The 182,993-nt window shown below is 68.7% G+C and carries 206 protein-coding genes, 2 tRNA genes and 4 pseudogenes (1 of these 212 only partly in view); 63 read left to right on the plus strand and 149 right to left on the minus strand.

Annotated elements, in window-relative coordinates; genetic code table 11:
* Nucleotides 1-671: the 3' portion of a serine hydrolase domain-containing protein gene (locus ACZ4EG_RS30895; protein WP_467793071.1), read on the plus strand. Its footprint begins 502 nt before the window's first position; the window shows 671 of its 1,173 coding nt (coding positions 503-1,173); the start codon falls outside the window, past its left edge; it ends in the stop codon at nucleotides 669-671.
* Here ACZ4EG_RS30895 and ACZ4EG_RS30900 read toward each other — a convergent pair.
* The 6 genes and pseudogenes from ACZ4EG_RS30900 to ACZ4EG_RS30925 all read right to left on the minus strand — a co-directional run bounded on the left by ACZ4EG_RS30900 (nucleotide 661) and on the right by ACZ4EG_RS30925 (nucleotide 7,139).
* Nucleotides 661-936 (minus strand): DUF1876 domain-containing protein, encoded by a 276-nt coding sequence (locus ACZ4EG_RS30900; RefSeq protein WP_390709864.1) that lies wholly within the window; start codon nucleotides 934-936, stop codon nucleotides 661-663. The two genes, ACZ4EG_RS30895 and ACZ4EG_RS30900, sit on opposite strands and share 11 nt — an antisense overlap.
* 120 nt (nucleotides 937-1,056) lie before the next feature.
* Nucleotides 1,057-1,947: an NAD(P)-dependent oxidoreductase gene (locus tag ACZ4EG_RS30905; protein ID WP_467792880.1), complete on the minus strand. Its 891-nt coding sequence runs from the start codon at nucleotides 1,945-1,947 to the stop codon at nucleotides 1,057-1,059.
* A gap of 143 nt (nucleotides 1,948-2,090) precedes the next feature.
* A pseudogene (locus tag ACZ4EG_RS30910) lies at nucleotides 2,091-3,020 on the minus strand (IS5 family transposase); the annotation flags it as partial.
* 563 nt (nucleotides 3,021-3,583) lie between these two features.
* Nucleotides 3,584-4,780: an LCP family protein gene (locus ACZ4EG_RS30915; RefSeq protein ID WP_467792881.1), complete on the minus strand. Its 1,197-nt coding sequence runs from the start codon at nucleotides 4,778-4,780 to the stop codon at nucleotides 3,584-3,586.
* Nucleotides 4,781-4,797: 17 nt separating this feature from the next.
* Nucleotides 4,798-6,897, minus strand: a complete 2,100-nt coding sequence (locus ACZ4EG_RS30920) for a bifunctional polysaccharide deacetylase/glycosyltransferase family 2 protein (RefSeq protein WP_467792882.1) — start codon at nucleotides 6,895-6,897, stop codon at nucleotides 4,798-4,800.
* Nucleotides 6,894-7,139, minus strand: a complete 246-nt coding sequence (locus ACZ4EG_RS30925; protein WP_467792883.1) for a hypothetical protein — start codon at nucleotides 7,137-7,139, stop codon at nucleotides 6,894-6,896. Before ACZ4EG_RS30925 ends, ACZ4EG_RS30920 begins: the two co-directional genes overlap by 4 nt.
* Nucleotides 7,140-7,400: 261 nt before the next feature.
* On the opposite strand from ACZ4EG_RS30925, the gene ACZ4EG_RS30930 reads away from it, so the two are divergent.
* The 4 genes from ACZ4EG_RS30930 to ACZ4EG_RS30945 all read left to right on the plus strand — a co-directional run bounded on the left by ACZ4EG_RS30930 (nucleotide 7,401) and on the right by ACZ4EG_RS30945 (nucleotide 12,796).
* On the plus strand, nucleotides 7,401-8,732 hold the full coding sequence (locus ACZ4EG_RS30930) for a ferredoxin reductase family protein (RefSeq protein ID WP_467793072.1): 1,332 nt from the start codon (nucleotides 7,401-7,403) through the stop codon (nucleotides 8,730-8,732).
* A 44-nt stretch (nucleotides 8,733-8,776) separates the two neighbouring features.
* Complete coding sequence (locus ACZ4EG_RS30935; protein WP_467792884.1) at nucleotides 8,777-9,379, plus strand: FMN-binding protein; 603 nt, start codon at nucleotides 8,777-8,779, stop codon at nucleotides 9,377-9,379.
* A 489-nt stretch (nucleotides 9,380-9,868) separates the two neighbouring features.
* Nucleotides 9,869-11,527: a PP2C family protein-serine/threonine phosphatase gene (locus tag ACZ4EG_RS30940; protein ID WP_467792885.1), complete on the plus strand. Its 1,659-nt coding sequence runs from the start codon at nucleotides 9,869-9,871 to the stop codon at nucleotides 11,525-11,527.
* Nucleotides 11,528-11,800: 273 nt separating this feature from the next.
* Complete coding sequence (locus ACZ4EG_RS30945) at nucleotides 11,801-12,796, plus strand: terpene synthase family protein (protein ID WP_467792886.1); 996 nt, start codon at nucleotides 11,801-11,803, stop codon at nucleotides 12,794-12,796.
* 366 nt (nucleotides 12,797-13,162) lie between these two features.
* Here ACZ4EG_RS30945 and ACZ4EG_RS30950 read toward each other — a convergent pair whose 3' ends face one another.
* From ACZ4EG_RS30950 to ACZ4EG_RS30965, 4 genes are all read right to left on the minus strand, one after another.
* Entirely contained in the window at nucleotides 13,163-13,906 is a 744-nt protein-coding gene (locus tag ACZ4EG_RS30950; RefSeq protein WP_467792887.1) for an EamA family transporter, read from the minus strand.
* Nucleotides 13,903-14,463, minus strand: coding sequence for a YbaK/EbsC family protein (locus tag ACZ4EG_RS30955; RefSeq protein ID WP_467792888.1), 561 nt, complete (start codon nucleotides 14,461-14,463; stop codon nucleotides 13,903-13,905). Before ACZ4EG_RS30955 ends, ACZ4EG_RS30950 begins: the two co-directional genes overlap by 4 nt.
* A 164-nt stretch (nucleotides 14,464-14,627) precedes the next feature.
* Complete coding sequence (locus ACZ4EG_RS30960) at nucleotides 14,628-16,856, minus strand: MMPL family transporter (protein ID WP_467792889.1); 2,229 nt, start codon at nucleotides 16,854-16,856, stop codon at nucleotides 14,628-14,630.
* A gap of 120 nt (nucleotides 16,857-16,976) precedes the next feature.
* Nucleotides 16,977-17,579, minus strand: a complete 603-nt coding sequence (locus ACZ4EG_RS30965; protein ID WP_390709860.1) for a TetR/AcrR family transcriptional regulator — start codon at nucleotides 17,577-17,579, stop codon at nucleotides 16,977-16,979.
* Between the two features lie 166 nt (nucleotides 17,580-17,745).
* Between ACZ4EG_RS30965 and ACZ4EG_RS30970 the strand changes: the two genes are divergently transcribed.
* Nucleotides 17,746-21,018 (plus strand): S41 family peptidase, encoded by a 3,273-nt coding sequence (locus tag ACZ4EG_RS30970; RefSeq protein ID WP_467792890.1) that lies wholly within the window; start codon nucleotides 17,746-17,748, stop codon nucleotides 21,016-21,018.
* Nucleotides 21,019-21,087: 69 nt separating this feature from the next.
* On the opposite strand, the gene ACZ4EG_RS30975 is transcribed toward ACZ4EG_RS30970, so the two are convergent.
* The 4 genes from ACZ4EG_RS30975 to ACZ4EG_RS30990 all read right to left on the minus strand — a co-directional run bounded on the left by ACZ4EG_RS30975 (nucleotide 21,088) and on the right by ACZ4EG_RS30990 (nucleotide 24,781).
* Nucleotides 21,088-21,330: a hypothetical protein gene (locus ACZ4EG_RS30975; protein ID WP_453555239.1), complete on the minus strand. Its 243-nt coding sequence runs from the start codon at nucleotides 21,328-21,330 to the stop codon at nucleotides 21,088-21,090.
* A gap of 135 nt (nucleotides 21,331-21,465) precedes the next feature.
* A complete protein-coding gene (locus ACZ4EG_RS30980) occupies nucleotides 21,466-22,350 on the minus strand; it encodes an SDR family oxidoreductase (protein ID WP_467792891.1) in 885 nt (294 codons plus the stop codon).
* Entirely contained in the window at nucleotides 22,347-23,264 is a 918-nt protein-coding gene (locus ACZ4EG_RS30985) for an alpha/beta fold hydrolase (protein ID WP_467792892.1), read from the minus strand. Before ACZ4EG_RS30985 ends, ACZ4EG_RS30980 begins: the two co-directional genes overlap by 4 nt.
* Nucleotides 23,261-24,781: a flavin-containing monooxygenase gene (locus ACZ4EG_RS30990; protein ID WP_467792893.1), complete on the minus strand. Its 1,521-nt coding sequence runs from the start codon at nucleotides 24,779-24,781 to the stop codon at nucleotides 23,261-23,263. The genes ACZ4EG_RS30985 and ACZ4EG_RS30990 overlap by 4 nt, the downstream gene beginning before the upstream one ends.
* 185 nt (nucleotides 24,782-24,966) lie before the next feature.
* Here ACZ4EG_RS30990 and ACZ4EG_RS30995 point away from each other — a divergent pair, with 185 nt between their 5' ends.
* Nucleotides 24,967-25,587, plus strand: a complete 621-nt coding sequence (locus ACZ4EG_RS30995) for a MerR family transcriptional regulator (RefSeq protein WP_453555363.1) — start codon at nucleotides 24,967-24,969, stop codon at nucleotides 25,585-25,587.
* Nucleotides 25,588-25,600: 13 nt separating this feature from the next.
* Here ACZ4EG_RS30995 and ACZ4EG_RS31000 read toward each other — a convergent pair whose 3' ends face one another.
* Nucleotides 25,601-26,404, minus strand: coding sequence for an exodeoxyribonuclease III (locus ACZ4EG_RS31000; protein ID WP_467792894.1), 804 nt, complete (start codon nucleotides 26,402-26,404; stop codon nucleotides 25,601-25,603).
* Nucleotides 26,405-26,482: 78 nt separating this feature from the next.
* Between ACZ4EG_RS31000 and ACZ4EG_RS31005 the strand changes: the two genes are divergently transcribed.
* A complete protein-coding gene (locus ACZ4EG_RS31005; RefSeq protein WP_363302186.1) occupies nucleotides 26,483-26,959 on the plus strand; it encodes a GNAT family N-acetyltransferase in 477 nt (158 codons plus the stop codon).
* 49 nt (nucleotides 26,960-27,008) lie between these two features.
* Here ACZ4EG_RS31005 and ACZ4EG_RS31010 read toward each other — a convergent pair.
* From ACZ4EG_RS31010 to galU, 7 genes are all read right to left on the minus strand, one after another.
* Nucleotides 27,009-27,082 (minus strand) — tRNA-Ala (locus ACZ4EG_RS31010).
* A 91-nt stretch (nucleotides 27,083-27,173) separates the two neighbouring features.
* Nucleotides 27,174-28,442: a divisome protein SepX/GlpR gene (sepX, locus tag ACZ4EG_RS31015; protein WP_467792895.1), complete on the minus strand. Its 1,269-nt coding sequence runs from the start codon at nucleotides 28,440-28,442 to the stop codon at nucleotides 27,174-27,176.
* 185 nt (nucleotides 28,443-28,627) lie between these two features.
* Nucleotides 28,628-29,278 carry a GNAT family N-acetyltransferase gene (locus ACZ4EG_RS31020; RefSeq protein WP_453555253.1) on the minus strand — a complete coding sequence of 217 codons (651 nt, stop codon included), beginning with the start codon at nucleotides 29,276-29,278 and terminating at the stop codon, nucleotides 28,628-28,630.
* Between the two features lie 20 nt (nucleotides 29,279-29,298).
* Complete coding sequence (locus ACZ4EG_RS31025) at nucleotides 29,299-29,799, minus strand: MogA/MoaB family molybdenum cofactor biosynthesis protein (RefSeq protein WP_467792896.1); 501 nt, start codon at nucleotides 29,797-29,799, stop codon at nucleotides 29,299-29,301.
* The gene (gene moaC / locus ACZ4EG_RS31030) at nucleotides 29,796-30,308 is read right to left on the minus strand and encodes a cyclic pyranopterin monophosphate synthase MoaC (protein ID WP_390709851.1); all 513 of its coding nucleotides are present in this window, start codon (nucleotides 30,306-30,308) and stop codon (nucleotides 29,796-29,798) included. The genes ACZ4EG_RS31025 and moaC overlap by 4 nt, the downstream gene beginning before the upstream one ends.
* A 112-nt stretch (nucleotides 30,309-30,420) precedes the next feature.
* Nucleotides 30,421-31,743, minus strand: a complete 1,323-nt coding sequence (glp, locus tag ACZ4EG_RS31035) for a molybdotransferase-like divisome protein Glp (protein ID WP_467792897.1) — start codon at nucleotides 31,741-31,743, stop codon at nucleotides 30,421-30,423.
* A complete protein-coding gene (gene galU, locus ACZ4EG_RS31040) occupies nucleotides 31,740-32,651 on the minus strand; it encodes a UTP--glucose-1-phosphate uridylyltransferase GalU (protein ID WP_467792898.1) in 912 nt (303 codons plus the stop codon). Before galU ends, glp begins: the two co-directional genes overlap by 4 nt.
* A 133-nt stretch (nucleotides 32,652-32,784) precedes the next feature.
* Here galU and ACZ4EG_RS31045 point away from each other — a divergent pair, with 133 nt between their 5' ends.
* Complete coding sequence (locus ACZ4EG_RS31045; protein ID WP_453555261.1) at nucleotides 32,785-33,366, plus strand: 5-formyltetrahydrofolate cyclo-ligase; 582 nt, start codon at nucleotides 32,785-32,787, stop codon at nucleotides 33,364-33,366.
* 90 nt (nucleotides 33,367-33,456) lie between these two features.
* On the opposite strand, the gene ACZ4EG_RS31050 is transcribed toward ACZ4EG_RS31045, so the two are convergent.
* Entirely contained in the window at nucleotides 33,457-36,204 is a 2,748-nt protein-coding gene (locus ACZ4EG_RS31050) for a penicillin acylase family protein (protein ID WP_467792899.1), read from the minus strand.
* A gap of 215 nt (nucleotides 36,205-36,419) precedes the next feature.
* Between ACZ4EG_RS31050 and ACZ4EG_RS31055 the strand changes: the two genes are divergently transcribed.
* From ACZ4EG_RS31055 to mscL, 6 genes are all read left to right on the plus strand, one after another.
* On the plus strand, nucleotides 36,420-37,973 hold the full coding sequence (locus tag ACZ4EG_RS31055) for a potassium/proton antiporter (RefSeq protein ID WP_467792900.1): 1,554 nt from the start codon (nucleotides 36,420-36,422) through the stop codon (nucleotides 37,971-37,973).
* Between the two features lie 292 nt (nucleotides 37,974-38,265).
* Nucleotides 38,266-39,558, plus strand: coding sequence for an MFS transporter (locus ACZ4EG_RS31060; RefSeq protein WP_467792901.1), 1,293 nt, complete (start codon nucleotides 38,266-38,268; stop codon nucleotides 39,556-39,558).
* Nucleotides 39,559-39,625: 67 nt separating this feature from the next.
* The gene (locus ACZ4EG_RS31065) at nucleotides 39,626-39,943 is read left to right on the plus strand and encodes an FmdB family zinc ribbon protein (protein WP_467792902.1); all 318 of its coding nucleotides are present in this window, start codon (nucleotides 39,626-39,628) and stop codon (nucleotides 39,941-39,943) included.
* Nucleotides 39,944-40,042: 99 nt separating this feature from the next.
* Entirely contained in the window at nucleotides 40,043-40,876 is an 834-nt protein-coding gene (locus ACZ4EG_RS31070) for an S-methyl-5'-thioadenosine phosphorylase (RefSeq protein ID WP_467792903.1), read from the plus strand.
* A 177-nt stretch (nucleotides 40,877-41,053) separates the two neighbouring features.
* Nucleotides 41,054-41,626, plus strand: coding sequence for a hypothetical protein (locus tag ACZ4EG_RS31075; protein ID WP_467792904.1), 573 nt, complete (start codon nucleotides 41,054-41,056; stop codon nucleotides 41,624-41,626).
* Between the two features lie 162 nt (nucleotides 41,627-41,788).
* Nucleotides 41,789-42,250 carry a large conductance mechanosensitive channel protein MscL gene (gene mscL, locus ACZ4EG_RS31080; RefSeq protein ID WP_467792905.1) on the plus strand — a complete coding sequence of 154 codons (462 nt, stop codon included), beginning with the start codon at nucleotides 41,789-41,791 and terminating at the stop codon, nucleotides 42,248-42,250.
* Nucleotides 42,251-42,275: 25 nt separating this feature from the next.
* Here the strand turns inward: mscL and ACZ4EG_RS31085 are convergent, their stop codons facing one another.
* Complete coding sequence (locus ACZ4EG_RS31085; protein WP_467792906.1) at nucleotides 42,276-42,452, minus strand: hypothetical protein; 177 nt, start codon at nucleotides 42,450-42,452, stop codon at nucleotides 42,276-42,278.
* A gap of 106 nt (nucleotides 42,453-42,558) precedes the next feature.
* Here ACZ4EG_RS31085 and ACZ4EG_RS31090 point away from each other — a divergent pair, with 106 nt between their 5' ends.
* The 4 genes from ACZ4EG_RS31090 to ACZ4EG_RS31105 all read left to right on the plus strand — a co-directional run bounded on the left by ACZ4EG_RS31090 (nucleotide 42,559) and on the right by ACZ4EG_RS31105 (nucleotide 47,155).
* Nucleotides 42,559-43,800, plus strand: coding sequence for a low temperature requirement protein A (locus ACZ4EG_RS31090; protein ID WP_467792907.1), 1,242 nt, complete (start codon nucleotides 42,559-42,561; stop codon nucleotides 43,798-43,800).
* A 39-nt stretch (nucleotides 43,801-43,839) separates the two neighbouring features.
* Nucleotides 43,840-44,868 carry a P1 family peptidase gene (locus ACZ4EG_RS31095; RefSeq protein WP_453555278.1) on the plus strand — a complete coding sequence of 343 codons (1,029 nt, stop codon included), beginning with the start codon at nucleotides 43,840-43,842 and terminating at the stop codon, nucleotides 44,866-44,868.
* A gap of 144 nt (nucleotides 44,869-45,012) precedes the next feature.
* Nucleotides 45,013-46,233 carry a L,D-transpeptidase gene (locus tag ACZ4EG_RS31100; RefSeq protein WP_467792908.1) on the plus strand — a complete coding sequence of 407 codons (1,221 nt, stop codon included), beginning with the start codon at nucleotides 45,013-45,015 and terminating at the stop codon, nucleotides 46,231-46,233.
* 175 nt (nucleotides 46,234-46,408) lie between these two features.
* Nucleotides 46,409-47,155, plus strand: coding sequence for a DUF6227 family protein (locus tag ACZ4EG_RS31105; RefSeq protein WP_453555282.1), 747 nt, complete (start codon nucleotides 46,409-46,411; stop codon nucleotides 47,153-47,155).
* A gap of 58 nt (nucleotides 47,156-47,213) precedes the next feature.
* Here the strand turns inward: ACZ4EG_RS31105 and ACZ4EG_RS31110 are convergent, their stop codons facing one another.
* From ACZ4EG_RS31110 to ACZ4EG_RS31130, 5 genes are all read right to left on the minus strand, one after another.
* Nucleotides 47,214-47,462, minus strand: a complete 249-nt coding sequence (locus ACZ4EG_RS31110; protein WP_390709835.1) for a hypothetical protein — start codon at nucleotides 47,460-47,462, stop codon at nucleotides 47,214-47,216.
* A gap of 147 nt (nucleotides 47,463-47,609) precedes the next feature.
* Nucleotides 47,610-49,700, minus strand: coding sequence for a PTS fructose transporter subunit IIABC (locus ACZ4EG_RS31115; RefSeq protein ID WP_467792909.1), 2,091 nt, complete (start codon nucleotides 49,698-49,700; stop codon nucleotides 47,610-47,612).
* Nucleotides 49,701-49,914: 214 nt separating this feature from the next.
* Nucleotides 49,915-50,862 (minus strand): 1-phosphofructokinase, encoded by a 948-nt coding sequence (gene pfkB / locus ACZ4EG_RS31120; RefSeq protein ID WP_467792910.1) that lies wholly within the window; start codon nucleotides 50,860-50,862, stop codon nucleotides 49,915-49,917.
* Nucleotides 50,859-51,620 (minus strand): DeoR/GlpR family DNA-binding transcription regulator, encoded by a 762-nt coding sequence (locus ACZ4EG_RS31125; protein WP_363302278.1) that lies wholly within the window; start codon nucleotides 51,618-51,620, stop codon nucleotides 50,859-50,861. Before ACZ4EG_RS31125 ends, pfkB begins: the two co-directional genes overlap by 4 nt.
* A 173-nt stretch (nucleotides 51,621-51,793) precedes the next feature.
* Nucleotides 51,794-53,317, minus strand: a complete 1,524-nt coding sequence (locus ACZ4EG_RS31130; RefSeq protein ID WP_467792911.1) for an MFS transporter — start codon at nucleotides 53,315-53,317, stop codon at nucleotides 51,794-51,796.
* Between the two features lie 62 nt (nucleotides 53,318-53,379).
* Between ACZ4EG_RS31130 and ACZ4EG_RS31135 the strand changes: the two genes are divergently transcribed.
* Nucleotides 53,380-54,345 carry a helix-turn-helix transcriptional regulator gene (locus ACZ4EG_RS31135; RefSeq protein ID WP_467792912.1) on the plus strand — a complete coding sequence of 322 codons (966 nt, stop codon included), beginning with the start codon at nucleotides 53,380-53,382 and terminating at the stop codon, nucleotides 54,343-54,345.
* A gap of 37 nt (nucleotides 54,346-54,382) precedes the next feature.
* Here the strand turns inward: ACZ4EG_RS31135 and ACZ4EG_RS31140 are convergent, their stop codons facing one another.
* Entirely contained in the window at nucleotides 54,383-55,045 is a 663-nt protein-coding gene (locus tag ACZ4EG_RS31140; protein WP_467793073.1) for a TetR/AcrR family transcriptional regulator, read from the minus strand.
* Nucleotides 55,046-55,679: 634 nt separating this feature from the next.
* Complete coding sequence (locus tag ACZ4EG_RS31145; RefSeq protein ID WP_390709829.1) at nucleotides 55,680-56,678, minus strand: sigma-70 family RNA polymerase sigma factor; 999 nt, start codon at nucleotides 56,676-56,678, stop codon at nucleotides 55,680-55,682.
* A gap of 187 nt (nucleotides 56,679-56,865) precedes the next feature.
* Here ACZ4EG_RS31145 and ACZ4EG_RS31150 point away from each other — a divergent pair, with 187 nt between their 5' ends.
* Nucleotides 56,866-57,384, plus strand: coding sequence for a GNAT family N-acetyltransferase (locus ACZ4EG_RS31150; protein WP_453555292.1), 519 nt, complete (start codon nucleotides 56,866-56,868; stop codon nucleotides 57,382-57,384).
* A gap of 36 nt (nucleotides 57,385-57,420) precedes the next feature.
* Here the strand turns inward: ACZ4EG_RS31150 and ACZ4EG_RS31155 are convergent, their stop codons facing one another.
* A complete protein-coding gene (locus ACZ4EG_RS31155; RefSeq protein ID WP_467792913.1) occupies nucleotides 57,421-58,212 on the minus strand; it encodes a dioxygenase family protein in 792 nt (263 codons plus the stop codon).
* Between the two features lie 117 nt (nucleotides 58,213-58,329).
* Here ACZ4EG_RS31155 and ACZ4EG_RS31160 point away from each other — a divergent pair, with 117 nt between their 5' ends.
* A complete protein-coding gene (locus ACZ4EG_RS31160; RefSeq protein ID WP_467792914.1) occupies nucleotides 58,330-58,839 on the plus strand; it encodes a MarR family winged helix-turn-helix transcriptional regulator in 510 nt (169 codons plus the stop codon).
* Nucleotides 58,840-58,956: 117 nt separating this feature from the next.
* On the opposite strand, the gene ACZ4EG_RS31165 is transcribed toward ACZ4EG_RS31160, so the two are convergent.
* Both ACZ4EG_RS31165 and ACZ4EG_RS31170 read right to left on the minus strand, forming a co-directional pair.
* Nucleotides 58,957-60,489 carry an MFS transporter gene (locus ACZ4EG_RS31165; RefSeq protein WP_467792915.1) on the minus strand — a complete coding sequence of 511 codons (1,533 nt, stop codon included), beginning with the start codon at nucleotides 60,487-60,489 and terminating at the stop codon, nucleotides 58,957-58,959.
* A 332-nt stretch (nucleotides 60,490-60,821) separates the two neighbouring features.
* Nucleotides 60,822-61,475 carry a TetR/AcrR family transcriptional regulator gene (locus ACZ4EG_RS31170; RefSeq protein ID WP_467792916.1) on the minus strand — a complete coding sequence of 218 codons (654 nt, stop codon included), beginning with the start codon at nucleotides 61,473-61,475 and terminating at the stop codon, nucleotides 60,822-60,824.
* 329 nt (nucleotides 61,476-61,804) lie between these two features.
* Between ACZ4EG_RS31170 and ACZ4EG_RS31175 the strand changes: the two genes are divergently transcribed.
* A complete protein-coding gene (locus tag ACZ4EG_RS31175) occupies nucleotides 61,805-63,091 on the plus strand; it encodes a M6 family metalloprotease domain-containing protein (RefSeq protein ID WP_467792917.1) in 1,287 nt (428 codons plus the stop codon).
* A gap of 1,037 nt (nucleotides 63,092-64,128) precedes the next feature.
* On the opposite strand, the pseudogene ACZ4EG_RS31180 reads toward ACZ4EG_RS31175, so the two are convergent.
* The 13 genes and pseudogenes from ACZ4EG_RS31180 to ACZ4EG_RS31240 all read right to left on the minus strand — a co-directional run.
* Nucleotides 64,129-64,299 (minus strand): annotated as a pseudogene (locus tag ACZ4EG_RS31180) (IS5/IS1182 family transposase); the annotation flags it as partial.
* A 19-nt stretch (nucleotides 64,300-64,318) separates the two neighbouring features.
* A complete protein-coding gene (dpdD, locus tag ACZ4EG_RS31185) occupies nucleotides 64,319-66,538 on the minus strand; it encodes a protein DpdD (RefSeq protein WP_467792918.1) in 2,220 nt (739 codons plus the stop codon).
* On the minus strand, nucleotides 66,535-67,047 hold the full coding sequence (dpdK, locus tag ACZ4EG_RS31190; RefSeq protein ID WP_467792919.1) for a phospholipase D-like domain-containing protein DpdK: 513 nt from the start codon (nucleotides 67,045-67,047) through the stop codon (nucleotides 66,535-66,537). The genes dpdD and dpdK overlap by 4 nt, the downstream gene beginning before the upstream one ends.
* Nucleotides 67,044-71,528, minus strand: coding sequence for a protein DpdJ (gene dpdJ, locus ACZ4EG_RS31195; RefSeq protein ID WP_467792920.1), 4,485 nt, complete (start codon nucleotides 71,526-71,528; stop codon nucleotides 67,044-67,046). The genes dpdK and dpdJ overlap by 4 nt, the downstream gene beginning before the upstream one ends.
* Entirely contained in the window at nucleotides 71,525-72,235 is a 711-nt protein-coding gene (locus ACZ4EG_RS31200; RefSeq protein ID WP_467792921.1) for a hypothetical protein, read from the minus strand. The genes dpdJ and ACZ4EG_RS31200 overlap by 4 nt, the downstream gene beginning before the upstream one ends.
* Nucleotides 72,232-75,273 (minus strand): protein DpdH, encoded by a 3,042-nt coding sequence (gene dpdH, locus ACZ4EG_RS31205; RefSeq protein ID WP_467792922.1) that lies wholly within the window; start codon nucleotides 75,271-75,273, stop codon nucleotides 72,232-72,234. Before dpdH ends, ACZ4EG_RS31200 begins: the two co-directional genes overlap by 4 nt.
* Nucleotides 75,270-76,205, minus strand: coding sequence for a protein DpdG (gene dpdG, locus ACZ4EG_RS31210; protein WP_467792923.1), 936 nt, complete (start codon nucleotides 76,203-76,205; stop codon nucleotides 75,270-75,272). Before dpdG ends, dpdH begins: the two co-directional genes overlap by 4 nt.
* Nucleotides 76,205-78,811 (minus strand): protein DpdF, encoded by a 2,607-nt coding sequence (gene dpdF, locus ACZ4EG_RS31215; RefSeq protein WP_467792924.1) that lies wholly within the window; start codon nucleotides 78,809-78,811, stop codon nucleotides 76,205-76,207. Before dpdF ends, dpdG begins: the two co-directional genes overlap by 1 nt.
* Nucleotides 78,808-82,215, minus strand: coding sequence for a protein DpdE (gene dpdE, locus ACZ4EG_RS31220; RefSeq protein WP_467792925.1), 3,408 nt, complete (start codon nucleotides 82,213-82,215; stop codon nucleotides 78,808-78,810). Before dpdE ends, dpdF begins: the two co-directional genes overlap by 4 nt.
* Nucleotides 82,216-83,846: 1,631 nt before the next feature.
* Nucleotides 83,847-84,950, minus strand: coding sequence for a DGQHR domain-containing protein DpdB (gene dbpB, locus ACZ4EG_RS31225; protein WP_467792926.1), 1,104 nt, complete (start codon nucleotides 84,948-84,950; stop codon nucleotides 83,847-83,849).
* A gap of 46 nt (nucleotides 84,951-84,996) precedes the next feature.
* Nucleotides 84,997-86,217, minus strand: a complete 1,221-nt coding sequence (gene dpdA / locus ACZ4EG_RS31230) for a tRNA-guanine transglycosylase DpdA (protein ID WP_467792927.1) — start codon at nucleotides 86,215-86,217, stop codon at nucleotides 84,997-84,999.
* Nucleotides 86,214-87,347, minus strand: coding sequence for a DGQHR domain-containing protein DpdB (dbpB, locus tag ACZ4EG_RS31235; protein WP_467792928.1), 1,134 nt, complete (start codon nucleotides 87,345-87,347; stop codon nucleotides 86,214-86,216). Before dbpB (ACZ4EG_RS31235) ends, dpdA begins: the two co-directional genes overlap by 4 nt.
* Complete coding sequence (locus ACZ4EG_RS31240) at nucleotides 87,344-88,171, minus strand: hypothetical protein (RefSeq protein WP_467792929.1); 828 nt, start codon at nucleotides 88,169-88,171, stop codon at nucleotides 87,344-87,346. The genes dbpB (ACZ4EG_RS31235) and ACZ4EG_RS31240 overlap by 4 nt, the downstream gene beginning before the upstream one ends.
* A gap of 192 nt (nucleotides 88,172-88,363) precedes the next feature.
* Here ACZ4EG_RS31240 and queC point away from each other — a divergent pair, with 192 nt between their 5' ends.
* Genes queC through ACZ4EG_RS31260 form a run of 4 tightly spaced genes read left to right on the plus strand, consistent with a single transcriptional unit; the run spans nucleotide 88,364 to nucleotide 90,834 of the window.
* Entirely contained in the window at nucleotides 88,364-89,059 is a 696-nt protein-coding gene (gene queC, locus ACZ4EG_RS31245; protein WP_352118977.1) for a 7-cyano-7-deazaguanine synthase QueC, read from the plus strand.
* Nucleotides 89,060-89,061: 2 nt separating this feature from the next.
* Nucleotides 89,062-89,697 (plus strand): 7-carboxy-7-deazaguanine synthase, encoded by a 636-nt coding sequence (queE, locus tag ACZ4EG_RS31250; protein WP_467792930.1) that lies wholly within the window; start codon nucleotides 89,062-89,064, stop codon nucleotides 89,695-89,697.
* Nucleotides 89,697-90,053 carry a 6-carboxytetrahydropterin synthase QueD gene (gene queD, locus ACZ4EG_RS31255; RefSeq protein WP_467792931.1) on the plus strand — a complete coding sequence of 119 codons (357 nt, stop codon included), beginning with the start codon at nucleotides 89,697-89,699 and terminating at the stop codon, nucleotides 90,051-90,053. The genes queE and queD overlap by 1 nt, the downstream gene beginning before the upstream one ends.
* Before the next feature lie 4 nt (nucleotides 90,054-90,057).
* On the plus strand, nucleotides 90,058-90,834 hold the full coding sequence (locus ACZ4EG_RS31260) for a GTP cyclohydrolase, FolE2/MptA family (protein ID WP_467792932.1): 777 nt from the start codon (nucleotides 90,058-90,060) through the stop codon (nucleotides 90,832-90,834).
* Between the two features lie 665 nt (nucleotides 90,835-91,499).
* On the opposite strand, the gene ACZ4EG_RS31265 is transcribed toward ACZ4EG_RS31260, so the two are convergent.
* Nucleotides 91,500-91,871, minus strand: a complete 372-nt coding sequence (locus ACZ4EG_RS31265) for a helix-turn-helix domain-containing protein (protein WP_467792933.1) — start codon at nucleotides 91,869-91,871, stop codon at nucleotides 91,500-91,502.
* A 441-nt stretch (nucleotides 91,872-92,312) separates the two neighbouring features.
* Between ACZ4EG_RS31265 and ACZ4EG_RS31270 the strand changes: the two genes are divergently transcribed.
* The 5 genes from ACZ4EG_RS31270 (at nucleotide 92,313) to ACZ4EG_RS31290 (ending at nucleotide 97,100) form a co-directional block, all read left to right on the plus strand.
* Nucleotides 92,313-93,380 carry a hypothetical protein gene (locus ACZ4EG_RS31270; protein ID WP_467792934.1) on the plus strand — a complete coding sequence of 356 codons (1,068 nt, stop codon included), beginning with the start codon at nucleotides 92,313-92,315 and terminating at the stop codon, nucleotides 93,378-93,380.
* Between the two features lie 242 nt (nucleotides 93,381-93,622).
* Nucleotides 93,623-94,546, plus strand: a complete 924-nt coding sequence (locus tag ACZ4EG_RS31275; RefSeq protein ID WP_467792935.1) for a hypothetical protein — start codon at nucleotides 93,623-93,625, stop codon at nucleotides 94,544-94,546.
* 140 nt (nucleotides 94,547-94,686) lie between these two features.
* Nucleotides 94,687-96,042, plus strand: a complete 1,356-nt coding sequence (locus tag ACZ4EG_RS31280) for a hypothetical protein (RefSeq protein WP_467792936.1) — start codon at nucleotides 94,687-94,689, stop codon at nucleotides 96,040-96,042.
* Nucleotides 96,043-96,273: 231 nt separating this feature from the next.
* A tRNA-Arg gene (locus tag ACZ4EG_RS31285) sits at nucleotides 96,274-96,346 on the plus strand.
* A 535-nt stretch (nucleotides 96,347-96,881) separates the two neighbouring features.
* Nucleotides 96,882-97,100 (plus strand): helix-turn-helix transcriptional regulator, encoded by a 219-nt coding sequence (locus ACZ4EG_RS31290; RefSeq protein ID WP_467792937.1) that lies wholly within the window; start codon nucleotides 96,882-96,884, stop codon nucleotides 97,098-97,100.
* A gap of 119 nt (nucleotides 97,101-97,219) precedes the next feature.
* On the opposite strand, the gene ACZ4EG_RS31295 is transcribed toward ACZ4EG_RS31290, so the two are convergent.
* From ACZ4EG_RS31295 to ACZ4EG_RS31310, 4 genes are all read right to left on the minus strand, one after another.
* Complete coding sequence (locus ACZ4EG_RS31295) at nucleotides 97,220-97,588, minus strand: Rossmann-fold NAD(P)-binding domain-containing protein (RefSeq protein WP_467792938.1); 369 nt, start codon at nucleotides 97,586-97,588, stop codon at nucleotides 97,220-97,222.
* Between the two features lie 61 nt (nucleotides 97,589-97,649).
* Nucleotides 97,650-97,904: a DUF397 domain-containing protein gene (locus tag ACZ4EG_RS31300; RefSeq protein ID WP_467792939.1), complete on the minus strand. Its 255-nt coding sequence runs from the start codon at nucleotides 97,902-97,904 to the stop codon at nucleotides 97,650-97,652.
* A gap of 193 nt (nucleotides 97,905-98,097) precedes the next feature.
* Entirely contained in the window at nucleotides 98,098-98,310 is a 213-nt protein-coding gene (locus ACZ4EG_RS31305; protein ID WP_467792940.1) for a hypothetical protein, read from the minus strand.
* Nucleotides 98,307-98,651 (minus strand): hypothetical protein, encoded by a 345-nt coding sequence (locus tag ACZ4EG_RS31310; protein WP_467792941.1) that lies wholly within the window; start codon nucleotides 98,649-98,651, stop codon nucleotides 98,307-98,309. The genes ACZ4EG_RS31305 and ACZ4EG_RS31310 overlap by 4 nt, the downstream gene beginning before the upstream one ends.
* Nucleotides 98,652-98,795: 144 nt before the next feature.
* Here ACZ4EG_RS31310 and ACZ4EG_RS31315 point away from each other — a divergent pair, with 144 nt between their 5' ends.
* On the plus strand, nucleotides 98,796-99,554 hold the full coding sequence (locus ACZ4EG_RS31315) for a GntR family transcriptional regulator (RefSeq protein WP_467792942.1): 759 nt from the start codon (nucleotides 98,796-98,798) through the stop codon (nucleotides 99,552-99,554).
* Nucleotides 99,555-99,573: 19 nt separating this feature from the next.
* Nucleotides 99,574-99,756, plus strand: a complete 183-nt coding sequence (locus tag ACZ4EG_RS31320) for a hypothetical protein (protein WP_467792943.1) — start codon at nucleotides 99,574-99,576, stop codon at nucleotides 99,754-99,756.
* A 179-nt stretch (nucleotides 99,757-99,935) separates the two neighbouring features.
* Here ACZ4EG_RS31320 and ACZ4EG_RS31325 read toward each other — a convergent pair whose 3' ends face one another.
* From ACZ4EG_RS31325 to ACZ4EG_RS31355, 7 genes are read right to left on the minus strand one after another with little or no spacing between them, the layout of a single operon-like run.
* Nucleotides 99,936-100,118 (minus strand): hypothetical protein, encoded by a 183-nt coding sequence (locus ACZ4EG_RS31325; RefSeq protein WP_467792944.1) that lies wholly within the window; start codon nucleotides 100,116-100,118, stop codon nucleotides 99,936-99,938.
* A gap of 9 nt (nucleotides 100,119-100,127) precedes the next feature.
* On the minus strand, nucleotides 100,128-102,839 hold the full coding sequence (locus ACZ4EG_RS31330) for a hypothetical protein (RefSeq protein WP_467792945.1): 2,712 nt from the start codon (nucleotides 102,837-102,839) through the stop codon (nucleotides 100,128-100,130).
* Between the two features lie 27 nt (nucleotides 102,840-102,866).
* Nucleotides 102,867-103,529 carry a collagen-like domain-containing protein gene (locus tag ACZ4EG_RS31335; RefSeq protein WP_467792946.1) on the minus strand — a complete coding sequence of 221 codons (663 nt, stop codon included), beginning with the start codon at nucleotides 103,527-103,529 and terminating at the stop codon, nucleotides 102,867-102,869.
* Nucleotides 103,526-103,798: a hypothetical protein gene (locus tag ACZ4EG_RS31340; RefSeq protein ID WP_467792947.1), complete on the minus strand. Its 273-nt coding sequence runs from the start codon at nucleotides 103,796-103,798 to the stop codon at nucleotides 103,526-103,528. The genes ACZ4EG_RS31335 and ACZ4EG_RS31340 overlap by 4 nt, the downstream gene beginning before the upstream one ends.
* A 10-nt stretch (nucleotides 103,799-103,808) precedes the next feature.
* The gene (locus ACZ4EG_RS31345; protein WP_467792948.1) at nucleotides 103,809-104,117 is read right to left on the minus strand and encodes a hypothetical protein; all 309 of its coding nucleotides are present in this window, start codon (nucleotides 104,115-104,117) and stop codon (nucleotides 103,809-103,811) included.
* A gap of 19 nt (nucleotides 104,118-104,136) precedes the next feature.
* Nucleotides 104,137-105,012, minus strand: coding sequence for an endolysin (locus tag ACZ4EG_RS31350; protein ID WP_467792949.1), 876 nt, complete (start codon nucleotides 105,010-105,012; stop codon nucleotides 104,137-104,139).
* 2 nt (nucleotides 105,013-105,014) lie between these two features.
* Nucleotides 105,015-105,827, minus strand: coding sequence for a C1 family peptidase (locus tag ACZ4EG_RS31355; protein ID WP_467792950.1), 813 nt, complete (start codon nucleotides 105,825-105,827; stop codon nucleotides 105,015-105,017).
* A 188-nt stretch (nucleotides 105,828-106,015) separates the two neighbouring features.
* Here ACZ4EG_RS31355 and ACZ4EG_RS31360 point away from each other — a divergent pair, with 188 nt between their 5' ends.
* The 11 genes from ACZ4EG_RS31360 to ACZ4EG_RS31410 all read left to right on the plus strand — a co-directional run bounded on the left by ACZ4EG_RS31360 (nucleotide 106,016) and on the right by ACZ4EG_RS31410 (nucleotide 111,853).
* Nucleotides 106,016-106,213: a hypothetical protein gene (locus ACZ4EG_RS31360; protein WP_467792951.1), complete on the plus strand. Its 198-nt coding sequence runs from the start codon at nucleotides 106,016-106,018 to the stop codon at nucleotides 106,211-106,213.
* 100 nt (nucleotides 106,214-106,313) lie between these two features.
* A complete protein-coding gene (locus tag ACZ4EG_RS31365) occupies nucleotides 106,314-106,463 on the plus strand; it encodes a hypothetical protein (RefSeq protein WP_467792952.1) in 150 nt (49 codons plus the stop codon).
* Complete coding sequence (locus ACZ4EG_RS31370; RefSeq protein ID WP_467792953.1) at nucleotides 106,460-107,416, plus strand: NAD-dependent epimerase/dehydratase family protein; 957 nt, start codon at nucleotides 106,460-106,462, stop codon at nucleotides 107,414-107,416. Before ACZ4EG_RS31365 ends, ACZ4EG_RS31370 begins: the two co-directional genes overlap by 4 nt.
* 17 nt (nucleotides 107,417-107,433) lie before the next feature.
* A complete protein-coding gene (locus tag ACZ4EG_RS31375) occupies nucleotides 107,434-107,754 on the plus strand; it encodes a hypothetical protein (protein ID WP_467792954.1) in 321 nt (106 codons plus the stop codon).
* On the plus strand, nucleotides 107,754-108,623 hold the full coding sequence (locus tag ACZ4EG_RS31380; RefSeq protein ID WP_467792955.1) for a hypothetical protein: 870 nt from the start codon (nucleotides 107,754-107,756) through the stop codon (nucleotides 108,621-108,623). The genes ACZ4EG_RS31375 and ACZ4EG_RS31380 overlap by 1 nt, the downstream gene beginning before the upstream one ends.
* Nucleotides 108,624-108,651: 28 nt before the next feature.
* Entirely contained in the window at nucleotides 108,652-109,635 is a 984-nt protein-coding gene (locus ACZ4EG_RS31385; RefSeq protein WP_467792956.1) for a glycosyltransferase family 4 protein, read from the plus strand.
* On the plus strand, nucleotides 109,632-109,844 hold the full coding sequence (locus ACZ4EG_RS31390) for a hypothetical protein (RefSeq protein WP_467792957.1): 213 nt from the start codon (nucleotides 109,632-109,634) through the stop codon (nucleotides 109,842-109,844). The genes ACZ4EG_RS31385 and ACZ4EG_RS31390 overlap by 4 nt, the downstream gene beginning before the upstream one ends.
* A complete protein-coding gene (locus ACZ4EG_RS31395) occupies nucleotides 109,841-110,032 on the plus strand; it encodes a hypothetical protein (RefSeq protein ID WP_467792958.1) in 192 nt (63 codons plus the stop codon). Before ACZ4EG_RS31390 ends, ACZ4EG_RS31395 begins: the two co-directional genes overlap by 4 nt.
* Entirely contained in the window at nucleotides 110,029-110,742 is a 714-nt protein-coding gene (locus ACZ4EG_RS31400; protein WP_467792959.1) for a glycosyltransferase family 2 protein, read from the plus strand. The genes ACZ4EG_RS31395 and ACZ4EG_RS31400 overlap by 4 nt, the downstream gene beginning before the upstream one ends.
* Nucleotides 110,739-111,602, plus strand: coding sequence for a hypothetical protein (locus ACZ4EG_RS31405; RefSeq protein WP_467792960.1), 864 nt, complete (start codon nucleotides 110,739-110,741; stop codon nucleotides 111,600-111,602). Before ACZ4EG_RS31400 ends, ACZ4EG_RS31405 begins: the two co-directional genes overlap by 4 nt.
* A complete protein-coding gene (locus ACZ4EG_RS31410) occupies nucleotides 111,602-111,853 on the plus strand; it encodes a hypothetical protein (RefSeq protein ID WP_467792961.1) in 252 nt (83 codons plus the stop codon). Before ACZ4EG_RS31405 ends, ACZ4EG_RS31410 begins: the two co-directional genes overlap by 1 nt.
* Before the next feature lie 22 nt (nucleotides 111,854-111,875).
* Here the strand turns inward: ACZ4EG_RS31410 and ACZ4EG_RS31415 are convergent, their stop codons facing one another.
* The 20 genes from ACZ4EG_RS31415 to ACZ4EG_RS31510 all read right to left on the minus strand — a co-directional run bounded on the left by ACZ4EG_RS31415 (nucleotide 111,876) and on the right by ACZ4EG_RS31510 (nucleotide 132,714).
* Nucleotides 111,876-112,871, minus strand: a complete 996-nt coding sequence (locus ACZ4EG_RS31415) for a hypothetical protein (RefSeq protein WP_467792962.1) — start codon at nucleotides 112,869-112,871, stop codon at nucleotides 111,876-111,878.
* Complete coding sequence (locus ACZ4EG_RS31420) at nucleotides 112,864-113,409, minus strand: hypothetical protein (RefSeq protein ID WP_467792963.1); 546 nt, start codon at nucleotides 113,407-113,409, stop codon at nucleotides 112,864-112,866. Before ACZ4EG_RS31420 ends, ACZ4EG_RS31415 begins: the two co-directional genes overlap by 8 nt.
* The gene (locus tag ACZ4EG_RS31425; RefSeq protein WP_467792964.1) at nucleotides 113,402-116,326 is read right to left on the minus strand and encodes a phage tail protein; all 2,925 of its coding nucleotides are present in this window, start codon (nucleotides 116,324-116,326) and stop codon (nucleotides 113,402-113,404) included. The genes ACZ4EG_RS31420 and ACZ4EG_RS31425 overlap by 8 nt, the downstream gene beginning before the upstream one ends.
* 6 nt (nucleotides 116,327-116,332) lie before the next feature.
* Complete coding sequence (locus ACZ4EG_RS31430) at nucleotides 116,333-117,550, minus strand: hypothetical protein (RefSeq protein ID WP_467792965.1); 1,218 nt, start codon at nucleotides 117,548-117,550, stop codon at nucleotides 116,333-116,335.
* Nucleotides 117,550-122,130 (minus strand): hypothetical protein, encoded by a 4,581-nt coding sequence (locus tag ACZ4EG_RS31435; protein ID WP_467792966.1) that lies wholly within the window; start codon nucleotides 122,128-122,130, stop codon nucleotides 117,550-117,552. The genes ACZ4EG_RS31430 and ACZ4EG_RS31435 overlap by 1 nt, the downstream gene beginning before the upstream one ends.
* 423 nt (nucleotides 122,131-122,553) lie before the next feature.
* On the minus strand, nucleotides 122,554-122,955 hold the full coding sequence (locus ACZ4EG_RS31440) for a hypothetical protein (protein WP_467792967.1): 402 nt from the start codon (nucleotides 122,953-122,955) through the stop codon (nucleotides 122,554-122,556).
* Nucleotides 122,956-123,023: 68 nt separating this feature from the next.
* The gene (locus tag ACZ4EG_RS31445) at nucleotides 123,024-123,584 is read right to left on the minus strand and encodes a hypothetical protein (protein ID WP_467792968.1); all 561 of its coding nucleotides are present in this window, start codon (nucleotides 123,582-123,584) and stop codon (nucleotides 123,024-123,026) included.
* A 3-nt stretch (nucleotides 123,585-123,587) separates the two neighbouring features.
* Entirely contained in the window at nucleotides 123,588-123,776 is a 189-nt protein-coding gene (locus ACZ4EG_RS31450) for a hypothetical protein (RefSeq protein ID WP_467792969.1), read from the minus strand.
* Nucleotides 123,776-124,003: a hypothetical protein gene (locus tag ACZ4EG_RS31455; protein ID WP_467792970.1), complete on the minus strand. Its 228-nt coding sequence runs from the start codon at nucleotides 124,001-124,003 to the stop codon at nucleotides 123,776-123,778. The genes ACZ4EG_RS31450 and ACZ4EG_RS31455 overlap by 1 nt, the downstream gene beginning before the upstream one ends.
* The gene (locus ACZ4EG_RS31460) at nucleotides 124,000-124,449 is read right to left on the minus strand and encodes a hypothetical protein (RefSeq protein ID WP_467792971.1); all 450 of its coding nucleotides are present in this window, start codon (nucleotides 124,447-124,449) and stop codon (nucleotides 124,000-124,002) included. Before ACZ4EG_RS31460 ends, ACZ4EG_RS31455 begins: the two co-directional genes overlap by 4 nt.
* Nucleotides 124,446-124,817: a hypothetical protein gene (locus tag ACZ4EG_RS31465; protein ID WP_467792972.1), complete on the minus strand. Its 372-nt coding sequence runs from the start codon at nucleotides 124,815-124,817 to the stop codon at nucleotides 124,446-124,448. Before ACZ4EG_RS31465 ends, ACZ4EG_RS31460 begins: the two co-directional genes overlap by 4 nt.
* Before the next feature lie 73 nt (nucleotides 124,818-124,890).
* A complete protein-coding gene (locus ACZ4EG_RS31470; RefSeq protein WP_467792973.1) occupies nucleotides 124,891-125,223 on the minus strand; it encodes a hypothetical protein in 333 nt (110 codons plus the stop codon).
* Nucleotides 125,223-125,669: a hypothetical protein gene (locus ACZ4EG_RS31475; protein ID WP_467792974.1), complete on the minus strand. Its 447-nt coding sequence runs from the start codon at nucleotides 125,667-125,669 to the stop codon at nucleotides 125,223-125,225. The genes ACZ4EG_RS31470 and ACZ4EG_RS31475 overlap by 1 nt, the downstream gene beginning before the upstream one ends.
* A gap of 2 nt (nucleotides 125,670-125,671) precedes the next feature.
* The gene (locus ACZ4EG_RS31480) at nucleotides 125,672-126,055 is read right to left on the minus strand and encodes a hypothetical protein (RefSeq protein WP_467792975.1); all 384 of its coding nucleotides are present in this window, start codon (nucleotides 126,053-126,055) and stop codon (nucleotides 125,672-125,674) included.
* A 65-nt stretch (nucleotides 126,056-126,120) separates the two neighbouring features.
* Nucleotides 126,121-127,020 carry a phage major capsid protein gene (locus ACZ4EG_RS31485; RefSeq protein ID WP_467792976.1) on the minus strand — a complete coding sequence of 300 codons (900 nt, stop codon included), beginning with the start codon at nucleotides 127,018-127,020 and terminating at the stop codon, nucleotides 126,121-126,123.
* Between the two features lie 152 nt (nucleotides 127,021-127,172).
* Nucleotides 127,173-127,892 carry a phage scaffolding protein gene (locus tag ACZ4EG_RS31490; protein ID WP_467792977.1) on the minus strand — a complete coding sequence of 240 codons (720 nt, stop codon included), beginning with the start codon at nucleotides 127,890-127,892 and terminating at the stop codon, nucleotides 127,173-127,175.
* Between the two features lie 53 nt (nucleotides 127,893-127,945).
* Nucleotides 127,946-128,959: a hypothetical protein gene (locus ACZ4EG_RS31495; protein ID WP_467792978.1), complete on the minus strand. Its 1,014-nt coding sequence runs from the start codon at nucleotides 128,957-128,959 to the stop codon at nucleotides 127,946-127,948.
* Entirely contained in the window at nucleotides 128,959-130,485 is a 1,527-nt protein-coding gene (locus ACZ4EG_RS31500) for a phage portal protein (RefSeq protein ID WP_467792979.1), read from the minus strand. The genes ACZ4EG_RS31495 and ACZ4EG_RS31500 overlap by 1 nt, the downstream gene beginning before the upstream one ends.
* Before the next feature lie 96 nt (nucleotides 130,486-130,581).
* The gene (locus ACZ4EG_RS31505; RefSeq protein WP_467792980.1) at nucleotides 130,582-131,967 is read right to left on the minus strand and encodes a hypothetical protein; all 1,386 of its coding nucleotides are present in this window, start codon (nucleotides 131,965-131,967) and stop codon (nucleotides 130,582-130,584) included.
* A 180-nt stretch (nucleotides 131,968-132,147) separates the two neighbouring features.
* Complete coding sequence (locus ACZ4EG_RS31510; RefSeq protein ID WP_467792981.1) at nucleotides 132,148-132,714, minus strand: hypothetical protein; 567 nt, start codon at nucleotides 132,712-132,714, stop codon at nucleotides 132,148-132,150.
* A 95-nt stretch (nucleotides 132,715-132,809) separates the two neighbouring features.
* Here ACZ4EG_RS31510 and ACZ4EG_RS31515 point away from each other — a divergent pair, with 95 nt between their 5' ends.
* Together ACZ4EG_RS31515 and ACZ4EG_RS31520 are read left to right on the plus strand one after the other, a co-directional pair.
* Complete coding sequence (locus ACZ4EG_RS31515) at nucleotides 132,810-133,013, plus strand: hypothetical protein (RefSeq protein WP_467792982.1); 204 nt, start codon at nucleotides 132,810-132,812, stop codon at nucleotides 133,011-133,013.
* Between the two features lie 59 nt (nucleotides 133,014-133,072).
* Complete coding sequence (locus ACZ4EG_RS31520) at nucleotides 133,073-133,216, plus strand: DUF7218 family protein (protein WP_467793074.1); 144 nt, start codon at nucleotides 133,073-133,075, stop codon at nucleotides 133,214-133,216.
* A gap of 57 nt (nucleotides 133,217-133,273) precedes the next feature.
* Here ACZ4EG_RS31520 and ACZ4EG_RS31525 read toward each other — a convergent pair whose 3' ends face one another.
* From ACZ4EG_RS31525 to ACZ4EG_RS31550, 6 genes are all read right to left on the minus strand, one after another.
* Complete coding sequence (locus ACZ4EG_RS31525) at nucleotides 133,274-133,891, minus strand: PASTA domain-containing protein (protein ID WP_467792983.1); 618 nt, start codon at nucleotides 133,889-133,891, stop codon at nucleotides 133,274-133,276.
* Nucleotides 133,892-134,057: 166 nt separating this feature from the next.
* Nucleotides 134,058-134,357: a hypothetical protein gene (locus ACZ4EG_RS31530; protein WP_467792984.1), complete on the minus strand. Its 300-nt coding sequence runs from the start codon at nucleotides 134,355-134,357 to the stop codon at nucleotides 134,058-134,060.
* Between the two features lie 57 nt (nucleotides 134,358-134,414).
* Nucleotides 134,415-134,711 (minus strand): hypothetical protein, encoded by a 297-nt coding sequence (locus ACZ4EG_RS31535; RefSeq protein WP_467792985.1) that lies wholly within the window; start codon nucleotides 134,709-134,711, stop codon nucleotides 134,415-134,417.
* Between the two features lie 9 nt (nucleotides 134,712-134,720).
* Entirely contained in the window at nucleotides 134,721-134,885 is a 165-nt protein-coding gene (locus ACZ4EG_RS31540) for a hypothetical protein (RefSeq protein ID WP_467792986.1), read from the minus strand.
* 16 nt (nucleotides 134,886-134,901) lie between these two features.
* Nucleotides 134,902-135,246 (minus strand): ParB/Srx family N-terminal domain-containing protein, encoded by a 345-nt coding sequence (locus ACZ4EG_RS31545; RefSeq protein ID WP_467792987.1) that lies wholly within the window; start codon nucleotides 135,244-135,246, stop codon nucleotides 134,902-134,904.
* A gap of 18 nt (nucleotides 135,247-135,264) precedes the next feature.
* Complete coding sequence (locus tag ACZ4EG_RS31550; RefSeq protein ID WP_467792988.1) at nucleotides 135,265-135,651, minus strand: WYL domain-containing protein; 387 nt, start codon at nucleotides 135,649-135,651, stop codon at nucleotides 135,265-135,267.
* A 130-nt stretch (nucleotides 135,652-135,781) separates the two neighbouring features.
* Between ACZ4EG_RS31550 and ACZ4EG_RS31555 the strand changes: the two genes are divergently transcribed.
* Genes ACZ4EG_RS31555 through ACZ4EG_RS31575 form a run of 5 tightly spaced genes read left to right on the plus strand, consistent with a single transcriptional unit; the run spans nucleotide 135,782 to nucleotide 137,067 of the window.
* The gene (locus ACZ4EG_RS31555) at nucleotides 135,782-136,135 is read left to right on the plus strand and encodes a hypothetical protein (protein ID WP_467792989.1); all 354 of its coding nucleotides are present in this window, start codon (nucleotides 135,782-135,784) and stop codon (nucleotides 136,133-136,135) included.
* Complete coding sequence (locus tag ACZ4EG_RS31560) at nucleotides 136,132-136,479, plus strand: hypothetical protein (protein ID WP_467792990.1); 348 nt, start codon at nucleotides 136,132-136,134, stop codon at nucleotides 136,477-136,479. Before ACZ4EG_RS31555 ends, ACZ4EG_RS31560 begins: the two co-directional genes overlap by 4 nt.
* Nucleotides 136,476-136,730, plus strand: a complete 255-nt coding sequence (locus ACZ4EG_RS31565; RefSeq protein WP_467792991.1) for a hypothetical protein — start codon at nucleotides 136,476-136,478, stop codon at nucleotides 136,728-136,730. The genes ACZ4EG_RS31560 and ACZ4EG_RS31565 overlap by 4 nt, the downstream gene beginning before the upstream one ends.
* The gene (locus tag ACZ4EG_RS31570) at nucleotides 136,727-136,897 is read left to right on the plus strand and encodes a hypothetical protein (RefSeq protein ID WP_467792992.1); all 171 of its coding nucleotides are present in this window, start codon (nucleotides 136,727-136,729) and stop codon (nucleotides 136,895-136,897) included. The genes ACZ4EG_RS31565 and ACZ4EG_RS31570 overlap by 4 nt, the downstream gene beginning before the upstream one ends.
* Nucleotides 136,894-137,067, plus strand: a complete 174-nt coding sequence (locus ACZ4EG_RS31575) for a hypothetical protein (protein WP_467792993.1) — start codon at nucleotides 136,894-136,896, stop codon at nucleotides 137,065-137,067. Before ACZ4EG_RS31570 ends, ACZ4EG_RS31575 begins: the two co-directional genes overlap by 4 nt.
* A 237-nt stretch (nucleotides 137,068-137,304) precedes the next feature.
* Here ACZ4EG_RS31575 and ACZ4EG_RS31580 read toward each other — a convergent pair whose 3' ends face one another.
* The 9 genes from ACZ4EG_RS31580 to ACZ4EG_RS31620 all read right to left on the minus strand — a co-directional run bounded on the left by ACZ4EG_RS31580 (nucleotide 137,305) and on the right by ACZ4EG_RS31620 (nucleotide 143,071).
* Nucleotides 137,305-137,757 carry a hypothetical protein gene (locus ACZ4EG_RS31580; protein ID WP_467792994.1) on the minus strand — a complete coding sequence of 151 codons (453 nt, stop codon included), beginning with the start codon at nucleotides 137,755-137,757 and terminating at the stop codon, nucleotides 137,305-137,307.
* A 16-nt stretch (nucleotides 137,758-137,773) separates the two neighbouring features.
* The gene (locus ACZ4EG_RS31585; protein WP_467792995.1) at nucleotides 137,774-138,364 is read right to left on the minus strand and encodes a restriction endonuclease; all 591 of its coding nucleotides are present in this window, start codon (nucleotides 138,362-138,364) and stop codon (nucleotides 137,774-137,776) included.
* A 9-nt stretch (nucleotides 138,365-138,373) separates the two neighbouring features.
* Nucleotides 138,374-138,568: a hypothetical protein gene (locus ACZ4EG_RS31590; RefSeq protein WP_467792996.1), complete on the minus strand. Its 195-nt coding sequence runs from the start codon at nucleotides 138,566-138,568 to the stop codon at nucleotides 138,374-138,376.
* A 10-nt stretch (nucleotides 138,569-138,578) separates the two neighbouring features.
* Nucleotides 138,579-138,782: a hypothetical protein gene (locus ACZ4EG_RS31595; protein WP_467792997.1), complete on the minus strand. Its 204-nt coding sequence runs from the start codon at nucleotides 138,780-138,782 to the stop codon at nucleotides 138,579-138,581.
* Nucleotides 138,783-139,009: 227 nt separating this feature from the next.
* Entirely contained in the window at nucleotides 139,010-141,031 is a 2,022-nt protein-coding gene (locus ACZ4EG_RS31600) for a hypothetical protein (protein WP_467792998.1), read from the minus strand.
* Nucleotides 141,032-141,037: 6 nt separating this feature from the next.
* Nucleotides 141,038-141,625, minus strand: coding sequence for a plasmid transfer protein TraA (traA, locus tag ACZ4EG_RS31605; RefSeq protein WP_467792999.1), 588 nt, complete (start codon nucleotides 141,623-141,625; stop codon nucleotides 141,038-141,040).
* Between the two features lie 44 nt (nucleotides 141,626-141,669).
* Complete coding sequence (locus tag ACZ4EG_RS31610) at nucleotides 141,670-142,563, minus strand: hypothetical protein (RefSeq protein WP_467793000.1); 894 nt, start codon at nucleotides 142,561-142,563, stop codon at nucleotides 141,670-141,672.
* 134 nt (nucleotides 142,564-142,697) lie between these two features.
* Nucleotides 142,698-142,904 carry a hypothetical protein gene (locus ACZ4EG_RS31615; protein ID WP_467793001.1) on the minus strand — a complete coding sequence of 69 codons (207 nt, stop codon included), beginning with the start codon at nucleotides 142,902-142,904 and terminating at the stop codon, nucleotides 142,698-142,700.
* Nucleotides 142,901-143,071, minus strand: coding sequence for a hypothetical protein (locus tag ACZ4EG_RS31620; protein ID WP_467793002.1), 171 nt, complete (start codon nucleotides 143,069-143,071; stop codon nucleotides 142,901-142,903). The genes ACZ4EG_RS31615 and ACZ4EG_RS31620 overlap by 4 nt, the downstream gene beginning before the upstream one ends.
* A 189-nt stretch (nucleotides 143,072-143,260) precedes the next feature.
* Here ACZ4EG_RS31620 and ACZ4EG_RS31625 point away from each other — a divergent pair, with 189 nt between their 5' ends.
* Together ACZ4EG_RS31625 and ACZ4EG_RS31630 are read left to right on the plus strand one after the other, a co-directional pair.
* Nucleotides 143,261-143,527, plus strand: a complete 267-nt coding sequence (locus ACZ4EG_RS31625; protein WP_467793003.1) for a sigma factor-like helix-turn-helix DNA-binding protein — start codon at nucleotides 143,261-143,263, stop codon at nucleotides 143,525-143,527.
* A gap of 71 nt (nucleotides 143,528-143,598) precedes the next feature.
* Nucleotides 143,599-144,063, plus strand: a complete 465-nt coding sequence (locus ACZ4EG_RS31630) for a GIY-YIG nuclease family protein (protein WP_467793004.1) — start codon at nucleotides 143,599-143,601, stop codon at nucleotides 144,061-144,063.
* Nucleotides 144,064-144,309: 246 nt separating this feature from the next.
* Here the strand turns inward: ACZ4EG_RS31630 and ACZ4EG_RS31635 are convergent, their stop codons facing one another.
* The 18 genes from ACZ4EG_RS31635 to ACZ4EG_RS31720 form a co-directional block, all read right to left on the minus strand.
* Nucleotides 144,310-144,927, minus strand: a complete 618-nt coding sequence (locus ACZ4EG_RS31635; protein WP_467793005.1) for a hypothetical protein — start codon at nucleotides 144,925-144,927, stop codon at nucleotides 144,310-144,312.
* Nucleotides 144,924-145,184: a helix-turn-helix domain-containing protein gene (locus ACZ4EG_RS31640; RefSeq protein WP_467793006.1), complete on the minus strand. Its 261-nt coding sequence runs from the start codon at nucleotides 145,182-145,184 to the stop codon at nucleotides 144,924-144,926. Before ACZ4EG_RS31640 ends, ACZ4EG_RS31635 begins: the two co-directional genes overlap by 4 nt.
* Nucleotides 145,181-145,363: a hypothetical protein gene (locus ACZ4EG_RS31645; RefSeq protein ID WP_467793007.1), complete on the minus strand. Its 183-nt coding sequence runs from the start codon at nucleotides 145,361-145,363 to the stop codon at nucleotides 145,181-145,183. Before ACZ4EG_RS31645 ends, ACZ4EG_RS31640 begins: the two co-directional genes overlap by 4 nt.
* Nucleotides 145,364-145,526: 163 nt before the next feature.
* Nucleotides 145,527-145,709, minus strand: a complete 183-nt coding sequence (locus tag ACZ4EG_RS31650; RefSeq protein ID WP_467793008.1) for a hypothetical protein — start codon at nucleotides 145,707-145,709, stop codon at nucleotides 145,527-145,529.
* A 55-nt stretch (nucleotides 145,710-145,764) separates the two neighbouring features.
* Complete coding sequence (locus ACZ4EG_RS31655; RefSeq protein ID WP_467793009.1) at nucleotides 145,765-146,163, minus strand: hypothetical protein; 399 nt, start codon at nucleotides 146,161-146,163, stop codon at nucleotides 145,765-145,767.
* A gap of 216 nt (nucleotides 146,164-146,379) precedes the next feature.
* Nucleotides 146,380-146,631 carry a hypothetical protein gene (locus tag ACZ4EG_RS31660; RefSeq protein ID WP_467793010.1) on the minus strand — a complete coding sequence of 84 codons (252 nt, stop codon included), beginning with the start codon at nucleotides 146,629-146,631 and terminating at the stop codon, nucleotides 146,380-146,382.
* Entirely contained in the window at nucleotides 146,624-147,541 is a 918-nt protein-coding gene (locus ACZ4EG_RS31665) for a hypothetical protein (protein ID WP_467793011.1), read from the minus strand. Before ACZ4EG_RS31665 ends, ACZ4EG_RS31660 begins: the two co-directional genes overlap by 8 nt.
* A gap of 2 nt (nucleotides 147,542-147,543) precedes the next feature.
* Nucleotides 147,544-147,717 carry a hypothetical protein gene (locus ACZ4EG_RS31670; RefSeq protein ID WP_467793012.1) on the minus strand — a complete coding sequence of 58 codons (174 nt, stop codon included), beginning with the start codon at nucleotides 147,715-147,717 and terminating at the stop codon, nucleotides 147,544-147,546.
* Between the two features lie 32 nt (nucleotides 147,718-147,749).
* Nucleotides 147,750-148,289: a DUF6197 family protein gene (locus ACZ4EG_RS31675; protein ID WP_467793013.1), complete on the minus strand. Its 540-nt coding sequence runs from the start codon at nucleotides 148,287-148,289 to the stop codon at nucleotides 147,750-147,752.
* Nucleotides 148,290-148,371: 82 nt separating this feature from the next.
* On the minus strand, nucleotides 148,372-148,647 hold the full coding sequence (locus ACZ4EG_RS31680) for a hypothetical protein (RefSeq protein ID WP_467793014.1): 276 nt from the start codon (nucleotides 148,645-148,647) through the stop codon (nucleotides 148,372-148,374).
* Between the two features lies 1 nt (nucleotide 148,648).
* Nucleotides 148,649-148,837, minus strand: coding sequence for a hypothetical protein (locus ACZ4EG_RS31685; RefSeq protein ID WP_467793015.1), 189 nt, complete (start codon nucleotides 148,835-148,837; stop codon nucleotides 148,649-148,651).
* A 32-nt stretch (nucleotides 148,838-148,869) separates the two neighbouring features.
* Complete coding sequence (locus ACZ4EG_RS31690; protein WP_467793016.1) at nucleotides 148,870-149,367, minus strand: hypothetical protein; 498 nt, start codon at nucleotides 149,365-149,367, stop codon at nucleotides 148,870-148,872.
* A gap of 23 nt (nucleotides 149,368-149,390) precedes the next feature.
* Nucleotides 149,391-149,597, minus strand: coding sequence for a hypothetical protein (locus tag ACZ4EG_RS31695; RefSeq protein WP_467793017.1), 207 nt, complete (start codon nucleotides 149,595-149,597; stop codon nucleotides 149,391-149,393).
* Nucleotides 149,594-150,031 carry a hypothetical protein gene (locus ACZ4EG_RS31700; RefSeq protein ID WP_467793018.1) on the minus strand — a complete coding sequence of 146 codons (438 nt, stop codon included), beginning with the start codon at nucleotides 150,029-150,031 and terminating at the stop codon, nucleotides 149,594-149,596. The genes ACZ4EG_RS31695 and ACZ4EG_RS31700 overlap by 4 nt, the downstream gene beginning before the upstream one ends.
* Before the next feature lie 71 nt (nucleotides 150,032-150,102).
* The gene (locus ACZ4EG_RS31705; protein ID WP_467793019.1) at nucleotides 150,103-150,405 is read right to left on the minus strand and encodes a helix-turn-helix domain-containing protein; all 303 of its coding nucleotides are present in this window, start codon (nucleotides 150,403-150,405) and stop codon (nucleotides 150,103-150,105) included.
* Nucleotides 150,402-150,986 (minus strand): hypothetical protein, encoded by a 585-nt coding sequence (locus ACZ4EG_RS31710; protein WP_467793020.1) that lies wholly within the window; start codon nucleotides 150,984-150,986, stop codon nucleotides 150,402-150,404. Before ACZ4EG_RS31710 ends, ACZ4EG_RS31705 begins: the two co-directional genes overlap by 4 nt.
* Nucleotides 150,986-151,624: a zinc finger domain-containing protein gene (locus tag ACZ4EG_RS31715; RefSeq protein ID WP_467793021.1), complete on the minus strand. Its 639-nt coding sequence runs from the start codon at nucleotides 151,622-151,624 to the stop codon at nucleotides 150,986-150,988. Before ACZ4EG_RS31715 ends, ACZ4EG_RS31710 begins: the two co-directional genes overlap by 1 nt.
* Nucleotides 151,621-152,526 (minus strand): hypothetical protein, encoded by a 906-nt coding sequence (locus ACZ4EG_RS31720; RefSeq protein WP_467793022.1) that lies wholly within the window; start codon nucleotides 152,524-152,526, stop codon nucleotides 151,621-151,623. Before ACZ4EG_RS31720 ends, ACZ4EG_RS31715 begins: the two co-directional genes overlap by 4 nt.
* A 176-nt stretch (nucleotides 152,527-152,702) precedes the next feature.
* Here ACZ4EG_RS31720 and ACZ4EG_RS31725 point away from each other — a divergent pair, with 176 nt between their 5' ends.
* On the plus strand, nucleotides 152,703-152,885 hold the full coding sequence (locus ACZ4EG_RS31725; protein ID WP_467793023.1) for a hypothetical protein: 183 nt from the start codon (nucleotides 152,703-152,705) through the stop codon (nucleotides 152,883-152,885).
* Between the two features lie 2 nt (nucleotides 152,886-152,887).
* On the opposite strand, the gene ACZ4EG_RS31730 is transcribed toward ACZ4EG_RS31725, so the two are convergent.
* The 21 genes from ACZ4EG_RS31730 to ACZ4EG_RS31830 form a co-directional block, all read right to left on the minus strand.
* On the minus strand, nucleotides 152,888-154,129 hold the full coding sequence (locus tag ACZ4EG_RS31730) for a hypothetical protein (protein WP_467793024.1): 1,242 nt from the start codon (nucleotides 154,127-154,129) through the stop codon (nucleotides 152,888-152,890).
* Nucleotides 154,130-154,187: 58 nt separating this feature from the next.
* Entirely contained in the window at nucleotides 154,188-154,520 is a 333-nt protein-coding gene (locus tag ACZ4EG_RS31735) for a hypothetical protein (protein ID WP_467793025.1), read from the minus strand.
* A gap of 113 nt (nucleotides 154,521-154,633) precedes the next feature.
* Nucleotides 154,634-154,945 carry a hypothetical protein gene (locus ACZ4EG_RS31740; protein WP_467793026.1) on the minus strand — a complete coding sequence of 104 codons (312 nt, stop codon included), beginning with the start codon at nucleotides 154,943-154,945 and terminating at the stop codon, nucleotides 154,634-154,636.
* A gap of 428 nt (nucleotides 154,946-155,373) precedes the next feature.
* Nucleotides 155,374-155,691, minus strand: a complete 318-nt coding sequence (locus ACZ4EG_RS31745; RefSeq protein WP_467793027.1) for a WhiB family transcriptional regulator — start codon at nucleotides 155,689-155,691, stop codon at nucleotides 155,374-155,376.
* Entirely contained in the window at nucleotides 155,688-156,362 is a 675-nt protein-coding gene (locus ACZ4EG_RS31750; RefSeq protein WP_467793028.1) for an SAM-dependent methyltransferase, read from the minus strand. The genes ACZ4EG_RS31745 and ACZ4EG_RS31750 overlap by 4 nt, the downstream gene beginning before the upstream one ends.
* On the minus strand, nucleotides 156,359-156,862 hold the full coding sequence (locus ACZ4EG_RS31755) for a RusA family crossover junction endodeoxyribonuclease (RefSeq protein WP_467793029.1): 504 nt from the start codon (nucleotides 156,860-156,862) through the stop codon (nucleotides 156,359-156,361). Before ACZ4EG_RS31755 ends, ACZ4EG_RS31750 begins: the two co-directional genes overlap by 4 nt.
* Nucleotides 156,859-157,050: a hypothetical protein gene (locus tag ACZ4EG_RS31760; protein WP_467793030.1), complete on the minus strand. Its 192-nt coding sequence runs from the start codon at nucleotides 157,048-157,050 to the stop codon at nucleotides 156,859-156,861. The genes ACZ4EG_RS31755 and ACZ4EG_RS31760 overlap by 4 nt, the downstream gene beginning before the upstream one ends.
* Nucleotides 157,047-157,340, minus strand: a complete 294-nt coding sequence (locus ACZ4EG_RS31765; protein WP_467793031.1) for a hypothetical protein — start codon at nucleotides 157,338-157,340, stop codon at nucleotides 157,047-157,049. Before ACZ4EG_RS31765 ends, ACZ4EG_RS31760 begins: the two co-directional genes overlap by 4 nt.
* On the minus strand, nucleotides 157,340-157,630 hold the full coding sequence (locus tag ACZ4EG_RS31770) for a hypothetical protein (protein ID WP_467793032.1): 291 nt from the start codon (nucleotides 157,628-157,630) through the stop codon (nucleotides 157,340-157,342). The genes ACZ4EG_RS31765 and ACZ4EG_RS31770 overlap by 1 nt, the downstream gene beginning before the upstream one ends.
* On the minus strand, nucleotides 157,627-157,923 hold the full coding sequence (locus tag ACZ4EG_RS31775) for a hypothetical protein (RefSeq protein ID WP_467793033.1): 297 nt from the start codon (nucleotides 157,921-157,923) through the stop codon (nucleotides 157,627-157,629). The genes ACZ4EG_RS31770 and ACZ4EG_RS31775 overlap by 4 nt, the downstream gene beginning before the upstream one ends.
* Nucleotides 157,920-158,672 (minus strand): exonuclease domain-containing protein, encoded by a 753-nt coding sequence (locus tag ACZ4EG_RS31780; RefSeq protein ID WP_467793034.1) that lies wholly within the window; start codon nucleotides 158,670-158,672, stop codon nucleotides 157,920-157,922. The genes ACZ4EG_RS31775 and ACZ4EG_RS31780 overlap by 4 nt, the downstream gene beginning before the upstream one ends.
* Nucleotides 158,669-159,205: a hypothetical protein gene (locus tag ACZ4EG_RS31785; RefSeq protein WP_467793035.1), complete on the minus strand. Its 537-nt coding sequence runs from the start codon at nucleotides 159,203-159,205 to the stop codon at nucleotides 158,669-158,671. The genes ACZ4EG_RS31780 and ACZ4EG_RS31785 overlap by 4 nt, the downstream gene beginning before the upstream one ends.
* A gap of 63 nt (nucleotides 159,206-159,268) precedes the next feature.
* A complete protein-coding gene (locus ACZ4EG_RS31790) occupies nucleotides 159,269-160,087 on the minus strand; it encodes a Rad52/Rad22 family DNA repair protein (protein WP_467793036.1) in 819 nt (272 codons plus the stop codon).
* Entirely contained in the window at nucleotides 160,087-160,266 is a 180-nt protein-coding gene (locus ACZ4EG_RS31795; protein WP_467793037.1) for a hypothetical protein, read from the minus strand. Before ACZ4EG_RS31795 ends, ACZ4EG_RS31790 begins: the two co-directional genes overlap by 1 nt.
* A complete protein-coding gene (locus ACZ4EG_RS31800; RefSeq protein ID WP_467793038.1) occupies nucleotides 160,263-160,733 on the minus strand; it encodes a hypothetical protein in 471 nt (156 codons plus the stop codon). The genes ACZ4EG_RS31795 and ACZ4EG_RS31800 overlap by 4 nt, the downstream gene beginning before the upstream one ends.
* Nucleotides 160,734-160,890: 157 nt before the next feature.
* Nucleotides 160,891-161,259 (minus strand): hypothetical protein, encoded by a 369-nt coding sequence (locus tag ACZ4EG_RS31805; RefSeq protein ID WP_467793039.1) that lies wholly within the window; start codon nucleotides 161,257-161,259, stop codon nucleotides 160,891-160,893.
* Nucleotides 161,256-161,480, minus strand: a complete 225-nt coding sequence (locus ACZ4EG_RS31810; RefSeq protein WP_467793040.1) for a hypothetical protein — start codon at nucleotides 161,478-161,480, stop codon at nucleotides 161,256-161,258. Before ACZ4EG_RS31810 ends, ACZ4EG_RS31805 begins: the two co-directional genes overlap by 4 nt.
* Nucleotides 161,474-162,253 (minus strand): hypothetical protein, encoded by a 780-nt coding sequence (locus tag ACZ4EG_RS31815; protein WP_467793041.1) that lies wholly within the window; start codon nucleotides 162,251-162,253, stop codon nucleotides 161,474-161,476. The genes ACZ4EG_RS31810 and ACZ4EG_RS31815 overlap by 7 nt, the downstream gene beginning before the upstream one ends.
* Entirely contained in the window at nucleotides 162,250-162,612 is a 363-nt protein-coding gene (locus tag ACZ4EG_RS31820) for a hypothetical protein (RefSeq protein WP_467793042.1), read from the minus strand. Before ACZ4EG_RS31820 ends, ACZ4EG_RS31815 begins: the two co-directional genes overlap by 4 nt.
* A gap of 140 nt (nucleotides 162,613-162,752) precedes the next feature.
* On the minus strand, nucleotides 162,753-162,989 hold the full coding sequence (locus ACZ4EG_RS31825; protein ID WP_467793043.1) for a hypothetical protein: 237 nt from the start codon (nucleotides 162,987-162,989) through the stop codon (nucleotides 162,753-162,755).
* A complete protein-coding gene (locus ACZ4EG_RS31830; RefSeq protein ID WP_467793044.1) occupies nucleotides 162,967-163,275 on the minus strand; it encodes an XRE family transcriptional regulator in 309 nt (102 codons plus the stop codon). Before ACZ4EG_RS31830 ends, ACZ4EG_RS31825 begins: the two co-directional genes overlap by 23 nt.
* Nucleotides 163,276-163,544: 269 nt before the next feature.
* Here ACZ4EG_RS31830 and ACZ4EG_RS31835 point away from each other — a divergent pair, with 269 nt between their 5' ends.
* The 3 genes from ACZ4EG_RS31835 to ACZ4EG_RS31845 all read left to right on the plus strand — a co-directional run bounded on the left by ACZ4EG_RS31835 (nucleotide 163,545) and on the right by ACZ4EG_RS31845 (nucleotide 165,631).
* Nucleotides 163,545-163,919: a helix-turn-helix domain-containing protein gene (locus ACZ4EG_RS31835; protein WP_467793045.1), complete on the plus strand. Its 375-nt coding sequence runs from the start codon at nucleotides 163,545-163,547 to the stop codon at nucleotides 163,917-163,919.
* A gap of 184 nt (nucleotides 163,920-164,103) precedes the next feature.
* Nucleotides 164,104-164,358 carry a hypothetical protein gene (locus ACZ4EG_RS31840; protein WP_467793046.1) on the plus strand — a complete coding sequence of 85 codons (255 nt, stop codon included), beginning with the start codon at nucleotides 164,104-164,106 and terminating at the stop codon, nucleotides 164,356-164,358.
* The gene (locus ACZ4EG_RS31845) at nucleotides 164,348-165,631 is read left to right on the plus strand and encodes a tyrosine-type recombinase/integrase (RefSeq protein ID WP_467793047.1); all 1,284 of its coding nucleotides are present in this window, start codon (nucleotides 164,348-164,350) and stop codon (nucleotides 165,629-165,631) included. Before ACZ4EG_RS31840 ends, ACZ4EG_RS31845 begins: the two co-directional genes overlap by 11 nt.
* Before the next feature lie 280 nt (nucleotides 165,632-165,911).
* On the opposite strand, the gene ACZ4EG_RS31850 is transcribed toward ACZ4EG_RS31845, so the two are convergent.
* The 11 genes from ACZ4EG_RS31850 to ACZ4EG_RS31900 form a co-directional block, all read right to left on the minus strand.
* Nucleotides 165,912-167,036: a tyrosine-type recombinase/integrase gene (locus tag ACZ4EG_RS31850; protein WP_467793048.1), complete on the minus strand. Its 1,125-nt coding sequence runs from the start codon at nucleotides 167,034-167,036 to the stop codon at nucleotides 165,912-165,914.
* Nucleotides 167,036-167,248, minus strand: a complete 213-nt coding sequence (locus tag ACZ4EG_RS31855) for an excisionase family DNA-binding protein (RefSeq protein ID WP_467793049.1) — start codon at nucleotides 167,246-167,248, stop codon at nucleotides 167,036-167,038. Before ACZ4EG_RS31855 ends, ACZ4EG_RS31850 begins: the two co-directional genes overlap by 1 nt.
* The gene (gene repSA / locus ACZ4EG_RS31860; protein WP_467793050.1) at nucleotides 167,248-168,648 is read right to left on the minus strand and encodes a replication initiator protein RepSA; all 1,401 of its coding nucleotides are present in this window, start codon (nucleotides 168,646-168,648) and stop codon (nucleotides 167,248-167,250) included. The genes ACZ4EG_RS31855 and repSA overlap by 1 nt, the downstream gene beginning before the upstream one ends.
* Complete coding sequence (locus ACZ4EG_RS31865) at nucleotides 168,645-168,815, minus strand: hypothetical protein (protein ID WP_467793051.1); 171 nt, start codon at nucleotides 168,813-168,815, stop codon at nucleotides 168,645-168,647. The genes repSA and ACZ4EG_RS31865 overlap by 4 nt, the downstream gene beginning before the upstream one ends.
* 5 nt (nucleotides 168,816-168,820) lie before the next feature.
* Nucleotides 168,821-169,003 carry a hypothetical protein gene (locus ACZ4EG_RS31870; protein WP_467793052.1) on the minus strand — a complete coding sequence of 61 codons (183 nt, stop codon included), beginning with the start codon at nucleotides 169,001-169,003 and terminating at the stop codon, nucleotides 168,821-168,823.
* Nucleotides 169,004-169,332: 329 nt separating this feature from the next.
* Nucleotides 169,333-169,644: a SpdD protein gene (locus ACZ4EG_RS31875; RefSeq protein ID WP_467793053.1), complete on the minus strand. Its 312-nt coding sequence runs from the start codon at nucleotides 169,642-169,644 to the stop codon at nucleotides 169,333-169,335.
* Nucleotides 169,645-169,664: 20 nt separating this feature from the next.
* Nucleotides 169,665-169,850 (minus strand): mobile element transfer protein, encoded by a 186-nt coding sequence (locus tag ACZ4EG_RS31880; RefSeq protein WP_467793054.1) that lies wholly within the window; start codon nucleotides 169,848-169,850, stop codon nucleotides 169,665-169,667.
* Between the two features lie 20 nt (nucleotides 169,851-169,870).
* Nucleotides 169,871-170,503 (minus strand): DUF2637 domain-containing protein, encoded by a 633-nt coding sequence (locus ACZ4EG_RS31885; protein ID WP_467793055.1) that lies wholly within the window; start codon nucleotides 170,501-170,503, stop codon nucleotides 169,871-169,873.
* A gap of 264 nt (nucleotides 170,504-170,767) precedes the next feature.
* The gene (locus ACZ4EG_RS31890; protein ID WP_467793056.1) at nucleotides 170,768-170,971 is read right to left on the minus strand and encodes a hypothetical protein; all 204 of its coding nucleotides are present in this window, start codon (nucleotides 170,969-170,971) and stop codon (nucleotides 170,768-170,770) included.
* A 79-nt stretch (nucleotides 170,972-171,050) separates the two neighbouring features.
* Nucleotides 171,051-172,388, minus strand: coding sequence for an FtsK/SpoIIIE domain-containing protein (locus tag ACZ4EG_RS31895; RefSeq protein ID WP_467793057.1), 1,338 nt, complete (start codon nucleotides 172,386-172,388; stop codon nucleotides 171,051-171,053).
* Nucleotide 172,389: 1 nt separating this feature from the next.
* Nucleotides 172,390-172,719 (minus strand): SCO3933 family regulatory protein, encoded by a 330-nt coding sequence (locus tag ACZ4EG_RS31900; protein WP_467793058.1) that lies wholly within the window; start codon nucleotides 172,717-172,719, stop codon nucleotides 172,390-172,392.
* Between the two features lie 162 nt (nucleotides 172,720-172,881).
* Here ACZ4EG_RS31900 and ACZ4EG_RS31905 point away from each other — a divergent pair, with 162 nt between their 5' ends.
* The 3 genes and pseudogenes from ACZ4EG_RS31905 (at nucleotide 172,882) to ACZ4EG_RS31915 (ending at nucleotide 174,775) form a co-directional block, all read left to right on the plus strand.
* The gene (locus ACZ4EG_RS31905) at nucleotides 172,882-173,670 is read left to right on the plus strand and encodes a GntR family transcriptional regulator (protein ID WP_467793059.1); all 789 of its coding nucleotides are present in this window, start codon (nucleotides 172,882-172,884) and stop codon (nucleotides 173,668-173,670) included.
* Nucleotides 173,671-173,672: 2 nt separating this feature from the next.
* Complete coding sequence (locus tag ACZ4EG_RS31910) at nucleotides 173,673-174,338, plus strand: YdcF family protein (protein WP_467793060.1); 666 nt, start codon at nucleotides 173,673-173,675, stop codon at nucleotides 174,336-174,338.
* 10 nt (nucleotides 174,339-174,348) lie between these two features.
* Nucleotides 174,349-174,775, plus strand: a pseudogene (locus ACZ4EG_RS31915) (NUDIX hydrolase).
* A gap of 910 nt (nucleotides 174,776-175,685) precedes the next feature.
* Here ACZ4EG_RS31915 and ACZ4EG_RS31920 read toward each other — a convergent pair.
* A complete protein-coding gene (locus ACZ4EG_RS31920) occupies nucleotides 175,686-176,186 on the minus strand; it encodes a YfbM family protein (protein ID WP_467793061.1) in 501 nt (166 codons plus the stop codon).
* Nucleotides 176,187-177,400: 1,214 nt separating this feature from the next.
* Between ACZ4EG_RS31920 and ACZ4EG_RS31925 the strand changes: the two genes are divergently transcribed.
* Nucleotides 177,401-177,730, plus strand: coding sequence for a hypothetical protein (locus ACZ4EG_RS31925; RefSeq protein WP_467793062.1), 330 nt, complete (start codon nucleotides 177,401-177,403; stop codon nucleotides 177,728-177,730).
* A 336-nt stretch (nucleotides 177,731-178,066) separates the two neighbouring features.
* Here the strand turns inward: ACZ4EG_RS31925 and ACZ4EG_RS31930 are convergent, their stop codons facing one another.
* Together ACZ4EG_RS31930 and ACZ4EG_RS31935 are read right to left on the minus strand one after the other, a co-directional pair.
* Entirely contained in the window at nucleotides 178,067-178,396 is a 330-nt protein-coding gene (locus ACZ4EG_RS31930; protein WP_467793063.1) for a hypothetical protein, read from the minus strand.
* 1,003 nt (nucleotides 178,397-179,399) lie between these two features.
* Nucleotides 179,400-179,678 carry a hypothetical protein gene (locus tag ACZ4EG_RS31935; RefSeq protein ID WP_467793064.1) on the minus strand — a complete coding sequence of 93 codons (279 nt, stop codon included), beginning with the start codon at nucleotides 179,676-179,678 and terminating at the stop codon, nucleotides 179,400-179,402.
* A 187-nt stretch (nucleotides 179,679-179,865) separates the two neighbouring features.
* On the opposite strand from ACZ4EG_RS31935, the gene ACZ4EG_RS31940 reads away from it, so the two are divergent.
* Nucleotides 179,866-180,015: a hypothetical protein gene (locus tag ACZ4EG_RS31940; protein WP_467793065.1), complete on the plus strand. Its 150-nt coding sequence runs from the start codon at nucleotides 179,866-179,868 to the stop codon at nucleotides 180,013-180,015.
* 238 nt (nucleotides 180,016-180,253) lie between these two features.
* On the opposite strand, the gene ACZ4EG_RS31945 is transcribed toward ACZ4EG_RS31940, so the two are convergent.
* Together ACZ4EG_RS31945 and ACZ4EG_RS31950 are read right to left on the minus strand one after the other, a co-directional pair.
* A complete protein-coding gene (locus tag ACZ4EG_RS31945) occupies nucleotides 180,254-180,742 on the minus strand; it encodes a hypothetical protein (RefSeq protein ID WP_467793066.1) in 489 nt (162 codons plus the stop codon).
* Nucleotides 180,743-181,496: 754 nt separating this feature from the next.
* A pseudogene (locus ACZ4EG_RS31950) lies at nucleotides 181,497-182,894 on the minus strand (TerD family protein); the annotation flags it as partial.
* Nucleotides 182,895-182,993 lie beyond the last annotated feature (99 nt).

The raw sequence follows: 182,993 nt of genomic DNA on the forward strand, positions 1-182,993 counted from the left end.
TGGTGCGGCGCGTCACCGGCCGCCCGGTCGGCGAGTTCATCGCGACCGAGATCGCCGGGCCGGCCGGCGCCGACCTCTGGCTCGGCCTGCCGGAGTCCGAGGCCGCCCGCGTGGGCCGGGTCGGCCCCGTCGAGGCCGCCGAGGCGGGCGGCGCGCTGAGGACCCGTCCGAAGCGGTCCGTCTCCGAGGCCTACGCCGACCCGGAGTCCCTGACCCGCCGTGCCTTCGCCGCGATCACCCCGCTCCCCGACGAGAACGCGCCCGCCTACCACGCGGCCGCCCTCCCCGCCTCCAACGGCATCGCCACCGCCGACGGTCTGGCCCGCTTCTACGCCTCCCTGATCGGGGAGGTGGACGGCGGCACACGGCTGTTCCACCCCGGGACGGTCAAGTCGGCCCGGGGCGAGCAGTCGGCCGGGCCGGACCGCGTGCTCGTGGTCGGCACCCGGTTCGGCCTCGGCTACATGCTGCACGGCAGCGCGTCGCCGCTGCTGTCCGCCGGCTCCTTCGGCCACCCGGGCCGCGGTGGTGCCCTCGCCTTCGCCGATCCCGAGTCGGGCATCGCCTTCGGCTATGTCACCAACGGCTTCCGCAAGAGCGTGACGGCGGACCCGCGGGCGCAGGCGCTGGTGCGGGCGGTGCGGACGGCCCTGGAGCGCGTCACACGTTGATCGGGTGCGAGGTCCGCCCGGACGCCGAGTCGATCTCTCCGTGTGCCTTGGTCAGCAGCTGCATCGCCAGTTCGTTGAGCGCCCGCGCGCCGGCTATCTCCTCGCCGACGCGTGGCTGATTGGCGTCGGTGTGGTGCCTGCTGGCACTCCCGTGCGCCCGTACCTCACTGCCGTCGGGCAGACGCACCAGCGCGGCCGCCCGCGTGTGCAGATCGTCCTCCTTGAACTCCAGCTCGACGTGCCATCCCACAGCGGTGTGCATCATGAGGACCACCTCCGGAATCACTGCTTCCAGGGTGCTCCTCGACGCCCCCGGCGTCACGTCGGCCCGGAAAACTGGCTTTCCGTCAGGAAACGGGCGTCTGGGACGGGCTTCCGCTTCCGCTCAGGAAGCCGGCTTCCCGTCGAAGCTGGCGAAGTACGCGGCGGCCATGTCCTCGTCGGCATGGCCCTGGGCGGCGGCGCGCGCGAAGCGCTCCGCGACGGCCTCGGCCACGTCGAGACGGACGCCGTTGTCGGCACCGGCCCGGACGATCAGCCGTGCGTCCTTCTCGGCCGTGGCCACCGCGAACTGGGCCGGGGAGAGCCGCTCGCCCAGCACCATGGCCGCCTTGGCCCGCAGGTACCCCATGTCGAGCGGCCCGCCCTCGATGAGGTCGAAGAAGGCCTGCGGGTCGACGCCGAGCGCCTGGGACAGGGCGAGGACCTCGCCGGTCGCCGCGGTGGCCGCGAGGACCCAGCTGTTGGCGACCAGCTTGAGCCGGGTGGCGCTGCCCGCCGCCCCGTCGTCGCCGGTCCACACCGTACGGGCGCCGACCGCGTCGAACACGGGCGTGACGACCGCCCGGCCCTCCTCGGGACCGGCGGCCAGGACGGTCAGCTGTCCGGCCTCCGCGGGCTGGCGGGTGCCGAGGACCGGGGCGTCGTAGAACACGAGGCCGTGGTCGCGGGCAAAGCCGGCCAGGCCGGCGACCGAGTCGAGGCCGGCGGTGGTCGACTGCGCCCAGACCGCGCCGGGGCGCAGTGCGGGAGCCGCCTCCCGCATGACCTCCAGGACGGTGTGGCCGTCGTACAGCATGGTCAGGACGGCATCGGCGCCCTGGACGGCCTCGGCGGGGGTGTCGGTGACGTGGGCGCGGTCGGCGGCCAGCGGCTCGGCCTTGGCGCGGGTGCGGTTCCAGACGCGGACGGTGTGCCCGGCCTTCGCGAGGTTGCGGGCCATCGCGGCCCCCATGATCCCGGTGCCCAGGACGCTCACGGTGAGCTTGTCTGTCATGACGTCAACTTCCTGATCCGTGCGGTGAGTACGGGCCTTGAGCATGGTCGCTCAGGCGCGGTCTCCATGGTCGTCCAGACGCGAGCGTTCCCCGCGGCGACGCGGACGGGTCCGCCGGCGGGGTCCACTCCCCCGCGCCGCTGGCCGGCGTGCAGCATCAGCCCGATCCCGACCACCAGCAGCCCGGCGGCGGCGATCCGGGGTGCCCCGAAGCGCTCCTTGGAGAACAGTGCCCCGATCGCCGCTCCGACGATGATCGATGTCATACCCGGCCCATACGGTATTTGGCATGAGCCAATCGAAGTTAGAGGCTGTCTCACGTGGTGAGTCTGGTCAGCTTTTTGTAGCAGGTCAGGGCGGCTGCGGCCGAACAGCCAGGCGATGGACCTCTCGATCTTCCAGCGGTGCCGTCCGAGCCGTTCGGAGGACTCGATACCGGGACGGGCGATCCTGCCGACGATGCCGCGTTTCCGCAGCCAGAGGAGGCTGTCTCCGGAGTGGTACGCCTTGTCGGCGCGGAGCTTGCCGGGATGCCGTCGGCGCGGTCCGCGCCGGGACCGCACGGCCGGTATCCCCTTCACGAGGGGCTTGAGGGCCAGGCTGTCGTGGGTGTTCGCCCCGGACGCCCCTACCACCAGGGGGATGCCCTGAGCCTCGGACAACACGTGCAGCTTGCTGCCCGCCTTGCCGCGGTCGACCGGGGTCGGCCCGGTCAGCGACCCCCCCCCTTTCGCCCGCACCGACGCGGCATCGATGATTACCGACGTCCAGTCGAGCTCGCCGCGTGCAGCGAGCTCGTCCAGGACCGCCCGGTGCAGCCGACGCCACAGGCCCGCCTTCGTCCAGGCGGCGAACCGGCGGTGCGCGGTGGCCGGCGAGACCCCGAACGTCGGCGGCAGATGCCGCCACGCACACCCGCTGGTCAGCACATACACCACGGCGGTGAACACTGCCCGTTCGTCCAACGGTGCGGTACCACCGCCCTGGCGGCGTGGCGTGAAAGACGGCAGCAACGGCGCGACCGGATCCCATAACCCGTCAGGAAAAAGCCGCTGCGACAGATCAGCACCCACAAGGAGCAATGATGCCGCAGCTCAGACGTACACCACGTGAGACAGCCTCTTAAGGGCACGCTATGGGCACGCCCTCGGCTCGGAGGCGTGGGAGAGTTCCGCTCCGTGGTCGATGCCGCCCAACTCATCGAAGCCCGGCAGCAGCCGGAAGGCGCGCCCTTTGCAGAAGCGCACCGAGGAGGGCTCAGCGGCGATCGAACGGCTGGGGCGGAGGCGGAGTCAGGAGAGGTTCCCCGCAGGCCTTCCTGCTCCTGGCGGCGGACCGACCCGTCCTCGCCGAGCAGTCCACGGCCCTGAGCGGACAGGCGCCCCATCGCACCACCCTCACCTGGGACTACGACGGCTCGGCGCCCGTTGCCGGACCGAGCGGCTCACCGACGCGGCCACGCGGGACGGCATCGATGCCCTGGCCTCCGTGTTCCGCCCCTCGTCGTGGAGGACGAAGCAGAGGTGCGGGGTGCCGCCAGGGTGATCCAGTTCCTGCGCGTCTCGGCGACACCCGGCCCGGCGGGAAGCGGATCCGGAAGGTGTCGGCGAAGCCCAGCAGATGCGCGGCGCGGGGCTCATCCGTCGGCCGGTTGGTTCTTCTCCTCGATGGTCACCGGCCGGTCGTTCCTCAGCTCGGTGAACAACTCCTTCGCTTTCGCCGCGTCCCACTTCACGACGCTGCCCTTCGACGTGCTGATTCGCAGGTCGGCCACGGGGACGTTGAGCTGCCTGCCGCCTCCGGACGAGACGCTCCTCATCGCCTCGAACAGCGAGGCAAGGGTGCGCAGTTGCATGTCCTTGTCCACCACCAGGGTGTTCAGCGCCGCGCCCAGCAGGGGATAGGCCCGGAACGGATTGAGCGCGGTGCCCGGTGTGGCCGCCTTGTGGGCGAGCGCGGCGAGGAACTTCTGCTGATTTCTGCTACGCCCCAGGTCGCCCTGGGCCTCCTGATGCCGCTGGCGGACGAACGCGAGTGCCTGGGCGCCGTCCAGGGTGTGGCAGCCCTTCGTCAGGTCGAGCCCCGACTTCTCGTCCTTGATGCTCCGGTCCACGCACATGTCCACGCCGCCGACGGCGTTCACGACACCGACGAAGCCGCCGAAGCCGATCTCCGCGTAGTGGTCGATACGGACGCCCGTGTTGAGCTCGATGGTCCGCACGAGCAGCCGCGCGCCGCCCAGGGAGTAGGCCGCGTTCAGCTTACTCTTCGCCGGGCGGTGCCGCTTTCCGGTGTCGGGGTCGAGGTACGACGGGAGGGTCACCCACGAGTCGCGCGGCAGGCTCACCAACGTGGTGCCGTGGGTACCGGTGTGCAGGAGCATCATCGAGTCGGTACGGCCGCCGCCACCACCGCCGGCGTGCAGATCCTTCCTGGCCTGCTCGGACAGGCCGTCACGGCTGTCGGAGCCCACGATGAGGTACGTGGTGCCCTTCCCCTGCGGCGGACGGTCCCCGACCTCGCCGAGGTCGACCGCCCGGTCGAGCTCGAAGTCGGCCCAGGCGTACGTGCCGCCGCCGGCCAGGAGCAGCGCGCAGAGCAGCAGCGCCAGCAGGCGCGCGATACGGCGGCGCCGGCTGGGGCGCACCCGGGGGGCGCGCGTGCTGCGAGTGTGACCACCGCCGGTCCGCCCCTTGGACGGGGGCCAGGCGGTTTCCTCGTACGGGCTCGGGACGTGTTTCTCGTACGGCCGTGTCTCCTCCGTCTGTGCGACGACGTGCCCCGTGATCACTCGGGGTGCCGGTGTCTCCCCGTTCCTGTTCCAGTCGCTCATGGATTTCACCCCCCTGATCACCTCGATGACAACTCCCGTGCGGCGATCGGCTGTCTCAGCTGCTCCGTGGCGGCGGTACCCGCGCGCTGCATGCGGTGCCACTTCAGCCGGGTACCGCGGAGCAGGGCGAACACGGACTGGATGACGACCAGATACATCAGCTGCCGGTAGACGAAGAGCTGGAACGGCATCGACCACAGGGCCCGCAGCTTCTCCCCGTCGAGTCTCAACGCGTAACCGGCGCAGAGCAGTTGGACGGTGAGGAAGCCGAGCCATATGCCCAGCGACTGCATGGGATCGCTGAAGAACGCCCCGTACAGCGCGAACAGGTCGACGACCGGGGCGATCAGCGGCAGGCACACCTGAAAGATGGTCAGGTATGTCAGTCCGCGACGCGCGAAGCGTCCGGCGGTGCCCACTTCGAGGACGGCTCCGCGGTGCTTCCACATCGCCTGGAGGGTGCCGTAGCACCAGCGGTAGCGCTGCCGCCACAACTGCCGCAGTGAAGTGGGCACTTCGGTCCAGGCGACGGCCGACTCCTCGTAGACCACCCGCCAGCCGGCCCGCCACAGCGCCATCGTGAGGTCGGTGTCTTCGGCGAGGGTGTCCTCGCTGACCCCGCCGACGCCCATCAGCGCGTCCCGGCGGAAGGCACCGATGGCTCCCGGAACCGTCGGCATGCACTCCAGCACCTCGAACATCCGCCGGTCGAGATTGAAGCCGAAGACGTACTCCAGGTGCTGCCATCTGCCCAGCAGTCCGTGCCGGTTGCCCACCTTGGTGTTGCCGCTGACCGCGCCGACGGCCGGGTGTGCGAGGGGCTGGATGAGCCGGTACAGCGCGTCGGGCTCGAAGACGGTGTCGGCGTCGACCATCACGACGATGTCGCACGAGGCGTGCGCCAGACCGGTGTTGAGCGCGGCGGCCTTGCCCGAGTTGGGCTGCCGGATCACCCGCACCCGGGGGTCGTTGATCCAGGTCGCGAGGTCCGCGGTCCGGTCGGTCGAGCCGTCGTCGATGACGATGACCTCAAGGTGCGGGTGCGTGGACGCGAGCAGCGAGTGGACGGTGGACTCGATGCCCGCCTCTTCGTTGTACGCCGGGACCAGCACCGTCACGGGTGCATCGACCTCCCGCAGCCAGGGCGCGCCGGGGCGGAAGCGGGTCAGGCGGCGGACATGGGCTCGGGCGAAGATGATCAGCATAAGAAGGCGCAGTACGCCTAGGACGCCCAGCGCGAGCAGCACCCAGGTCATGGCGTTCGTGAACGCGTGACCGGCGGTCGTGGCCCAGATCAACGCCTTGCCCTCCCACCGTTCGGCGGTGGAGACCCGGGTGTCGGCCGAGGGCATGCCGAGCGCGTCCGTGACGGTGGTGAACCGCTTGACGTGCCGGTTGCCGAGCAGGTCCTTCGTTTCCTGGTACGCCAGGTCCGTCTGGCTGAACTGGCGGACCATGCCGTACGCCGGATCGCGGTCGGGACGGTTGGCAGCGACCAGCACGTAGCCGTCCGCGGCGGCGCTCCGGGCCGCCGTCCACTCGGCGCCGCACAACGTGTCCACCTGGGTGGTCAGCGGCATCCGCAGGAGGCTGGTGCGGATGCCCGCCGAACCGGCGAGGGTCTTCTGGGTGAGCGTCAGCTCCATCGCGGCGCGCACGCGCGACGAAGAACCGAGGTCTGCCCCTGTGTACGTGTTCGAGCCGACCTCGTGGCCCTCGTCGAGGATCCGCCGCACCAGCTCCGGATGGCGGGCCGCCCGCGCACCGAACAGGAAGAAGGTCGCGTGCGCATGATGCTTGCGCAGCAGATCGAGGATGCGCGGGGTCCACACGGGGTCGGGGCCGCCGTCGAAGGTGAGCGCGACGGTACGGGCGGGCATGGCCGAGGACTCGACGTCGTCCCCGCTGATACGGCGCAGGACCGGCCCATTCCCGTCCACGGCCTTGGGTACGGGCCTGGTACAGGGGATCCGCGACTTGGCGGCGTCGACCTCATGAATGGTCCAGCCCTCGAAGAGAAGGGCGGCGAGGACGACGGGCAGGGTCAGGGCCAGCAGCCGCCAGTGACCGCGGGGCTCGCGGGAACGGGCGTGCCGGCGTCGTGCCGAGCGACTCACGCAGCCATCCCCGGGGTGACGTTAATCACAGAACAGTCGGGGCCTGTTCGGCCGGTGCCGGTGACGGAAGTGGCCGCTTCGAGCCCGACCGCCGGAGTGCGCCAGCCGCGCGTGGATCCGGCGGTGCGGGGGGCGAAGCCGACCGCGCGCCACGCGGTCCTCCCGCGCTGGTCGAAGGCGTCGACGCCCGCCGAACGGCGAAGCGTTTTATGCTGGTTTATCTTCCTGCCGAGCTCTTGCATGGGCGGCGAGTCTAGCCACAGTCGTACCGCGGGTGTGTCCGAAACAGCCCAGGCCACCACCGTGCCACGGGGGTGTGACGCCAAGCCCCGTCGGTGCGCTGGACTAGGTGGCTGAGGGGAAGTGCGTCCGCCTGTTCCTCCCGCCCAACCGATGGTTTTCAGCCATCCGTCCGCTGTACGGTGCCCCGGGAGCGAAGGCCAGCAAAGGGAAGTCCAGCCTTGACGACCATCCAGCACAGCCGGGCGGGAAGACGGCAGGCCATGCGTCGGATCCGGCCCCGGCGGTCCCCCGCGGCACCCCTGCTGGCGCTCTCCTGGGCGGGAGCAGCCGCCGTGCTGTGGCTGTGGTGGCACAACACCCCGGCCGTCGCCGCGACCACCGCCGACCGGCTGGTGAACGCGGGCCGGATCACCGGACTGCTCGCCGGCTATGCGATCGCCCTGGTGATCGCCCAGATGGCGCGTGTCCCGGCCCTGGAACGCCGGGTCGGGTCGGACCGCGTGGTGCGCTGGCACGCGAGAAGCGGCCGCTACGCCCTGACCCTGACCCTCGCCCACATCGTGCTGATCCTGTACGGATACGCGCTGCAGGCGGGCACCGGCATAGTGGCGCAGATGGTCTCCCTCATCACCGACTACCCGCACATGATCGAGGCGACCGTCGGCACGCTCATGCTCCTCCTCGTCGGCTTCGTGTCCGCCGGTGCCGTACGGCGCCGTATGCGCTATGAGCTCTGGTACTACCTGCACCTGCTCACCTACGCCGCCGTCTATCTCGCCTTCTGGCACCAACTCGCCACGGGCGACGAGTTCGTCGGCGACCCCACCGCCCGTACCGCCTGGTACGCCCTGTACATCACCGTCGGCGCCCTGCTCCTCTGGTATCGCGTACTCACCCCGGTGCGGCTCAACCTCCGGCACCGCATGCGGGTCGAGTCGGTCGTGCAGGAGGCTCCGGGCGTGGTCTCCGTGCTGATCCGGGGCCGGCGGCTGCACCGGGTGGGCGCCGAGGCGGGGCAGTTCTTCCGCTGGCGGTTCCTCACCAGGGGGCTGCGGTGGAGCGCCAACCCGTACTCGCTCTCGGCCCCGCCCCGCCCGGACCTGCTGCGGATCACCGTCAAGGCCGTCGGCGGGCACAGCGCGGCGCTCGCCAGGCTGCGGCCGGGCACGCACGTGTGGGCGGAAGGCCCGTACGGGGCGATGACCGCGGCCCGCCGCAGCCGCGGCAAGGTACTCCTGCTCGCGGGCGGCGCCGGCATCACACCCCTGCGGGCCCTGTTCGAGACGCTGCCCGGCGCACCCGGCGACCTGACGCTCCTCTACAGGGCCCGCACGGCCGAGGAACTGGCGTTGCGGGACGAACTGGAGGAGATCGCGGACGAACGCGGGGCCCAGCTGCTGTACGCGGTCAACAGCCCGGACGGGCGACGACCCGCGATCACCGCGAAGATGCTGCGCAGGATCCTGCCGGACATCGCCCGTCACGACGTGTACCTGTGCGGTCCTCCGGGACTGGCCGAGGAGTCCTACGCCGCACTCCGCGAGGCAGGGGTGCCGCACCGCCGCATCCACCACGAGTCCTTCGAGTTCTGAGGCGGAGCGGTGACATTCCATACCCCTGACGCGCTGGGACTCTCATGAGGAAGAGGCATCCGTTCCGTCACGCGCTGCTGGCCACCGTCGGCACCGTCTCCGGCATTGTGCTGCTGCTCGCGCTCAAGCCGACCACTGACCCCTCGCTGGCACAGGCCGAGCCCGCGACGACGTCGAACGCCGCCGTGTCCCCGTCCCCGTCGGTGTCCTCGCACTCCGTGTCCGCGTCACCGTCGCCGTCGAATGCCCCGAAGAAGAAGCACACCACGTCCTCTTCCCCCTCCGCGAGCACGTCGCACGCGGCATCGGCCGCCCCCACGAGAACCAGCAGCGCCCCCTCCGCCCCGAAGACCACCTCGGCCGCCCCCACCACTCGTACCGTCACCGGCGCCACGGCCCAGACGAAGTACGGCCCGGTCCAGGTGCGGATCACCCTCACCGGCAGCAAGATCACCGGGGCGAACGCCGTCCAGTCTCCCGACGAGACGGCGCGCAGCAAGGACATCAACTCCACGGCCGTCCCCAAGCTCAATCAGGAGACGCTGCAGGCGCAGAGCGCGGACATCGACACGGTGTCCGGCGCCACGTACACCAGCGCGGGCTACAAGCAGTCCCTGCAGAGTGCCCTGGACCGGGCCGGCGGGTGAGCCGGGCAGCGCACTCAGCGGAGTGGCCGCCGCGACGGCCCCGAGCCAGGCCGTCGGTGCGCTCGGCCTGGACAAGACCACCGCTCATGGCACCCGGGAACGGCGCGCCGACAGCCCACCGGTGCCGCGCGTTCAGCGACCGGCATGGTCCGGGCGGAGGAACGTCTTCGCATGCCCGGCCGACGCGGTCTGCCGGGTGGGTGTCTAGCGCAAGATCCGGAAAGTCACTACCATGCGCACGATCCGGCCACAGTCGGATCGGTCAGGCGATCTTCCCTGGAAGAGCGGGAGCACACTCCGCTGCGAGAGCCCCGTTCGTCTCTAGGAAGGAATGGTGTCGCAGTCCCGTAGGCTCTCCAGTCGCCCCCACTGGCTGGTTTCCATCGGTCACCCACTACAGTGCGTGGCCCATCCGGTTGAGCGCCGTTGATCCCTCGGGGGAAGTAGTTCACGCCACGGCAGGGAGACCTAGTGAAAGACGTCGGGCCGGTGAGTACTGCCGTAGGGGAGGATGAGTCCAATCCCGGCGCCTTCCAGGCCAGCGCGAGCATCGTGCAGGCGGGCTTCTTCTGCTGGGAGATCGCCACGGGCGAGGTGAGCTGCGATCCACTCACCCTCGCGCTGCACGGCATGCCCGAGAACGGCCCGTCGGACATCTCGAGCTTCCTGGCCGCAGTACACGAGTCCGATCTGGCCGATGTACGCGATGCCTTGGGCCTGATAGCGGAATCCTGCGGCAACTACCAGATCGAGTACCGGGTCACTTCCGACGACGACCAGCACCGGTCCCTGGAAGCCCGGGGCCGTGTCCTGCCCGGCGCCGACGGGCTGCCGGCCCGCATGGTCGGAGTGGTCATGGACACCACGGCCGTCCATGAACGCCACGAGGCGGAGAAGCGGCGGTTGTACGAGCGCGCCACCCGTGACCGCTGGATGCGGGAGCTGACTGCGGCTCTGGCCGCCGCGGTGACGGTCAAGGACATCATGGCCGCCGCACAGGCAGGACTGCGTACCTTCGGAGCGGACGCCCTGGCGGTGATCGCCCCGGAGGGAAACCGGTTGACCGTCGTCGCCTCGTGCGCCGACGACGAGCAGGGCGGGGACTCCCTGCGAGTCCTCGACGCTACAGCCCGCACACTCGTGGAGGAGTCGCTCGACCGTAGGGCGCCCGTTCTCATCGGCTCCGCGGACGCGCTGATCAACGGTTATCCGCACCTGGCACCGCTCGCGCAGTCGGCCCCACAGGCGTGGGCGGTACTGCCGCTCACGGACTCGCGCGGCCGTGTCAGTTCCGGCCTTGTCGGTTTCCCCGAGCCGCAAGAATTTCTGCCCGAGGAACGGGCCCTCCTGGTCGCCGCCATGGGACTGCTCGCCCAGTCACTGGAGCGAGCCGGCATGTACGAGTCGGAACACGCACTCGCCACCGAGCTCCAGCGCGGCATGCTGCCGCGCGGGCCGCTCACGGTGCCGGGTGTGACCATCGCCGCCCGCTACCAAGCCGCCACCTCCGGCATGTGGATCGGTGGCGACTGGTACGACGCCATCAGCCTGCCCGACGGCGGCGTGGCTCTGGTCATAGGAGATGTGCAGGGGCACAGCGTTCACGCCGCGTCTCTCATGGGGCGACTGCGTACCGCCGTACACGCCTACGCGAACGAAGGACACACGCCTGCGGCCGTCCTGGAACGCACCAACCGCCTGCTGGCCGAACTGAACACCGACCCGGACAGGGCCCTGTTCGCCACATGCTGCTACATCGCACTCAACCCGTCCGACGGAACGCTCCGAGTGTGCCGGGCGGGCCATCCGGCCCCAGCGCTGATCACGCCCCGCAAGCCGCCGCGCCTCCTGGAGGTCCCAGGCGGTCTCCCTCTGGGGATCGACCGGGACCAGCGCTACCCGACCACCCGCCTGCGTATCGCTCCCGGTAGCGTGCTCGCGCTGACCACCGACGGCCTGCTCGAGGCCGTGAACAAGGACATCGACCAGGGCATCGAGAGGTTTCTCCGCGGTCTGCGAGGGGCTCCCACGGCGGACCTGGAGACCGTTGTCGACGACCTCCTTGCCGGTACGCAGAAGGCTCACGGCTTGGGCGACGACGTCGCTCTGCTCCTGGCTCGTCTGAACAGGCCCGGCCGCCGCAGCTGACTCGGTCCTGACCCAGCCTGTTCTCAACAGGCTTGGATCGCCGGGTACTTGTATTGGCGGCCAACCGAATTTGCCCGGTCTATGGTGCTTCCCTGCGCAGGGCAATGAGGGCCAAAGAAACGAGACCTTGGTCGAACGCCATCGACAGGCAGGGTAATTTACGTCGGTGGCTGGGACTGCCTGGTCATGCTCCGTGCGGGCTTTGGCATGCCGCATCGGCAATATCGCTGGATGTCGCGAATGACAGAGGATTACCGAGAAGCGAGCTGACGTATGGACAATTTCCGGATTCCGGACCTCTACATACCCGTACCGGCAGCGCTCAATCCGGAACTCCAGAAGGCTGCTGCGGCGGCTGAGGCGTGGCTGGACGAGTTCGGCCTGGTGCCCACCGAGGAGGCGCGTCGGCATGTACAGCGCACTCGTGTGGACCGACTCACCGCGTGGCTGTGCCCGAACGCTTCACAGGAGGCACTGACGCTGATCACCCAGTGGAACGCGTGGCTCTTCCAGTTGGACGACCAGTTCGACGACGACCCGGTGCGCGGTTACCGGCCCGAGCGGTGGCGGGAGGCGTTCGGGCCGTTGTTCGCCGTATTCGATGGAAATGTTACGGCTGGGCGGCTGGCGCGTTCCTTGGCGGATCTGTGGCGCCGTACGACGGATGTCCGTTCTTCCGTATGGCAGCGCCGATTTATCCCACACCTGTTGTGGTATTTCGACAGCTACCGGGCCGATATGATCCATAGGGAGCAAGGGCGTGTACCCGGCCTGCAGCAATACCTCGCGCACCGCCGCGCCTCGTTCGCATTCGACGCCGTCCTCGACCTGATGGAAATCGGCACCGGTGTGGACCTGCCCGACCAACTACATGCCAACCCGGCCTTCGCCGACATGCGAGAGGCAGTGATCTATGCGAATGCTTGCATCAACGATCTCTACTCGCTGCCCAAAGAGCTCGCCCATGACTATGCGTTCAACGCCGTCACGGTGATCTGCCATCATCACCGGTGCAGCCTCCAGGAAGCGGCGGAGCGAGTGGCCATGATGCAGGCCGGATACGTCCAGCGCATCCTTGATCTCGAACAGGTCCTGCCCGGGCGGCTGACACGTTCCGGCCTCGCCGACGACGTCGTCGACGAGGCGCTGCGCTGTGTCAGGGACTTCAACGCGCTCACCGCTGGGAACGTCGCTTGGTCGAAGGAGACCGGTCGCTATGCGGAGATAGAGACCAAACCGACCTATCTGGCGGACTTGTTCATTCCGTAGGACCCTTGGCCATCGCCCAAGTGCGCCGCATCCCACGCGGCCGTGGCCCACGGATCGACTCCACGGCCGGTTCGGCGAGACTCTCCGGGGTTGCAGGTGGTGTCATTGCATCTCTGATGGGGCGCCAGCTCGCCTTCCGAGATGCGGGGGACCCCGGCCGGGCCATCCCTCAGTACGAACAAACCCTCACCAGTTGCGTGCGCCTACTCGGCGAAGACCACCCCGCGACTCGTGCCGTCAGCGCCAACCTCGATACCCAAATCCGCCCGCCAGTCGCGCGATCAGCCAGCGCATGCCCACGGGCAACCAGCCCGATGCGCCGAAAGCGATCTCATCAGCTCCTCGAACAGCCGCGTTATTGCCGCATCAGCAAGAGTTGACTGACGACTCCCGCAGGGCCGCGATCGGCGCCAGTTCGGCTCGGGTCTGCGCCCACAGCACCAGCCCGTACGCGGAGACGGAGAGAAACGCGCCGAACAGCCCGAGGGCGGCGAACGGACGCAGCAGGGCGACCGTCTCCCCGCGCCGGCGCCGGACGGCGTACGCCGGGATCACCACGCCCTGGACCGCCATCAGCCAGGCGGTGTACCCGACCGGGGACCCCGAGGCGCGCACGCCGAGCCCGTCGACGACGGTGTACGAGGCGATGGACAGCCCCGTCGCGAGGGCCGCCCCGATCGCGGCCCAGTTCGGCCGACGCCCGCGCAGCCCCCACAGGGCGACACCGGTGAGTCCGGCGCAGGACAGGGCGACACCGGTGGCGGCCCAGCGGTCGGGCACCTCGTGGGCGAAGACGGCCGCGAAGACGGTGACGACCAGCGGGGCGGTGCCGCGCGCGATGGGGTAGGCCTGCCCGAAGTCGCCGAGCCGGAAGGACGCCATCAGCAGGACGACGTACACCAGGTGGATGGCCGCGGAGCAGAACAGGTACGGCCATGCCGCGGCCGCGGGGAACGCCGTGAACGGCGCCAGGGCCAGTCCGATGAGGACACCGCCGGCCAGAATCAGGGTGAAGCCGACGAGCTTGTCGGTGATCCGGTGGGCGATCGCGTTCCAGCTGGCGTGCGTGACCGCGGCGAGCAGCACGGCCGCGGTGACCAGCGGTGTCACGAGGTGCGCTCGCGCACGTCCACCAGGGTGCCGCCCGCGTGGGCGATCAGCGTCTTCGGCTCCATGGGGAAGACCGCGTGCGGGGTCCCGGCGGCGGCCCACACGAGGTCGTGTTCCAGCAGCGACCGGTCGGCGAGCACCCGGGTGCGGGTCCGGTGCCCGAAGGGCGGCACACCCCCGATCGCGTACCCGGTCGTCTCCCGTACGACATCGGCCTTGGCCCGGGTGACGGCCTCGGCCTCCAGTTCCTCCCGCACCCGCTCCACGTCCACCCGGGACGCCCCGTCCATGAGGACGAGGACCGGCACCCCTCCCCCAAGCTCTCGGCTTCGCTCGAGCAGGGGGGACCCCCATGCCGCGAAGATCAGCGACTTGCAGATCTGGCTCAGCTCGCAGCCGATGGCCGCGGCGGCCTCGGCGGCGGTGCGGGTCGCGTCCGGGAAGCGTCTGATCCGGGAATGGAGTTCCCCGAGGCCCAGTTCCTCCAGGGCCGCGGCGAAGCGGGGGTGGGCTCCGGAGCCCTCGGCGTCGGCGTCAGTGGCGGCTGTCGTCGTCATGCGGGCACGCTAGCGGTACGTGTACGGGGCAGGCGACCTGGTTTCCTCGCATGAGCGACCGGGTTCCCCGCGTGAACGACCGGGTTTCCCGCATGAAGAGGCCGGCGAGAGCGCCCCGTCCCCACGGATCCCTCGCCGGCCGGTCCTTCAGTGGAAGCGGCGCGTCAGGCGTGCACCAGCTCCCGGTCCGCGTCCCCGTCCCGGGGGCGGTCGCCGTCGTGGGCGCGCAGGCCCTCGCCCTCGACGTCCACGTTGGGCAGGGCGCGGTCCAGCCACTTCGGCAGCCACCAGGCCTTCTTGCCGAGCAGCGCGAGCACCGCCGGGACGATCGCCATCCGGACGATGAAGGCGTCGAAGAACACCGCGATCGCCAGGCCGAAGCCGATCATCTTGATCATCGACTCGCTGGAGCCGATGAAGCCGGAGAAGACGGCGATCATGATCACCGCGGCGGCGGTCACCACGCGGGCGCCGTGCCTGAAGCCGGTCACCACGGCCTGGCTCGGCTTCTCCCCGTGGACGTACGCCTCCCGCATCCGGGTCACGAGGAACACCTCGTAGTCCATGGCGAGGCCGAAGACCACGCCGACCATGAAGATCGGCATCATCGACATGATCGGTCCGGTCTGCTCGACGCCCATCAGGCCGGACAGCCAGCCCCACTGGAAGACCGCGACGACGGCGCCGAGGGCCGCCAGCACGCTCAGCAGGAAGCCGAGGGCCGCCTTCAGGGGGACCAGGATCGAGCGGAAGACGAGGATCAGGAGGAGGAAGGCCAGGCCGACGACCAGGGCCAGATACGGGACCAGCGCGTCGTTCAGCTTCTGCGACGTGTCGATGTTCATCGCCGTCGAGCCGGTGACCAGGACCTGCGCGTCCGTGTCCGCCTTGATCTCCGTGCCCTTGTCACGGATCGCGTGCACCAGTTCCTCGGTGGTCGTCGAGGACGGCTTGGAGTTGGGGATCACGGTGATCGTCGCGGTGTCGCCGGCCTTGTTGGGCACGGCCGGGGTCACCGTCACGACGTCCTTGAGGCCCTTGATCTCCTTGCCGACCTCCTTGAAGGCGGCCTTGGGGTGGTCGCTGTCCTTGGCGTCGACCACCAGCATCAGGGGGCCGTTGAAGCCGGGGCCGAAGCCCTCGGAGAGCAGGTCGTAGGCGCGGCGCTGCGTCGTCGAGGTCGGCTGGGAGCCGTCGTCGGGCAGGCCCAGTTCCAGGGAGGCGGCGGGGACGGCCGCGGCACCGAGGCCGACGACGCCCAGCAGGAGGACGGCGACCGGGCGGCGTACGACGAAGCTCGCCCAGCGCGTGCCCATGTTCGGCCGGCCGGCCTTGTGGGGGTGCTTGGGCCCCCGCCCGCCGCCGAGCAGCTTGCTCTTCTCGCCCGCCGGGCGCACCTTGCGCCCCGCGTAGCCGAGCAGTGCCGGGATCAGGGTGAGCGCGATCAGGACCGCGATGGCGACCGTGCCCGCGGCGGCGACGCCCATCTTGGTCAGCATCGGGATGTTGACCACGGACAGGCCGACCAGGGCGATCACCACGGTCAGACCGGCGAAGACCACCGCGGAGCCCGCGGTGCCGGCGGCCCGCCCGGCGGCTTCCTCGCGCTCGCGGCCCTCGGCCAGTTCGGCGCGGTAGCGGGAGACGATGAACAGCGCGTAGTCGATGCCGACGGCGAGGCCGATCATCGAGGCCAGGGTGGACGTGGTGGAGCCGAGGTCCAGCGCGTTGGCGAGCGCGGCGATGGTGGAGACGCCGATCCCGACGCCGATCAGGGCGGTGACGAGCGGCAGTCCGGCCGCGAGCAGCGAGCCGAAGGTGATGACGAGGACGACCGCGGCGATCGCGATGCCGATGACCTCGGTGGCGCCCGTCTCGGGAGTCGTGTTGAGGGCGTCACCGCCGACCTCGACGGTCAGCCCGGCGTCCCGCGCGTCCTGCGCGGCCTCCTTGAGTGCCTCGCGCGTGGAGTCCTTGAGCTCCATGCCGGAGACCTTGTACTTGACCGACGCGTAGGCGACCGTGCCGTTCTTGCTGACGGCCCTGGCCTGGTACGGGTCGGCGACGGAGGCGACCTCGGAGCCGTCCTTCAGCTCCGCGACCGTCTTCTTCACGATCTTCTTGTTGGCGGCGGCGGTCATCTTCTCGCCGCTCGGCGCCTTGAAGACGACGCGCGCGGTGGCGCCGTCGGCGCTCATCCCGGGGAAGCGCTGTTCCAGCAGGTCGAAAGCCTTCTGGGCCTCGGTGCCGGGCACGGAGAAGGAGGTGTTGCCGGCCGCGGGGGCACTCGCTGCCCCGACGCCCGCCAGCGTCAGCAGCGCCACCCATATGAGGGCGACGAAGTGCCGTCGCCTGAAGGCGAGTCGGCCCAGTTTGTAGAGGAACGTGGCCACGAGGTCGTACTCCCGGTCAGTCGTGGGGTGTTCAGGGCAGGGGTGACCAACCCCGTGGGTGGCAGGGGTGATCGGCCCGACGACGTGAGCGGTGACGTCAGGTGGGGCTGAGGGGACTTGTCAGTCGGTGGGAACGCCGAGGGCGGGGAGGACCACGGCGTCGATGTACGAGAGGAGGAACGACTGCGTCGGCGGCTGCTCGTCGATCATCGCGCGGGCGGCGAACCCGCCGATCATCATGTGCATCACGAACCCGATCGCCGGGTTGTCCGCACGGACCTCTCCCCGGTCGACCGCCCGCTGGATCACGCGACGGAACTCCGCCATCTCCGGCTCGATGAGGTGCTCCCGGAACGCCTGCAGGAGGTCCGGGTTGCCGTGCACCGCCATGGCCAGACCCCGCATCAGCGCGGAGCTCTGCTCCATCTCGCAGTCGTCCGAACGCAGCGTGAGGGCGTGCAGATCGCCCTGGAGCGACCCGGTGTCGACCTCGTCGGCCGAGCCGCCCGGCTTGCTGTGCCGCACGGCCTTCGCCACCAGCTCGGCCTTGCCGCCCCACTGGCGGTAGAGCGTCGCCTTGCTGGACCGGGTGCGGGCGGCCACGGCGTCCATGGTGAGGGCGTCGTAGCCGACTTCGCGGAGCAGGTCGAGCACGGCCTCGTACAACTCGGCCTCACGCTCGGGGGTGATACGACTGCGGCGCGCCGTGGCGACCTCGGTCATCGTTCCCACCTTCCCACTCCGAACGACACGGTTTCGTACGTGACGAATGTAGCGCACCCTCCATGCGAAACGAAACCGTTTCGTACGTGTCCTCGGTCACGCCCTGGTCGAACGCCCGGAATTTTCACAAGTTGCTCCGCTCCATCCCCCGGAAAAGCATGGGGAGGTGAGCTATCTGCGCCTGCCGCACCTCAGCGGCGAACTGCTGTGCTTCGTGGCCGAGGACGACCTCTGGCTGGCCCCCCTCGGCTCCCCGGGCCGCGCCTGGCGGCTCACGGTGGACCGCACCAAGACCGGCCACCCCCGCTTCTCGCCCGACGGGCGGACGATCGCGTACACGAGCTGGCGCAGCCTGGTGCCCGAGATCCACGTGATCGGCGTGGAGGGCGGGCCGGGCCGGCAGCTGACGTACTGGGGAAGCGCGGACACCCGGGTGTGCGGCTGGACGCCTGCCGAGAACGGCGGGCCGGAGATCCTCGCCGTCGCCTCCCACAGCCAGCCCTTCTCGTACTTCACCTGGGCCTACAAGGTCTCCACCGACGGCGATCCCGGCCGCAAGCTCCCCTGGGGCCCGGTCGCCGACATCCAGGTCGCCGACCTCGACGAGGGGCACCGGACCCTGCTCCTGACCGGCACCCCACCGCATGAACCGGCCGCCTGGAAGCGGTACCGGGGCGGCGCCATGGGCCGGCTGTGGCTGCACGGGCAGCGGCTGCTCGCCGGCATCGGCGGCCATCTGGACTGCCCCATGTTCGTCGGCGGCCGGATCGCCTTCCTCTCCGACCACGAGGGCATCGGCAACCTCTACTCCTGCGCCTACGACGGCTCCGACCTGCGCCGCCACACCGACCACGACGCCTTCTACGCCCGGCACGCCGCCAGCGACGGCACGCGGGTGGTGTACCAGTGCGCGGGCGACCTGTGGCTGGTGGACGACCTGTCGGCGGACTCGGTGCCGCACCGGCTCGATGTGCGCCTGTCCGGAGCGCGCGCGGGACGCCGCAGGTACCAGGTGCCGGCCGCTCGGCACGTGGACGGCATCTCGGTCGACGAGACCGGCCGGGCCAGCGCCGTCGTGGTCCGCGGCAGCCTGTACTGGCTCACCCACCGCGACGGCCCCGCGCGCACCATCTCGGACACGCCGGGCGTACGGGTCCGGCTCCCGGTGATGCTGGGCTCGACCGGGCAGATCGCCTACGTCACGGACGCCGCGGGCGAGGACGCGATCGAGATCTCCCAGCTGCCCCGCGCCAGCGGCGACCGCGCGCCGCGCCGACTGGCCTCCGGCGAGCTGGGCAGGGTCCTGGAACTGGCCTCGGACCCGCTGGGCGAACGCCTCGCCGTCGCCGCCCACGACGGACGGCTGCTGCTGATCGACACGGGCGAGGACACGGACGGCGAGGTGACCGAGCTGATCCGGTCCATCAACGGCCCGGTCCGGGACCTGGCCTTCTCGCCGGACGGCTCCTGGCTGACCTGGTCGCATCCGGGGATCGGCCGCTCGCTCCGGCAGATCAAGATGGCCCGGATCTCCGGCCCCGGGCAGGCGGACCAACCGGTCGTCGACGTGACCAACGGCCGCTTCGAGGACGAGAACCCCGTCTTCACCCGGGACGGCCGCTATCTGGCGTTCCTGTCCTGGCGCGGCTTCGACCCGGTGTACGACGTCCACACCGGCGATCTGTCCTTCCCGCTCGGCTGCCGCCCGTACCTGGTCCCGCTGTCCTCGGCCACCCCCTCCCCCTTCGCCCTGAACCCCGAGGGCCGGCCCGCCGCCGGGGGCCTGGACCCCGTGGAGGACGAGGAGACCGGCGAGGGCGGCGCGGTGACCGTGGAGGTCGAGGGGCTGGAGAACAGGGTCACCCCGTTCCCGGTCTCCGCCTCCAAGTACTCCGGGCTGCTGCCGGTCTCCGGCGGCGGCCTGGTCTGGCTGCGCTGGCCGATCTCGGGCGCGCTCGGCGAGACGTTCGCGAACCCCAACGACCCCAGTGAGCGGCCCACGCTGGAGTACTTCAACCTCACCAAGGCGAAGAAGTCCCAACTCGTCGACCACCTCGACTGGTTCTCGGTGAGCGGCGACGGCACCCGGCTGGTGCTCATGGACGAAGGCGACCTGCGGGCCGTCCCGGCGACCGAGCCCGGCGACGGCGACACCACGACCTGGATCGACCTGCGCCGCATCCTGCACGAGGTCGACCCGCCCGCCGAGTGGCGCCAGGCCTACGCGGAGGCCGGCCGGCTCATCCGGGACTACTTCTGGGAGCCGCACATGTGCGGCATCGACTGGGACGCGGTCCTCGACCAGTACCGGCCGCTGGTCGAACGGGTCGCCTCCCCCGACGAGTTCGCCGATCTGCTGCGCGAGGTACTGGGCGAGCTGGGCACCTCCCACGCCTATGTCACCCCCGCCCGCCGCAACGAGGGACCGGCGCACTACCAGCGCTTCCAGGGCCTGCTGGGCGCCAACCTGGTGTGCCGGGACGGCCGTTGGACGGTCAAGCGGATCCTGCCCGGCGACTCCTCCGACTCCAAGGCCCGCTCCCCGCTGGCCGGCACGGGCATCCGCGAGGGCGCCGTGCTCACCCACGTGGACGGCCGGCCGGTGGACCCGGTGACGGGTCCCTATCCGCTGCTGGCGGGTTCGGGCGGTACGACGGTGGAGCTGACCTTCGCCCCGGCCGAGGGCGAGACGGGCCCGCCGCGGCGGGTCGCCGTCGTGCCCCTGATCGACGAGCGGCCGCTGCGCTACCAGGACTGGGTGGCCAAACGCCGCGAGGTCACCCGGGAGTTGAGCGGAGGCAGGTGCGGCTATCTGCACATCCCCGACCTGGGCGGCTCGGGCTGGGCCCAGTTCAACCGTGATCTGCGCATGGAGGTCTCCCGGCCCGTGCTGATCGTGGACGTGCGCGGCAACGCGGGCGGGCACATCAGCGAGCTTGTCGTCGAGAAGCTCACCCGGACCATCCTCGGCTGGGACCTGACCCGCAACGCCCAGCCCGTGTCGTACGCCTCGAACGCGCCCCGCGGCCCCATCGTCGCCCTCGCCGACGAGGCGACCTCCTCCGACGGCGACATGATCACGGCGGCCTTCAAACTGCTCAAGCTCGGGCCGGTGGTGGGCCAGCGCACCTGGGGCGGGGTGGTCGGCATGACCGGGCGGCACCGGCTGGGCGACGGCACGGTGATCACGGTGCCGATGAACGCGGCCTGGTTCGACGCCTACGGCTGGTCCGTGGAGAACCACGGCGTCGCCCCCGACCTGGACATCCTGCGCACGCCGCTGGACTGGGCGGAGGGCCGCCATGTCGAGATGGACGACGCGGTGCAGCTCGCCCTGGACCTGCTGACCACCCACCCGGCGGCGGCCCCGCCCGACTACAGCGACGTACCGGACCGCTCGCGGCCGAAGCTGCCGCCACGGACACCGCCGCGGACATGAGAAGGACACCGCCACGGACATGAGAAGGGGTGCCCCGCGCGGGGCACCCCTTCCACCGGACCTGCGACGTCAGGCGTCGTAGTCCATGTCCATGCGGTCACGCATGTCGTGCTCGGACTCGTCGGTGTCCCGCACGTTCTGGCGACCACGCTCGGCCTGCTGCGGGCCGCGCTGCGGCTGCTGCTGACCGCGCTGCGGCTGCTGCTGGCCACGCTGCGGCTGCTGCTGGCCACGCTGGGGCTGCTGCTGGCCGCGCTGGGCGCCCTTCTGCTTGCCCTGGGACTTGTCCTGGAACTGGTCCTTCATACCCATGTGGGTTCACTCCCGTGGAGGGTGAGGGGTTTGGGCCCTTTGGTTGGGCCCCGACCAGATTCACACGGGTGGACACACTGCGCATGTCGATCAGTCACGGTGCGTAGCGGCCGACTTGGCCGGGCGCGGGCGCGCTCATTCGTGCCGGGCGGACCGCTCGCGCTCGTCGGCCTCCCCGCCCGCACCTACCAGCCCCGTCCGCATCCCCTGGAGCCGGGGCGCGAAGCGGCGCATCTCGCGCTGTCCCACCGTCCCGATGAGCGCCGGCAGATAGCCGCGCACGCCCTGCATCCCGCGCAGCCACCACTGCCCGTACACATGGGCGGAGCGCCGCTCGATGCCGGCGACGATCCGGTCCACCGCGGGGCCCAGCGGGTACGTCTTGTTGGACGGCCACGGCAGCCGCTGCCGCAACTCCCGCATGACGTCGTCCTGGTCGGCACCGCGCACCATGTCCGTGTCGGTCCACGACAGATACGCGACACCGACCTTCACGCCCTGGTGGCCGACCTCGGCGCGCAGACAGTGCGCGTACGCCTCCACGCCGGACTTGGACGCGCAGTACGCCGTCATCATCGGCGCCGGGGTGATCGCGGCGAGCGAGGCGATCTGCAGCAGATAGCCGCGGCTCTCAGTAAGCACCGGCAAGAAGGCGCGGCCCGTCACCGCCGAGCCGATCAGATTCACCTCGATCACCCGCCGCCAGGCCTCGGGATCGGAGTCCGTGAACGGCCCGCCGCTCGCGACCCCGGCGTTGGCGATCACGATGTCGACCTTGCCGAAGCGCTCCTTGACCTCCCGGGCCACCCGCGCCATCGCCTCGTGGTCGGTGACGTCGGCGTACCAGTGGTCGCTGTCGCTGTGCAGCCTGCCGGACACCTCCTTGAGCGCGTCCGCCTCCAGCCCGACCAGCGCCACCTTGGCACCGCGCGCCGAGAGCTTGCGCGCGAGCAGCTCGCCGACGCCGCGCGCGGCTCCGGTGACGACCGCGACCTGGCCCTCCAGGCTCACCCTGCTCATGCGCCCTCCTTGACGTGTACGTACGTGGTGACGAGTTCCCGGATCTTCCCGGTGACCAGCTCGGGCGCCTCCACCGGGGTCATGTGGCCGAGCCCGGGCAGCTCGGTGAGGCCGACACAGTCCGGCAGCTCGGCGGCCAGGAAACGGGCGTGCGCCGGCGGGGTGAGCCGGTCCTCGGTGCCGGCGACCACCGCCGTGGGGACCCGCAACTCCCGTACGCCGTGGTCGAGGTCGAGCCGCTCCAGCACCTGCGACCAGGCGTGGCGCACCGCGCGCGGGCAGGCGTGCACGATGTGTGCGCACGCCTCCACCATGTGCGGGGCGGAACCGGCGCCCATCGTGGCGTACTTGAGGATCCGCTTCGCGAGCGGAGTGACCGGACCGAGCGGGGCGCGCGAACCCAGGATGTGCGCCGTGAGCCAAGTGCGTGTGCGCCCGGCGCGCAGCGGTACGACGCGTGCCTGCGCGACCAGTTTCGAACTGCCCGTGCTGCACAGCAGTACGGCGGCCGCGTGCTCCTGGAAGCGGGGGCGCGCGGACGCGGCCATCACCGTCATCCCGCCCATGGAGTGGCCGGCGATCACGGCCCGCTCCCCGGGCGCGAGCGTCTGCGCGAGCACCGCCTCCAGGTCGTCCGCCAGCGCGTCGGTCGTGCAGGCGGGGCTCGCGGGGCTGCGCCCGTGTCCCCGCTGGTCGTACGCGATGACCCGGTGGTCCGCGGCCAGGTCCCGGATCTGCGCCGCCCAGAAGGCGGTCGAGCAGGTCCAGCCGTGGGCGAGGACGACGGGCGGCGCGCCCTCGGGCCCGTGCACCTCGACGTGCAGACGGGCGCCGTCGGCGGAGACCACCGTGAGTTCGCGCGCGGGGGCGGGCGGGGCGTAGGGGCCGGTGGCCACATGTGTGAGTCGGCTCATGAGGCCACCTCCGCCTGCGTCACGTCCTGCGTCGCAGCCGTGCGCCCCGGCACCCGCAGCAGCTCGTACTCCGCCAGGTCCACCCGACGGGTCGCCTTGCGGAACTCCGTCGTCGTACCGGGCCAGATGGTGGTGTTGCGACCGCTCGCGTCCAGGTACCAGCTGGTGCAGCCACCGGTGTTCCAGACCGTGCGCTTCATGCGCTCCTGCACCATGCGGTTCCAGGCCTCCACGGCGCCGGGGCGGGCGTCGAGGGCGGCGCGGCCGCCGAGGACGTCGAGCTGCCGTACGTAGTCGGCCATGTAGTTCAGCTGGGACTCGATCATCAGGATCATGGAGGAGTTCCCGAGCCCGGTGTTGGGCCCGATGACCGTCATCCAGTTGGGGAAACCGGCCGCGGACGCCCCGCGCAGGGCCTGCATCCCGTTCTTCCAGCTCTCGGCGAGGGTCCTGCCCTCCGCCCCGACGACCCGCTCGGCGATCGGCATGTCGGTGACGTGGAAGCCCGTACCGAAGACGATCGCGTCGACCTCGGCCGCACTGCCGTCGGCGGCGACCACGGTCGACCCGCGGATCTCGCTCAGCCCACTGGCGACGACGTCCACATTGGGCTTCACCAGCGTCGGGTAGTACGTGCTGGACAGCAGGATCCGCTTGCAGCCGATGCGGTAGTCCGGGGTGAGCTTGGCGCGCAGGGCCGGGTCCTTGATGGCGCGGGCGATGTTGCGCCGTGCCAACTGCTCGACGAAGCCCAGCTCGTCGGGGTGCTTGGTGAAGGCCTGGACCTGCAACTCCCGGATGCCCCACAGCAGTCCGCGGCGCAGCTGCGTGGTGAAGGGCAGGGCGCGGTGGAGCCGGCGCTCGGCGCCGCTGATGGCGCGGTCCATGCGGGGCATGACCCAGGGCGGGGTGCGCTGGAAGAGGGTGAGCTTGGCGACCCGCGGCTGGATGGCCGGCACGATCTGGATGGCGGACGCCCCCGTGCCGACCATCGCGACCCGCTTGCCGCTCAGGTCGTAGTCGTGGTCCCAGCGGGCCGAGTGGAAGACCTTGCCCGGGAAGGACTCCAGGCCCGGGATGTCCGGGATCTTCGGGTCGGACAGCGGCCCGGTGGCGGAGACGACGATGTCGGCGCTCAGCGAGCCGTTCGTGGTCTCGATGTCCCAGCGCAGCTGTTCCGGGTCCCAGGTCATCAGCTTCACCTCGGCGCCGAAGCGGAGGTGCGGCCTGAGACCGAGGACGTCGGTGACATGCTCCAGGTAGGCGCGGATGTGCTCCTGGCCGGAGAAGGTGCGCGGCCAGTCGGGGTTGGGCGCGAAGGAGAAGGAGTACAGGTGGGACGGTACGTCGCAGGCGCACCCGGGGTAGCTGTTGTCCCGCCAGGTGCCGCCGACGCTGTCCGCCCGCTCAAGGACCACGAAGTCGGTGATCCCCTCGCGGCGCAGCCGTACGGCCGCACCCAGCCCGCCGAAGCCGGACCCGATCACCGCCACCCGTACATGCTCGTGTTCGGCCATCCCGAAGCCTCCAGGCATCGCATCGGACTCGTTGAACCATGCCAGTGAACACTGGCGCAATGGGAGGGTAGAGCAGCTCCGTACCGAGCGGTAGGGGTCGGGGGAAGGAAGTTACCCGCGGTACAACATAGGCTGCACGCGTGGCTGAAGACGGAGGACGACCCGGCGAGCAGCGCGAGTACCGCATGGAGGAGCTGGCACAGCTGGCCGGCATCACCGTGCGCACCCTGCGCTTCTACCGCGAGCGCAAGCTGATCCCGCCGCCCCGCCGCGAGGGCCGTATCGCCTGGTACGACGACCACCACCTGGCCCGCCTGCGCACGATCTCGGCCCTGCTGGAACGCGGCCACACCCTGAACGGCATCGCGGAGCTCGCCGAGGCCTTCGACCACGGCCGGGACGTCGCCGACCTGCTCGGCGTCGGCGCCCCCACCGAGGAGGAGCCGGTCCGGCTGACCCCCGAGGAACTCGCCGACCACTTCGCGGGCGAGGTCACCCGCGAGAACCTCGCCGCGGCCATGGACCTCGGCTACCTCGGCACCGACGGCGACGAGATCGTCCACATCAGCCGCCGCCTGCTGGACGTGTCCGCGGCCCTGGTCCGCGAGGGCATCCCGCTCGCCGAGGTCCTGACGGCGGCCAAGCGCGTACGCGAACACGCGGACGCCCTGGCCGAACTCTTCACCGAGGTCATCCTCCGCCACGGCCCCGAGGAGGACCTGGAACGCCTGCGCCCCCTGGCCCGCAGCGTGGTGGAGGCGGAACTGTCCCTGGCACTGGACCGGCGACTGCGGAAGCGGGACTGAGCGCGAGAGGCGCTCAGCGGTCGTACACGACGGTCACCGGCGCATGGTCGGACCACCGTTCGGCGTGCGTGGCCGCCCGCTCGACGAAGCCCTTGACGGCCTTGGCCGCGAGCCCGGGCGTCGAGACGTGGTAGTCGATCCGCCAACCCGAATCGTTGTCGAAGGCCCGCCCCCGGTACGACCACCATGTGTACGGCCCCTCGGCGTCCGGGTGCAGGGTGCGCACCACGTCCGTGTAGCCGCCGTCGGCCGGGTCGAGGACTCTGCCGAGCCACTCCCGCTCCTGAGGCAGGAAGCCCGAGTTCTTGGTGTTGGCGCGCCAGTTCTTGAGGTCGGCGTTGTGGTGGGCGATGTTCCAGTCGCCGCAGACCAGTACCTCGCGGCCGTCGGCGGCGGCGCGCTCGCGCAGCCCCTTCAGGTGGGCGAGGAACTCGTCCATGAAGCGGACCTTCTCGTCCTGCCGCTCGGTGCCGACCTCCCCGGAGGGGAGGTAGAGGGAGGCGACGGTGACGCCGGGCAGGTCGGCCTCGACATAGCGGCCGCTGCCGTCGAACTCGGCCGATCCGAAGCCCACCTGGATGCGGTCGGGTTCGCGCCGTGTGTAGAGGGAGACGCCCGCGCGGCCCTTGGCGGCGGCCGGGGCGTGTACGACGTGCCAGCCGTCGGGCAGGCGCACGCCCTCGGGCAGCTGCTGCGGCTCCGCGCGCACCTCCTGGAGGCAGAGCACATCCGCGGAGGTCTCCGCGAGCCATTCCACGAAGCCCTTCTTCGCGGCGGCCCGCAACCCGTTCACATTCACCGAGGTCACAGTCAGCACCCGGGCACGATACCGGCACACTGGACGAGGTCCGGTATTCCACCGGGTCTCCCTCTGCATGATTGTACGATTCCCGGCATGAATATACGTCCCGTCCCCTTCGACCACCCCGACGCCGTCAAGCTCAACGACGAGGTCCAGGCCGAGTACCACGTGCGCTACGGCGACGGCGGTGACGCCACCACCCTGGACGCGTCGGACTTCGAGCCGCCCAGCGGCGTCTACCTGATCGCGTACGACGAGGGCGGCCGCCCCGTGGCCACCGGCGGCTGGCGCAGCCAGGACGAGAACGGCGAGGGCCACGAGGACGGCGACGCCGAACTCAAGCGCATGTACGTGGTCGAGGAGATGCGCGGGCGCGGCCTGGCCCGCCGCATGCTGGCCGCCCTGGAGGAGGACGCCCGCGCGGCCGGCCGCGCCCGGATGGTCCTGGAGACGGGCACCAAGCAGCCGGAGGCCATCGCCCTCTACATCTCCAGCGGTTATGAGCCCTGCACCAAGTTCGGCTACTACCGCCACTACGAGTCGAGCCGCTGCTACGCGAAGCCGCTGTGAACACGATGAAGCCCCGGTCGGCTTTCGCCGATCGGGGCTTCATGCTGCGTGGACCTGAGGGGATTTGAACCCCTGGCCCCCTCGATGCGAACGAGGTGCGCTACCGGACTGCGCCACAGGCCCTTGCAACGAATGAAACTTTAGCACCCCGATCGGGGTGCTTGGAAATCCGTTCCCTGACTGGTCAGGGCGGGCTCCCACGGGGTGACGGGCATCACTCGTTGGCCGCGCGCGGGCGGTCGCCGTCCTCGTACTGGTCGAAGAGCGGCGTGCGGCCGCGTTCGCGCGCGCGGCGGGCGGAGGCGGCACGGCGCCGTGCGTCACCGCGCTCGTCCGCGGCCGGCTTGTCCTCGGCCACGGGCTCGGGTTCCGGCGTCGTGGCGTCCGGCTTCACCTCCTGCTCCGGCGCGACGGAGCTGGACCGCGCCGAACTCCACGCGTCGGGCGCCTCCAGGTCCACGTCGGACGTGGCCCGCGGCGCGACCGGCGCGGTCACATACGTCGGCAGCGGCACCGGAACCGGGTCCCAGCTGTCGCCGTGCCCGGGCCGGCGCTGGCGCTCACGCTGCTGGTCGACCCACTCCGCGTGGTCGGTCTGCTCCACGAGGGCGCGACGGTCGGCGGCGAGGGCGGACATGCCGGTGTCGGTCTCGGTCGCTGGTCCCTCGTCCGGTTCGTCGGCGGACGCGCCCGCGTCCAGGGGCGCGCGCCGCCGCGGCTGGCGTGCGCGCTCCCGCAGCCGCGCGGCCGCGGCCTCGGCCTGGCGCCGGTCCATCTGGTAGGCGAAGCGGCGGCGTTCCTGGCTGCGCAGATACGCGATGTACGAGCTGAGCAGTATGGCGGGCACGGCGGGCGCCCACAGGAACGCGAGCCCGCCGACGGCCGCGACGATGGCGCCGAGCGTGAAGGCGAGGAAGAGCATCACCGTGGTGCGCCGGCGACGCGCAAGTGCCTTCGAGCGCTGGGCGCGTGCCGCGGCCGCCTGGGCCGAGGGCGAACGCCGCGCGACGGGCACCCGCTTCTGCGCGGAAGGGGACTTCGGCGCGGACGCGGAAGGAGAAGGTGACTTGGGCGCCGACTTGGGCGCGGATCCCTGCTGACGCGCGGGCGCGGAGCCGGACTTCGGGACCGGCCCGGTCGCTTGGCCGCGCGCCGCTTCCGGGCGCTCCGATGTCTCCGGCCCGACGTCCGCCCGTACCTGACGGCGGGTCGGGCGCATGGCAAAGGCCCGGACGTCCACCGAGTCGGTGACGGCGTCCGGGTCGCCGGCGCTGGGCTCCCCCTCCTGGGCGGAGCGCGCCCGCAGGTCCTTGGCGTACCGGCGCTCCATCCCCGCCCGTCCGGACAGCAGCCGGATGGCGGTGCTGAAGCGTTCCGTCGGACGGGCCTCGTTCAGCTCGTCCTGCCTACGGAGCCACATCGGCACCAAGTAGGCGGCCCAGGCCCCGACAATGACTGCGTAGATGAGGCCGCTGCTGCTCACGTCTCACACGGTAGAGGGGTTTGCGTGAGGCCATCTGCCAATTGGGCCGGTGTGTCGCACGATCTGGCTGATATTTCGAACTTTTTTTGTGACCGATGCGATCAGTAGGCCGTCGGAGCCGCGAATTCAATACTCCGAGACGGTCATCGACCGATCAATTTCGAACAAATATTCAATTTCCCGGGCTATGCGGGATTGCCAGGGGTGTTCTGCGGATTCCGCGTCGCACTCCCACTGTTCGACCTGCCCTGAGAGCGTGCCCGCTGCCAGCGGCTCAGCAACCCTTCGGGCACCTCTTCCGCGGTGAGCGCGAAGACGAGGTGGTCGCGCCAGGCTCCGTCGATGTGGAGATAACGCGGGCGCAGGCCCTCCTCGCGGAATCCGAGTTTCTCCACGACCCGGCGGCTCGGGCGGTTCTCGGGGCGAATGCAGACCTCGATGCGGTGCAGACCAACGGCGCGGAAACAGTGGTCCACCACGAGCGCCACGGCCGTCGGCATCACCCCGCGGCCGGCCACCGCCTCGTCGACCCAGTAGCCGACGTGCCCCGAGCACATCGAGCCCCAGGTGATCCCGGCGACCGTCAACTGTCCGACCAGCCGCCCCTGGTATTCGATGACGAACGGCAGCATCCGGCCCGAGTTCGCCTCGGAGCGCAGATGCCGGACCATCTGCCGGTAGGTCGGCCGGTGCGCTATCGGCCCGCTGGGCGTGGGCGGCGGAATGGTCGCCTCCCAGGGGCGCAGCCAGTCCCGGTTACGCCGGTTCACCTCGCGCCAGGCCCGCTGGTCGCGCAGCTTTATCGGCCGGAGGACGATGTCGCCGTCCGCCAGCACGACGGGCCAGGATGGGCTGTTCAGCTCGCACCCCCATGTCCGGGTCTGGGGTGGTCGCCGCCGCGGATCTGGTCCACGGCGTGGACCAGCAGGGGCTCCAGGACGGCGAGGCCGTCCTTCACCCCGCCGGTGGAGCCCGGCAGATTGACGATCAGCGTCCGCCCCGCCACTCCGGCCAGGCCCCGGGACAGGGCCGCGGTCGGCACCTTCCGCATTCCGAACGCCCGGACGGCCTCCGCGATGCCCGGCACCTCGTAGTCGATCACCCTGCGCGTCGCCTCGGGCGTGCGGTCGGTCGGCGAGACGCCGGTGCCGCCGGTGGTGACGATGGCGTCGTACTCCGCCTCGACACCGGCGCGCAGGGCCGCCTCCACGGGGTCGCCGTCGGGGACGACCCGCGGACCGTCCACGGCGAAGCCGAAGCCGGCGAGGCCCTCGGCGATCAGCGGACCGCCCCGGTCCTCGTAGACCCCGACGGCAGCCCTGTTGGAGGCGGTGACCACAAGGGCCCGGTATGTCATGCCCGGCTCCAATCGCCCGACTTGCCGCCCGTCTTCTCCTCCACCCGTACGTCCGTGATGACCGCTCCCTTGTCTACGGCCTTGACCATGTCGATCACGGTGAGCGCGGCGACCGACACCGCGGTGAGGGCCTCCATCTCGACACCCGTGCGGTCCGTGGTCTTCACGGTGGCCCGGATCTCGACGGCGTCGTCCGCGACCGACAGCTCCAGTTTCACACCGGAGACCGACAACGGGTGGCACAGGGGGATCAGGTCCGGGGTGCGCTTGGCGCCCATGATCCCGGCGATGCGCGCGGTGGCGAGCGCGTCTCCCTTGGGAACCCCTTCGCCGCGCAGCAGCTCGACCACGCGGGGCGAGACGAGGACACGGCCGCTGGCACGGGCGGTGCGCGCGGTCACGTCCTTCCCGGACACGTCGACCATGCGGGCCGCGCCCGCCTCGTCGATGTGCGTGAGTCGGTCCTGCACAGGGGGTCCGGGGGTCTCCCCCCGGGAAGGCACAGTCATGGTGTGGCGCTCCTGGTCCGGGCCCGTCGCGGTGCGGCGCACGGGCCTGCTGTGCGCGACACGCTACCGCCAAGTCGGCGTGCGCACCGGTGCGGGACCCCCGGGGCCGGGCTCAGCCCAGCAGGACGACCTCGACCTCCGTGCCGGGTTCGACGGATTCGACGTCCTCGGGTACGACGATCAGCGCGTCGGCGTGGGCCAGGGCCGCGACCAGATGGGATCCGGCACCGCCCACGGGCGTGACCTCGCCCTCGGTGTGCGTCGCCCGCACGAACTGCCTGCGCCCCTTCGGCGAGCTGAGCGCCTGGTCCGCCTTCAGGTTCGCCCGGGTCGTCGGGCGATGGAGGTCCTCAAGGCCCATCAGGGTACGGATGGCGGGGCGGACGAACAGCTCGAAGGAGACGTACGACGACACGGGGTTGCCCGGCAGCGCGAGCAGGGGGGTGTGGTCGGGGCCGATGGAGCCGAAGCCCTGGGGCTTGCCCGGCTGCATGGCGAGCTTGCGGAACTCGACGCCGCCGCCCGCCTCGTCCTCGTCGCCGACGTGCGACAGCGCCTCCTTGACCACGTCGTACGCCCCGACGCTCACCCCGCCGGTGGTGACCAGCAGGTCGGCTCGGATGAGCTGGTCCTCGATGGTGGACCGCAGCGTCTCGGCGTCGTCGACGACGGCGCCCACCCGGTAGGCGATCGCACCCGCGTCCCGGGCGGCGGCGGTCAGGGCGAAGCTGTTGGAGTCGTAGATCTGGCCGCTGCCCAGTTCCTCGCCGGGCTGGACCAGCTCGCTGCCGGTGGACACCACGACCACGCGCGGCCGCGGGCGCACGCGCACCGTGCCGCGCCCGATCGCGGCGAGCAGCGCGATCTGCGGCGGGCCGAGGACCGTGCCGGCCTCCAGGGCGCGGTCGCCGGCCCTCACGTCGCTGCCCACCGCGCGCACATGCGCGCGTGCCTCGGCCGGCCGGTACACGTTCACATGCCCGGTGGCGCCCTCGGGCGCCAGGCTGCGGGCGGGCATCCCGCTCACGGGCCCCTCGCCGAGGCCTCCGTCGGTCCACTCCACGGGGACGACGGCCTCCGCGCCGGGCGGCAGCGGTGCGCCGGTCATGATGCGGGCCGCCTGGCCCGGGCCGACCCGGGCCAGATGGGCGGCGCCCGCCGCGACGTCCCCGACGACCTCCAGGACGGCGGGGAACTCCTCGCTCGCGCCCGCGATGTCCGCGACGCGCACCGCGTACCCGTCCATGGAGCTGTTGTCGAACGGTGGCAGCGAGACCGGCACCGTGACGTCGTCGACCAGGATGCAGCCCTGGGCGTCGAGCAGTTGCAGCTCGATGGGGTCGAGGGGGCGGACGGTGGCGAGGATGTCCTCCAGGTGCTCGTCCACCGACCACAGGTGGTCCTGGCCGGCGGGGCGGGTCGCGGCGCTGCTCAACGTTGCTGCATCTCCTCGGCTACGTAACTGCGAAGCCAGGTCCGGAAGTCCGGGCCCAGGTCTTCACGTTCGCATGCGAGTCTGACAATGGCACGCAGATAGTCGCCACGGTCGCCGGTGTCATAGCGGCGGCCCTTGAAGACGACGCCGTGCACCGGGCCGCCGACCTTCTCGTCCTGCGCGAGCTGCTGGAGGGCGTCGGTGAGCTGGATCTCACCGCCGCGCCCGGGCTCGGTCTGACGCAGTATCTCGAAGACGTGCGGGTCGAGGACGTAGCGGCCGATGACGGCGTAGTTCGACGGGGCGTCCGCCGGGTCCGGCTTCTCGACCAGGCCCGTCACCTTGACCACATCGCCGTCGGTGGTGCTCTCCACGGCCGCGCAGCCGTAGAGGTGGATCTGCTCGGGCGCGACCTCCATGAGCGCGATGACGCTGCCGCCGTGCTGCTCCTGGACCTCGATCATGCGCTGGAGCAGGGGGTCGCGCGGGTCGATCAGGTCGTCGCCGAGCAGGACGGCGAAGGGCTCGTGCCCGACGTGCGGGGCGGCGCACAGGACGGCGTGACCAAGACCCCTCGGGTCGCCCTGGCGCACATAGTGCATGGTGGCGAGGTCGCTGGACTCCTGGACCTTGGCGAGCCGCTCGGCGTCGCCCTTCTTCTGCAGGGCCGACTCGAGCTCGTAGTTGCGGTCGAAGTGGTCCTCGAGGGGGCGCTTGTTGCGTCCGGTGATCATGAGCACGTCGTCGAGCCCCGCCGACACGGCCTCCTCGACCACGTACTGGATCGCGGGCTTGTCCACGACCGGCAGCATCTCCTTGGGAGTGGCTTTGGTGGCCGGCAGGAACCGGGTACCGAGGCCTGCTGCGGGAATGACAGCCTTGCTGATCCTGGGGTGCGACTGAGTCATGACCGCAACCTTATCCGGTGGCTTTGCGGGGAATCCGCGGGTCCGGTTAATTAGCTCTCATATGAGCACATTAGGAAGGGTGCAAGAGCGACCAGTGGAACACGTCGGACGTGCGGTGGATCCTGACAAGCGAATGTTGCGGCGAGAGTTCCTCGCGGTGAGGAACAGGTTGACGGCGGATGTCGTCAGGGATGCGGGCACGGCGCTGGCCGAGCGCGCGCTGGAGCTGCCCGAGCTGAGGCGTGCGCGCACGGTGGCGGCGTACGTCTCCGTGGAGAGCGAACCCGGCACGCTCGCGCTGCTGGACGCCCTGCACGCTCGCGGCGTGCGCGTGCTCCTGCCGGCGCTGCTGCCGGACAACGACCTGGACTGGGGCGCGTACACCGGGGAGGGCTCCCTCGCACGCGTCCAACACGGCGGAAAGATGGCGCTCTTCGAGCCCGCCGGCGAACGCCTGGGCCCGGACGCCGTGACGTCCGCCGACGTCGTCCTGCTGCCCGGGCTCGCGGTGGACGCGCGCGGGATGCGCCTGGGACGCGGCGGGGGGTCGTACGACCGCGTACTGGCCCGGCTGGAGCGGGCGGACGCGCACCCCGCGCTCGTGGTGCTCCTGTACGACTCGGAGGTCGTCGAGCGCGTCCCCGAGGAGGCGCACGACCGGCCGGTGGACGCGGTGGTGACCCCGTCGGGCCTGCGCCGCTTCAAGGCCGCCTGACCTCTCGCCCCTCCCCGGGTGGTCCCCCGATGCGAAGTGGCCCTCCACGCGCGCGTGGAGGGCCACTTCGGGGGACGTGCGGTCAGCGGCTCACGGCTTGAGGACGAGCGTGTCGCTCGTGCTGCCGTCGACCGCCTTCGCCGAGAACGACCACGGCAGCAGCTCGCCCTTGGCCCACTTGCCGGTCTGGTCGGTGTAGTGGGCGCTGTAGGCGTGCCCGGAGGCCCCGGTCAGATTGATCCACTTGGACTTGTCGAGATCGGCGAGGTTGACCACCATCCGCATCGACGGCACCCACACGACGCCGTAGCCGCCGGCCGCGTTCCAGCCGGACGCGTTGACCGTCGCCTCGCCGCCGCTGAGCCTCCAGGGGCCGCGGTTGAGGACGTACTGCAGGACGCCCGGGCCCTCGGTGCCCAGGGTCTGGTTCTTCAGGAACAGGCGGTGCAGCCGGCCCCAGCTCCAGGTGTCGATGTCCTTGCCGAGCTTGGCGGTCAGCTCCCAGCGGGCGTCGATCAGGGCGCGCTTGAACAGCTCGTCGCGGTTGTCGGCCTTGGGGCGGTCGCCCACTCCGGCCGGCGCCTTCCACCAGTCGCTGTCCGGCTTGTCCATGAGCTTGCGGACCACCTCGAACCAGCGGTCGCCGCCATCCGGCTGCGCCTGGTCGGCGTCGCGCTCGCCGCACTCGCGCACCTTGGCGTCGTCGTCCACCGGGCCGGTGTTGTCGATCTTGTCCACCCACAGGCACTGGCCCTTGACCCGCAGCTCCTTGGGCATCTTGTTGCCGAAGGCGAGCTTGAGGATGTTGCGCCAGACGGCGTTGAAGTAGGCGGCCGCCGCGGAGTCGGCGTCCTGGGTGTAGTCCCAGCCCTCCAGCAGCTTCTGAGCGTCGCGCACGTCCTTGTCGCCGAGGTTGATCTTCAGCAGCTTGGGCACGAGCAGCTTGGCGATCTCGCTGCTGTTGTCCAGCTGCATCTGGCGCATGTCGTCGGTCGAGATCTTGCCGTCGCCCTTGATCTTCGACTCGATCAGATCGGTTATCCGCTGGCTGCGGGCGCCGTAGCCCCAGTCCGTGGTGAGCGTGTAGGGGTACTTGTCCTTGTCGACGACGGCCTGGTTGGCGGTGACGATGTAGCCACGCGAGGGGTTGTACTCGTAGGGCAGCTCGTCCTGCTTGATGTAGCCGGTCCAGCGGTACTTGGAGTCCCAGCCCGGGGCCGGGATCGAGCCGTCGTCGCCCTGCGCGCGCGTGGGGATCTTTCCGGGCAGGGTGTAGCCGATGTTGTCCTTGTCGGCGTAGATCAGGTTCTGCGAGGGCACGTCGAACAGCGCGGCCGCGGCGCGGAAGTCGTTCCAGTCTCCCGCCCGGTCCATGGCGAAGACGGCGTCCATGGTGGTGCCCGGCTGCAGGGCCGTCCACTTCAGGGCGATGCCGTAGCCGTCGCCGCGGTCGGGTGCGGCGGTGTCGACGGTGGCCCTCCTGCCGACCTTGACGAGCTCGTCGTCGCGGTCGGACAGCAGCGGCATCCCGTCCGCGGTAAGGCGGACGACGATCTTCTTGGACTCGCCCCCGGCGACCTTGATCGTCTCCTCGCGGGAGGTGAAGGGCTTGACCTTGCCGTCGTAGAGGTAGCCGTCGCCGCTGAGCTTCTCCAGGTAGAGGTCGGTGACGTCGACCTCGGAGTTGGTCATGCCCCACGCGATGTCCGCGTTGTGGCCGATTATGACGCCCGGCATGCCGGCGAAGGTGTAGCCGGTGACGTCGTACTGGCACTTGGCGGAGACCGTGCGGCAGTGCAGGCCCATCTGGTACCAGACGGACGGCAGCGAGGGCGACAGGTGCGGGTCGTTGGCGAGCAGCGGATGCCCGGTGATGGTGTGGTTCCCGGCGACGACCCAGGAGTTGGAGCCGATGCCCTGGCCGTTCACGCCGACGGCCGCGGGGACGTTGTCCAGGACCTTGTAGAGGCCCGCCAGCTGGCTCGTGAGGGCCGAACCCGCGGTCGACGAGTGCGAGGTGCCGGTGGTGCCCGTCGTGCCCTGTGTGCCGCCCTGCCCGAACGTCTTGGTGACCGCGTCGTACTGGCCGGTCCGGACGATCGTCTTGTGGCGGCTGTACGGGTACTCGGGGTACAGGTCGGCGATCTGCTGGGGGCCGAGACGGCTGGTCATCAGGGCGCGGTCGATCTCGTCCTTCATGTTGCCGCGCAGGTCCCAGGCCATCGCCTTCAGCCAGGAGACCGAGTCGACCGGGGTCCACTGCTCGGGCTTGTAGTCGTTGGTGAACCCGAGGGCGGCGTACTCCAGGGAGAGGTCCTTGCCGTCCTTGCCCTCCAGATACGCGTTGACGCCCTTGGCGTACGCCTGGAGGTACTTCTTCGTGGCGGCCGACAGCTTGGAGTCGTACTCCTGCTTGGCGATCTTGTCCCAGCCCAGGGTGCGCAGGAACTCGTCGTTCCCGACCTGGCTCTTGCCGAACATCTCCGACAGGCGCCCGGAGGTCATGTGGCGGCGCACGTCCATCTCGTAGAACCGGTCCTGCGCCTGGACGTAGCCCTGCGCCATGAACAGGTCCTCGTCGGACGAGGCGTAGATCTGCGGGATGCCGTAGCCGTCCCGCTTCACGTCGACGGGGCCCGAGAGGCCCTGGAGTGTGATCGAACCCGTGGTCTGCGGGAAGGAGGCGCGGACCGTGCTGATGGACCAGTACGCCCCGTAGGTGACGCCTCCGATGATGGCCAGCACCAGCACGAGCACGATGAGTCGGGCTTTGCGCCCCTTCTTCCTGCCGGACTTGCCGGGCTTGTCACCCGTTGAGGCGGTGGTGTTGGGGGGCATCGCTGTCCTTGCTGTCCTAACGCGAGCGGCAGGCGGTCCTGGAGTGCTGGAGCAACCATAGGCGCAGGGCCCCGTGCCACTTGACGCGGAGTCGGTGAACCAGCGCGCACGGACGTTCGATCTTGCCTCGTGGAGTGTCAAGAAAACGTCAAGAGTTAGGTAAGGTAACAAAGTACTTGGGTGCGGAGTGCCGCAGCCTCGGGTCTTGTGTACGTGTGCCCGCGTGTCCCCCGCGCGCGGGGCAGCGAAGGGAACCGCCGCTGACTGTCCACCACCTCAACCAGCTCCTGCTCGTCTGCTCCCTCGTCCTGCTCGTCGCGGTCGCGGCGGTTCGGATCTCCTCGCGCAGCGGGCTCCCCAGCCTGCTCGTCTACCTGGGCATCGGCGTCCTCATGGGCCAGGACGGCATCGGGAACGTCCAGTTCAGCAACGCCGAACTGACCCAGCTCATCGGGTACGCGGCCCTGGTCGTGATCCTGGCCGAGGGTGGTCTCACCACGAAGTGGAAGGAGATCGAACCGGCCCTGCCGGCCGCCTCCACGCTGGCGCTGGTCGGGGTCGCGATCAGTGTCGGGGTCACGGCGGCGGGCGCGCACTACCTGATCGGGCTGGGGTGGCGGCAGGCGCTCATCATCGGCGCGGTGGTGTCCTCGACGGACGCGGCGGCGGTCTTCTCCGTGCTGCGCAGAATTCCCCTGCCCGCGCGCGTGACGGGCACCCTGGAGGCGGAGTCCGGGTTCAACGACGCCCCCGTGGTCATCCTGGTCGTGGCCTTCTCCCAGACCGGCCCGGTCCAGCACTGGTACGTGCTGCTGGGCGAGATAGCGCTGGAGCTGGGCATCGGCATGACCATCGGGCTCGCCGTGGGCTGGCTCGGCTCCTGGGGCCTGCGGCACGTGGCGCTGCCCGCCTCCGGCCTCTACCCGATCGCCGTCATGGCGATCGCGGTCACGGCGTACGCGGGCGGTGCGCTCGCGCACGGCAGCGGCTTCATCGCGGTCTATCTCGCCTCGATGGTGCTCGGCAACGCCAAGCTGCCGCACTGGCCCGCCACCCGCGGCTTCGCCGAGGGACTCGGCTGGATCGCCCAGATCGGCATGTTCGTCCTGCTCGGCCTGCTGGTCACCCCGCACGAACTGGGCGACGACATCTGGCCCGCCCTCGTCATCGGCCTCGTGCTGACCATGGTGGCGCGCCCGCTGAGCGTGGTGCTGAGCCTGGTGCCGTTCCGGGTGCCGTGGCAGGAGCAGACCCTGATGTCGTGGGCCGGCCTGCGCGGCGCCGTGCCCATCATCCTGGCGACCATCCCCATGGTGAACGGCGTCGACGCCAGCCACCGCATCTTTAACATCGTCTTCGTACTGGTCGTCGTCTACACCCTCGTCCAGGGGCCCACGCTGCCCTGGCTGGCGGGCAAGCTGCGCCTCGGCGACAGCCCGGAGGCCGCCGACCTGGGCATCGAGTCGGCGCCCCTGGAGCGGCTGCGCGGGCATCTGCTCTCCGTCGCGATCCCCGAGGGCTCGCGGATGAACGGCGTCGAGGTCAACGAGCTGCGGCTGCCCGCCGGGGCGGCCGTCACCCTCGTCGTCCGCGAGGGAGAGTCGTTCGTACCCCTGCCGACGACGGTGCTGCGGCACGGGGACGAACTGCTCGTGGTCGCCACGGACCCCGTCCGGGACGCCGCGGAGCGCCGGCTGCGCGCGGTCGCCCAGGGCGGCAAGCTGGCCGGATGGCTCGGCCTGGGCCGGAACGGCGCCGGCTCCCGTTAAGGGCGTGTTTCGTACGGTTCACACCACTGCCAATCCCAGGTGAACACACCCGATGGTGCTCATTTTCATAGGTGTACGGCGAGTTGCCCCCTGTACGATGAAGGCACCCTGATCGAACCAACTCTGCCTGACGCAGAGCTGGCGCGACCGTATGGCGGCCGGACCGCTCTCCTCTGCACGTGGGCGCCGGTATCTACCGCAGTTCCGCGCAAGAGGACAGCTCTCGGCGCACCCCGCACGGCGACCAGCCGGACAAGGGGCCGCGCTACCAGGCGGCAGAAAGGCACGGGCCGTGGCATCCACGGTCACCACCGAGCCGTCGAAGAACTCGGCTGCACCGTCCCGCCCGGGATACGGACAGCTGCTGCGCACCCGCGGCGCCTGGACGTTCCTGCTCCCCGGCTTCGCGGCACGCCAGCCGTTCGCGATGCTCACCCTCTCCATCGTGCTGCTGGTGCAGCACACCACCGGGTCCTACGGCGCCGCGGGCGCAGCCGCGGCCGCCACCGGTGTCTCCATGGCACTGTTCGCGCCCTACAGCGGCCGTCTCGCCGACCGCCACGGCCAGCGCGCCGTGCTGCTCCCCGGCATCCTCGTGCACACCCTGTCCGCCCTGACCCTGACGGCGCTCGCCCTGGCCCACGCACCCCTGTGGGCGCTGTTCGTCGCGGCCGTGCCCACCGGCGCCTCGGTGCCACAGATCGGCCCCATGGTGCGCGCCCGCTGGGGCGTGAAGCTCCAGGACTCGCCCCTGATGGCCACCGCGGCCGCCTTCGAGTCCGTCACGGACGAGCTGACCTTCGTCGTCGGCCCGCTGCTGGCGACCGCGCTGTGCACCGCCGTGGACCCGGCCGCCGGCCTGATCACGGAGGCCGCATTGACCCTGTTCGGCGGCCTGCTGTTCGCCGCGCGGAAGAGCACCCAGCCGCCGGTGACCGACGCCGGGCACGCGCGCGTGAAGCACGCCTCCGCGCTCCGCGTCCCCGGGGTGCGGGTGCTGGTGGTGACCTTCCTGGGCATCGGGTCGGTCTTCGGCGGCATGCAGGTCGGCCTCGCCGCGTTCACCGAGTCGATCGGCGAGCCCGGCCTGAACGGCGTCCTGTACGGCACCTTCGCGGCGGGCAACATGCTCTCCGGGATCGCCTGCGGCGCGATCGCCTGGAAGGTCGCCCCGCAGCGGCGCCTCGTCCTCGGCTACACGGCCCTCGCGCTGACCGCCTCCGCCCTGTGGACCGCCCACTCGGCGCTCGTCCTGGCGGGCCTCGGCCTCCTCGTCGGCATGTGCATCGCCCCCGCCTTGATCACCGGCTACACCCTGGTCGAGGGCCTGGTCCCGGCCGGTGCCCGCACCGAGGCCTTCACCTGGCTGACCGGCGCGGTCGCCCTGGGCCAGGCGGCCGCGGTCACCGTGGCCGGGCAGCTGGAGGACCGCCTCTGGGACGGTGCCGGATTCCTGGTTCCGATGGCCGGTACCGTGCTCGCCCTGGCGACCCTGGTGGCGCTGCGCTCGCTGCTGGCCGCCCGGCCGCGGACCCGCACCGTCGCACGTGGCGTCGGTCACCGCGTGCCGGTGACGGTGGACTGATCCCCGGGAATACGTCACTATGGACCGTCGTTAGCACTCATCGAGTAAGAGTGCCAGGAGGAAGACAGTGCCGACGTACCAGTACCAGTGCACCGAGTGCGGCGAGGGCCTCGAGGCGGTGCAGAAGTTCACCGACGACGCCCTGACCGAGTGCCCCAACTGCGGTGGCCGCCTCAAGAAGGTGTTCTCCGCGGTCGGCATCGTCTTCAAGGGCTCCGGCTTCTACCGCAACGACAGCCGTGGCTCCTCGTCGAGCAGCAGCCCGGCGTCGAAGTCCTCGTCGAGCTCCTCCTCGTCGGCCTCGACGAGTTCGACGAGCTCGTCGAACTCCTCGGCGTCCGACTCGAAGCCGTCGTCGAGCTCCACCAGCAGCTCCGCCGCCTGAGACTCCTCCCCGCAGACCCTGCCGTCGCCCGACGGCAGGGTTTCGGTGTTCCCCGGGACCGGCTCCCCCGCGTTTGCGCAGCCAGCTAATGTGCTCGTCATGGCGAACGCAGAGATCGGTGTGATCGGCGGATCGGGGTTCTACTCGTTCCTCGACGACGTGACCGAGGTCCAGGTGGACACCCCCTACGGTGCACCCAGCGACTCCCTCTTCCTCGGCGAGATCGCCGGCCGACGGGTCGTCTTTCTGCCCCGGCACGGACGCGGACACCATCTGCCGCCGCATCGCATCAACTACCGCGCCAACCTCTGGGCCCTGCGCTCCCTGGGCGTCCGCCAGGTCGTCGGGCCCTGCGCGGTCGGCGGTCTGCGCCCCGAGTACGGGCCCGGCACGCTGCTCGTGCCGGACCAGCTGGTGGACCGCACGAAGTCCCGGGTGGGCACGTACTTCGACGGGCTGCCGCTGGCCGACGGCACCGTGCCGAACGTGGTGCACGTGTCCCTGGCCGACCCCTACTGCCCCACCGGGCGGGCCGCCGCACTGAAGGCCGCCCGTGGCCGGGACTGGGAGCCCGTGGACGGCGGCACGCTGGTCGTGGTCGAGGGGCCGCGCTTCTCCACCCGCGCCGAATCGCTCTGGCACCAGGCGCAGGGCTGGTCCGTGGTGGGCATGACCGGCCACCCGGAGGCGGCGCTCGCCCGTGAACTGGAGCTCTGCTACACGTCCTTGACGCTCGTCACCGACCTCGACGCGGGCGCGGAGACCGGCGAGGGAGTCTCGCACGAGGAGGTCCTGCGGGTGTTCGCGGCCAACGTGGACCGGATGCGGGGCGTCCTGTTCGACGCGGTGGCGGCACTGCCGGACAACGCCGCGCGGGACTGCCTGTGCGCGAACGCGCTCGGCGGGATGAATCCGGGATTCGAGCTGCCGTGACCACGGGGTCCGAGCCGGCGCGACCACGGGATCCGAGCTGCTGTGACCACGGTCTGACCACGGTCGGGTGAGCGAGTTGTCCACAACCCGCCAGTAGCCCACCGGCTCCGGCGAGCTTCGGCGCGAGGCCTCATCGTGGTTTCGCAAGCCGATTCCTCGTCGCAGGTGGTGGTTCCCGTGCCCGTCGCTCCCTCCCCGTCCTTCCCCTCGCCCTCTCCCCTTCCCTCCCCGCGCCCGCTGGGCACCGACGCTCCCGCCACGTGCGAGGTCCCGCACTTCGCGCCGGTGCGGGTGCGCGGCGGGCGGTATCGGCTGCAACGGCTCGTGCGGCATCGCCGGCGGGCCGTGGCGGCCGGGCTCGCCGTCACCGCGGCAGCGCTCGTGGCCGCCGGACCGCGCGCCGCGACGGATCGGGACCAGGGCGAGCGGGCACGCGGGCATCCGGTGGCGGAGCCCGCACGACGTCACCGTGCGGTGGAGGTGGTCACCGCGGCCGTACGGATCGCGGATGCCGCCACCGTCCGGCTGCTGCGGCCCGGCGACCGGGTCGACGTGATCGCCGCCGAGGATCCGGCCGCGGGCGGGGATGCCCGGGTGATCGCGCGCGGTGCGCGGGTGACAAGGCTCCCGGAGCCCCTGGACGGCGCCGCGGAGAGCGGGGCGCTGGTCGTGCTCTCGGTGCCGCGTTCGACCGCGGCGCGTCTCGTCGGCGCGAGCGCGACCGCCCGGCTGGCGGTGACGCTGTGCTGAGCACCCGCCACCGTCCGCCCGGCGACATCCCTTTTCGCCATCGGACCGAGCCATGGAACCGGACAGGAGGCGAGCCGAGGAACTGGACAGGATGGCGGCATCGTGCCGTAGGTTGCGGAGCGTTTCGTTCCACACCCTGTGCGCGCGAGGAGAGTCTCCGAGGTGAGCAAGAGGAAGGAACCGAGCATATGGGAGGGCTTCAAGGCCTTCCTGATGCGCGGCAACGTCGTCGATCTGGCGGTCGCGGTGGTCATCGGCGCGGCCTTCACGAACATCGTGAACTCGCTGGTGAAGGGCATAATCAACCCGCTGGTCGGCACGATCGGCACACAGAACCTCGACAACTACCGCTCGTGCCTGAGCTCGTCGTGCCAAGGCACCCACGGCATCCAGTTGCTGTGGGGCTCCGTCCTCGGTGCCACGCTCAGCTTTGTGATCACCGCGACGGTGGTCTACTTCCTGATGGTGCTGCCGATGGCGAAGTACCTGGCCCGGGTGGAGGCCCGCCGCAAGGCCCGGGAGGGCACGCAGGAGGTCATCGAGGTGACGGAGCTGGAGGTGCTCCAGCAGATCCGCGACGAGCTGATCGCACAGCGCGGCGCCTCGGGCCGCGGCGAACGGTAGCGGCGCAGTTCTCGCCAGGGCGGGCTCAGAGGTGGTGGGGCGGCTTCTCGTCGAGGAACCGCTTCAGGTCGGCGGCGCTGTCGCCGTCCCCGCGCTCGCCCCAGCCGCGGTCCGTGTCGTCCGAGGACTGCTGGTTCAGCGGGTCGTCGAAGACCAGCGCGGACCTCGGGTCACGCGGCTCGGGGGCGGGGTCGCTGCTCATGCCTCAAGGGTACGGGCCCGCGTCCCTCCCCCCGCCTTTCGTCCCCCGGTCCGCTTGTGAATCCATGCACAAGATGTCGGTGAATTTTCATGCTGTGCTGGGAGGCATGATGTCGAGTTCCGCTTCGGCGCCCGCCTCCTCCCCGGGCGGGCAGCAGCCCCTTGGACCCCTGCGCCGGCTCACCGCACGCGGGCGCGACGAGGCACACCGTGTCGCCTCGCCGCTCGAACTCTTCTTCGACCTGTGCTTCGTCGTGGCCATCGCGCAGGCCGGCGTCCAGCTCGTGCACTCAGTGGCCGGGGGTCACGCGGGTCACGGCATCCTGAACTACGCGTTCGTGTTCTTCGCCATCTGGTGGGCCTGGATGAACTTCACCTGGTTCGCCTCGGCGTACGACAACGACGACGTGCTGTACCGGGCCGTCACGCTGGTCCAGATCGCCGGCGTCCTCGTCCTGGCCGCCGGCGTCTCCCGGGCGTTCCAGGACCACAACTACCTGGTGGTGTTCCTCGGCTACGTCATCATGCGGCTGGCGATGGCCACGCAGTGGCTCAGAGCCGCGAGATCGGCCCGTGGCGCGGAGAGAGCCATGGCCCTGCGGTACGCCGGTGGGGTCCTGGCGTGCCAGGTGGGCTGGGTCGGCCTGGTGCTCCTGCCGGAACCCGCGCGCCCCTGGCTGTTCCTGGTCATGGCGATCGCGGAGTTGTGCGTGCCGGTGTACGCGGAGAGGGCCTGCGCCACGTCCTGGCATCCGCACCACATCGCCGAACGGTACGGGCTGTTCACGATCATCGTGCTCGGCGAGACGATCGCCGCGGCCACGGTCGCCGTGAAGTCGGCCGTGGACGAGCACGACGCGCTGGGCGAGCTGCTGCCGATCGCGGCGGGCGGTCTGCTGATCGTCTTCTCCGCGTGGTGGATCTATTTCGCGGTGCCGATCCACGGGCATCTGCGCTCCAACAAGCAGTCGTTCCTGTGGGGCTACGGCCACTACCTGATCTTCTCCTCGGCCGCCGCAATCGGCGCCGGTCTGGAGGTGGCGGTCGAGCAGGCGGTCGGCAAGGCGCACATCTCCGTCCTGTCCGCCTCGGCGGCCGTCACCCTGCCGACGGCGCTGTATCTGCTCACCGTCTGGGCGTTGCACTCGCGCCACTTCAAGATCGGCACAGCCCAGCAGCTGGTGCTGCCGGTCACGGCGCTGCTGGTGATCTGCTGCACCTTCCTGGGCGACTGGGCGGTGCTCGCGGCGGGCCTGGTGTCGGCGCTGGCCGTGGTGACGGGGGTGATCCTGACGGCGCGGACGGGCGCCCGCGAGGGCGGCGCGAAGGCGACCGCGACCGCCGCGTGAGCCCTCCTGCGCGGCCCGGGCCGGTACAGACTGGCTGCCATGACAGTTGACGCATTGACGGACGTGGCCGGACTGCGGGTGGGGCACGCGACACGCAGCGGCGACGGCTGGCTCACGGGCACCACGGTGATCCTCGCTCCCGAGGGCGGCGCCGTCGCCGCCGTGGACGTGCGCGGCGGTGGCCCTGGCACCAAGGAGACCGACGCCCTCGACCCGCGCAACGTGGTACAGAAGGTCGAGGCGGTCGTGCTGACCGGCGGCAGCGCGTACGGGCTCGACGCGGCGTCCGGGGTGATGGCCTGGCTGGAGGAACAGGGGCGCGGAGTCCCGGTCGGGCCCGACCCGGCGCATGTTGTCCCGGTGGTGCCCGCCGCCTGCCTCTTCGACCTCGGCCGGGGCGGGAACTTCCGGGCCAGGCCGGACGCGTCGACGGGCCGGGCAGCGGTCGAGGCGGCCGCGGCGAGCGCACCGGGCGCGCCGGTGCCGCAGGGGTGTGTGGGGGCCGGTACGGGCGCAGCGGTGAAGTGGCTGAAGGGCGGGGTCGGCACCGCGAGCACCGTCCTGGACTCGGGGATCACGGTGGCCGCGCTGGTGGTCGCCAACGCCGTGGGATCGGTGCTGGATCCGGAAACGGGGGTGTTGTACGGGGAGTTGTTCCAGGGGCGGGTGGAGTATCCGGAGGCGCGGGTGCACGAGGCCGCACGCCGGCGCCTTGCCGAGGCCGCCGCGAAGAACACCCCTCCGGTGCTGAACACCACGCTCGCCGTGGTCGCCACCGACGCGGAACTCTCCAAGGCGCAGGCGCAGAAGGTGGCCGGCACCGCGCACGACGGCATCGCGCGCGCCGTGCGCCCGGTGCATCTGCTGAACGACGGCGACACCGTGTTCGCGCTGGCCACGGGAGCGCGCCCGCTCGACGCCGAGCGCCCGCTCGCGCTCAACGACATCCTCGCGGCCGGCGCGGACCTCGTGACGCGCGCGATCGTCCGCGCCGTACGCGCCGCCGAGTCGGTGGACGGGCCGGGCGGAACGTGGCCGTCGTACGGGGAGTTGTACGGCTCCCGGTAACGAGCCGCTGCCGTCCGCGGATTGTCCCGGTTCTGTCACGTGGTGGTGTTCAGGGGGGTTGGAGGGAACCCGCGCGGGCTGCGGTTCCCTCTTTCTCCACGCACTGGAGCGGATCACCCACATCACACGAAACTGGAGCAGCCCGTGACAACGCCGGACATTGCAGCGCGGCGCGCACTGGGGGCCTGTGCCGCCCTGATGGTCGGCGCCCTCACCCTCACCGCCTGCGGCGGCAATGCCAACGCCAACAGCGACGACTCCAAGGGCGGCAAGGACTCGGCCAAGACGTCCTCGGCGCAGATAGCCATCTCGGCCAAGGACGGCTCGACCAGCGCGTCCATCAACGCCACCGGCGTGAAGGTCAGCGGCGGCAAGCTGACCGAGGTGAAGATGACCGTGGCAGGGTCGGGGCAGGCCGTGCCGGGCACGATCTCGGCCGACGGCGCCACCTGGAAGCCGAAGGAGCAGTTGGAGCGCGGGACCAAGTACCAGATCTCGGCGACCGCGAAGGACACCAACGGGCATACGTCCGCGGCCAATTCCATCTTCACCACGGTGACGACGGCGAACAGCTTCATCGGCACGTACACGCCGGACAACGGCACGACGGTCGGTGTCGGGATGCCGGTGTCGTTCAACTTCGACAAGGCCATCACCGACAAGAAGGCCGTGCAGTCGCACATCACGGTGACCTCCAGCAGTGGCCAGCAGGTGGTCGGCCACTGGTTCGGGGCGCAGCGGATCGACTTCCGGCCCCAGGAGTACTGGAAGGCCGGTTCCAAGGTCACGATGAAGATCGACCTGGACGGGGTCCAGGGCGCGAACGGCGTCTACGGCGTGCAGAAGAAGAAGGTGACCTTCACCGTCGGGCGCTCGCAGGTCTCCACGGTCGACGTCAACACGCAGACGATGACGGTGGTGCGGGACGGCAGGACGGTCAGGTCGGTCCCGATCTCGTCGGGCAGCCCGGAGCACACCACGTACAACGGGCAGATGGTGATCTCCGAGAAGTTCGTGCAGACGCGCATGAACGGATCGACGGTGGGCTACGGCGGCGAGTACGACATCTCGGACGTGCCGCACGCGATGCGCCTGACGACGTCCGGCACGTTCGTCCACGGCAACTACTGGTACAACCAGGGCAACCCGCCCTTCGGCCGCCAGGGCACCAGCCACGGCTGCGTAGGACTCCAGGACGTGCGGGGCGCGCAGGGGAGCACGACCGCCAAGTGGTTCTACGACAACTCGCTCATCGGGGACGTCGTGATCGTGAAGAACTCCCCCGACAAGACGGTGTCCCCGGACAACGGGCTCAACGGCTGGAACATGTCGTGGAGCGAGTGGCAGGCGGGCAGCGCCGCCTGATCGGGAAGTGCCCTCTGACTGGCTTGTTCTGACGGGTTGTCGGGCCGTGCGGGAACCATCCGCGCGGCCCGCGCGTTTTCCCGACGTACGTTTTCTCGGTTCCCGGACATGATGTCCGACCGAGGGGCTACGGTATGCACCCACAAGGTGACATGCAGCAACGCCGGGAGCAACCTTGAGCGTTCCGTACGAGACGACAGCGTACGAACCAGCCGAGTCGCCCGAGTCTCCGGAGGAGCACCTCGCGCGACTCCTCCGTCGCGCCCTGAACTCCTTCGAGCTGCCCGACGAGGCCATACGACAGCTCGACTGCGCCCTGGCGCACGACAGTTCGCTGCACTCCGCGCACCACAGCTCGGGGCTGCACCGCGAGACGTACCGGCACACCTGGCTGCTCTCCGACGGCTCGGCCATCACCCTCTGGGAGCTCGTCCACAACACCGCACCCGGCAGCGAGCCCCAGCACGAGGTGTATGTGGACGAGGAGGAGCTGCGCGCCGCGACCGCCCGGCTGCGGCTGCCGCCGGACGCGCCGGACTTCGAACTGCCGGTGCTGACACAGCTGTCGCCGATTCTCGAGCCACGACACGTGTATGTTCCGGACGACTCGGCGGACCACGCGCGCCGGCTTCTGCGCCGCGCGGAGAACCCGGACCGGCCGGGCACGGAGATGGCCGCGCTGCTGACGACGGCGTTCGCGCACCAGATCACCCAGGCCTTCGGCCGCCCGGGGCGGGCCGGCCGGGTGGGGCTGTGCTTCTCGCTCTACGAGCACGCTTTCCTGCTGCGCGACGGCGAGGAACTCTCCCTCTGGGAGGTCGAGCACACGGCGACGCCCGACGGACGGCACATGTGCGAGGTGTACATGTCGGAGGACGCAGCCCGCGACGCCATGGAGCGCCGGGCGGCACGGCAGGCCTGAGGCATTTCCCCCGAGACCCTTCCCCCGAGGCGCTCCTCCGAGGCGCTTCTCTTGAGGCCTAGCGCTCGTCGAGCCGTCGCATCAGGCCCGCGAACGCGTCCTTCTCCGCCGGGGTCAGTTCGACGGACTCCCTGTGGGGCGGGGCCTGGCGCTGATGCGGGAGGGCCTGGAGCACGGGACCCGAGCGCCGTACGACGGCCACGGCGCGGGCGCGACGCCGGGTGCGCAGGAGGATGACCCAGGTGGCGGTCACCAGGGCCAGGCCGACCACGCCGGTCAGCTGGAGAATCGAGACGTGCTCAGGCATGCGCCCAGTACACACCACGGCCCGGGACTTTGGTCCCGGACCGTGACGTATCTCGCAGGTGCCGTGAACGACTCACAGCGCCCGAAAGGGACAGGGGGCGAAGAGTAAAAGGGGTCAAGGGGTCAAGGGGGCGAGGGCGGCGGGCCGTTACGCCGCCACCGGCTGCTGCGCCTCCGACTTCGCCGTAGTCGCGTTCGCCGTCGGCCCGGTGCTGACGGACTGCTTGCGCATGCCCTTCAGGATGACCACCAGCGCCGTCGTGACGCACACACCGGTCGCGATGGCGACCAGGTAGAGGAACGGGTTGCCGATCAGCGGGACCACGAAGATGCCGCCGTGCGGGGCGCGCAGGGTGGCGCCGAAGGCCATCGACAGGGCGCCGGTGACCGCACCGCCGACCATCGCCGACGGGATGACGCGCAGCGGGTCGGCCGCGGCGAACGGGATGGCGCCCTCCGAGATGAAGGAGGCGCCCAGGACCCAGGCGGCCTTGCCGTTCTCGCGCTCGGTCTGGGTGAAGAGCCTGCCGCGCACGGTGGTGGCCAGGGCCATCGCCAGCGGCGGGACCATACCGGCCGCCATGACCGCGGCCATGATCTTCATCGCGGAGTCGCTGGGGCTCGCGACCGCGATGCCGGCCGTGGCGAAGGTGTACGCGACCTTGTTGACCGGGCCGCCGAGGTCGAAGCACATCATCAGGCCGAGCAGGGCGCCGAGCAGGATGGCGTTGGTGCCGGTGAGGCCGTTCAGCCAGTCCGTCATGCCCTTCTGGGCGGACGCGATGGGCTTGCCGATCACGACGAACATCAGGAATCCGACGATCGCCGAGGAGATCAGCGGGATCACCACCACCGGCATGATGCCGCGCAACGCCGCCGGGATGTCGATCCGCTGGATCGCCATCACCACGCCACCGGCGATCAGACCGGCCGCCAGACCGCCGAGGAAGCCCGCGTTGATGGTGAGGGCTATGGAGCCGCCGACGAAGCCGGGGACGAGGCCTGGGCGGTCCGCCATGCCGTAGGCGATGTATCCGGCGAGGACCGGGACGAGGAAGGCGAAGGCCACGACGCCGATCTGGAAGAACAGCGCGCCCCAGCTGTCGGTCTGCGTCCACACGAAGTGGTCCATCACCGACGGCGCCTTGTTGATCTTGTAGCCGCCGATCGCGAAGCCGAGGGCGATCAGCAGACCGCCGGCCGCGACGAACGGGACCATGTAGCTGACGCCGGACATCAGCCACTTGCGGAGCTTGGTGCCGTAGCCCTCGGTGGAGTCGCCCGCGCGCTCGACCGGCGTGGCGGGCGCGGAGCCCGCCGTCACCTCGCCGCGCTCGGCCTTGGCGCGCACCTCGGCGATCAGCTCGGCGGGACGGTTGATGCCCGCCTTCACGCCGACGTCGACCGTGGGCTTCCCGGCGAAGCGGTCCTTGTCGCGCACCGGGACGTCGTGCGCGAAGATCACCGCGTCCGCCGCAGCGATCACGGCCGGGTCGAGCCGGGTGAAGCCGGCCGAGCCCTGCGTCTCGACGAGGACCTCGACGCCCGCCTCGCGGCCCGCGTGCTCCAGCGACTCGGCCGCCATGTAGGTGTGGGCGATGCCGGTCGGGCAGGAGGTGACGGCGACGACACGGAACGCGCGCTCGCCGCCCGCGCCGGAGGCACTCGGCGTGGCGCCCTGTGCCGTACTGCCCGCCGCGGCGCCGGCGGAGGCCGCCCCCGGCGCCGCAGCGGTGCCTTCGGAGGCGCCCGCGGCAGCGCCCTCACCCGCATCCGCCTCTGCCTCGCCCGCGGGCACCTTGTCGCCGCGGATCAGCGCGGCCGCCGCGCCCGCGTCGCCCGCCGAGCGCAGCGCGTCGGTGAACTCGGTGTTCATCAACTGCCGGGCCAGCGAGGACAGGATCGTCAGATGGGCGTCGTCGGCACCGGCCGGGGCCGCGATCAGGAAGACGAGGTCGGCCGGGCCGTCCGCCGCGCCGAAGTCGATCCCGGCGGCGCTGCGCCCGAAGGCCAGCGTCGGCTCGGTCACATACGTGCTGCGGCAGTGCGGGATGCCGATGCCGCCGTCCAGGCCGGTCGGCATCTGTGCCTCCCGGGCGGCCACGTCGGCGAGGAAGCCCTCCAGGTCGGTCACCCGGCCCAGGGCCACCATGCGCTCGGCGAGGGCACGCGCCGCCGCTTCCTTGGTGTCGGCGGACAGGTCGAGGTCGACCAGGTCCGCGGTGATCATGTCGCTCATCGCGGGCTCCTATGCACGCGTATCGCCCGTGGAGTGCAGTGGGCGGGAGTGGGGACGGGGGTGCTGCGGGGGAAAGCGGGGGGTGTGGGGAGTTCGGTGGATCCGAAGAGTGCGGGGGTGGTGGGGATGGTGGGGGTCATGGGGGTCGTGGCGAGTAAGGGGGAGCGGTGCCACGTCCGGTCCACAGCCGTCGTACGGCGTCTCGTGCGTTCGTTCATGACACCGGCTCCGTCAGTTCGCGGTCCGCCGGGACCTGCGCCGTGACCGTCACCGCCGCGGGGTCCAGGTCGGTCGGCGTGGGCATCACGCTGCCGGGCAGCTGGACGGCGGCGGCGCCGTGCGCGACGGCGGAGGCGAGCGCCTCGGGCCCGCTGCCGCCCGCGACCAGGAAGCCGGCGAGGGAGGCGTCGCCCGCCCCGACATTGCTGCGTACGACGTCCACCCGGGCGCTTGCGAACCAGGTACCCGCGTCGTCCACGAGCAACTGCCCGTCGGCGCCCAGGCTTGCGAGCACGGCGCGCGCGCCCATCTCGCGCAACTCCTCGGCCGCCTTCACCGCGTCGCCCACGGTCGCCAGGGGACGCCCGACGGCCTCCGCGAGCTCCTCGGCGTTCGGCTTCACCACGTCCGGACGCTCACGCAGCGCCTCGATCAGCGCGGGCCCCGACGTGTCCAGCGCGATGCGCGCGCCCGCGGCGTGCACCCGGGCGACCAGATCGGCGTACCACGCCGGCGCGAGGCCCCTCGGCAGGCTTCCGCAGCAGGCGATCCAGTCGGCGTCGCCCGCGTGCTCGCGGACCGTCTCGAACAGCAGCTCCTGCTCGGCCGACGACAGCTCCGGCCCCGGCGCGTTGATCTTGGTGAGCACCCCGTCCGCCTCCGCGAGCGCGATGTTCGAGCGGGTGGCTCCGGCTACCGGCACCGGCGCGACCTCGATGCCCTGCGCGTCGAGCAGGTCGGCGACGAGCGCTCCCGGCGCACCCCCGAGCGGCAGCACCGCGACCGTGCGACGGCCGGCGGCCGCGACGGCGCGCGACACGTTCACGCCCTTGCCGCCGGGGTCCATGCGCTCGCCGGTGGCGCGGATGACCTCGCCACGCTCCAGCGAGGGAACCTCGTAGGTGCGGTCGAGGGACGGGTTGGGGGTGACGGTGAGGATCATGCGCGCACTACTTCCGTGCCGCCGCGCTCGATGGCGGCGGTGTCTTCGGGGCTCAGCCCGCTGTCGGTGATCAGCAGGTCCACGTCGCTCAGGTCGCCGAAGCGGGCGAAGTGCTCCTGGCCGTGCTTGGCGGAGTCGGCGAGCAGGACCACGCGGCGGGCCGCGGCGACCGCCGCGCGCTTCACCGCGGCCTCGGCGAGGTCGGGGGTGGTCAGACCGTGCTCGACGGAGAAGCCGTTGGCGGCGACGAAGAGGACGTCCGCCCTGATCTCGCCGTATGCGCGCAGCGCCCAGGCGTCGACGGCGGCGCGCGTGCGGTGTCGTACGCGCCCTCCGACGAGGTGGAGCTGGATGCCGGGGTGGTCCGCGAGGCGGGCCGCGATCGGCAGGCTGTGCGTGACGACGGTGAGCGTCGCCTCCAGGGGGATGGCCCCGGCGAGGCGGGCGACCGTCGTACCGGCGTCGAGGATCAGCGTGCCCTCGGTCGGCAACTCGGTCACGGCCGCCTTGGCGATGCGGTCCTTCTCGTCGGTCGAGGTGGACTCGCGCTCGGCGAGGTCCGGTTCGAAGTCGAGGCGCCCGGCCGGGATGGCACCGCCGTGCACCCGGCGGACGAGGCCGGCGCGGTCGAGGGCCTTCAGATCCCGGCGGATCGTCTCCGCCGTCACCTGGAACTCCTCGGCGAGCGACACCACGTCCACCCGGCCGCCCTCACGGGCGAGCCGGAGGATCTCCTGCTGTCGCTCCGGTGCGTACATGTCCGCTTGCCTCCGACCGATGCCCGAACTTGTGGTTTCGCTTGGATGCTACGCCTGGATTTCTGGAAAGTAAACAGGTTCGGGCCTGATTCGGGCATGAACGGACGTCCCACTCTGCCCGGACACACGAAAGGGCCCGGCACTCGGGTGCCGGGCCCTTCCTCAGCAGGGGCTCAGTGCACGAGCGCGGGCTCCTCCTCCACCAGGAGCTGCTCGCTCGCGTCGTCCCCGCCGCCTTCCAGATGCTGAGCCGGCCGCTTCGGCAGCGCGAACATCAGCAGGAAGATCACGCCCAGCACCGCGGCGACCCAGCCCAGCGCGTGCTGGAAGGCGTTCACGAAGGCCGGTCCCACCTGGGCCGGGGTCAGCCGGTCACCGATCTCGCCGAAGAACACCACCGAAACCAGCCCGAGCCCGAGCGCATTGCCCATCTGCTGCACGGTGTTGATCAGCCCGGAGGCCGAACCGGCGTGCTCGCGCGGCACCCCGGAGAGCACCGCGTCCGTCAGCGGGGCGACGATCAGACCCATGCCCGCGCCCATCACGACGAGCGGGAGCGCCATCTGCCAGGAGGCGATGCCGAGGCCGTAGCGCTCGGACTCCGCCAGGTAGATCAGGACGCCGATCGCCATCACCAGCGCGCCCGCCTGGAGCACCTTGCGGCCGAACCGCGGGACCAGCTTCTGCACGGACATCCCGGCCGCCACGGAGACCGCGATCGAGAAGGGCACCCCGGTCAGACCGGCCCGCAGCGGGCTCCAGCCGAGGCCCACCTGCATGTACAGCGTCCACACCAGGAAGAAGATGCCGAGCGAGACCCCGAACACGGTCTGCACCGCGATGCCCGCCGCGAAGCTCTTCACCCTGAACAGCGACAGTTCCACCAGCGGGGAGCCGTCCCGCGCGCTCTTGCGCCGCTCGTAGGCCACCAGCGCCCCGAAGACGACGAGCGAGCCGGCCATCGACACATGGCCCCACAGCGGCCAGCCCAGCTCACGGCCGCGGGTGAGCGGGTAGAGCAGCATCAGCAGGCCCAGCGTCACCAGCGCGACACCGACCAGGTCCAGCTTGAGCGCCTTCGGTGCCTTGGACTCCGAGATGAAGCGGCTGCCGAGGATCAGGGCGGCGATGCCGACCGGCAGGTTGATGAGGAAGATGGGCCGCCATTCGAGGCCGAACAGGTTCCACTCCGTCAGCAGCGCGCCGAGCAGCGGGCCGGAGACCGCGCCCAGGCCGACGATCGCGCCGAAGAGGCCGAAGACCTTGCCGCGCTCGTGCGCCGGGAAGGTGGCGTGCACGATCGACAGGACCTGCGGCACCATCATCGCCGCCATGCCGCCCTGCAGGATGCGGGAGGCGACCAGCATCTCCGGGTTCGCTGCGAAGCCGCACAGCGCGGAGGCGAGGGTGAAGCCGCCGATGCCGATCAGGAACATACGGCGGCGGCCGTGAATGTCGCCGAGACGACCACCGGTGATCAGGCCGGCCGCGAACGCGAGCGCGTAACCGGCGGTTATCCACTGGATCTGGCTGAAGGAGGCGCCCGCGTCCTGCTGGATCGACGGAATCGCGATGTTGACGATCGTGACGTCGACAAGGTCCATGAAGGCCGCGGTCATCACGATCGCGAGGGCGAACCAGCGGCGGCGGTCGGCCGCCGAGCCGGTGCTGCCGGCGAGGGTTTCGGTGGAGGTCATGGAATGAAGGTAGGACCCCAGTAGGTCAGATCGTGTCCTAGTTGTGCGGCATCCTCGACAACATGACGACGGACACTCCGGCTCGGCTTCTTCAGCTCCTCTCCCTCCTCCAGACGCCCCGCGAATGGCCCGGCGGCGAGCTCGCCGACCGGCTGGGGGTGTCGCGCCGCACGGTCCGGCGGGACATCGACCGGCTGCGGGAGCTCGGCTATCCCGTGCAGGCGACCATGGGCGCCGACGGCGGCTACCGGCTGGTCGCCGGAAAGGCCATGCCGCCGCTCGTGCTCGACGACGAGGAGGCGGTGGCGATCGCGGTCGGGCTGCGGGCCGGCGCCGGGCACGCGGTGGAGGGGGTGGACGAGGCGTCGGTGCGGGCGCTGGCCAAGCTGGAGCAGGTGCTGCCCTCGCGGCTGCGCCACCGGGTGTCGACGCTCCAGGCCGCGACGACGCCGCTGACCAGCGGGGACGGGGCGAGCATCGCGCCCGAGACACTGACCGTGATGGCGTCCACCGTGGCCGGGCGGGAGCGGCTGCGCTTCGCCTACCGGGCCGGGGACGGCACCGAGTCACGCCGGCTGACGGAGCCGTACCGGCTGGTGTCGACCGGGCGCCGCTGGTACCTCGTGGCGTACGACCTCGACCGGGACGACTGGCGCACCTTCCGCGTCGACCGGGTCAGCGAACCGTTCGCCACCGGGGCGCGGTTCACGCCGCGGGAGCTGCCGACCGGGAGCGCGGCGGAATATCTGCGGCGGTCGATCCAACGGCGGCAGGAGACATACGAGTTCACGGTCGCCTTCACCGCGCCGGCGGACGACGTCGCCGCGCGTCTGCCGCACTGGCTCGGCACGCCGGAGCCGGCCGGCGAACAGGGCTGCGTCGTGCGGGGCGCCACCGGGGACCCCGTGGAGTGGCTGGCGGTCCGGCTGGCGATGACGGGCCTCGACTTCACCGTCCGGGTGCCTGCGGAACTCATCGACTGTGTACGGGAGTTGGGTGCGCGCCTGAGCAGAGCGGGAGGTGCCTGAGCGGCCGTACGGCCACTCCCTGCCCGCCTGCCTCGCCCTACCCGTCGGCCTCCCCCGCACCCGCACCCGTAAGCGCACCCCAGGGAAAGTCCCGCAACGCCGCGAGGTTCCGCAGTGCCAGTGCCGCCGGTCCCTCCGGGCCCGAAGGCGGGGCGGACGTCGCGGCCCAGGACTCGACCGCCACGCGCACCGCGGCGCCCACGACCGCGGCGGTGAAGCGGAGTTCGGGGGTGGGAGTGATGCCGACGGCAACGTTGTCGACTGGCATCCTGCGGGCAAAGTTGTCGGCCGCCCCGGCGGCAGCCGCCCGTGCCGCCAGGACCTCCGCCAGCGTCTGCTCCGACGCCTGGCACACCTCCGCCCACACCTTGCCCAGGGCGGGGCTCGTTCGGGCCAGCCCGATGAGGGTGCGGACCCACTCCCAGGAGGCGGCGGAGACGCCGACGCCGGGGGTCAGGGTGTGGCGCACCGCGTGCTCCAGGGCCTCCGGAACCGGCAGCGCGGCAGGGGCCGCACGGACCGCCTCCACCCAGCGCTGGGCGCCCGCCCCGTAAAGGGGGGCCACCGCCTCCTCCTTGGTGGCGAAGTAGCGGTAGAAGGTGCGCGGGGCGACCCCGGCGGCTTGAGCGATGTCCTCGGCGCGTGTGGCGCGCAGCCCCTGGCCGACGAAGAGCCGGGCCGCCGCCCGGGCGATCTCCATCCGGGTCTCCGCCTTGCGGCGCTCCGTCAGGGATATCGGAGGCGCGGCGGGAAAGGGCTGGTCAGAGGAGTGGTCGGCGGGGCTGGGGGTGCTCACTTCGGCAGGCTATGCCCATGTGGCAGAATCTGCCATCCGGCGGGCCACCCCGGGGTTCAGGTACGGGGTGACCCGCCGATTCAACGTGCCCGGCCACAGGCAATGGCACAGCCCCTGGCGCAGGCCACGGCACGAGCCTGGCGCGCCACGGCACAAGCCCGACGCAGGCTCTGGCACAAAAAGGAGCCGAGCTCCGGCACCCGGGGGGAGTGGCGCCGAAGCCCGGCTCTGGGAAGGTCCCGGCGCCGGGGGGGAATGCGTCGGGACGCGTGGCTCAGGGTGGTCGTGGGGTCGAGGGAGTGCGGTCCCGATCCCCGAACTCCTGGGCCCTGAAGGGTTGTTCCCTGGGCCCCGTGAGTTGAAGCGGCGGTACAGAGCCATGTTTGCGCGGTCTTCCGCCACCCGGCGTACGCGGGAGACAGTGGCCGTACGCCCGTACGCCACTCGGCGCCCATGGAGCCACACACGCCCCCACGTGCCCGCTCCGGTGAACGCCGGTGCCGTACGCCCGTGCCGCTGAGCGATCGCGTCGAAGCCGCTACGCCACCGCGTCGAACCCGGTGTCGCGCGCCAGCTTCTTCAGTTCGAGCAGCGCGTGCTTCTCGATCTGGCGGATGCGTTCGCGCGTCAGCCCGTGTTCCTTGCCGACCTCGGTGAGCGTGCGCTCCCGGCCGTCCTCGATGCCGTACCGCATCTTGATGATGGAGGCCGTGCGCTGGTCGAGCCGGCCGATCAGCCCGTCCAACTCCTCGCTGCGCAGGAGCGTGAGGACCGACTGCTCGGGGGAGACCGCCGAGGTGTCCTCCAGCAGGTCGCCGAACTGGGTCTCGCCCTCGTCGTCCACCGCCATGTTCAGCGAGACCGGGTCACGGGCCCAGTCGAGCACGTCGGTAACGCGTTCCGGGGTGGAGCCGAGCTCGGCGGCGATCTCCGCGGGCTCGGGTTCGCGCCCGTTCTCGCGGTTGAACTCGCGCTGCACGCGGCGGATCCGGCCGAGCTCCTCCACCAGGTGGACGGGCAGTCGGATCGTGCGGGACTGGTCCGCTATCGAGCGGGTGATCGCCTGGCGGATCCACCAGGTGGCGTACGTGGAGAACTTGAAGCCCTTGCGGTAGTCGAACTTCTCCACCGCGCGCACCAGACCGGCGTTGCCCTCCTGGATCAGGTCGAGCAGGGGCAGACCGCTGCGGGGATAGCGTCGGGCCACCGCCACGACCAGCCGGAGGTTGGAGCGGATGAAGATGTCCTTGGCGCGCTCCCCCGCGGCGACCAGTGCCTCGAGTTCCTCGCGGCTGGCGTCCGTGGCGGACTCCTCGTCTCCGTCGAGGACCTGTCGCGCGAACACACCCGCCTCGATGGTCTGGGACAGCTCGACCTCCTTGGCGGCGTCGAGCAGCGGTGTGCGCGCGATCTCGTCGAGATACATGCCGACCAGGTCGCGGTCGGCGATCTCGCCGCCATGGGCGCGAACACTGCTTGCCGCGTCGGCCGTCTCGCCGGTGGCGGACTGACGACGGGCGACGGCACGGGTTGCCATGCGTGCTCCCTTGCGATGGTGGGGTCAGCGGGCGGTCCTGGACGCCCGGCACTCCGAGAACTCCTGGGACTCTGGTCGAGTGCCCTGCGTCCGATGGAAACAACGACTGGAATCCGGACAGAATTCCCAACCCGCCCCCCGATTTTTCTGATCATGCAGTACCCTGCGCGCCACACAGGGAGGCGATATGCCGTCGGAACCTACAGAGGTGCAGGTCAGGCCAGGAGCCGAGGCTGACCTCGAAGCCCTCACGGACATCTACAACCACTACGTACGTGAGACACCGATCACCTTCGACACCGCCGTCTTCACGCCGGAAGAGCGACGTCGCTGGCTGCTCTCCCACCCGGAAGACGGCCCGTACCGGCTGATGGTTGCCATGGCCGCGGACTCACAGGAGATTCTGGGCTACGCCACATCCAGCCCTTACCGGGCGAAGCCCGCGTACTCCACCTCCGTGGAGGTAACGGTCTACCTGGCCCCGCACGCCGGGCGACGCGGCATCGGCACGCTCCTGTACGAAGCCCTCTTCAAGGCCCTGGAGAGCGAGGACCTGCACCGCGCCTACGCCGGCATCGCCCAGCCGAACGAGGCGTCCACGCGACTGCACGAACGCTTCGGGTTCCGGTACGTCGGTACGTATGGCGAGGTGGGCCGCAAGTTCGGCAGGTACTGGGACGTGGCCTGGTACGAGAAGGAGCTGTGACCCCCGGGAGGAAGCAACCGTGATCCCCGGGAGGGATCAGCCGAACTGCACCGACCGCTTCGCCATCCCCATCCAGAAGCCGTCGATCATCGACTTCTGTGCGTCGAGCTCACCGCCGGCCTCCGCCGCGCCCATGGTGACGAACAGCGGGGCGAAGTGCTCGGTGCGCGGGTGGGCGTACCGGCCGGCCGGGGCCTTGTCGAGGAAGTCCAGCAGGGCGTCCCAGTCGCGGGCCTCCAGCGCGCGCCGGCCCCAGTCGTCGAACTCGGAGGACCAGCTGGGCACGCCGCCTCCCGTGTGCCGCAGCGCGGCCAGGTTGTGGGTGAAGAAGCCCGACCCGACGATCAGCACGCCCTCGTCGCGCAGCGGGGCCAGCCTGCGGCCGATCTCCATCAGCTTCACCGGGTCGAGGGTGGGCATGGAGATCTGCAGGACGGGGATGTCGGCCTCGGGGAACATCTCGGCCAGCGGGACGTACGCGCCGTGGTCGAGGCCGCGGTCCGCGATGTCCTGGACGGGCGTGCCGGGGGCGCGCAGCAGCTTCCGTACGGACTCCGCGAGCTCCGGTGCGCCGGGAGCGCCGTACGTCACCTGGTAGTAGCGCTCCGGGAAGCCCCAGAAGTCGTACACGAGAGGGACAGCCTGCGTGGCACCGAGAGCGAGGGGGGCCTCCTCCCAGTGGGCGGAGACCATGAGGATCGCCCTGGGCCGGGGCAGGTCGGCGGACCAGGCGGCGAGCTGGCCGGGCCAGATCGGGTCGTCGGCCAGCGGCGGGGCTCCGTGGCTGAGGTAGAGGGCGGGCATGCGCTCCTGGGCGGCGGCGGACATGACGGCGGCTCCCTCCGACGGATCCCACGGACCCATTGCTTTAACTCTCAAGCTTCATTGAACACACTACGCCGCACTTGTTCAAGTTTCAAGGAGATTCCTCGTACAGTGGACCGCATGAACACGGCATCCGAATCCGCCGCGGACAGCCGCTGGCTCACCACCGAGGAGCAGCGCGTCTGGCGCTCGTATCTGCACGCCACCACCCTGCTCGAAGACCACCTCGACCGTCAGCTGCAGCGCGACGCGGGCATGCCGCACATCTACTACGGCCTCCTCGTCCAGCTCGCCGAGGCCCCGCGCCGCCGGCTGCGGATGACCGAGCTGGCCATGAAGGCGAAGATCACCCGCTCCCGTCTCTCGCACGCGATCGCCCGTCTGGAGAAGAGCGGCTGGGTACGGCGGGAGGACTGCCCCTCCGACAAGCGGGGCCAGTTCGCGGTGCTCACCGAGTCGGGCACCGAGGTGCTGCGACGCACCGCGCCGGGCCATGTGGCCGCCGTACGCCAGGCGCTGTTCGAGCGCCTCAGCCCGGAACAGCAGAAGACCCTCGGCGAGATCATGGAGATCGTCGCCGAGGGTCTTCAGCCGGACGAAGCGGGTGCGGACCTGCCCTGGCTCCGCTGAGTCGTTCCGCTCACTCGCGGAGCCGGTCGGAGCCGGGGCAGGTCCTTAGGGGTCGTACGTACGGGGTTCCCCCTCCGCATACGTACGCGAAGCTCCCGGAGCGGTACGCCGGACGCCTCAGTGGGCCACGACCGGCACCGCCACCTCGTCCTCGATGCCCTCACCGGAGGCCACCGTGGTGGTGTCCGGGCTGCCGGCGTTGACGAAGCCCGTGACGATCACCGCGGCGAGCACCAGCATGCCGACGGCGAACCAGATCGCGTTGGTGTAGCCGTGCACCATGCCCTGCAGCTGGACCAGCTGGGGCTTGGAGGTGGCGGTGGCGATGTGGTCCTTGATGTACGAGGTCGTCGCGGAGGCGGCGATCGTGTTCAGCAGGGCCGTACCGATCGCGCCGCCCACCTGCTGCGAGGTGTTGACCATCGCGGAGGCGACACCGGCGTCCCGGGGCTCGACGCCCAGGGTGGCCAGGGACATGGCGGGCATGAACGCCGTACCCATGCCGAGGCCGAGCAGCAGCATCGACGGCAGGACGGTCGAGGCGTACGAGGAACCGATCTCCAGCCGGGTCAGCAGGAACATGCCGCCCGCCGCGACCAGGAAGCCGGGGGCCATCAGCAGCCGCGCCGGGACGCGGGTCATCAGCCGCGTGCCGATCTGGGTCGAGCCGACCATCATGCCGAAGATCATCGGCAGGAAGGCGAAGCCGGTATTGATCGGCGAGTAGCCCTTCACGACCTGCAGGTAGTAGGTCAGGAACAGGAAGGTGCCGAACATCGCGATGATCGCGATACCGAGGGAGAGGTAGATGCCGCCGCGGTTGCGGTCGGTGACCACGCGCAGGGGCAGCAGCGGGGCCTTGACCCTGGCCTCGGTGACGACGAAGGCGAGCAGCAGCACCGCCGACGCGACGAACAGGGAGACGGTCACCGAGTCGCCCCAGCCGTCGGACTCGGCGCGGGTGAAGCCGTAGACCAGGGAGACCAGGCCCAGGGTGGACAGGATCACGCCGGGGATGTCGAGCGGGGAGCGGTTGCGGCCGCCCTCGGGCTCACGGATGACGAAGTACGCGCCGGCCGCCGCGACGATCGCGAACGGGATGTTGACGAAGAACGTCCAGCGCCAGTCCATGTACTCGGTGAGCACACCGCCGAGGATGAAGCCGACGGCGCCGCCGCCACCGGCGATCGCGCCGTAGATGCCGAAGGCCTTGGCGCGCTCCTTGGCGTCGGTGAACATCACGGCGAGCAGGGAGAGCGCGGCCGGGGCGAGCAGGGCACCGAAGGCACCCTGGAGGGCCCGGGCGCCGAACATCATCGCGCCGGTGGTCGCGGTGCCGCCGAGCGCGGAAGCGGCGGCGAAGCCGACGAGACCGACGACGAAGGCCCGCTTGCGGCCCCACAGGTCGGCTATCCGACCACCGAAGAGCAGCAGGCCGCCGAAGGCGAGCGCGTAGGCCGTGACGACCCACTGACGGTTGCCGTCCGAGATGCCCAGGTCCTGCTGGGCGGAGGGCAGTGCGATGTTCACGATGGTGGCGTCGAGGACGACCATCAGCTGGGCGAGCGCGATGAAGACGAGCGCTTTCCAGCGGTTGGCGTCGCCGGTCTGCGCGACGGCGCCGGGAGCCTTTGCGGCTGTTTCAGACATGGGTGTACCCACTTCGGGACTTCGTGACGGAAAAAGGTATTGAGGGGCGTTGAGTGGCGTTGAGTGGCGTTGCGTAAGAACGGCCCGCCCTCGTGGACGGCCGGAAGCTTGGTTGCGGTGATGACCGGAGTACGGCCGTGAACTAATCGATCGGGCGATGGATCGTCGGAGTCACGTATTCGTCGGGCTCGGCGTCGTCAGGTTTTCGTCGGGCTTTCGTCAGTCTGTGATCTGTGATCTGTGATGTTGATCTGTGATGTTGATCTGTGATGTTGATCTGTGGTCTGTGATCTGTGATCTGTGATCTGTGGTCTGTGATCTCTGGCCTGTGGTCAGACTCGGCGCAGGTCCTCCATGGTCACGGTCGTGCCCGGCAGGACGGATCGGGCCGGAGCCCGCAGCCCGTCCAGGAACAGCTGCAGATGGCGGTGTACGAACCGGTCGGCGCTGAGGCATCCCGTGCCGGCCAGGGGCCGACTGAGCTGGGCCACGGCGACCAGCAGATCCCCGACGCCCACGTCCGGGCGGAGCAGCCCGGCCTCCTTGGCCCGGTCCATGAGCTCTCCGACGATCCGCTCGACACGCTCCCGAGCGGCCTCCAGATCGGGGTGGTGCTCGTCGAAGGTGCTGGAGATCATCGGGCACAGGGCGGTGATCCGCTCGTCGGCGGAGACGTGCACGAAGCGCTCCAGCGCCTCGAAGGCGTCGCCGGTCTCCGCGAGGGCCTGCTCCGCCGCCCGCACCGTGCGGTCCATGACCGAGCAGACGACCTCGCGGACGAGGGCGTCGCGGTCCGGGAAGTTCCGGTACACCGTGGCGTTGCCGACGCCGGCCCGGCGGGCGATCTCGTCGAGCGGGGCGTCGGGGCCGTGCTCGACGAACATCTCCCGGGCGGCGGTGACGATCCGCTCCCGGTTGCGCAGGGCGTCGGCGCGGGGCCGGGCTGCTTTGCGCGCTGCGGGGTGCGGAGAAGTCACGGTCTGCACGGCGTACTCCTCGGTCGGGTCGCGAATGGCGATGCGGTCGGTCTACTGGCGCCGATCCGGCTTGGCGGTGCTGATCCGGCTTGCCGGTGGCGATCCGGATGCGATCCGGGGAAGTAATCCCCGTTTCGCTCGGACACAGGGCTAAACGGGGAAACGATCCCCGGTTATTTCCCACCCCCGAGGAGATTCCATGTGAGCTAGGTCACACCACTACCGGCGGGAAACCCACGATCGGCCCCTCCAGCGCGCGCCCGCAGCCCCGGCGACCCAGGGTGATCGAAAGGGTGCAGCCGGAGACCGGTGGCTGCCGTGGAGCGAGAGGTCCATGCATGCAGCCGCCGCCGATCTCCCGCCGGATACGCCCGCGCCGCGTGGCGGCCCTCACGGCCGTGACCGCGCTGATCCTCGCGGTCAGCACCTCGGCCGGGACCGGTCACCTCACGGCGGGCCCCACCTCGCGCGGGGCGGGCCCCATCTCACTCGCCCGCACCCCCGCCCTCAGCCCCTGTCTGATCAGCGGCAACCTCGACGTCCAGATGACGGAGGGCGTCCCCACCCCCGGCGGCTACTCCCGCTCCACCGGCACCGTCCACGCGCTGACCCTGATGGTCGACTTCCCCGACGCGCCCGGTGGGGGCGACGCGCTCGACCGTTTCCACGAGTTCTTCCCGCAGGCCCAGGAGTGGTTCCGCACCGCGTCCTACGGCCGCCTCGACTACCGCCCCGAGACCCCGATCCCGCACTGGCTGCGGATGCCCAAGCCGTTCGCGGCGTACGGCATAGAGCGCGGCGCCCCCTTCGACCCCGGCTACCGCCTGCTGGTCCAGGACATCGTGGCCGCCGCCGACCCCGAGGTGGACTTCCGCTCGTACGACCTGCTGAACGTGCTGGTGACCCCCAACGCGGGCCCCTCCGCCCTGGACACCGTGCTGTCCGTGACCTTCGCCGGCAACGCCGAGGCACCCGTCGCCGACGGCGTCCCCGTCGCCAACGCGTCCTTCGTCTACTCCCGCCAGGACGACGGCTCCGGCACCTACGACCGGACCGGCTACCGGGTGCTCCCGCACGAGAACGGCCATGTCTTCGGCCTGCCCGACCTCTACACCCAGGACGGCGGGGGCGCGGTCGGCCACTGGGACATCATGAGCGAGGACTGGGGCGCCAACAACGACCTGCTCGGCTGGCACAAGTGGAAGCTGGGCTGGCTGGACGCGAAGCAGGTGAGCTGTGCGGCGGCCCGGGGCAGCAAGGAGTACACACTGACACCGCTGTTCCGCACCGGCGGCCACAAGCTGATCTTCGTGCCGATCACCGCCCGCAGCGGCTACGCCGTCGAACTGCGCGCCCGGGGCGGCAACGACGAGACCGTCTGCCACCCGGGCGTCCTCATCTACCGGGTCGACGCGAATGTCGACACCGGCCGCGGCCCCATCACCGTCTACGACGCCCACCGCGGCACCGGCGGCTGCACCCGCAGCCCCAACGTCCACGCGGAACTCTCCGACGCAACCTTCGCCCCCGGCGAGACCTTCAAGGATCCCCGCAGGGGAATCACCATCGCGATAACGGCAGCGGACCTGGCCGGCGACTACAAGGTGCGGGTGACGCGGAGATAGCCAGCTGGGCCGGCCATCACGACAGGACGTACCGCAGCACCAGGCATACGGCCCACCGCCCCCGGCAGGCCCACGTGCCCCACCTCCTCCCCGAACTCACGACCAGGCAACCCGAATCCAGACGGACCCACAGACAGCGTCCCGCGCCACCGCGTACCACCGCCCCGACCCCCACACCCCCCCCCAACCAAATCCGGTACGCTGACGCCTGTGACCCAAGCGGCCACGATCCGCCTTCGTGGGATCTGTGGGAAATTCCGTCGTCGCAGCTCAGGCCTCTTGCCATGCGACGCCCCCAAACGCTGCAGCGCTGAATCCCAAACGCCTCTGCTGTGTTTTTGCAGCTCACGACCCGTGTTGTACTCGGCAAAACGAGGCGTGATACACCGCAATCTGTGCACGCCAGCGATGGCAGGGCGACCCCAGTTGGCCGCACACGCCTGGCGCTCTGAGGGTCAGGGGGCTCACCCATAGGAGGGCACACGGCTTGCTACTTGAATAGCCATCTGTGCAGTCTTGCAGTGTGCCCGCTTCCTCCAACCCACAGCAGCTCATCGACCGCCGCGTCCGCCTGCTCCTCCTCGATGACCAGGACCGCCTAATGCTGTGCGGCGGTTGCTGCAGCGGCTGGACCATCCCCCAACTATTACTCGCGCCTGGCACCGAATTTCGAGACGGAGCCGCCCAATACCTCGCCGAGCAGCTTCGCATCACCAACCCCCGCTTCGGATCTGTCTATGGAGTCCATGAAACACAGGATCTCAACTGTTGGGAGCACGACCGCCGCACCATTTCACACGTATTCATCGTGAGGATCAGTTCTGACGAGTCTGATTCGATTCAGGCAACTTCTCGGACACATGTCAGGTGGGGACTCGGCGAACTCAAGTCCCGTTACCGAGAAGTCTCGCCGGAGGAAGTCGTCCCCCTCGTCTCAGGCTACGTGGAGGGGTGGCTTCCCGATGGCCCCATCTCTCTCCACTAAGGCCTACCTGTAAATGATTCATGACGCATTGGGTGACCTGCTGGTTTCTGCATCACCCGGCGAGGACGAGGTTGCACAGGCGGGCGATGTCAAGCGCGACGTGGTGCGCTCCCTCTCCTTTCAGGCGGAAGTCGCGAAGAATCTTCCAGGTCTTGATCCGGGCGAAGGCGTGCTCGACGCGGGCGCGGACCTTGCGATTGGAGGCGTTGTGTTCCTCCTTCCAGACGAAGAGTGCGACTGACTCAACCTTCCGCGAGTTCGCGCAAGATAGCAGACGAGCCCCGAGAGTTCACGAGCACAACTGGTCGCGTTCCCCGCTTGGCAGTAATAAAGTCGGTGGCGGCATGCTTCGCCGATGCTGTCACCACGACAAAAACGTCAGCGTTGGCTGCCTGTGCGGCAAGTTTGCTGCTGCCGTCGTGTTCGGCGCTCGTCTCGATGTCGATCTTGGGTACCAGGATGCGCAGTATCTGTGCAGCCCGGGTGGTGGCCGACTCGGTGAGGGAGTACAGCACCACCTTTGAGTCCTGCAGGTAGCGGTAGGGCGCTCCGGGGTCGGCGTCCTGTGCTTGGTCGGCGAGCAAGTCTTCCGGGACACCGGCTCCCAGTTCGCCGGCTATGAGCTTGATGGCCTCAAGGTCGGTTGGGTTCAGTGCCGTCTTGAACGGCCTGACCGAGTTGGTGATCTTGTAAAAGAATTCAACAGTGGCGGGGCTCGTTGCTGCTGCCGATGTAGCTGTCGCCGCCTGCAGTATGTCGATCGCCCACGTCGTGGTCACAGCGGAGACGTTTACCGAGACGATGAGATCGGTCCACTCGAGCGCCGAGGCGAACACCGCGGAGGCGGGGTTGGCAGACAGCAGATAGTCCAGTAGGGCTTGGGTCTGCACTCGAACGCCGGCTGAGTTCTTGCCGCTGAGCGCGAGACCGGCGAGGACGCGTTCGCTGAGTTCGGCCGCTCCGTCTTCAGTGAAGACGTCGCGGTGCGCTGCCATGAACTGGCCGCCGAACTCACCGAGTTTGCCGAGTGTCTCGTCGGAGGCGTCGTGTAGCCATGTGGTCAGCGCACTGCTGCTCAACGGCGTCCACGTGTCAGTGATCTCGGGGCCGGCAGCCAGCGCAGCGCTGCCGTGGTCCCCGTCCAGAGCGTCCAGCCAGGTGCGCCAGTCCAGGTGGGGTCCGTCCTGCGTGAACTGCTCCAGCCAGGCAAGGTCATCGCGCAGGCGTGCACTCGCTCCGCCGATCAGGCCTTGCAGGTGATGCGTGGAGATGTACTCAAGTGCCAACGCTGCTTGCTGTGGTGACTGGAGATCGCGTGCACAGGTGAGGAGCAGGTATGCCGCGTGGAGGCTCGGTTCGAGCGTCAGCACGAGGTCGATGGCTGCCTGAAGTTCACCCCGGGCCATCATGCCGGTCGCGCGCTCGAGGGGTGATTCGCTCGGGGCTCCGGGATGATCCAGGGGAGCGGGTGGCTCCGACGGGGCCGTGGGCTGAGGGGCGTGTTCCCGGTGCAGGTGGAGCACGTTGCGCAGGTGAACCGGGAGGCCGGGTTCGATCGTGTCGGCTTCGTCGAGGAGTCGGTTGAGGGTGTCGTCTCCCGCGTCGTCTTCGACGGCGATGAGGAACTCCACGACGGCCTGCGCCCGACTCGTTGTCGGCGTGCCTGAGAACAGCGGCCGGAACGCCGCAGGGAGTTCGGCAACGGCACCGAGTAGTTCTTCCTCTTTGCCGGCTGCGTCGTGCGGGGCGAACCATCTGGCGTAGACCGCCTGCTGGATCACTTGGGTGACGCTCAAGGGGCGGCGCATGGCGAGGACGTGGTCGAGATCCCGGTCCCCGAGAACGGCCTTCCAGTCCTCGAGTCCAGCGAACAGCCTCAGTCGCAGGAAGGCCAGGTTCGACTGGTCGAGATCGGCGGTCGCCTCAAGTTCGCGCAGGCAGGCCAAGGCGACAGTACGGTCGCGGGCAGCGATGGCGTGTCCGAGGTCGTCGAGGACCTCGACGGTGGTCCGGGGGGCGTCGAACTCCGAGGGCGGCCGGCCGTTGAGGAGTTTGCTGAGTACCAGCAGAGCGTCGCGTACCTGGCCTCGCGCGTGTATCCACGCCTTCGAGTCCGTTGTCCGGCGGGGCAGCACTTCAAAGCGCAGTGGCTTGACAGGTGCCTGTGCCAGTGCGGCGTCGAACGGGTCAGTCGGGTTGAGGGCACCGCGTTGGCGGGGCAGGTCGCTGAAGGTGGGACCGATCCAGCTGTCGAGGAGGGCGAGTGTCTCGCGCTGCTGGCGCGGGGTGGGGGCGAAGCCGTACCACCACAGACGGCCCTGGAAACTTCGCGGCAGGAATCCGATCTGGCGCTGCTGGATGCCTGCCATGAAATTCTCGAGTATGAGGTGCAGGTTCGGTTCTACCTGTGTGGGCGTGATGTCGTTGCCTGGACCGAAGAATTCCTTGAAGTCGATGCTCATGGCAATTGGTACCTGTTCTGGTATTCGACCCAGGCGCGGGCGATCTGGTCGGGGTCGGATACGACGGTGACGCCTTCCTGGTTCACTCTCTGGCCGAAGAAGGTGAAGTTCATCGATCCGTGAACGTGGAAGCGGTCGCTCACCATGCCCTTGTCGTGCAGTGTGTTCCGGGTGAGCAGGGTCGGCCGTGGCCCCACCGGGGCGAGGTCGGCGAGGCGTTGTTTTATGACGGCGTTGCGCGGCTCGTCACGCATGATCACTTGGACGTCCGAGCCTCGGCGGGCGAGTTCGACGAGTACTTCCGTCAGCCGGATGGGTCGGGCCGGCAAGGCGGGGAGCATGCTCTTGAACTGTCCGGATGCATTGTCGATGACGACAATGTCCGAGATCCATGGGGACAGTACCCACAGGCGGCTTGACGGCGCCAGCAGTTCGGCCACCAGGAGGTTCTGCAGCAGATCGGTGAGTTGCCGGGTCTCACCGGCCCCGAGGGTTGTGAGCCTTCTCATGCCGATACCTCGGCAAGTTCGAGGGTGGCCACGAGGCTGCCCTCAGAGCGGTGGTCGATCTCGACGACTCGTGGGAACACCTGGAGAAATTCCGTTTCGATGGCGCGGATCGACAGATCCACCAGCATGTCTGCCAGAGCGGATACGTCCTCGGGAGGCGCGATGAGCTGGGCGGATCCCTGTTGGGCCAGGCGCGTGCGCACCAGGTTGTCCGCGTCAGGATCTGTCACGCTGATGAGGTCGCCCGTGGACGCAAACAGCCCCCGGACCAGATCGGGTGCGGCCGGCGGATTGTCGAAATAGGGGTTCCACGACTGCAGTGCTGCCGAGCGTATGGCCCATCCACGTGGCCAGAGTGCGCTTTGGATGGCATCGATACGCTGACGGTCCGAGGAGTTCGCGGACAGGTTCAGTCCAGCGTCCAAGTCATGCCTCTGACGCATCAGATAAGCCCAGGTACGCGGCGAGATTTCAAGACCCAGACGTTGCTCTTGGATCTCCCACTCGTCGATGAGGGTACGCAGTGCCTGGTCCGTCTGTGCAGTCGATCCGGGCCGGAGCTGGCGGTTCGCCATGCTCGAGACGACGGACTGCTCCGCGCCGTGGATGCCTGAGGCGCGCAACTGTGCCCGTATGCGGTCAAGGTTTTTCACCCGGTCCGCCTGCGTCGCCGAGCCCCGGTATGCGGCAACGAGGTCGAGCCAGTCTCTGCGCTCGGTGGTGTAGCGCACGATCCGCCGCATGTGCGCGTCGACCAGTTCGCTGGTGGAGGGCTGGACGGCTCTCGTGATCAGCCGCAAGAACCGCCGCGGGTCGGGGCGTACGCGCGTCGCCAGCGCTTCGATGAAGCCGCCGCCGCCGATCGAGGCTTCGGTGAGCCAGACCTGGCCGTGGCGCCATGAGCCGTCGGGGGCGTAGCCGGGTTCTATGTCGACGATGATGCCTTCGGGGTCGTGCTCGGGGCAGATCTCCCGGGCGGCCCACAGAGCCGCCTGTCCAAGGGTGGCAAGGACGCGCTGGCGCAGCCAGGCGTGGAATTGTGCGGGGTCGGGGTTCCAGACCTGGTCCGTCAGGTGGTCCAGGCGGGCAATGATGTCCGGGTCGGCGAGGAGTTGGCGCAGTCGCTCGCCCACGCGGCCGAGTGTGGCGCTTTCGCTCTCCTCGACGTCCGAACTGCGGAACATCGCCCTCAGGGTGTCCGTCAGCCGGTCGGCGAAGGTTTCCCGCACCGTCTGGTAGGCGTGGGGAAGCGATGTGCCGTCGGTCACGGCGGACATCAGCAGCATGCACTCTATGGTCTGGTGCAGCCATTCCAGCTGGAACTTGTTCATCTGTTCCAGCAGTTCGGGATCGTTCGTCAGAACGTGCTGGAACCAGACGCTGCGCAGAGCCGGGTCGAGGTCGCCGGGCGGAACAATCATGTCCGGCACCGTGATGGTCAGGCGCAGGCCGTCCACGTCGTAGGCGGCTCCCAGACCGACCCGCTCGTCATCGAGCGAGAACTGTGTTTTGACCCGGGCTTCGCCGCCGCGGTCGAAGACCAAACTGGCCTCGCTCTCGACGGCAAGACGGCGGACCTCAACGTGGGCGTTTTGAGCGTGCAGGAAGAAGCGTGCTTCGTCGATGAAGCCGCCGATGGGGTCCGACAGGGGAAGGCGGGCGACCATGCCGAGGCCCCTCTCCAGGAACTGGGATCGCCAGGCCAGGGCCGCGTTGGAAGCATCCTTGAGTTCTGGCGGCGCCAGTTGGAGGTCCACCCTGTCGGGACGGACGATGGGGATGAGGGTGGGGACTCCGCCGACTTCGACGGTGGCAGCCTCTTCCCGATGGTGCGCTGGGAGGACGGGGGCGAGGTCCATGACGGTCTCGCGCTGCCCGTAGGGAACGGGGATCCAGTGCCGGTGCTCGAGGTTGCGCGTGGCAAAGCGCCGTGACACGCGTCCGGGCGCGTATTCGCGCAGCATCTGGGCCAGGCCCATCGCCTGCAGTTCGGGTTCCTTCTCCCACGGCTGCTGCGGGGGTATGACCACGTGCCCTTCGGGAAGCGCGAGTTCGCTGAAGAGGTTCTCGGGGAAGAAGTCGGGCAGCGGATTCTTGCCCATCGTGTCCTTGCCCCTGGCGTACGTGTGGTCCTCCGCGACGGCCCACTCGTTGTCCAGCCGCCGGGCCAGCGTGGGCACGGCCGCCAGGATGAGCGGGCGAGGGGGGTGCCACAGGATCTCGGCGGCCAACTCCTCGGGCACCTGGAGTGCGCCTTCGATCCACAGACGGAGGCTGCGCTGGCGGCCAGGGTCGCGCAGCAGGTCGCGCAGGATGGCGACGGCTGTCTGCTGGACCTTGCGGTTGTCCGGGTAGTCCGGATCGGCAAGACCCTTCAAGTCCCGCCACAGCTTTGCGTACCGGTGATCGGGCTGCAGTTGGTCCGCCAGCCAGTCGAGCATCGCCAGGGTGGCTTGAATGCGCAGGACCGCCCGGTTGCGGATGGGGAGCACCAGTTCGGGCAGGACGGGGTCGAACAGTGCATCCCAAGCCTCGTAGGTGGCACGGTCGCGTCCGTAGTCGGAGAGCACCACCACGGTGTAGGGGCGCATGCTGCGGCTTCGGCCGGCTCGGCCCTTGCGCTGCAGGAATGCGGCGACGCCGCGTGGCGCCTTGTGCTGCAGCACGGCGCCGACGTCTGGATCGTCGAAGCCGACCTCGAGCGAGGCGGTTGCGACGACGAGTTGGGACGCGGTGTCGACTCCCGCGTCTTGCGAGGTGGTCCGGCTCACGTTGAGGCCGGGGCGGCTGAGGGCGTGGCCCAGTTTCACCGGCAGGTCCCAGGCCTGGCCGGCGCGCCGCTGGTCGGTGAGGTTGTCTTGCCCGGGACGTCGCAGGGATGCCAGGGGGTCTTTGAACTGCTGGGTACGGGGGGCGCGGTAGCGCTGGCCTTCCGCGTCGAGGAGGTAGAAGAAAAGCCGGTTGGTGACGTCGAGGTCGTCGGTGAAGACGAACGCCTTGGTGCCCAGAAGTCCCTGGGACGTGCGCCCTGCCGGGTGGTCGAGGACGCGCGGGAGGAGCATCGCCGTCTGGATGGTGGTCGACAGCACGGAGGCGCCGCTGGTGGGGTCGCTGCGCACTGCGACCATGTATTCGGCGCCCTCGTACTCCATCTCGTCTGCGCCCGGTTCGATGTTGGTGACGAGTCCGTCGTCAACACCCGTCAGATCGGCCATGTGGCGAACGGCGTTCGACAGCGTCGCGGACAAGCCGACGAAGGTGACCGGACTGCGCAGAGCGTGGTGCCAGCGCCGCAGGACGAAGGCTGCCTGGGCGCCGGTGGTGCCGCTGTAGGTGTGGATCTCGTCGAGCAGCATCAAGCGGGGTTTCTTGGCCGCGCCGACACCGAACAGTTTACCCAGCGACAGGTCGGACAGACCGCGGTTGAGCATCTCGGTGGTGGTGAACAACACGTCCGGCGGCCGCTGACTCATCCGATACCGGGTCAGGACCAGCATGGAGTCGTCGAACACGCGCTTGCAGGTGCCGCAGGTCAGACGTTCCGTTCTGGCCCTGGCATCCTGCTCGGACCAAAACAGTGCGCCCCCGCACACGGTGTATCCGTCACCGGGACAGGTGAAGTGAGGGCACTGAAAGCCTTCGGCCCGTTTCGTCCATGCGGAATAGGAGGCCGTCAGGCTCTTCATGCCGGTCGGGGTGTCCTTGTTGAGCACCCCGATGGTCATGGGCCGGCCGTTGGTCTTCTTCCACAGGTCGTCGAGCCGCCGGGCGTGCACGAAAGCGGTGTTGAGTTGGTCCTTGAGGAGTTCGTTGCGCGGGTAGACGGCGAGCGCACGCGTCCATGCCGACTCGTCCTGGAGTCCCGTCAGGTAGGCGAAGGCCGGCAAATAGAAGGCGAGTGTCTTGCCGCTGCCGGTGCCGGCACCCACGACGGTGGCGGTGGTGATGTTGGACTGCAGGGCCGTGAAGATCTGGCGGCCGGCACGGACCTGGAAGCCACTGAGATCATCGTGTCGGGGATCCCGCCACGTCATGGCATCGACGACCTGGCGGTAGAGGTCGTGGAGGGCATCGGTGCCGTCGATGACGGCGTGTCTGGACTGGTCACGCCGGGGGTAGGCGCGGGGGCGCCGGGCGTAGCGGAAGTCCGAGACGAGCGCGGCGCCTTGGCGCCAGGCCGTCGCCGGGTCGCCGGAAGGGAAGATCTGGCGCAGTCGGGCCAGCAGACGCAGCGTCTCGCCGTTGCGGGTACGCCACCGCGCCGGCGAGACCGCATCATCGCGGATGATCATGCCCTTGTCCTCGAGGGCCTCGATTGCCTCCTGGGCAGTGCCGAGTTCGCCGCGCTTCAGAAGGACGTCATCGACGTGAGCGTGCAGTTCGTCGTCGGTGAATCCGCCGTCGACAACGCCCCAGGACAACAGGGGGTCCTCATGTACTTCGAGGACGCCGAGGATTTCGCTCTCGGTCTCAGAAGTCACCGCAGCCTCACCCAGAAGCGGTCCAGGATTCCCAGCCTCGATAGCCCGGCAAGGACCTCGGGAGTGAAGGAGTTCAAGGGCGTCCCGTTCCCTTCCTGGGCACCCGCGATCACTCGGGCGAGGGCCGGGTCGACCAGTGCGGTGATCTGCTTGCCGCATGCCCGGAGGCTCTCCAGCGCCGCGGCCAGCCTGGCGATGTCGCCTGGTTCGGGGACAGCGCGGTTTTTCAGGACATTGAGCACGCCATGCGCCTTCTCGATCTCGTTGCGAATCTCTTCCACGTCGATCCCGCTCTTGCTCAGCGTAGCGACGAGATCCTCATTGATCACCGGTACTTCACGGTTGCGTTCAGCAGTCCATGCCTGCTCGACGGACCCGCGAAGGCCCTTGACGAAACCATCGGCTGCCTTGACATGCGCCTTCAGTGCTTGCGGTGGGGTATCGGCGTCCTGGCTGGGAAGCGTTTCGGCGAGCACGTGCAGGTCTGCGGCCAGTTGGGCGGCCTGCGGACCGAGGCCTGCGTCGAAAGCGGCATGGACTGCGCGCAGTTCGGCCACACCCCGGCTGAGGCGCTGCATCGTCTCGATGAGCGTCTCGACGTTATCGGCCTGCCCGGCCAACTCGCCGGTGCGGCGGTTGATCTTGTCCTGGTCATGGGCAGCGACCGCTGCTACACGCAGACGCTGGACTTGTTCGATGAGCGTCATGCGCCCCCCTCGCATCCGGCCACGTCCATGACCTCACGGCTCAAGGTCTCCAGTCCGGCCACGAGCCGCTGGAGGGTGTCGTCGTACTCGCGCTGGGCTTCCGAGGCGGGTCCGGCCTGGAGTTTTAGCTCCAGTGCGTTCACGGCTTCCAGCGCAGGGTCGAGCCAGGCTCGGATGCGCAGGGCCGGCCTTTCGTCCAGGTTCATCAGGCGCAGGCGCTGATCGACGGTGAGGGCGGGCCAGGCGTCGAGACCCTCAGTCAGGTCTGTCACCTTCTTCAGATCACTGGGTTTCACCGACTTCGCCGCGTCGTGGAGGGCGAGCAGGTTGATCGAGTTGGCTGACTGGCCAAGCGCCGCCAGGTCGGAGAGCAGGGTGTTGAGGGCCTGGGCCACCTGGGCGACGTCACCGCCGAGATCGCTCACGTCGGGTGCCAGCCGTCGGGTTTCGTCGAGCATCGGATCCAGCATGGTGGTTCGCTTCTGAATGTCGTCCGCCGCTTTTCTGATCTGCTCGGGGACGTGCTCGGGCCAGGGCGCCTCCGCTGCGTCGTCGCGCATTGCGCGCACAAGGCGGGGCAGATCAATGGCCAGCGGCTTGCCGGCACCTTGGCGGTAGGACGTCAAGCGGAGCAGTCTCTGCTGAAGGAGGTTTCGATCCGCTTTCGGGTCGACGAAGCGGTCCTGCAGCTTTCGCATGTGGGGCCGTTGCACGGGATCGGCCAGCTTCGGCGAGTTGGCGAAGAGCGCCTTGACCCGGCTGAGTGCGTCGCTCTTGTACGAGTCAGCGATCCCCAGGGCCTTACTGACGGACAGAAGAGCGTGCGCGAGCCGGCCCAGTTCGGCGTCGTCGCCTTCCGACGGAAGGAGGACAGCGGACACGCTGTCCGCCCATTCCTGGACCCTGTTCACGCACAAGCTCTGCAGCGCGTCTCCTTGCGGCACGTCCTCCCAGGACTCCTTCGCATTCACCCAGGCGAGGGCACGAAGAACGCGGACGTCCTCCACGTTGCGGTGGTCGATCGAGATCAGTGCGGTCTGCAGGGCACTGCCGTCCAGCGCGATCGAGGTGTTGGCATCAAAGCTCGGCTTGAATTCCGCCCTTGCCTTGGTCCAGTCTCCGCTGTCGCCTCCGAATCCGTCCTCGAGCCCCAGACAGCCGATGACGGCGGTGTGCACGATCTTCCGGAGATCGTTGCGGTGGCTCTGCACAAGCTGGCCGGTCTTGTGCCATTCGTCGACCGCCTGGACCAGAGTCGGCTTCGAAGCCGCCGGGGACGGCGTCGGCGGGTCCACCACAACGAGTGTCTGCATACCGTCCAAGGGCCAGACGGGTTCTTGCACTGACGGCTGATGCGGGAGGGTCTGCTGCTCGGTGATGAGGTCAGGCAGGGGCGGGATGGCGAATGCTTCGTGGATCGTCGGGTGCAGGTTCTGCGGCCCGTGACCCGGCCCCCAGAAACGCACCATCCGCACGCGGCGCTCAGAGAGTTCGGGGTCACCTGGCGTGCGCAGCCGGACCTGGTCCTCGACGTTGTCGAGGATGTCCAGCGCGCCGGTGCGGAAGTCGCTCTCGAATCCGGTGCTGGGAAAGCGGCCTTCGTCGAGTTCGGTCTGGTCGCGGTGGAGGACGGGGCGCAGGACGCGGGTCAGCACGTCGCGGGCGATGAAGGCATCGCCCTTGGACTGGCTGCGGATGGCCCGGTCGAGTGTTGTCCTGCTGAACGGGAACAGGCCGACGCCTTCAACCTCCCCGAACGCCTGGTGGCACTTGTCCCGGACGGGGCATTGCAGACAGTGGTTGGGCTCCGGGTGCTCGTCCGTGCGGTGCTTATCGATCTCCTGGGAGCCGACGCGTACTGCGTTGAGGTACCGGGCGACGAACCGTGCGGGGTCGAACGGGGCTGTCTTGTCCGCGGGAAGTTCGAGATCGAAGACCTTGTAGGTCCGCGTGTATACCGTCTCCGGCATCTGGTTGACGAAGTAACCAGTGGTGACGGCCATGACGACACGCATCGGGCACAGGGCGAGCGTCTCGGTGGGCAGCAGGGTGATTGCGTCGATGAGGCCGCCCTGGATGCCTTGGAAGATCGAGAAGTCCTCGATCAGGAGGAGGAGTTCCAGCCCCTGCCTGTGCAGGTCGAGGCGCAGTTCGACGAGGAGTTGCTTGAGGTCGTCTCCCCCGATCCCGAAGACCTCGCTGACCGCCGGCCCGAGTTGTTCGTTGAGCATCTTCGCTGCCAGGTCCCGCAGCGGGGCGTCGCTGGCAAGTGCGCTGGCGACACTGGCGGCGTCGGCGCCGGCCTTGCTGACATCGTCGACCGACAGGTCCAGGTCTGCCGCGGTGAAACCGAACGCGTCCTCCTTGTCCTCCGAACCCTTGCCGGAGAGCTTTTCCCGGACCAGACGCGCGATGGGGCCGTTGTCGGCGAGCAACCGCCTGCGGAAGACGGGGTCGCCCAGCAGTGCGGGCAGGCCCTCCGCGGAGGCGAGGAAGGCGCGGAGATCGTTCTCCTCGGGTGTGCCGTCTTTGTCTGCTCCGCGGGTCTCGACCAGGACAGCCAACTCGTTGCGCAGGCGCAGTTGTGCTGTGGTTTCGTCCGCGGCAGCGTCTGAAGCAGCGGCGACCTTGGCACGCAACTCCGCGGCGCGTTCGCTGGTGGCGTGTTCCAGGATGAGTTCGAGGATCCCGCGCAGCGACATGCGGTGTTTGGGGACAAAGATCAGCCGGGTCGCGTCGTTGGGCTTCAGGTTGATGCGAAGCCAGCGGATCAGGTGCGACTTGCCTGTGCCCGACTTCCCAAGGATGGGGATGATGGGCTGGTCCGCCGGCAGTTCCTCGACGGCGCGCCGCAGGTTGTGTTCGTCGACGATGGTGCCGCCGACAGCGCTGTCCACCCGGTCGCGCAGGAGGATCGGGATCGAGGTGTGCGTGGCGAGGAAGACCCCGTTGGAAGTGCTCTCCGCCTCGACCGGAATGATGGCCGGGGCCTCACGGGCCTCCCAGCATGCAGCAGGAAGAGTGCCCCGCCAGGTCATCGCTTTCCTCCTTGAACCAGGGTGACGTGCGTTTGGCGTTGGCTGTCGAATCGCGACAGCCGGATGCCGTCGGCGTCCGGCAGGGTGTCGAAGACAAGGCGGCCGCGGTCCTGCAGGATGCGCAGCGCCTGACCTACCGAACTGTCGGCGCAGTCTTGCGCGATGCCCGGGTCGGGGTCTCCGCCGGGAAGGTACGCCACAAGGGAGGCGCGGACGAGGCCGCCGTGCAGCACAGGCAGTTTGGCCGCCAACTGGCCCAGGAAGTCGCCGATGGGCATCTGTCCGGCAGGCAGTTCGTCCAAGACGTCGTTGATCGCCACGGCAGGGAGGGGCACAAGTCCCGATCTGGCCTGCACGAGCGAGGGTGCCGCGAGGCCAAGCGCCTGTCCCCATCGGGCGCTGGGACCCCAGCGGGTGTCGTTGGTGATGGCCCAGGTTTCATTGTCCGGGTCCGGGAATTGCGCGTGCTGGAGGGCCTGAACGCCGCTGGTCCACGACAGGGGACGCCCGAGCGCGTCCTGCGCGAGGAACCACGACATCGCTCTCAGCAGATCACGTCCCCCGCCGGTAAGGCTCTCTCCCGGGCCGGTCTGCCACGGGTCTCCGTCTCGGTCCAGATCGAGAGCATGCTTTTGGAGGGTCCGGCGGAACGCCGCCGGCGACAGGGTGTCCCCCGTGGCAGCGACGGTGTCGCTCACGGTGATCACACCTGCCGTATCGCTGCAGAGCATCCCGATCGCCCGGAAGGTGGACAGGGTGTCCGCGACGCCTTCAGCGGAGGAGATGGCCTCGTTCAGGCCTGGCGGTCTGAACGCCTCGATCAACTCTTCCTCGGTCCAGGCCCGTCGAGATCCGGCTCGGGATCCGGTGAGGAAGTTGATGACGGAGCGGCCAAGGGCCGGAAGGCTTCGCGGTGGGTTCAGAACAGCCATCAGAGTCTCCTGAGGAAGTCGTCAATGGTCCAGTGAGGGCTGCGGATGCTCTTGATGAGGGCATCTGGGTAGGCCGGGTCGGGCATGTCTTCGGGGACGACCACGACGCGCAGCGGTCCGCTGGTGGGGGCGAGCCATGACAGAGGCGGCGTCTGCCCGTGGTCCATCAGGATCAGACTCGGCACCGAGAGGCGCGCAGGTACCCCTCCAGTGCGCAGGGGGTCCACGACGACCAGGCCCTCGTCGCCGAACCGCGAGGCCGTACGAATGGCCGGGAGTCCAAGCAGCGCGGCGGGGGCGACGATGCCGCGTACGCCGTTGGTGACGCATGACTGGATGAGGTTGCTCAGGGCAGTCCTGAGCCGTCCGCTGGGGTAGGTGACCACAATGCTGCGGTGGCCGGCGGCCAGCTTCGCCAGGGCTGCGCTGGGGCTTCTGCCGAGATCGGGCATGAGCGCTTCTGCGACGAGGGGACGCGCGGTGCGCAAGATAGGCTGGTGCACGTGCCCCTCAGCGGGGCATCCGGAGCACGCGGGCGCCACATTCTGGCTGGCCCTCATCGCACCTATGTCCGTGTAGGTGTACTCCTCGCTCAGTACGCGTCCCCAGCATTCTCTTCTTGCCAACAGGCGGGTGATGCGCGCGGTTGAGGCGGCTTCGGCGTTCTTGATCTCCGTGCGGGTCCGTTGCAGGGCAGCCTCAAAAGTCTTCCGGTCCAGGTTGGCCACGTGCGCTCTGAGCCGTACCGGGACGTGGCTCACGAAGGCCGTCCACTCCTTGTCGAACCGTGCCTGCCATGCCTGCTCGGACTCGCCGGGTATGCGCTCGACCACCGGGGGGGCCAGCCTTGCGATGGTGATGAGGTTGGCGCGTTCCATGAGGACGAGCGTGTTGCGGTTCCACAGTTGGTTGGCGTCCGAGGGCTCGTCGCCGTGCTCGGGTACCACCGTGGTGTCCAGGACCAGACCGTTGCCCGCCTCCTTCGGAGACCGGTCCTGATCCCGCATGGCTTGCCATCGGTTCCACGCCTTGACGTCCCCGATCACGGTCGCGTTCTCGACTTGCTGGCCTTCGGTCTCGTCAGGCACGGCGGGAAGCCAGACCGACAGCGCCGCGTGGCCGTCGCGTCCGGCGCGGCCGACTTCCTGGTAGAAGCGGTCGACCGAAGCAGGGACGCACGCGTGCACCACGGTACGGACGTCGCTCTGGTCCACTCCCAGACCAAAAGCGCTGGTGCCGACCACGATGTCGGTCGTGGTCGGCCCGTCGTCGCCGGACCATCCGCGCATGATGCCAAGACGCTCGACAGAACCGAGGTCTCCGTGGAAGACGGCGGTGCGTGCAAACCCAGCAGCCCGCAGGCGCTCGGCGATGATCCTGGCGGGCTCCTTCTTGGTGGTGTAGATGATCGCCGGCCGCGGAAGGTGGTGCATCGCCTCGGTGAGACGGTCCATCCGGACGTCGGGGGAGGTGGTGGTGCCCAGGAGGTAGCGCAGTTCGGAGCGCAGGAATGTCGATCCGACGAACAGTGACTCGGCGCTGCCGGCGAAGAGTCGGTCGTTGAGTGTGAGGCTGGGTGCCGACAGCGTTGCGGACAAGAGTGTGACGCGTGGCGGGGGGTGCCCGGCACCGGTGGCGAGTTCTCGCAGTTCGCCCACGAGTGAGGCGACGATCTGGAACTCTGGCCGAAAGCTCAAGCCCCACAGGCGCACCAGGTGCGCCTCGTCGATGACCAGGCCGGTGAGCTGGCCGGTTGTCGCAAGGGTGCGCAGCGTCGAGGTGAATCCTCGTACGAGGGCTTCGGGCGAGGTGAGAAGGATCCGCTGAGTTCCCTCGCGCAGGCGTTCCTTGATGGCTGCGCGTTCCTCGCTGATGCGGTCGCTGTGATAGGCCAGTTCGCGAGGAAGCACGGACGCCGGGAATCGCTTGCGCAGGTGGCGTTCCTGGTCGAGTGCCAGGGCGATGGTGGGCAGCACCACGATGGTGGTCCCGCGTGCGCGAAGCAGTCCAGGGGCCAGACCGACGAGGGATTTGCCGGTGCCGGTGGGCAGGACGACGTGCAGAGTGGAGGCCGGGTCCGCCAGGGAGGCGGTGCGCACTGCGCTGGCCTGGCTGCGTGAGCGGTAGTGGTCGATGTCGGGAGCGATCGCGTGCAGGGCTGGATCGACGGGCACTGGACTGTTCGGGCGGGCGCTGGTCTGCACCGTGGTGTTGCCGGTGCCGATGAACGGACCGGGGCTTGCGCAGGCGAGATCGATCCAGCGGGGGTCGCCGTGGAGCCAGTGGGGCGTCCAGGCATCACCGAGGCGCACGGTGTGCCGTGTGGCGCCGAACCGTTCGACACGCAGGTGTGCTCGCTCGAGCGCCTGCAGGGCGACTCCGCGTTCGTGGAGGTTGATCTCCAGTTCGTGGTGGCGCTGGCCCGTCACGCCGGCTTGATGGCGAAGCATCTGAGCCAGCAGGGCGGCGATGTCGCCGCTGAAGGCGGGCCCGGCAAGGGGCGAGCGCCAGGCGTCGGCGAACCGCCGGTGGGGGCCGGTGAGCTGATCTGTCGATGCCTCTTTTCCCAGGACCATGCGCTGGACGATGTCGAGTTGAGCGGTCACGCGCACCCGTCCTGCTCCGGGCTGCGGCCCGAGACCACGACCACACCGGTGCTGTCCAGGCGGAGCGACGGTGTCTGGAGGGCTGTCATCAGCGCTTGGCCCGCCAGCGCTTCCGTTTCCACTTCTTCCTCCAGTTCAGCGCGCTCGTTTCCCTTCGCGCGCGCGGCACGCAGTCTCAACTGCCGCAGTCGGGTGGCGATGTCGGTCTCGGCCAGAGCCAGGGCCCGGGTGCGGGTCGCCTCTACGGCGTCGTCGCTGTGGACCAGGCGCTGGGCACTGTGTTCAGCAGCTCGCCAGCGTGGCGCCCATCGGTCGGCCGGGATGAATTCGTATGCGTGTTTGATGCGCTCTGAGTTGAGGGCGAAGTCGCCTCCGGGCTCTGCGGGCGCCGGCTTGGCATAGCGTGCCTGCAGGGCATCGAGGTGGCGCCCGTCGGAGATGGGTGTGCCGTCCGCGTCGGTCCACACGGTCGCGATGAGCGGCGGGAAGAGCGCGTCGGCGCGGCGTCGCAGCGACGGCAGGTCCACCAGGTCGCTGGTCCAGGCTGCAGCGAGTTGGTCGAGCAGGTCGCTTTCCGGGCTGGCTTGCAGCGGCTGCGCTTCGATGGCGTAGTCGAAGCGGTACGCGAGGCGCTCTGCGTAGGGCCAGGCGGGGATCCACCGCCACATGCCGAAGGCTCTCCCCCGGTCGTCGTTCCACAGGAAGTCCGACACGGCATCGATGAACTGATCGCCGTAGCGGTAGAGGCGGACGTCTTCGTGCTCGACGGCCACTTTGCGCACGAAAGTGCCGCGGTGTCCTGCGAGCGGGACGAAGTCGCGCTGCAGTCTCGCAGCCGATACCAAGGGCATCTGGACCTGTCCGGCCGTCCGCCGGCTGACGGGTTCGTAGCTGCCGATCGCATGGGCGGGGTCACCTGCGGGGGCGAACCGCAGGTTCCCGGCCGCCCGCCGCGAGGACAGCAGTGCATCGGTGACGTCGGCGAACGAGTCTGCCTGGCTCTCCGATGCCATCATCCGCCCGTACACCGAGCGCTCGTCGGCGGGGGCTTCGATACTGTCCAGGGCGTCCTGTTCCTGTACGCGTTTGACCTCGTCCTCGAGCATGGTGCGGACCATGCGGATGGCGTCGGGTGCGGCATCGGCACCGTGCTCGAACAGCAGGTCCCAGGCGGCGTCTGTGGCGGCGTCCACCGCATGCTGCAGGCTGGCTATCGACGTGTCGAAGACGGCGAACCCTTCGTTGAGGATCTGCATCCACGCTGCGGCAAACGACTGCGGGTCGGTCGTCTCGGCCACCCAGTAGGAGCGCCAGGCGCCGCCTTCGCCACGGGCGTCCCAGCGGTCGCACCGGCCGATACGCTGCTCGAGGCGGTTTGCCCTGGGCGGCAGGCCCACGTGGATGAGGAGATCGGCGAACTGGAGGTTGCGCCCTTCTTCCGCTGAGTGGTCGGCAACGAGGACGGCTGCCGTCCGGCTCTGCTCGAAATCCCGCACTGCCTGCTCGGAGGCTGCGGGCGAGTCGCTCGCCAGGTGCTGGTAGACAGCCCCAGGAAGCACTTCCTTGAACGCGCCGGCCAACTCCCCTGCCAACTGCGGGGTCGGGCAGAAGACGACCACCCGCTCACGTGCTTTGAACAGGTAGGTCAGTGCATCGGCCAGCGGTCGTGCCATGTCGCGGCGGCGACTGACGAAGCGCAGGTCACTCTCGATGCGGTCGAGCGCGTCCTGCTCGCCCGGCGTGGCGGCCACTCGGGACTGGGCCCACGCGCACAGGGCGTCCGGGTCCAAGGACAATGCCACGGCCGTCGCGAAGGCCGACGCTGCCTCGCGGCGGGCCTCCTCGTCGAACTCACAAGCAGCAAGAGCCTCCTGGCGCCAGTTGTCCAAAAGGGAGGCAAGGCCGGCAAAAGCGGACGAGGGAAGAACCACCTGCTGGGGGCGCAGACGCCCGGTGACCCGGTACGACTCGTGCAGCGCAGCGGTACGACGGGTGCGCAGCATCCGGCGGTGGACCCGATACACCTCGGACACATAGGTGCGCAGCGCGCCGATCGCAACGGCCAGCGCATGCCGGTCCGGTCCTGCGACTGCCTGCCTGACCTCACCGATCAAGGCGGCGACTTCAGCGTCTTCAGGGAACGCGGCGCCGATCTCCGTGAGGCGCTTGTTCAGCAGCACGCCAGGAAAGTGGGGCTGCAGTCCAAGGAACAGCCGGCCCAGCGCGGAACGCGCCTCCATGCGCCTTCGCAGGTCCTCGGCCGTCGTCTCCCGGTACACGGCCGGGTCGAGCAGTTTGAGCATCGCCAGGAAGGCACGTTCGTTGTGCAGCGCGGGCGTCGCCGACAGCAGCAGCAGGCGCGGGCTGGCGGTGGCAACCTCGGCAAGGCGCGTGTAGCGGCTGGACAGTTCGGGCTGCTCGCTGTGCGCCAGGCGGGCCAGATGGTGCGCCTCGTCGACCACGACGAGATCAGCCGGTACCCACGTGTCGGGTGCGTCATCGCGGGAGTACATGATGCGGGCGCCCGGGAAGTCACCGGTGCGGAACTTGCCCGACAGTTCGCGGCGCCATTGCTCCACGAGGAACGGCGGGAGAATCAGTTGCACGGTGAGGTCGGGCTGGTCCAGCAGGAGTTCCCGCACGACAAGGCCGGCCTCGATCGTCTTGCCAAGACCGACCTCATCAGCCAGGAGGTAGCGCTGCACCGGGTCCTGCAGCACGCGCCACACGGTCTCGACCTGGTGCTCGTACAACTCGATACCGCTCGAGAGGGCGCCGCGCATGCCATGGGCCGCCGAACGCTGCGTCAGGGTGCTCTGCAGGAAGGGGCGCCGCATGTCGGCCAGCAGAGGCGATTCCAGCAGTCCGGCGCCGGCAAAGCCGACGGGGTCGGTCAGCGGCTGGTCCCAGCGGACATACAGGTCCGCTTCGGCAAGGTATCCCTCCCAGTTGCGCGCCCGCACGTGGATGTCCCGATGGGCTGTGGAGTCGATGACGCGCCCGGAACGCCATGCGGTGCCCGTGTGCCAGAACACCCGCGTCTCGGGCGCCAGCGTGAACCGCCTGAGCCCCTCCCTGGGGACGGTGTGACGACGGCGCTCGTCGGGATGCTGTCCTGGGGTGTCGAAGTACTCGAGGATCAGGCCATCGCCGTCCTTGCCCACCAACTTACCGGCCCCCAGCGTGTTAGCGCTGGATACGAGCAGGTCACCGCGGTGCAGCGCCGATTTCCGAGCGGGGCGAGAGCTGCTTGCCGAACGGCTTGCAACTGTTGTGCGGGGTCGGGCCGGGGCCGCCTTGACCGTACCGTCGGCGGAGCGCGAGCCGCGGCATTGAGGGAAGCGCGAGCAGCCCCAGAAGTAGGCGCCTGCGTTGGGCCCGCGGGAGGCGAACTGCATGATCATCCCTGCACCACACCGAGGGCACCGGACAGCATCATCCGTCATCATCGGGCAACCCCTGAAAGAACTACGCGGGCAGGCGCCGCCGAAGGCTGGGGATGATGCACACGGCCCGGCGCCACTCTGCCGGACTGCCGGGACGACCGAGGAGTGCACACACACAGGTCCTGCGGCCGCTGGGTGGCGGCAGCGTCAGGCAGGGGCGCGTCCGGAAACAGCGGGACGCCCGTATGGTGTGCCACGGGGCCGCTGCACGGCGCTGACTGTCGACGCAGAGCACCGCGCTCGCAGGCTGGGCAACCGGCCGGCCGACGCGTCGGGGCATGGACCTGCGCAGCTGTGCGCTGCGCCTGTAGCACGGATTCCGATATCACTTCACGGCGAACGAATGCTGCGCTCTTCCCCTTGCGCGAGACGACCCGCCCGAACCCCCGATAAGCAGCAAAGAAGACCAAATCCCCCACGCTCAGCGTCGGCATTGCACTTCCTTCACAAGGTGCTCACATCCAGCTGGTTGCAGCGTAAACGGGGCCACTGACAGTGCCTCCGCCTGGGTGTACCGGGCTGCTGCGGCACCGCGATGGAAAAACGCCGTACACCATGATGGAAGCTCCCCCTGCCCCGCTCTACGTCACCGCGGCCGCGTATCGACTTGCCCGGCCCTGCCCCCTACGGGGTGTACAGCACACGTTGGCGGTGATCGTGCCGTTCACGGTCCATGGAATAGTCGATCCACGAGGTACGTGCAAGGCGATCGGCTGTTTCCGACCGAAGCAGTGTGTCGGCGGAGCCGCTCGGGAGGAGGTTCGGGCTGGGCCGATCAAGCCCGATGCAGCCATTCAAGTCGGCAAGTGCAGGTGGGTGTTCGACGTGACAGCGGGGCGACTCGGGCGCTGCGCGCTCGACGGCCAACGACATGGGGAGATCGGTGCATTGCGCCGACTGCGTCACTGGCCAACGGTGCGATGAAGAAAACCTGTTCCTAGGGCTTGCGCCTACCTTGTCCTGCTGGTGTGGGAGGGGCAGCATTCGCTGCAGGATGGTGATGCTCGCTCGTCCCTGCATCCCACCAGCGTTGGCGCTGACCGTGGGCAGAACTGAAAATTCGCTGCGCGGTGCGCCTGCCGCCAGACGGCCGATGGTGCCCTGTCTGCTGTAGGTCGGTGGCGGCAACGCGCAAGGCGACCGCCTTCTTCTTGCCAGCGCTTCGGCTGCCTTGGCGTGGACTCTCGGGGCTCGGCGGCAGACAGCCTTACCTGGTCAAGCCGGTCTCACCGTCCCAGACGAGGGCACATCTCGACGCAGCCGTGCTGCCACCCCGCGTGGGCAGGTGTGTTGCAAGGAACTTCCCTGCCTCCTCGCACGTCTCGCTCGCGCTCCGGCGGCCGAGCGTCTCCCCGCTCCGCTTCGGTTGTACGTGCCTGGAGCGCCGTGCCAGCCAGGCACGACGCTGGCACCGCACCGATCGTCACGGTCCCAATGCCAGCACCCCGGTGGGCAGGGTATACGCGGCAGCAGCCCTTCGTGCTACTGCCGAGTGCGGGCCTCCATCGGATGGTGCAAAAGGTTGGCCGACAGGCGAGATCCGGGATCACCGCGCCCGGAGCCAGGGCACGGTGAACGGGTGTGCAAGGTCAGTTGCGGACGGCACGTACCAGCAGGTCCGTAAGCAGGCGGATGTCGTTGGGGGTGTTTTGCAGCCCGTTCCAGCGGCGCTGCTCGCCGTCGGCGAAGCGCCACATGCCTGAGGTCCAGGCGGTCACCGGCATGAGGCTCAGGACAGCGTTGCGGACCTGGTCGCAGTCGACGTCTTTGGCGGGCATTCCGTCGGTGAGGGTGTCCATGACGAAGCCCATGGCCTGGATGCCGACACCGTGGGTGAGGCGAGACTGGCGAGGCGGAAGTTTCCAAGCGTCGCTGAAGGTTTCCTTCACGATGTTCCAATACGCGCGCAGGTGCTCCAGCATGCGCTCGACGTCGCCGGAGCCGTCCTCGGGGTTGCGGTACTGGTAGAGGGCGCCTTCGAAGAGGCTGTGTTCCAGCATGCGCAGCAGGCTGGTGTCCTTGATATTGCCGTGCGGGGAGGTAGGGCTGGCGATTCGGCCGTAGAAGGGGCCCTGGCCGTCGGTGTTGAGGCGGGTCATCAACTGGGCCGGCAGACGCTTGCGGGCGTAGGCAGGGGGGAGGTGGCCGCTGGTTTCCGGCAGCAGCTCGTGGATGAGGCCCTTGGGCAACGGCTTGGTGGAGTTGACCAGGATGAACTGGGAGCGCTGGTCTTCTTGATTGTCGGCGATGAACCCGACTGCGGCGACGGGGAATTCGGCCAGGTCCGCGTCGCGGATGGCGGCGCTGCGCTGCTGGCCATCCACGATTAGGGCGGGCTTGTCCTCGTCGGTGAGGGATTCGTCGACCGGGATCACCAGAACTCCGGGGACTGAGTAGTCCACGCCGGCATTCGGGCGGATACCGGTTTCGAACCGGACGGTGTCGTCGAAGGCCAGGACGAGCGCGTTGGGGAGCATGGCGCGCTCGGACTCGAGGTAGCGGCGGATGCCGCGGATGTGGCTGAGGACCTCGGGCCGCTGGTATCCCTGCAGTTCGCTGGTGTCATTGCGGCGGACGCGGGAGACGGCGGCGAAGCTGTGGAGTTTCTTCCCGTCGACGGCAAAGCAGTAAATTTTCCGGTTGCCTTGGCGCACTTCAAGTGCGGGAAGCCTCAACTCGTATCGGTCGGCCATCACATCTCCTGGCAGGGTTTGAAAGAAAAGCTAGAGGGGGGCGAGTTTATGCGAAGGTGAGTTGTCTCATCTTGGCTTCGAGTACGGTGAGATTATGGAATCCGCGTCGCTTGTTCCGTTCACTGCCGCGGAATATAGCGATTTCGATACCGTGTTTCTTGCACAGGGCGCAAGGGCAACTGCGCCAGGGGGCGTCGCTCAGGGTGCGTTCGTAGAACTCGAGGTAGCTTTTCTTTTTCGGGCCGAGTACGAGGGCTTCATAGGTTGCGAGGGCACTCATGACTTCTTCGAGTGCTGTTTCTTCCTGGTCGAATTCACGCAGCGCGCGTAGGCATGAGCGTTCGGCGACGATGGCCTCGGCCTGGGAGACGTGGCCGGAGAGAATGAGGCGCTTCAGGGCAGGGTTTCCGTCGACCTGGGGTACGCGGATGGCGGTGTAGGAATCGGTGGCCGTGTGGTAGTTGTTGCGGTCGTCCATGAAGGCTTGACGGAAGGCGGAGGTGCTGTCGAAGCTTGTCACGCCGTGGCGGGCGAACTGCTCCATGCTTTCGACACGGTTGATGCCGAGCAGGTGCAGTCCGGTTTCGGAGGTGCGCACTTCGTCGATGGCGCGCAGGCAAGCCAGGATCTCGTGGGACTTCAGTGGGACCATGCCGCCAAGGGCGATGCGCCGATATCCCATCTTCTGCAGCTCCGCGACGCTGTGGGCGTAGCTGTCGGGTCCCCATCCCTGGGCAGCGCCAACAGGTTCAAAGCGGGCGCCCTGCGCGCGGGTTGCGGTGATGAAGTCCTCGGCGAGTTCGAGGGAGATCTGCTGGCGCTCCAACCACGCCGGCTCGGGTTCCGCGTCGGACTCTTCCGGGATGTATCCGAAAATGATGTGGTCGATGCTGATGCCTGCGTCGAATCCGCAGCGGCCGTAGAAGTCTAGGACTTCTTCCACTTCGTACGGTGGGCGTTCTTCGTCGATGTAGTTGAAGGCACCGCAGTCACCGATCGTAGAGCAGATGCCGGGAAGACGGAAGAAGTTCCTCACGCCCAGGCGGTAGAGTCGCTCGCGCTGTGGGGCAGAGTATTTCCCTGCACCCTTCATGGATCCGTCGACAACCGCCTTACTGACGAGGATCCCTTCGTAGGGGATCGGCGTCACGGCCTGGTGGGCGTAGACATCATCACGCTGTCGCACTCGGTAGGGCGAGTACTCGTCGTTGATGAAGTCGTAGGTGGGGCTCACCAGGTCCTGGCTGTCAGGGAAATAGAATTTCACGCGGCTTTTGCCTTTTCCTGCACATAGATACGGAGGAGGTAGTTCGACAGGGTGCTGATGTGGCGCGGGTTGTTCTGGAGTTCGTTCCAGGGGATGTTCAGGTCGGGCCAGCGTCCCTGGGTCCAGCGGCAATGAGGGGCGATCAGGGCGAGTTCGGCCTGCGCCTGCTCCACGGCACGGGAGGAGGCGGGGTCGATGGCCATCATCACCCGGTCCATGAGGCGTCCCATGGAGCGGATGCCCACGCCGTGCATCAACCGGGACCGGGTCGGCGGGAGCCCCCACGCAGCGGGAAAGGTGTCACGCACGGCACTCCAGTAGATGACGAGGATCTGGCGGATGGTGGCTGTGTCGACGGTGCCGTTGGACAGATTCTTATACGGGAAGAAGACGCCTGAAGGGGAGTTGAGAGATTCCTGGATGGCCGTGGTGAGGCTGTTGTCCGTGACGACGGCGTCCGCTTTCTGCTCTGCCGTGGTGGAGGGGCGGCGCACCAAGCCCCTGAACGGTGAGTCCTTGTCGTGGTTGAGGGCTTCGACCAGGACGGAGGGGAGCTTGCGGGCGGAAAGTTTGGTGGGCAGGGCCGTGCCGACTTCCGGGAGGAGTTCGGTGACCAGGTTGGTGGGCAGCGGAGAGACCGTGTTCACGCGCAGAAACTGGTCTCGTTGGGTTTCCAGGTCTTCGGCAACAAATCCGGCAATGGTCACGGCCAGGCGGGTGTTACGGGTGCGGGCCAGTGCGAGGCTGCGCTGCTGGCCATCGACGATCCAGGCGGGCCGCGGGGCGTCGGGGGAATCGGGCAGGGGGATCTCCAGGGTGCCCGACGTACACAGGCCGTCGCTGCTGCCCGGGCCCGGGCTGGACTTGAACCGCACGCTCGAAGGCAGCGCCAGGATCAGCCCGTTGGGAAAAAGCACCTCTTCCCCGTCGAGGTAATCGAGGATCTGGCGTACGTGCTGCTTCTTCTCGGGCCGCTGGTAGCCGATCAGTTTGCCGGCCTCGTCCCGAGAGATCCGTGCCACGTCGGCAACCTGATGCACCTCTTCTGCCGCCAGGGTGAACACATACAGGGGGATCGTGGGGTGCTGCTCGATCCGCAGGGCCCGGCGCTTAAGCACAATGGAGGTCATCGAGGGCCAATCGTTGAGGTATACAGGTCTGCGAAGCGCTTCTGCTCACAGGCCATCCCCTTATCTCTCAGCAGGCGCAGCAGGCGTGTGCGCGAGTAGTCGGGGTAGCGGTCCTTCATCTCTTTGATGAAGTCGATCACGGCCGGGTCCGACATCGGCCGGCGGGCATAGCGTTCCGGGCGGGCTGCCTGGGACGCCCATGTGCTCCAACGCTCCTTGGCAGCTGCCGTGATGAGGTGACCCGGCGTGCAGTGCTCAAGCCAGGAGGCCGCCATGCGGACGTTCAAACTGGTCAGCGTTCCGCCTAGAGCCTGCCTAAGGGCGGCGTTGGCCGGCATGCGCACGATCCCGTCCAGATCGCTGGCGCCGCCGATCAGCACTACGTCGGATCCGGTAGACGCCAGCGAGGCAAGGTCGTTGTACATGGCCTGGGCATAGGCCTCGGACAGCACCACCAGAGCCTGTCCGGCAACTGCCGCGATCTGGGGAAGATGACGGCTGGCGTCCATGCGCTGCAGATGATCCCACCACTGGGCTGCCTGTGCGCTGGAGGATGCCACGGAATCCGCATGGCGAGGCATGAAAGTGGCCGCATAGGACGGGGCAAGGCTGGAGACTGGTTGCAGGCCCAGGCCAGCCGAGGCCACGTACAGGCGAGGCGCAAACCCTGCCTGGGATGCAGCTTTCGTGAGGGCCGCGGCGCGACGCCATTGGTCGCCCTGGTACAGCTCCCCCAAAGCGGTCCGCCGGCCTGGTGCGGCGTGCAGACGGCGTGCCCATTCCGCGGCGCGTTGCCGGATGTCCGTGGCGGGCAGTTCACGCACGCGTAGGCCGGGTTCGGGGGGTGAGGTCTTCCGGTCTGTGCACGTGACCACGATGGGCAACTCGTTCACTGCGGATCGACCTCTGGCTTCCGTAACTCGATTCTTGTTGTGATTACTGTAGCCGGTAGTTAAGAGGGTAGGCTGCACCTGTCTCAACGGAGGCAACTGGACCTTAGGTTAGGGAGTGACAGCATGGACCGTCCCGCGATCGTGTTGCTGAGCGGCGGCCTGGACTCGACCACGGTGCTGGCCATCGCCAAGGACCAGGGCTTCACTCCCTATGCGCTCAGCTTCCGCTACGGGCAGCGACACTCCATCGAGTTGGAGGCGGCGCAGCGCGTCGCAGAGGTCCAGGGGGTGGCCCGGCACGTCATCGCCGACATCGATCTGCGGGTCTTCGGCGGCTCTGCCCTGACGGCCGACATCGAAGTGCCCAAGCACGAGTCCCTCACCGACGTGGAGGATGCGGGGGTACCGATCACCTACGTGCCAGCCCGCAACACGATCTTCCTGTCGTTCGCGTTGGCGTTTGCCGAGACTGTCGGCGCCAGCGACATCTTCACCGGGGTCACGGCGGTGGACTACAGCGGCTATCCCGACTGCCGCCCCGAGTACATGGAGGCCTTCGCCACCATGGCCAACCTCGCAACCCGAGCCGGCGTCGAAGGCACCTCCAAGATCACGCTGCACTCTCCCCTGATCGCCCTGTCCAAGGCCGACATCGTCCGCGAGGGCCTGCGTCTGGGCGTGGACTACTCCCTCACCTCCTCCTGCTACGACCCCGACGAGCAGGGGCGGGCTTGCGGCCGGTGCGACACCTGCCTGCTGCGGCTGAAGGGCTTCGCTGAGGCTGGCGTCAAGGACCCCGTCCGGTACCAGAACGCCTGAACATGACCTACCTGATCAAAGAAATCTTCTACACGCTGCAGGGAGAAGGCGGCCACGCTGGCCGCCCCGCGGTCTTTTGCCGGTTTTCCCGTTGCAACCTGTGGACCGGCCGGGAACGCGACCGCGCCCGTGCCATTTGCCAGTTTTGTGACACCGACTTCGTCGGCACCGACGGCGAAGGCGGCGGCCGCTTCCGCACGGCGCAGGAGTTGGCCGAAGCCGTCGAGGCCGCCTGGCCCACCGCCGATCAAGCCCACCGGTTCGTTGTGTGCACGGGCGGAGAACCGCTGCTGCAACTGGACGAGGCCGCCATCGACGCCCTCCATGAGCGCGGCTTCGAGATCGCCGTGGAAACCAACGGCACCCGCCCGGCCCCCCGCGGCATCGACTGGCTGTGCGTCAGCCCGAAGATCGGCTCCACCCTGGTCCTCACGAGCGGCGACGAACTCAAACTCGTCTACCCTCAGGCTGGCGGCGACCCCGCCCAGTTCGAGGGGCTGGACTTTCGCCACTTTAGGCTGCAACCGCTGGATGATGCCGACCGCGAGGCCCACACTCGCGCCGTCGTCGAGTACTGCATGAAGAACCCGCGCTGGACGCTTTCCCTCCAGACGCACAAGTATCTGGGAATTCAGTAATGGAAATCTTTCGCGAGTTCGCCTTCGAGGCAGCCCACCGCCTGCCGCGCGTGCCGGAGGGCCACAAGTGCGCCCGCCTGCACGGCCACTCCTACAAGGTCACTGTGCACGTGGAAGCGCCCGTCGACGTGGAGGCGGGCTGGGTAATGGACTTCGGCGACATTAAGCGCGCATTTAAGTCAATTGATGCACAACTCGACCATTACTACCTGAACGACATCGAAGGCCTCGACAACCCCACCAGCGAGAACCTGGCCCGCTGGATCTGGGACCGGATGATCACCGAGCTTCCCAGCTTGTCCGCGATCACCGTGCGCGAAACTTGCACTTCCGGTTGCACCTACCGAGGCGAGTGAGGGCATGCACGACATTCAAAACGAGCCCGACGGCCGCGGCATCCCTATCGACGAGGTCGGCATCAGCGGCCTGCGCTACCCCCTCACCTTCGACGACGGCCACACCCGCCAGCACGGCATCGCCGACATCGCCGTCACCGTCCGCCTGCAGGCCGACCGGCGCGGCACCCACATGAGCCGCATGATCGCCCTCATCCACGAGGACGTAGCCACCCTCACCCCGCAGGAGTTGCCCATCGCCCTCAAGCGCGGGCTGACCCTGCTGGACGCCCCGGCTCTCACGCTCACGTGCACGCTGCCCGTCGCCACCGTTGTCACCGCTCCCGCCAGTGGCCAAGAGTCCTGGCAAACCCATGACCTCACGGTTACCGGCCGCATCGATGACTCTGGATGCACCGTCACGACGGCTGTGACCAGCCATGTCACCAGCCTGTGCCCCTGCTCCAAAGCCATCTCCGACTACGGCGCCCACAATCAGCGCAGCGAGATCACCCTCGAGGTCACCGGCACCGCCGACACCCCCTACCCCCTGCACCTCCACGAGATGGTCGCCCTGCTGCGCAGCGCTGGCTCCGCCCCGGTCATCCCTCTTATCAAACGCCCCGACGAACGCGTCGTAACCATGCAGGCCTATGACCACCCCGTCTTCGTCGAAGACATCATCCGGGACATAAGTCTCATCTGCCGACAAAAGGGCCTTACGCACGCCATCCGCGCGACGAACCTGGAAAGCATCCACAGCCACGACGCCATCGCCACCCTCACCTACAACCACTTCTGACCGGCCACCGGCGGCTCCGGCCACCACCACAAAGCGATCAACGCGGCGACTCCCCGTCCGGGTCGCCCCAACCAACGGTCCGGCCACCGCCAAGGCGAGAACCAACCGCCGTGCACGAATCCAGCCTGAGCAGCGTCCCTCGAGCGCCCGAGCATGCGCGGCCCCCTCACGTCCTGCCGCGTGCCGTGTGTGGCACACGAACGCGGCAGGACGACCGACGGACACCAGGCGCTTGGCTGGTCTGCCAGCTGGCAAGGGCGGTGCTTCCACCGAATGCGATGGTGGCGTGCTCCCGCCCGGCCAGGAGCATCATTTGTCATCGCCTTCGCTTACCTGCTCGGCGGCTCCCAGTGGGCTATAGGCAGACCTGCCGCTGTCCACCGCGAACGGGGGACAGCGCTCGTTGCTCTTTCAGGCAAGTGATCTGATCCGCCGAGCGGCTGCCGCCCTGACGTCCTCCGGGGGGTGTACGCGTGCAGCAGGGCGTCGAGCGACGGTTCCAGCCGTCGCCGGCGTTCGGACCCCGCACTGCGTTGCGTTCTCCAGGAAGTACGCGCCACAACGCCCCCGGGACAAGTCCGGCATCGACGAACAGTCCCGGGCAGACACCGGCGGCAGCGGAACGCCAGCGCCGATGCGGCGGGCGACGCTGCGCCTCAGGCGCTTCACCCGCCGCTCGACCCCGAAGCTTCTCCATCTGAGGCAACACGATCGCCCGAATGACCCGGCTCAGGGATCTTCCACTGCGTGTGGTCGGGCCAGAGCACAATGCCCAGCGCACCCTCAAGGTCCACGACCGTCAGTATGTCGGGCCAGACGGTGCCGTTGAGCACGTTCGTGATGACCTGTCGGTTGACACCGCTCTTCTTCGCGAGGGCATTGGCGCTGATTCCCTGCTCCGTCATCGCCTCGGCGAGCTTGCGGGCTATGGCCTGCGCGACGAGTGCGCCTCGATGCGGCTCCATCACGGCGTGCGGCCAGTCGCCGTCGATGACGAAACTGCTCGGCTTCTTGGCACGTCTGATTCCTCCAGGCACCGCATAAGTGTGACCGAGGCAGCCCCGGATGCGCCTCAAGCCCCTACATGCTACTTGTATAGCAAGTAACGGAGTGTAATTTCCCGGGAAGACGCGCATGAATCCGGACGGCGAACGGTGCAACGATCCGCTCGAGATGCCCCTGGGGGCCCTGCTATGCAAAAGCCTGCAGAACCGTCGCAGAGCAACTCGCATGGCTTGCCGAGGCGACCGCGCAACCGCCGCAGTCGGCTTCTGCCAGGGCACCCACGTGCGGGATTCACCCGTCGCCATGTGCGTTCGATGTCGCGTGAGCCAGCAAGGGGCCGCACGTGGGCAACCCCCTTGCCGGACTTGCGAGTTGCTCTGCACTGCAATGTGGTCGATTCCCCTGCATCACTGCACTGCCCTGCCCTACGCTGCCCAGGCGCCCATCTGTGCGCAGAGGCCACAGGAGGGGCAATGCCGGGTCAGCGATCGACAGCGACAACCGCGCCGTTGCGGGAATTGCCCACGTACCGGGTGGTCGCGTCGGAGCAGATCTCCATCGCCTACACGGTCGGTATCCTGCCTCAGCCGTTCTCGGTGCACGATGTGAAGGCGAAGCTCGGGCTGGATGCTGGGCGCGTCGGCCTCACGATGGCCTTCTTCGAGTACTGCGGGCTTGTCACCGATGCTCCGGGCAGGGGCATGTACCTCGCCACACGCTCGGCGATTCGGGTGGCAGAGGAATGGGCGAAGGACGCCGAACTCGGCAAGGTGGCACTGCGCAAGGCATGGAATCAGACGTGGTTCACCAAGAGCGCGCGGAACAGGCTCACCCCGGGCCCTGGACTGCGCGACGGCTTGCACGCCCGCTTCATGATGCTCGCTGGGGGCGGGGCCACTCACCGCCGGTCGGTCGACAAGCTCATGGAGCTGATGGTCTTGTCCGGCCTTCTGATCGAGGAGCCCGACGGGTTCGTGAGCTGGTTCGAAGACGCGGCACCCCATCCTCCTGAGAACTCGGCCAGTTCCCGGCCAGGGGATGAAGAGGCACAACAGAAAGGCCACGCAGGCGCCTCACGGAAAGGCGGTTCGTCGCACCCCGACGGCGAGGAGCACGTCCAGGCGGCGGAACCTCCTGCGGACCGAGACCTCGATACCGAGGATGTTCAGACCCCCTCAGCCGAGGAACCTCCGCGCGGTACCAGAGATGCAGAGGACGCCCACGCTGTCCCGGTCTACGAGGACGACCCGGCCGAACTCCTCGCTGACCCGCTCTGGCTCAGGTACGTCCGCTATATGACGCCGGATGAGGCTGCGAAATTGCATCAGCAGCTCCACGGCGTTCTGAGCATCCTCGCCGAGGCACGCGCTTGCGCTCGGGCCAACACCGGTGCTCCCACCGTTGAACTCGATCAGCCCCTGCATCTGTCGGACCTAGGGCGGGTGAGCTTGAAGACCTGGCTCACCGTCTACGCATCCAGCAGAGAGATGTCCGCAGTCGTCCCCGCGATGAGGAGCCGCCAGTCGACCCCCCAGCCATGAGTTCGGGTCCGGAGATGCGCTTCCCCGGCTAAGGATCACGCCTCTCCGGACCCGCCACCTTCACCCCGTAGGCCTTATCGCGGCGCGAACCGCGAGGAAGGGGGGCTTTGGCGTGCCCTCACACAGAGCGAGAGCCACCAGCCACGGTAGCGTGCCAGCGCGCCGTGCTTCATACGTTTCGCTGATTCCCCAGGTCACACTCCCCCGCCAGCCAGGCCAGCTCTGCCCGTGGGGAGGCCGTCGTGCGTAGGGTCACTTTGCGGGCGGCGCTTCGTCAGGTCGCCCAGCAGTGGCAGGAGAAGGTTGCCCGCGGCACACTCAGGCCGCAGACGGCGGACTCCTACATCACCAACACGGAAAGGCTTCTTCGTTTCGCCCTGGCGCTCGGCCTCGATCACCTCGATGACGTCACCGACACTGTTGCCCAAGCCTTCATTGACGCGCCCGGGCACGACCGTCACGGGCGGTTGGTCACCTGCCCGGCCGACAACACCCGCCGAGTTCGCCGGTCATCGGCCGACGCCTTTTTCGCGGAGGCCCGCAGAATCGGGCTGACCACTCAAGCACCGCTCTTGGACCTCCCGCCGATCCCCCGCTCACAACCGCGACCCACCGGCATCCTCACCGATACCGATATCGACCAACTACGCTTCTACGCCGAGCGAGGGATGCCGCAGACCAGGCACGCCGCCGTGCTCGGCTTGCTGTTGTCCGGTCTCCACACCGGCGAGATCGGCCTGACCGGTGCCACCGATCTGGATCTCGACCACGAGCGGGTCTGGGCCGTGGGCGCAGCCCGGATCACTGCTCGCTACTGCCCGCTCGATGATCCCTGGAACCGGGAAGTCCTCCGCCTCCGCGCCGAGTACGTCCAGCAGCAGTCCGGCTCCGACTGCCCCCAGACACTCACCACGAACGGCACCGCTCCCGCCCACCGGCTGCAGTCCAGCATCTGCACCACCTTCGGCGAGGTCGTACGCGCCAGCGGAATCGCCCCTGAAGGCCGATCCGCCACGCCTCGGGACGTCTCCAGCTGGCTGGCTGCCAAGATCCATGCGGAGACCGGGCAGATCGCCGAGGTCGCGCTGCGCCTCGGTCTCGCCTCGCTGGACGGCGCCGCCAAGCTCGCCGGCTACGACTGGCGGCCGTCAGGGAAGGAAGACTGATGGGGGCACCGAGGCGGCGCACCCCTGCCTCCAAGCCCAAGGCGAAGGCCAAGCGAAAGCCGGACTACGTCATGGGCCCCGTTCCCAGAGACGTCTTCAGTCTCAGCCGCCCCGAACCTCCTGGACCTCCCGCCCGCTCCTTGCCCGAGATCGAGCGCCTCGAACTCCTCGTCGCCAACCCCGACCTTTACGACGTGGCCGACCAGATCTTCCCCGGACGCACCCCAGGCACCCGGGGTCGTCGCCCGGCGTACCCCCCGTTTATCTACCTGATCCTTCTAGCCTCGATCTCGATCTTCGAAACCGCCGAGATGGCCTGCGCCAACTTCCAGCACGAGCACATGTGGAAAACCGTCCGTGAGGGCGTCCGACAGCATCGCGGTGACGCCGCAGCGGACGGCCTGCCCGAGACCGGTCCCGGGCGGCACCACTGGAACGACTTCAGGCCCAAAATGCTCGACAGCCTCCACGAACTGCGAGAGGCCAGCCGTGACGCCTGGATCAAGCAAGCTCTCGCGCAGGGAATGCTCGCGCGGAAACGGCGAGGCACCCTGGTCCGCCCCCACCGCAGCCAAGTCATCACTGGTGACGGCACTGTCGTACGGCCGGCCTCGGACCAGACCGAGGAATACACCATCGACGAGAAGACCGGGGAACTACAGCATCACCGAGTCGACCCGGACGCCACAATCCAGCTGGAAGGCGGCGACCGAGAAATCTACGGAAACAAACTCGTCTCATTCTCGGTCCGCGACGAATGCTCGCCGCACAGCCGGATCATTCTCAACGCGGACACCGCACGGCACCAGTCCAAGGAACTGGACCCAGACCGGCAGGAAGAAGCCAAGGTCGCGCTCCGTCTTGCCCTGGAGATCCACACACGCGCGCCAGGAAACCACACGGTGGTCTACGACAAAGCCTGGCGCGGCATGCACCGAGCTCCACTGATCAGAGCAGGCTTGTCGGTCTTCACTCGCCAGTACGACGGACTCAAGCCCCAGCCCCTGAAGAAGTACCGCTATAAATCCGCCGGGTGCACCCACGACGTCTACGCGGCCGAAGGACGCGCCTGCGTTCGCTTGATCACTGTCGAGGGAAAGACCCTCTACGACCCGATCCCCGTTCGAGAGGTCGAGTACAGAAGCGGAGAGGAAAGCCGCTTCTACCACATCTTGGAGATTCTCTGCCGAAACGGCCCGCATGTAGAAAGAATGCCGGTGTACGAGACCCGCGAGGATCAAGCGTTGGATCCAAGGACGAAGCGCATGAGATTCAACAGAGCCGAGCACATTCGAATCATTCCACCGAACACGGAAGCCGGAGATCGCCTCCTCGGATTCCGCCAGGACAGTGAATCCGTTTTCGCCACCCTGGATGAAACGCATCGCCTCCGCCGGGTCCCTGCCTACGGGGCTGACGGTGCCCTGCTCATCTACATCGGGTACGCGTGGGCGAAGAACTCCGTGGCCCTCGGGATCAGCCGCCGAACCAAATGAGCGCACGACGGGTCGACGTACCTGGCCACAAGTGCAGACCCCCGGCCGGCACAGGGCGCTCGGTGCGCAGTCGCACAGGCGGCACAGGACGCGCCCCAGTGGGCGGCCGACAACCGCTAGACTGTGGGCGGTGCACCGCTCCGGTGGGGCACCCTTGGATGTCTGGGGCCTCTCAGGGGCGAGATCCACCCGGTACGGGCGGATCTCCAACACCTTTGCCCACACATCCCCGCCTTCGTAGCTCAGGGGATAGAGCACCGCTCTCCTAAAGCGGGTGTCGCAGGTTCGAATCCTGCCGGGGGCACAACCTGCGTAGCAGGTCAGAGCTAGTGCGGGCCTCTCGTTCAATTCGAACGGGAGGCCCGTCCCATGATCGGAGTCCACAAAGAGTCCACATCCCCACGGGATCTTGCCGAGCCTCACCCATTCGGGGGACTGGACAAGGTTCAACGACCACGTAAAGTGGCTGCTCGTGAGAGGGGCAGGCACGTCTCCCCACGCGCGCCTGAGACGCGCCTCTCATGTCCTGTGGGCGTCCGGCGGGGAGGCCGGCCCCACGGGCGAGGCCCTCGCTGAATATGTCAGCGAGGGCCTCTTACATGAAGACAGTAGACCGCCCCAGAGGCATATACCTCTGGGGCGGGACGCCTTGACCGAAGCCTTAGCGTCTAACGACCGGAGTGCGGAGACGCGTAACGCCCGTCCGGTCGCTTCGGTGCCGCGCCTCGGCTGGCGCGACGGTTGTCGGGTTCCCCCACCCAGAGATCATTAAATTTGCCCAGCCGGGCAAAGACAAGAGCACAAGATCGTTACAGCGTTGGCGGGTGCCACTTGACCCGATGCCCGACTGGGTACACGCCCGTCGCCGGGAGATCGGGAACCGCATCCGTGACGCTCGCCTGGACGTCGGTCTGACGCAGATGCAGTTAGCCGAACGGATCGGACGCGACCACCGGACCATTCACCGGTGGGAGTATGCGCAGCGCATCCCGGACCTCAGCGACCTGCTCCTGCTTGCTGACGCCCTCCAAGTTCCCCTCTCCGACCTTGTGCGCTGACGGCCTCTCAGCCCTGACACCTGCTCTACGCGGCAGGACGGTGCGTCCGTCGCGGCAGCCAGCAGAAGGCCCCGCCCGGCCGCCACGGGGGAAGCAGACGAGCGGGGCCAGTCAACGGGTCACTCACCGTATGGGCACGCCCGCCCCTCCGGTGGGCAGACGACAAGAGCACGGGACACGTACCGCCCCTTGTCGGAGTAGTACCCCCACACCACGTCCGCCCCGCGCCCCAAACACTCCCGGGCATGCTCCAACTGCACCTCGGGCGGCAGGTCGCGAGGGCTGCGAGGGTGCTCCTTCAGCTCCGCTTCGAGCCACCCGTAGGCATCCACAGCACCGCCCGAGACCGGGTGCGTAGCAACCACGTTCCGGGCGGGCTTGAGCAGCCACTCGGCGACCTCCAGCGGCGGCACCGCGTTCGCAGGGTTACGGCGGTCGCGGTCGGCCGGCCGCTCGTGGCCGGTCCAGCTATAGGCGTGCCAGTGCATTTATGCTCCTGTGAGGGCCGCCCCCGATTTCGGCGGGGGCGGCCCGTCGTGCCGGTGGGGGTCAGACCGTACCCAGAATCTCAGGGGCTGCAGCGATGAACGCGCGGAGTTCCTCGCCGGTGAACCTCAGGGGTTCCTTCGAGGTGTCCTTGCTGTCGCGGATCGCGAAGGAGTCGACGACGCCGGGGATCTTGACGATCTGGACGCAGGTTTCGGTGTCGTCGTCGCCGCCCTGGTTGCAGCCGCAGGGGCGGGCCCAGCGGACGCTGTTCAGGGGCAGGTCGTAGAGGCGGAGTTCGTCGTCGCGTCGGGACATGCTGTCTCCTTGTGTTGACGGTGCCCTTCGTGAGGGCCTGGTTTCCCGTCCTGGCTGTTCGGCCTGGCGGGTGTCTGTGGGGTGGTGCATCGGCCGTCGGGGCATACGTGGACCGTGTGGCCGGGGCCGGTCGGGCTCATGTGGTCGTGTGGCTCGGGTACGCCCACGATCGGCCGCGAGCAGCGGGCGCACATCATCGGCGGCCCTCCTGCCGGCCACGGGCGGCCGATTGGCAGGCCGGGTGGGCGTACACGTCGACGCTCATGTCATGCGCTCCTATCCGCCCCTGCGCCCGGCCCGCGGCCACGGCTCCCTCGCCCAGTGGATTGCGGCACCAGACGCATGCCCAGCCGGAGTACTGCGCCCGTGTGAGGGCGGTGGCGTCGGGGAGTTGAGGGCGGCTCACTGGCCCTCCTGGCTGTCGAGTTGGGCCCACAGGCCGGTTTCGTCAGGGGTGACGCCGGTGGTGCGGGCGAGGCCTGCAACGAGCCGCCAGCCGGGTCCGTGGCTGTGGGTGAGGGATAACCGGGCGGTGCCGGTGGCGGTGATACGGAGCCGCGTGTCCGCGGTGGAGAGGGTCATCTCGATGACGGGGGCGCCTGAGCCGAGGATGGCGATGAACAGTTCGTCGGCTACGAGGGGGGCGTCGGGGTGGTCGACTCGTTGGGCGGTCCATGTCCGTACGACGCCGGCCTCGACGGGTAGGCCCTTGAAGGGGCGGCGCCATGTTCTGCCTGTTTCGGACATGGATGTCCCTCACGACCGGTGGCTATCTGAGTACAGGTAGTGCTTATCTGTACTCAGAATGTCGGCGGGATTGGCGCTGGTCAAGCGGCGCGCGACAGTATGTGTACTCAGATTGACGTGATCAGCAGTGGTGGGAGAGACGCCGTGGCACACCCCGAGTACCTTCGGATCGCCGCCGACCTGCGGCGCCGCATCGCTCCCGGCGGTGCGCTCGGGCCCGGTGACCGGCTCCCCACCCTCCCTGAACTCTGTGATGAATTCGGCGTATCCGAGACCACCATCCGCAACGCCCTCACCCTGCTCCGCAAGGAAGGGCTCATCGAATCTCGGGCCCGCGCCGGCACTATCGTGAGGAAGCGGCCGCCCGTACACCGGCTGCCCGCCGACCGCTACCGGACTACGCCCGGCGCCAAGGCGACGCCGTACACGCGGGATCAGGGGATCGGCTGGTCGGAGTACCGGCTGGACAAGCGGTTCGAGAAGGTGGAGGCGGGCGCCGAGTTGGCGGCGCTGTTCGAGGTTGAGCCCGGTGAGCAGTTGCTGGCGCGGCACTTCGTGTTCTACGACAACGATCAGCCCACCCAGATGAGCACGTCGTATGTGCGCTGGTCGGACGTGGCCGGAACCCCGGTGGCGGATCCGATCAACGAGCCGTGGCCGGGCGGCACGCGGGCACAGCTGGCGACGCTCGGGATCCACGTCCGTTGGGTTGACGAGAGTTTCACTGCGGGCATGCCGACCGAGGAGGAGGCTGCCACGCTGCGGCTTGGGCCGTCGGTTCCGGTGATCCGGTACACGCGGAAGCACATCGCAGGTGATGGGCGCGTGGTTGAGGTGGCGTATCCGATCGTGCGCCGGGGTGACACCACGGTGGTGGACTTCCGTATCGACCTCGACGATTGATCGCCTCTAGGCTTGGAGCATGTCCCCCTCTCCTCTGCCTGACGGCACTCTGCGCTCTGCTGCGGTGTGGAATGAGGCGATCCGGGCGCTGGCCAGACAGGCCTGGGGGCGGCCGTTCACCGATGCGGAGCGGGTCGAGTATCAGCGGCTTGTCGTGGGGTGGGAGACGGCCCGACGCGCCGAGGTGGTCAAGGCGGCCTAGGCGTACTGGCGGCGCTGCGGATCCAACGCCAGAGCCAACGGAGACGACCCGCCGCTCTCAGCGCGGCAGGACGCCGAGGACCTGCAGCAACACCATGACGAAGATGCCGACCAGGAGCACAAAGCCGATCTCAGAGATGCTCATGCTGCTCGTCTACCCGCAAGCCAGCCAGCCATCCCCTACTCAACCGGCAGCGGGTTCTCGTTGGGCCAGGTGTGGTCGTCGCCCATGGCAGGCGGCGTGTGCACCAGGTGGTCACCATCGTGGCGGCCGTCAGGGTCGTTACTCCAGTGGACGCAGCGGAGATCGAGCTGCTCACCATCAACGGTGAGCGTGTCGGTGGCAGGACAGCGGTTCGGCATCAGAGTCTCCTAGATAGCGATCCAGTTGGATCCGTCGGATCGCAGGGTGACGGTCTCCCACTGCGCGGACAGGATACGAGTGGCAGCGCCGTTGATGGTCTCTGCACCGGACGGGTCGATCGTGACGGTGTTGCCTGACGAGTCCGACTTGATGACCGTGTAGGTCACTGGGTTCGGCGCCGCCGACGGCAGGTTGACCGTGATACCGCCCAAGGCCGCATCGGCCTTAATGACCCGGTCGATAGGCCGGGCCGTGGTCGTCGCGGTGACAGTCCGGACGGGGCTGATGGCCTGCGCGTTGACCGACTCGATCCCGGTGGGGTTGTCGTGCGTCAGCCCGGACTCGGTGAAGAGGCCCGTCCAGCGGATGACGCCACGTGCCGCGGCCATGTGCGCCGCCTGGCCGGCGATGTTCGGCGTGGACGACTCGGTGCTGAGCTGGTCGATGTCGATGAACGGGCCGATCCCCGAGGAGCCCGCACCGAGGATGTACACCTCGTTCACACACGCCTCAATGCTGGCCGAGATGATTTTCATGGCGTGGACGCTGCCGACGGAACCGGCATAGGTGCCGACGATCACGACTCCAGCCCAGCAGTACAGAGCCATATAGCGCGGCACCAGGGCGTGTTCCGTCGTGAACATCGCGTAGGTGTACCCGCCGCCGATGCTGACGTTCCCGGCGACGACGTGGTCGTTGTTGCCAGGCGCCGGCAACAGCAGGCCGATGCTGAGTCCGGTGCCGAACACGCCTGGGCTGCTGTAGTCGGTGGAGGGGCTGGCGACAGTTCCGGCGGTGCTCGCCCCGAAATCGTCGATGTGGCAGTTCGCGCAGCCCCACAGGTTCGCGGCCCCGTAGGTCAGGCCGAACGAGCTATGGGTGGTGAGGATCGCCAGGTTCTTGATGACGGGCATGATGTTGCTGAAGTTCGCGGCCACGCCGTAGCCGTGACCTTCGGTGGGACCGCTGATGACGCCCGGGTTGCCGTTCGCGTTGATGCTGGTGATCTGCGCGCTCGTGGATGCGTACACGCCCAGCGAGATCAGGCACGACCCCGCGTACTGGGGGACGGTCTGCTGCCAGTGCCGCACCGCCGCGGTGCCGTCACCCTGCCCGCGGAACTCCAGGATGCGCTTGTTTGCGGTGGTCGGGTACACGCCGAAAACGATCTGCCCGTTGCCGCTCTTGGTGTTGTTCAGGGCTCCGGCGACGATGTACGGGCGCGGCGGGAAGTACACCTGTGCGTAGGTGTTCCCGCCAGCCAGGTACGCCTCTGCTGCATCGGTCGCGGCCTGGATCGCGGGGGTGTCGTCGGTGCCCCAGATGACCACCGCGCCCGACACGGCCCCCCCGGACCCGTTCGCTGCGCTGAGAGTGACCTGCGTTGCGCTCTGCCGGGACGCAATCGTAGTGACCAGGGTCGTGACGCCGTTCGGGCCAGCACCCTTCACAGAGATCGACTTTCCGACGTCCGCTGTGGTGAAGGACGCGGTCGCGCTGGTCAACACCGCCGAGCCGCTGGACATCGCCCCGTCCGCCACGACTTGCGCATCGCCCTGCGCGCCGTAGGCAGAGTCGGTGACGTCGAATACCCACGGGCTGGAGCTGCGGCCGGACCATGTGCCGGGTGTCCCGCCCGCGGTGCACAGCCACAGGGCGCCTGCCGCATCCTGGACGGTGTCTCCGGTCGTCCACGTGCCGGATGTCGGCGCCCCGGTGCTGCTGCGGCGGCCGCAGAACCTGAGGTTGAGCAGGCCGTTCTTCGCCCCCAGCGCCGCGACACCGGTTCCGGCGTCGATGTCGTGCACGCCATCGAAGGGGCTGGTGCCGATCTGAACACGGCCGATCAGATGGGGGCCGGCTGGTTCGAGGCGCATCACGTTCGACTGAGTGCCAGTGAAGTCCGCACCGGACCAGGTCGACAGGAAGACGTCAAGACCGCCGATCTCGAAGTCCAACCCACCGCCCGTCACCCTCAACCTGTACGCGCCCGTCCCATCCGCACGTTTCACCGTCAGGTTGTGGCCGTCAACGACGAGGTCACCGGTCAGCGTGCCACCGGACAGCGGCAGCAGTGCGGCCAGCGCCGACAGCAGGCCCGTGATCTGCGACTGCGACAAAGTGAGCGGGTCGCTGCCCGCCGCCGCGTGCGAAGCCGCGTGAGCCGTTGGGGTACGCGCATCCGAGAGACGGACGTCGTTACCCGCAGCGTAGGTCCCCGCGGTTGTGCCTGTCGGCGGCAGGCCCGGGGTGCCGTGCGTGTGGTCACCGCGCGAGTAGGTGACGCTCGATCCTGCCGAGGAGGACAGCCCTGCCGAAGTCTCCGCCGTCACCGTACTCGACGGGGACGCCCCGCCCCCAGGCTGCCATGTCACCGTCCCGTCCGACGCCTCCACCGGCGACAGTGACGGCAGGTCAACCGACGGCACCGCGGCTGGCAGGAGAATGCTGTACGCGCGGCCGGGCGCGTTCGTGAACTGCTCGTCGACTCGGTATGTCCAGCCGGTCGGGGAGAATCCTTCGGCGTCGGTGGCGAGGAGTGTCTCCGTGAACTCGCCGGAGGCGCCGAGGGTCACGTTGACCGGGCCGAGCGCGATTACCCCGTGCTCGGCGGACACCACCCGGGACACCGACGGAGTCAGCCGCAGCGTCCCCTGATACGGCTCGCCGTCCAGGGTGCGGTAGCCGTTTGCGCCAGAGGTGAGGGTGACGGTCTGCACGCCAGCAGGGAACGGCATCGGAGTCTCCTATAGGTATTGCCTGCGCTGCGGGTCCAGCGCCAAGGGCTGCGGGCTGTTGCCGTTACCGTTTCCGGGGTCGCTAGGCTGCGGCGCGCCGTCCTGCCGGCACACCTTGGCGTAGGGGTCGTAGTCGGGGGTCTGGAGGCTGTAGCCGTCGGGGCAGGTCTGCCCATCTCGGCCGTCGGTACCGTCTTTGCCGTCTTGGCCCGCCGGCCCGGGAACACCCTGCTCGCCCTGCGGTCCGGCCGCCCCCGGCGGACCTGACGGGCCCACCGCGCCTGGCGCGCCGCTCGCCCCCGGGCTGCCGTCCACGCCGTTCTTCCCGGGCGCTCCCGACGGCCCCGGGCTGCCAGCCGGGCCAGCCGGGCCCGGTATCGGGACCGGGACCTCTGTTCGATCAGGCAGGTTGCTCACGGCCTTCGTCGGATCCGGTGCTACCGGCGTCCCACCCTTCGCTTTCACCTGCGCCCGAAGTGCCCGCACGTCCCCGGCCAGCGTGCTGACCGCATCCCCGCGCCGGTTCGCTTCGGCGACCGCGGCCTTGTAGTTCCGGTCCGAGGAGTCGATGCGATGCCACAGGGCCCATGAGATTCCGAACAGGGCGACGATCGCGCACGCCGTGGCGATGCCGCGCCAATGCAACACGATCGTGCGCTCGGTTCGGGTCACTGGTCTGGGTCTCCTCCGAGATTGATCACCTTGATACGCAGACGGGCCATCGTCTCCAGGTCACGCATCCGCTGCTCCTGAAGGGTGTTGATCCGCGCGTCGCGTTGGGCGAGCTGGTCGCGCAGCGTCGCGTTGTCCTCTTGTACTTGGTCGGTCACCGAGTTGAAGCGGGTGTTGCTGTTCTCCCCGCGCTTCCCGACGTACACCACCCCCGACCCGACGAGGCCCGCGATAGCCGCCAGGACCGCGCCGAGGGTGGTGCCGTCCAATCAGGCCTCCCTACGCGGCCTTGGCGAAACTGTCCTGCACCTTGGTGCTTACGCCGACCGGCTTCCAGAAGCCGAAGTGGGAGAGGACGCCGGTTGCGAACGAGACCAGGGCCAGCACCGCGGCCGTGCCCACGCTGTACCCGGCGTCGTGCGGGCCCGCGAGCTCGACGAGGAACCCGTTCGCCGTGGACAGGGCGAGCAGCAGTACCGCCTTCACGCCGGCATGCGTGACTCTGGTAGTCACCAGACCGACGAGGACGGGCAGGACAACGCTGATGACGAGGCCGAGCCAGTACGCCTTGTCGAGGTTGACGTTCATGGTTCTTCTCCTGAGGGTGTTAGGCGACGACCACGAAGCCATGCTTCGCGCCGAGCTTCGTGAGCGATGTCTTGCCGGGGATGCCGTCCGCGGCACTGCCGGAGTAGCCGAGACGCCTCTGCCAGCGGGCGTAAGCGTTCTTCGTCAACGACCCGAACGAGCCGTCCACATAAGCGGCGGCGAGCAGACCCTCCGCCTTCAGTGCCTTCTCCACCAACAGCACCTCGGCCTTGTAGGTGGTGTGGCCCTGCGAGGCCGGCGGATCCTTCCGGGCCGCAGCCACAATGTGCGCCAGTGACACCTTCGGCGCGGACGGCTTCGACGGGACGGGCGCGGACTTAAACAGGTCCGGCATCGGGCCAGGATCCACATGTGAATTGCCGGGGATCTGGTTGTGTCCGTAGTGCCCGCCGAGCTTCAGCCAACTGTCGAGGGACACCGTGTCCCGGGCGAAGGCGGTCGGTGCGCCGCCTGGCCAGACTTCGGGGATGCCGAGGCTGCGCAGCCATGGCACGATCTTGTCGAGGTTCTTGCACGGGGTGTCTCGGACCGTGGCGTACTTTTTGCCGCCGACGGTCTCGTCCGCGGTGAACACGACCTCGATCTGCACGCAGTACTTGCCGGTCCGGTTCGTCTTGACGTCGCCCGCGTTCTGCAGCGACAGGGAGCGGGAGTCCGCGGGGAAGAACTGCGCCACCTCGCCGGTGAACGGGTCCCACAGCAGGTGCGGGGCCACGGACGCGCCGCCGCCGGTGAACCAGCCGAGTTCGCGGGTGAACGTCCAGTCGTTGGCGTTGCTGGTGATGTGCCAGACGGCGCGCGCCGGGCCGCCGTTCATCACGCCGGTGTTGCCGAGTGCGTGCTGGACCGCGCCCGGCATCCACAGGTCGACCATGGTCAGGCTCCCGTCACGTGGTTGTCGTGCGCCCACTCGTTCATCAGCCGCGTCGCCTGAACCAGTCGAGGATCCAGGCCAGGAGCCGGAGAAGGAGTGGGCGCGGGAGGAGGGGACGGCACCTGTGCCCAGACGGGGACGGTGACGTCGCCCTGCTGGGAGAGGAGCCACTGCATGTCACGCTCTTCCAGCCATGCCGAGCCATGGACACCCCATGATTCGCCCCATGAGTTGTCGAGGCGGAACGTCTGCTGGCTCGCGTCGTAGGCGCTGAGTACGTACTCGTGGCCGCCAGCGATGGCGGACTTCCGGTCGACCTCTACAAGGCCGTCGGTGTCGACGTCGAACATCGACTCCAGCCAGACGGTGCCGACCATGACCGGGCCGTTCTGGAGTGCGGACTTGAGGGCGGCGAGGCTGAATACGTGGGTGTAGCCGGTTGCGAGGCCGAGCTTCTTCAGGGCCTTGGCGGCGCCGAGCCCGGAGCTGCCGGTGTCGTCGGGCGGGTAGCTGCCGTGGATGTCGTCGAGTTGGGTGGCGAGCGTGTAGATGCGGACGGCGAGGTCTTCGTCGACGGGTAGCACGTGGCCGTCGATGGTGACGGAGGTGAGCCCTGATCGTCCGTTGAAGTCGGTGCAGATGAGGCCCGTAGCGGCGTTACCCGTGCACGAGCCAAGCGACTGCTGGTCGAAGATCGGTGCCCGTCGTGTCCAGTCGACGGACTTGATGGCGGACTTCGGTAGGACGCCGTGGGCGTAGTTGAGGCTGCGGGGGTCGTGTTCGACATGGCGGCCGAGTCTGGGTCGTGCGGGCATGCGGGTTCCTCCCACAGCTAGGTTCCTTTGAATCGTAGCTTGGGATACCACTTCAGCCTATGAATCGCAGGCTATAGTTCGTTCATCCCTGGCTCAGGGGATGGCGGTGGGTCCGTGTCCGTGCGGGTCGCGGACTCACCGCACCAGACACCCGCACCCACCCGCACAACCCGCACAGGAGCTGCCCCATGGCCAAGTCCAACCCCGCAGGCTCTCCGCTCCGTGAGCGGATCGAAGCCGCCATCCGGGACTTCCCGTTCGGCAACTACGGGCTCAACGACGTCGACATAGCGCTGCACGACTACCCGGATGACCAGGAGTGGGTGCCCGCTCTGGGCAGCGCGGTGCTGGCTGCCATCGAGCAAGGCGGCGGGGGTGAGTCGTGAGCTACCTGTGCGCCGCTCTCGCGTTCCTGTTCGCGTTCGTCGTCCTCGTCCAGCCCACCGAACTCCGCATCGAGCCCGCGCCCGCCGCATGGAGCAGCCGATGAACACCGCCATCGCCATCACGCTCATCATCGCCGTCGCAGCCCTCGCCAGCAGCGGCATCCAAGCGCTCCGCGACATCGCCAAAGCCAAACACCAGACCGCCAAGCACTGCACCACCTGCACCTGCAACAAGGAGACAAAGGCATGAAGGTACTCGTCACAGGGGGCTCGGGCTTCATTGCCTCATGGATCCGCCGCGAACTCACCTACCGCGGCCACAGCGTTCTCGTCATGGACCACCAAGACCGCCGCCACCACCTCGCCCCCGGCGAAGAGTTCTTCCTCGGCGACGTCCGCGACGCCACCGCCGTCACCGAAGCCGCCGCCCACGTCGACGGGATCATCCACCTCGCCGCTGTCCTCGGCACGCAGGAAACCATCAGCAACCCGAGGCCGTCCGCCGAGACGAATATCCTCGGCTCGCTCAACGTGTTCGAGGCCGGCGCCCAGTACAACCTGCCCACCGTGTACGCCGGCGTCGGCAACCACGCCTTCCGACTCATCGGCACAGGCTGCTACACGATCACCAAGAGCGCGGCCGAAGACCTGACGAGGATGTACAACCTCTACCGCGACGGCGGCCGCATCACCACCGTCCGGCCCGTCAACGCCTACGGGCCCGGCCAATCAGTCGCAGCCCCCTACGGTACGAGCCGAGTCAGGAAGATCGCGCCAGCGTTCATCTGCCGTGCGCTCACCGGCGCGGACATTGAGGTGTACGGCGACGGCACCCAGATCAGCGACTGCGTCTACGTCGAGGACGTCGCCCGCGTTTTCGTCGAGGCCCTTGAGCACAACGCTTCGACCGGTGGGCCCACGAAGAAGCCGGTCGAGGTCGGCCCGCTGACCTCGGTCACCGTCAACGACATCGCGCGTCTGGTCGCCGAGTACGCGGCCGAGGTCACCGCGCGGGAGCCGGTTGGTATCAAGCATCTGCCGATGCGGCCGGGTGAGGTCCCCAATGCGGTCGTCTCCTCCGACACCAGCACGCTCGCGCAGATCGGGATGACCGCGGCGGACTTCGTGCCGTTGGAGGAGGGCGTGCGGCGGACGGTCGATTACTACGCCACTCAGTGGCTGCCCGGCTACTTGGCCGCCTGAGACCAGAGGAGGTGGCCGTGTCCCGGTATCGGAAGAAGCCCGTTGAGATCGAAGCCGTGCAGCTTCGCTGGACGCAGTGGAACGAGGTCTGTGAACTCCTCGGCGACGCCCTCCGAGCGGAGAACCCCGGCGGCGCGTGGGAGATCCCAGCCGAGGAAGCCGCCGACACTTGCGGCGAGCCAGGCCCGAACTACATCGCGCTCACTGTCCGCACCATCGGCGGCCACAAGATCACCGTCCGGCATGGCGACTGGCTCATCCCGGAGAAGCGGCCCGGACGGTTCTGCGTGGTGGAGCCTCGCCTGTTCGCCGCCACCTACGAGGCGGTGGCCGGCTGATGGCCCGCCTGCAGATCCTGCAACTCCCCGAAGGCGCCGACGACGAACGGCCGCCGTTCATCCTCGTCATCGATCAGGCCGCCGAGGACACAGCGGAGAGCCTGCCATCCGTGGACGCCTCGACGGCCGAACTCGTCGGCGCGCGCGCGGTGCTGGTCTTCCGGGAGTCTGTCGAGATCCCCGCGAACGATCCGCTGCCCGTGGTCGAGGATCCGGAGCGGGCGGGAACCACCGAGATTGTCTACGCGCACGAGCGGACTCGCCTCGACCTCTGCGACGCGCTGCTGCTCTCCCGGGACACGACGTGGCGCAAGCTCGTCGAGCAGGTCGCCGTGCTGCGACGGAACAACGAAGACCGCCACCAGCACAAGGACGCCCTCACCGCCGCCCTCGGCATGGACCGGCTCCGCGACTGGGACGACATCCGCAACGCTGCCACCGGGCTCAAGCGGAAAGCCGAAGCGACCGAGAAGCGGTGCGAGGAACTCCGCGCCGAATCCCTGCGGCGCGGCAAGGTCAAGGCTGAGTACGCCGAGCGCATCCGCCAGCTGGAGAACGACCTCGAAGACGCCCGCCAGTGGGCCCGCCACGGCTACGAGATCGGACAACGGCACTGCGGCTGGACCGACCACGGCGTAGCCCCCAAGTGGCTCACCGTTGACTGGCCGCCCAACTTCGGCGTCTGCGATCACCTGAAGCGCGCTGTGGAGTACGACGAGGCACTCACCCGCGTCCGCAACCTGCCCGAGGAACCCGAGTTCATGGACGCCCTGCACTCCGACTCCGCTGGCTACCGGCACGGCTACCGAGTCGCCATCGGAGACGCCAAGCGCGCCACCCGGGACCGGTCTGCGGAAGACGGGGTCTGACATGCGCGTCCACTGGTGGTCCGCAGACATGGCAGGGTCGGCTTTCTACCGGGCCGTGCTCCCCGCCATGGGCCTGTCCTGGCTGGGCCACACGGCCACCCACCACATCCGCCTCCCCCAGAACTGGCAGTCCTACGACACGATCGTCGGCTGCCGGGTCGCCCAGACCGGGCCGACGAAGATGTGGCAGAAGCTGAAGCAGGAGGGGAAGCGGCTCGTTCTCGACCTCGACGACGACTACTTCCACATCGACCCATCGAACGCGAACGCTGTCCGTGTCTGGGACCGGGCCATGCTCGGCCGGCTCGCGGACAACCTGGCCCTGTCCGACCTCGTCACCTGTTGCTCCGAGCCCCTCGCCGCTGTCCTCCGGGACTACGCGGCCGACGTCCGTGTGATCCCGAACGGGCTCCCTGCCCAGTACCTCGGCAAGCCGCGGGACTACCGGGCGGAGGGCCGGCCGTTGTACGTCGGCTGGGCGGGTACCTCGTCGACGGTAGCGGAGTTGCCGGAGGCGGTGCGTGCGTTGAACCGGATCTCCCGGTACCCGCGGCCGGGTGGGGTGATGGTGCGGTTGGTGGGGGTCAGCGCGGAGCAGGCGATGGCGCTTGGGCTCAGCGGCCGTCAGGTCGGTGCGTTGGGTTGGGTGGAGCGGATCGAGCACTACCTGCATGCGGTGTCGGAGTTCGATCTGTGGGTGGCGCCGTACCGGTCGACGCCGTTCAACGACGCGAAGTTCCCGACGAAGTGGCTGGAGGCCAGCGTCCTCGGGATCCCGCTGATCGCCTCTGACATCGAGCCGTATCGGCGGGTGATCCGGCATGGGGAGAACGGGTTCCTCGTCCGCTACGAGCACGAGTGGGGACGCTATCTGAAGCGGCTCGTCGACGATTCGGAGCTCCGGCAGCGGGTCGGGATGGCGGCGCGCGGTGAGGCGTCGGGCAGCATCATGCAGGCGCTGCACCACCAGTGGGAGGCGGCCGTGCGTGTGCCCGCGGAGGTGGCGGCGTGATCAACCCGGGCCCGCTCTCCACCAGGACGCTGAGCCTCATTGCCGTTGCTGGCTGCGCATGGGCTGTGGCGGACGCGGCGGCGCTGTATCTGATGTTCGGCGACAGGACGGCCGTCAACGGGGCTGTCAGCTCTGGCGCTCTCGCCGTGGTTCTGACGGCCGTGACCGCTGGCTCCATCAGGGACGATCTGAAGGGGCGGAGGCCGTGAAGGGCCCGGATCACTACCGCGAGGGTGAACGCCTCCTCGACCTCTGCGCCGGAATGATCGAAGGCACCGACGCCCGCGGGCACACAGCCGCCGAAGCACAAGCCCACTTCTTGGCCGCGCTCGTTGCCCTGGCTGCCGAAGACAAATTCCCCGACCGCGTCTCCTGGCAGAAGGCAGTCGACTGGTGAGAATCGGCATCGCACTACCCGCCCGCAACGCCCTCCCCTACATCGAAACCTGCCTCACCAGCATCAATGCCCAAACCTGGCCCTGCGCCGCCTACATCGTCGACGACGCGTCCAACGACGGCACCACCGGATTCCTCACCCACCGGCCCACCTGGTGGCGCCGCCACACCACCCACACCCAGCAACACGGCTGGCCCTGGTCCCTCAACGAAGCCGCCGCCGCAGCAATCGACGACGGATGCGACGCCATCATGGTCATGAACGCCGACGACTGGCTCACCGGCGACGCCATCGAACGCCTCGTCCGCACCCTCCAAAACGCCGACGCTGCCGTACCCCACTGCCAGCAAGTCGGCGGCGACAACGTCATCCAGGCCTCCGCCGCGCACGTCACACTCGGCGACTTCACCCAGCACACCCCGATCGTCGCCCACGCCCTCATCCGCGCCGAAGCCTGGCTAGCCCTCGGCGGCTACCACCACGACGTCAACCTCCCCGGTCTCGACGCGGGCTACAACGAATGGGACTTCTGGATCCGCTTCCACAAAGCCGGACTCCTGCACGCGGTAACACCCATGCCGCTCGTCTACTACCGCATGCACGACGCGCAACTCCACCGGGCCACCACAGCCCGGCATGCGGAGGCGGTCGCCCTGATCCGCGCCAAACACCCCGACGTGTGGGCGCTCGCAGAGAGGAATGCACAATGATCGATGGTTGCAGGGTCGTAGCCTGGACACCCTACGGGCGCCGCCGGACTTACAGCATCCTCGTCAAGCACCTGCAGCGGGACGTCGAACGCGGCCTCATCGACGAGGTGTGGGCATTCATGAACACCGACCCCGTCGGGCAGGAAGACGACATCGCCTACGCGCACGAGCTCGCCGAGCAGTTCCCGTGGTTCCAGCTCAAGTACCGCCCGGATGGTGTCGACCTCGGTCACCTGCCCAAGCAGCGCTACACCGGGCTGGCGTACCGTGAGATGACCGACCCTGGCACCCTCTACCTGCGGTTCGATGACGACGTGGTGTACATCCACGAAGCCGCCGTGGAGAACCTCGTCCGGGCCCGCCTCCAGATGCCGGCCCCGACCGCGGTGTTCCCGGTCATTGTCAACAACGCGATCTGTTCCCACTTCCTGCAGGCTTGCGGGAAGGTGCCGATGGAGTGGGGTGCCGTCCAGCCGTACTGCATGGACCCGGTCGGCTGGGCGAACGGCCCGTTTGCGGTGCGCCTGCACGAGCTGCTCCTCGATCACATCGAGCGCGGCCGGGTCGAGGATCTGTACCTGTACCAGGACTTCCCGATCCAGCCTGGCACCCAGTTTTCGGTGTCGTGCTTCGCGAGCCTCGGCAGTATGTACGCCGGCCTCGAACAGCCCGGTGTTCTCGTCCCCGATGAGGAGGAGTCGTGGCACACGATCCACCGGCCGCTGGCCACCGGGGCCCCGAACATTCTCCGCGGTGACGCGATTGTCAGCCACTTCAGCTTCTTTCCGCAGCACCCGTTCCTCAACAACACGGACCTCCTGGACCGGTACCGGGAGATCGCAGACAAGGCGGTGGCCTGATGGCCCAGCAGATCAGCCCCGACGTGGCGCTGCCGCACTTCCGGCAGCGGTGCAGCGAGCTCAACGACGAGAACATCCTGCTGCGCGCGCGCAGTGCCGAGTTGGAGCAGCAGGCCGCCGAAGCGGAGCGGCGGGTCTCAGACCTGGAACAGCAGCTGGCCGAGGCGCACGCCGAGAACGAGCGGCTGCGCACCGCCCCTCAGATGGCGCCGCAGTCGCTGTCCTGCGTCGAGCCCGACGTGCTGCCTTAGCTGTCTTCAATGCCGCTCCGGGTCACAGGGAGTACATGATGTTGTTCATGCTGACCCAGGGGGGTGTCACCCCGCTCATGTTGATCAGGGTGACGGAGCCGTCGGTGTTGAAGTCGAACTTGATCGACAGGGATGACGATGAGGCCGCTGAACAGGCCACGGTCGTGGAACGGCGGGATGCTGGCCGTGCGTTGGCGGGCAGGTTCGCCGTGAACGGCATGCCGCTGTTGTTGGGGTTGCCGGTGGTGTAGGGCACGTTGAGGCCGCCGCGCCACTGTACGAACTGGGTTCCCAGCAGGTTGATCACTCGGTATTGGGGTGTGCCGTTGCCGTTGCCGTCTGCGGTGTAGCCGGTGAACAGGGTGGGTGAGGTCCAGTCGACGACGACGGAGAAGTTGCCGGCGGCGATGTTGCCGGTGATGTTGGCGCTGGCGCTGACGGACAGGTTGCTGGTGATGGTGGCGGTGCCGGAGACGGTGAGGTTGAGGTCGACGGTGAGGTTGTCGGCGGTGCGGAGGGTGTTGGCTGCGCTGCGGTAGAGGTTGGTGTCGAGGGCTCCGGAGGCGCCGGGTCCCCAGTTGAGGGTGCCGTCGGTTTCGACTTCGAACCGGTCGACGGTGTCGCCGGTGACGCGGGCGGAGATGAGGTCGGTGCCGGCCGCGGCATTGACGACGGCGATGGTGGCGCCGGACCCGGACGAGTTGACGTTGATCTGCTTGCCGGATGCGAGGCGCAGCGTGCTGTTGTACTGGGCGCTGCCGTTGGGGATCTCCACCCAGGATGCGGACGCCGGGCTGGTGCCGTTGGAGAAGTACGTCCGGTACGACGTGTCGGTCTCGAAGATCGGCTTGCCGGAGTACGGGGATGACGGTCGCGTCGACGACGTGCACGACGCGAACCCCACCGCAGCGTCGATCTTGTCGAGGTTCTGGCCGATGTCCTGGGTGTAGTTGACGAGCTCCGACCCGTCCGACTTGGACTTATAGAGCGCGAGCCGAGTAGTAGACGGATCAGGCACGAGGCACCTCCAGTGCGGTCGGGACAGGCACGGGGAGGCCCCCGTACAGCAGTTGCCAGCGGTGGACGTCCACCAGCTCGGCTTTCAGCCGCCGCCCGGCCGGGGTGATGCCGTGCTGGCTACGGATCACATCGAGCGGGTCCTTGCCCTTACCGGGTGGCCGCACGTGCGCCCAGGTCGCTTTGGTGTCGGCGATCCGCAGCCGGTGCGCCGCCAACGCGTCCGCGGTGGAAGCGGCGTTGAACAGGGCGATCGGCTCGGCGGTCGGGAGTGTCGAGGTGACCAGTCCGGCGCGGAGCGCGGCGTCGTCCCGGTCCGGCTCGTTCGGCAGGTGCGGCTCGTGCAGGACCATGTCGAGGATCTCGTCGACGTCGGTCAGCCCGTACTCGGCGGCCCGCCACTCCAGCGCGTCCTTGGGGAAGACGTGTCCGGAGCCGTTGCCGTCCTGGTCGACGTGGTGGACGACCCAGCGGGGCGCGCCCCGGTTGAGGCGTTCGGCGACGAAGTCGACGGTGAGGATACGCAGCGGATCAGACACGGTAGCTCCAGGCGCTGATGGACGGGGTACCAGATGACGTGCCGACGGTGACGGTGAACCCCGTGGTGGAGGATGCGGTGACCTGCCACGTGCGCAGTGTGGGATGCCGCAGGGTCGCCATCGGGACCATGGTGGAGGCCATCGTTGCCCCGTAGCTCAGCGCCAGCGAGGTGTCTCCGCTGGCGGCGAACGGCTCGTCTGCGGTCCACAGCCCGTCGGTGTTGACGGCCGAGACGAAGTCGTACCAGCGGCCGGTGTGGAAGGTGCGGCCGTCGAAGTTCCACGTCCAGTAGTTCTCGTTGCTGCCAGAGCCGAACCGGCCTGCCTGCGCGTAGCTGCTGGTGCAGAGGAACTGGGTGACCTGGCTGCCGGACGACTTCCCGCTGATGTTGACCTGGGTGGAGTCCGCATAGAGCGTTCCGCCGTCTGTGCTGGCGCGGTTGTATCCGGCATATAGGGCGCCCGGGGCGGCCCACACATATCCCCCGCGGCGGCTCTGGTCGTCGGCGCGGACTACCTCGAACTGTGCGAGGCCGCTGGTGCTCAGGTAGGCGCGGGAGATGACCTGGACGCCGCCGTCGTCGTAGGCGGACGAGTTCATGCCGAGGCTGACGTCGCTGCCAGCGCTGGCTGCGTTGATGTAGCCGAAGTCGGTGCCGGTGTTGGCGTACCAGCGGATCTCCGGCAGCAGTGTTGAGGTGGGATTGATCTCGATGCGCTTGCCGGATGTGCCGGATTTAAGCTGTCCGATGATGGACACACTGCCGTCGGCAGCAGCGATGTTCACCGTCTGAGCGCCGCCCGAGTCGTAGGCGAGGACGCCGGCGCTGGACAGTTCAACGCGGGCCCCGGTGTCGGCGGTTTTGATGCGGGCACCGACGATCCAGTCCGCGGAGATCGTTCCGGCGGTCACCTTCGTGACGGTCAGGTCGGAGATGTGGGCGTCGTCGATGAGAAGCGCCGTCGCGGTGGCCGCATCCGAGGGCCCGGACTTGTTGCCTGCCTTGTCGACCGCGATCACCCGCACGTAGCGGGCGGACGTCTCCTCGACCTGCACCGTGTACACCACGGGGATCTGCGCCTGGATCATGCCCGCGTTCGCTGGCGCTTTGCCGAGGAGGGTGCTGGTGGACGGCGTGAACGTCGGCTCGTAGCTGACGTGGACTTCGAGGTGGTCGATGTCGCTTTCGAGGTTGTACGTGCCGCCGCTGGACTTGCCGAGCGTGTGCGTGATCTGCACAGCGATCCGGGAGCCGGCCACCGACGGAGCGGCCGGCGTGCTGGGCGGGATGTTGTCCGACGTCGCCACGAACGTGGTCGTCGCCGACCATGCCCCGGTGTTGCCGGTGGTGTCGACGCCGCGGATCTGTACGTCGTAGCCGATGCCTGGGGAGAGGTCGAGGAGTTCGGCCTGGGTGTGGTCCCAGGCGACGGTCATGTACTGCCATTGCGTGGACGGTGCGGCGAAGGGCTGCGCCCAGATCTGCATGTCCTGCCAGCGGATCTGGGAGACGGCCGCCCATGTCGCCGGGTAGATCATGTCGGTGTCGATGGCCCAGCGGACGTCGTAGTGGTCGCCGTCGAGGATGGTGGAGCCGTCGACGTTGAGGGGTGCGTTCCAGTGGAGGATGGTGCGGGCGCGGGTGAAGCCGCGGTCGTCGAGGTAGGCGGCGCCGGTGAACGGGGTGATGAACACCGGTACGGCCGGTGTGCTGGTGTCGCTGTTGGGGCGTGAGCCGACCGGTTCCGTTGAGGAGTTGGTGAGCTGCCGGGAGAAGTCCCCGACGGTCACGGTGTTGGTGGCGTCCGTTTCCCATTCGACGTATTGCGTGAGGTCTGTCCACGTTCCGTTCGCGGATCGGTAGGCGACCGTGTACCCGTTCGTGATCGCCCACTGGGTCTCGGTGACTTGTAGTTTGATCGGGTTGATCCGTGTGCCCCGGAATGTGATTTCCGTGGTGGTGTCCACCAGGCCGGAGTCCGGGTCGTACACCCACACCCGGTCGCCGACGACGAATGAGCCGTGGACGTCGTAGTCGGCCGTGGACAGGCTGAGCGCGTTGCGGGCCGACGTGAACTGTGACAGCGCCAGTTGGGCGCGGACGGCGGCGTTGGCGGTCGCCGTGTCCGACTCCGACACCAGTCGGGTCAGTTTGAGGGCGTTGCCGTGGATGTCCTTGTACGGGGTTGCCGGGGAGATGTCCGCGGCCCCGGTGGCGATGCTGGAGCCCTCGCCCTCGGCGAGCAGGACGACGCGGGTGCTGTAGTCCTCCACGTCCCGGGTGACGTCGATCGACCCGGGCAGCGCGCGGAGGATCATGTCCTCCCCGGTCTCCTTCGTGGTGATCACGCAGGTCGGGTTCGTGACGAACAGGTTGCTGTCGGGGCCCGCGTCGAGGGTGCCGTTCCCGTTGACCCGCCACGACACCGGCACCGAGGTAGTGGACATGGTGTCGCACACGTAGGAGATCGCCTCACGCGGAGACTCGTACTGGTGGCGTCCCGTGTACTGGCCGGACACCGAGTGGATCGTTCCCGCGGTCACCGCACCGGACGCGGGGAGCAGCATGTTGATGGCGGTGGCAAAGCTGGTGGAGGCGGGTTCGACGGCGTTCTCGTAGACGTCGCCCTTGTTGTCCTCGTCGCCCAGCCAGAACGCCATCCCAACCCCGCCGACGGACAGGTCGTCCTGAGGGGCGTTGGTGCGGCCGTCGTCACCGATCGTCCGCGTCCGCAGCACGCCGACGTAGCGGGCTGTGGTGAGGAGGTTGTCGCCGTACTGGGCCGGGTCCAGACGGCCGGGGACGATCGCGACGTGCCCAAAGTAGTCGAGGGCGTCGAGGACATCGCGGGGCGTGCCCGGGGCGAGCTTGACCTCCCACGAGCCGAGGGCCTTGAGAACTTCCTGAACGGCCACCCGCGCCTACCTCCGAACTCCGTAGACGGCTTCCGGCATGCAAGCGATGTACATGTTCCGCAGGTCGGTTGCTGCGTCCCCGGACACCGCGCTGCCGCCGCCTGCGGCTACGCCGAGGAAGAAGTCCATGCTGGTCGCGGCAAACCGCTCGACTCCGCCGTTGGCATGCCCGGTGAACGTCCTCGCCGATCCGGCCACGAACCGATTCCCGTCGCTGTCGTTGTTTGTGGCGGTCACGTAGCCGGCCGAGGCGAGGGCGGTGACGTTCGTCTCCGCCGTGTTCAGCCGCACCTTCAGCTCGTCCGGGGCGGTATTGCGCTGCATGTAGCCCTCGACGAACCGGCTGCCGCGGCGCAGCGTGAGATCCAGCGTGAGCCGGCCCGGGGACAGGCCCTTGGTCAGGCGGAGGATCGCCATCTCCGGGTCGTTGCGGAGCAGGGTCGCGCCATCCCAGGTGGAGATCTGGGTGCTGGACGCGGAGAAGATCGTCCACAGCTTCGACCTGTAGGCGCCGCCCGTGTACGACTGCACGTCCAACTGGCCGCCCGCAGATGCCGTCCAGGTGACGTTGACGAGGCCGTTCGTCAGCGACCAACCAATCGAGGCCAGTGGCACGTCAACGCCGTACACCTCCTGGCTGCCGGTGGTGGTGACGCGGACACGGCCGGCCAGGTAGTTGGTGGGCGGGCAGCCCCAGCGCGGGGAGGTGTTCGCTTGGATGCCGCGATACACGGTGATCGCGCCATCCGCCCCTGTCCGCGTCATCGTGGTGGGGTTGGTGGTGCCGGTGTAGTAGCCGTAGTGGCCGATGGGCGGGGCGTGCCAGCGTTCCCCCGTCAGGGAGAAGTCGTTCAGGCGGACGGCGCCGGTCAGCCGGGATTGCAGGTCGGTTTCGGCGTCGGAGCCGATGCGGTCCAGGCTAACTTTCCAGTCGGCGGTGACCGTCTCGTTCAGGTGCTCGGTGTACGTGCTCGCCGCAGTCTTGACCGTGTAGTAGCCGTTGCGTTCCGGCTTGTCGGTGAAGGTGACGGGGATCGCCTGGCCTGCGATCAGGCTGTTGATGCCGTCATGCCGGGCGATGACCTGCGCGCGGGTGAGCGGCGGGTAGGACTCCTGGCCTTCGAGGTCGAGGCTGCGGTCGCCGCCTCCGGACTCCGTGGCGGTGAACGTTTCCCGGAGGGGGATGCGGCCGAGGGTGATGTCACCCCAGTTGTACAAGGCCATCAGCGTGCCCTCTCCCGGTCGTAGTTGCGGAGCGCGTCCTTGATCTCAACAACCAGCTCTTGCGCGGCCTGCCTGCGCGCGGACCGGCTGGAGAAGTCGAACGTCCCGCTGACGGTGATGTTCTCGATCGTGACGCTGCCCCCGCCCCGGCTGGAGACGAGCTGCTCGAACATGGCCGTCTGCTGCGGGTCGAGAATCCGCTCCGGCCGCCGGGTGGCGTTGACGGCCATGGTGGCGCCGGGCTGCAGCAGTCCGCCGGAGTCGAACTTGGCGGCGGGTGCGAAGCCCCAGTGGCTGGTGAACATCGGGTCGTTCCAGCCGCGGGCGGTCTTGCCCATGTGTACGCCGCGGCCGCCGGAGCTTTCGACGTTCAGTCCGGCGATGGTGCCTGCGGTGTGGCCGACGCCGGAGTTGGTGATGCCGATCATGAACGGGGACTTCAGGTTCCGTACCCAGCCGGACGGGCCGCTGTTCCCGACGAACGCGCCCGTCGCCCACCGGCGGTGCGGGCGTTCACCGCGAATGACGGACTCAATGGCGCTCATGAAGCCACTGCAGTCCCAGCTGGGGTTTCCGTTGCCGGCCCACTGATAGGGCAGACCGTTCTGTGTCTTCGCCCAGGCGAGGGCCCGCTGCACGGACGGCCCGCCGACGGCTTTCTTGTCTTCGTTGCCGAACCAGCCGAGCATGCCGTCGAGGGCCTTGTTTGCGAGGCCGCGCATGAGGTTGCCGATACCGGAGCCGGGGATCTGGTTGATGAGCGGCCGCACCAGCGAGGAGATGGCTTTCTGGGCTGCGGACTTGAGGCCGCCGATGACGAGGTCTTTCGCCCAGTCGAGGGCGCCGCTGACGGTGCCGCTGATGCTGGAGCTGATTTTGCCGATGATGCCGCCGGATGCGAAGTGCTGTGCGCCAGCTTGCTCGCGTTGGCGTTCCTGTTGCCGGGTCGGGTTGCCGCCGGTTTTGGTGGGCCGGTCCTGGCCGAGCATGGCGTCGATGCCGCGGTGCCCGCCGAGCTGTGCGACCTGGGCTTTGGAGAGGATGCGTTCGCCGGGGGTGAGCATGGCGGGGACGGTGTCGGTGTTGCCGGTGCCGGGGACGACGCCGCCTCGGTTGAAGCCGAGTTTGATCTGGGGCAGGGTGATTTTGGAGCTGATCTTTCCGGCGATCATGTTCCACATGCGGCGGATGCCGTTGTTGTAGACGGTGTCGACGACCCACTTCACCGGGCTGCTGATCTTCGACTTGATGCCGTTCCAGATCGTGCCGAGGGAATCCCGCAGCGTGGAGAACGCTGACTTCATGGCGTTCTTGAAGTCGGTGATCTTTCCGCGGATCGTGGAGAAGATGCTCGACATCTTGTCCCGGGCGCCGTTCCACAGCGACGACCACGTGCTCGTGATCGCTGTCTTCAGTGAGGACACGCTGTCCTTGAGGCTCTTCCACGCCCCGGACACTGCCGACTTGAGGCCGGACCAGAAGGAGTCCCACTTCGAGCGGACCGCGTTCCACAAGTCCTTCCAGGTGTCGACCACCCACTTCTTCAGCGCGCTGAAGATCTCCTTTGTCTTCGTCCACAGGCTGGTGAACCAGCTGATGATGGCCTTCACCAGGTCCGGGATGATGGAGTGCCCGACGAGCGTGTCGTACAGCCACTTGAACCCGTCAACGATCAGCTTCACGCCGTCGGCCATGGCCTGCACGAACGTCGTGATCCACCCGATCACCGTCGTGATCACCGGCACCAGAATGTTGATCGCCCCGGCCAGCACGCCCGTGAACAGTTGCGCGAGCCCGATGATGAGCGGCATCAGCGGAGTAATCACCTGCAACGCCAAGGTCAGCAACGCTGTCGTCAGCTGAGCAATCGGCGGGATCAACGGCAGCAGCGCCGTGATGATCGGCGGGAACAGCGGCGCCAGCTGAGCGAGGAACCCGCCGAGCATCTGCACGATCGGCGTCAACGCGGCCACCACCGGCGTCAGCCCCTGCGCCAACGCCGCAACCAGCGGCACCAGCGCCGCCCCGATCGACGAGAGCACCGGCGCGATCGCCGTGACGATCGCCGCGATCAGATCACCGAGGGGCTTCAGCAGCGGCAGCACCGCCTCCACCAAGCCGACGATCACACCGCCGATATCCGACACCACCGGCAGCAGAGCGTCCACGATCGGCATCAGCGCCTCGCCCAGCGACCGTGCGAGGTCGGCGAGCATCGGCCCGAACTGGGTCGCCAGGTCGGTGATGACCGGGGCGATCGCAGCGAGCAGCGGCATCGCCGCCTCGATGGCCGCGCCCAGCGTTCCCGCCACCAGCTTCGCGATCGCGTTGACCGCCTGGAAGATCGACGAGAGAGCGGACTGCACCTCCGGCATCGCCGTGACCCGCCGCAGCTCCGCGAACACCGCGCCGAGCGTTCCGAGCGCATCCCCGCCACCTGTCGCGGCGGCCTTCATGATGTTGCTGATCGTTCCGAAGATGTCGCCCAACAGGCTGCCGAACTGCTTGGCGATCTCCACCCCGTGGTTGATCGAGTCCTCAAGCGCACCCGACTTGAACGCGTCGCCGAGCCGCTTCGCGATCCGGTCTGCGGCCTCGCCGGCCGCCTTCGTCAACCGGGCGAACGCCGGGCTCGCGGCGATGCTGATCTGCGTGAGCGCGGTGATGATCTGCCCCGGGATGCGGGTCAGATGCGCGGTGGCCTGGTTGAGGCCGTCGAACATCTTCCGCAGCTGGCCGGTCTTCGATAGTTCGATGACCGCGTTCGCGGCGTTCTTCGCGGTGGCGTTGAGGTTGTCGGCCATGCCGCCCAGGCCGTCGCGGAGCGGCGGGATGACCGCGGTGGACAGTTCAGTGAACTTCTGGCCGAGCCCGGCGAAGAGCCGGTCCTGAACGTCCAGCTTCAGCGAGCGCCACGCGTCGCGCTGCGCGAGGACCGCGTCCACGAACGCGCGGGCGTTGGGCGCCAGCTTCGCCATCGCCGTGCCGAGCTTGTCCGTGGCCGCAGCACCGGCAGTCTGCGCGTCCGCGAGGGCCTGCGCCGCCTCCCGTGCCGCCTCCTGCGCGTCCTTGATCTGCCGGGCCCCGTCCGTGGCGGCCTTCGCCGCGGCCGCCTGAGCGTCGGCAACATCCCGCTGAGCTTTCGCGATGCGCTGCGCCCCGTCCTCCTGCGCGCGGGCGGCCTCGATCTCCGCGTCCTTCAGCGCTTTCGTCTTGTCGGCGACTTCCTGGTTGGCGTCCTTGATGTCGTCCTTGGCTTTCTTGACCTTCTCCGAGCCCTCCACCCCGGCCTGGTTGGCGGCGTCGGTCTGGTCCTGCAACCGCTGCGTCTCGGTCTGCTGCTCCTGCAAGGCCTGGACGGCTTTGTCGTAGGCGAGCTGTGCTTTGTCGAGCTCCTCCCGTGTCGCCTTCGAGCCCTTGGCTTTGACCGCGGCCAACTCCTGTTCGGCGTCTTGGAGGTCCAGGACTTTCTGCCGCTGGTCGAGTTGGGCGTCGGTGAGCCGGTTGTTCAGGTCCTGCAAGTCTTCGGCGGCCTGCTTGCGGGCGTCGTTGAGGTCTTCTTGCGCCCGCCTCGCGGCGCGCTGCGCGTCGGCAAGGTCCCGCTCCGCCTGGGCCACCGACTCTGCGGCACGCCGGTTCGAGTCGGCGACGTCCTGGACGGTGTTCTTCAGGTTCTGCTGCGCATCCGCGATGTCCCGGGCTGCCTTCACGCGGGCTTCTGCCGCGTTGACTTCGGCGTCCTTGACTGCCTGCTGGGCCTTGGCGAGGGACCGCTGGGCGGCCTCCACCTTCTTGGTGGACGATTCGGCGGCTGCCGCGGACTTCGTGGCCGGCGCGAACGCCGCCTTGAACGCGTCGCCGATCCCGGAGGTGCCGAGCTTGACCGCGGCGAACGCGGCGCCCAACGACAGCACCGCAGGGGCGGCGATCGCAGCGGCCGGGCCCATCTCCATGATGGCCTGCCCCAGCGACGCCAATGTCGGCAACGCCCCGATCGCCAGACCGACGACACTGGTCAAGCTGCTCCTGATCGCGGAGAACGCGCCAGACAGGCCGCCGCCGAACATGCCAGCAAGCCGTGATGCGGCGCTGCGGTCGACGTCGGCGCGGATGTTGACGGTGCGGGTGCGCGTGAGGACCCCAAGCCGGGCGCGGGCATCGCCGTCGTTGAGGTTGACGCCGACGGTCATGTTGCGGCGGCGCGTGAGGTTGGCGAGCGAGTCAGCGGCAACGCGGGTGTCGACGTCGATACCTATGCGGACCTGGCGGCGCTGGGTGAGGTTGCGGATCTCATCGGCGGCAACGCGGGCGTCGACCGAGGCGCGGATATTGACGGTGCGTTCTTTGGCCAGCCGGTCGAGTTGTGCCTTGACCCGGTTGTAGGCCGCATCCGACATCTTCGGGCTGACGGTGACTTCGATGTCGTTCAGCCGCAGCCGGGACAGCGCGGACTCGTCGAGTTTGACCTTGACGTTCGCGATCCGCTCGCGGGCGAGCCGGTCGAGTTTCGCGACGGCTTCCCGGTCGTCGAGGTCTACCCCGATCTTGACGGTGTTCTTCTTGGACTTGAGCCGGTCCATGGCGCGGTCGTAAGCGGACTCGTCGGCTGTGACCTCGACGTAGCCCTCGGCGATCCTGAAGCTACCCGCCACCTGCGCTTCCTCCGCTCACGCTCACGAGCCCGGGGAACTGCGCCCGGAATGCCGTCAGTGAGACCTCGGTGGTCTCGCCTGCGCCCTGCCGTGGTGGCGGGGCGGTGTCGCTCGTGCGGGTTGGGGTGGTGCGTCGCGGTTCTTGCTGTTCGCGTTCCTGGTCGGCGCGGGCGGCCATCACGCCCTGGTAGGCGGTCAGCCGGTGCGCCAACGCGAAGTAGCGGGGTCCTGTGACCTCTTGCTCAAGGAGGTCGATGCCGTAGATCGCCAGGAAGTCCGCGTCGATGTCTTCTTGGTGGTCGAGGACCCAGACGATCTGTTCCAGCCGTTCGGCCAGACCAGCCGTCCACGTCAGCGGGCTTTTCCCCCCTTGACCTCAGCCTTACCGAAGGCGATCTTCTGCGCCATGTCGAGGATCTTCTGCATCTTCTTGTCGTCGAGGGTCGGGCACTGCTCCAGCGCCGTGTATGCCTCCGGGCCGAGCATCCGCTCCAGCAGGCGGACGGCCGCGACGCTCTCGCCGTACTCGCGGCCGAGCCGCACGAACTCCAGGGAGATGCCCTGCGGCACGACCTTGGGGACGGTGAAGACTTCCCCGTCGATCGAGAACAGGGCGACGCGTTCCTCGTCCTCGATGGCGCTGGACAGTTCGACGAGCTCGTACTCCTCGTCGGCGGCGGGCTTCGGTCGGGCCGCGGCGCGCTTTCGGGCCGCTGCGGTCTGTCGGGTACGGGCGGGGGTGGTGGATGCCATGGGTGGTGCTCCTCGCTGCGGTTTTTACGGGGGTCCGTAAAAACCTCGGACAGGGGTGGACCAGCAGGTCAGCTGAGCTGGTCGACGATGTGGAAGGGGGTGATGCTGCTGCTGACGTAGTGGCCTGCCAGCTTCAACGGGATCAACGTCTGCTTGTCCTTGGTGTAGGCGAGCTCGACCGAGTCGGTGTTGAGCATGCGACGGCCGATGACGCGGCGCCGGAACTGGCTGGGCGCATACCCGTCCATGATCACGGCGAAGTAGGTCGGCTGCGTCGCGCTCGACGTCACGTTCGGGTCGAACGACTTGTAGCCCGCACCCGACGCGGACGTGCCGCCGTTGAGGGTGGTCGACAGGTTCTCCAGCGTGGCCTCGGCCAGGCTCGTCTCGATGGTGAAGTCCTGCTTGGTCAGCCGGGAGCCGACGCGGAGGGTGATCTGGTCGACCTCCAGCTCCGAGTAGGTCTGGTCCACGGACAGCTTCACGCCGTCCTGGGTGCCACCCAGGTCCGTCCACGCGGACGCGGCCGGGACGGTGTTGACCGCGGTGTCGGTCGGCTCGACAGCCCCGAAAGCACCCGAGTAGAGGGTCGCCGGGCCTTGAATCAGATTCGTGGTAGTAACACTCACCGGTCAGCTCTCCTTGCTGGTGCCGCCCGCGGCGGCCTTCTTCGGGGTGGACGGAGCGGCGGGAGCCGCGGTCTGAGGTGCGGGCGTCGTGCTGTCGTCGACGAGGAGGCCCTGACGCTGGAGGTCCAAGGCTTCGATGTCGTCGACCTCGATCGGCTGATCGGGTCGCATGGTGGTCCGGACGATCGGCATCAGGGGTAGTCCTCCCGACGAAGTGGAAAGCGGTGGTGGGCGAACTGCGGCAGGTGCGGCAGCGCGATGGTCTGCTCGGGCGGAATCGAGCGGGGGCAGTCGACGATGCGGATGTCGCCGGTCAACAGGAACTCCAGCTCACCCTTGGAGTTGTGGACGATGACGCGTCCGTTCCAGGTGAGGAGGTCCCCGCCCAGGCCGGCGTCTTGGATGGCGTAGCGGCTCATGCCGGTACCTCCGTCCAGGCGATGACGAGGCCGGGAATCGAGTAGCGGGCGTAGCTGGACGGGTCGTCGGGGACGCGGCGGTGCTCGCCGGTGGTGTACGCGGACAGCACCCGCGCCTGCGGGTATCCGGTGCCAAGGGTGAGGGTCTGTGGGATCGCCGGGTGGTCGTAGCAGGCGGCCTGGATCGCCTCGGCGAGCGCGGCGGCCTTGTTCCACGGCGGCTTCTGCGACTGCGGGTTGACCGCCCAGCAGTCCACACCGACCGCGGGCTCACGCAGCGGGGTGTACAGGTTGGGGGTGCCGCCGGCGACGACGAGCGTGCAGAACCCGGACGCCGCCCAGCTGCTGTTGTCCTTCGGCAGGGTCGTGGCGACGCGGTCGCCGACGATCGTCTTCAGCCAGGCGGTGGCGACGAGTTCGGGGGTGGGGCGCAGGCGGAGGCTCATGGCGTCCTCCGCTGCAGGAGAGCGGGCCGAAGGTACGGCTGGGGCTGGGTGCCGGGGTGGTTGACGCGGGCGACGGGGTGGTCGGCGTCGGGCCAGTGCAGGGCCTGCTTGTTCCGCGGCAGGATCACGTGCGGGCTGGTGCCCATCTCTACGTCGGTGGCGTAGTTCACGTCGAGGGAGCCGACCCGCAGTACCTTGGTGTGGACTTCGGCGCGGAGGCTTTCGGCGAGGCGGCCGGTGCGCTTGGGGACGTACTGGCGGGCGTCGCCGAGGATGGCGCCGCCGATGGTGTCCTGCAACCAGTCGTTGATCGCCTGGTCGACGTGCGCGCGTGCGCTGGGGTCGATCCGCACGCCGGATCGCGCCATGGCCGCCTCCTCTCCGAAGCCGGTCTCGTACTCGTGGCCGCCCGGTCTCCCCGAGCTGTGGTGGCCTGTGCTGTTAGGTGGTGCGCCGCAGATCCAGCCGGAGATCCGGTGTCACTGCGGGGTTCGCCATCTGGGAGACGGCGTCGACGATGTACACGGCCCCGGTGCGCTCATCACGCACCCGGTCCTGATCGGTGACGTCCGTACCAGCCCGGACGCGGGCGACCGCGTAGCGGACGATCCGCGGGGTGGGGTCGTCGCGGGTGGTGACCCGCCTGGACTGCTCCGTCAGGCTCGCCGGGATCCCCGTCACGATGGGGGTGTCGGTGTCCTGCTCGTCGCCGTAAATGTCGGTGGTCGTGCCGCGCAGCACGGCGAGAGTGGTGGTCGCGATAGCGATCGGCATCACGGCCCCCCGGTGTACGGCGCCCACACCATGTGCTCGTCCGAACCGTCGAAGAGCGCGTCGCCGACGATCGGGCCCGCGCCCTCCACCGCCGACCGGATGTGCACCGTCCTCGACCGCATCCACGACACCCGCTTCAACGCCCGCGCAGCCATGGGTGCGAGGACCAGACCGTCGCCCTGCAACGTGGTCGAGACCTGGTCTTGCTGGATCTGCGTGGCATCCAGCCGCGTCTCCAGCCCGAACTGCCCCGCGATCCACGCCGCCTGTCGGGCGACGGCCTGGCCCAGCCAGTGGAGATCCCGCGTCCGCAGTCGCGCCGTGTCGGCGAAGATCCGGTTCGTGAAGATCTCAATGTCTGACTGCGCCTGGGCAAGCTGCGCATCCGTCACCGACACCCCGGTGGAGTCGATGACGTCCTGTGCGGTCGCCCAGGCGTTGACCATGGCTAGGCCCCGCCCTCGATCACGTCACGCGGGGTGGTGGTGTCCTCCGGGTGGTGGTCGACGGACGCGGGGACGGTCTCCACCGAGTACGCCAGCACCAGGGACAGACCGTCCGCGTGTTCCGTGGCGCCGTCGAAGGACACGTCGCCGCGCGGGTGCAGGCCCCGCTGGATCGCCTCGTTCACGACTCCGGCGCGGTTCGCCTCGTGCTGGTAGTCCTCGTCGTTCCAGCGTGCGGCGAGCACGACGAACTCCTTCACGAACCGCATGTCGTCGGCGCCGTCGGCGGTCCGCTTGTCGACCTCGACCTCGGGCTCGCCCGCCTTGGCGGGGTGCTGCCGGGTCCGCGACGTGCTCTTGCTGGCGGGCTTCCTGGTGGTTGCCACGGCTCACCTCCCTGCCTGCTGCTGTACCGCCCGGAGCCGTCGGGCGGTGCAGCGTCGTGGGGTGGTCAGCCGACGAGGATGGACGCGCCGTTGGGGTGGCCGTAGGCCCATCCGCGGCGGGCGCGCATCTTCAGGATCGACTCGTCCGTCAGGGCGCTGAGGCCGTCGCGTCCGTCGATGAACACGGACTCCGGGCCGGAGCGGATACCGAGGAGCATCAGCTCCGGGTTGACGAACGCCATGATGGACCGGCCCGTCGGGGCGCTGGTGGCCGTGGCCGCGAGCTTCGCACCCAGCGACCAGCGGATCGGGACACTGAAGATGGTGTCCGGGGTGCCGGCTGTGCCCTCGATGAAGATGGGCCGGTTCTGGGAGTCGAGGACGCCGCGCAGGCTCTTGCGGAAGGCGGGGTGGGCGATCGCGTACATCGAGCCGGGGTCGAAGTAGTCGCCGGCTTCGACGAGGCCGATGGCGGTGGAGAACTCGCTGTAGGTGGGGGCGCCGGACGATGCGGCGGTGGTGATGTTGGCGCCGCCGGTGTAGCTGAGGGTGGCGTCGGTGGTGTTCAGCAGCTGGTACAGCGAGGTGAACGGGATGGTGGTGCCGTTCGACGCGGCGGACACGGCGAGCGACGCGTTGTCGATCATCTTGGCGTAGGACTTGCCCCAGCCGACCATCTTCGCCTCGATGACGTTGGCCACCGAGTCGTCGATGTCCTCCTCGGCGATACGGACGGCCTTGCCGAACTTCACCGCGGAGAGCAGGACTTCGTCGTTGAGGCTGGTGTCCTCGCCGTAGGTGCCGCCCTTCGCGACGACTGCGACGTCCATGCCCGCGGTGCGGGGGACGTGCTTGGTGTCGGAGCCCATGGGGATGCGGGCGGCGAGTGCCTCGACGGCGGAGAGCTGCTGGATGGACTGGACAACCCTGGACGTTTCCCACTCTTCGGGGATCCAGGCTTCCATGGTGTTGCGTGCGATGGCTACTGCCCTCCTTGGGGCGGCGTGATGGGGAAGCGGTTGAGGCTCGGGCCCCATCACGGGCGCCTTCGCAAGAAAGGTGCTAGCCGGATTCGATCACCGAATCGTAGCTATGGCCACCAATGTACCTTCGGATGTCAAGCCCTGCCCAGGATCCTGGCAGCGTGCAACTCCGCCGTCGACTTCGGCTTCTCCGCAGCAGCCGGACGCGGCGCACCCGTCGGCCGCGGCTTCGGCTTCGGCTTCTCCTGCTGAATGAACTCCGGGTACTCACCCTTCATCCGGTCCACCTCGGACTCGACACCCAGGAGCGCGCCGTCGTCATCAACGGACAGGGCCTCCCAGTCGACCAGCTTCATCAGCCGTTCCGGGCTCGCGAACCCGGCCTCGATCAGCGCGGCCTTCATCCCTGAGCGCTTCATCGGCTCCCGGTACCGCTTCTCGCCCTCCTCGCGGGCCTCCCGCAACGCCTTCTCATGCTCGGTCTCGCCCGCCCGTGCCGCCTCCTCCAACTCCTTGTTGCGGAGCCGGTGCCGCTTCGCATCGTCGTTGGCCTTCTTCAACGCGGCCTGCGTCCGCGCCCACTCGTCCTTCGACGGGGCCTTGTACTCGTCCGGCTCGGTCTTCTTCGCCGGGGGCTTCGGCTTCGGCTTGTCGTCCGGCTCCGGCTCGGGGTCGTCGGCCGGCTCTTCCTCGGGCTCCGGTTCGTCGTCGACTTCGACTTCGATGTCCGGGCCGTCGTCGTCCTCTGCGCCTCCGGCGATGATGTGGATCGGCTGTCCGTCGGCGCGGTAGCCGAGGATCGTGCCTGGGGGCAGGCTGATGCCGTCGGGCTGGTCGGTGGTGTGGATGCCCATCTGTGTTCTCCCATCACGGGGTTGGCGGCGGCCCATCGTCGGGCGCCGGGGGTTTATGCGGCGGCCGGGAACCGGCCGGTTCTGACAGCGGTGCGGGCGCGGGCCTCGACCGCGGGCAGCAGATCACCGACGGTGCGGAGCAGTTCGCGGGCGGCACGCAGGCGGGCGGCCCGGGATTCGGAGGGGCGCGCGGTGCCGTAGGCGAGGGAGCGGTGCGCCTCACGCTGCAACGCCAGCGGGAACGGCACACCGTTGCTGGTCCACGCGTCATCCCAGGGGACTGCCCGGCACCTGCAATGAGCATGGAGCGGGGGCCCCTCCACGCCCGGGGCGCGGCGGCGTTGCCGCGGGTCCCAAGAGAGGCCACCAGGGAACGGCTCATCGTTCCGGACCACACGCCCCGTGTAGGCCATGCAGCGCACGCAAGCATCTGCTTCTGACACCCACACCCGCAGCGGTGCCGTCGCCCGCACCACCGCGTCGAGGCCTTCGTGGACGGCGGTGTTGATGACCCACGCGATGTGCGCGCGGATCGCTGGCAGGACAGCGCGGGCGGCGCCGAGCCCGGCGAGGAGGTGCGACCAGCGGGTCACCCGGTCCGGGTGCAGCAAGAACACGGCCCGGTCACGGCGCTCGCCCACCAAGTCCCTGATCCGGCGCGCCTCGTCCCGCAGCACACGGCTGACGGACGGCACGCGCGGCTCCCGACGCCGACGGCCAGACGCGGCCCGCACGAACTCGGTGCCCTGCCGTACCCCCATCGCCAACGCCGGGCCGAGACCGGCCGCGATCCTCGATGGCGCACGGCTGGCAAGGTCGTCGAGGAGACGGCGAGCGGCGAGCCTGGCCGCGGAGAGGATCCTCCGCAGCGCTTCACCTGGTGTGGCGGGCTGGTCCGGGCCGCCGTAGGCGCGGGTCCAGGCGGTGAGGGTGCGGCGGATGAGTTCCTCGAACGCGCGGTCGGCGCCGCGGAGGATGGTGGCAGCGAGCCGGTTCTCCAGGTCGATGACCTCACCGGTGTGGTCGTCCTGCACCAGGGTGATGAGGCGGTCGCTGGAGTACGGCATCAGCCCTCCTCCTGCGCTACGGCGAGGGCTTCAAGGTCGTCGATCGTGCCGGACAGCAGACCGGTGACCTGCTCTGTGGTGATGACGCCGAGGGCTTGAGCGCTGCCCAGCTTCTGCGCGCTGTCGGCCAGCGAGGCAAGGACATCAACGCGGCGCTGCAGCTCGGCGTCATCAGTGCCAGCGAGCCACGCGTCAACCTGCTCCGCCCGGTATCCGGCCTCGATCAGTGCCTGTCGGCGGGGCACGCCTGCTGCGATCTTCGCGGCTACGGTCTGCCAACCCTCGACGTCATCGATGGTTTCGGCGGGCTTCCAATGGACGGTGACCACGGGGTCTTCGACACCGAGGCGACGCAGCGCGAAGCTGAAGGCCTCCCGCAGGGTGGCTCCGTAGGCGAGCTGCCGGTTGGCGACCTTCTTGGTGAACGGGGCGTCCTGCGCTCGGACGGACTGTCCGGACGGCTGCTCCCCGGACGGGTCGAACAGGTGCAGCGGGGTGGTGGTGATCTGCGCCATCGCCCGCACGTTGAACATGATCGGGTCGAGGAACACGGACGGGTTCGCCGCGTCGAACTGGCCGACCTGCTTGAAGCCACGCAGGAGCATCAACTCACCGGGCCCGGCCTTGAGACTGCTGTCGTCACCTGAATCGGAGGGGCCGCGGCCGTTCTCGTTGAGGGGCCAGTCGTCGTCATCGAAGTCGCCGGGCTCCAGATCCGAGGTGTCGGTGTTCGCTGCCTCGGTGAGCGCGTACCGCTGCGGGAAGCCCTGGTAGTCGACCGTGCCCATATGCGTCGACTGGAGCTTGGTGATGGCGTTCTGCGGGCCGTAGGCGCCGTAGTGCTCCGGTACGCCGTAGGGGCGGTCGTTCCTGAAATGGAAGCAGGGCTGCTCGCCCCAGTCGTTCTCGATCAGCCACGACTCGGGGTCCTCGGGGTCTGCTGGCCAGTGCATCCAGTCGCCGGGCTGGTCGCCGCGGGAGTTCACTCCGGTGGTCCAGCGTTCGGTGCGGTCGTCGTACAGCAGCTCGGCCCGCTCGTAGGGGCCGTCGCAGTACCGCTTGATGGTGAGGCGCTTGCGGCGGGGGTTGTCCTCGTCGTAGATCATGCGGACGGTCTGCGGGCTGTTGTAGAACATTTCGACGCGGACGACGGTGCCGTTGTCGTCCTCGACGGGGAGCACCATGAGGTAGGCGTCGCCGAACTCGCCGGCCCGCCGGAACACGTCGGGCATTTCCAGGTCGAGTTGGTTGTCTTGCCAGATCTTGGAGATGAGGGCGGTGGTGGCGTCGTCCTGGCCGGTGATCCCTGCGATTTCCAGGCGGTCGGTGACGGCGTCGACGGGGGTTTTGGCGAAGTTGAGGTCGAAGTCGATGTTGTGGGTGCGGAGGGCTCGACGGATGCGTGTGGAGGTGAAGACTTCGGGGACTTTGCCGTCGTAGTAGAGGGCGGCCTGGTCGTAGTCGGGGCGTGCTTCCTTCAGCTCTTCGATTCCGAGCATGAGGTCGGCGCGCGTCTCGTCTTCCAATGCGACCTCCAGCCTCGACCTTTGAATCGAAGGATAGACGGTCGGGTGAGTCGCTGTAAGTCGCCCAGGGTCACGCATGAACGCTGGAAACGAAGGTCACACGTAGCTTGCGCGCGCCGCGCTCGGCGGCGGGCTCTTCTTCGGCGGGCGCAGGAACCGCAGGACCCCGTTGCCGACACTGTCGACAAGGTCGTCATTGAGGCCCTTCGGAAACGCGACCATCTCCTCCTCCAGGTCCAACAGCCGCTTCTCATGCACCACCCGCGGCGGAACCATCTGGTACAGGTTCAACAGACGGCCTGCCCGCACCGTCTTCGGTTCCGTGTTGTGCACCGTCAGCAGACGGACCGGCAGCCCGTGCAGGACCTCCCGCCACATGTCGCCGCCCTGGTTCGTCTCCACCAGCACCGCACCGACCTCCGGGAACGAGTCGAGTAGCTGGAACACGCGCTCGCGCAGGGCCGCACCCTGAAGCTTCACCCGCTCGGCGTGCTTCACCACGCACCGCGCAGGAGCGACCGCGGCCGCGGGGACCCAGCCGATCACGGACAGGCCCGTGAAGTCCGACGCCTTCTTCGTCGTCACCGCGCCGTCGATGGACAGGAGCTGCCGGGCCGCGGGCAGTTCCGCGTAGGTGAAGTCGTCCGGCGACCAGTAGTCGGTATCCTCCGGGACAGGCTTGTTGGCGAACGTCTTCGCGAACGCCCTCGTCGCAGAGATCGACTCCAGGTACTCCGTACTCCAACGCCCCGGCCAAAGAGAACGCTGGCTCCCGTCGTCGAGACGCACCAGCGGAGGAAAGTACGTGACCCGGAACCGCTCGTCGGTGATCCAGCGGTCCGGTTCGCCTATCTCCGTCACGCTCTTCGTCAGCCTGTCGAGGATGCCCCCGGGAAGGTTCACGGTTCCGACGAGCCGGACGTGCGCCCGGTCGTTCATCGGCAGGATGCCGTCGACCAGGGTCGTCAGGCGCTTCTTCGCCTGGTAGGCGGAGTAGCCGGCGCCTTCCTCGCCCTCGATGTCGTCGAGGAGCAGCATGTCGGGGCGCCGGTTCTCAGGGTCGACGAGGCCGAGGACTTCCGTATCGATGCCGCGGGCGGCAAACGAAAAGCCTGAGGTCGCGTGGAGCATCGACTGGCTATCCGCGACCGGGGTTCCGTTCACCTTCCGGGCTGGCACGACGAGATCGGGGTAGTCGGTGCGGATGAGTTTGTTGGTCTGGAGCTCGCGTCGCAGGCCGGCCAGGTGGTCTTGTGCCTGTGTGGCCGAACTGCTGAAAGCGGCAACGAACCGAACGTGATCGTGGCAGGCAGCCCAGAGCGGCACCGCGAGGAAAAGTGTCGTGCTCTTTCCTGAGCCTCGCGGCGCTACATAGGCGCGACGCGATTCCTTGGGGCCTGGGTCTCGAACCAGTTCCAGGGCGTCGCGGTAGATCTGCAGGTGGACGTCCCCGAACGTGATCCGGCCCTCGTGGTCCTTCAACAGGTGGGGAACGTACAGAGCGGCCCACATCAGGGGATCCAACCGTGTCAGTGCCCGGCGCCCTTCCGGGCTACCCAGGAGCCTCGGGTCCACCCTGGCCACGTACTCGCCGAGGTCGAAGGTCCCGGCGTCGTAGGGCTGGCCGGTGCGGGGATCGTGTAGGTACGGAGTCACGAGGCGCTACTCACTGGCGTTCTGCCCCTTGATTCGCGCTTCCTCGGCGGAGTTCCGCGCCTGCGTCTCGCGGATCAGTTCGGCAAGTTCGATGTCCTGCTGGGTGACTTCGGTGACCTGCGCTTGGATCTTCGTGGGCTGGTCGAGGCCGACCAGACGCCGGAAGCTTTCGAGTGAGGCGCGGGCTTCACGGAACGCAGCGAGCTTCGGCCCGATGTCGGGGACGGGGTTGCCCTCCTCATCGCAGATGATCTTTCCGTGGGAGACGGTGATGTAATCGCCCTCGGCCATCTCCATCAGACTGGCGAACATGAACTCCAGCCTGCGCATGTGCAGATCAAGGAGGTGCTCCGCCGGGCCTTGGAGAACAGCGCGGACGGCACGGCGGTGCGCTTCAGCAACGGAGCTGTGGTGGGCGTAGCCGACTTCGGCGGCGATGGCACGCTGCGACCAGCCCTCGGCGACGAGCTCAGCGACGCGGGCGTCACGTTCGGCGGTGGTGAGGGTGCGAACATACCGCCCGGTGCGTTCGCCACGCGCGTCCTGCTGCGGGTTACCTCGGGGGGTAGCCATGGTGGATGCCTCCTGCCAGCCTGTACCTTGACTTCAAAGGCTACGAGCATTATGGGCCTTTGAATCACCCCTGCGGTGGATGGCTGGAGGCAGGAATGGCCAGCAAGAAGAGCAGCAAGAAGCTCCCCAAACTCGGCACCGGAAAGCGGTTCGCCGCGGTCGAGGCCAGCGCACGCAAGTCCGGCGCCCGGAACCCGGCGGCAGTCGCGGCCGCGGCGGGCAGGCGCAAGTACGGCAAGGCGGGCATGGCCAAACTCGCGGCGGCCGGCCGGCGTCGCGCCGCGCGCAAGGGGCGGTGACGGTCGTGGTCTCGGATCGCGGCGGCCGCGCAGGCTTCGTGTATCGCACGCGCTTCGCCGTGTATCGCGCTTTGCGGCGGCAGGGTGCGTCGAAGTCGAAGGCGGCGAGGATCTCGAACGCTGGAAGAACGCACGTCCAGCGCAGTGCCATGTCCCGTAAGGCTGCTCGGACGCGGCAGGCGCGGGGGCGTAAGCGTCACTGAAAGGTGGCGGGTGGGCTGGGGCCCCGGAGCACGGCGGCGCTCCGGGGCCTCACCATGTCAGGGGCAGGACTCCCCGTACTTCACCGCGGTCAGGGTGACGGGCTGCCCGTTCAGCTTCGCCCCGGCTTTCGGGGTCTGGGTGCAGACCTGCCAGTTGGATTCGAGCAGCACCATGCGGTCCTGCCCGGATGCGTCGTTGACGGTGATCGACGTGCCGGAGTCGAGCGCGCCGCGTGCGGCTTTCACACTCTTCCCGTGGAAGTCGGGCATCGTCCCCCCGGCGGCGGAAGGGGCGGCCTGGTCCTTGGCGGGGCAGGTCTCGGCGAGCTTCACCGCGCCGAAGTCGAGTTTCGTGTCCGTCGACGCGCTGGTGCCGACCTTCACGTTCTGGGAGCAGACTTTCCAGTCCCGGTCGAGGATCTGCATGCGGTCCCGGCCGAGGGCGTCGTGGGAGTCGAGACTGTAGAAGCCGGCGGCTTGGGCTTTGTCTTGGGCGGATTGGAGGCCCATGCCGACGAAGTCGGGGATGGGCCTTTTCTCGCTGCTGTCCTTGTTGCCGCCGTTGGCGCTGCTCGTTGGGGTGCTGCTGCTGGTGTTGTCGGGTTGGCAGGCGGTTGCGGTGCCGAGGATGGTGATGAGGGCGGCGGTTGTGCAGGCGAGTGTTCTGCGGTTCACGGTGTTTCCCCCCTGGGTAGTGCGGGTTCTGACGGGGGGTGAGCGTAGGCGGAGTTTGGGTGGGTTGCGGGGGTTGTGATGGTCCTGTGACCGGATTGGGCGGGCGGCCGCGCATGGGTGAGGGCCCGGTCCGGGCGGCGGATCGGGGCCTCTTGCGTGCGGCAGGTCAGGCGGCGGGGCTGTCGAAGCAGCCGCAGGTTTCGTCGTGGTCCCACATAAGGCCAGTGCCGTCGTCACAGTCACCCTCGTGGCGTTCGGGGCGCTCGCAGACGACCTCGTTTCCAGCGCTGTCGTGGTTCATCCCGCCGCACGTCGGACCGGTCGGCGGGGGCAGGTCGCGGTCGTCGAGGATGCCGGGCGGTCGGACGGCCACGAGGGCGTTGGCGCCGAGGAGGCCAAGGAAGTCCCGAGTGCAGGCAGGGCAGTCGGCTTCCGTGAGGGTGCTGTGGACGGGGCAGATCTGCACGACGGGCGGCCTTTCGTGGCGGTGGGTTGAGCGTAGGGCGGGGACCAAGCGGCAAGGTCAGTCGTCGCAAGTACAGGACTCGTGCGGGAAACGGCAGGGCCGAGGATGCGCCTTGGAAGCGTCGCGGACGGCGATGATGGCGCCGATCTCCTCGTCGCTCAGACCCTTGACGAGGCGGTAGCTCTCCCGCCAGTAGTCGGCCTCCATGTACTGGTCGTCCGCGTCGGTGCGGGCGCGCTTGGCTTCGGCGAGGAGCTCGCAGGCGTCGGCCGCCGTCAGGCCGGCGGGGCTGTTGATGGCTGCCTCGATCGTGGCGAGGCGCTCGGCGGTCATGGGTTCTGTCTGGTTCTGCATGGGGTTCTCCTAGGCGGCAAGGGTGAGGCGGACGGTGCGCTTCCACTGCTGCCGCTCGGAGCGCTTCACCCTGCGGCGGGCGGTCTTCCGGTCGCGGCCGGGGGCCTGACCGCAGCAGTGGCAGTCACGGCCGCCGGGGCCGTCGGGGCAGTGGCGGCCGATCATGCGGGGCATGGGGTTCTCCGATCAGTCAGGTGGCGGGCCGGTAGGGGCCCCAGTCGCCGCGCATCACACGGTTGTGCGGGCGGTCTTCGACTTCGAGGGGCAGGTCGGACCAGACGAGGTGGGTGATGCCGAGGTCGATGGCGGCAGCAACGCGGTGGTGGCCGTCGACGAGCCACGGCTCACCGCGGTAGGTGCGGATCATGATGGGGAGTTCGAGGCCGTCCCGGCGGATCTCCTCCAACAGGTCCGGGTAGTGCTCGGAGCGCCGCTTGTGGTCGAGGATGTCGCGGACGGTGTAGCAGTCGACCGTCTCGTCGTCGTCGGGGGTGGCCATGTCGAGGACGGTGGCGATGGGGATGATGCCGAGCATTCCGGGACTCCGATCGGGTCAGGCGGCCAAAGCGTCGGCGAGCAGCTGGACGCGGGCGGTGGCGGGGCAGTCGACGGGGTACAGGACGGTGACCGAGGCGAGGCCGGCGGTGCGGGCCGGCTTGTCGTCGGCGGCCGGCGTCTCGATCACGTAGTGGGTCCTGTGGATCGTGTACGCCTGGATGCGGTCCGTCCGGAAGCTGCGCGCTTCCCCCGTGGCCCGGTCCATGCCCTTCAGGAGGATGTCGCCGGCGTTGCTGATGACGATGTCGTAGAGCTCCACCGTGCGGATGGTCTCCGACCCGTCAGCCTTGATGTAGGTGATGGTGACGGGCTGCTGCTTGTCGAGGGCGGTGATGAGGCGGGTGAGGGTCTGGTGCTGCGTCTCGTTCTTGGTGTGCCTCATCTGCGTTCCCCCCTCGTTCGACTGCCAACTTTGTTGACGCACTCAGCATGACATGCCGACGTCGAGGCTGCAACATAGTTGGCAGTCATTCGTCTAGAAAGTTGGCGCTGATCCGTGAGACCATCCCTGCATGACGCCGAACATCAGCCCCGTCGACGCGGCCGCCCACATCCGCAAGCTCGACCGCGCGACCGCCGCCCACGAGAAGACGCGCACCACCCTCGAACACGCGATCGCCGACGCGCGCACCGCCGGGCTTCCGCTCACAACGATCTCGGAGCACACGCCCTACAGCCGGGAGTGGGCGCGGAAGATCGCCAACCGGGTGGACGCCGAACGCTGCAACGCGGTCGGTGACGCGCCGAACAGCCTCGGCACCGAACGCTGCGAGCTGCCTGCCGGGCACGAGGGACGCCACTATGAAGGGACGACCACGTGGCCCAACCACGAGCGCCCGGTGAGCAGCGAGGAGAACACCCGATGAGCGAGTACACCGACCACACCCTCAACCGCTACCTCGACCAGCAGCCCGGCATGCGCAAAGCGCTCCTCACGGACCCGGTGCAGCATGCGCAGGCAGAGCAGCTGCGGCAGACACTCGCCGTAGCCGACCGCGCGATGGTCGACGAAGGCGTACCGGAGGACGTGCGGTGCCGAGTGGCCAACCGGATCGTCTGGGGCGAACCCGAGGGGCGCGTCGACGTGCACACCCAGGTACGAGAGCGCGCGATCGCCGCGTACCGCAGCATGCCCATGCCGTCACCCGAGGCACTGCGCGACCTACTCGACCCCACGGGCCCGGTGGGCAGCGAGGAGACGACCGCATGAGCGCGTACCAGGACCTGATGACGGCGCTCGTCACGCGGCGCCCGGACCAGTCGGCGGCCGACGATGAACGTCTCGTGCTCGCGGCGCTGGCCAAGCACGCGCACGAACTGGCCGAGCAGCAGCGGGCCTACGCGCGAGAGGTCGGCCTACCGCTGGAGGACGGGAACATCGTGGCGGCAGGCGACATCATCGACCTGATCGACCCGCACGTGAGCGCGGGCCCGGTGCGCCCGGACGAGGAACCCACATGAGCGAGCCACCCCAGGGTGACATCGACTGCCCCCACTGCCACGCCACCGGTACCACCATGGATGTGCGCGTCATCGTCGGCCGTGCGGATGGGACCGTCGTTGAGATCAAGCACACCAAGGACTGCGTCGACTACCCACCCGAGCACCCGAACGGGGAACCCACGTGAACTGCCAGCCGCGCCGTGAGGACTTCCCCACCCACGACGCATACCTCCTCGCCTGGTACACGTGGCGCGCCATCGAACGTGACGGGCGGCTCACCAACGAGGAGCGGGCTGCTCGGTTCGAGGTGACGGAAGAACACATCCGACGACGATTCGAGCAGCCCACCGCATGACGAAGGCCCCGCCCGGACAACTCCGGAGCGGGGCCATTCACGTTCACGCGGCAGCCTGGGGTGGGGGAAGTTCGCAGCTCCAACCCACCACCCAGCACTGCGAATGCCGGGGCGCCCCCCGGCTGCCGCTACCCCGGGACGCTACGCCCGAACGCACGCGCCTGTCACTACCCGGGCATGCAGAAACCCCGCCGCGACGGGGGTGCGCGGCGGGGCCTCGGCTCTCAGTGTGGCAGCTCACTGGTTGTTCGTGACGTCAGTACGCCCGAACCACTTCTGCTCAACGTGCGTGTGCGACTCGTTCCGAATGTTGACGATGCTCCGCCCCCGCAGCCCGGACGCGGCCAGCAGCAGCGCCCCGAGGATCATCACCCCCGACGTGCCCATCACCGCGATCCCCGCCGCAACCTGGTTGAGGCCGAACCCGATGCCCGCGCCCGCGGCGCCGACTCCGATACCGCCGCCGAGCATCCGCTGCGCGACCGGGTCGAACAGCGGCTGCGGGGTCAGGTCCCGCGGCTCTGGCCGGACCACCGCGGGGATTTGAGAGCGGCGCATCTGCACCATCTCCCCGTAGGCGTCCGGCACCCACACGACCGGGTCACGGTCGTCGTACAACTCGACCTCGACCGGCCGGACCAGGCGCTCGGTCTGGGCGTAGCGCTGGTACCGCTCAGGCAGCGCAGACATGGCGTGCGGGTCTCCTTCAGTTCCAGGGGGCCGCCGCGCGGCGGCCGTTGATCCAGGCGGTGAGGCGGTGGTCGTCGACAAGGGCGATACCCGTGCGCTTGGCATACCGCTTGGCAGGCTCGGTGAAGTGGCTGGTGGTGACGATCGCCGCGTGCTGGCAGTTGTGGGCGTCGCGATAGGTGCCGTTGACGATCTGCACGTGCTCGTTCCCAACGCTGTTGCCCGGCGCGTACCGCTTCGCTTGGATCATGCCGGGCTGCCCGTGCGGGTCGACGTACAGGACGTCGGCGCCGTGGTCGTTGGCGCCGCCGACGACCTGAACGCGGGAACAGCCGTCGCGGAGGCACAGGTCGGCGAGGAACTCCTCAAATTCTTTCGGGTTCATGCGGTGCGGATCCGCGTGGGTGCGGAGGCTCGCCCGGCGACGGCGCAGCATCGGACGGAACCGAAGCTGTATGACCACCAGCGCAGCGAGTACGGCGACCGTGAGGAGGACGACGGCGGCGAGGTGGTCGGCGATCCACCGGCAGGCGGCGAGGGCGAGCACAACCAGGATGGCCGCCGCGGTCTTGGGATCGATGCGGCCGGTCTTCCGTTTGGCGGTCATGAGGGGCTCCTAGGCGTGGAAGATCCAGTTGTCGCCGACTCGGCGAACGGTGAAGGTCGGGCCGATGATCTGGCCGTTGCCGCGGGTGGCGACGATGCCGACGCCGAGTTGCTCGATCTGCTGGAGCAGGTCGCCGATCTGAGCGCCGAGCTCGTTGGTCTTGGCGACGGCCTTGCGGTACTCGCTGTCGGATCCGGTGAACATGGAGCGCTCCTTAGCGGACGCGGGTGAGGGAGAGCAGGAAGTTGGCCAGCCGCTGCAGCGCCCGCCCCACGAACCAGGCGACGACGCCCACGATGATCGACACCACCAAGGCGGGCCCCTGCGGCAGGTGGTCGAAGAGCCACAGCACGGCCAGGAACGCGGCCCCGTAAACGACCCAGGCGAAGGCGTCGGCGAGGTCTGCGAGGGTCTTCACGGCGGTCTCCACGGGCTGTTCGGCGGGGGTGTGAGGCGCACTGTGAGGGGGCTGTTCCTCGCGCGCGCGTATAGGGAAATCAGCGGGGGCTGTGCGGTGGGCCTCACAGTGCTGTTCGGCTGTTTCGGCTGGCCAGCGGGCTGTGAGGCCCTGTTCGGTGCTGTGCGGTGGGCTGTTCCGTCACGAGAGCCCGCTGTGCGGGCCGTGTTCCGTGACGTTCGTGCAGGTCAGACAGGCTGTGCGACGTTGATCCGGTAGATGCCGGCCTCGTCGGTGGTGGACAGGGTGCCGTCGGCTTCGAGACGCCGGAACTCCTTGCGGACCCAGCTGGCGGACTTTCCGATGCGGTCCAGATGCGGGGTGATGTCCTTCGGCCCGAACTCCAGCTGGTGGCGGTCGACGAACTCGTTGAGGACCACTTCGAGCTCAGCAAGGGACTCCTCCCGGCTCATCTCCCGGGCCGGGCCTGCAGGCTGGCCAAGTCGAACATCCATGCCGTCGGGGACGGGCGGCAGGGCGCGGTCGATGTCGATGGGGATGTCCGCGTACTCGGGGTCGGTGGCGTGCAGCGCCATGTCGTCGGCGTCCAAGTCCGGGTCCCCGGTGGCCTCGACGACGGGCCGCTCCGCGGCAGCCTGCTCCGCGGAGTCGTACCGCTTCCGGTTCGCGTAGGCCGGGCCCGCGGCCTTCGCGGTGACCGGGCCCGCATCTGGGGCGCGCACGCCCTTGTAGCGAGCGATGGCCTCGGCGGCGACCTGCTTGTCCATCAGGTAGGTGCGGGTCGGTGTGGCGAAGCGTTCCTCGTCGAGACCGCTGGCTTCCCAGTAGGAGTAGCCGGGCTTGTTGTTCTTCCAGGCTTCCGGCCGGGCGCCCGCGTCCATGGTGTCGTCGGACAGGGCGAACCCGGAGTCGGTGGCACTGTTCGTGCCGAACACCCCAGCTCCGCCGATGTTCGCCCGAACATCGGTGTCCATGCTCGTGTGCGACGAACGCTGCAAGGAGAACACCAGGCTGATGCCGGCCGACCGCGCTTCCTGCGCGATCGGCGCGAGGTCGACGCCGTCACGGAACAGTTTGGCGACCTCCTCGAACCACACGATCAGATAGGGCATGTTGAGTTGCGCGCCGGCCTCCGGCGTCCACTGGTCGTGGCCGTGTTCGCCGAGCTGGTTCGCCCTGGCGGTGATCACGTTCGGGAGGACGCCGATCACTTGCTGGCACTCGCTCATCGAGAGGGCGGCCCAGTCCGCGCCGGGCAGGATCGGCCCGAACGTCTGCGTGCCCTTCGACGGGTCGAGGAGCCAGAGAACGACGTCACGGCGGGTCATGAGGTCCACCAGCGCGACCCGGCCCCCCTGCGACTTGCCTGCGCCGGTCATCCCCATGACCTGGTAGTGCTGCGCATTCCTGCCCGCGGCCTCGTCGCCGTTGAACCAGATCGAGCAGACCGGCCCGTCCTCGTAGATGCCGACGGGGATCGGCGCGTCGGCGATGCTGCCGCCCGGGCAGGACGGGCCCGGCCACGGCGTGGGCTCCTTCAGCATGTCCTCGGGGATGAACACGTACTGGCCGCGGCCCGCGTCCTCGGGGTCTTTCTCCCAGCGGACCGCGTTCTCGGGCAGGCCCGCCACCCCGGCCAGGCCCTTGGCTGCCTTGGCTGCGTCGTCGTGGGTCTGCTGGCCGCGGTCGAGCTCGACGGGCATGACGACCTTGTTCGGGGAGGCCGTGATCCCGCGAGCACGGGCCTTGGCCAGACCGATCTTCTCGAACAGGTTCTTCTCCGTGCTGTCGCCGCTGGCCTGCGTGTTCTCCGTTGTTCGCAAGGCTCGCTTGACCGCCCAGGCAAGGGCGATCGTCGGGCCGCCCATCAGCCAACTGTTGACGGCGACCGCGGTGTCGGCGCCGCCGATCGCAGCCCCGGCAAACCAGCCCGATGCGGCGGCCGCAGTGCCCACGGCCATAGCGAGGCGCTGCCGCTTCAGCCCGTGTTCGATGCCCGCCCACCACGTGGTGCCGGTGATCCCGACGGCGGACAGGGTGAGGAACGCGCTGGCCACCGCGCTGCCGCCCCACTGCCAGTGCGCGGCAGCAGCGGCCGGCCACTCGGCCAGCCACACCGCAAAGGGCGCACTGTGCTGGATTGCCTTGTCGCCGAGAAACGTCCACAGCCCGCTGTGTGCGCGGGCCGGGGTCAGCTCGGGCGAACCGTGCTGACCACGGTGTTCGGCTTGTTCGCGCCTCGCCATCATGATGGATCACGCTCCGAAGTTATGACGCTGGCGGGCCTGCGGGCGGGGCCCGCCGTACTGGTTGAGCTGCGGCGCGTACTCCCGTAGATAGGCCGGCCAGGTGCGCGCACTGTGGGCGGATGCGGCTTGCGCGGCGTTCGCGGCCCGCTTCAACTGGCGGGCGACCCGGTTGGCCTTGGCGTACATCTGGCCGCGGCCTTCGCCCTGCGGCGGCGGGACTTCACGGAGGACGGCGCGGAGGGCCTCGTGGGCGTAGGAGAAGTCCATGGCGGCTTGGCGCATGGCGCGGCGGCCGCGTTCAGCGAAGGCGCGGACGTGGCCGGCGGAGAGGAACTCGGCGTCGCCGATCGGAGACTGCTTCGACCACTGGCCTTGCGCGCCTGCGTCGCCCGCGTTGTTGCTGCCTTTGTTGATGTGGATGTGGTATTCGCGGGTCTTGGTGCGGTTCGTGGTGCGGTTCTTCGTGGCTCCGCCAGCGGCTTTTTGACGGCGGGCCTGCTGGCGCTGCTTCGGGGACTGGCCTCGGTAGGTCGGCTGCTGCGGGTTCTGCGGGGGCTTGCGCATGTTGGTGTGGGCGGTTCCGTTGACGGCCACGGATATCCCCTCTTGTGGATGGGTCGGCTGGTGGTCAAATGGGCTCAGGCGTAGCCCTGGGTGTTGCGGCGCTCGCGGCGGACGGCAGCGGAGACACTGGCCCGGTTGGCGGCCGGCAGGACGGCCATCACGGCGTCCACGGCGTCGCGGTTGTTCGTGGTGCTCGCGACCTGCTCGCGAACGAGGTCGGCGATGCTCGGCTGCTCGCGATCGGTGTTCGTGCTGGTGGATGCACTGTTCGCGATGTGGTCGCGGACAGTGCTCGGGTTGCTTCGGGTGGTGCTCGCGAACGTGGTCGGTTGCTCGCGGGCAGGCTCAGCGAGCACGGCGGGCCGCTCGGGCGGGGCGATCGCGAGGGGGGTGCGGCGCTGAATCTCGGCCTGTTTGTCGAGCCGCTCCAGTCCGATCTCGAAGTCGGCCTCGTCTCGCGCGAGGGTGACGCTCGCCTCCGCCTGGATCCGGGCGATGCGTCCTTGTGCGCGCACGTGCAGCATGGCCGCCTCGTGAGCGGAGTCCCGCATGACGGCGTGGATCTCGGCCTGCTGCTCCGGTGTGGGGGCGGCCGGGTCCTTCATCGCTGCGAGGGCGAACGCCCACACGATCTTCCCGACGAGGACGACGAACGGTCCGGCGATCGCCTGCGCCCGGCTGTGCTCGGCGCCGTGGAGGACGAGGAGGGCGGTTACGCCGGCGGCGATGAGCCAGCCCGCTGCGGGTGCGGCCCAGCGTCGGCCGCTGAGGGCGATGCCGCGCCATTCAGCCCACAGCACGGTGATCCAGCCGATGTCACCGGCTACGGCGACGGACAGGCCGAACGGCCCTGAGTGCATGAGGTCGGTGATGGCGTAGCCGCTCCACACGAGGGAGAGGAGAGCGAGGGCGCGGGCGCCGTGGAGGATGGCGGGGGGCTTGTGGTCGTCGGTGCGGCGCGTCTTCACGGTGCTCCTCCGGGAGCAGGTGGGTTGGGAATGGGGGTGCCGTCCCGCTCGGCCGTGGGGGAACGGGTGCGAGCGGGACGGCTGCCGTGCTGGAGGGACGGGTTGGGGACCGGTGGGCCTCCAGCACGGCGGTCTCAGGGGCGCGGCAGGGCGCGGCAGCGCTCGGCGTGTGCTTGGGCTTGGCCGTGGACGTATCCGGGGGTGCTGCTGCTCTCGGCCCAGGGGCAGCCGGTGCACAGGGCGTGGGTCTTGCCGGTGGCCGGGCTGGTGCTGATGTCGACGGTGGCGCCGGCGAGGTTCGCGTAGCGGGTGGTCACGCCGTCGGGCCAGGTGCTGGTCATCGGCGGGTCCTCGCTTCTTGGGCGGCGAGGGTGTGGCGGACGTCGGCGCCGGCCTCGTAGTCGGCGGCGCACGCGGCGGGCGTGGCCGGCTCGGCGAGGATCCGGTTCGGTTGCGGCGCGAGCGTGGGGCTGGGCTGGCCAGCGGGTTGGCCGTTACGATCGGGCACGGTCTCTCCTGGTCACGTCAGGGAAGGCTGGCCCCGGCGGGAGGTGCGAACTCCCGTCCGGGGCCCTTGCATTGGTGCGACGGTCGGAGACGGAGCCTCCGAGCCGTTGTGTAGCCACACTACACACGTGTAGGCTGACTACACAAGACGGCATGGAGATCCGCCTCCCCACCCCGGGAAGGAACGGACATGGACAACCGGGCGGAGGAGGTGCGGCGCGTGCGCGAAGCCATCGCCGCCGTAGCGGTAGACGCGCCAGCAGCAGAGAGGGCGCGTCGACTGGATGCAGCCATGGACGCGGCCACGCTGGAGTGGAGACGCCGCCGCAAGGAGGCCGTCCAGGAGATGAAGGACAGCGGGATGACACTCCGGGCGATCGGCAAGGAGATGAACATCAGCTTCGGACGCGTCCGGCAGATCCTCGCTGAGGAACTCGAACCGCCGTCTGACGAATGAGAGAAGCCCGAGCGGTGTGGAAGACCGCCCGGGCTGTGAAGCGCCGAACCCCTTGCAAGGAAGGCACTGCCTTGACTGTACCGATTCGCACCGAGAGCGGGCTACTCGCCGACTGGCAGAAGCCATCGCCGGAGACGTGCGTGTACCGGATCTACAACGCCAACGACGTACTGCTGTACGTCGGCATCACGAACAACCTGACCATCCGGTGGAGCGAGCACAAGAGCAAGCCGTGGTGGCGAGCGGCGGGAAACCGTTACGACGTCCGTTGGTATCCGACTCGCGACGTGGCAGCGGCTGAAGAGAAGCGCGCGATCATGAGGGAGCGGCCGAAGCACAACCAGGTATACCGCCATCGGCACGTCGAACCGAGGGTGCCAGGAACCTATTCCGTGAGGGAGATCGCTTGGCGTTTTCGGTACGCCCCGAAGACTGTTCGCGAGATCGCTGGACGGCCGGGCTTCCCTTGTCGCCTGCCGGGGTACCAGGGTGCTCGATACGCGGCGGATGAGGTTGAGGAGTACTTCACCAAGTAGCCCCCACCCAGCAGCGAGGCCCCCGTCGACGGATCGGCGGGGGCCTACGCATGTAGCAGCACTGTCCGGCCGGCAGAGCAGGTGCGGTCGGCAGCGGTTCGAGGATACGCGCGGCCACTGACAACACGCGTCCGCCCCGCTCCTGCTGGTCGGACGGGGCAGGGGCGGGGCGGTCGGGGGCACTCACGCCAATGAGTTGGGCCCGTAGCCGGTTGGAGCCGTGCTGGGGTCAGGATGCCACAGCGTTCAGGCCGGTTCGGTCTGTTCGGTGAGTTCGTCCAGCACGGCCCTCCACCGCTCCATGCGGTCGCCGGTGATTTGTCCTCCGGTGAGGATCTCGCGGAGGGTGTGGTCGGCGAGTTCGAGTCGCTGCCGGAGTTGCTGGAGGTGCCGGTCGCGGACGCGGATCACGGCGTCGGCGAATGCCGCGGTCTCCGGGTCGTCGAGGGTGCCGAAGCCGTGGTCGTAGCCCCAGTTCACGTCTTCGGCGGCGAGGGCCTTCGCGTACTGCTGCTTGAGCCATTCCGGGTCGGTGATCGTCGCGGGCTCGGGCTGGCCGGCCGTTTGTGCCGTGATGCGCATGGGGTCGGTGTCGAGGAGGGCCAAGATGTGGCCGGGGCTCAGGCCGATTGTGGGGCCGTCCGCCGCGAGCGCGTGTTGGGCGTAGCCGCGGACCCGGTCGATGGCAGCGGCGAGCTGGGCAGGGTCGGCCGCCGGGTCGGGCGCAGGCTGGGGGTCGCCGTAGTCACGCCGGTAGTTGGCACCCTTCCAGCTGATCGTCATGCCGTCTGCTGTGGCGAAGACTTCGGGGCCGAGGACGGCGACATCGCCGTCGCGGTACGGGTAGTGCGGCTGGTCGCTCATGCGGCGGTCCTTCGCTGGTCGGGGAGGTCGAGGTCGTCGAAGTGGATGAGGGCTCGCCGGAGTGCGATGACGACGGCGTGGGTGCGGGAGCGGGCGCCGAGCCGAATCTGTGCTTCCTTCAGTCGCAGGTGGACGCCGGTTTCGGTGGTGTTGAGGCGGGTGGCGATCTGCTGGCTGGTGTAGCCGGATGCGGCGAGGCGGAGAGCTGCGATCTGGCCGGGGCTGAGGGGTTTGCCGTAGTAGCCGGGTGATCTCACGGCTGCCTGCCTTGCTTGATCCGCCCGCTCGCGTCGAGGTGTCCGTCGGCGGTGGCTTTGAGGACGGCCATCTGCTCCAGGACGTCGGCGGGGGGCTGGCCGCGGTAGCAGCGGCGGAGGATGTCCCAGGTGCGGGCGGTGAGTTGCAGGCGCGGGCGGGGGCGCTGGGTGGCGGTCACAGGTAGCTCCCGGTGAGTTGGATTTCGGTGATGCGGGCTTGGATGTCGGCTTTTTGGCCGCGGAGGTCTGGGGGGGAGCAGGCGGATGTCGTCGTCCCAGTCGTCGGGTGGTTCGTCGGCGGGGTCCCAGCGGATGCCGGGGAGTTCGTGGGTGGTCCATCGCTCAGTCACGGGGCGGCTCCGGGTTCTGTCCGGCGCCCTTGCAGCGGTAGGCGCGGGGCCGCATGTAGCCGCTGCCTGTGGGACCACCGTGGTGGCGGATCTTGCCGTCCTTGTTGAGGTTCATCTCGCGGTGGCAGACGGGGCAGTTGCCGCGTCCGTAGGGGCTCATCGTCGTGCTGGTCATCTGTGTCTCCGTGTTGGGTGGGGGCCGCCCCGGGTGTGGGGGCGGCCGGGGCGGGTCAGGCGGGGCGGCGGTCTTCGAGGCGGGGCACCTTCGCCGTGAGGTGAGATGCGCGGTCGGCGGCGGCCAGGAGCGCCATCGCAAGGCGACGGGCATCGGTGGGGCGCATGGGGATGAAGTCCAGCTGCCGTTCCCAGTCGTCCTTCACGTAGGGGTCCGGCTGGGCGACGTAAACGCAGTCGCTGGTCTCGGAGTCGTCGACGGCACGCACGAGCCACAGCGGCGGCGTGGTCGCGTATGGCGCGTCCTGTACGACATGCCATTCGTGTCCGGCCATGCCGTGCTCGGGTGGGTTGATCACGTCGGGCTTGGGGCGTTCTGCGGTGTCGGCGAGGGCTACGAGGCGGGCGAGTTCGCGGCGGAGTTGGCCGAGTGCCAGGTCATCGGCGATGGCCATGCGGGCCTCTTCTCTGGCTCTGTGCCGCCGTGTGGCGGCTGTTGGGGTGTCGGGTGGGGTGCGGGAGGGTCGGGCGGCTGTCGTGGCGTCAGGCGGCCGTGTGTGGCTTCCGGGGGCGCAGGCGCCCGTCTGAGCCTCTGTGGCGCCCTCCGGCGTCTCTCGTGTCCGCCGGAGGGCTGTGCGGGCGTCAGGCGGGCGTGTGTGGCCGTGGCGGGGCTACGAGGGCGGCTCGGCCCCGGGCAGGTAGCGTTCCGGCGGTCCGCCCGCCGCCCGCCGCTTCAGGTACGCCCTGAACTCGGCTACCGCCCGCCGGTCGCCTTCGCTGAGCCGGAAGCGGGGGTTGTTGCCGCAGCGTGGTCCGACCGTCGATGCCTCGCCTGCGGGGAGCAGTCCGGCGTCGCGGGCCTCGGCAAGGCAAATGGGGCAGGGGTCGTAGTCGGTGCAGTCAACGCGGGTGCAGTCAGCCACGGCGCGCCTCCGGGTCCGTCTCGGGCTGCCCGGACCGCGTGGCGGTGGGCTCGTCGGCCCACCCTGGTGCGCCGTGGCGTTGGGTGCAGGGCTCGCAGGTGTGGCTGCCTTCGTGCCCGGGAGGCAGCGTGCACCAGCAGTCACCCCACTGGCTGTTCGGGTCGTCGGCGCGGGACGGGGGCTCAGCGCCGCAGTACTCCTCCGTCTCCGTGCCGTCCTGTGTCGGGTCCTGCTGCGCCTCGACGGTGTTCGCGTTCTCGTCCAGCCCGAGCGCGCCCAGCACTTCGGCCGCGGGGATCGCCTCGCCGTCGTAGCGGCGGGCGAGCTGGAAGACGGCCCGCATCCCGCGCATGGCGTGCGCGGCCGCGTCGGCGTTGGCTTTCGCGGCGGCGGCTTGGAGGCGGGTGTAGGCGGGGCTCTCGTCCTGCTGCGCCTCGCCAGCCAGACGACGCAGCCGCTCGGCAATCTCGCAGTGGCAGACCTTGGTCTCGGGCTCGACGCAGCCGTGCTCAGGACAGTGCTCGATGATCCAGTCGATCTCAGCCAGGACGGCGGCCCGCTGGTCGGGCGCGGGCAGCTCGGCCAGCACCGCGTCGGCGAGCGCGTCCACGTCGTAGGTGCAGAGGGCACAGCGGGCGTCGAACCGGTGCTGCCGGTGGTTGGCCTTCACCCCGAGGTCGGCGTAGTCCGCACGCCGGGTGGTGAGCAGCGCTTCGGCGATGCGGTCGCGGAGCGTGTCCCGGTCGGTGGCGGGCGCCGGGCCGGCAGGAGCGGCGGCGCGCGGTCGGTAGGCACCGCAGTCGCAGACGAGGCACGGGCCCGCGTCCGGCCGGTGCTCGGGCTCGATGTGGCCGCAGGCGCACGGCGTGTACTCGGGGCCCTGCGGCGGCGGAAGGGTCTGGCTGCTCATGGTCACAGTTCCCCTCGGTGCTGGAGTTCGGTGCGGAAGAGGTCGACGACGGCGGGCAGCTGGTCGTCCGGTCGGGCCGGGGCGAACCGGGCGGCCTGGCTGGCGTGGGTGCTGGCGAGGTCGAGGGCGGTGCGCAGTACCTCGGTGGGCTCGTCGGCGAACGGGCGGTCGGTCACGGGTTCTCCTGGTGGCTGGTGCGGGCGGTCGGTCAGCGGTGGTGGTCGGCGGTGGCGCGCAGCAGGTCCACGGCGGCGGCCTGGTCGGGGTGGGCCTGCGTGTACCAGGCGGCAAGGCTGGGGGCGTCGATCCGGGCAACAAGCAGCTCCTCGACGGCGCGGACTTGCGGGGTGCCTGCGTAGGCGGGTGATCCGTGCAGGGCTGTGGCGAGCGCGCCGGCGATGTCGACACGGCAGAGGTGGAGGGGGGTGCCGCGGGCGGCTTGGGCGGTGTCCCACAGGTAGGTCCGGCACCAGCCGTTCGCCTCCAGGATCTTCGCGGCGGCTTCCAGGACCGGGACCGCCTCCCGCCCCGCCTCGACCCGGGCCTGCTCTGCGAGTCCGGCTATCCGCGCCGCCTGCTCCTGCCGGTGCCGGTCGGCCAGCGGCTGGCAGGTCGGGCAGTGCAGGGCGTGCGTGAGGAGCGCCAGCTCCGTCTGCCCGGGGTTCAGCGTGCGCGGCAGACCGGCCCGTGTCCTGGCCGCGTCGGGGCAGGCCGCGGTGAGCCGGTCGGCGGCTGGGGTGTGGGCCATGGCTACTCCTGGTGGCGGGTGTGGGAGGCTGGGGCCGGCCCGGGCGTGGTAACGACACGCCCGGGCTGCCTTGCGTGCGGGGTCATGCGGCGCGCTTGACGCCCGAAGTTCGACGCGGGCTCCCGCCTGACCGTCCAGTGCGCTTGTCGTAGTCCCGCATGTAGGGCCGCATGTAGGCCGAGTTCGCGGCGTTCGACTCCGGGCAGGCGGGCAGGTTCCCGGTGCGCTGGTGCCACTGGTAGCCGCGCCGGTCGCCGGTGCAGCAGTTGGGCGTTGCGTGCTCCGGCTCGGGTTGGGCGGTCGGCTTGGTGGTGGGGATGGCTCGGAGTTCGGCGAGCGCCCGCTGGATGGGGTCCATGTCAGTCCTCGCATTCGTGGTCGTGTCCGGCGCCGGCACAGGCACCGCAGTCGAGGCAGGTGTCGCAGTGGGTGCAGTGGCCGCATGGGCGGCGGGTGGGCGGGGTGCAGGTGCAGGTGGTGAGGGTGGGTGCGGGGTCGGGCCAGAGGGGGAGTTCGATTTGGCCGGGGCAGGGGGCTCGTTGTGGCATGACTGGTCTCCTGGTGGTTGGTGTGGGTGTGGTCACGGCCGGGCGGCGGCGTCCTGGCGCTTCCAGTCGGCTTCGTGGTCGGCGAGCTGCTGGAGGACGGCGGCTTCGCCCTCGTAGTCGCGGTCTTCGCGCGCCTGGACGGCGAGCTGCCGGTAGGACAGTCGGATCTCGTTGCGCTTCATCTCGACGGCCGGGCGCTCCAGTTCGGCGACGCGGTCGCGGAGGCGGCGGATCTCGGCGGCCATCGCGGCGGCCGCCTCCGGGCTCATAGCGGCGATGAACTTGGCGTCGGCCTGGACCTGCGCCCAGTCCTCCTCCGCCGTCCACTCGCGGTGGGTCGGGTCGTTGTCGAGGGGCTCCTCGTCGAAGCGCGCCAGGACACGGCGGGCGTGGTAGCCGTGTCCGGTCTCTTCGAGGTCGGCGGCGATCTCGATCATGTAGCCGAACCCGTAGACGTCCCACGGTCCGGGGGTGGCGGCTGCTGCGCGGGCTTCGATCTGGTCGAGGTCGAGGGGCTGGGGCTGGGTCATGGGGTCCTCCAAGGGGCGGGCGGTCAGACAGCGGGCAGGGTGGGCGCCGACACGGCGGCGCGGAGGTTCTCAACGGCTCGCGCTTGGTCGGCCGCGGCCGTGCGGAGCGTCTGGCAGGCGGCGAGCAGACGAGCGCGGTGCTGCTCGTTCCGGGCGATCAGCCAGGCGGCGATCGTCTCCGGGCTGTAGTGGACGATCTGATCGGCGGGGATGTCGGCGAGCGCGGTCATCGGGTGGGCTCCTCGCTCGCGGCAGCCGGGCGGGAGTCCGTGGTGGCCAGCACGTCGGCTACCGACCGGCCGCGGTACGTCAGCGTCGGCGCCAGCTCCCGGGCCAGGCGCAGCGCCGTGTCGTGGTCGAAGCGGTGCGCCTTCAGCCACAGGGCCTCGGCTGCACTGTCCTCGTCGAAGTCCGGCTCGTACTCCCAGGTGCCGTCGGTGCTGTAGAACCGCAGCCCGAACCGCACGGCGTAGCGGCCGTCACCGCGGTACTGGACGCGCACGGTGTACGTGAACCGGTCGTCGTGGCCTTCGGGTAGGCAGGAGACGACGTAGGTGGTCGGCAGCACGGTGGGCTCGGGGATGCCGGGCGGGGGGACGGTGTGGCCGAGGCGTTCGCGGATCTCTCGCATGGTCATTGCGGGGCGGCTGGGCTGGTCGGTCATGGGGTCGGTCCTCCGTGTGTTTTGGGTGGTTTGGGGTGGGGGTGGATGGCGGAATGGGCCAGCGGCGGGGGTCAGGCGGCGGCGCGCCAGCGGTAGACGGTGCGCGGGGTGACGGCGAGGATCCGGGCGATCTCATCTGCGGGGAGGCCGTGGTTGGTGAGGCCTTGGGCGACGAGGCGGCGTTCGAGGCGGGTGAGGCCGGGTGCGGGCCGCTGCTCGCGGATGATCGTGGCTACGTCTTGGTCGTCGGCCACTGTCCACTCGGTGTGGTGCGGGTCGCCGTGGCGGGCGATGCGGGTTCGGTGTTTGTGGCAGATCCGTCGGCCGGGTCGGGTTTCGTTGGTGCAGTTGGTGATGCGGCAGTGGCGGGTCATGAGGGCTTCTCTCGTCGGAGGGTGCGGACTGGGATGACGCGCTGGTGTCCGTCGGCCCGGCGGATCGCGACGTTGCGCGGCCCGTGTGGCTTTGTCTGCACCAGCGGGAACGGAGGTTGTGGTACGCCGCGGGAGTTGCCGTAGCGGATTACGACGTGGACGGGGTGCCAGTCGTGTGGGCCACGGTTTTCCCAGTAGGTGGGTGGTGGTTCGGGTTGTGGTGTGGGGATGTCGAGTGTGAGTTGGCCGGCGTTCTCGATTGCGGTGCGGCGGGTGGCTGCGGCGGTTTCGCGGTGGTGGTCGCGGTCGTAGTGGAGGTGGCAGCCCTGGCACATGGCGCGGAGGTTGTCGTCGTGGCAGTTCTCGGGGGTGTGGTCGAGGTGGGCGACGGTGAGGACGACCTTGCTGCCGGTGTCGTAGGCCTGACCGCCGTTGGTGTTGGGGCAGCGACCGGTGTGGGTGCCGCGTCCGCATTCGCCGTGGCATTCGCAGCGGCCTTGGGCGCGTTCGGTGCGGATGCGGAGGCTGATGGTTTTCCAGTCGTGTGGGTAGCGGTCGCGGTTTTCGGGGCGGATGGGCATTAGAGGTTGGCTCCTTGGGCGGTGTCGATGCGGGATGGGTGGGGGGTGTCGCGTCTGCGGTGGCTGGTGGCTCCGCCGCGGGGGTCTATGCGTCGGGATCGGCAGGGTTCGCCGGGTTGGGCGTGGCACCAGTTGCAGGCGACGGAGAGGGCGTCGGGTTGGCCGGCTTGTATGGCGGCGCGGCGTGCGGCCTTTACCGGGCGGTATTCGTCGAGGAGTTCGTCGACGTGTTGGGGGACGTAGGTGCCGAGGGTCTTCAGGCGGGCGGCGACGTCGGGGTGCATCGGGCCCGCGGTGAGCTCGGCCTGCGACGGCTCTTCCTGTCCGGTGGCGACGGCGAGGCGTGAGGCGGCGAGTTCGGCGCGGTATGCCTCGGGGTTGTCGGGGTTGGCTTGTGGGGTGGGGTCGGTGTGGCGGGCCATGCGGTCGGCGCGTGCGCGGCGGATCTCGGTGGCAATCTCGCCCGGGGAGACGAACGTCTGCTTGGAGGCGATGGCGACGGCTGCGGTTCGGGCCTCGTCAAGGAGGTAATCGCGGAGGAGGTCGTGCCAGACGTCGGCGGTGAATTCGTCGAAGCGTTGGGCGGGGCAGAGGGATCGGACGTAGCGGCAGAGGACTGCGGCTTCTTGGTTGTTCATGCGTTCTCCTGTGCGGCGTCGCGTGCGCGGGCGCGGGCCATTGAGCGTTCGAACCAGTCGTCGGTTTCTTGCTGGTGGCGAGGCTTAGCCAGCGGGATGACGTTTGGAGCGGGGAGGGCAACGGCGGTGCCGGGCGTAGGGATAGGCGGGAGTTCGCCCCAGCCCTTGAGGAAGTAGTTCGCCGACTCGACGTTGGCCCGGGATGCGGCCTTGAGGGCGTGGTCGACCATGGCGGGAACGCCGCTCTTGGCGATCATCGCGAGAACGGGGAACCAGGTGTTGCCCTTGAAGGGCCAGCGGACCACGACGCCTGAAGATGTGAGGGCGTCAACGAGGGGGCGCGCGGCTTCGGGGATGCCGTAGTCGAACGGCGCGGGGAGCTGGCTCTCCTGCTTGCTAGCTGAGGGGGTAGTTGCTGAGGGGAGAGGAGGGGTAGGGGTCCCGGATTCCGGGACACTGACGTCCCGGATTTCCTGACACTGAGACGGTTCAGTGTCCGCGTTTTCGGGACACTGACCGTTTTCGTCAGTGTCAGGAGTTTCGGGACACTGAGGCGCTTCAGTGTCAGGAGAACTGGGACTCTGAGACGGGCCGTCAGTGTCAGGGATTCCGGGACACTGAGCGGTCGGGAACTTGGGGATCTTGTACTTGGCGGTGCCGTTCTTCTGGCCGGCCGCGAGGCGCGTGAGGGCGCCCTTGGAGACGAGGGACTTCAGGACTGCGTAGAGCTGCGAGCGACTGACCTTCGCGCCGCGCAGGACCTCTGGCCGTTCCACGCTGTTCCACGTCATGCGGGTGTCGTCGTTGGCGTCCTCGGCCAGGACGACGAGGAGGAGTTTCTCCCGGTGCGTCAGGGCCTCGGGCGCGCCGTTGAGCACCTCGACGATCAGGCGGATCCCCACGTGGTCTCTCTTCTCGCTGGTCTTGCTGGGTTCTGGGTAGGCCGGAGCTGAGCTCTCGGGCCCGCCCTTGAACGCACGCCAATTGTATCTCTATTGTCTAGACAGTGCATAGCGTTGCGCGGTGCAGTCGGGGCTTGGTGTATCGCGGGTGGCCATACAGCCGCTACGCTGGGGTCATGGCCAGCAACCCGACTCCGCAGCGCGTCATCCGTGTCGACGACGAGACATGGGCTGCGTACGGGCAACTGTGCGAGGAGAAGGGCGTCGCCCGCTCCGCAGACCTGCGCATGTACATCAAGCGCGAGGTCGCCGAGTGGCGCCGGCGGCAGCGCGCGGAGTCCGGTGATTCGACGTCTTGATGTCATCGCCCCGCCTTTCGGTACGCGGGGATGCCGGGCCCTGGCGGTACCTCGGGGAGGCCGCGGAGGGCGTTCGGCGTGTGGGCCGGGCAGCGGAATCCGGGGATGTAGCGGCGTACGCCATCAGTCGTGTGGCAGTAGCGGTTCTGGGCGCCTATCCAGTGCGAGCACACGCCCGACGCGGGCCGCTGGATGACGGGCGCAGCGGGTCGCTTCGGCATCGGTGAGGCGAGCGCGGACAGGTCGACTGCCTCCGCGTACAGCGCCGCCAGCTCTGCTTCCTTCCGGCTGGAGTGCCCACGGCGTGCGCCATTTCTAGTTGCCGCCTGGCTGACTGGCGCGCCTTCGAGTGGCGTAAGGTTCCCGCCACCGTCCAAGGCGGACATGTACCGCTCGTAGCACTCTCGGGTTGTCCAGAAGCTCTTGGGTAGCGCGGTGACCTTGGCATTCATGACGTACCGGAACTCGTCCATGGCGCCGTGGATCAGGGCTTGATCGAGCGTGATCCCCCGCAGCGGCTCGGTGCGGGCATGAGGTTTGCCGCAGCCGGAGATCTTCCCCTTGGGGCAGTACACGCCGTTACGGACGTCGCAGGTAAACACGATGATTTCGCGCAGGCCACCCGTGACGATGAGCGGTCGATTGAGGTCTTCGATCCACTCCAGCGGCACGTCACCGTCCGTGCGCAGGATGGGCGCCGTCTGCTTCTTGAATATGGCGTCCTGGTCCGTGTGGAACATGGGGACGCGGCCGGCGTCTGCGATGAGCACGATGCGTTTGGTCAGGCCTTTGTCTCGGCTGAAGTCGGAGTGTTGGTGCTCGTAGTCGAGGGGAACGACGCCTTCGAGTAGGGCGTCGGCGATCGTCTTCCCGTCCCCGGCGGGCACCTCGTTGCGGGACGGCAGGCCATCGCGGTTGCCGACTAGGCAGGCGCGCCTCTTGTACCCCTTGTGTCGCGGCGTCTCGACGGACTTGTACGGGTGGTCCTGGCTCTCACCGGGCTGATGTCTGACGACGCGGTTGCCGTTGTGGTTGGTGAAGGTCTGCATCCACTGGAGCTCGCCATGATCGGCCCAACAGAACCCGCACTGGACGAGCCTTGCCCTCGGCGAGTTGATGTTGAGGGCGCACAGCTGATCCCATTCGCGGTCGAGCAGTTTCTCTGCGTCCAACTCGCGGTGGATGCCTCGCTGGGCGGCCGGGAACAGGCTCCGACCGGTGATGATGATCTGGTTGTTCAGCATGCTGCGCGCTTCTCCTCTCGTCTCCGGCCCCGCTTCGGCGGGGCTTTGTCGTGTCCGGTTACGCGATACGTCCGGCCTGTGCCGCGCGGGTGCCGCGCCAGACTCCGACCGCGGACCGTTCACCGGTCGGCCGGCTGCTGCGGTCGAAGGCGACGTGCTCGGCCAGACCGTCACGGACCAGCGAGAGGACGAAGTTCCCCCAGTCGCTGCGGGGGTTGGGTGGTTCGGGGAGCTTGTGTTCGTCGGCGATCTCGTAGCAGGTCCAGCGGCGTCCGGTTCGGCAGGCGGCGACGTAGTGGGGTCGGATGAGGTCGCACCACATCGGGTAGTCGAGGCTGGTGGCTGGTGTGGGGATGGTGCCGTCGAGGGTGGGTTGTACTGGGGCGGTCATCGCGGGGTCTCCTCTCGCATGCTGGGGTGGGGCCCGGGAGCCGGCGTGGGGGAACACCGGCTCCCGGGGTGGCGGCCGCGGCGTGGGGGCGCGGGCGGCCGCCGGTCAGAGGGTCAGGACAGGTCCGGGACGACGAACCAACCCGGGTCGGACTTCGGGACGACACCCAGCCGGACAGCGGCAGTGCGCAGCGCCTGGTCCCACGCCGCGCGCTGCTCCTCGGTCGCGGCGTTCGGGGTGACGTGGACGTACTCGCCGAGGTCGACTTCCTTGCACTGGGTGGTCAGGAAGGTCATGTCGCGGTCGTAGTCGCCCGCCAGGAGGTAGCCGACGCCCTCGCCGAGGTCGGTTTCCTCGATCTGCTCGGGGTCGACGTCGGGGATCTGGCAGCCGTAGGCGAAGTAGGTGGAGTGGTACATGCCCATGTCGTGTTCTCCTTGTGGTGGGTGGCCCCGCCGCGATAGGTCCGTGGCGGGGCTGCTGTTACTGGCCGATCGGCGCCGAACAGCGGGAGCAGAAACCCGAATTCGGCGGCAACGGGGCCTGACACTTCGGGCAGGTCATCGGGCTTTCCCTTCCTCCACTGCGGCGCGCGCGGCCTTGTACGCCTGCGGATTCGACCGACGCTTCCCGGACGCCACCGCCCGCGCGTCTGCCACACGGGAGTCGTTGATCGGGGACGGTGTCGTCCACGCTCCGGCCGGCATCCCCGGACCAGGCGGCGTCTCCGGCAGCCCTCGCAGCGCGTTCGGGGTGTGGGCTGGACACGCGAGCCCGGTCAGGTACGGGCGCACGTTCTCGGTGGCCCCGCAGTAGCGGTGTTCGGCGCCGATCCAGTGGGCGCAGTGGGCGCTCATGCCGCGGCCTTCGTCGCTCGGCCCGCCGGACTGCCCGCGCCCCGTCGAAGGTCAGTAATGCCTTCCCTGCGGCGTCGCCGGGCGCGGAGCTGGGTCTGGGTCATGCCGCCCCACACGCCCCAGTACTCGCCGTTGTTGATGGCGAACTGGCCGCACTCGATACGGACGGGGCAGCCGTGGCAGACGGCTTGGGCGTGTTGGACTTCGCGGGCGTTTTCGGTGAAGAACGCGTCGGGGTCGGCGGTGGCGCATGACCCGTTGTCACGCCAGTCGGCTGCGCGTGGGGTGTCGGGGATGCCTCGGGTGTTGCTCATCGTGCGGCCACCCCCAGCAGCTGAGCGGCCGCCTGCTCGCCGAGGAACCGGGTGTACGCCGGCGGGATCGCCTCCCGCAGCCCGTCACGCGACGCCCACGGCATCCCCATCACCTCACGGGCCCGTGCCGCGTCGGTGAAGTTCCCGACGACGTGCATGAACTCCCCGTCACGGACCGGGCGGCCCATCTTCGCCAGCGGCGCCAGATGCCGCGGGTGCAGGCGGGTGCCGAGCGGCAGCGACGACTCGAACAGGCGGTGCCGGTACGTCTTCAGCCCGAACATGGCGCCGCACAGGAGGAGCGGGTCGACCATGGCGGCGGCTGCGCCTTCGACGTTTTCGATGATGTACGGCTTGCCGGTGGCCTGCATCGCCTGGCGGGTGGGGGTGATCAGGTCTGGGTGGTCGTTGCCGCGGATCTTCTGCGCGTTGGTCCACCGCCGGCAGGTCGGCGACCCGGCGATCACGTCGTACTTGTGGCCGTGTTCGCGGATGAACTGGACGGCGTCTGCCTGGTGGAAGGGGAAGGGGTAGCGGGGCTGCGGCTTGTTGTCGACGCCTTCGACGTCGAACCCGGCGAGGTAGTAGCCCCAGGAGGCGCCGCCTTGGCAGCAGTAGGTGTCGAGGAGGGTGAGGCCGTTGGGGGTGCGCTCGGGCAGGGTGAGCTTCACGCCGCCACCCCCGCGGGCAGCTTCCACACACGGATCACCGCGCCCGGCCCGGCGAGCGCGTCGAGGCCCTCGCCCGGGAACACCTTGCGCGCGGTGACCTCGACGACCCGGGAGTCATCCGCGATCGCGCCGCCGGTGGTGAGGGCGTCGAACGTGGAGCGAAGGAGCTTGTCGATGTCGCCGCTGTCGCGGGTCGTCGGCCACGTGACGCGGCGCTTCGGGGCGGAGGCGGGCTTGCGGACGGTGAACACGACCTCGACCGAGAGCGGGCCGTCGAGGCTTTCCTCTCCGCGGCCGGCAAGCCAGCGGGCGTTCATCGCCTGCCGGGCCGCGTGGTGGACGGCGTCTCGCCAGGGTGCGACGCGCTTGGACTGCTCCAGCAGGCGGCCGCGTCCGACGTGCCGCTTGCTGCCCTGTGGGGCGGGCCGGTGGTCGACGGTGAATTCGAGGTCGGGCCGGACTGTTCCGGTGGCCAGTTCTTCGCGGATGTGCGTGGTCACAGGTGCCCCCCGTGGGTGCCGTAGCCGTCGAGGAGTTCGTGGAGCCACCGGTATTCGTGGCTGGCGGCCCAGTCCCGCACGCGCTTGATCTGTTCGGTGAGGTGGGCGTTCTCCTGCTCCAGCGCCACAGCGATACCGCGGGCGCGTTCGAGGTCGGCGAGGAGTTCGGTCGTGTCGGGCGTGGTCACTGGTCCCCCTTGGTCTGTTCGTCGCGGATCGCGTCCCACAGCCGCTCGCAGCCGGCCTCAATCTCCGGGTCCACGTAGGCGGGCATGCCGTAGGTGAGCTCGATGAAGTCGAGTGCTTCGGCGTCCGTGCCGGGCTGGTCGTCGGGTGAGGCGGGCGTGAGGCCGACTCGGGCGGCTGCTTCGGCGGCACGGGCTTCCTCGGCCGGCCGGTCGTCGCGGCACAGCCGCCACAGGACGAGGGCGAGACCACCGATCACAGACGCGTAGGCCAGGTTGAAGACGGTCTCCATCAGGCCACCTCCGCGGCGGTGACGGTGACGTGCCCGCGGTCGCAACGCTGGGCGCCGCCCGGGTGCACGGTCACCGGCACCTCGGCACCACAACCCAGACAGTCCGCGAACGCCTGCCCGGCCAGGGCGGGGATCAGGTGATGACCAGGCACGTACTCGCCGGACGCCCGCCGGCGCGCCCGGTGCTGGCCCTTCGGCCGGGGCGGTGTCACAGCCCACCGGACCAGACCGGTCGCCCCGACGAGGGCGGCCATGAGCGAGGCGGCACCGATGGTGATCTGCGGGGTCACAGCTCGGCTCCTTCCAGGCGGGCGAGTTCCAGGCGGAGGTCGACTCCGGCGTCCGTGAGGGCCTGCTCAAGCGCGTCGGCGAACGCGCGGACGTCGTGCAGGACCGTGCTGGGGTGGCCGGCCGCGACCAGGTGCGACGCGATCACGTCCTTGGCCGTGGACAGTTCGGCGGCCACGGCGCCGAGAGCACCGCGGTTCTTCTCGGCGACCAGCTGGATGGCGCATTCGTAGCCGCGCTGCTGGTGGACGAGTTCACGCTGGTGACGGCGGCGGGAGACGAACGGGAGTCTCATGACGCACCACCCGCGGGGATGGCGCGCAGCGGCCACGAGCCATCCACCACCGCGTCCGGCTTCCCGGACTGCCGGAGGAACGCCTGATAGCCAGCGGCCCACCGCTCGTGCATCGTGACCTGCCAGCCGTGCACGATCCGCGCAGGCGCCTGCAGCTTCGGATACTGCTCGGCGATTCGCATCGCGACGTCGAGTGCGGCCTTAGCGTCGGCGTCCGCAGTGTGCGCGTCGGTCAGGGGCACGCCGTAGTGCTTGGCGAGGGACTCCAGGTTCCTGCGCCCCTTGCGGTACTTGTTTGCGGCCCGGTCCAACACGAGCGGGTCGATGACGGGGGCGACGGAGCCGATGCGGTCGGCGACTGTCGGTACGCCGTGCCGCTCGCACTCGGCGTTCAGCAGGCTGAGATCGAACGGGGCGTTCATCACGACCAGCGCCGCGCGCCCAGCGGAGAACTCCCCGGCAAGCGCGTCCGTGATCTCCTCGACAACCTGCTTCGCGGGACGGCCATGCGCTCGGGCGTGCTCGGTGCTGATGCCGTGAATACGGCTCGCGGCTTCCGGGATCTCCATCCCGTCAACGTCGGACAGCCAGCGGGCGACGTCGCCGTTCGGGCGGATCAGGGCGGCGGACACGATGCGGTCCGTCCCGATTACCGTGCCGGTTGTTTCGCAGTCGTAGGAGGCGAGCGGGCCGCGGTTCCAGGGGAGTTCGACGTGCCCGGTCAGGTCGGGCTGCACGGCGGCGTTCACGCGGCACCGCCCTCGATCTGCGCGGGGCCGGTGATCCCCGGCAACGCCAGGCCGCCCGACGACCAGGCCGCAGCGATGTCCGCCCGCCCGGTCGGCTTGAACCGCAGCGAGTGGTTCCGCGAACGGGTCGCCTTCACCGCCACGCCCGGCACGTCGTGCAACTCGCCGGTCTCCTTGTCGACCACCCGCGGCACGCCCGCAGCGGTCATCTCGGCGAGCAGCTTCGTCGTGAACGCCTCACGTACCTCGGTGACGAACCGGCGCTCGATCTCGCCGGGGAAGTTCTCGATCACCCACGCCTTGAAGGCGTCCGGGTCGGTGACCTTCGCTTCGGGGTTCGGGTCGGTCAGGGACAGCGTGGCGACGGTGCGTCCGTCGGGGAGGGCGGCGGCGATCTGACGGGTGCCGGCTTCTTTCTCTGCGGCGTCGAGGCCGGACTGCAGCTCGGAGCGGACGGCGGTGAGGCGGTCCTTCACCATGTCGGCGAGGGCTTTGAGCGTGGCTTCTTCTAGGGCGAGGTCTCGCAGGCTCATGTGCTACTCCTTGGGGTGGGCCGCCCCGCATTGCCCGCGGGGCGGCCCGTCGTGTGCGGGCGGTCAGGCGGCGGGCGCGCCGCGCATCAGCTCGGTCGCCTCACGGAACTCGGCGGCGGTGCCCTGCTCGATCGGGTGGCCGAACGTGGCCTGGAACTGGGCAGCGAGACCGGCGGCAAAGCCGATTGCCGCAGCGGTCTTCTGCATCTCGTCGAGCGCCGCCTGCCGGTCCTCGTCAACCGGCTCGTCGACGGGCCGTGATGGAGAAGGAGCGGGCCCGGACGTGTTGCCGCTCACCTGGTCCGGCACGACGGCCGGCGTCTGCGGCGTCGGCTCCGGCTTGACCGGCGCGTCCTCGGACTCCCGCACTGGCTCACCCATGTACGCCAGCGACCGCATGACCACCGCAGACTGCGAGCCGTCGTTGTACAGCGACAGACCGAACTGGTCACCGAGGTTGACCGCGCACCGCTTCACCGCCTGTGACAGGGCGGTCTTCATCGCAAGGTCGTGCGCGTCGCCGACGGACGGTTGGTTGACTGCGTCCCCGGCTGCGGCGTCCTCGAAGGTGGCGATCGGCCGGCCGTCGGTGTCCTTGATGGTGAGGCGGACCTGCGCCCGGTAGACGATCGTCCACGCGGGGTGGGGCTTGCCGTACTCCTCGCCTTGCTTGTTCTTCTTCCGGTAGTTCGGGTTCATGTGGTCGTGGACGAGGTCCAACGACAGGGTCTCGATGGTGTAGCCCTCGAAGCCGAAGATGCGGATCAACTGGCGGCGGACGTCCCATGCTTCGAGGTGGGACATGCCGCGCAGATGCTGGACGCGGTTGCCGCTGATGGGCTGGAGGAGGAAACCGATTTGTTGTTCGGTGAGGCGCGTCATCAGGCGCGGTCCTTCCGGGTGGTGGGTGCGAGTGCGATGCCGGCCAGGCAGACCAGCGCGGCGGCGAGGGTGCCTGCGGCGGATGCGGCAGCACCGGTGAACGGGATCGCTGCGAGCGTGGAGGCGATGGCGGCGGCCACGGTGACGGCCGTCCAGTGGGCGGCGAGACGGACGCTCATCGGGCACCCGCCTCGGTGACGCCGCTGAGTCGGTGGATCTCCCAGTCGTCCTCGCCGTAGGCGTACTCGGTCCACTCGCCACGGAAGTGACGCCAGCCGAGAGCGATGCGCTCTCCGGTTTCCGGGTGGGTGGTGATGGCGTCGCAGCGGAACCGCCAGTCGGTGGTGTCACCGGGCTCGGCGTAGGTGTGGTCGACCTCGAAGAACCCCGCGTCGGGCAGCATCCGCAGGTTGTCCGGGCGGACCGCGCCACGGCTGATCTTCGAGGCGAGCATGGCGGCCGTGTCGCCCTGCTCCCGCTCGCGCTTGCGGCTGCTGGCGTGGAACTCGCGGGCCTTCTTGACCAGCCACCGGGTGACCTCGGTGAGTACCTCGGTGCGGTAGTCGTCGAGGGCCTCGTCGAGCATGCTCTCCGGCAGCACCGACGGTGTCCCGGCGTAGGCGTACAGCTTGTCCCGGGCGCTCATGCCGCGCTCCCCTCGGATCGCTGCACGGGGAGCGGGCGGTAGCCGTCCTCCAACGCCACCTCATCCGCCACGTTCCGCTCACGCGCCGCGTACCGGATGCAGTCGTCGTAGTGGCCGCACGCCTCACAGCACGCGCCACAGTCACAGTTCTGCAGCATCAGATATCCCCGTCCTCGTCGTGTCGGTCGGCTGCGTTGCGGCAGCGGGGCGAACAGAACGTCGTCCCCGCCGGGACCGGGGCGGTGCACTCCGCACACGGCACGGTCTGCGGCGCCCACAACGGGCACCCGGTGTGCGGGCCGGACAGCAACTTGCGGCCCGCCCAGCACTCCTCGGGAATCGGGGGGTGCTGCGGGTACGGTCCCTCGGACTCCGGGCTGAAGTGGCGGCACGTCTTGCAGCCACGGGCGGCCGGGTTGTACCAGCAGCGCGCGATGTGCGCCTCTGCAGGAGCCTTCTTGGCATGGGTGCGGCGGCAGTGCGGGCACTGGTAGCGCACGACCTTCAGGCGGATCGCGGTTGTCATGCCGCCATCGCTCCCTTCGGGGAGGTGGTGAGGAGGAGGATCAGAGCGGCCGCGTCCCGGAACGCCTCACGAGACGAGCCCGCAGCAGCCGCCAACGCCTGCCACACCGGCGCGAAGTCGACGTCGACCAGCAGGAAGAACGGGATCATCGAGCCGCTGAACAGCGACACCGCGAGACAGACAGCGGCAGCCGGAGTGAGATCAGCGAAGAGCGTCAGCACGTCGCACCGCCCAGCTCGGGCAGGTCCCGGCCCACGCGGTAGTCGTGATGCAGCGGGCTGTCGTGCGGGTCTTCCAGCGCAAGCGTCTGCGTCTGCGTGATCTGCTCGGCCGGCCCGTGCGCCTGCCCAGTCCGCTGAGCAACCGCAGTGAACCGGTCCAGCGCAGCCTGCCGCTGCTCCGGGGTGGTCGGCATCGTCAGCGCCGCGTACAAGGCCGACCCCGCCAGCTTCTCGCCATGCAGCGCCCGGTTCAGGAGCTCGCTCACCTCGACGGCGTCAGCGTGGTCCTGCTCCAACTCGGCGACCCGGTCCCGCAGGCGGGCGTTCTCCTCGTGCTCCCGCCGCAACTCCGCAACCGCACGCTCAGCCAAACCAACCGCATCCGACGCCACCGCCACCTCAGCCGCCAACCCCGGCAACGGCTCGACGCCCTGCACCACAACCGGCGTCACAGTCCCCGACGTCTCCGACAACGGCCGGTCATCGTCCGGATGCGTCCAAAACTGGACATGAACCCCGTACTCGTTGACCGTCCAGTCCCAGCACTTCCCGTGAGCGTCGACCGGGGCAATGTCGTCGCAGTACTCGCGGGCCGCCTCAACCGTCGTGAACAGCTCCGGCTCCACCCCGTCGTACAGCGCCAGGAACAACTCCGGCGACCGCAACAGCCCGGCCGCCTCCAGACCCATCGCCCAACCAGCCGGCGTCTTCCGCCCGTTCTCCATCGACCGGACAATCACCGCGGCCGCAGCATTCACCAGCTTCGCGTTCATCGCCGCACCGCCAGACGAACCTCATCCATCACCGACTCGTCCGACGCCACCGTCACCGACACATGCACCCGCACCGGCGGAAACCCCTCAGAGTCCGACCACGTCCGCGTGTGCAGCGTCCACACCGTCTGACCCCACGGCAGAACCGTCGTCGTGACCGGGCCGCCCATCACGAACAGCCAGTCGGCGAGGACGTTCATGTCCGTTGCCGTCACCAGCACCCGGTCCGGCAGCGCCTCCCACGCGACGTGCGTCTGAGGCAGCTCCTTCTCGGTGACCGTCGTCTCGTAGGCGACTTCGTTGCGGCGGCGCGCAACCTGCGCCTCGGTGAACGTCAGTCGCGCCTTCGGCAGCGTCATCACGAGGACGCTTCTGCCGGGAAGATCAGTAGGATTGCTCAAGGTGATCCACTCCTTCGATGGGATCTGGTGGATTGCCGAGTCGTTGGGTCGCTCAGGCCGGGAAGTCGGAGCGGCCCTTCGGCGCGTTCAGGGGTTGTTCAGGCGCTCGCGGGGAGCTGCTGGCTCTGCTGGGACACCCACGTCTTCACGCGGTCCAGGTCGAAGCGCCGGCCGCGGAACGGGGTGTCCTCCAGCGGGCATCCGGCTTTGACCCACTCATTGACGGTCCAGTTGGAGACGCCGTAGTAGGCCATGAGCTGGGCGGTGGTCAGGAGCGGCGTGAGCCCGGTGGGGGCGAGCGTCTTGGAGCGCTCAGCGAGGGTCTGAGTCGCCATGGGGGGTAGACCTTTCTACTGTGTCAGTTGAAACTGAGGGCATGTCGAAGTGCCGTTGGAGGGGCTCGTCGAGTGCTGTGGTGATGAGCCATGCGGTGCGGAGCCGGCACTTTTTGGCTGCGGTCTTTCCGCGGCCGGTGACCTTGATGACGGTGGCGAGGCTGACGCCCTGTCCGCGGATGTCGACGGTTCGCGTCTTTTCGGCAAGGTCGACCTGGGTCACTCCGGTCCGCTCCATTGCGGCTCTGAGTGGCTGGCCTTCGTCCTTGCGGATCAGGTCGGTCATGTGTGGCCTCACGCCTGTTGGGGACTGCGGTGCGGCTTGGCGTCGCCGTTGATACATTTCTACTGTGTCAGTGTCGGTGAGGTCAAGTGAGTGTGCGTGAGTTTCGGTGGGTTGCTCGGTGGGGTGACGCGATTCGAATGCGTGTCCTATGGTGTGCGCATATGACGGCGGCGACGGCGTGCGACGGGGAGGTCACGCGACGCGTCGGTATCACGCCACGCTTCTACTTTCACTTGCAAAAGTAGAAGATCAGCATGCACTCTTGGCGCGTGGAGCATGAGGAGCGCACCGAAGACCTGGCGCAGCTACTCGCCCGTCTGAAGTCGACACACGGCGTCAGCTGGAGCGAAGTCGCGCGCCGCATCGGCGTCTCTCCAGCAGCGGTCAGCTCCTGGGCGAACCGCACCCGAGGCACCGGACGCGGGCCGAACCGCGACAACCTGCGCGCCCTCCACCAGGCCTTCCCAGACTTCACCGAAGACGAGATCTTCAAGGCCGCCGGCCGTCGTGCCCCCGGCCCCCTCGACTCCGACCGTGAGGCCAGGGTCCTGGAGTACTTCCGCGAGCTGACCGAAGAGCAGCAGCGGGCCAAGGAGATCGAGATGCGAGCGCTGTCCGAGGCGAACCGGACGAAGCAGGGCTAGGCGTACAACCCTTCGGGCCTCTCGCGTGTCTCAGCTAAATCGCGGCGCTCACTCAGCGTGCATTTATGCGCACGGAGAAGCTCCGAACGGTCGCGAATCCGCCATGCAAGGAGTACCTTCAAGCGCACGGCCGATGACCTCCCCCACGGCTACCATCCTGTCGCCTGCGTTCCGGGGGTCCGGCATGTGCGTCCGTGTCCAGTACGTCTCCACCTGGCCGACCGTCCCGTATGACGCCGACCGCAACGTGATCCAGATCCCCGCGCACTTCGAAGGCCAGTACGCCATCCGCGCCGTCCGCAGGGTCCTCACCGAACTCGCCGCCGAACAGCCCCCCTCCGGTGCACGCTGCTTCTGCGGGGAGCCCGTCCGGCTCCTCGCATACGTACCCGAGCAGCGAGAGAACGGAGAGCAGACGGTGATCCGACATGGGGCGTAGGACCGTCAACAACCCACGGCAGGTGCCGTCCAAGGCATGCGGCTGTGCCCGCTGCATGGACGTGTACCCGCCCGGCGAGAAGTACAGCGACCGCAGACGGCGACGGGACTGCACCGGCCCATGGCAGGCCCGCTATCGGGACCCGGCCGGAAAGCAGTGCTCCAAGAACTTCCCCATCGCAGACGGCGGGAAGAAAGCAGCCGAGGCGTTCCTCGACGACGTCCGCTCCAGGGTCAGGCGCCGCGAGTACGGCGACCCGAAACGCGGCGAGATCACCATCTCCCAGTGGTGGGACCTGTGGTGGCCGGCGCAGCCGAAGAAGGCCGTCACGACGACCAACCGCAAACTCTCCAACTGGCGCCACCACATCGAGCCGAAGTGGGGCCAGTGGCGGCTGTGCGACCTGGAGTACATCGAACTCCAGAAGTGGGTCACGGCCGAGGTGAAGGGCTACCACACCCGCAAGAAGGTGCTGGAGCTGCTGAACCAGATGCTGCGCTCCGCGGTGAAGGACGGCAAGCGGATCCCGTTCAACCCGGCCGCCGAGGTGGAGATTGGGGCGGCGCCGAAGAAGGACACCGAGGACACGCGGCCGCCGTCCCGGGAGCAGTGCGCGCTGATCCGTGAACATGTCGGCGTGTGGTACCGGCCGCTCGTCGTCTTCCTCGAAGAGACGGGGATGCGCTGGGGTGAGGCGACCGGCCTGCGGTGGGGGCACGTTGACCTGGATGCTAAGCACCTCAAGGTAAAGGAAGTGCTCACTGAGGACCGGGGGACCCTGTTCCGCAAGGCGGCTCCCAAGTCGGCCGCTGGCTTCCGCACGGTGCCTCTCACTCCGGCGGCTGTTGAGGCCGTGCGGACGATGGCTGCCCGTTTCAAGCCGGTGGAGACCGTCTCCCCGATCGGGGACGGGCGGGACCTGCATCCGAAGGAGCTGGTGTTCCGCGGGCCCAACGGCGGCACTCTTACCCGGCACAACTTCCGCAGGACGTGGATCCCTGCGATTCAGGCTGCTGGCCTGGCGCGGAAGGTACGGAATGAGGAGACGGGCCGGGATGAGTGGTGGCCGCGGGTGCACGATCTGCGGCATGTGTTCGCTACCCGGTTGAAGGATCTCGGGGTTCCGGAGAAGGACGTTCAGACGGTGATGGGTCACGACCGTGGGTCGAAGGTGACGTGGCTGTATCAGCACAGCTCCGAGGATGTGGCCGCTCAGGTGCTCGCCGTCATGGCGCCTGAGAAGTCCGCTGTTCGAGTCCTCAAGGCGGTGTAGGGGTGGGAGTCCACAAAGAGTCCACAACGCCCCCTCACCGGCCCTCACCGGATCTCACTCATACCGTTTATGCTGGCCAAGCTGCCGCAGGTTCGGGCTCATTGAGGTTCACTCAACCTCACCGACGCTCATGATCGCTTTACGCTTTCTCCTAAAGCGGGTGTCGCAGGTTCGAATCCTGCCGGGGGCACACGACTAAGGGCCAGTTCAGGGGCATGATCCCCTCGAACTGGCCCTTTGCCGTGATCACGGCCGTGCCACACACGTGCCAGAAATGCCACTACGGTGCCACATCGCCCCGCTCTTTGCGGATCATCGAGCCGAGCCGATCAGCGATCTCGCGGTCACGGCCGTTGACCATGTGCTGATAGATCAACGCAGCGCGGGGCGTGCTGTGCCCCATCCTGGTCATCAGCTCACGCAGGCTCGCGCCGGAGGCGGCGAGGGTGTTCCCGGTGTGTCGAAGATCGTGGAAGTGCACGTCTGCCGTGATGCCCGCTTTGGCGCGCGCGTTGATCCAGTCGTCCCGGAAGTTGCTCCGCCGGAGCCGACCTCCCTGGGGGCCGACGAAGACATGACCGTCACGCCCGGACCCAGCAAAGCTCTCCAGGTGCCCCGTCACGTCCGCCATGAGTTCGGTCGGAAAGGCCACCGGACGGACACCCGCAGCCGACTTGGGCGCCTTGTCGAAGAGAGCGCCGGTCTGCATCTCAGCCTGTGAACGGCGGACCATGAGCGCACCGTTCTCCGTGTCGATGTCCCGCCGGCGCAGGGAAGCCAGCTCCCCGAAGCGCAGCCCGGTGAAGGCAGCCAGCAGGACAAGCAGCCGGTAGCGCGGGATCATCGCATCGGCCACGGCGAACACCTCGGCCACGCTGAGGATCGGCCGCTCCGGCACGTCATAGCGGTCGGCGCCCTTGATCCGGCACGGGTTGCGCCGGATCAACTCGTCATCAATGGCCGTATTGAGGACCGCCCTCATGATCTGGTACGCCTTGACCACGGTCGGCTCACCGGTCCGGGTGAGCCATTCCGTACGCCAGGCCCGCACCTGTGCCGTGGTGATCGAGGACAGCGAGTGCTCACCGAAGGTGGGCAGCAGGTGCAGCCGGATCACCGACTCGTGCCGCTCACGCGTCCGGTCCTCAAGCTTGCGATCCCGGAGCCATGCCATGGCGTACTCACCGAAGTGGACCTTGCCCGCATCAGGGTCGGCCCAATGCCCGCGAGTGATGTCCGCCTCGATCAAGGCCAATGCGACTTCCGCGTCGGTCTTGGTGGCGTACGTCTTCTCTGCGCTGCGGAGCTGTCCCGTGTTCGGATCTCGGTAACGGACCTGCCACCGACCGGACTTGAGCTGACGGACCGAGCCGAACCGGCGACGCTTGCCCTGGTTGTTCGCCATCAGGCAACCCTCCTGAGTTCGCCAGGGTGGACGGTCACCGGCTGCACAGTGTTCGCGGCGATGTACTCGTCGAGCACGCTTTCCGAGATGCGGACGTTGCGACCGACCTTGACGAAGGCGATGCGGCGTTCCTCGATCAGCCGACGAGGGAAGCGGACGCCTGTACCAAGGCGAGCGGCGACCTGCTTGACGTCCAAGAGTTGATCAGCCATCACCACTCCCCCTCCATCTCGCGATCCGGCATGTCAGCCATGGCTTCGCGTGCGGTTTCACGGTTGCGCTCGATGTCGCGGCGGATGTTGGCGGCGAGCCAGGATTCGCCGGGAGTGTGGCCGTGGCCGGCGTAGGTCCAGTGGGCGAGGGTGAGGGTGGTTGCCTCGGTCTCGTCGTCGAGGTCGGGCGGCAGGCCAAGGGCTTGGCGTTGCTGGGCGGCGCGGTAGTCGGCACGCACCTGGCGTAAGGCGCCAAGGGTGGTCGAGTAGCGGCGGGACTTGGTCGAGAAGTGGCCGCGGAAGCCCAGCATGTGGGCCCAGTCCCGGAGCTTGCGATCCGGATAGAGCGCGTGCAGGTCCAGGCACGCTTCGATCAGCCGGGCGGGGTGGTCGGGCACGTCGAGGAGGACCAGGGCCTCTTTGTTGCCGATGCGGCGGTCGACGGTGCCGGTGGTTTCGGCGGCTTTGGTGGCGTACTTGGCGACGTAGGAGGCGACGGCCTGTTCCGTGATCTCTTCGCCATGGCCGAAGGCGCCAATCGGCTGCACGTCGAGCTGGGTGCCCCAGGTGAGGGTGCGTGCCGGTTGGTCCCCGGCCGGGTCGACGTCGACCGCGACGCGGGCGGCAGCGGCGTGGATCGCGTCGGTGAGGAGGTCGAGGGTGGCCCAAGCAGGCGGCGGATCGTCCGGCCCGCCCGGTCCGTCGAAACGGATCACCGCGTGAAAGTGCACGGCCCCGCGCTTTTGGTACTCGGCGACCTTGCCGAAGGAGACTCGGGACTGTTCCAGGGCGTCTTTCTGGGTGAGGCCGGCGTGGCGGGCGATCTCACGGCGGAGGTAGATCGTGAAGTAGCGCCACAGGTCGGAGGCGTGGTTGTTCCACAGCACCGCGCCCGCGTAGTCGTACATCTCCGGATCGAGCGGGGTGCCCAGCTCCGCGGCGTCCTCGCCGTGTCGGGTGCCGCAGCGGCATGGCCGTGTGCCGGGCCGGTTGTGGACGGGCCCGAACGAGGGGGCGGTGAGGGTGGCGAAGACCCGCGGGTGGTCGCGGATGGTGTGTGGGGTGCCTTTGTCGGGGTCGCCGACGAGGCCGGCGCGGATGAGGTGGTAGGTGTCGCCGGCGTAGGTCCAGGCGCAGGCCGGGCAGCGGGATGCGCGGCGGTTGCCGCAGGCAATGCGGAGCCGGCCGCCGGGTTCGGTGTCGGTCGAGTAGTGGTGCAGGACGTGCCCGGTGGCCCGGTCGCGGGTGACGGTCGAGCCCTGGAGGTGGATGGGGTCGGAGCAGCCTCCGGTGCGGCGGATCTGCTCTTGGACGCGGTCGAAGCCGGTGGACCCGGCCAGCCTCAGCAGGTCGTTGAGGGTGGTCGGGTCCAGGCCCGCCGCGGTGGCGGCATTGCTCACGCGTTGTCCTCCTCGGGCGGGTGACGGTCGATCCACTCCTCCGCGCACACCTTGTGCACGGGCTTGCCGCGGTCGGAGCGCAGCGGGGTGGGCTTGGTGCAGATCACGCACGGCTGGTCGCCGGTGTGGTCGAAGTGCTCAGGCGAGCGCCAGTCCAGGAGCGCCACGGCACTCACCTCCCGACCCGGACGAAGGCGGGGGTGGGGGTGCTGTGGCCGGTTCCCTTGCAGGTCGGGCAGTTCACGCGGAGGGTGGCGCGGGTGCCGTCGGCGTTGCGGGTGCCGGTGGCGATAGCGGCGGTGGCGAAGCCGTCGCAGTCGCGGCAGACGCGCGTGTTCCGGGCGTGCTGGGGCATGATGAGGCTTCCCTTTCGGGTCCGTTGGATCTGGAAGAGGTGCAGGCGCCCGGGGCGGCGGATCTTTGGCGAGAGAGCCGCCCCGGGGGCCGTTACTTGCTGCGGCGGTTGCGTCCGCGCGGGACGGGCGGGATGGAGTCGTAGGACTCCTGGCCCTCACGGAAGTCACTCAGGTCGGACACGTCCTTGTCGGTGCCGATCTCGCGCATGATCCGGTTCATGGCTTGGTGTCGCGGTGGCGGCGGGCGATCGCGTAGTCCCGGCCCAGTTCGACCATGCGTTCGTCGCGGGCGGGCTCGGGATCGGGCTTGCGGTTGAAGAAGCGCATGTCAGTGCTTCCTTTCCTGGTTGAGGAGCGAGCGGAGGACGACCGCGCACACGGCCACGGACATGGCGGTGATCGCGACCGCGAGGAGCATGGAGACCAGGACCGCGCCGACGACGAGGACCACGGCGGTGCCGCCGCCGACGAGGGCGAGCACGGTGCCCGGGGTGAGCTGGACCGTCGGCCGGTTCGAGGCCGGGGCGACCGGGACCGGAGCCGGAGCGGTCGAGGCAGGGACCGGGGCCGGTGCGGTGGTCGTCGGCTTGGTGGCCGGGGCCGGGGCGGTGTCTTGGGGCGGGTACTTCGGGGTGAACACGGTTGGATCTCCCTTCCGGGTCAGGGGGTGCAGCGGTGGGTGCGGGCGGAGAGTTCGGCAGCCGACCGGTCGCGGTGCTCTGTGGAGAACCCGCAGTTGGGGGCCGTGCAGGCAGCGGCGTGCTTGGTCTGGCCACGGCCGTTGTTGAAGGTGCCGACCTTGACGGGCCCCATCTGGATCACGTCGTAGAAGCGGTTCGGGCGCACGGGCTGTACCTCCTTGTCTGTCAGGCGAGTTGGGCAGCGATCGCGCCGGCGAGGTCTTCCGGGACGCCGAGGCGGGCGCGCAGGGTGGCGGTGTCGATGTCCGTTCCGGTACGGGTGCGGTGGTCGGCGGCGAGCTTCCGGGCGTGGTCGATCAGCGCCGGAGGCACCGCGGCAACAGCCGCGGGCAGAGCCGGAGCCGGCTCCGGAATGGCGACCGGTTCGGGTTTCGGGTCCGATGCCGCAGCCGGGGCCGGGGCAGCGGGGGCCGGAGGAACAGTCGCGTGATCCGGGGTCCGGTCGGGTGTGTGGGCGAGCAGGGTGCCGCCGAGGAAGGCGAGTGCGGGCCATCCGGCGATGCCGAGGCGGAGCAGAGCGGGCGGGTGGGCCAGGTCGAGGAAGCCGGCCGTGGCGACGTTGGCGCCGAGCGAGGCAACCAGGGCGGTCAGGAACCAGCACCAGGCCAGCCGAGAGCGGTGCGCCCGCAGTCGGCGCCAAGCCGCGACCATGAGCAGGTCGACGCTGATCGGATAGGCCCATGCCTTCCAGCCCGCCTGCCCGGCAGCGGCCGCGAGGTCGTGTAGGTGGGCGAAGGACAACGCTCCGGCGATCACGGCCTGTACGAGAACAGCGTCCGGGCGGATCGAGCGGGCCATGTCCTCACCTCCTTCAGGGGTGTTGGGCCAGGCGGGGCGGTTGTCGATTCCGGCCGCCCCGTCCCAGCGGGGTTCAGTCGGCGGGGGCTTCGCCGGAGCCGAAGCAGTTCAGGCACAGACCCGACTGCTCGCCCACAGCACGGCGCTTGCGACCGACGTGCACGGTCCGGGAAACCTCACCGCTGCCGTCGCACACCGGGCACTTCGCAGGCTCCGGAGCGGCGGGCTTGCGGCGAGGGGTGGACTTCCGCGCGGCCACGGTCATCACCCCTGACCGGGGTACTCGGGACCCTGGTTCGGGTCGTAGCCGGGCGGCAGCACGCCCGGGGGCGGCTCTGGGAGCGACGCAGCCAGGGCTGGGCCCACCAGGTCGATGAACTCCGGGTCGGCGCCGGGGATGTGCGCGTAGAGGGTCAGAGCGCCCAGCAGGGACACGGTGCGGTTGAAGTCGTCGTAGGGCTCGAACACGGCGGATCTCCCTCCTTCAGGCATGGCTCGGGTAGGGACCTGGCGCGAGACGGTCACGCCGGCCGGAAGAGCAGGGGGGTTACGGGCCGACGGGCTCGGGCTGTGCCGGGACGAGGTCCGGGGCCGGCTCGGTCCAGTCGACGGGCCGGAACGGGGCCAGGAACGGCAGCTCCGGCGTGAGGTGGGCGAAGTCGCGGCAGACGGCCGTGACCTCGTCGGGCGTGGTTTCCGGGGTGCGGATGCGGGACCAGCCGCCGGAGGTATCACCGGCCACCGCGACACCGGGCCGGTCCGGCGGGATCGAGGTCACCGCGAACACGGCGTCCGGGGCGATGTCGCCCAAGCCCATGTCGGCGGTCTGCTTGTCGTTGACCCGGTGCACGACCCGCCCGGTGAGCTGGGCACGCAGCGCGGTCGCGCCCTTGCCGAGGTCGGAGCCGAAGCGCTGCCCGCACACCTCCAGGTAGATGCCGACCGCGCGGGCCATCTGACCGAGGCGGACCAGTTGCATGACCGTCCTATCCCGGGCCGGCTCCTCCTTCTTCGAGGCGACGAGGAACAGTTCCGCCACCTCGTCGATCAGGACAACCAGCGGGACCGGGCGAACCTTGCCGGGCAGGCCCCACAGATCGGAGACCCCGTGCAGGGCGAGGAGGTCGAAGCGGTCTTCCATCTCCCCGACCAGCGCGTCAATCAGACGCCCGGCACTCTCCGGATCGGTGGCCAGCGCGGAGAGGCGGGGCGCATACGCCCGGTGCTCCACACCGCGCTTGCAGTCGATCCCAACCAGCCCCACCGGGAGCTGAGCCAGGCCCTTGACCAGGTTGCGCTGATACACGGACTTGCCCGACAGCGTGGCGCCCAAGGTCAGCGCCATGGGGACCTTGCGATAGTCCCGCTCGAAGACCGTGCCGTCCTCACGCATTGCGACCGGGACGACCAGGTCACGGGGCCGGGCCGAGCGCGGCATCCGCACCCGCTTGAGCACGTCGTACCCGGTCATCCGCAGTTCGACGTATCCGGGCTTGGTCTCCACCACGGTCACCGACTGCACGCCCCACGCGTGGCGGAGGCGTTCGGAGGCGGCGGCGACGTCCGCGGGCTCCAGGCCGGCCGGCAGGCGGAGAGTGGCGCGAAGCCCGGTCGACGTTCCGCGGACCCGGCGGACCCTCGGCGGCACCGGCCGGACCTCGTGCCGGGCCACGTTCCGCATCAGGAAGGCCCGGAAGCGGGACGGCTGCACCGTCAGCCCGCACACGTCCATCGTTGAGTGATAGGTCCAGGTGAACCGGGACCAGGTCACCGGTAACCCGACGAGCGACCAGTACACGCGCGGGGCGCGGGCCTTCGCGTAGCCGATCCCGCCGGCACCCGCAGCGACCGAGCCCAGTTCGAGCCAGGGCGTGACATCGGTCATGTCAGGCCGCCTGGGTGATCGCGACCGCGCGGAACGAAATCCCGTGCCGCTTCTCGCCGTTGAACGTGTTCTCCCAGTCGCGGGCCTTCAGGCCGACGACGCGGACCGGCATGCCCGGCGCCAGACCCTCCGGGTAACCCGTCTCCGGGATGGTCACCTGGTACAGGTTCCCCTCCCCCTCGTCCGAAACCAGCAGGCCCACGGTCGACAGCGCCGCACCGGTCTCCCGGTCCATGGCCCGCTCACCGGTCTTGGCGTTGGCGAGCTTGGGCGTCGGCGCGGTCGCCACGAACACCACAGCGGTCGAAGTGTCGATCTTGAAGGATGGCATGAAGAGCTCCCTGTGTCGGTGATTCGGAGCAGCCCAAAGAAGGCCCCTCTATCTCACAGTCCTGGGACTGCGAACGGCATAAGGAGACTGTGGCACGCAGTCCTAGGACTGTCAACAGTCCTGGGACTGTGCTTGACTTATCCCGTCGAGAGGAGTCGAGCGATGACGCCCAAGTGGCGGGAGCTAGCGGACAAGCTGGCTGAACAGATCAAGAGGGGTGAGTACGCGCCTGGCCAGCAGCTCCCGCAGATCAGGGAGCTAGTTGCGGCGGGCGAGGGCTCCAAGTCCACAGTCCACCAGGCCTACAAAGCCCTTGAAGCCGAAGGCCTGGTGACGTCGTCCCGCGGGCACGGCACCGTCGTGCGGCAGCGAGTCCCGCTCAAGCGGCTCGGCATTGCCAGGTACGACAAGGCCAAGTGGCGGGATGGCGACGAGGTGGCCTTCATCGCGGACCGCGTGGCCTCTGGGCGCAGCTATCGGCGGAATGAGCAGACTCAGACCGTCAACCGCGTGAAAGCTCCGCCGGCGGTTGCGGCGGCACACGGATTGCCCGAAGGGGCAGAGGTGTATGCGCGGGCACGGCTGGTGAAGGAGGGTGACCAGCCGACCCACACCCTCACCAGCTACTACCGGCCCGAACATGTCGAGGGGACACGACTGGTGGACCCGACGCCGGGGCCGGCTGGGCGCGGCGGTGGATTCCGGGTGCTGTACGACGCGGGATACGAGATCGACCACATGAAGGAAGAGATCTTCGCCAGGACGCCCACGCCCGACGAAGTGAAGCTCTTGCAGCTGCCGCCGGGCGAACCCGTCGTCGAGTTGCATCGGACGACGTACACGGCCTCTGGCACAGTGGTTGAGTTCGCCATCGGTGTGCACGCAGCTTCGCGCTTCGCCTGGGAGTACGACTTCAAGGTGCCGGACTCGGCGAGGGACGAGAAGGGGTAGTGATGATCTCCACTCAGGCATGGGCCGACGCACGACGCTTGTGGGACTACCACCAGATGGGCCACGCCCTGAAGCCGTGCTCAGTTGCGATCGGCTTGGGTAGCCATGACCTGGGTGTGGCCGATACGGCAGTGGACCTGTACAGGCGCGGCATGGCTCCCCTGCTTCTGTTCACGGGAGCCACCAGCCCGACGACACGGGAACGCATGCCGCGGGGTGAAGCTGTCCACTATCGCGAACGGGCCCTCGAACTCGGTGTCCCTAGCTCAGCCGTGCTCGTAGAGCCCAACGCCCGCAATACCGGCGAGAACATCCGCTTCTCCAGGGCCGTGCTTGCGGAGGCTGGCGTAGATGTCTCCTCCGTACTCCTCATCAGCAAGCCATACGAGGAGCGGCGCGCATACGCCACGGCGCGCAAGCTGTGGCCCGAAGTCGAGATCGTCAGCGCCTCCACTCCGATGACGCTTGAGGCGTACGCGGACTCCATCCAGGACTCTCGCTTGGTCATTGACATGCTTGTGGGAGCACTTCAGCGGCTGCTGATCTACCCGGAGCAGGGATACATGATCAGCCAGCCCGTACCGGATGACGTTCGTGAGGCTTACGAGCGGCTGTGCCGGGAGGGCTTCACCAGCCGACTCCTCGCCACTGACCAGCCGTCTGTTTGAAGCCCAGCTCATGTCAGGACAGTCAACGCCGCTCCACTCGGTCTCCGTGGCGGGAGTCGTCATGCGTGAGGACGGGCGAGTGTTGGTGATCCGCCGTGCCGACAACGGCACCTGGGAACCACCCGGCGGGGTGCTTGAACGTACGGAGGCCATCGAAGATGGGGTCCGCCGGGATCAAGATCCGCGTGGAGCGCTTGACCGGGGTGTACAAGAACATGACGGTCGGCGTTGTCGCCCTGGTGTTCAGGTGTCAGCCCGAAGGCGGTCACGAACAGCTCTCGGACGAGTCGACCGCTGTTGCATGGCTCACCCCGGACGAGGCCGTAGCGGCGATGAGCGAGGTCTACGCGGTACGCATCACGGACGCTCTGCGCGACGAGGCGCCGCACATCCGGACGCATGACGGCCGCAAGCTGACACCGCTGGTAGGCAACTGATCTTCGGCCGGCGTCCCGACCTGTTACAGGTTTCTCTACCTCATCAAGCCCCGCCCTTCCGGGCGGGGAGAGGGATCCCTCCATCCTCGACCCGCAGGATCCGGCAGAGCTCCCAGCCGTCGCGCACTTGGGAAAACAGGACTCGACAGCGCCACCCCTGGAATCGTCGGCATGCCCTTGCTCGACAGCCTCCAGGGCTAGAGCCTTCACCTCTCGGTCACCGGCCTACGGCGGACCGGTCCACGGGCGGGGGCTCTTGCCTTCGGCATCCGGTTGCTCTGGCCCAACGGCTTCCTGGCCGTTCGCTGCGTAGATCACACCCCACCGGCCCGCGCTGCGGGCCGGCGCCGGGCTCGGGGCTCGGGGCTGCGCTCATGCCTTCGGCCCGCGCCGCCCCGGCCCCGGCCCCGCGCCACCATCGATGCCCCGGGATGATCACGCATCACACTCCGACCCGCCAAGGGCCGACGCACCGGACCGAGCTTGATTCCCCGCCCTTGCCCCACACCGCCAGGCCGGACCCGGGGATGCGGCATTGCCCATGGGGCCTCACGCAGGGTGCGCCACGAACCCAGAAGACGCTTTGATCCAAAAGCAGGTGCGCGACGGCTGGGATCTCTGCCGGATCCTGCGGACCGTGGTAGGTGGGATCGTGGGTGGCTGGGGTGATCGACTCCACGACTTTAGCCAGCCACTTTGGGGCGAGCCTCGAAGATCATGGCCCCAACGTCGTGCTTTACCGGGCAGGTCCACAGACTGCCCGACGCGCCATCAGCTTACGGGGCCATGATCACTCGCCCCAAAGCAGCTCCCGGCCAAAGTCGCTCCGTCGATCACGTGGGCAGGCTTCGACCCGTGGAGCCCCCGTTCACAATCGTCGCCACGGGTACCGCCATGAGTTGTCATGCCTTCAGTCCAGCCAGACGAGCACTGCGTTATCCGCCCTGGCAGCAGCCCCGAAGAACTGTGCAAGACCGTCGTACCAACGACGCCCCCACTCCAGCGCCCCGGGCTCATCCCATCCAAGGGGATACACCTCGGCGCTGCTCAGTTCAGCAGGGTCCACCCCGCTGATGAGTTGGGTATAGCTGGTACCCCGCAGAGCCTCGGCCGCGAGCCGTACCCGCTCAGGTCGTAGGTACCTCGGAGGCCCGTACCCCCAGTCCTCGGCCTCTGCGAACGGCTCCTCACCGTCGATCACGCTCACCGGGAAGTCGCCACGCGCCAGTAGGAAGCGGAGCATGTCCCAGGCCTTGTATGTGCTGAAGTGACGTGCTTCGGCCGGGACGGGCTTCGACTCCTCCTCGGCATCCCGGGCCTCTTCGACGAAGTCCAGGGCCCCGTCAGGGTTTTGAATCACTCGGTCAAGCTCAGCAGCCGTGACACGTAGGTACTCACCGATCATGCTCATGGCCGGAGACTAGGCGCGGCCACTGACAACGACGCCCCGCCTGTCTCAGTTTCCGTCCCCTTCAGCTGTATGGCCGTCACCGACCGGCCACGGATCAGAAGGTGCCGTGCCCCGTCCGTGCCCGATCGTGCGGGAAGCCACGGGGAACCACGGTGGCGAGCGGGCACCGCGCAGCAAGAACGACCCCTGACCATTTGATGTGGTCAGGGGCCGTTCTCACTGCTCGCAGGGCGGAGGCGGTGGGATTTGAACCCACGGTGACATCGCTGCCACGACGGTTTTCAAGATCGTTTGGGGGAGGACTCGCCCGTTGAGACTCCATCGACCTCTCGTAAGCCCCAGGACTCACAAGCCTTGGATGCCCCAGAATGCACGCATGGACGCAGGCCTTGCAGCAATCCTCGGCGCAGTAGTTGGAGCATGCGGGACGGCTGTCGCAGCCGGTGTAACTGGGTTCCTCTCCCGGTCCCAGACGAAGTTGCAGCTAGGCACACAGGAGCGTCAGTTGGAGCGACAGATACGCGCCGATCTTGCTTCGCAACTGAGGGAGCCGCGACGACAGGCGTATGCCGACTATGCGGCGGAGGCCACGGCAAAATTGGACGCTGTTTGGTGGGCCACCAGCGCGCTGTCCGACGATCCGCCTCGCCGTGAAGCAGCCAGGGAGCGTCTAGGCAACCACGCTGACCTGATCAGCAGCAGTGCCGCATACGAGCGAGTTTTCATGGAGGGGCCCGAAGAAGTCTGTGGTGCCGCAGCCCAACTAGAGGCAGCGCTCACGCAAGCGACCCACCGGGTTCTTATCTGGCTTGAGCAAACCGAAGGCGGAGCACAACCCAACGGGCGTGACTTCCTCGCTGAGCTGGGCCGACTGCACAACGTTGCGGCGGACGCCAGGCGCAACTTCCGCATGGTCGCGATGGAGGCCATCCGGGCCGACGGAGGCCATCCCGAATCCCAGCGGTCGCGAGTCCGGAACGCCCCGAGCACGTAGGTCCCATGGAAGGCGCTCTGTTGGTTTTGTGCCTCCTGAGCGTGCCACTCTCGTGCCAGAACGGACGGGGTCTCACGGGGAACCGGAGTGCGAAGAAGCGCACACGGCTGAACTCCACCAAGGGTGGGGACGCACAGGTCAGGCCCGTGATCGCCCAACCTCGCTCCTAAAGCGGGTGTACGCGAGCCAGCATGTGAAGGTGCCGTGTCATCATCGGATAATGCTGACCGAGGAGGACGCGCGCCGACTGGTGCTTGCCGAGATCGACGACGTGCGGGGCCACATCACGTACGACCTTCAGATCCTGCGCGTGGAGGCCTTGCCGTTCGGGTGGATCTTCTACTGGGGGGCAGTCTGGGACGGTCAGAGCGGACAGCGCCCTCGGTTGGGAGGCAACGGTCCTTTCTTGGTGGACCGTGAAAACGAGCGGTTGATCCGAACTGCCACCAGCGTCCCCGTGGCCCGGCAGATCGCGGACTACGAACGCCGACTGCGGCGCGAAGCTCACGCGCGGAACACGGCAGCGAAGCAAGCTGCGCAGCAGCCATGAGTGTCTAGCTGCGTGACAACGCCGACGAAACAACGGCGGTCGAGCGCGAACGTCTGCGGACCATCAGCGCCGGTGAGAGCCGTACTGGTCCAGGGCAGAGCCCCCGCCCAAGTTGCTTCGGGACGAAGAAGTCATCGCTCAATGCCCCGCCATTACGGTTCCGCCATCGCAGCTTGCCCAGGTAGACGAACGCACCCCAACAGCGTGGCTGACGCCGGTGGGGGCGCAGCAAGGCATACGCGCGCCTGGTCGGCCGGCGCACCCGCCGCCGTGGGTGGCGGACTTTCGTCGACTGAGGCACAGGACCCCCAAGCCTCCCCCCCACCCCTACTCCGTTCAGGGTGAGGGCGTGAAGCCAGCGGATTGGTCGAGGTGGAACGGAGAGCCTGGGGCCGTCGGAGCCCAACCCTCGCGGAGAGCAAGCTGAATGGCCTGGGCAACGCCGGAAGGCAGTACAGGCGTGGCCTCGCGACCGAACCAGTTGCTCGGATGCGGCTGGTTGGTAGTGACCACAAGCGTCATCCCCGGGGTGTCCGCATGCTCGACCGTGAACGTGCACGGTGACCAGGCCAGCGCCTGGAAGTACGTCGGCCTGCCCCGCAGCCGCCAGCGGTAGGCCGTTCCGTCGACAACGATCCGTCGTGATCCCTTGCGGGCCAGCGCCATGTGTCTCCCCCTTCAACAGCGAAGATGCTAGCGAGCCCGGCCCCGCCGTCCGTCTCATTCAGCGCCGTTCACGGCCGTTCAGGCGAGACCGAAGGCGGTATCCGCTCCCACGGCCGGTCGCCCATGAACGCAGGTGAACAGCCCTGTACGCGGCCTCGCGAGGCACCACCACAGTTGGAAAGCGTGCACCTGCCATCGGCACGGGACAAGGGCGGTGCGCGGTCGGCGCTGGCAGGTCACTGCTTGGCCATCGACGAAGCCCAGCCGTCGGTTAGGTCCCGGACGAGTCTCCGGGCCGCCCCCAGACAGGCCAGGGATGCAACCATTCCCTTCAGAGCTGGAACCCCCGGAAGCCGACCGCGCGCCAGAGACCATAGCCGCCGGCACTGACAACCGATCCGACGGTGACCGACCGTCAGCTGTGGCCCCGCACCACAACCGCACCAGATCGCGCGGGGAACTACGGGGAATCACGGTAAAAGCAGCCGAGCCCGGCAGGGCTCGATCCGTACCGTTCACCCAGGTCAACGCGCGAACCCACTGCAAATGCCCGCAGCTTCCCAAGCTGAGGGCTTCTGGCGCCGTCGTCACGAACCGGCAGTCGTGGCTTGCTTTGGTCGACAGCACTGGCAGCGTGGTGGAGGCCGGTAAGGGTGCAGCGAGGCACACGCGCGCCTGATCGGTCGGCGTACCGGCCGTCGTGGCTGACTGTCGTCGGCTGAGGATCAGACGGGGTGCATCGCAGGGGCCGGCCGTCAGCAGAGTGCGGCAGAGCTGGGCTGTCTCTGAGCCATCCGAGGCCGCTCGACAGTGGCCAAGGACGACCACCAGGTGCACGGAACCACCGTCTCCGAGCAGCAAAACCGCAAGTCGCCAAGACCCCCGACAAGAAGACGAGTCGTGGCTCGCACATTGAACTCTGTTGATCTTGATCGACCGCTCAGGCCGTATCCTTCGCCGCATTGTTGTCGACTTTGAAGCGAGGACGCCGGGGCCAGGGAGCTCAGGGGTTCAGCAGGGAGAGAAGCTTATTCAGTCCGGGCTTAGTCAGAGTCCTAACGCCAAAGAACGGCATAGCCAAGGAAACAGCCACCATCATTGCGGCCTGATTGGTGTCGCCCCTGCATTCTGTGACATATGCGAGACATGCTCCCGCAGCGCCCAGGAGGAGATTCAACAGAAACGCAAGGAGCAGATACGCGAGAAGAACCTTAAGTTCGCGCGCTTTGGTGCGCTCAAGGGCTGCATCATTTTGAGTCTCATTTTTCAGCATGTCGGCCATTCCGCCTCCGTATCTCAGGGGAGGCTACAAACTAGAACAGGGTTTTGTCTCCCGTCCATGGAAGGCTAGAAGCGAGCTAAAATTGATCAATCTAAAAGATCACTGCTCATAGGAAGGGGCTGAAACGGTCACACATCGGACCTAGGTAATCACCTATCGACGCATCCGCCCCGCTCAGTTGGTCAGCGTGCCAACCGCTGTGGCCGGCTGTCCTCGGCCGAGGCTCTACCCCGTCGTACACGAGGCAGTCATGGCCGGATACGCAGCCGCGCTGAGCGACCTGGAGGAAGGCAAGCTGGACGACCAGGTTCGAGAGCGGTCCGAGATCATCGAGTGAGGCCCTGTGCCCGGCCCGTCTCAGTTTCCGTCTCATTCATCGACGTTCACGGCCGTTCAGGCGGGTCCCAGGAGTCTTCCAGTCTCGGTGGTCAACCGCCCATGAACGCAGGCGAACGCCCCCGAACGGCGCCCACGACCCCACCACCACAGTTGGAAAGCGTGTTGGCGGTGCCGGCTTGGGAGGCGGCGCGCAGCAGTACGCCGAGAACGGTCTGATGCGCGCCTGGCTTGGCCCGTTAGATGTAGGTCCAGCGCCATGCATTTGATCTGTAAGTGCACTTGATCTTCGCGCCGCCCGCGGTGGTGGTAATGGCGCCGTGGTCGCTGTTCCGGCAGAACTGTCCCGCCGAGTAGCAGTTTCCCGCGTTGGAGACGATCGAGCACGTGCCGGTGCTGTCCTCGCCGCTGCTACTCCCGCTGCCGGCGGCCTTGGCGGTGGTGGTCTTGGTGACAGTGACCGTGGGGCCGGGCTTCGCCTTGGCCTTGACGGTCTCAGTGACGGTCGGGCCGGGCTCGGGCGTGGCTGTGACGGTCGCGGTGATGGTCGTCGCGGGTTTGACCTTGGTCTCGACGGGCTGTTGCCCGTCGCCCCCGGCGGAGCCGATGAGCGCGCCCGTGATGAGCAGGGCCGTGCCGCCGACCCACACGAGTACGCGCTTGTGGAGCGGACGGGTGTCTGGTGGGCGTGGTGTCGGCGGTATGGGTGTGGTGTACGGGTTGGTCATCTCGTCCCCCAGGATGTTTCGGGTGGAGCGACCGTAGTGCCCAGCAGGGCCGTGTGTGCAGAGTGTGTAGGAGGGGTGGCCATTCTGTGACCCGCGCTCGGTCGGTGCTCCAGCGCGCAGGATGGTGGCGCCAGGCCGCACAGATCTTGGCAAGGTGTGCGAAGGCTTCAGGAGGAGATCAAGGAAGCGGTCCATCGGAGCTGTGCGGTACAGCAACGAAGTACAGCAACCCCAGCCACCGCCAGCACTCGATACCGGCTCTCACGGTCCTCCCAGTAGCCTGTATGACCACCAATGACCGATCTCTCCAGAGCTACGGATCAGAAGGTGTGAGGGGGGTGGGTGCGGAGCCATTCGGCGTCCCGGGACCATGCTGATCCGGAGACTCCTATCCGGCCACCCCCCTTGGCCGCCGTGTTCCTCAGCAAGGACATCGAACCGGCCCATTTCTGCTGGGGAAGCTAACACCCGCCGCTGACAGGGGGCTTGAGGCCACGTTTGGTGCCGACGCTACACGTGCCAGATCCGTGCCAGGTCGGGCGGGGAACAGCGGGGAATACAGGGGACTGAGCCAGCGGCCAGCCGGACGCCGACACCGCTCCGCCCTAGGTCAGCAGCGCGGTCGGCCCTGGATCACCTTAGCTTCCCAAGCTCAGGGCGCTCATCCCGTTTCCGCCGACATGGCCTCTGGATACGAACGCTGTGGCCAGTTGCACATGAACCGTGGCCGCCTGCAACTGGCCATGGCCGGGGGTCATCCCATTCCGGCACGTTCCTTCGCCGATGCTTGCCGGGGCGTCGGGTGGTCCAGGTGGACTACCACGGTGGTGTAGAAGCGGTGCACAGCGTCGTCGACGCTCCGGATGAAGCCGGATTCGGCGTTACCTCGGCTGCTCCCCATGCTCTTGAACAGGGACAAGCGGAAGCCGGTGATGTGGGTGTCGTTGTTCTTCGGGAGCATGTCCGCCGGCTCGGGGCGGAGCCGTTCCAACGTGCCCCGTGGCCCCCCGGTCTCTCCTTCGACCAGGGTTTCGATGTGGAGGTCTGCCGGTGCCTCGGCCAGGCGGCGGATGAGGCGTTTGGCCCACGTCAGCGGGTATCCCTGCTCGGGTGCGGGGATCTCGATGGAGGTGCGGAGCTTGCCGGTGCGCAGGTCGGCGCTGATCGCCAGAATTCCGGGCGCGCCCTCGATCCGGAGCTCTGCCTGAAGTCTGCCGTCGAGGCAGAGCTGATCGGCCAGGCGGCTGCGGCGTGCTTTCGGATCGGCTCCACGCTTGGCGCGCTGGACGGGCAGTACCTTCTGTCCGAGCTCGCCACCGAGGCTGAGGCAGATCTGGCGGATGAGCCGTTCCCAGCTCTCGACCACGTCCAAAGCGCGCGGGTCGCCCTGGCATAGGGTTTCGTCGTCTATTCCGTTGCGTACGGGGACCCAGGCCGATCCCATGTTCTGGAAGCCGTGGCAGCCGGAGTTCTCATGCCGCAGGTAGTGCAGCAGTTCCTGGAGCAGCCAGGCATGTGCCTTGTCTCCGACCCCCTCGTGCCGGATCAGCATCTGTGCCTGGTGGGTGACTTCGGCCCAGGACAGGTGCCAGACAGCCACCTTGTGCTTGCGCCGGCCGTCGATCTTGACGTCGACGAGCGGGCTGCCTTCAAGCGCAACGTCGTTCGACAGTGTGATCACGGCCTCGTAGCCACGGCGTGCGGCGATGTCTACGTATGCCTGCACCTGCTCGGGCTTGAGGTCGTTGCCGTTGGTCTTGATCTCCACCAGCGCGGTCCACAGTTTGCCTGCCCGCTCGACACGGATCACCCCGTCGGGGCGTCGCGGTGTATCGCCGTGCGGCAGGGAGACCTCGGTGAACGTCTCCATACGGCCCGCCGGTGCTCCGAACGCCGCCGTGAGTCTCCGGCCGAACTCCGGCACCTGCGCCATCACCGACAGCAGTACCGAGGTGGCACGCATCTCCCGGTCCCGGTCACTCTTGAGCACCGAAACCGGAAAGAGCCTGGCCTGCTTCCAGGACTCATTGTCCGCCAGAGACTTCCTGGCCACGCGGGGCACCGTGACCTTCTTCTTCGCGGTGCGAGGCCGCGCCGCCTTCTTCGGCCCCACGTCGTCGCCAGGCGGGCGGGGAGCCGGAACCGGGCCTGGCGTAAGAAGCCGTATCTCAACCGAATGTGATCCCTTGATTTCTGCTGGTCATGCATGGTCTCGTTCGGGGTGAGGGAGGCATGGGGCGTCTTGTGTCCG

The organism is Streptomyces sp. NPDC025638, assembly GCF_055558775.1.

What these genes read in the sequence shown, in the direction of transcription:
- ACZ4EG_RS30900 (WP_390709864.1), bottom strand. Translation starts at nt 936, where the DNA reads ATGATGCACACCGCTGTGGGATGGCACGTCGAGCTGGAGTTCAAGGAG.
- ACZ4EG_RS30905 (WP_467792880.1), bottom strand. Translation starts at nt 1,947, where the DNA reads ATGACAGACAAGCTCACCGTGAGCGTCCTGGGCACCGGGATCATGGGG.
- ACZ4EG_RS30915 (WP_467792881.1), bottom strand. Translation starts at nt 4,780, where the DNA reads ATGAGCGACTGGAACAGGAACGGGGAGACACCGGCACCCCGAGTGATC.
- ACZ4EG_RS30925 (WP_467792883.1), bottom strand. Translation starts at nt 7,139, where the DNA reads ATGCAAGAGCTCGGCAGGAAGATAAACCAGCATAAAACGCTTCGCCGT.
- ACZ4EG_RS30930 (WP_467793072.1), top strand. Translation starts at nt 7,401, where the DNA reads ATGCGTCGGATCCGGCCCCGGCGGTCCCCCGCGGCACCCCTGCTGGCG.
- ACZ4EG_RS30935 (WP_467792884.1), top strand. Translation starts at nt 8,777, where the DNA reads ATGAGGAAGAGGCATCCGTTCCGTCACGCGCTGCTGGCCACCGTCGGC.
- ACZ4EG_RS30945 (WP_467792886.1), top strand. Translation starts at nt 11,801, where the DNA reads ATGGACAATTTCCGGATTCCGGACCTCTACATACCCGTACCGGCAGCG.
- ACZ4EG_RS30955 (WP_467792888.1), bottom strand. Translation starts at nt 14,463, where the DNA reads ATGACGACGACAGCCGCCACTGACGCCGACGCCGAGGGCTCCGGAGCC.
- ACZ4EG_RS30965 (WP_390709860.1), bottom strand. Translation starts at nt 17,579, where the DNA reads ATGACCGAGGTCGCCACGGCGCGCCGCAGTCGTATCACCCCCGAGCGT.
- ACZ4EG_RS30975 (WP_453555239.1), bottom strand. Translation starts at nt 21,330, where the DNA reads ATGGGTATGAAGGACCAGTTCCAGGACAAGTCCCAGGGCAAGCAGAAG.
- ACZ4EG_RS30980 (WP_467792891.1), bottom strand. Translation starts at nt 22,350, where the DNA reads ATGAGCAGGGTGAGCCTGGAGGGCCAGGTCGCGGTCGTCACCGGAGCC.
- ACZ4EG_RS30985 (WP_467792892.1), bottom strand. Translation starts at nt 23,264, where the DNA reads ATGAGCCGACTCACACATGTGGCCACCGGCCCCTACGCCCCGCCCGCC.
- ACZ4EG_RS30990 (WP_467792893.1), bottom strand. Translation starts at nt 24,781, where the DNA reads ATGGCCGAACACGAGCATGTACGGGTGGCGGTGATCGGGTCCGGCTTC.
- ACZ4EG_RS30995 (WP_453555363.1), top strand. Translation starts at nt 24,967, where the DNA reads ATGGAGGAGCTGGCACAGCTGGCCGGCATCACCGTGCGCACCCTGCGC.
- ACZ4EG_RS31005 (WP_363302186.1), top strand. Translation starts at nt 26,483, where the DNA reads ATGAATATACGTCCCGTCCCCTTCGACCACCCCGACGCCGTCAAGCTC.
- ACZ4EG_RS31025 (WP_467792896.1), bottom strand. Translation starts at nt 29,799, where the DNA reads ATGACATACCGGGCCCTTGTGGTCACCGCCTCCAACAGGGCTGCCGTC.
- moaC (WP_390709851.1), bottom strand. Translation starts at nt 30,308, where the DNA reads ATGACTGTGCCTTCCCGGGGGGAGACCCCCGGACCCCCTGTGCAGGAC.
- galU (WP_467792898.1), bottom strand. Translation starts at nt 32,651, where the DNA reads ATGACTCAGTCGCACCCCAGGATCAGCAAGGCTGTCATTCCCGCAGCA.
- ACZ4EG_RS31045 (WP_453555261.1), top strand. Translation starts at nt 32,785, where the DNA reads ATGTTGCGGCGAGAGTTCCTCGCGGTGAGGAACAGGTTGACGGCGGAT.
- ACZ4EG_RS31050 (WP_467792899.1), bottom strand. Translation starts at nt 36,204, where the DNA reads ATGCCCCCCAACACCACCGCCTCAACGGGTGACAAGCCCGGCAAGTCC.
- ACZ4EG_RS31070 (WP_467792903.1), top strand. Translation starts at nt 40,043, where the DNA reads ATGGCGAACGCAGAGATCGGTGTGATCGGCGGATCGGGGTTCTACTCG.
- ACZ4EG_RS31085 (WP_467792906.1), bottom strand. Translation starts at nt 42,452, where the DNA reads ATGAGCAGCGACCCCGCCCCCGAGCCGCGTGACCCGAGGTCCGCGCTG.
- ACZ4EG_RS31090 (WP_467792907.1), top strand. Translation starts at nt 42,559, where the DNA reads ATGATGTCGAGTTCCGCTTCGGCGCCCGCCTCCTCCCCGGGCGGGCAG.
- ACZ4EG_RS31095 (WP_453555278.1), top strand. Translation starts at nt 43,840, where the DNA reads ATGACAGTTGACGCATTGACGGACGTGGCCGGACTGCGGGTGGGGCAC.
- ACZ4EG_RS31110 (WP_390709835.1), bottom strand. Translation starts at nt 47,462, where the DNA reads ATGCCTGAGCACGTCTCGATTCTCCAGCTGACCGGCGTGGTCGGCCTG.
- ACZ4EG_RS31115 (WP_467792909.1), bottom strand. Translation starts at nt 49,700, where the DNA reads ATGAGCGACATGATCACCGCGGACCTGGTCGACCTCGACCTGTCCGCC.
- pfkB (WP_467792910.1), bottom strand. Translation starts at nt 50,862, where the DNA reads ATGATCCTCACCGTCACCCCCAACCCGTCCCTCGACCGCACCTACGAG.
- ACZ4EG_RS31125 (WP_363302278.1), bottom strand. Translation starts at nt 51,620, where the DNA reads ATGTACGCACCGGAGCGACAGCAGGAGATCCTCCGGCTCGCCCGTGAG.
- ACZ4EG_RS31130 (WP_467792911.1), bottom strand. Translation starts at nt 53,317, where the DNA reads ATGACCTCCACCGAAACCCTCGCCGGCAGCACCGGCTCGGCGGCCGAC.
- ACZ4EG_RS31135 (WP_467792912.1), top strand. Translation starts at nt 53,380, where the DNA reads ATGACGACGGACACTCCGGCTCGGCTTCTTCAGCTCCTCTCCCTCCTC.
- ACZ4EG_RS31140 (WP_467793073.1), bottom strand. Translation starts at nt 55,045, where the DNA reads ATGGAGATCGCCCGGGCGGCGGCCCGGCTCTTCGTCGGCCAGGGGCTG.
- ACZ4EG_RS31145 (WP_390709829.1), bottom strand. Translation starts at nt 56,678, where the DNA reads ATGGCAACCCGTGCCGTCGCCCGTCGTCAGTCCGCCACCGGCGAGACG.
- ACZ4EG_RS31150 (WP_453555292.1), top strand. Translation starts at nt 56,866, where the DNA reads ATGCCGTCGGAACCTACAGAGGTGCAGGTCAGGCCAGGAGCCGAGGCT.
- ACZ4EG_RS31155 (WP_467792913.1), bottom strand. Translation starts at nt 58,212, where the DNA reads ATGTCCGCCGCCGCCCAGGAGCGCATGCCCGCCCTCTACCTCAGCCAC.
- ACZ4EG_RS31160 (WP_467792914.1), top strand. Translation starts at nt 58,330, where the DNA reads ATGAACACGGCATCCGAATCCGCCGCGGACAGCCGCTGGCTCACCACC.
- ACZ4EG_RS31165 (WP_467792915.1), bottom strand. Translation starts at nt 60,489, where the DNA reads ATGTCTGAAACAGCCGCAAAGGCTCCCGGCGCCGTCGCGCAGACCGGC.
- ACZ4EG_RS31175 (WP_467792917.1), top strand. Translation starts at nt 61,805, where the DNA reads ATGCAGCCGCCGCCGATCTCCCGCCGGATACGCCCGCGCCGCGTGGCG.
- dpdD (WP_467792918.1), bottom strand. Translation starts at nt 66,538, where the DNA reads ATGAGCATCGACTTCAAGGAATTCTTCGGTCCAGGCAACGACATCACG.
- dpdK (WP_467792919.1), bottom strand. Translation starts at nt 67,047, where the DNA reads ATGAGAAGGCTCACAACCCTCGGGGCCGGTGAGACCCGGCAACTCACC.
- ACZ4EG_RS31200 (WP_467792921.1), bottom strand. Translation starts at nt 72,235, where the DNA reads ATGACGCTCATCGAACAAGTCCAGCGTCTGCGTGTAGCAGCGGTCGCT.
- dpdH (WP_467792922.1), bottom strand. Translation starts at nt 75,273, where the DNA reads ATGACCTGGCGGGGCACTCTTCCTGCTGCATGCTGGGAGGCCCGTGAG.
- dpdG (WP_467792923.1), bottom strand. Translation starts at nt 76,205, where the DNA reads ATGGCTGTTCTGAACCCACCGCGAAGCCTTCCGGCCCTTGGCCGCTCC.
- dpdE (WP_467792925.1), bottom strand. Translation starts at nt 82,215, where the DNA reads ATGATCATGCAGTTCGCCTCCCGCGGGCCCAACGCAGGCGCCTACTTC.
- dbpB (WP_467792926.1), bottom strand. Translation starts at nt 84,950, where the DNA reads ATGGCCGACCGATACGAGTTGAGGCTTCCCGCACTTGAAGTGCGCCAA.
- dbpB (WP_467792928.1), bottom strand. Translation starts at nt 87,347, where the DNA reads ATGACCTCCATTGTGCTTAAGCGCCGGGCCCTGCGGATCGAGCAGCAC.
- queC (WP_352118977.1), top strand. Translation starts at nt 88,364, where the DNA reads ATGGACCGTCCCGCGATCGTGTTGCTGAGCGGCGGCCTGGACTCGACC.
- queE (WP_467792930.1), top strand. Translation starts at nt 89,062, where the DNA reads ATGACCTACCTGATCAAAGAAATCTTCTACACGCTGCAGGGAGAAGGC.
- queD (WP_467792931.1), top strand. Translation starts at nt 89,697, where the DNA reads ATGGAAATCTTTCGCGAGTTCGCCTTCGAGGCAGCCCACCGCCTGCCG.
- ACZ4EG_RS31260 (WP_467792932.1), top strand. Translation starts at nt 90,058, where the DNA reads ATGCACGACATTCAAAACGAGCCCGACGGCCGCGGCATCCCTATCGAC.
- ACZ4EG_RS31270 (WP_467792934.1), top strand. Translation starts at nt 92,313, where the DNA reads ATGCCGGGTCAGCGATCGACAGCGACAACCGCGCCGTTGCGGGAATTG.
- ACZ4EG_RS31290 (WP_467792937.1), top strand. Translation starts at nt 96,882, where the DNA reads ATGCCCGACTGGGTACACGCCCGTCGCCGGGAGATCGGGAACCGCATC.
- ACZ4EG_RS31295 (WP_467792938.1), bottom strand. Translation starts at nt 97,588, where the DNA reads ATGCACTGGCACGCCTATAGCTGGACCGGCCACGAGCGGCCGGCCGAC.
- ACZ4EG_RS31300 (WP_467792939.1), bottom strand. Translation starts at nt 97,904, where the DNA reads ATGTCCCGACGCGACGACGAACTCCGCCTCTACGACCTGCCCCTGAAC.
- ACZ4EG_RS31310 (WP_467792941.1), bottom strand. Translation starts at nt 98,651, where the DNA reads ATGTCCGAAACAGGCAGAACATGGCGCCGCCCCTTCAAGGGCCTACCC.
- ACZ4EG_RS31320 (WP_467792943.1), top strand. Translation starts at nt 99,574, where the DNA reads ATGTCCCCCTCTCCTCTGCCTGACGGCACTCTGCGCTCTGCTGCGGTG.
- ACZ4EG_RS31325 (WP_467792944.1), bottom strand. Translation starts at nt 100,118, where the DNA reads ATGCCGAACCGCTGTCCTGCCACCGACACGCTCACCGTTGATGGTGAG.
- ACZ4EG_RS31345 (WP_467792948.1), bottom strand. Translation starts at nt 104,117, where the DNA reads ATGAACGTCAACCTCGACAAGGCGTACTGGCTCGGCCTCGTCATCAGC.
- ACZ4EG_RS31350 (WP_467792949.1), bottom strand. Translation starts at nt 105,012, where the DNA reads ATGGTCGACCTGTGGATGCCGGGCGCGGTCCAGCACGCACTCGGCAAC.
- ACZ4EG_RS31355 (WP_467792950.1), bottom strand. Translation starts at nt 105,827, where the DNA reads ATGCCCGCACGACCCAGACTCGGCCGCCATGTCGAACACGACCCCCGC.
- ACZ4EG_RS31360 (WP_467792951.1), top strand. Translation starts at nt 106,016, where the DNA reads ATGGCCAAGTCCAACCCCGCAGGCTCTCCGCTCCGTGAGCGGATCGAA.
- ACZ4EG_RS31365 (WP_467792952.1), top strand. Translation starts at nt 106,314, where the DNA reads ATGAACACCGCCATCGCCATCACGCTCATCATCGCCGTCGCAGCCCTC.
- ACZ4EG_RS31370 (WP_467792953.1), top strand. Translation starts at nt 106,460, where the DNA reads ATGAAGGTACTCGTCACAGGGGGCTCGGGCTTCATTGCCTCATGGATC.
- ACZ4EG_RS31380 (WP_467792955.1), top strand. Translation starts at nt 107,754, where the DNA reads ATGGCCCGCCTGCAGATCCTGCAACTCCCCGAAGGCGCCGACGACGAA.
- ACZ4EG_RS31385 (WP_467792956.1), top strand. Translation starts at nt 108,652, where the DNA reads ATGGCAGGGTCGGCTTTCTACCGGGCCGTGCTCCCCGCCATGGGCCTG.
- ACZ4EG_RS31405 (WP_467792960.1), top strand. Translation starts at nt 110,739, where the DNA reads ATGATCGATGGTTGCAGGGTCGTAGCCTGGACACCCTACGGGCGCCGC.
- ACZ4EG_RS31410 (WP_467792961.1), top strand. Translation starts at nt 111,602, where the DNA reads ATGGCCCAGCAGATCAGCCCCGACGTGGCGCTGCCGCACTTCCGGCAG.
- ACZ4EG_RS31430 (WP_467792965.1), bottom strand. Translation starts at nt 117,550, where the DNA reads ATGGCCTTGTACAACTGGGGTGACATCACCCTCGGCCGCATCCCCCTC.
- ACZ4EG_RS31435 (WP_467792966.1), bottom strand. Translation starts at nt 122,130, where the DNA reads ATGGACCGGCTCAAGTCCAAGAAGAACACCGTCAAGATCGGGGTAGAC.
- ACZ4EG_RS31440 (WP_467792967.1), bottom strand. Translation starts at nt 122,955, where the DNA reads ATGGCATCCACCACCCCCGCCCGTACCCGACAGACCGCAGCGGCCCGA.
- ACZ4EG_RS31450 (WP_467792969.1), bottom strand. Translation starts at nt 123,776, where the DNA reads ATGCCGATCGTCCGGACCACCATGCGACCCGATCAGCCGATCGAGGTC.
- ACZ4EG_RS31455 (WP_467792970.1), bottom strand. Translation starts at nt 124,003, where the DNA reads ATGAGCCGCTACGCCATCCAAGACGCCGGCCTGGGCGGGGACCTCCTC.
- ACZ4EG_RS31460 (WP_467792971.1), bottom strand. Translation starts at nt 124,449, where the DNA reads ATGAGCCTCCGCCTGCGCCCCACCCCCGAACTCGTCGCCACCGCCTGG.
- ACZ4EG_RS31465 (WP_467792972.1), bottom strand. Translation starts at nt 124,817, where the DNA reads ATGGCGCGATCCGGCGTGCGGATCGACCCCAGCGCACGCGCGCACGTC.
- ACZ4EG_RS31470 (WP_467792973.1), bottom strand. Translation starts at nt 125,223, where the DNA reads ATGCCGATCGCTATCGCGACCACCACTCTCGCCGTGCTGCGCGGCACG.
- ACZ4EG_RS31475 (WP_467792974.1), bottom strand. Translation starts at nt 125,669, where the DNA reads ATGGTCAACGCCTGGGCGACCGCACAGGACGTCATCGACTCCACCGGG.
- ACZ4EG_RS31485 (WP_467792976.1), bottom strand. Translation starts at nt 127,020, where the DNA reads ATGGAAGCCTGGATCCCCGAAGAGTGGGAAACGTCCAGGGTTGTCCAG.
- ACZ4EG_RS31490 (WP_467792977.1), bottom strand. Translation starts at nt 127,892, where the DNA reads ATGGGCATCCACACCACCGACCAGCCCGACGGCATCAGCCTGCCCCCA.
- ACZ4EG_RS31495 (WP_467792978.1), bottom strand. Translation starts at nt 128,959, where the DNA reads ATGCCGTACTCCAGCGACCGCCTCATCACCCTGGTGCAGGACGACCAC.
- ACZ4EG_RS31510 (WP_467792981.1), bottom strand. Translation starts at nt 132,714, where the DNA reads ATGGCTACCCCCCGAGGTAACCCGCAGCAGGACGCGCGTGGCGAACGC.
- ACZ4EG_RS31515 (WP_467792982.1), top strand. Translation starts at nt 132,810, where the DNA reads ATGGCCAGCAAGAAGAGCAGCAAGAAGCTCCCCAAACTCGGCACCGGA.
- ACZ4EG_RS31535 (WP_467792985.1), bottom strand. Translation starts at nt 134,711, where the DNA reads ATGCAGAACCAGACAGAACCCATGACCGCCGAGCGCCTCGCCACGATC.
- ACZ4EG_RS31540 (WP_467792986.1), bottom strand. Translation starts at nt 134,885, where the DNA reads ATGCCCCGCATGATCGGCCGCCACTGCCCCGACGGCCCCGGCGGCCGT.
- ACZ4EG_RS31545 (WP_467792987.1), bottom strand. Translation starts at nt 135,246, where the DNA reads ATGCTCGGCATCATCCCCATCGCCACCGTCCTCGACATGGCCACCCCC.
- ACZ4EG_RS31550 (WP_467792988.1), bottom strand. Translation starts at nt 135,651, where the DNA reads ATGAGGCACACCAAGAACGAGACGCAGCACCAGACCCTCACCCGCCTC.
- ACZ4EG_RS31555 (WP_467792989.1), top strand. Translation starts at nt 135,782, where the DNA reads ATGACGCCGAACATCAGCCCCGTCGACGCGGCCGCCCACATCCGCAAG.
- ACZ4EG_RS31560 (WP_467792990.1), top strand. Translation starts at nt 136,132, where the DNA reads ATGAGCGAGTACACCGACCACACCCTCAACCGCTACCTCGACCAGCAG.
- ACZ4EG_RS31565 (WP_467792991.1), top strand. Translation starts at nt 136,476, where the DNA reads ATGAGCGCGTACCAGGACCTGATGACGGCGCTCGTCACGCGGCGCCCG.
- ACZ4EG_RS31570 (WP_467792992.1), top strand. Translation starts at nt 136,727, where the DNA reads ATGAGCGAGCCACCCCAGGGTGACATCGACTGCCCCCACTGCCACGCC.
- ACZ4EG_RS31580 (WP_467792994.1), bottom strand. Translation starts at nt 137,757, where the DNA reads ATGTCTGCGCTGCCTGAGCGGTACCAGCGCTACGCCCAGACCGAGCGC.
- ACZ4EG_RS31585 (WP_467792995.1), bottom strand. Translation starts at nt 138,364, where the DNA reads ATGACCGCCAAACGGAAGACCGGCCGCATCGATCCCAAGACCGCGGCG.
- ACZ4EG_RS31590 (WP_467792996.1), bottom strand. Translation starts at nt 138,568, where the DNA reads ATGTTCACCGGATCCGACAGCGAGTACCGCAAGGCCGTCGCCAAGACC.
- ACZ4EG_RS31600 (WP_467792998.1), bottom strand. Translation starts at nt 141,031, where the DNA reads ATGATGGCGAGGCGCGAACAAGCCGAACACCGTGGTCAGCACGGTTCG.
- ACZ4EG_RS31615 (WP_467793001.1), bottom strand. Translation starts at nt 142,904, where the DNA reads ATGACCAGCACCTGGCCCGACGGCGTGACCACCCGCTACGCGAACCTC.
- ACZ4EG_RS31625 (WP_467793003.1), top strand. Translation starts at nt 143,261, where the DNA reads ATGGACAACCGGGCGGAGGAGGTGCGGCGCGTGCGCGAAGCCATCGCC.
- ACZ4EG_RS31635 (WP_467793005.1), bottom strand. Translation starts at nt 144,927, where the DNA reads ATGAGCGACCAGCCGCACTACCCGTACCGCGACGGCGATGTCGCCGTC.
- ACZ4EG_RS31650 (WP_467793008.1), bottom strand. Translation starts at nt 145,709, where the DNA reads ATGACCAGCACGACGATGAGCCCCTACGGACGCGGCAACTGCCCCGTC.
- ACZ4EG_RS31655 (WP_467793009.1), bottom strand. Translation starts at nt 146,163, where the DNA reads ATGGCCATCGCCGATGACCTGGCACTCGGCCAACTCCGCCGCGAACTC.
- ACZ4EG_RS31665 (WP_467793011.1), bottom strand. Translation starts at nt 147,541, where the DNA reads ATGAGCAGCCAGACCCTTCCGCCGCCGCAGGGCCCCGAGTACACGCCG.
- ACZ4EG_RS31675 (WP_467793013.1), bottom strand. Translation starts at nt 148,289, where the DNA reads ATGGCCCACACCCCAGCCGCCGACCGGCTCACCGCGGCCTGCCCCGAC.
- ACZ4EG_RS31680 (WP_467793014.1), bottom strand. Translation starts at nt 148,647, where the DNA reads ATGGACCCCATCCAGCGGGCGCTCGCCGAACTCCGAGCCATCCCCACC.
- ACZ4EG_RS31685 (WP_467793015.1), bottom strand. Translation starts at nt 148,837, where the DNA reads ATGCCACAACGAGCCCCCTGCCCCGGCCAAATCGAACTCCCCCTCTGG.
- ACZ4EG_RS31690 (WP_467793016.1), bottom strand. Translation starts at nt 149,367, where the DNA reads ATGACCCAGCCCCAGCCCCTCGACCTCGACCAGATCGAAGCCCGCGCA.
- ACZ4EG_RS31695 (WP_467793017.1), bottom strand. Translation starts at nt 149,597, where the DNA reads ATGACCGCGCTCGCCGACATCCCCGCCGATCAGATCGTCCACTACAGC.
- ACZ4EG_RS31700 (WP_467793018.1), bottom strand. Translation starts at nt 150,031, where the DNA reads ATGACCGACCAGCCCAGCCGCCCCGCAATGACCATGCGAGAGATCCGC.
- ACZ4EG_RS31705 (WP_467793019.1), bottom strand. Translation starts at nt 150,405, where the DNA reads ATGACCCGCCACTGCCGCATCACCAACTGCACCAACGAAACCCGACCC.
- ACZ4EG_RS31710 (WP_467793020.1), bottom strand. Translation starts at nt 150,986, where the DNA reads ATGCCCATCCGCCCCGAAAACCGCGACCGCTACCCACACGACTGGAAA.
- ACZ4EG_RS31715 (WP_467793021.1), bottom strand. Translation starts at nt 151,624, where the DNA reads ATGAACAACCAAGAAGCCGCAGTCCTCTGCCGCTACGTCCGATCCCTC.
- ACZ4EG_RS31725 (WP_467793023.1), top strand. Translation starts at nt 152,703, where the DNA reads ATGGCCAGCAACCCGACTCCGCAGCGCGTCATCCGTGTCGACGACGAG.
- ACZ4EG_RS31730 (WP_467793024.1), bottom strand. Translation starts at nt 154,129, where the DNA reads ATGCTGAACAACCAGATCATCATCACCGGTCGGAGCCTGTTCCCGGCC.
- ACZ4EG_RS31735 (WP_467793025.1), bottom strand. Translation starts at nt 154,520, where the DNA reads ATGACCGCCCCAGTACAACCCACCCTCGACGGCACCATCCCCACACCA.
- ACZ4EG_RS31740 (WP_467793026.1), bottom strand. Translation starts at nt 154,945, where the DNA reads ATGGGCATGTACCACTCCACCTACTTCGCCTACGGCTGCCAGATCCCC.
- ACZ4EG_RS31745 (WP_467793027.1), bottom strand. Translation starts at nt 155,691, where the DNA reads ATGAGCAACACCCGAGGCATCCCCGACACCCCACGCGCAGCCGACTGG.
- ACZ4EG_RS31765 (WP_467793031.1), bottom strand. Translation starts at nt 157,340, where the DNA reads ATGGAGACCGTCTTCAACCTGGCCTACGCGTCTGTGATCGGTGGTCTC.
- ACZ4EG_RS31775 (WP_467793033.1), bottom strand. Translation starts at nt 157,923, where the DNA reads ATGAGACTCCCGTTCGTCTCCCGCCGCCGTCACCAGCGTGAACTCGTC.
- ACZ4EG_RS31785 (WP_467793035.1), bottom strand. Translation starts at nt 159,205, where the DNA reads ATGAGCCTGCGAGACCTCGCCCTAGAAGAAGCCACGCTCAAAGCCCTC.
- ACZ4EG_RS31790 (WP_467793036.1), bottom strand. Translation starts at nt 160,087, where the DNA reads ATGACGCGCCTCACCGAACAACAAATCGGTTTCCTCCTCCAGCCCATC.
- ACZ4EG_RS31795 (WP_467793037.1), bottom strand. Translation starts at nt 160,266, where the DNA reads ATGAGCGTCCGTCTCGCCGCCCACTGGACGGCCGTCACCGTGGCCGCC.
- ACZ4EG_RS31800 (WP_467793038.1), bottom strand. Translation starts at nt 160,733, where the DNA reads ATGAGCGCCCGGGACAAGCTGTACGCCTACGCCGGGACACCGTCGGTG.
- ACZ4EG_RS31805 (WP_467793039.1), bottom strand. Translation starts at nt 161,259, where the DNA reads ATGACAACCGCGATCCGCCTGAAGGTCGTGCGCTACCAGTGCCCGCAC.
- ACZ4EG_RS31815 (WP_467793041.1), bottom strand. Translation starts at nt 162,253, where the DNA reads ATGAACGCGAAGCTGGTGAATGCTGCGGCCGCGGTGATTGTCCGGTCG.
- ACZ4EG_RS31820 (WP_467793042.1), bottom strand. Translation starts at nt 162,612, where the DNA reads ATGACGCTGCCGAAGGCGCGACTGACGTTCACCGAGGCGCAGGTTGCG.
- ACZ4EG_RS31825 (WP_467793043.1), bottom strand. Translation starts at nt 162,989, where the DNA reads ATGGCGACTCAGACCCTCGCTGAGCGCTCCAAGACGCTCGCCCCCACC.
- ACZ4EG_RS31830 (WP_467793044.1), bottom strand. Translation starts at nt 163,275, where the DNA reads ATGACCGACCTGATCCGCAAGGACGAAGGCCAGCCACTCAGAGCCGCA.
- ACZ4EG_RS31840 (WP_467793046.1), top strand. Translation starts at nt 164,104, where the DNA reads ATGTGCGTCCGTGTCCAGTACGTCTCCACCTGGCCGACCGTCCCGTAT.
- ACZ4EG_RS31845 (WP_467793047.1), top strand. Translation starts at nt 164,348, where the DNA reads ATGGGGCGTAGGACCGTCAACAACCCACGGCAGGTGCCGTCCAAGGCA.
- ACZ4EG_RS31850 (WP_467793048.1), bottom strand. Translation starts at nt 167,036, where the DNA reads ATGGCGAACAACCAGGGCAAGCGTCGCCGGTTCGGCTCGGTCCGTCAG.
- ACZ4EG_RS31855 (WP_467793049.1), bottom strand. Translation starts at nt 167,248, where the DNA reads ATGGCTGATCAACTCTTGGACGTCAAGCAGGTCGCCGCTCGCCTTGGT.
- ACZ4EG_RS31870 (WP_467793052.1), bottom strand. Translation starts at nt 169,003, where the DNA reads ATGCCCCAGCACGCCCGGAACACGCGCGTCTGCCGCGACTGCGACGGC.
- ACZ4EG_RS31885 (WP_467793055.1), bottom strand. Translation starts at nt 170,503, where the DNA reads ATGGCCCGCTCGATCCGCCCGGACGCTGTTCTCGTACAGGCCGTGATC.
- ACZ4EG_RS31895 (WP_467793057.1), bottom strand. Translation starts at nt 172,388, where the DNA reads ATGACCGATGTCACGCCCTGGCTCGAACTGGGCTCGGTCGCTGCGGGT.
- ACZ4EG_RS31900 (WP_467793058.1), bottom strand. Translation starts at nt 172,719, where the DNA reads ATGCCATCCTTCAAGATCGACACTTCGACCGCTGTGGTGTTCGTGGCG.
- ACZ4EG_RS31905 (WP_467793059.1), top strand. Translation starts at nt 172,882, where the DNA reads ATGACGCCCAAGTGGCGGGAGCTAGCGGACAAGCTGGCTGAACAGATC.
- ACZ4EG_RS31910 (WP_467793060.1), top strand. Translation starts at nt 173,673, where the DNA reads ATGATCTCCACTCAGGCATGGGCCGACGCACGACGCTTGTGGGACTAC.
- ACZ4EG_RS31920 (WP_467793061.1), bottom strand. Translation starts at nt 176,186, where the DNA reads ATGAGCATGATCGGTGAGTACCTACGTGTCACGGCTGCTGAGCTTGAC.
- ACZ4EG_RS31925 (WP_467793062.1), top strand. Translation starts at nt 177,401, where the DNA reads ATGCTGACCGAGGAGGACGCGCGCCGACTGGTGCTTGCCGAGATCGAC.
- ACZ4EG_RS31930 (WP_467793063.1), bottom strand. Translation starts at nt 178,396, where the DNA reads ATGGCGCTGGCCCGCAAGGGATCACGACGGATCGTTGTCGACGGAACG.
- ACZ4EG_RS31935 (WP_467793064.1), bottom strand. Translation starts at nt 179,678, where the DNA reads ATGGCCGACATGCTGAAAAATGAGACTCAAAATGATGCAGCCCTTGAG.
- ACZ4EG_RS31945 (WP_467793066.1), bottom strand. Translation starts at nt 180,742, where the DNA reads ATGACCAACCCGTACACCACACCCATACCGCCGACACCACGCCCACCA.